The 230,686-nt window shown below is 45.5% G+C and carries 193 protein-coding genes, 2 tRNA genes and 2 pseudogenes (2 of these 197 only partly in view); 77 read left to right on the plus strand and 120 right to left on the minus strand.

Going from position 1 to position 230,686, the window contains the following annotated elements:
* The 7 genes from MJ595_RS02365 to panB all read right to left on the minus strand — a co-directional run.
* A protein-coding gene (locus MJ595_RS02365) for an IS30 family transposase (RefSeq protein ID WP_263080911.1) crosses the window boundary here: on the minus strand, positions 1 to 84 show its beginning. 891 nt of this gene lie to the left of the window's left edge; 84 of the gene's 975 nt are visible here — the first part of the coding sequence; it begins with the start codon at positions 82 to 84; the stop codon falls past the left edge of the window.
* Between the two features lie 162 nt (positions 85 to 246).
* Positions 247 to 1,545 carry an AbgT family transporter gene (locus MJ595_RS02370; RefSeq protein ID WP_263080912.1) on the minus strand — a complete coding sequence of 433 codons (1,299 nt, stop codon included), beginning with the start codon at positions 1,543 to 1,545 and terminating at the stop codon, positions 247 to 249.
* Positions 1,546 to 1,700: 155 nt separating this feature from the next.
* On the minus strand, positions 1,701 to 3,068 hold the full coding sequence (locus MJ595_RS02375; protein WP_263078002.1) for a transposase: 1,368 nt from the start codon (positions 3,066 to 3,068) through the stop codon (positions 1,701 to 1,703).
* Positions 3,069 to 3,169: 101 nt separating this feature from the next.
* Positions 3,170 to 3,460, minus strand: a complete 291-nt coding sequence (locus MJ595_RS02380) for an AbgT family transporter (RefSeq protein WP_263080913.1) — start codon at positions 3,458 to 3,460, stop codon at positions 3,170 to 3,172.
* 246 nt (positions 3,461 to 3,706) lie between these two features.
* Positions 3,707 to 4,087, minus strand: a complete 381-nt coding sequence (locus MJ595_RS02385) for an aspartate 1-decarboxylase (protein ID WP_263080914.1) — start codon at positions 4,085 to 4,087, stop codon at positions 3,707 to 3,709.
* Between the two features lie 109 nt (positions 4,088 to 4,196).
* Positions 4,197 to 5,054, minus strand: coding sequence for a pantoate--beta-alanine ligase (gene panC, locus MJ595_RS02390; RefSeq protein ID WP_263080915.1), 858 nt, complete (start codon positions 5,052 to 5,054; stop codon positions 4,197 to 4,199).
* Between the two features lie 19 nt (positions 5,055 to 5,073).
* Positions 5,074 to 5,868 carry a 3-methyl-2-oxobutanoate hydroxymethyltransferase gene (panB, locus tag MJ595_RS02395; RefSeq protein WP_263080916.1) on the minus strand — a complete coding sequence of 265 codons (795 nt, stop codon included), beginning with the start codon at positions 5,866 to 5,868 and terminating at the stop codon, positions 5,074 to 5,076.
* A gap of 357 nt (positions 5,869 to 6,225) precedes the next feature.
* On the opposite strand from panB, the gene MJ595_RS02400 reads away from it, so the two are divergent.
* Positions 6,226 to 6,711, plus strand: a complete 486-nt coding sequence (locus MJ595_RS02400; protein WP_263080917.1) for a hypothetical protein — start codon at positions 6,226 to 6,228, stop codon at positions 6,709 to 6,711.
* A gap of 93 nt (positions 6,712 to 6,804) precedes the next feature.
* Here the strand turns inward: MJ595_RS02400 and MJ595_RS02405 are convergent, their stop codons facing one another.
* The 5 genes from MJ595_RS02405 to rppH form a co-directional block, all read right to left on the minus strand.
* On the minus strand, positions 6,805 to 7,185 hold the full coding sequence (locus MJ595_RS02405) for a DsrE family protein (RefSeq protein WP_263080918.1): 381 nt from the start codon (positions 7,183 to 7,185) through the stop codon (positions 6,805 to 6,807).
* 8 nt (positions 7,186 to 7,193) lie between these two features.
* Positions 7,194 to 7,367 (minus strand): hypothetical protein, encoded by a 174-nt coding sequence (locus MJ595_RS02410; RefSeq protein WP_263080919.1) that lies wholly within the window; start codon positions 7,365 to 7,367, stop codon positions 7,194 to 7,196.
* Between the two features lie 38 nt (positions 7,368 to 7,405).
* Complete coding sequence (locus MJ595_RS02415; protein WP_263078216.1) at positions 7,406 to 8,284, minus strand: IS982 family transposase; 879 nt, start codon at positions 8,282 to 8,284, stop codon at positions 7,406 to 7,408.
* A 203-nt stretch (positions 8,285 to 8,487) separates the two neighbouring features.
* Positions 8,488 to 10,770: a phosphoenolpyruvate--protein phosphotransferase gene (gene ptsP / locus MJ595_RS02420; protein ID WP_263080920.1), complete on the minus strand. Its 2,283-nt coding sequence runs from the start codon at positions 10,768 to 10,770 to the stop codon at positions 8,488 to 8,490.
* Positions 10,771 to 10,904: 134 nt separating this feature from the next.
* Positions 10,905 to 11,405, minus strand: a complete 501-nt coding sequence (gene rppH / locus MJ595_RS02425) for an RNA pyrophosphohydrolase (protein ID WP_263322443.1) — start codon at positions 11,403 to 11,405, stop codon at positions 10,905 to 10,907.
* Positions 11,406 to 11,764: 359 nt separating this feature from the next.
* On the opposite strand from rppH, the gene MJ595_RS02430 reads away from it, so the two are divergent.
* The 3 genes from MJ595_RS02430 to MJ595_RS02440 all read left to right on the plus strand — a co-directional run bounded on the left by MJ595_RS02430 (position 11,765) and on the right by MJ595_RS02440 (position 15,538).
* Positions 11,765 to 13,165, plus strand: a complete 1,401-nt coding sequence (locus MJ595_RS02430; protein WP_263322433.1) for an IS1380 family transposase — start codon at positions 11,765 to 11,767, stop codon at positions 13,163 to 13,165.
* A gap of 614 nt (positions 13,166 to 13,779) precedes the next feature.
* Entirely contained in the window at positions 13,780 to 14,097 is a 318-nt protein-coding gene (locus MJ595_RS02435; RefSeq protein WP_263080921.1) for a hypothetical protein, read from the plus strand.
* A 73-nt stretch (positions 14,098 to 14,170) separates the two neighbouring features.
* A complete protein-coding gene (locus MJ595_RS02440) occupies positions 14,171 to 15,538 on the plus strand; it encodes a transposase (protein ID WP_263078002.1) in 1,368 nt (455 codons plus the stop codon).
* 185 nt (positions 15,539 to 15,723) lie between these two features.
* Here the strand turns inward: MJ595_RS02440 and MJ595_RS02445 are convergent, their stop codons facing one another.
* Positions 15,724 to 16,989, minus strand: a complete 1,266-nt coding sequence (locus tag MJ595_RS02445) for a hypothetical protein (protein ID WP_263080922.1) — start codon at positions 16,987 to 16,989, stop codon at positions 15,724 to 15,726.
* A 163-nt stretch (positions 16,990 to 17,152) separates the two neighbouring features.
* Positions 17,153 to 18,112, minus strand: a complete 960-nt coding sequence (locus tag MJ595_RS02450) for a hypothetical protein (protein ID WP_263080923.1) — start codon at positions 18,110 to 18,112, stop codon at positions 17,153 to 17,155.
* 428 nt (positions 18,113 to 18,540) lie between these two features.
* On the opposite strand from MJ595_RS02450, the gene pgi reads away from it, so the two are divergent.
* Positions 18,541 to 20,190 carry a glucose-6-phosphate isomerase gene (pgi, locus tag MJ595_RS02455; protein ID WP_263080924.1) on the plus strand — a complete coding sequence of 550 codons (1,650 nt, stop codon included), beginning with the start codon at positions 18,541 to 18,543 and terminating at the stop codon, positions 20,188 to 20,190.
* Positions 20,191 to 20,404: 214 nt separating this feature from the next.
* The gene (add, locus tag MJ595_RS02460) at positions 20,405 to 21,472 is read left to right on the plus strand and encodes an adenosine deaminase (RefSeq protein WP_263080925.1); all 1,068 of its coding nucleotides are present in this window, start codon (positions 20,405 to 20,407) and stop codon (positions 21,470 to 21,472) included.
* A 221-nt stretch (positions 21,473 to 21,693) separates the two neighbouring features.
* Here add and MJ595_RS02465 read toward each other — a convergent pair whose 3' ends face one another.
* The 8 genes from MJ595_RS02465 to MJ595_RS02500 all read right to left on the minus strand — a co-directional run bounded on the left by MJ595_RS02465 (position 21,694) and on the right by MJ595_RS02500 (position 34,462).
* The gene (locus tag MJ595_RS02465; protein WP_263080926.1) at positions 21,694 to 22,038 is read right to left on the minus strand and encodes an META domain-containing protein; all 345 of its coding nucleotides are present in this window, start codon (positions 22,036 to 22,038) and stop codon (positions 21,694 to 21,696) included.
* 108 nt (positions 22,039 to 22,146) lie between these two features.
* On the minus strand, positions 22,147 to 23,175 hold the full coding sequence (locus MJ595_RS02470) for a putative transporter (RefSeq protein WP_263080928.1): 1,029 nt from the start codon (positions 23,173 to 23,175) through the stop codon (positions 22,147 to 22,149).
* A 200-nt stretch (positions 23,176 to 23,375) separates the two neighbouring features.
* Positions 23,376 to 23,714, minus strand: a complete 339-nt coding sequence (gene yciH, locus MJ595_RS02475; RefSeq protein WP_263080930.1) for a stress response translation initiation inhibitor YciH — start codon at positions 23,712 to 23,714, stop codon at positions 23,376 to 23,378.
* Between the two features lie 175 nt (positions 23,715 to 23,889).
* Positions 23,890 to 24,927 (minus strand): DUF2333 family protein, encoded by a 1,038-nt coding sequence (locus tag MJ595_RS02480; RefSeq protein WP_263080931.1) that lies wholly within the window; start codon positions 24,925 to 24,927, stop codon positions 23,890 to 23,892.
* A gap of 609 nt (positions 24,928 to 25,536) precedes the next feature.
* On the minus strand, positions 25,537 to 29,784 hold the full coding sequence (locus MJ595_RS02485) for a hypothetical protein (protein ID WP_263080933.1): 4,248 nt from the start codon (positions 29,782 to 29,784) through the stop codon (positions 25,537 to 25,539).
* A gap of 472 nt (positions 29,785 to 30,256) precedes the next feature.
* A complete protein-coding gene (locus tag MJ595_RS02490; RefSeq protein ID WP_263080934.1) occupies positions 30,257 to 32,206 on the minus strand; it encodes an EAL domain-containing protein in 1,950 nt (649 codons plus the stop codon).
* Positions 32,207 to 32,230: 24 nt separating this feature from the next.
* The gene (locus MJ595_RS02495) at positions 32,231 to 32,932 is read right to left on the minus strand and encodes a transglutaminase-like cysteine peptidase (protein WP_263080935.1); all 702 of its coding nucleotides are present in this window, start codon (positions 32,930 to 32,932) and stop codon (positions 32,231 to 32,233) included.
* A gap of 141 nt (positions 32,933 to 33,073) precedes the next feature.
* The gene (locus MJ595_RS02500) at positions 33,074 to 34,462 is read right to left on the minus strand and encodes a hypothetical protein (protein ID WP_263080936.1); all 1,389 of its coding nucleotides are present in this window, start codon (positions 34,460 to 34,462) and stop codon (positions 33,074 to 33,076) included.
* Positions 34,463 to 34,783: 321 nt separating this feature from the next.
* Here MJ595_RS02500 and elbB point away from each other — a divergent pair, with 321 nt between their 5' ends.
* Positions 34,784 to 35,437 carry an isoprenoid biosynthesis glyoxalase ElbB gene (gene elbB / locus MJ595_RS02505; RefSeq protein ID WP_263080938.1) on the plus strand — a complete coding sequence of 218 codons (654 nt, stop codon included), beginning with the start codon at positions 34,784 to 34,786 and terminating at the stop codon, positions 35,435 to 35,437.
* A gap of 121 nt (positions 35,438 to 35,558) precedes the next feature.
* On the opposite strand, the gene MJ595_RS02510 is transcribed toward elbB, so the two are convergent.
* Both MJ595_RS02510 and ftnA read right to left on the minus strand, forming a co-directional pair.
* On the minus strand, positions 35,559 to 36,671 hold the full coding sequence (locus MJ595_RS02510; protein ID WP_263080939.1) for an MltA domain-containing protein: 1,113 nt from the start codon (positions 36,669 to 36,671) through the stop codon (positions 35,559 to 35,561).
* 97 nt (positions 36,672 to 36,768) lie between these two features.
* On the minus strand, positions 36,769 to 37,284 hold the full coding sequence (gene ftnA / locus MJ595_RS02515) for a non-heme ferritin (RefSeq protein WP_263080940.1): 516 nt from the start codon (positions 37,282 to 37,284) through the stop codon (positions 36,769 to 36,771).
* Between the two features lie 111 nt (positions 37,285 to 37,395).
* On the opposite strand from ftnA, the gene tenA reads away from it, so the two are divergent.
* On the plus strand, positions 37,396 to 38,094 hold the full coding sequence (gene tenA, locus MJ595_RS02520) for a thiaminase II (RefSeq protein WP_263080941.1): 699 nt from the start codon (positions 37,396 to 37,398) through the stop codon (positions 38,092 to 38,094).
* 646 nt (positions 38,095 to 38,740) lie between these two features.
* Complete coding sequence (locus MJ595_RS02525; RefSeq protein WP_263080943.1) at positions 38,741 to 39,904, plus strand: porin; 1,164 nt, start codon at positions 38,741 to 38,743, stop codon at positions 39,902 to 39,904.
* Between the two features lie 274 nt (positions 39,905 to 40,178).
* Here the strand turns inward: MJ595_RS02525 and cyaY are convergent, their stop codons facing one another.
* Positions 40,179 to 40,502: an iron donor protein CyaY gene (cyaY, locus tag MJ595_RS02530; RefSeq protein ID WP_263080944.1), complete on the minus strand. Its 324-nt coding sequence runs from the start codon at positions 40,500 to 40,502 to the stop codon at positions 40,179 to 40,181.
* A 142-nt stretch (positions 40,503 to 40,644) separates the two neighbouring features.
* Here cyaY and MJ595_RS02535 point away from each other — a divergent pair, with 142 nt between their 5' ends.
* From MJ595_RS02535 to MJ595_RS02550, 4 genes are all read left to right on the plus strand, one after another.
* Positions 40,645 to 40,779 (plus strand): lipoprotein, encoded by a 135-nt coding sequence (locus MJ595_RS02535; protein ID WP_263080945.1) that lies wholly within the window; start codon positions 40,645 to 40,647, stop codon positions 40,777 to 40,779.
* Positions 40,780 to 40,903: 124 nt separating this feature from the next.
* Entirely contained in the window at positions 40,904 to 42,160 is a 1,257-nt protein-coding gene (gene lysA / locus MJ595_RS02540) for a diaminopimelate decarboxylase (RefSeq protein ID WP_263080947.1), read from the plus strand.
* 11 nt (positions 42,161 to 42,171) lie between these two features.
* On the plus strand, positions 42,172 to 43,002 hold the full coding sequence (dapF, locus tag MJ595_RS02545; RefSeq protein WP_263080949.1) for a diaminopimelate epimerase: 831 nt from the start codon (positions 42,172 to 42,174) through the stop codon (positions 43,000 to 43,002).
* Positions 42,999 to 43,721 (plus strand): DUF484 family protein, encoded by a 723-nt coding sequence (locus MJ595_RS02550; RefSeq protein ID WP_263080950.1) that lies wholly within the window; start codon positions 42,999 to 43,001, stop codon positions 43,719 to 43,721. The genes dapF and MJ595_RS02550 overlap by 4 nt, the downstream gene beginning before the upstream one ends.
* A 121-nt stretch (positions 43,722 to 43,842) precedes the next feature.
* Here the strand turns inward: MJ595_RS02550 and MJ595_RS02555 are convergent, their stop codons facing one another.
* Positions 43,843 to 44,514 (minus strand): TVP38/TMEM64 family protein, encoded by a 672-nt coding sequence (locus MJ595_RS02555; RefSeq protein ID WP_263080951.1) that lies wholly within the window; start codon positions 44,512 to 44,514, stop codon positions 43,843 to 43,845.
* A 109-nt stretch (positions 44,515 to 44,623) separates the two neighbouring features.
* Between MJ595_RS02555 and hemB the strand changes: the two genes are divergently transcribed.
* Positions 44,624 to 45,625 carry a porphobilinogen synthase gene (gene hemB, locus MJ595_RS02560; protein WP_263080953.1) on the plus strand — a complete coding sequence of 334 codons (1,002 nt, stop codon included), beginning with the start codon at positions 44,624 to 44,626 and terminating at the stop codon, positions 45,623 to 45,625.
* Between the two features lie 157 nt (positions 45,626 to 45,782).
* Positions 45,783 to 47,960, plus strand: coding sequence for a polyphosphate kinase 1 (gene ppk1, locus MJ595_RS02565; RefSeq protein WP_263080954.1), 2,178 nt, complete (start codon positions 45,783 to 45,785; stop codon positions 47,958 to 47,960).
* Between the two features lie 110 nt (positions 47,961 to 48,070).
* On the opposite strand, the gene MJ595_RS02570 is transcribed toward ppk1, so the two are convergent.
* Positions 48,071 to 49,258: a hypothetical protein gene (locus MJ595_RS02570; protein ID WP_263080955.1), complete on the minus strand. Its 1,188-nt coding sequence runs from the start codon at positions 49,256 to 49,258 to the stop codon at positions 48,071 to 48,073.
* 252 nt (positions 49,259 to 49,510) lie between these two features.
* On the opposite strand from MJ595_RS02570, the gene MJ595_RS02575 reads away from it, so the two are divergent.
* The 6 genes from MJ595_RS02575 (at position 49,511) to MJ595_RS02600 (ending at position 57,718) form a co-directional block, all read left to right on the plus strand.
* Positions 49,511 to 50,692, plus strand: coding sequence for a hypothetical protein (locus MJ595_RS02575; protein WP_263080956.1), 1,182 nt, complete (start codon positions 49,511 to 49,513; stop codon positions 50,690 to 50,692).
* A gap of 183 nt (positions 50,693 to 50,875) precedes the next feature.
* Positions 50,876 to 52,309: a cytosine permease gene (locus MJ595_RS02580; protein WP_263080958.1), complete on the plus strand. Its 1,434-nt coding sequence runs from the start codon at positions 50,876 to 50,878 to the stop codon at positions 52,307 to 52,309.
* A gap of 243 nt (positions 52,310 to 52,552) precedes the next feature.
* Positions 52,553 to 53,554: an inositol 2-dehydrogenase gene (gene iolG / locus MJ595_RS02585; protein WP_263080959.1), complete on the plus strand. Its 1,002-nt coding sequence runs from the start codon at positions 52,553 to 52,555 to the stop codon at positions 53,552 to 53,554.
* 270 nt (positions 53,555 to 53,824) lie between these two features.
* Entirely contained in the window at positions 53,825 to 54,346 is a 522-nt protein-coding gene (locus tag MJ595_RS02590; RefSeq protein WP_263080960.1) for an N-acetyltransferase, read from the plus strand.
* Positions 54,347 to 54,698: 352 nt separating this feature from the next.
* The gene (locus tag MJ595_RS02595; protein WP_263080961.1) at positions 54,699 to 54,968 is read left to right on the plus strand and encodes a hypothetical protein; all 270 of its coding nucleotides are present in this window, start codon (positions 54,699 to 54,701) and stop codon (positions 54,966 to 54,968) included.
* Positions 54,968 to 57,718, plus strand: coding sequence for a hypothetical protein (locus tag MJ595_RS02600; RefSeq protein WP_263080962.1), 2,751 nt, complete (start codon positions 54,968 to 54,970; stop codon positions 57,716 to 57,718). Before MJ595_RS02595 ends, MJ595_RS02600 begins: the two co-directional genes overlap by 1 nt.
* 85 nt (positions 57,719 to 57,803) lie before the next feature.
* Here the strand turns inward: MJ595_RS02600 and MJ595_RS02605 are convergent, their stop codons facing one another.
* Positions 57,804 to 58,223, minus strand: a complete 420-nt coding sequence (locus MJ595_RS02605) for a BLUF domain-containing protein (RefSeq protein ID WP_263080964.1) — start codon at positions 58,221 to 58,223, stop codon at positions 57,804 to 57,806.
* A 396-nt stretch (positions 58,224 to 58,619) separates the two neighbouring features.
* Between MJ595_RS02605 and MJ595_RS02610 the strand changes: the two genes are divergently transcribed.
* Entirely contained in the window at positions 58,620 to 59,987 is a 1,368-nt protein-coding gene (locus MJ595_RS02610) for a YjiH family protein (RefSeq protein WP_263080965.1), read from the plus strand.
* A 183-nt stretch (positions 59,988 to 60,170) separates the two neighbouring features.
* The gene (gene rmuC / locus MJ595_RS02615; protein ID WP_263080967.1) at positions 60,171 to 61,769 is read left to right on the plus strand and encodes a DNA recombination protein RmuC; all 1,599 of its coding nucleotides are present in this window, start codon (positions 60,171 to 60,173) and stop codon (positions 61,767 to 61,769) included.
* 99 nt (positions 61,770 to 61,868) lie between these two features.
* Here the strand turns inward: rmuC and MJ595_RS02620 are convergent, their stop codons facing one another.
* From MJ595_RS02620 to MJ595_RS02630, 3 genes are all read right to left on the minus strand, one after another.
* Positions 61,869 to 62,456: a hypothetical protein gene (locus MJ595_RS02620; RefSeq protein WP_263080968.1), complete on the minus strand. Its 588-nt coding sequence runs from the start codon at positions 62,454 to 62,456 to the stop codon at positions 61,869 to 61,871.
* Between the two features lie 380 nt (positions 62,457 to 62,836).
* Positions 62,837 to 64,171 carry a transposase gene (locus MJ595_RS02625; protein ID WP_263078000.1) on the minus strand — a complete coding sequence of 445 codons (1,335 nt, stop codon included), beginning with the start codon at positions 64,169 to 64,171 and terminating at the stop codon, positions 62,837 to 62,839.
* 267 nt (positions 64,172 to 64,438) lie between these two features.
* Positions 64,439 to 65,413, minus strand: a complete 975-nt coding sequence (locus tag MJ595_RS02630) for an IS30 family transposase (protein WP_263080969.1) — start codon at positions 65,411 to 65,413, stop codon at positions 64,439 to 64,441.
* 357 nt (positions 65,414 to 65,770) lie between these two features.
* On the opposite strand from MJ595_RS02630, the gene MJ595_RS02635 reads away from it, so the two are divergent.
* From MJ595_RS02635 to MJ595_RS02655, 5 genes are all read left to right on the plus strand, one after another.
* Positions 65,771 to 67,390, plus strand: a complete 1,620-nt coding sequence (locus tag MJ595_RS02635) for an NAD(P)/FAD-dependent oxidoreductase (RefSeq protein ID WP_263080970.1) — start codon at positions 65,771 to 65,773, stop codon at positions 67,388 to 67,390.
* An 87-nt stretch (positions 67,391 to 67,477) separates the two neighbouring features.
* Positions 67,478 to 68,317, plus strand: a complete 840-nt coding sequence (locus MJ595_RS02640) for an FkbM family methyltransferase (protein WP_263080971.1) — start codon at positions 67,478 to 67,480, stop codon at positions 68,315 to 68,317.
* A gap of 88 nt (positions 68,318 to 68,405) precedes the next feature.
* A tRNA-Ser gene (locus tag MJ595_RS02645) sits at positions 68,406 to 68,495 on the plus strand.
* A gap of 19 nt (positions 68,496 to 68,514) precedes the next feature.
* Positions 68,515 to 68,591: transfer RNA gene (locus MJ595_RS02650), tRNA-Arg, on the plus strand.
* 167 nt (positions 68,592 to 68,758) lie between these two features.
* Positions 68,759 to 71,803, plus strand: a complete 3,045-nt coding sequence (locus tag MJ595_RS02655) for a mechanosensitive ion channel (protein WP_263080973.1) — start codon at positions 68,759 to 68,761, stop codon at positions 71,801 to 71,803.
* Here the strand turns inward: MJ595_RS02655 and MJ595_RS02660 are convergent.
* A complete protein-coding gene (locus MJ595_RS02660; RefSeq protein WP_263080975.1) occupies positions 71,800 to 72,894 on the minus strand; it encodes a mechanosensitive ion channel family protein in 1,095 nt (364 codons plus the stop codon). The genes MJ595_RS02655 and MJ595_RS02660 overlap by 4 nt on opposite strands.
* A 556-nt stretch (positions 72,895 to 73,450) precedes the next feature.
* On the opposite strand from MJ595_RS02660, the gene MJ595_RS02665 reads away from it, so the two are divergent.
* A complete protein-coding gene (locus MJ595_RS02665; protein ID WP_263080977.1) occupies positions 73,451 to 73,621 on the plus strand; it encodes a hypothetical protein in 171 nt (56 codons plus the stop codon).
* Positions 73,622 to 73,653: 32 nt separating this feature from the next.
* On the opposite strand, the gene MJ595_RS02670 is transcribed toward MJ595_RS02665, so the two are convergent.
* The 7 genes from MJ595_RS02670 to MJ595_RS02700 all read right to left on the minus strand — a co-directional run bounded on the left by MJ595_RS02670 (position 73,654) and on the right by MJ595_RS02700 (position 79,118).
* Positions 73,654 to 74,088 carry a ProQ/FinO family protein gene (locus MJ595_RS02670; RefSeq protein ID WP_263080978.1) on the minus strand — a complete coding sequence of 145 codons (435 nt, stop codon included), beginning with the start codon at positions 74,086 to 74,088 and terminating at the stop codon, positions 73,654 to 73,656.
* A 135-nt stretch (positions 74,089 to 74,223) separates the two neighbouring features.
* Positions 74,224 to 74,736, minus strand: a complete 513-nt coding sequence (locus MJ595_RS02675; protein WP_263080979.1) for an Hsp20/alpha crystallin family protein — start codon at positions 74,734 to 74,736, stop codon at positions 74,224 to 74,226.
* A gap of 40 nt (positions 74,737 to 74,776) precedes the next feature.
* The gene (locus tag MJ595_RS02680; RefSeq protein ID WP_263080981.1) at positions 74,777 to 75,853 is read right to left on the minus strand and encodes a protein O-GlcNAcase; all 1,077 of its coding nucleotides are present in this window, start codon (positions 75,851 to 75,853) and stop codon (positions 74,777 to 74,779) included.
* Positions 75,854 to 76,040: 187 nt separating this feature from the next.
* A complete protein-coding gene (locus MJ595_RS02685; RefSeq protein WP_263080982.1) occupies positions 76,041 to 76,670 on the minus strand; it encodes a hypothetical protein in 630 nt (209 codons plus the stop codon).
* 59 nt (positions 76,671 to 76,729) lie between these two features.
* Positions 76,730 to 77,668 carry a biotin-dependent carboxyltransferase family protein gene (locus MJ595_RS02690; RefSeq protein ID WP_263080983.1) on the minus strand — a complete coding sequence of 313 codons (939 nt, stop codon included), beginning with the start codon at positions 77,666 to 77,668 and terminating at the stop codon, positions 76,730 to 76,732.
* Positions 77,665 to 78,387 (minus strand): 5-oxoprolinase subunit PxpB, encoded by a 723-nt coding sequence (gene pxpB / locus MJ595_RS02695; RefSeq protein ID WP_263080984.1) that lies wholly within the window; start codon positions 78,385 to 78,387, stop codon positions 77,665 to 77,667. Before pxpB ends, MJ595_RS02690 begins: the two co-directional genes overlap by 4 nt.
* Positions 78,384 to 79,118 (minus strand): 5-oxoprolinase subunit PxpA, encoded by a 735-nt coding sequence (locus MJ595_RS02700; RefSeq protein WP_263080985.1) that lies wholly within the window; start codon positions 79,116 to 79,118, stop codon positions 78,384 to 78,386. The genes pxpB and MJ595_RS02700 overlap by 4 nt, the downstream gene beginning before the upstream one ends.
* 131 nt (positions 79,119 to 79,249) lie before the next feature.
* Between MJ595_RS02700 and MJ595_RS02705 the strand changes: the two genes are divergently transcribed.
* Positions 79,250 to 79,591 (plus strand): hypothetical protein, encoded by a 342-nt coding sequence (locus MJ595_RS02705; protein WP_263080986.1) that lies wholly within the window; start codon positions 79,250 to 79,252, stop codon positions 79,589 to 79,591.
* Here MJ595_RS02705 and hutG read toward each other — a convergent pair.
* From hutG to hutC, 3 genes are read right to left on the minus strand one after another with little or no spacing between them, the layout of a single operon-like run.
* Complete coding sequence (gene hutG / locus MJ595_RS02710; RefSeq protein ID WP_263322444.1) at positions 79,584 to 80,579, minus strand: formimidoylglutamase; 996 nt, start codon at positions 80,577 to 80,579, stop codon at positions 79,584 to 79,586. The two genes, MJ595_RS02705 and hutG, sit on opposite strands and share 8 nt — an antisense overlap.
* On the minus strand, positions 80,579 to 81,799 hold the full coding sequence (gene hutI / locus MJ595_RS02715) for an imidazolonepropionase (protein WP_263080989.1): 1,221 nt from the start codon (positions 81,797 to 81,799) through the stop codon (positions 80,579 to 80,581). Before hutI ends, hutG begins: the two co-directional genes overlap by 1 nt.
* Positions 81,800 to 81,805: 6 nt before the next feature.
* Positions 81,806 to 82,531 (minus strand): histidine utilization repressor, encoded by a 726-nt coding sequence (hutC, locus tag MJ595_RS02720; protein WP_263080990.1) that lies wholly within the window; start codon positions 82,529 to 82,531, stop codon positions 81,806 to 81,808.
* 87 nt (positions 82,532 to 82,618) lie between these two features.
* Here hutC and hutU point away from each other — a divergent pair, with 87 nt between their 5' ends.
* The 5 genes from hutU to MJ595_RS02745 all read left to right on the plus strand — a co-directional run bounded on the left by hutU (position 82,619) and on the right by MJ595_RS02745 (position 88,718).
* On the plus strand, positions 82,619 to 84,286 hold the full coding sequence (gene hutU / locus MJ595_RS02725; RefSeq protein ID WP_263080991.1) for a urocanate hydratase: 1,668 nt from the start codon (positions 82,619 to 82,621) through the stop codon (positions 84,284 to 84,286).
* Between the two features lie 291 nt (positions 84,287 to 84,577).
* Complete coding sequence (hutH, locus tag MJ595_RS02730) at positions 84,578 to 86,134, plus strand: histidine ammonia-lyase (protein WP_263080993.1); 1,557 nt, start codon at positions 84,578 to 84,580, stop codon at positions 86,132 to 86,134.
* Between the two features lie 592 nt (positions 86,135 to 86,726).
* Complete coding sequence (locus tag MJ595_RS02735; RefSeq protein ID WP_263080995.1) at positions 86,727 to 87,722, plus strand: methyltransferase domain-containing protein; 996 nt, start codon at positions 86,727 to 86,729, stop codon at positions 87,720 to 87,722.
* A 46-nt stretch (positions 87,723 to 87,768) separates the two neighbouring features.
* Positions 87,769 to 88,044: a hypothetical protein gene (locus tag MJ595_RS02740; RefSeq protein ID WP_263080997.1), complete on the plus strand. Its 276-nt coding sequence runs from the start codon at positions 87,769 to 87,771 to the stop codon at positions 88,042 to 88,044.
* An 80-nt stretch (positions 88,045 to 88,124) separates the two neighbouring features.
* Positions 88,125 to 88,718 (plus strand): class I SAM-dependent methyltransferase, encoded by a 594-nt coding sequence (locus tag MJ595_RS02745; protein WP_263080999.1) that lies wholly within the window; start codon positions 88,125 to 88,127, stop codon positions 88,716 to 88,718.
* An 11-nt stretch (positions 88,719 to 88,729) separates the two neighbouring features.
* Here MJ595_RS02745 and MJ595_RS02750 read toward each other — a convergent pair whose 3' ends face one another.
* Complete coding sequence (locus tag MJ595_RS02750; RefSeq protein WP_263081001.1) at positions 88,730 to 89,125, minus strand: phnA protein; 396 nt, start codon at positions 89,123 to 89,125, stop codon at positions 88,730 to 88,732.
* A gap of 438 nt (positions 89,126 to 89,563) precedes the next feature.
* On the opposite strand from MJ595_RS02750, the gene MJ595_RS02755 reads away from it, so the two are divergent.
* On the plus strand, positions 89,564 to 90,223 hold the full coding sequence (locus MJ595_RS02755; protein ID WP_263081003.1) for an N-acetylmuramoyl-L-alanine amidase: 660 nt from the start codon (positions 89,564 to 89,566) through the stop codon (positions 90,221 to 90,223).
* Positions 90,224 to 90,431: 208 nt separating this feature from the next.
* On the opposite strand, the gene MJ595_RS02760 is transcribed toward MJ595_RS02755, so the two are convergent.
* Positions 90,432 to 92,165, minus strand: a complete 1,734-nt coding sequence (locus MJ595_RS02760; RefSeq protein WP_263081005.1) for an amidohydrolase — start codon at positions 92,163 to 92,165, stop codon at positions 90,432 to 90,434.
* 121 nt (positions 92,166 to 92,286) lie between these two features.
* Here MJ595_RS02760 and MJ595_RS02765 point away from each other — a divergent pair.
* Positions 92,287 to 92,982: pseudogene (locus tag MJ595_RS02765) on the plus strand (SLC13 family permease); the annotation flags it as partial.
* Positions 92,983 to 93,328: 346 nt separating this feature from the next.
* Complete coding sequence (locus tag MJ595_RS02770; protein WP_263081007.1) at positions 93,329 to 93,739, plus strand: hypothetical protein; 411 nt, start codon at positions 93,329 to 93,331, stop codon at positions 93,737 to 93,739.
* 58 nt (positions 93,740 to 93,797) lie between these two features.
* On the opposite strand, the gene MJ595_RS02775 is transcribed toward MJ595_RS02770, so the two are convergent.
* From MJ595_RS02775 to MJ595_RS02800, 6 genes are all read right to left on the minus strand, one after another.
* Positions 93,798 to 95,180, minus strand: a complete 1,383-nt coding sequence (locus MJ595_RS02775; RefSeq protein ID WP_263081008.1) for a sigma-54 dependent transcriptional regulator — start codon at positions 95,178 to 95,180, stop codon at positions 93,798 to 93,800.
* A complete protein-coding gene (locus MJ595_RS02780) occupies positions 95,177 to 96,541 on the minus strand; it encodes an ATP-binding protein (protein WP_263081010.1) in 1,365 nt (454 codons plus the stop codon). Before MJ595_RS02780 ends, MJ595_RS02775 begins: the two co-directional genes overlap by 4 nt.
* A 131-nt stretch (positions 96,542 to 96,672) precedes the next feature.
* Positions 96,673 to 98,073 carry an IS1380 family transposase gene (locus MJ595_RS02785; RefSeq protein WP_263078773.1) on the minus strand — a complete coding sequence of 467 codons (1,401 nt, stop codon included), beginning with the start codon at positions 98,071 to 98,073 and terminating at the stop codon, positions 96,673 to 96,675.
* A gap of 78 nt (positions 98,074 to 98,151) precedes the next feature.
* Positions 98,152 to 99,897 carry a hypothetical protein gene (locus tag MJ595_RS02790; RefSeq protein ID WP_263081012.1) on the minus strand — a complete coding sequence of 582 codons (1,746 nt, stop codon included), beginning with the start codon at positions 99,895 to 99,897 and terminating at the stop codon, positions 98,152 to 98,154.
* The gene (locus MJ595_RS02795; protein ID WP_263081013.1) at positions 99,887 to 100,063 is read right to left on the minus strand and encodes a hypothetical protein; all 177 of its coding nucleotides are present in this window, start codon (positions 100,061 to 100,063) and stop codon (positions 99,887 to 99,889) included. Before MJ595_RS02795 ends, MJ595_RS02790 begins: the two co-directional genes overlap by 11 nt.
* Positions 100,064 to 100,170: 107 nt before the next feature.
* Positions 100,171 to 100,641: a hypothetical protein gene (locus tag MJ595_RS02800; RefSeq protein ID WP_263081014.1), complete on the minus strand. Its 471-nt coding sequence runs from the start codon at positions 100,639 to 100,641 to the stop codon at positions 100,171 to 100,173.
* A gap of 448 nt (positions 100,642 to 101,089) precedes the next feature.
* Between MJ595_RS02800 and MJ595_RS02805 the strand changes: the two genes are divergently transcribed.
* Both MJ595_RS02805 and MJ595_RS02810 read left to right on the plus strand, forming a co-directional pair.
* Positions 101,090 to 102,058 (plus strand): hypothetical protein, encoded by a 969-nt coding sequence (locus MJ595_RS02805; RefSeq protein WP_263081015.1) that lies wholly within the window; start codon positions 101,090 to 101,092, stop codon positions 102,056 to 102,058.
* Positions 102,059 to 102,060: 2 nt separating this feature from the next.
* Complete coding sequence (locus tag MJ595_RS02810; RefSeq protein WP_263081016.1) at positions 102,061 to 102,672, plus strand: hypothetical protein; 612 nt, start codon at positions 102,061 to 102,063, stop codon at positions 102,670 to 102,672.
* 253 nt (positions 102,673 to 102,925) lie between these two features.
* On the opposite strand, the gene MJ595_RS02815 is transcribed toward MJ595_RS02810, so the two are convergent.
* The 3 genes from MJ595_RS02815 to dksA form a co-directional block, all read right to left on the minus strand.
* On the minus strand, positions 102,926 to 103,723 hold the full coding sequence (locus tag MJ595_RS02815) for a hypothetical protein (RefSeq protein WP_263081017.1): 798 nt from the start codon (positions 103,721 to 103,723) through the stop codon (positions 102,926 to 102,928).
* Positions 103,724 to 103,784: 61 nt separating this feature from the next.
* Positions 103,785 to 104,687 (minus strand): tRNA glutamyl-Q(34) synthetase GluQRS, encoded by a 903-nt coding sequence (gene gluQRS / locus MJ595_RS02820; RefSeq protein ID WP_263081019.1) that lies wholly within the window; start codon positions 104,685 to 104,687, stop codon positions 103,785 to 103,787.
* Positions 104,688 to 104,929: 242 nt separating this feature from the next.
* Entirely contained in the window at positions 104,930 to 105,373 is a 444-nt protein-coding gene (dksA, locus tag MJ595_RS02825; RefSeq protein WP_263322445.1) for an RNA polymerase-binding protein DksA, read from the minus strand.
* Between the two features lie 333 nt (positions 105,374 to 105,706).
* Here dksA and sfsA point away from each other — a divergent pair, with 333 nt between their 5' ends.
* The 3 genes from sfsA to MJ595_RS02840 all read left to right on the plus strand — a co-directional run bounded on the left by sfsA (position 105,707) and on the right by MJ595_RS02840 (position 108,670).
* Complete coding sequence (gene sfsA / locus MJ595_RS02830; RefSeq protein ID WP_263081021.1) at positions 105,707 to 106,435, plus strand: DNA/RNA nuclease SfsA; 729 nt, start codon at positions 105,707 to 105,709, stop codon at positions 106,433 to 106,435.
* 184 nt (positions 106,436 to 106,619) lie between these two features.
* Positions 106,620 to 107,558 (plus strand): Gfo/Idh/MocA family oxidoreductase, encoded by a 939-nt coding sequence (locus MJ595_RS02835; RefSeq protein ID WP_263081022.1) that lies wholly within the window; start codon positions 106,620 to 106,622, stop codon positions 107,556 to 107,558.
* Positions 107,555 to 108,670: a DegT/DnrJ/EryC1/StrS family aminotransferase gene (locus MJ595_RS02840; RefSeq protein WP_263081023.1), complete on the plus strand. Its 1,116-nt coding sequence runs from the start codon at positions 107,555 to 107,557 to the stop codon at positions 108,668 to 108,670. Before MJ595_RS02835 ends, MJ595_RS02840 begins: the two co-directional genes overlap by 4 nt.
* Positions 108,671 to 108,718: 48 nt before the next feature.
* Here MJ595_RS02840 and MJ595_RS02845 read toward each other — a convergent pair whose 3' ends face one another.
* The 9 genes from MJ595_RS02845 to MJ595_RS02885 form a co-directional block, all read right to left on the minus strand.
* A complete protein-coding gene (locus MJ595_RS02845) occupies positions 108,719 to 109,561 on the minus strand; it encodes a ChaN family lipoprotein (protein ID WP_263081024.1) in 843 nt (280 codons plus the stop codon).
* A gap of 182 nt (positions 109,562 to 109,743) precedes the next feature.
* Complete coding sequence (locus tag MJ595_RS02850; protein ID WP_263081025.1) at positions 109,744 to 110,172, minus strand: biopolymer transporter ExbD; 429 nt, start codon at positions 110,170 to 110,172, stop codon at positions 109,744 to 109,746.
* On the minus strand, positions 110,169 to 110,888 hold the full coding sequence (locus MJ595_RS02855) for a MotA/TolQ/ExbB proton channel family protein (protein WP_263081026.1): 720 nt from the start codon (positions 110,886 to 110,888) through the stop codon (positions 110,169 to 110,171). Before MJ595_RS02855 ends, MJ595_RS02850 begins: the two co-directional genes overlap by 4 nt.
* A gap of 11 nt (positions 110,889 to 110,899) precedes the next feature.
* Positions 110,900 to 111,595, minus strand: coding sequence for an energy transducer TonB (locus MJ595_RS02860; protein ID WP_263081027.1), 696 nt, complete (start codon positions 111,593 to 111,595; stop codon positions 110,900 to 110,902).
* A gap of 181 nt (positions 111,596 to 111,776) precedes the next feature.
* Positions 111,777 to 113,966 carry a hypothetical protein gene (locus MJ595_RS02865; RefSeq protein WP_263081028.1) on the minus strand — a complete coding sequence of 730 codons (2,190 nt, stop codon included), beginning with the start codon at positions 113,964 to 113,966 and terminating at the stop codon, positions 111,777 to 111,779.
* 336 nt (positions 113,967 to 114,302) lie between these two features.
* Positions 114,303 to 114,785, minus strand: a complete 483-nt coding sequence (locus tag MJ595_RS02870; protein WP_263081029.1) for a hypothetical protein — start codon at positions 114,783 to 114,785, stop codon at positions 114,303 to 114,305.
* 20 nt (positions 114,786 to 114,805) lie between these two features.
* A complete protein-coding gene (locus MJ595_RS02875; RefSeq protein ID WP_263081030.1) occupies positions 114,806 to 116,611 on the minus strand; it encodes an MlaD family protein in 1,806 nt (601 codons plus the stop codon).
* An 11-nt stretch (positions 116,612 to 116,622) separates the two neighbouring features.
* Positions 116,623 to 117,264, minus strand: a complete 642-nt coding sequence (locus MJ595_RS02880) for a paraquat-inducible protein A (protein WP_263081031.1) — start codon at positions 117,262 to 117,264, stop codon at positions 116,623 to 116,625.
* Complete coding sequence (locus tag MJ595_RS02885) at positions 117,257 to 117,820, minus strand: paraquat-inducible protein A (RefSeq protein WP_263081032.1); 564 nt, start codon at positions 117,818 to 117,820, stop codon at positions 117,257 to 117,259. Before MJ595_RS02885 ends, MJ595_RS02880 begins: the two co-directional genes overlap by 8 nt.
* A gap of 705 nt (positions 117,821 to 118,525) precedes the next feature.
* Between MJ595_RS02885 and MJ595_RS02890 the strand changes: the two genes are divergently transcribed.
* From MJ595_RS02890 to MJ595_RS02910, 5 genes are all read left to right on the plus strand, one after another.
* Complete coding sequence (locus MJ595_RS02890; RefSeq protein WP_263081033.1) at positions 118,526 to 119,287, plus strand: DeoR/GlpR family DNA-binding transcription regulator; 762 nt, start codon at positions 118,526 to 118,528, stop codon at positions 119,285 to 119,287.
* A 112-nt stretch (positions 119,288 to 119,399) separates the two neighbouring features.
* Entirely contained in the window at positions 119,400 to 120,098 is a 699-nt protein-coding gene (locus tag MJ595_RS02895; RefSeq protein WP_263081034.1) for a DUF3313 domain-containing protein, read from the plus strand.
* 299 nt (positions 120,099 to 120,397) lie between these two features.
* A complete protein-coding gene (gene pdxA / locus MJ595_RS02900; protein ID WP_263081035.1) occupies positions 120,398 to 121,405 on the plus strand; it encodes a 4-hydroxythreonine-4-phosphate dehydrogenase PdxA in 1,008 nt (335 codons plus the stop codon).
* Positions 121,406 to 121,729: 324 nt separating this feature from the next.
* A complete protein-coding gene (locus MJ595_RS02905; protein WP_263081036.1) occupies positions 121,730 to 122,608 on the plus strand; it encodes an IS982 family transposase in 879 nt (292 codons plus the stop codon).
* Positions 122,609 to 122,635: 27 nt separating this feature from the next.
* Complete coding sequence (locus MJ595_RS02910; protein ID WP_263322446.1) at positions 122,636 to 122,968, plus strand: PfkB family carbohydrate kinase; 333 nt, start codon at positions 122,636 to 122,638, stop codon at positions 122,966 to 122,968.
* Between the two features lie 70 nt (positions 122,969 to 123,038).
* On the opposite strand, the gene MJ595_RS02915 is transcribed toward MJ595_RS02910, so the two are convergent.
* The 10 genes from MJ595_RS02915 to MJ595_RS02960 form a co-directional block, all read right to left on the minus strand.
* Positions 123,039 to 123,155, minus strand: a complete 117-nt coding sequence (locus MJ595_RS02915; RefSeq protein ID WP_263081038.1) for a 30S ribosomal protein THX — start codon at positions 123,153 to 123,155, stop codon at positions 123,039 to 123,041.
* A gap of 140 nt (positions 123,156 to 123,295) precedes the next feature.
* Complete coding sequence (locus MJ595_RS02920; RefSeq protein WP_263081039.1) at positions 123,296 to 123,637, minus strand: hypothetical protein; 342 nt, start codon at positions 123,635 to 123,637, stop codon at positions 123,296 to 123,298.
* Positions 123,638 to 123,699: 62 nt separating this feature from the next.
* Positions 123,700 to 125,130, minus strand: coding sequence for a SpaA isopeptide-forming pilin-related protein (locus tag MJ595_RS02925; protein ID WP_263322447.1), 1,431 nt, complete (start codon positions 125,128 to 125,130; stop codon positions 123,700 to 123,702).
* An 11-nt stretch (positions 125,131 to 125,141) separates the two neighbouring features.
* Positions 125,142 to 126,617 carry a hypothetical protein gene (locus tag MJ595_RS02930; protein WP_263078329.1) on the minus strand — a complete coding sequence of 492 codons (1,476 nt, stop codon included), beginning with the start codon at positions 126,615 to 126,617 and terminating at the stop codon, positions 125,142 to 125,144.
* Positions 126,618 to 126,666: 49 nt separating this feature from the next.
* A complete protein-coding gene (locus tag MJ595_RS02935; RefSeq protein ID WP_263081041.1) occupies positions 126,667 to 130,008 on the minus strand; it encodes a hypothetical protein in 3,342 nt (1,113 codons plus the stop codon).
* Between the two features lie 10 nt (positions 130,009 to 130,018).
* The gene (locus tag MJ595_RS02940; protein ID WP_263081042.1) at positions 130,019 to 132,661 is read right to left on the minus strand and encodes a hypothetical protein; all 2,643 of its coding nucleotides are present in this window, start codon (positions 132,659 to 132,661) and stop codon (positions 130,019 to 130,021) included.
* Positions 132,662 to 132,774: 113 nt separating this feature from the next.
* Complete coding sequence (locus tag MJ595_RS02945) at positions 132,775 to 133,281, minus strand: OmpA family protein (RefSeq protein ID WP_263081043.1); 507 nt, start codon at positions 133,279 to 133,281, stop codon at positions 132,775 to 132,777.
* Positions 133,282 to 133,349: 68 nt separating this feature from the next.
* A complete protein-coding gene (locus tag MJ595_RS02950; RefSeq protein WP_263081044.1) occupies positions 133,350 to 139,988 on the minus strand; it encodes a hypothetical protein in 6,639 nt (2,212 codons plus the stop codon).
* Positions 139,989 to 140,165: 177 nt separating this feature from the next.
* On the minus strand, positions 140,166 to 143,069 hold the full coding sequence (locus MJ595_RS02955; protein WP_263081045.1) for a hypothetical protein: 2,904 nt from the start codon (positions 143,067 to 143,069) through the stop codon (positions 140,166 to 140,168).
* A 514-nt stretch (positions 143,070 to 143,583) separates the two neighbouring features.
* Positions 143,584 to 144,069 carry a hypothetical protein gene (locus MJ595_RS02960; RefSeq protein ID WP_263081046.1) on the minus strand — a complete coding sequence of 162 codons (486 nt, stop codon included), beginning with the start codon at positions 144,067 to 144,069 and terminating at the stop codon, positions 143,584 to 143,586.
* A gap of 417 nt (positions 144,070 to 144,486) precedes the next feature.
* Here MJ595_RS02960 and alr point away from each other — a divergent pair, with 417 nt between their 5' ends.
* Positions 144,487 to 145,605, plus strand: a complete 1,119-nt coding sequence (gene alr / locus MJ595_RS02965) for an alanine racemase (RefSeq protein WP_263081047.1) — start codon at positions 144,487 to 144,489, stop codon at positions 145,603 to 145,605.
* A 106-nt stretch (positions 145,606 to 145,711) separates the two neighbouring features.
* Here alr and MJ595_RS02970 read toward each other — a convergent pair whose 3' ends face one another.
* Complete coding sequence (locus tag MJ595_RS02970; protein ID WP_263081048.1) at positions 145,712 to 145,948, minus strand: hypothetical protein; 237 nt, start codon at positions 145,946 to 145,948, stop codon at positions 145,712 to 145,714.
* A 244-nt stretch (positions 145,949 to 146,192) separates the two neighbouring features.
* On the opposite strand from MJ595_RS02970, the gene MJ595_RS02975 reads away from it, so the two are divergent.
* A complete protein-coding gene (locus MJ595_RS02975) occupies positions 146,193 to 147,668 on the plus strand; it encodes a hypothetical protein (protein ID WP_263079044.1) in 1,476 nt (491 codons plus the stop codon).
* A 71-nt stretch (positions 147,669 to 147,739) separates the two neighbouring features.
* Here the strand turns inward: MJ595_RS02975 and MJ595_RS02980 are convergent, their stop codons facing one another.
* The 3 genes from MJ595_RS02980 to potA form a co-directional block, all read right to left on the minus strand.
* On the minus strand, positions 147,740 to 148,567 hold the full coding sequence (locus MJ595_RS02980) for an ABC transporter permease subunit (RefSeq protein WP_263081049.1): 828 nt from the start codon (positions 148,565 to 148,567) through the stop codon (positions 147,740 to 147,742).
* Complete coding sequence (locus tag MJ595_RS02985) at positions 148,567 to 149,490, minus strand: ABC transporter permease subunit (RefSeq protein ID WP_263081050.1); 924 nt, start codon at positions 149,488 to 149,490, stop codon at positions 148,567 to 148,569. The genes MJ595_RS02980 and MJ595_RS02985 overlap by 1 nt, the downstream gene beginning before the upstream one ends.
* A gap of 284 nt (positions 149,491 to 149,774) precedes the next feature.
* Positions 149,775 to 150,917 carry a polyamine ABC transporter ATP-binding protein gene (gene potA, locus MJ595_RS02990; protein WP_263081051.1) on the minus strand — a complete coding sequence of 381 codons (1,143 nt, stop codon included), beginning with the start codon at positions 150,915 to 150,917 and terminating at the stop codon, positions 149,775 to 149,777.
* Between the two features lie 611 nt (positions 150,918 to 151,528).
* On the opposite strand from potA, the gene MJ595_RS02995 reads away from it, so the two are divergent.
* The gene (locus MJ595_RS02995) at positions 151,529 to 152,017 is read left to right on the plus strand and encodes an Lrp/AsnC ligand binding domain-containing protein (protein ID WP_263081052.1); all 489 of its coding nucleotides are present in this window, start codon (positions 151,529 to 151,531) and stop codon (positions 152,015 to 152,017) included.
* Between the two features lie 9 nt (positions 152,018 to 152,026).
* Here MJ595_RS02995 and MJ595_RS03000 read toward each other — a convergent pair whose 3' ends face one another.
* Entirely contained in the window at positions 152,027 to 152,383 is a 357-nt protein-coding gene (locus tag MJ595_RS03000) for a PilZ domain-containing protein (protein WP_263081053.1), read from the minus strand.
* 628 nt (positions 152,384 to 153,011) lie between these two features.
* Here MJ595_RS03000 and MJ595_RS03005 point away from each other — a divergent pair.
* The 4 genes from MJ595_RS03005 to MJ595_RS03020 all read left to right on the plus strand — a co-directional run bounded on the left by MJ595_RS03005 (position 153,012) and on the right by MJ595_RS03020 (position 157,319).
* Positions 153,012 to 154,058 (plus strand): amino acid dehydrogenase, encoded by a 1,047-nt coding sequence (locus MJ595_RS03005; protein ID WP_263081054.1) that lies wholly within the window; start codon positions 153,012 to 153,014, stop codon positions 154,056 to 154,058.
* Between the two features lie 44 nt (positions 154,059 to 154,102).
* Entirely contained in the window at positions 154,103 to 155,185 is a 1,083-nt protein-coding gene (pdhA, locus tag MJ595_RS03010; protein WP_263081055.1) for a pyruvate dehydrogenase (acetyl-transferring) E1 component subunit alpha, read from the plus strand.
* Positions 155,182 to 156,162: an alpha-ketoacid dehydrogenase subunit beta gene (locus MJ595_RS03015; RefSeq protein WP_263081056.1), complete on the plus strand. Its 981-nt coding sequence runs from the start codon at positions 155,182 to 155,184 to the stop codon at positions 156,160 to 156,162. Before pdhA ends, MJ595_RS03015 begins: the two co-directional genes overlap by 4 nt.
* A gap of 83 nt (positions 156,163 to 156,245) precedes the next feature.
* On the plus strand, positions 156,246 to 157,319 hold the full coding sequence (locus MJ595_RS03020; protein ID WP_263081057.1) for a 2-oxo acid dehydrogenase subunit E2: 1,074 nt from the start codon (positions 156,246 to 156,248) through the stop codon (positions 157,317 to 157,319).
* Between the two features lie 572 nt (positions 157,320 to 157,891).
* Here the strand turns inward: MJ595_RS03020 and MJ595_RS03025 are convergent.
* The 8 genes from MJ595_RS03025 to MJ595_RS03060 form a co-directional block, all read right to left on the minus strand.
* Entirely contained in the window at positions 157,892 to 158,188 is a 297-nt protein-coding gene (locus MJ595_RS03025) for a type II toxin-antitoxin system RelE/ParE family toxin (RefSeq protein WP_263081059.1), read from the minus strand.
* Entirely contained in the window at positions 158,175 to 158,426 is a 252-nt protein-coding gene (locus MJ595_RS03030) for a type II toxin-antitoxin system ParD family antitoxin (protein ID WP_263081060.1), read from the minus strand. Before MJ595_RS03030 ends, MJ595_RS03025 begins: the two co-directional genes overlap by 14 nt.
* 202 nt (positions 158,427 to 158,628) lie before the next feature.
* Positions 158,629 to 159,309 carry a dethiobiotin synthase gene (gene bioD, locus MJ595_RS03035; protein WP_263081061.1) on the minus strand — a complete coding sequence of 227 codons (681 nt, stop codon included), beginning with the start codon at positions 159,307 to 159,309 and terminating at the stop codon, positions 158,629 to 158,631.
* 12 nt (positions 159,310 to 159,321) lie between these two features.
* Positions 159,322 to 160,146, minus strand: coding sequence for a malonyl-ACP O-methyltransferase BioC (bioC, locus tag MJ595_RS03040; RefSeq protein ID WP_263081062.1), 825 nt, complete (start codon positions 160,144 to 160,146; stop codon positions 159,322 to 159,324).
* Positions 160,146 to 160,883, minus strand: coding sequence for an alpha/beta fold hydrolase (locus MJ595_RS03045; RefSeq protein WP_263081063.1), 738 nt, complete (start codon positions 160,881 to 160,883; stop codon positions 160,146 to 160,148). The genes bioC and MJ595_RS03045 overlap by 1 nt, the downstream gene beginning before the upstream one ends.
* Complete coding sequence (bioF, locus tag MJ595_RS03050) at positions 160,880 to 162,073, minus strand: 8-amino-7-oxononanoate synthase (protein ID WP_263081064.1); 1,194 nt, start codon at positions 162,071 to 162,073, stop codon at positions 160,880 to 160,882. The genes MJ595_RS03045 and bioF overlap by 4 nt, the downstream gene beginning before the upstream one ends.
* On the minus strand, positions 162,070 to 163,158 hold the full coding sequence (bioB, locus tag MJ595_RS03055; RefSeq protein WP_263081065.1) for a biotin synthase BioB: 1,089 nt from the start codon (positions 163,156 to 163,158) through the stop codon (positions 162,070 to 162,072). Before bioB ends, bioF begins: the two co-directional genes overlap by 4 nt.
* A 223-nt stretch (positions 163,159 to 163,381) precedes the next feature.
* Positions 163,382 to 163,594 carry a hypothetical protein gene (locus MJ595_RS03060; protein ID WP_263081067.1) on the minus strand — a complete coding sequence of 71 codons (213 nt, stop codon included), beginning with the start codon at positions 163,592 to 163,594 and terminating at the stop codon, positions 163,382 to 163,384.
* On the opposite strand from MJ595_RS03060, the gene MJ595_RS03065 reads away from it, so the two are divergent.
* The 6 genes from MJ595_RS03065 to MJ595_RS03090 all read left to right on the plus strand — a co-directional run bounded on the left by MJ595_RS03065 (position 163,593) and on the right by MJ595_RS03090 (position 169,497).
* Entirely contained in the window at positions 163,593 to 164,024 is a 432-nt protein-coding gene (locus tag MJ595_RS03065; protein WP_263081068.1) for a ComF family protein, read from the plus strand. The genes MJ595_RS03060 and MJ595_RS03065 overlap by 2 nt on opposite strands.
* 129 nt (positions 164,025 to 164,153) lie before the next feature.
* Positions 164,154 to 165,842 (plus strand): hypothetical protein, encoded by a 1,689-nt coding sequence (locus MJ595_RS03070; RefSeq protein ID WP_263081069.1) that lies wholly within the window; start codon positions 164,154 to 164,156, stop codon positions 165,840 to 165,842.
* Between the two features lie 104 nt (positions 165,843 to 165,946).
* Positions 165,947 to 166,945 (plus strand): serine/threonine protein kinase, encoded by a 999-nt coding sequence (locus MJ595_RS03075; RefSeq protein WP_263081070.1) that lies wholly within the window; start codon positions 165,947 to 165,949, stop codon positions 166,943 to 166,945.
* A gap of 421 nt (positions 166,946 to 167,366) precedes the next feature.
* Positions 167,367 to 167,840, plus strand: coding sequence for a helix-turn-helix domain-containing protein (locus MJ595_RS03080; protein ID WP_263078037.1), 474 nt, complete (start codon positions 167,367 to 167,369; stop codon positions 167,838 to 167,840).
* Positions 167,762 to 168,415, plus strand: a complete 654-nt coding sequence (locus tag MJ595_RS03085; RefSeq protein WP_263322427.1) for an IS630 family transposase — start codon at positions 167,762 to 167,764, stop codon at positions 168,413 to 168,415. Before MJ595_RS03080 ends, MJ595_RS03085 begins: the two co-directional genes overlap by 79 nt.
* A 41-nt stretch (positions 168,416 to 168,456) precedes the next feature.
* Positions 168,457 to 169,497, plus strand: coding sequence for a hypothetical protein (locus MJ595_RS03090; protein WP_263081071.1), 1,041 nt, complete (start codon positions 168,457 to 168,459; stop codon positions 169,495 to 169,497).
* 67 nt (positions 169,498 to 169,564) lie between these two features.
* On the opposite strand, the gene MJ595_RS03095 is transcribed toward MJ595_RS03090, so the two are convergent.
* The 13 genes from MJ595_RS03095 to MJ595_RS03155 all read right to left on the minus strand — a co-directional run bounded on the left by MJ595_RS03095 (position 169,565) and on the right by MJ595_RS03155 (position 184,663).
* Positions 169,565 to 172,978: a hypothetical protein gene (locus MJ595_RS03095; protein ID WP_263081072.1), complete on the minus strand. Its 3,414-nt coding sequence runs from the start codon at positions 172,976 to 172,978 to the stop codon at positions 169,565 to 169,567.
* 67 nt (positions 172,979 to 173,045) lie between these two features.
* Complete coding sequence (locus tag MJ595_RS03100; RefSeq protein ID WP_263078067.1) at positions 173,046 to 174,038, minus strand: IS30 family transposase; 993 nt, start codon at positions 174,036 to 174,038, stop codon at positions 173,046 to 173,048.
* A gap of 103 nt (positions 174,039 to 174,141) precedes the next feature.
* A complete protein-coding gene (locus MJ595_RS03105) occupies positions 174,142 to 174,480 on the minus strand; it encodes a hypothetical protein (protein ID WP_263081073.1) in 339 nt (112 codons plus the stop codon).
* 13 nt (positions 174,481 to 174,493) lie between these two features.
* Positions 174,494 to 175,666, minus strand: a complete 1,173-nt coding sequence (locus MJ595_RS03110) for a hypothetical protein (RefSeq protein WP_263081074.1) — start codon at positions 175,664 to 175,666, stop codon at positions 174,494 to 174,496.
* A gap of 242 nt (positions 175,667 to 175,908) precedes the next feature.
* Positions 175,909 to 176,604, minus strand: a complete 696-nt coding sequence (locus MJ595_RS03115) for a hypothetical protein (RefSeq protein WP_263081075.1) — start codon at positions 176,602 to 176,604, stop codon at positions 175,909 to 175,911.
* Positions 176,605 to 176,631: 27 nt separating this feature from the next.
* Positions 176,632 to 178,233, minus strand: a complete 1,602-nt coding sequence (locus MJ595_RS03120) for a hypothetical protein (protein ID WP_263081077.1) — start codon at positions 178,231 to 178,233, stop codon at positions 176,632 to 176,634.
* A 29-nt stretch (positions 178,234 to 178,262) separates the two neighbouring features.
* Positions 178,263 to 179,345 (minus strand): polyprenyl synthetase family protein, encoded by a 1,083-nt coding sequence (locus tag MJ595_RS03125; protein WP_263081079.1) that lies wholly within the window; start codon positions 179,343 to 179,345, stop codon positions 178,263 to 178,265.
* A gap of 525 nt (positions 179,346 to 179,870) precedes the next feature.
* Positions 179,871 to 181,223 carry a hypothetical protein gene (locus MJ595_RS03130; RefSeq protein WP_263081080.1) on the minus strand — a complete coding sequence of 451 codons (1,353 nt, stop codon included), beginning with the start codon at positions 181,221 to 181,223 and terminating at the stop codon, positions 179,871 to 179,873.
* Positions 181,224 to 181,285: 62 nt separating this feature from the next.
* Positions 181,286 to 181,684 carry a hypothetical protein gene (locus tag MJ595_RS03135; RefSeq protein ID WP_263081081.1) on the minus strand — a complete coding sequence of 133 codons (399 nt, stop codon included), beginning with the start codon at positions 181,682 to 181,684 and terminating at the stop codon, positions 181,286 to 181,288.
* Between the two features lie 10 nt (positions 181,685 to 181,694).
* Positions 181,695 to 182,078, minus strand: a complete 384-nt coding sequence (locus MJ595_RS03140; RefSeq protein WP_263081082.1) for a hypothetical protein — start codon at positions 182,076 to 182,078, stop codon at positions 181,695 to 181,697.
* Between the two features lie 40 nt (positions 182,079 to 182,118).
* Positions 182,119 to 183,081 carry a hypothetical protein gene (locus tag MJ595_RS03145; RefSeq protein WP_263081083.1) on the minus strand — a complete coding sequence of 321 codons (963 nt, stop codon included), beginning with the start codon at positions 183,079 to 183,081 and terminating at the stop codon, positions 182,119 to 182,121.
* Positions 183,082 to 183,138: 57 nt separating this feature from the next.
* A complete protein-coding gene (locus MJ595_RS03150) occupies positions 183,139 to 184,068 on the minus strand; it encodes a hypothetical protein (RefSeq protein ID WP_263081084.1) in 930 nt (309 codons plus the stop codon).
* Positions 184,061 to 184,663 carry a hypothetical protein gene (locus tag MJ595_RS03155; protein ID WP_263081085.1) on the minus strand — a complete coding sequence of 201 codons (603 nt, stop codon included), beginning with the start codon at positions 184,661 to 184,663 and terminating at the stop codon, positions 184,061 to 184,063. The genes MJ595_RS03150 and MJ595_RS03155 overlap by 8 nt, the downstream gene beginning before the upstream one ends.
* Before the next feature lie 276 nt (positions 184,664 to 184,939).
* Here MJ595_RS03155 and MJ595_RS03160 point away from each other — a divergent pair.
* Positions 184,940 to 186,464: pseudogene (locus MJ595_RS03160) on the plus strand (IS3 family transposase).
* Between the two features lie 13 nt (positions 186,465 to 186,477).
* On the opposite strand, the gene MJ595_RS03165 reads toward MJ595_RS03160, so the two are convergent.
* Positions 186,478 to 186,831 carry a hypothetical protein gene (locus MJ595_RS03165; RefSeq protein WP_263081087.1) on the minus strand — a complete coding sequence of 118 codons (354 nt, stop codon included), beginning with the start codon at positions 186,829 to 186,831 and terminating at the stop codon, positions 186,478 to 186,480.
* A 162-nt stretch (positions 186,832 to 186,993) separates the two neighbouring features.
* Positions 186,994 to 187,755, minus strand: a complete 762-nt coding sequence (locus MJ595_RS03170; protein ID WP_263081089.1) for a phosphatase PAP2 family protein — start codon at positions 187,753 to 187,755, stop codon at positions 186,994 to 186,996.
* A gap of 272 nt (positions 187,756 to 188,027) precedes the next feature.
* Between MJ595_RS03170 and MJ595_RS03175 the strand changes: the two genes are divergently transcribed.
* The 5 genes from MJ595_RS03175 (at position 188,028) to MJ595_RS03195 (ending at position 194,847) form a co-directional block, all read left to right on the plus strand.
* Complete coding sequence (locus MJ595_RS03175) at positions 188,028 to 189,005, plus strand: hypothetical protein (protein WP_263081091.1); 978 nt, start codon at positions 188,028 to 188,030, stop codon at positions 189,003 to 189,005.
* A gap of 378 nt (positions 189,006 to 189,383) precedes the next feature.
* Positions 189,384 to 189,647 (plus strand): helix-turn-helix domain-containing protein, encoded by a 264-nt coding sequence (locus MJ595_RS03180; protein ID WP_263078558.1) that lies wholly within the window; start codon positions 189,384 to 189,386, stop codon positions 189,645 to 189,647.
* 23 nt (positions 189,648 to 189,670) lie between these two features.
* Positions 189,671 to 190,498 (plus strand): IS630 family transposase, encoded by an 828-nt coding sequence (locus MJ595_RS03185; RefSeq protein WP_263322448.1) that lies wholly within the window; start codon positions 189,671 to 189,673, stop codon positions 190,496 to 190,498.
* 328 nt (positions 190,499 to 190,826) lie between these two features.
* Complete coding sequence (locus MJ595_RS03190) at positions 190,827 to 193,541, plus strand: AarF/UbiB family protein (RefSeq protein WP_263081092.1); 2,715 nt, start codon at positions 190,827 to 190,829, stop codon at positions 193,539 to 193,541.
* A 115-nt stretch (positions 193,542 to 193,656) separates the two neighbouring features.
* The gene (locus MJ595_RS03195; RefSeq protein ID WP_263081093.1) at positions 193,657 to 194,847 is read left to right on the plus strand and encodes a GAF domain-containing sensor histidine kinase; all 1,191 of its coding nucleotides are present in this window, start codon (positions 193,657 to 193,659) and stop codon (positions 194,845 to 194,847) included.
* 7 nt (positions 194,848 to 194,854) lie between these two features.
* Here MJ595_RS03195 and MJ595_RS03200 read toward each other — a convergent pair whose 3' ends face one another.
* Positions 194,855 to 197,650 (minus strand): AarF/UbiB family protein, encoded by a 2,796-nt coding sequence (locus MJ595_RS03200; protein WP_263081094.1) that lies wholly within the window; start codon positions 197,648 to 197,650, stop codon positions 194,855 to 194,857.
* 128 nt (positions 197,651 to 197,778) lie between these two features.
* Here MJ595_RS03200 and MJ595_RS03205 point away from each other — a divergent pair, with 128 nt between their 5' ends.
* Positions 197,779 to 198,219 carry a recombination regulator RecX gene (locus tag MJ595_RS03205; RefSeq protein ID WP_263081095.1) on the plus strand — a complete coding sequence of 147 codons (441 nt, stop codon included), beginning with the start codon at positions 197,779 to 197,781 and terminating at the stop codon, positions 198,217 to 198,219.
* Between the two features lie 3 nt (positions 198,220 to 198,222).
* Here MJ595_RS03205 and MJ595_RS03210 read toward each other — a convergent pair whose 3' ends face one another.
* The 3 genes from MJ595_RS03210 to MJ595_RS03220 all read right to left on the minus strand — a co-directional run bounded on the left by MJ595_RS03210 (position 198,223) and on the right by MJ595_RS03220 (position 199,940).
* Complete coding sequence (locus tag MJ595_RS03210; protein ID WP_263081096.1) at positions 198,223 to 198,531, minus strand: hypothetical protein; 309 nt, start codon at positions 198,529 to 198,531, stop codon at positions 198,223 to 198,225.
* Positions 198,532 to 198,610: 79 nt separating this feature from the next.
* Positions 198,611 to 199,327, minus strand: a complete 717-nt coding sequence (locus tag MJ595_RS03215) for an SDR family NAD(P)-dependent oxidoreductase (RefSeq protein ID WP_263081097.1) — start codon at positions 199,325 to 199,327, stop codon at positions 198,611 to 198,613.
* Positions 199,308 to 199,940, minus strand: a complete 633-nt coding sequence (locus MJ595_RS03220; protein WP_263081098.1) for a phosphatase PAP2 family protein — start codon at positions 199,938 to 199,940, stop codon at positions 199,308 to 199,310. Before MJ595_RS03220 ends, MJ595_RS03215 begins: the two co-directional genes overlap by 20 nt.
* A gap of 110 nt (positions 199,941 to 200,050) precedes the next feature.
* Between MJ595_RS03220 and MJ595_RS03225 the strand changes: the two genes are divergently transcribed.
* The 6 genes from MJ595_RS03225 (at position 200,051) to MJ595_RS03250 (ending at position 208,321) form a co-directional block, all read left to right on the plus strand.
* A complete protein-coding gene (locus MJ595_RS03225; protein ID WP_263081099.1) occupies positions 200,051 to 201,490 on the plus strand; it encodes a tetratricopeptide repeat-containing glycosyltransferase family protein in 1,440 nt (479 codons plus the stop codon).
* A gap of 446 nt (positions 201,491 to 201,936) precedes the next feature.
* The gene (locus MJ595_RS03230; protein ID WP_263081100.1) at positions 201,937 to 203,265 is read left to right on the plus strand and encodes an MFS transporter; all 1,329 of its coding nucleotides are present in this window, start codon (positions 201,937 to 201,939) and stop codon (positions 203,263 to 203,265) included.
* A gap of 140 nt (positions 203,266 to 203,405) precedes the next feature.
* Entirely contained in the window at positions 203,406 to 204,359 is a 954-nt protein-coding gene (locus MJ595_RS03235) for a hypothetical protein (protein WP_263081101.1), read from the plus strand.
* A gap of 148 nt (positions 204,360 to 204,507) precedes the next feature.
* Positions 204,508 to 206,286 (plus strand): DEAD/DEAH box helicase, encoded by a 1,779-nt coding sequence (locus MJ595_RS03240; protein WP_263081102.1) that lies wholly within the window; start codon positions 204,508 to 204,510, stop codon positions 206,284 to 206,286.
* A gap of 104 nt (positions 206,287 to 206,390) precedes the next feature.
* Positions 206,391 to 207,335 carry a hypothetical protein gene (locus tag MJ595_RS03245; protein WP_263081103.1) on the plus strand — a complete coding sequence of 315 codons (945 nt, stop codon included), beginning with the start codon at positions 206,391 to 206,393 and terminating at the stop codon, positions 207,333 to 207,335.
* A 362-nt stretch (positions 207,336 to 207,697) separates the two neighbouring features.
* Positions 207,698 to 208,321: a chorismate mutase gene (locus MJ595_RS03250; protein WP_263081104.1), complete on the plus strand. Its 624-nt coding sequence runs from the start codon at positions 207,698 to 207,700 to the stop codon at positions 208,319 to 208,321.
* A gap of 57 nt (positions 208,322 to 208,378) precedes the next feature.
* Here MJ595_RS03250 and emrD read toward each other — a convergent pair whose 3' ends face one another.
* The 11 genes from emrD to hemC all read right to left on the minus strand — a co-directional run bounded on the left by emrD (position 208,379) and on the right by hemC (position 223,221).
* Positions 208,379 to 209,704, minus strand: coding sequence for a multidrug efflux MFS transporter EmrD (emrD, locus tag MJ595_RS03255; protein WP_263081105.1), 1,326 nt, complete (start codon positions 209,702 to 209,704; stop codon positions 208,379 to 208,381).
* 681 nt (positions 209,705 to 210,385) lie between these two features.
* Positions 210,386 to 212,422: an AsmA family protein gene (locus MJ595_RS03260; RefSeq protein WP_263081106.1), complete on the minus strand. Its 2,037-nt coding sequence runs from the start codon at positions 212,420 to 212,422 to the stop codon at positions 210,386 to 210,388.
* A gap of 181 nt (positions 212,423 to 212,603) precedes the next feature.
* Positions 212,604 to 213,731, minus strand: coding sequence for a transposase (locus MJ595_RS03265; RefSeq protein ID WP_263081107.1), 1,128 nt, complete (start codon positions 213,729 to 213,731; stop codon positions 212,604 to 212,606).
* A 203-nt stretch (positions 213,732 to 213,934) separates the two neighbouring features.
* Positions 213,935 to 216,139: an SPOR domain-containing protein gene (locus MJ595_RS03270; RefSeq protein WP_263081108.1), complete on the minus strand. Its 2,205-nt coding sequence runs from the start codon at positions 216,137 to 216,139 to the stop codon at positions 213,935 to 213,937.
* A gap of 71 nt (positions 216,140 to 216,210) precedes the next feature.
* Positions 216,211 to 217,584, minus strand: a complete 1,374-nt coding sequence (locus tag MJ595_RS03275) for a hypothetical protein (RefSeq protein WP_263081109.1) — start codon at positions 217,582 to 217,584, stop codon at positions 216,211 to 216,213.
* A gap of 193 nt (positions 217,585 to 217,777) precedes the next feature.
* Positions 217,778 to 218,470, minus strand: coding sequence for a tRNA (guanosine(46)-N7)-methyltransferase TrmB (gene trmB, locus MJ595_RS03280; protein ID WP_263081110.1), 693 nt, complete (start codon positions 218,468 to 218,470; stop codon positions 217,778 to 217,780).
* A gap of 85 nt (positions 218,471 to 218,555) precedes the next feature.
* The gene (locus tag MJ595_RS03285) at positions 218,556 to 218,945 is read right to left on the minus strand and encodes a DUF423 domain-containing protein (RefSeq protein ID WP_263081111.1); all 390 of its coding nucleotides are present in this window, start codon (positions 218,943 to 218,945) and stop codon (positions 218,556 to 218,558) included.
* A gap of 4 nt (positions 218,946 to 218,949) precedes the next feature.
* Complete coding sequence (locus MJ595_RS03290) at positions 218,950 to 220,218, minus strand: heme biosynthesis protein HemY (protein WP_263081112.1); 1,269 nt, start codon at positions 220,216 to 220,218, stop codon at positions 218,950 to 218,952.
* The gene (locus MJ595_RS03295; RefSeq protein WP_263081113.1) at positions 220,215 to 221,450 is read right to left on the minus strand and encodes a uroporphyrinogen-III C-methyltransferase; all 1,236 of its coding nucleotides are present in this window, start codon (positions 221,448 to 221,450) and stop codon (positions 220,215 to 220,217) included. Before MJ595_RS03295 ends, MJ595_RS03290 begins: the two co-directional genes overlap by 4 nt.
* Positions 221,447 to 222,232: a uroporphyrinogen-III synthase gene (locus tag MJ595_RS03300; protein WP_263081114.1), complete on the minus strand. Its 786-nt coding sequence runs from the start codon at positions 222,230 to 222,232 to the stop codon at positions 221,447 to 221,449. The genes MJ595_RS03295 and MJ595_RS03300 overlap by 4 nt, the downstream gene beginning before the upstream one ends.
* 65 nt (positions 222,233 to 222,297) lie before the next feature.
* The gene (hemC, locus tag MJ595_RS03305) at positions 222,298 to 223,221 is read right to left on the minus strand and encodes a hydroxymethylbilane synthase (RefSeq protein ID WP_263081115.1); all 924 of its coding nucleotides are present in this window, start codon (positions 223,219 to 223,221) and stop codon (positions 222,298 to 222,300) included.
* 144 nt (positions 223,222 to 223,365) lie between these two features.
* On the opposite strand from hemC, the gene argH reads away from it, so the two are divergent.
* Entirely contained in the window at positions 223,366 to 224,751 is a 1,386-nt protein-coding gene (gene argH / locus MJ595_RS03310; protein ID WP_263081116.1) for an argininosuccinate lyase, read from the plus strand.
* Positions 224,752 to 224,815: 64 nt separating this feature from the next.
* Positions 224,816 to 225,304 carry a hypothetical protein gene (locus MJ595_RS03315; protein ID WP_263081117.1) on the plus strand — a complete coding sequence of 163 codons (489 nt, stop codon included), beginning with the start codon at positions 224,816 to 224,818 and terminating at the stop codon, positions 225,302 to 225,304.
* Between the two features lie 429 nt (positions 225,305 to 225,733).
* Here MJ595_RS03315 and MJ595_RS03320 read toward each other — a convergent pair whose 3' ends face one another.
* Positions 225,734 to 226,012: a hypothetical protein gene (locus MJ595_RS03320; RefSeq protein ID WP_263081118.1), complete on the minus strand. Its 279-nt coding sequence runs from the start codon at positions 226,010 to 226,012 to the stop codon at positions 225,734 to 225,736.
* 198 nt (positions 226,013 to 226,210) lie between these two features.
* Here MJ595_RS03320 and MJ595_RS03325 point away from each other — a divergent pair, with 198 nt between their 5' ends.
* Positions 226,211 to 226,804 carry a toluene tolerance protein gene (locus MJ595_RS03325; RefSeq protein WP_263081119.1) on the plus strand — a complete coding sequence of 198 codons (594 nt, stop codon included), beginning with the start codon at positions 226,211 to 226,213 and terminating at the stop codon, positions 226,802 to 226,804.
* A gap of 61 nt (positions 226,805 to 226,865) precedes the next feature.
* Here MJ595_RS03325 and MJ595_RS03330 read toward each other — a convergent pair whose 3' ends face one another.
* The 4 genes in view from MJ595_RS03330 to MJ595_RS03345 are tightly spaced (at most 51 nt apart) and all read right to left on the minus strand, a layout consistent with a single transcriptional unit that may run on beyond the window.
* Positions 226,866 to 228,044 (minus strand): CDP-glycerol glycerophosphotransferase family protein, encoded by a 1,179-nt coding sequence (locus MJ595_RS03330; protein WP_263081120.1) that lies wholly within the window; start codon positions 228,042 to 228,044, stop codon positions 226,866 to 226,868.
* A gap of 5 nt (positions 228,045 to 228,049) precedes the next feature.
* Positions 228,050 to 229,957, minus strand: coding sequence for an asparagine synthase (glutamine-hydrolyzing) (asnB, locus tag MJ595_RS03335; RefSeq protein ID WP_263081121.1), 1,908 nt, complete (start codon positions 229,955 to 229,957; stop codon positions 228,050 to 228,052).
* 5 nt (positions 229,958 to 229,962) lie between these two features.
* Entirely contained in the window at positions 229,963 to 230,391 is a 429-nt protein-coding gene (locus MJ595_RS03340) for an adenylyltransferase/cytidyltransferase family protein (protein WP_263081122.1), read from the minus strand.
* Between the two features lie 51 nt (positions 230,392 to 230,442).
* Positions 230,443 to 230,686, minus strand: the 3' end of a protein-coding gene (locus MJ595_RS03345) for a glycosyltransferase (protein ID WP_263081123.1). The gene runs 539 nt beyond the window's last position; only the last 244 of its 783 coding nucleotides appear in the window; its start codon lies off the right edge, out of view — the gene reads right to left on this strand; it ends in the stop codon at positions 230,443 to 230,445.

A 230,686-nucleotide genomic window follows, 5' to 3' on the forward strand; every position in this document is an offset into this window, starting at 1 on the left:
AAAATGACCTTTTTCAAGGAGCGCCTCAATCTGGTATCGTTGCCCTTGGGTCAGCTGCTTGTATCGTCTGGTTTGTGTACTCATTCCTGACATCCATTTCTTAGTGTGAGAGCTACAGAATGTACCAGCAGCTGGCTCACATATGAAATATCAGTCGATTGCACTTATTGTATTAATCCAGCATAGCACCATTATTGAAAAATAAAAAAAAGACTGTACTTTTTAGCGCAGTCTTTTTTTGATTATTTAAAAGCCCAGAGGAATACCAAAAGCAAAGAATGCCACCAGCAGGGCTGTCCATACCAGCATAAAGGCGATGGAGTATGGAATCATAATGGCAATCTGGTCACCAATACTCATCTCTGGCTTATACTTGCGCATAAAGGCCAGGATAACGCCCGCATAACTCATCATTGGAGTGATAATATTAGTGCTGGAGTCAGCCACACGGAATGCTGCCGAGACAAGGTCTGGCGTCATGGCAGGGTTTACCTGGTAGAGCATGGGGATAAAGATCGGCCCTAACAGCATCCACTTGGAAGTCAGCCCCCCTACAAATATATTAATCACCGCCGTGGTCATGACAAAAGCTACCAGTAACAGGACTGGAGAAGAGTGAAGTCCCAGAAACTGAAGGAAAGTAGCTCCCAAATAAGTGATGTATGTACCCAGGCCTGAAGCCCCCAACAACGCCAGGAACTGATAGGAGAAGAACGTCAACACCAGGATATAGCCCATGGTATTCATCTGCTTCACCATCGCCTGCACCACGTTTGTAACAGACTTGAAACGGCCAGCGGCAACACCAAAGAAGATACCCACCATGGCAAACACCATAACAATCAACAATACAACATTGTTCATATAAGGTGTTACGGTAACCCCGGCATCATTGGTGTAAGGAGCCAAAGGACCTGAGGCAAGACCATAAACAGAAGCCAGCGCAATAATTAAGCCAATAAAAGCCGCCTTCAGCCCTCTTTCTTCTTCAGGCTGGATATTAAAGTTATTGAGGTTCATGTCCTCAGGCATTTTCCAGCTTTGATTTTCCAGTTTTGGAGCCACATACTTTGCGGTTACAAACGCACCCACAGAACCCAAAACGATAACCGATGTGGCAATAAAGAAGTAGTTCATGGTAGCCGGTGTCAGCAGCTCACCTACAGCATTGGCAAAAGGCACGCCCTGAGCTTCAGCAAATAGCTTGGCATTGGTACCAATAATAATGTCGCTGGGTGTGGCTGGAATAAGGTTAGCACTGAAGCCGGCAGAAACACCCGCAAAAGCAGCTGCCATGCCTATTATGGGGTTTTTACCAATACCCGCATAAAGCATACCTGCCAGAGGTACAAGAATAAGATAGCCTGCATCAGAGGCAATACTGGACATAATGCCCAGAAACACCAGAAGTAAAGGTAACCAGCGATCATTGACCTTCATTCCTGCTTTTTTGATCAGTGTATCCAGTAATCCAGACTGCTCTGCAATACCTACGCCTAATACAGCCAAAAGTATCACGCCCAGTACGCCATTACCGAATGCCAACCAGCAGCTATTCCCGCATGATGAACGTCGATGATCGTTGGTATTGACAATAAGGCAGCAAAAATAATGAAGCCGATCAAAACTGAGCCGCCAATTAACAAAGCGGAGCTTTAAAGAAAAAATGTCACCCCTGAACGTAGCTACGATATGGCCGGTTATGATGTATCGAATGGAATCACCCTTTTCTCTTCAATACCATGAGTTACTGTGTAAAAAAGCCCCTCCCACGTTTTTATCAGCCAATGCAAAAAATAGCCCTGTATCCATTTCCATAATGCTATACGGACTCCTTTTGAGCGGGTTCTTAAAGCTTCCTGAAACTGGGGACAGCACAGTTCCTGTATTTGATCTACGAGAAAAGCAAGCATCGTCAGATAGGCCAGATTTGTGGCTAAGTGCTTCTCACCGTGACCGTAGTTATGTTCGAGATCGTAGCCTTGATTTTTCAGGGTGTTAAACGTCTGGTTCTCAATATGCCATCGGCAGCGCCCTCCTTTCATGACGGGTTCTATGGTTTCTTCGTTAAGCGGAATATCAGTCACCCAGCACCAGATATGCTGTTTACCTTTTTTATCGGTTTCGACAAAATCAAGCACATTAACCTGTTCTGCATATTTTGCCTTGTTCAGCCTGACGTCATTGGCATAGCGAAACCACCACTTAATTCCAGTCTCTTCATTAACTTTTTCAGCACGGTGAACTTTTCCTTCTTTATCCAGCTCATCCATCGCTTCAACCAGCGAGGCATGGTTGCCATCTTTCGCGACAATGATGTAATGCCAGCCATAACTCTTAATCAGTTGGACAGTGGGGTTGTCAGCATAAAGACTGTCCAGAAGAATAACGAACTTTAGACGTGGGTGATGCTCTCGTATGGTGGCAAACAACCGTTTAATGGCATTTTTTTCACAGTCATTTTTGGTCGAACCGTCCTGGCAAACTATGGCTTCCGGTGCCAATGGCAAGACTGTTTTTTGATCCGGGTGAGCAATGCATGCTGCCATTAACTGGTGGTAGTGAGCTTCGTTGGCCTTTCCCTTATTTTTAGTACAGCACTCCTGACAAGGTTTTTTATTATTGCAGGAGTAAAATAGCCCAGTTCCATCGATCGGGAGCAAGTAGTGATTTTTCAAGTTCCCGCAGTGAAATTCGAATGCCTTCAGTAATCCGCCCCTTTGGACGTTAGACAGCAATGTCTTAAAAGGCTTTTTGAACTCTACGGGATCTATTGGATCCAGGATTTCCCGCATACTGGTATCACAGGGAGCACGTTTTTTTATCTGATACAGGTGCTCAAGGTTATGCCTTACTTCTTGCTCTGTTTTATCACGCTCAAACGAGAGGAGCGATGGGTACTTGAGATGCATCATGGCAAAAGCGGACATGGAGGCATCATGTATTGTTATTTTTCTGGAATCCTTGTTTGGTCGGACATCTGGAATTTGCTCATAACTTTCAGAAATCGTAGTAATTAAACTGTTTGCACAAAGATGCTTACGACTTTTTTGGAATGGATAAGCCATGAGAGACAGCCATTGATAAAGTATCCCTATCAAAAGTAGACGTTATTTTGTGCGAAATCACTCCATTTGGAATTTACTGTAAGCCTTGCTGTTGCAGTGATTTAATTGATGTCACGGGAATAGCTGGCCAACCAGTTTTTTAAAATAGCATTATCAAACATCCAGCGGACATTCTCCGATGCCATCATATTTTTGATGGAATACTCAATAGTGCCGCCATCACTGCCAATACTTTGGAATGTGTAACCCCCCATTAGCACTGAGACTACTGCGGTTAATGCAAACAAGAACATAAAGATCACCACCGGATCCGGTATCTTATGTCCCACCTGCTCAACTAACCTGATAAAACCGGATCGTTTCTCCGGCATTTTTAGTGTTTTTGTACTCACGTACTACCCTTTAGACGCTTAGTGGAAAATACTTTTATTTATGTGAGAAGCACCATAGGGAATTTATCATTTATTTTTATTGATATAGGTCAGTTTTAAGAAAAGGCCTTGCATTATCTTTAATCAATTTTAACTGGCAGAGGTATGCCATAATACATACCAAAATGAATAAGCTTATTATTGTCTGAAAGTCAGAGAAATACCGCTACTGCAAATGCTGCAAATGATATCTCTCTGAAAGTGCAATTATGCCAGCTGCACAGGGATCGCATTGGCTGTATGACTGACCGTATTGCCTTCCTGCATATAAATCAGTCGTGGCTTGTGATCCTTGATCTCTTCTTCAGAGAAGTGACCAAAAGCACAAACAATAATCCGGTCACCAACGCTGGCCTTATGAGCCGCAGCGCCGTTTACGGACATAATACCAGAGCCTTCTTCACCTCTGATAATATAGGTGGTAAAGCGCTCACCATTATCAACATTAAAGACCTGAATCTGCTCATACTCGCGCAGACCCGCCATATCCAGCAAATGACCATCAATGGAAAGGGAGCCTTCATATTCCAGTACTGCATGTGTCACATACGCCTTGTGCAGCTTGGCTTTTAACATAATACTTTGCATGAAAAATCCTGTTTCTACTACAGAGTCATAACAATCAAAGACAATAGCAGGACTTGAGAGTAAAGCGACTCAAAAGCCCGGCAATGATTATTCGTCTCGATAATTGTTATCAAACGTCGATGGAAAAATGAATATTGTCAATAAGCCGGGCTTTCCCCACATGCCCTGCAGCAAGAATCACCAGCTGGTCATCGTTATCGCTGGCTGGCAATAAGGTTCGGGTATTGGAAATGTTGAAATAATCCGGTTTTATTCCTGCTTGTGCAAGTTTTGCAAAAGCATTTCGGCGGATAAGATCATAATCCCGCTCACCGGCCTGTATTACAGATTTTGCATCACTCAAAATCTCAAAAATACAGGGCGCAATCTCCTCTCGCTCTTCCTTAGTCAAATAACCATTTCGAGAACTCTTTGCCAAACCGCTTTCTTCTCTGGCAATAGGTGCACCCACAATATCCACAGGCATACACATATCCCGCACCATTTTGCGAATGATCGCCAGCTGCTGAAAATCCTTTTCCCCAAAAACGGCCACATCCGGACGAACAATATTAAACAGCTTGGTGACAACCGTTGCAATTCCCCTGAAAAAACCCGGACGACTTTTGCCACAATGCATACCGTCCAGCATATCAACACTGATATGAGTATGACTGTCACTGCCTTCAGGGTAAATTTCCTGGGTACGGGCAGCATAGACAATACCCACACTGTATTCTTTCAGGAGGGCACAGTCCTGTTCCAGCGTTCTTGGGTAAGAGTCATAGTCTTCATTAGGGCCGAACTGAAGAGGGTTAACGTAAATGCTAACCACGACACAGTCACAGAGTTCCTGTGCTTTTTTTACCAGGGTTAAATGACCGCCGTGGAGATTACCCATAGTGGGTACAAAGCCAATGCGTTTGCCCTCGAATTTTTGTCCACTGATGCAGCTTTGCACATCGGCAATAGTATGAACGATTTTCATTGTTTTAGCTTATCCCGGCTTATTCAAAGCAATGTTCCCGGGCTGGAAACAAACCATCCCTGACAGCAGCCACATAAGAGCTGACAGCCTCTTGAGCACTTCCGGATTCAGACATAAAGTTTTTGGTAAAGCGTGGTTTGCGGCCCGGCGTCAAATCCAGCATGTCGTATACCACCAGAATTTGCCCATCCGTATCAGGACCGGCTCCAATTCCAATGACAGGGATACTAACCGCAGCAGTGATCTCCCGGGCCAGCGCAACAGGCACACATTCCAGTAGTAATACAGCTACGCCAGCGGCTTCCAGTTCAATGGCTGCCTTAATCATGGCATCCGCCCGATCACTATCACGTCCCTGCACCTTATAACCGCCGAAAACATTGACGCTTTGAGGTGTTAAACCCATATGGACACAGGTTGGAATACCGTGCTGACGAAGTCTGGTGACAACAGGAGCAAGCCATGCTTCTCCTTCAAGCTTGATGATTTCAGCTCCGGACTGCATCAGTCGTGTAGCGTTTTGTAGCGCCTGTTCATCAGTGGTATAAGAAGCAAAGGGAAGGTCTGCCATCAACATGGCATCATTAATATTCTTGTGAACACTGCGAGTGTGATAGCACATATCATCCATCGTCACAGGCACAGTGCTATCCTGCCCCTGACACACCATGCCTAAAGAATCCCCCACAAGGATAACGTCTATTCCCTGGGTACTTACCAGGTTAGCAAAAGTGGAGTCATAAGCAGTAAGGCAGGTAATTTTTTGTCCTGACTGTTTCATTTTAGCCAGGGAGTTGAGAGTTATTTTAGCCATTGATTAAGACCCTGAAACCTCTCGATTGGTAACTATTGTGCAGAGTATACGGAAACTAAACGTGAGTGTCAGTGCATACCAACCCGTGTTTATACTTAACTTAGACTGGGAGACTTGGATAAGAATATTGTTTATTAAGGGTCACTGGAGGAATTTCCAGATTATTAAAATACTCAACTATGTTATCTACGTGCTTTCTGAATGCATAAATACCAAGGCACCGATTTAATAGTGCTCTCTTTTATAAAAAATACCATTCAAGCCAAGTCGATTGCGTATTCTCATAACTAGAAAAAACCGCCAATTCAACTACTCTCATTTCATACGGGTCTACCGTGCTAAAGGAGCAGTAATTATATGTCCGTTATAAAAAAAGCGCTAAATGTATTACTTTTCAGTTTGCTGCCAAGTCTGCTTGCAATGACTTCATATGCGGACACACCCCAGAGAACAACTATTGACGTACAGATGACTAATAATAAAAAACCATTCAGTCAACCAAACCCCATTGTTCAAGAACCCCCTTATTGGCAGGAGCTGGGTTCTGTCAACTTTCGATCTTCAACTAACCAGGCGACTATAAAGCTAGACACGCTACAACAATATAAGCAGATCAAACTGGTATCCAATAAACCACTAAAGATAACGAGCCTTGTTCTAACGAAACCCGATAACCAGAAAACCAGAGTCCAATATCAATCAGCCTCCCTTTCTTTGGAAGGCCGGGTAACGTATTTACCCAAGAATTATCACTCCCTTCAAAAAGTCACTGTAAATTACAAGAACCCCAAGAAAGATCAGGGGGTAATCACTCTATTTGGCTATAACGATAATACTCAATAAAAACACAGCAGGGCTAACTCCTCAGCCAGTTAGCCTGATTTCCTGCATTTGAAATACCCTGCTCACTTGGAAATAATGGTTAAAATTAAAGCATTACCAATACCAAACCTGGCTATATTTTGCCAGGTAACCTGGTAGATCAGTTCGCCTAATGGGGGTTATCCATCCTAAATTCATGTCTATTTTTATTCCCCTCTCCACCAGATCCTCTTCCACCAAATAAACCGTTATTCCTTTCTCCGATAGTTTTTTCAAATCCTGATAGATAACAGGAGGCTGGCTTTGACTATAGCTCCCTACTTTAAATCCCGATGCATCCTGGTCTGCCAAAGAATAATTGACCGCACCGCCCTGAATCAGAACATCCAGATCAGCACCGGCATCCCGCAATGCATGGCTTAACCACACAACAGTATCGTCCTGCTCTTCAAGGGTTGCTCGATAAGCCGTTTCGATAATATTAAGAATCTTCATCAGAATGACTACCTGGTAGGAATGACCAGTGTATTTACTGATTGCTCAGCATACTTCAGAAAATCGGCGGGCGATCCTCTTTCAACCCCTTCAATACATTCACCCACTCCCCGCTCATCCACACACAAACCACAATTAGTCCAGTTCAGGGCACCGCCATGAAGCATTGCATTTTCGCGCAAAGCCTGAATCCATTTATGACCTGAGTTCGACATAACGGTTAAGCAACCAACTCAACCAGCCCCGTATGCTGAATGCTCAGAGAAGGCTTCTTTTTTTGAAACGTATAGGCTATAAGCCCTGCCAGCAAGTTCACCATAAAATTGAACTTTGAGCGGTGGCGGGTGTGCTCTATCTGAGAGATATTTTTCAACTGATCGTTGACCGTCTCAATGATTGCACGCCCTCTCAGCAGTACTTTATCAAAAGCAGGCAGGTTCTGAGGTTTCATGTTTTTCCTGCGCGTCGTAATCAGGTCAACATCGTATTTTTCTTTTAAAAGCTGGGCTTTGGCCTTGGATATATAGCCTTTGTCGCCGAACAGCTTACCAAACAAGTGGCAGCACATATCTTCAAGAACAGCACGATCATCGGTATTACCTGATGTACACTTAACCGCCAGCAACTCACCGGTATCATTGATAATCAGGTGAAGCTTAAAGCCGTAATACCAGTGTGTAGAAGACTTACCCCAGCCTGCTTCATCTTTAAACACTTTATGGCGCAGAGCCCGACTTTTTTCACAGACAGCGATGCCGGTTGAATCTATATAAGAAATGCCAGACACCTTGCCATATCGTGTCTGCAAGAAAGCTGAGAGTACCATAAGCGCTTGTGGCATCAGCTCAACAAACCGATTGTAGCTGACTAGCCCGTGAAAGTGCTTATGCCAGTATTTACAGACATGATTAATATAGAAGTGCTTCAGACAACGATAGCCTTTAGCATGAAATAGGATGACGATCGTTGCCACTTCGCTGATTGATAGAGACTGTTTACGAATGCGCTTGCGGCCACAATGCTCGATCAGATACTGGTTTAGCTTTGGTTCAAATTGCTTGCAAAAATCGTCTACCCTGCAAAATACCTTGGTCAGCACAGCACTACTCCACCCCTAATCAGCGTGGTAGCTATGCTATATAAAATCAGTTCCTTATGTCGAACTCAGGTCCTGATAATAATGACAGTGACTCTCAAAAGGATCACGAGACTCAATAAGAAGGTAATCCGACATGATCAGGTTCTCTCTGGAAAAAAGCCCCTGTAAAGGATAGCTCAATAAATCAAGTGAATAGGGGATAATTATGCACTGGACACCAGAGGGCGCTTATAGCCAATAATTTTCCCCATCCCTTCTTTGCAAAGAGCCAGTTCAAGGGAACTCCGAATAACCTGGGCATTATCCAGTTGCATCACATCACTGAGGATTTCCCTGGCTTTTTCAACGGTGATTCGTCTTAAAGCCCATTTCACTTTTAATAGATTAGTGGTGCTCATTGATAAAACATCAACCCCCATAGCCATCAACAACACCGCGCAGGCGGGATCTCCAGCCATCTCCCCACAGACGCCTACCGGCTTTCCCTGCCTGTGCCCATCATGAATGATACTTTGTAAGGCTTTTAATACCGCAGGGTGGCAACAGTGGTACAGGTCTGCAACCCGGGGATTATTCCGATCTACCGCCAGAATATACTGGGTCAGGTCATTTGAACCAATGGAAATAAAATCAACCCGGGATGCCAGGTCTGCCGCCTGGTAAACAGCGGCCGGAACTTCAATCATGACGCCAATAGGTGGCATAACAACCATGATACCCTCAGACATGACTTCCGCATGTGCACGATGAATCAAACGCAGCGCTTCCTCCACTTCAAAAATACTGGTAATCATAGGCAGCATGATACGAAGGTTATCCAGCCCGGCACTGGCCTTAAGCATGGCCCGTACCTGCACCAGAAAAATTTCAGGATGATCCAGCGTCACCCTGATTCCTCTCCAACCAAGAAAAGGGTTATCCTCCTCTATAGGAAAATAACTGAGAGACTTGTCACCGCCAATATCAAGGGTTCGCATAGTGACCGGCCTGGGACAGAATGCCTCTAACTGATGACGGTATATTTTTTCCTGCTCTGACTCACTGGGGAACCGCTCACGGATCATAAAGGGAACCTCAGTGCGGAATAAGCCAACGCCCTCTGCTCCCCTGTCAATGGAATGGACCGTATCCGTCATCAGTCCGGTATTAACCCAAAGAGGCATGGTAAATTTATCCAGAGTTTCACAGGGAAGGTGACTGACAGACTCCAGGCCTTCAGCAAATTCCTGCTCTTCTTCGACAATGGTCTGGTAATGTTCCAGTAATTCATCAGAGGGAGATGAATAAACAAACCCGAGATTGCCATCAACTATCAACTGTTTCCCGGATAACTTCAGAAATGGAAAGTCTACCGCCCCCATTACGGTAGGAATCCCCATCGCCCTGGCCAGAATTGCAACATGGGAATTACTGGAACCCTTAACAGAAACCAGTCCTGTCAGTCGTTCATAAGGGACTTCTCCCAGCATTGCCGGAGTCAGCTCTTCACTAATCAGAATCGTGTTTTCAGGAAAATCCGAGTGCTCAGCATGTTCCGATTGCTGCAAATAAGACAGAACCCTCCTACCCAGATCTTTCACATCAACAGCCCGCTCACGAAGATAGGCATCCTCCATCATCTCAAACTTTTGAATGTGCTCTTCAATAACTTGTCTTAATGCCCCTTGTGCCCAAACGCCCTGGGCCACCCGATTGCGGATCTCCATTCCCAAGGCATGATCATCAAGCATACGTAAATAGACATCGAAAAGGGCCAGTTCTTCTGCGGGCAGGCAGTTGGATAACTTATTAGCGGTTTCTTTCATATCTTCACGAACAGCCGCCAATGCTTTGTCCAGATAGGCCAGTTCGCTTTCTATATTGATGCAGGCCCGGTCAGGCACCGCACTCAAGTCGGCTGGAGGAACCATTACGACTGCTTCACCCAGAGCAACACCGCTGGCTCCGGGTGTCCCTTGAAAACGGGCTGCTTTTTTTTCGCTATTCGTCGTAAGGTTAAGGGAACCGGTTGCTTCAGCATGGGCAATAACGCCCGCAAGCTGTGCAGACATCGTGATTAAAAAAGCTTCTTCATGCTCATCAAACCGCTTTTTATCAGGACGCTGCACCACCATAACCCCTAGGTTTTTTCGATGATGAATGATAGGTACACCAAGAAAAGAGTGGTATCGCTCTTCACCGGTTTCCTTGAAATAGACATACTTGGGATGTGATGAAGCATCACCCAGATTAATGGGCTCTTCTCTCAAGCCGACTTGCCCCACGAGACCCTCAGTATAAGAAAGAGTCACCCTGCCAATGGCTGAACAGTTCAATCCTTCTGTTGCCATCAACGTGTAGTGGGCTGTTTCATCATCATAAAGATAGATGGAGCAGACCTGCGCCTGCATGGCGTTCTTTACCCGCCGAACAATAATAAAAAGTGCTGACTGCAAATCGGAGGCAGAGCTGACTTCCTGAACAATTGTCCGCAGGGTATTCAACATAAAGCCATTTTCCATTGATGCCCAGGATCCGCCATACTTAGCAAAAGCCTAAGTCAACTAACAAAATTTTCAAGTTTACAACCGGAAGCTACCGGGGAAATAGCATGATTATCTCCCCCTATTAACCACAGCCCCTAGCTACAATAGCCGTCATTAGCCTGCAGACTGCCAATTCTGGGTACCAGTTCCCTTAGGGCTCTTCTATAGACTTCCCTCTTAAACGAAACAACCTGGCCAAGGGGATACCAGTAACTCACCCATCGCCAACCATCAAACTCGGGCGAGCTGGTATGGTCTACCCGAATAGAATCATCACTGCTCAGCAGGTTTAACAGAAACCACTTTTGTTTCTGACCGATACACAGGGGGTGCTGATCCCTTCGTATCAAGCGCCTGGGCAAACGGTAACGTAACCAGCCTCGAGTGCATGCTAAAATTTCCACATCATCCGGCTGGAGGCCAACCTCTTCATAGAGTTCTCTGTACATGGCCTGTTCTGGTGTTTCACCATCATTAATTCCCCCTTGGGGAAATTGCCAGGCATCCTGCCTGATCCGCCGTGCCCATAAAACCTGTCCGAGGTGATTTGCCAGAATGATGCCTACATTAGGCCTGAATCCATCTGAATCAATCACGCAAACGGCTACCTTAAAATAAGTTATGTCTGGCATTGTTTCATAAACCGCCTTTAGACGGCAAACGGGTTACCGGGCTTACGCAGCTATCAAGGAAGATTTAAGCGGGTAACCCTCCCCCTATCCCGGATACAGGGAACCATTGCCAAAGTAGCAAACCCTGCCTAGGGGCTGTTGACGTTTGATCGTGAGCTCAGTGGCTCGTAAAGCGGTTTTCCGCAATACCCAATGGGGCACACCGGGAGGACTGGTGCAGGCATAGCCCGGATATTTCATAAATAAAGGCAAGTTCCGTCCAATCTGTTGGTACGATTGGATTGACAAAAAAATGCTTCGGAAAAAGCAAACCGGAACTTGCCATGACCCAATCTACACAAGAGCAGCTTCGCTTTCATCCTTCAAATGGTAAAACTATCCGTGCGGACTTCAATGGTGGAGAGTTATCTTCAGATTTTGGGGCTCTGCTGTTACGGGAAACCATATTGCATAGCGGACTTATTTCCAGACTGACCCAGGCCATTGATGACAAGCGTCACCCATCCTACATTGACCACTCTCTGCAAAACCTCCTGGTTCAGCGAATTTTGCAAATGGCTTGCGGTTATGAGGATGCCAACGACAGCAACCGCCTCCGTAAAGACCCCATGTTAAAGCTGGCTACCGGACGAAACCCTTTGGATGATGATAACCACCTGGCTTCATCTCCCACCTACACACGGCTCGGGAAGTCCATGCGGCGCAAAGATATCTATCAAATGGCTGAAGCATTTGTGCATCATTTTATCGCCAGTTATGACTTGCCACCTATGGCTATCGTGATCGATCTTGATCACACACCGGCCATTACCCACGGATCGCAGCAAATGAATTTGTTTAATGCCAAATATCAGGACTACTGTTATCTGCCTTTGCTGATTTTTGAAGGTCTCAGTGGCAAGCTGATTACTGCCATCCTCCGTCCAGGCAAAACGCCAACAGGCAGGGAAAATGCCGCTATTATCAAGCGTGTCATCAAGCTTATCCGTAAACGGTGGCCAAAAACCCATTTGCTGGTGCGCGGGGATAGCCACTTTGCTCAACCTGAGTTAATGCATGTTGTTCAGGCTAATACTCATGCTGATTATGTGCTGGGTAAAGGTGCCGGTCACAAGACGGCCTTACGCCCTAAAGCCAAAGAGTTGCTAGATGAGGCTCGTCGAGCTTTCAAGGTTAAAACAGCCTTAGCCAAGTTGAACGATATGCCTGAGCCAGAACGACTCAGGCTGTACGGTGAGGCCGAGTATCAGGCTAAAAGCTGGAAAGGGCTCGATACCCGGATAATCTATAAGGCAGAGGTTAACGAGAAAGGCGACAATCCCCGCTTTATTGTCACCTCAATCAAAGAGGCTTCCCCAGAGGTGATTTATGAGGATCTGTACTGCCCAAGAGGGCAGGATGAGAATTTCATTAAGCACCTGAAAAGTGATCTGTCCGGTGACAGACTGTCAGACCAGACCTTTCTGGCCAATCACTTGAGACTGTTTTATGCCTGTGCGGCTTACGTTCTGCATTACGAGCTGAGAACCAAGGCTTTGAAAGGAACGGAACTGGAGAAAGCCCAGCCATCAACGGTAATCACAAAACTCTGCAAAGTAGCGGTTAAGGTGGTTGAGTACAAGGATCGGATCAAACTGCACCTACCCAGCAGCTGCCCATTCAAGAAGCTTTTGCAGCATGTAACAGAGATATTTTATCAAATGCCGTTGCCTCGGCCTGGGTAGCAGCCTCCACAACGCTTAGCCCGCCTAAATAATAACCAGATGAGAGACGTTTGGAGTATTCATTCGGCCTAAAAAAGCAGAATTGATCGTTAAATGTTCAGATTGGTGTAGTCGGAGCCTGAAGACCTTTAGTCACAGAGTGATAAAACAGCAGCCCCCACAGAAAAGTCAAAATTGAATGGACAGCCTGCTGCTTTATGAAATATCCGGGATAGTTGTTCTACGTCAAGCCAGTCCAACGCAGTCGGAAAGCCGCTTTACGAACCACCCGAAGGGCCAAAACCAGCGATTCCGTGCCGTCGTTGCAGTAGCTTGAAAGACGCGAGTACGCGTGACCTTTAGGTTATTCCTGCGCTACTGCGCCTAGCCACGAAACCGCTGGTTTTGGCTGAGCACACGAGCAAACGTCAACAGCCCCTAACTGGTATTAATAGTAGTGTACTGCAAAGATCAGGAAATAAATTGATAGAAAACCTAAGACGGCTTCAATATTTGCTTATTTAATAATCAGGACACCCAGGAATAGAGCCAACACCAAAGGGAATATACGAATAGGTAAAAACTGTTATTTTCTTTAATCTTCAGATAAAAGCACAATAACTGGAGTATAAATAATGCCCACCTATTCTGAAGATGCCTTAGTCCAGATGCTAATGGATTACGCCAGCGATGCAGATCATGAAATAATGATGAAAATGCTGGAAGCGGCTGATCAAAGTCTGACTACAGGAGCCAATCAGTTTGTAGACTATGCTTCAAAAGCACTTCAACCCAGCGATATAAAAGACTATATTCGTTGCTACCCTTTAGCACATATACTGATAGGCATCACCCAGTTCAGAAAGCTAAATAAAGGTATCGACATAAAAGAGCTTCTGGCAGCTATTCCCGTGACATCAATTAAATCACTGCAACAGCAAGGCTTACAGTAAATTCCAAATGGAGTGATTTCGCACAAAATAACGTCTACTTTTGATAGGGATACTTTATCAATGGCTGTCTCTCATGGCTTATCCATTCCAAAAAAGTCGTAAGCATCTTTGTGCAAACAGTTTAATTACTACGATTTCTGAAAGTTATGAGCAAATTCCAGATGTCCGACCAAACAAGGATTCCAGAAAAATAACAATACATGATGCCTCCATGTCCGCTTTTGCCATGATGCATCTCAAGTACCCATCGCTCCTCTCGTTTGAGCGTGATAAAACAGAGCAAGAAGTAAGGCATAACCTTGAGCACCTGTATCAGATAAAAAAACGTGCTCCCTGTGATACCAGTATGCGGGAAATCCTGGATCCAATAGATCCCGTAGAGTTCAAAAAGCCTTTTAAGACATTGCTGTCTAACGTCCAAAGGGGCGGATTACTGAAGGCATTCGAATTTCACTGCGGGAACTTGAAAAATCACTACTTGCTCCCGATCGATGGAACTGGGCTATTTTACTCCTGCAATAATAAAAAACCTTGTCAGGAGTGCTGTACTAAAAATAAGGGAAAGGCCAACGAAGCTCACTACCACCAGTTAATGGCAGCATGCATTGCTCACCCGGATCAAAAAACAGTCTTGCCATTGGCACCGGAAGCCATAGTTTGCCAGGACGGTTCGACCAAAAATGACTGTGAAAAAAATGCCATTAAACGGTTGTTTGCCACCATACGAGAGCATCACCCACGTCTAAAGTTCGTTATTCTTCTGGACAGTCTTTATGCTGACAACCCCACTGTCCAACTGATTAAGAGTTATGGCTGGCATTACATCATTGTCGCGAAAGATGGCAACCATGCCTCGCTGGTTGAAGCGATGGATGAGCTGGATAAAGAAGGAAAAGTTCACCGTGCTGAAAAAGTTAATGAAGAGACTGGAATTAAGTGGTGGTTTCGCTATGCCAATGACGTCAGGCTGAACAAGGCAAAATATGCAGAACAGGTTAATGTGCTTGATTTTGTCGAAACCGATAAAAAAGGTAAACAGCATATCTGGTGCTGGGTGACTGATATTCCGCTTAACGAAGAAACCATAGAACCCGTCATGAAAGGAGGGCGCTGCCGATGGCATATTGAGAACCAGACGTTTAACACCCTGAAAAATCAAGGCTACGATCTCGAACATAACTACGGTCACGGTGAGAAGCACTTAGCCACAAATCTGGCCTATCTGACGATGCTTGCTTTTCTCGTAGATCAAATACAGGAACTGTGCTGTCCCCAGTTTCAGGAAGCTTTAAGAACCCGCTCAAAAGGAGTCCGTATAGCATTATGGAAATGGATACAGGGCTATTTTTTGCATTGGCTGATAAAAACGTGGGAGGGGCTTTTTTACACAGTAACTCATGGTATTGAAGAGAAAAGGGTGATTCCATTCGATACATCATAACCGGCCATATCGTAGCTACGTTCAGGGGTGACATTTTTTCTTTAAAGCTCCGCTTTGTTAATTGGCGGCTCAGTTTTGATCGGCTTCATTATTTTTGCTGCCTTATTGTCAATACCAACGATCATCGACGTTCATCATGCGGGAATAGCTGAGCTTCTGGATGCCATCTAAAAACAAAACAATAATCAGACGTCAACTCGTCTGTATTCAGATAGAACCCTAATAATTAAAGCAAAAAAAACAGGGTAATCAAATGCAGTCTCTCCTTCAATAAAAGCAAAATGACTATCACGACACCTTTTACAAAGCATATTATAAAACTGTTCAGACTGCCGCAGCCTAAGTTCAGAACTCACCCAGTATAAGATACCATTAAAATAAAAAGAACACGGCATTATACTATTTGTTAAAATTGAATATATTGAAACATTCTCTCTCATCGTCAGCTTGCTACACTCTATTTCTTCGAAAGCATATGTATAATCAATTTCAAAAAAATACTTACTACGAACAAACCAGTCATCCCCATACTCCCTAAATATACTCCATAATCTTTCAAGACGAGTCCGAATTTCAAAAGGCATAAAACCTCTATTAATTATCTTTTCCAATTCAGTAATCAGCAGTGGATATAGCGCTTTAAAATCATAGCTGCGCACTGTCTCTATTAAATAATTAACAAGTACACAATCCGATTTAGTAACCATGACAGGAACTTCTGGTAGTTTATGCCTATTTTTAAGTTCTAAGGACTTGTCTGGTTCTTCAAAACGCACCGTTCTCTTACGCTCACCTGGCTTCTGAAATATTGCTCTGGAATCATCGGCAAACCGCACCTTAACCCCTCTACTTTTTCTCTTGTTTCCTGCACCTTTATTGGGAGGAGGACTATTTATAGTACCTTCTATTTCTTCCAAGAGCTTATCAAGTTGACCCATTTCTAAAGGACTTCCCTTTTTATTGCTCTCCCCAGAGCTTACATTATCATAAAGAGATACCTGGCTTGTACTCTTAAAACCTGATTCACTCAACATACGTCTTTGCGCTTGACACTCCAAAAAACCTCGCCCTCCACTGAATACAAAACCACCCCCTTCTATCTTTTCTTGATCAACAAATTCTATACGTGGTGATCCTAATTCAAATTGTCTACTGAGATGATCATGTAACCTCTCCCCAACACCCTGATTTACTGGCATCGCCTTTTTTTTTCCGCCTTTTTTATTTTTATTCTTGAATATTTTAGGTAAGGACCATCGACTTTTCTTTGCATTGGAGACACTGAAAATATCAATATCTGTATTTACCGACTGCCTCTTGGCTGTTTTATTTCTAGCATTTACCTCATCTTCAATTCCACCTGCATATAAAAAAAATGGAAATATAGAAACTTGCACCAATACCAAATAGGTCAGTCTATTAACCCATTTAACGGCCACTTTACTATTCAAAACAGCTATACCTTAATCATCACACAATACAAAATCCATTATAACACTTAAAAAAGAGATCATTATTAATTGTCTACAAAATTCCAAAATGTACTCTATATGCCATACTGAACATTACGTCCGACCATCTCCATAGAGTCGCAAAGAAAGGTTGGGAATATGCTTATAAAAAATCACACTCAGAAGGTATTGCTATTTTACTTACAGCTACAACTATTAGCATCGGAACTAAAAAACCAGCCTTCATACTCTCACCACGGATCATGATCATAGGATGACTAACTGAAAACTCTTGTGACAAAAAACGCTGGATACTAGATACACCACTAGCAATTATATGTAATATTTCATCGTCATCAAAAAAATTATCACATAGCAGAACATTGCATTTAAGCATAGAAAAAAAATCAAGTTTCTTTTTCTTCGGTAACATTTGATTAAAACATTCTAGAGCTATAGAATCCACGGCATCACTATTACTTCTCTCCCCTTCATGGAAATCATTTAAAAACCCCCTTACTTCACTAACAATTAAATCAAAAGATTCATCAGATAAACCACTCCAATCTCGCCACAAACTCCAAACATCCAATAAAGCTCCAGAGTTAACTGCATAGAGCAGGGATTTCTTAATATCATCTAGTACTCCATAACTATTAGTAAATATCAAAAGTTTATTCTTAAGAAAATTGCATATCTTTCCTCTTGCCTGTCTCTGTTCACCTTCAATATTCCCCTCTATTTTTCCCAGGTCAGTTTTAGAGTTTTGTACATAAAAGTCCGCTTTCTGAATTCCTGTAGTCCTATTTTTTATTCCACTGAAGCATTTACTTTTATTAACAAGGCAATCTTTTTTAACACATTGCCCCTTACTATCACTCCCAACAGGTATTTCCTGACCCCACCTCCTGCTGGGAATCGCATAATCACATAAATATCTTCCAATGTAGCTATCACCTACTGTTTTTCCTGATTGAAGACACTTTTTTTCAGCTGTCACTGCTTCCTTTACTTGGAAGCCAAAACAACTCAGTAAGAAAGGCTTCATCCTAAAACATTTATCACTCACAACTTGGCTGACATCCCCTCCCTGTGCCCTCTGAATAATTTCATCACTTTTCACTTGGCCCCCTCCCCTTCGATGCTCTTGGCCAGCATAACTCCCATCAACGTAAAATAAAGCGCATTTTATAACTGTTAAGCTGAATACTACTTTATTAACTGATGACCATCTCCTTTTACAACATAAGCCACTCATAGCAGCCAATAGCCCTTTTTCGTAAACTCTACAGAATTATAATCCTTCTCGTTTTAACTCTAATAATCATTTCTTATATGAAGTAATACCTCCCTATTACACCTTATAATTGCCAGACTCCTGCCTTAACCTTACAATCCCTGGATATTTTTCCAATCCTTAGCCCGGATATTTCATAAACATGCTCGAAGCCCACGTAAAACTTACTCGGAGCAGCAAAGTCCTATGCCAGAATAGGAGAATGTTTATGAAGTATCCGAGTTAGGACTTTCTGCAAAACTAGAGGTAACAACGTGTCTCGTCCCTCCCCCCTGGGTCAATACCCTGCATCTGCAAACCTCGCCAGTCTGCAAGAGAAAATGGCAAACACCCACCTGCGCGACCTGTTTGCTGAAGATTCCCACCGCTTTGATAAATACAGCCTTGAGGCTGCCGGCCTGTTTCTGGATTACTCCAAGCACCTGATTGATGATGAAGTCATGGCTGACCTGGTGAAAATGGCTGAGCAAGCAGGCCTGCCCGCGGCAATCAAAGCCCAATTTTCCGGCGAAAAAATCAACAACACAGAAAACCGTGCAGTACTGCACTCTGCCCTTCGTAACTTCGGTGATGACCCGGTTATGGTGGATGGGCAGGATGTGATGCCAATGATTCGCGAAACCCGTGAGCGCATGAAGTCACTGACTGAAAGCATTCACTCCGGTGAGTGGAAAGGCCATACTGGCAAGACCATTCGTCATGTTGTCAATATTGGTATTGGTGGCTCTTACCTTGGTCTGAAAACAGCCATTAATGCCATGACCCCTTATCACAAGGAAGGTCTTGATCACCATTATGTAGCCAATATCGACCCTAATGAACTATCTGAAGTGCTGCGCAAGGTCGATGCTGAAACCACCCTGTTTATTGTGGCTTCCAAGTCCTTTAGCACCCTGGAAACCCTGCAAAATGCCCAGGCTGCCCGTCGCTGGATGCTGGAACAGGGCTGTGCCGAAGGTGATATCCGCAAGCACTTTGTTGCGATATCCACAAACCTGACCGCCATCGACCAGTTCGGTATTGCCCAGGAAAACACCCTGCCACTGTGGGACTGGGTGGGTGGCCGTTACTCCCTCTGGTCCAGCATTGGCCTGATGATCAGCCTGGTGGTGGGCTATGATAATTTTGAACGCCTGTTAAAAGGTGCATGGGAAATGGACAAGCATTTCCAGCAAGCACCTCTGCCCCGGAATATGCCTGTTATTCTGGGCATGCTGGGTGTCTGGTACCAGAACTACTTTGGTGCGGAATCCCATGCCGTGATTTCCTATGACCACTTCCTGAGAGACCTTCCAGGCCATCTTCAACAGGTAGATATGGAAAGTAATGGCAAGCGTGTCCGCAACGATGGTTCCACAGTTGACTATCAAACCGGCGCTGTTATCTGGGGGGGAACAGGAACCAATGACCAGCATGCTTACCACCAATTGCTGCACCAGGGCACCCGTCTGATCCCTGTAGACTTTATTGCACCAGCAACCACCCATAACCCTATTGAAGACCAGCACCCCTGGCTGTTCGCTAACGCCCTGGCCCAAAGCCAGGCTATGATGCAGGGCAAAACCCAGGAAGAAGTTCGGGATGAACTCACTGCCGCGGGTATGAGCGCTGATAAAGTTGAACAACTGGCAGCTCATAAAGTGATTCCGGGCAATCGCCCTAATAGCATGATCGTACCTGAAAAAATAACACCAGAAACTGCAGGTGCACTGATCGCCCTGTATGAACAGAAAGTCTTTGTTCAAGGTGTCCTGTGGCAGGTCAACTCCTTTGACCAGTGGGGCGTAGAGTTGGGCAAGGTGCTAGGCAACCGTGTCTTTGATCGCATCAAGGCCACCGAAGAAGTAACAGATCAGGACTCTTCCACTAATGGACTGATTCAACGCTTTAAGCATTTTAATTAATACACCTGGAACGCGTTGTTTTTTAGGACGTCAATTCCCCCTGATTCAACAGCCGGATGCGGATTTTCTGAAAAAATCCAGCATGCTCAGCAAGGCGCAACTTACAGCTAATGGGCGTACAGCCCTTGGTAAAAGGTGAAGCGCAGCAGAGCATGTTGGTGTTTTTTAGAAACCGCAGGGGACCATTTACTCACTGCAAATGTGTGTTGAGATAATGGAGCGGCCAGCTGCTGAATCCAGGGTTATGACACTCTTTCTATGGATTTACATTAATAACACAATGATCAATAAGTCAATTCCTCTGACAGACCTTCACCGTCACCTTGACGGTAATATTCGCCCTGCCACCATTTTGGAACTGGGGCAAAAGCATAATCTGGAACTACCCGCTGCCACATTGCAGGACCTGGTCCCCCATGTTCAGGTTGTTTCCAATGAACCAGACCTGGTAAGTTTCCTGAAAAAACTGGACTGGGGTGTGGCAGTCCTTGCTGATTACGACGCTTGTCGTCAGATTGCCTATGAAAATGTTGAAGATGCCATGAAAGCTGGCATTGATTACGCCGAGTTGCGCTTCAGCCCTTCCTATATGGCCATGGCTCATCGGCTCAATCCTCAGGGCGTCGTAGAAGCTATCATTGATGGCGTCACTGCCGGTAGCCGGGATTTTGGTATTAAAACCAACCTGATCGGTATTATGAGCCGCACCTTTGGTCAGGAGGCCTGCCAGGTTGAACTGGATGCCTGTCTGGCGTTTAAAGACAAACTGGTTGCCATCGACCTGGCAGGTGACGAACTGGGCAAGCCTGGCGAGCTCTTTACCGGACACTTCAAACAGGTTCACGATGCAGGCCTTCATGTCACTGTTCATGCCGGTGAAGCCGCAGGTGCCGAAAGTATGTGGCAAGCGATTAAGGAACTGGGCGCAACCCGGATTGGTCATGGTGTTAAAGCCATTGAAGACCCCAGGCTGATGGATTATCTCGTAGAACACAACATTGGTATTGAGTCCTGCCTCACCTCCAATGTCCAGACCAGTACTTGCGAAAGTCTTGCCAGCCATCCTTTAAAGCGCTTTCTCGAGCATGGTGTCTTAGCCACACTCAATACCGATGATCCCGCTGTTGAGGGTATTGAGTTACCCCATGAATATGAAATAGCAGCTCCTGCGGCAGGACTCAGCCAGAAAGATATCTGTCAGTGTCAGGAAAATGGTTTGGCTGTTGCCTTTCTCAGTGATCAGGAAAAGGCTGAACTGAAGCAAACGGTAGCAAATGGTTGATGGCTAGACTCGTTCCCAGGTTCCTGAGGGTATCACGAAGGATATTTTGATTTACCACAGAGGCATAAAAACACGGATGCTTGTCGTTTAAAAGTATAAAAAAACCGAGCCTCTGTACCTTTGTGGTTCCAAAAAAAAGTCATTGGGCTAATGCCATTTGTGACAGTCCCGGGACTCTGGGAGCAAGAAGCAATAAACTCGGTGTCTTTTTTGAGGCAATGCTATTTTTTGCTCGCTTCCAGTGACGGCAGTTTATTAAACCGGTACTCCTGATCCCCCTTGGATAGAATCAACGTATCATCTCCCTCATACTTAACATGAGGGTTACCTCCCAACAGGTTTTGCAACGCTTCTTCCCGCTTGCGATCCTGACCATAACAAGCCATCAACGTTGAAGCCAAATGACCAATAACAAGCCGGTCTCCATCCATCTCCATGGTAGCCATCATTTGATTGCAACCGGCATACGCTGATATCCGGTCATCCTTCACCTGAAAGCTCATCGGTGTATCGCCTATGGATGGTGTTACTTCCTGCCAACGGCCTTCGGGCAGGGTTCCATTCATAGTACTACAACCTGTCAGCAAAGCTGCCGCCAGAGCCCCCCAACAAATAGCTTTCTTCACGATAGGGTTCTCGACCAATAAAAAAAACGGCAAGTATAATACTAGTTTCTATGGTTGATTGTTATGACCTTTTCTACTCACTCCAAGGCCGTTAAAAGATCCGTTCTCAGGGTCAATTTGTGATTCAAAGGCACTAAGTCTTTTATAAATTGACATTAACTCTATGATTGAACTCCATGAGTGCACCAAAAACTGGAATGAGTTTTCTACCCGGTTAAAGGCATTCAGTACTTGCTGCATTACACCAAGAGTAATAGCACCGGCAATGATAGTTGGCCCCATTGCAATTAACGGAACAATCACTGAAAACTGAATATACGACCATTTTGCTATATCAAAATAAAGATAGTGCTTATACAGCGTAAAGTAGTTCCGGCGCACATTGGCATAAAGTTCTTTTATAGTTGGAGGCTCGGCGCGGGTTTCATAATCTTCCCCAAAAACCAGTTCCTTGCGATAGGCCGCTTCAACTTTTTGATTATTAAATTCAAGACCTGGCAACTTAATTCCTATCAAGGCCAACAGAACTGTACCAGAAAAAGCAGAGACAATGGCAATCCATACCAGGGAGTCATCAATAGATCCCAACCACGGAAGCTCAGTAATAAGCTCACTAAACCGGGCTAGTATTGGTACAAACACCATCAGGGTGAATACGGAACGCATAAAACTGACACCGATACTTTCCACCAGGCTGGCAAAACGCATGGTATCTTCCTGAACCCGCTGGGAGGCTCCCTCAATATGCCGCAGCTTTGACCAGTTCATCATATAAAACTCATTCATCGCTGTTCGCCAGCGAAAAATATAATGGCGTATAAAGAAACTGATCAGTACTGCAACCACAATATAGATCGCAGCAATGGTTGAAAATGTCAGACACTTTTGAAGGAATTCAGAAAAAGTAACATTGCCGGGGTGCGTCAAAATCTGTTGCAGCGTGTCATAAAAATCGCCATACCACTCATTAATCCTGACATCCAGTTGAACCTGAAAATAGGTGGTGGCCAAAATAACCAGGCTGCCAAGAACAGACCAAAGCCACCAGCGTCGGCCTAGAAAAAATGATTTGAACATACTACCTGCCAAACACATTACAGTTATTAATGAATTATTTATTGACTACTGTATTTGGCAACAGTTCCCTGATCTGACCCGGATATTTGATGGGTTTAAAAACAGCTTATTCTTGACGTGTTCATTAAGCGAAGCGATGGCTGAAGCACGCCCTTCACAGCTCCATCAAACAACAGCCCCTAGCTGGGCGCGATTTAGATTTATCCACCTGACCTCTTGGCATCATAGCCCTGCTTTTTCAGCACATCCACCATAATATCCACATGGTCGCCCTGGAGTTCGATATTACCATCCTTGACTGCCCCTCCGCCGCCACAGCGTTTTTTCAGCTGTTTGGCAAATGCCTTAAGGTCATTTCCCGTCATGGGCAGGCCAGTAATCACCGTGACCACCTTGCCACCACGCCCTTTTTTTTCAGGCCTGACCCTGACGCTGCCATCGCCCTGGGGGACAGTATCTTTTACTTTCTCTTCTTTAACCCGTCCGGTTTCTGTGGAGTAAACCAGCCGGCTATCACTGTTACTGCTGTACTTAGTCATTCTTACATCTCTGTAGGGGGAGGGGAAACCCTGGCCCGGAAGCATGAATATCCATACAGCTATTGAATAAGTTGAAACACCCGTATGCATTCCCGGCGAGGAGAGGTTGTCGCGAAACCCTCAGGACGCTGGGAACGAGGCGCTTATCTTGTATAGATATTAACGCTTAGTGGCACTAGCCTTTTTCCAGCAGACGACGCAGGTCAATAATCGCTGCATTGGCCCTGGATATGTAGTTCGCCATCACCAGAGAGTGGTTGGCCAGGAAGCCAAAGCCATCACCATTAAGAATCATTGGACTCCAAACAGTATCCTGGGTAGCTTCCAATTCCCGGATAATCTGCTTCAGGCTGATCAGGGCATTTTTTTTGCGTAGCACATCGCCGAAATCTATTTCAATGGCACGAAGCAGATGAATTAAGGCCCAGGATGTACCTCGAGCTTCATAGAAGACATCATCAATTTCCAGCCAGGGTGTTTTTACCATCACAACAGCATCCATATCCGTAGACTGGGATGCTTCCGGATCACCCGCCAGGTCAGTATTTAACCGGCGTTTGCCTACACTGGCACTCAAGCGCTGTGACAAGCTACCAAGGCGGGTTTCCACATCAGTGAGCCAACGGGTGAGGTTATCTGCTCTGGCATAGAACTGGGCCGGGTCTTGCTGATTGGGCAACCGTTTCATATAGCTTTCCAGTTTATCGATACCCCGCTGGTATTCTTTCTCACTGGCCGGCAACATCCAGCTTTTAGCATCAAAGTTAAACTGGGGTTCGGCCACCGCCAGATCCCGGTCTTCCTTGGACTGGGACTGGGAACGGCTAAAGTCTTTACGAAGGGCGCGAGCCATGTCCCTGACCTGAACAAGTACGCCCAATTCCCAATTAGGCATATTATCCATGAACACACTGGGAGGCATGATATCGTTGCGTAAATAGCCGCCCGGCTTAGTCAGCAATGTATTGGAAATACGGTACAGGGTTGCAGTGGTGGTATACCCTGTCACCACTTCATTGCCATGATATGCAGCTATTTTTTCAGCATTTCCCTGGACAGAGAACTGGTCCGGCTCAATACTCCAGTAAATGCCAAGAGCTGTGATCAAAACCAGTATGCCTGCCAGGAAAAAAAGCAGGATTTTGCTTTTTACCTTGCTACCGGCCACTTCAAAACCCACTCTTATTCGTTCTTTAAAACCGTCCAAAGCCATAATATCCTCACCTGCCCACTACACCTGAAGCCTGTAAAGTCTGTCTATGATATTTTCATTCCGTAAAAGCGTCATCAGTCAGCTCTATACAGAGCCCGGTAGCTATTATCCTCCATAACAGTAGTAATACCAATCGCTGATTTAAAATCTTATTTTGTGTTTGTTTGTCGAGAGTGGGGAGCTGTATTGCACTTTGATTCTTAATCCCTAAATCCCACTTAACGCTCAAAGGATGAGGACACAGGCTGCGCCCACTTACAGCACGTTAGGGAAAGAACATGGCCACTAACATAAACTGCTTTTGATTTCTGATCGACAGGTAGCGGCAATGAGAAGTCAGCAGGTGAGCTGATAGATAGGCAAATCTGTGGCTGTGTCCATCTGACAGTCCTACCGAGTGTCTTTCTAAATCTCCCTATTGCGCTGGCTATCTGAACAAAAATCCTGCGTTGAAACTCTTCTCGCCATAGCTACGAATATAGACCGTCACTTCACCTTATCTTTTCCGCCAGTCAGCCATATTCATAACGGGGTTTGAAGAGCTACCTCAGCAATCTCTTTTTTTGGCGAGACCCTGTAAAATGTTGGAGTCAAGGGAGGGGGTAAAGATTATTTTGGGAGAACGGGGTATGGTTCCTTTAAGAAACGATAGATTAAATTTCTTATCTGTTCTTTTTCCCCTGATTTTAAAAAAGTTAATCTGTCCAAGTTACCTAGCATTTCTTGATGTTTTTCGGTGCTTCTACGTTTCTTGTTAGTATAAAATTCCTGCCAAAATATTTCCGTTGCTATTATTTTATTTATATTGATTTTGTCATCTGGGTTAACTAACTCTTCTTTCACAGCAAGTCGATACCTGTCCATTTGTTTCTCAACCGCATTATGATCAAGCCCCATAAATAAAGTGGGCAAAATCATTACAGCCTGATCCCAAAACCCAGAGATAAAACAACTTGGATCTAGTCCCATGAAGGTTTTATTTCCAGATAGATTAAAATGCAAATAAGCAAAGTTTAGTAACAACGTATCTGCGTGTTTAGCAAATAAATTTAATAACGATGGTTCTTTTTTTACTAAGGTATACATATGAATTATCATATGCCGAGCTGATTGTATTTGTCTGTCAAAAGCTTCACATGATTCACTGTCAGTTGGAGGGGAAACATATAGCAATTGAACAGTTCTAAGTAAAATCGCGGTTAGAAGAAGCTCTAAGTTTATTTTATCATAAATTATTTGATAGGTTCTTTCTTCTTGATTGCCTTCTGTTTTGAATACAACATTTTCTGGAAATTTTGTAAGGTGATACAAAAATGGTTCTCTGTTTTCTTCTTTTATATTACATATATATTGATCTATAAATACATCTATGATATCCAGTATTGCAGGATCAAAAAAATCACTAAGCAGGTGCGCATCTAACTCTAGGTCAAAATCAGCTTTTATGCTATGAAACTTGATTGCAGATGGTATTGTTATTAGATTGGGGTTACTAAATGCTATATAAATTAATAAACGTCCTGCATTTTTATATGTCAATGATGCCGCTCTTAACGGGATAACCAAATATCGATATAAATCATGTGCTTTCGGACTTGTACCAGTTTTTTTTTGACCGAGTTCTGTGAGCATATCAGTCATAAATTTTTTTTCTTCTTGGCAATTGGAGATACTAAGCAGGTTTTCTAGAATTCTTTGGCAATGACCGAAGGTAATTCTTTCCATTAAATGAATGCCACTTTGTGCCCCCTGTTTTTGCTCGTGAGATGAACAATCACCTTCCATTACTATTTCTACAACTTGGGGGGGAGATGCTAAAGCAGTATCTTGAGGAACCTCCATTGAAAACTCAGTCACTGATAAGTTACTCATTTCAGCTTCCAGCGTTTCATCTGCCAGCCTGTGCTGTTGGTTATCATTGATTTCAATATTATCTGGAGTAGTGGTTGTAGATGGTAATAGGTCATGAAAAGCATTGGTAATAAAGCTAAAGTCTTTATGTTGAATAACAAACTGGCAAAAAGGAGCATTTTTAACATGAAAAGTCCATAAGTCGTCTTGAAAACTGTTTTGCTGTGGTAATTGTAAATTACAAAAGTAGCAGCGTATGACTTTATCTTGGCTTGAATAAAAAAAACCAGACATTGCAAGTAACTTTTTATTTTCAGTTTTTTCTGAAAAAGAACTGAGCCTAGCCTGTTGATCCTGATAATCAGAGTTTATTGGATCAATACTTCTACCCAGTTTTCTATGAACGCGATATATATATTCAAACCCCTTATTTTCCATTAAAAAAGAGCAATAAGGACTAAGAAAAGCATGTTCTTTAAAATAGTGTTTTGTTGAGGCAACATCTATTTGTAAACCACAACAATGGCATTCTATGATATTTCCTTTTCCGGTATAAAAGAAACCTTTATCCACCATTCTTTTTATTTCTTTTTGTCTTTTTCTTTTTTCTTGCAGCTCCATTTCTTCTATTTTTTTTATCAATTGTTCTGTCAAGGATTCTTTTCCTTGATTTTGACTGATTCGCGTTGATTTATCATCTAAGTCAGGTTGAGATAATTTAGTTGAGGATGAGAAACAATCAGGTGTTTTTGTAACACTTTCTTCTTCTGAAGCTTTTGTTTTCTCCCTTTTCTCCCTTTTCTCCCTTTTCTCCCTTTTCTCCCTTTTCTCCCCTTTCTCCCCTTTCTCCCCCTTTTTCTTTTTTTTCTTTTCAGGGGTGCTTTGTTCTAAAGTTTTTTTCCCTAGAGGTAAAAGGTGAGTGTCTTCCTCTATTATTGTTGATGTTGCTTGACTTGATTCTCCATTATCGGCCATGTTTGAAAGATGAGAAGTTTCAGATTCTGATTCGTGTTCAAAATTTTTGAGAGAGATATTTTTATTATTTTTTCCTTGATATATGCCTTCAGCGTTTTGAGGGTATGGTATATCTGTTGTGCCACCAGTTTTTTCTCCTATATCAGGTTCTTCGAGCATAGAGTGTTTTCTATTTTTAGAAGCTGTTACTGGTATTCCTTCTCTTTTTTTCTGTAAAGTACGGGTGTGTTTAGAGTGAGAGTTTTCTTTAGGTGGGTGCATTTTATTTACTTGATTTCCTAGATTATTTTTCAGTGATAAGTCATTACTTCCTGAATCAGGTATCTCTGTTTGCTTTTCTGGTGTTTGTTTCTTGATAGCCGGAGACTTTAACGGCAGCTCATTGGTTTTAGCTATTGGTGCTGCTGTGTCTTTTTTGCGATCTTCTTTTATAATACGCGACCGTTTAGGATTGGTATCTTTTTTTGAGGTTGCTTTTTTTGTCTGATGGCCCTGACTGTAGCTAAATTCACATTCAGGTGTCAAAGGTTGCCTTGCTGTATGTTTTTTTCTATTTTTTTTAGATGAAGGCTTAAATCTTTCTTGGCAAGATTTTTTTAATATTTGGATATACTCCTCTCCTCTCTGTTGTAGAGGCGAGGAAAGGTTCTCCAAATAATAAATAGAATTTTCAATATTTTTCAGTTGATTTATATTTTGCACAAACTCGTGCCACTCCTGTTCTAGTACTGTCGCATCCACCTGCAAAGGTATTTCTTTCTTTTTTTCCTCCCTTTGTTGTTTTTTAAATAGCCCTTTTTTATCTAGCCTTGGTTGCATTGGTTTTGAGTATTGCAGAGGTGAATGGGTATTTTTATCTTCTATTTCAGAAAGTTGCTGCCAACTGATAGCAAGTGGTTGTGCTGTCTCCCCTCTTTCGAAGAGTTCTTCGGTGATGATTGTTTTTTTATCTTTATTATCTAAAAAATCTAAAGATACACCCTGCCAATCATCAGATAGAACCATACACTGTTTTATATGAGGCTCCTCTATCATTGCTACGAATACAGGATCTTTTTTTGGAATTACTGCACTTGACCTCCTGTGATAAGAAGGATAAATGATACTAGCGGTTAGACGCAGAAGGTTGATGCTGCTCTGAGGCGACAATTTAAATTTATTTCTAAAAATATTTTCAAGAGTTAAATGAAGTATATATCTTGCAAATAAGTGCTCTTTCTTTACTGACTTATGGAGTTGATCAGTTAAAAATATACAATTTTCCTTTGCTAGACTATCAACAAACCATTGTTCTAAAAAAACCTCATACGAAGTTAGTTCTGCAATATCATTTAATGGCAATGTCAAGCCTAGTATTTTTGAGAGTCTTGAATTTGATAGGCATTGGTCTAAATATAGAAAGTAATAGTAAGTAAATATGCCTGCTATTTGCTCGGCAAATCCATTCATAAAATTTATGTCTTTTGATAATATATCTCGCATCAAATAGGGATAGACTAATCTTGCTGATTGTGCCAAATCTCGTTCTTTTAGGCAGTCATAAAATCGGAACATTATTGCTACTGTCGTTTCATGAGGATAATTTGCCAGCATCACCATTTCTTCATAAAAGTCAGACTCATGGACTATCTTATAGTTTGGGAACCACCGTAGGTATTGTAAAACACTGCCTTCAATAATAAAAGTACTGTGATATTTTTCTGCATTTAAAAAAACTTCGCAAGGAGTAACGCCTAGAAGGGTTTCTAGATGTTCATTAAGAATATTGAGAAGTTTTTGCATATCAAAACCGGAAGCAAATAACTGATCCAGTTCTAAAAATATTCTTGTTAAAAAATCACCTTGAAGGAAGTCAGAAGCTTGCTTTTGGTCTATTTTTTGAAGCTGGTGATCAATTAATGGAATAAAAACAACAAGGTCTTTTCTACGCTTTTCTTTTTGACTTACAGAATCCATGAAATTAATATCAAAACAATGATCAAGATGATGTTTTATTTTAATTTTATAAGTAGCGTTTGCCATCTGCATCATAAAAAATAGAATAATAAAAAAATATTTCTTTAGCATTTTTCCTCACTATTTCAAATAGTGGCTATTTAAATTAGAGTTGATTGATTATGAGTAAAATTAATAATGTTGCAAATATAGTACAGATGGCGGATTCTACAATTTTAGACAGCCATGGTTCACTTTCTCTGGCGTTTTATATATTGACTCAACCAGCATCGCCACCTTTGAAAAAAGTCAGGCACTTCGTTATAATAAGTTTTTAAAAGAAAAATATGATGTTGACCTGGTTATAACTCGCAGGAAAAACATAAAATCCCGGAGCCTGCCTGCTTTTGGCAAAATACTATGTTAGGGGGCAGGCAATCATTGAGATGGTTAATGACCAATTAAAGAAGAAGCCATCCCTAAAAATTCAACACTCAAGGCCGACTGAAGTGGCTTAATAGTTGTTATGTCGAACTCAGGTCAGGCGTTAAGCGGGACTTAAGAATTCTTAGTCTATAAGCTTCACCGGCTTGGCCAGGTAATACCCCTGCCCTCCCTGTACCCCCAGTTCATTCAACTTTGCCCACTCCACTTCATCTTCTATACCCTGTGCCAACAAGGTGATATCTCTGCTGCTGGCCAGCATAGCCAGTGTTCGAATATAAAACTGATTCCCCTGATTATCTGCAATGCCCCTGACAAAACTACTATCCAGTTTTATACAGCTGACATCCAGCGTATTAAGATTATTCAGTGACTGGCTTGATACCCCAAAATGATCCAGAGAAAAATGGCAGCCCGTCGTTGTTAACTTTCTGATGCGAGAGTCCAGCAGTTCTCGGTCCTGAAGCAAAATGCGCTCAGGGGTTTCCACTATGATGCGGGAACTGATAGCAGGGTTTTCCCACAACAGTTGGCAGAGCCAGTTGAAAAAACCGTCATCCATGATCGAACGGGGGAACAGGTTGATACAATAGCTTTGCTCTGTTGACCGTTGCATATGGAGTAAAAGACAGTTTACAACTGCCCGGTCAAAATCAGTATGCAGATCAAACCGATCCACCATTGGCAAAAAGGCTTGCGCCGAAGCAAGCTCATTATCCAGACGCAACCGTGCCAGTACTTCACAAAACAAGGGCTTTTTCTGATGATCAAAGGCCTGCTGGCCAAACAGTTCAATATCCTCATTCACCAAAACATGCTGTAAAGCCTCCTGCCACTGCCCTTCCGTCCAACTCAAATAGGGCAGCTCCTCAGCTTTGCCTATTTCCTTGACTTTCCAGCTATTTCTCCCCTGCAACTCAAGATCTGTCAAAAATACAAATGCTTGCTCAAGCAAATCGTGATACTGACAGTGGCCAATGTGGGTGACTGATGCCAGGTGCAATTTATCCTCCCCCTCATTACTAACGAAGAAATGCAACGAGGCCAAAGCACGAAAACACCCTTCTGTAATTCGCTTATTTTCTTCAATGCCACAGGCAGGCAGGAAAATGACAAATTCAGAAAGGGTTTTACGTCCGACAATAGCATCAGGCCAGTGCTCTATGGTTCCACGCAAGCGACTGGATACGTCAATCAGCAGTTTATCAACAGCGTCACGCCCCTTATTGCTATGATGCGCATCCAGCCCCCTGATCTTAATTAAAATAAAAGAGCCACCCACTTCTCCCCGTTCCTCACTGAGCGTTTCCGTGACCTGACTCTCAAAGGCCCGCTCATTTAAAATGCCGGTTAAGGCATCCTTTAATGACTGCCTGCGTAGTTCCTCGGTTAGAATGACCTTTTCATTAAATAGCTTTTCCAGTTTCCCCGCCATTCTATTCATGGCTTCTACAACCTGACGCAAATCCCTGGTTCTCGGGAGTTGTGGCTGTATTTCAAAACGACGATCACAAATCGCATTCGCTTGTTTTTCCAATGCTTTTAATGGCCGTAATACCACCCTGAGAAATATGTTCAAACCAATAATGGCAATAAACAACCATAAGCTAAAAAGCAGGCTTTCATTACGGGTTTTCAACCACAATGTTCTATAGGCATCACCGGGATGACTGGCCACATAGAGCACCCCGAAAGGCACCCATCCCTGGTTCACCTCTGTGGAAACTTCCGGTATGTCCAACGCTACAATAGAAATAAACCATTCGGGCACTCCTTCTATATTCAATGGATGCTCACTGTTCACCAGCACATTTCCGGACAGGTCAGAAAAACGGATAACCCGATAAAACCCACGATCAAAGACAGCATCAACCATAGAGTCAATGGTTGCCACATCACCCTTTTGAGTAGAGGCTAAAGCCACACCAAGGGAGGTGGCCGTATCCTGGGCATGGGATTTCAACTGGGTCTGAAGATAGCTTCGCGCATCCTTGATATTCATTATCAGACTACAGGTAAACAGTAATAGCAGTAGCCCTGTCATGCTCAATGCCAGCTGTCTGAGTAGTGTCATGATCCCATCCCTGTCATCACTTTTTTAAAATTTACTGGTAACCGTTTCCTTAAACCGGGTTCTGAGTTTCATCCAACGGCTTATATCATCTGCCTGCCCCACTCTCTTCCCACTGCCTCGCTGACGGGAAACCCAGAGACCATCACCATTAAAATTGTAAATTGGCTTTAAGTCTCGCCTCCGGCCAGCAGGCAATATCATTTTATTCAGATTATCCAGAATAAGGGGCTCGGTATCAGGTGCCTCAAAATAACTGAGAACCATATGGGCCTGCTTATATTCAAGGGCCATAACATAGGTAATTCGCAATTTTTCATCAGGAATGCCCAACTTGATCAAAGTAAAATACTTGGCCACGGAAAAGTCTTCACAATCCCCCCCGCCACTAGCCAAAAACTCTACCGGGGTCGCCCAGAAATCCTCTTTGCCCCAGTGATCAATATCATCAATAAATTTTTGGGTATTAAAGAAGTCGTTAACCAGTCGCAGCTTGTGAGTTTCAGACAGGTTTTTATTGTTATTATCATTTAAGAGTGCTTTCCAGTCTTGCATCCTGATTTCCGCAGCCTTGCCATACTCCCTGCGAACACTCTCCAGCAAAGCATCAGAAATAGAGAAAACATTCGCAACGGTTTGGCGACTGAAGAGCAGAACAAGAAAGCAAAAAAAAACTAAGCGTATGACGTCCCTGTCATAGTCAGCACAGTCAGAAATATAGGATTTCATAAGGCTGGGTACTTATTACCAGTGCTAATACAGAAGATATCAACCATCCTGCATTCTGTGCAAACATTGGCAGAAAATCAGCGCCTGTTTTCGCTATCACTATAAAGCTATTTAAGGCTGCTTCTTAGCTTTGTTAACCAATTACATAGGTCTGGAATCCAGGTTAAGATAATGGATCAGGGTTGATGAGGGCACCACAGTACCTACCAGATTTTTTAACGGGTCAGTCATTCTCGCAAGCTTAAATGAAGCTAGCCAGACTAACGCCCTCCACTCCTCAGGACTTCGGCTTTTAGTATAGATAATTTGTTCATCCACCCTTTTTATAACACGCTCATTAAAATCGTTATCCCTGATAATCTCATCAGTCTTATTCTCTGCCTTTGATTTAGAAGGGCTGATAACCCAGTGATCCTGCTGGGCAAATGATATAAGCAGCTCTCTGGTATCCGGCTGATCAGAAAACCGTTGGTCATCAAAAATCCAAACACCCCGGGCTAAACTCAGAGCCATTAGGTTCAAGCGTTTCGGTACGGTAACAACAGGTAAGAAAGAATCCCCCTCAAACTCGAATTCCGTTAAACCCGGGTCATTAACAAACTGACTGATTACCTGGGTGAGTTTTGCTAAAATAGCCTCATCAAACACTGAAACGACGGTGTAACCTTCACCATGTTTTGTACCAGACTCGTTTGCATAACCTCTTCCATAGCCTCCAGCAACTATTTCATCCAGAATCGAGTACGCATTTTCTGGCCACTCCATTTTAACGGATAGCCTGGGACTGCTTTCAATGATATTTCCTGCATCATCTTTCTCTATTAACAGTACCTGTAAATTCAAGCCATTAACCAGGGATCTTGAGAAAAATATTCTCAGTGTTTTTTTATCTGGAACACCTTGCGCTAATGCCTTTAGCGTTTTAAGCCAACTTCTTGCCTTATCAGCCCCATCGCCAAAAAGCCCCGTGTAAATATAATGGCCCCAACCCTGATAAACAGGTTTAATATCGATAAAGGGCAGCCCTTCTGATAAAGTCGAAGCTAAATGTACATTATCAGCACTGTTAAATGTAGTATCCCAGTACCATGCAATATTATTTGAAATCCATGCCCCGGACTTCCTTGCAGCAGGTGGAATAACTAAAGCAATATCAGCAATAGAACGGCTAATAACCTCATCCTGATCATCCAGTGGATAAATAAGGGGTGGGTCTTCAGTACTAAAATAATTCAAGGGGTTCCATGATACTGCAGGAATTAACATCGCTATCTCGGAATAATTATACATACTGATCAGGGTACCTAAAGTCCCCCCTAAAAAAGATGTTGCAGCAGATTTATAAAGCCCCTTACTCGCCAGTAGATAGGTTGTTGGCAATGATATCGCTGTTGCGGTAGCTAACAAAAAATTAAATCCGTCATTTCTGGTTATAAAATTATGAAGAGGATCATAAACAGAGTCTTTCCACTCACTGAAATAACTTCTGGTATTTTTGGCATAGGCATCAGGAATAGTATCCCCATACACTTGTGTATAAAAAAAAACAAAAAATGTTATTACTATTATTTTTTTCGTCAATTTTGAAATCATATAAAGCGCCTTCCCATATCAGCTTCAATTACCATAATTAATATAAAATTCAATTACCTCAAAAAATAGTTATTCAAAAATATGACCCAACAAGTGACAAAAAGTTCATGCAAAGACAAATAATTAAGCTAAAAATATTCATACTTCCATCTAACTGATAAAATCAGTGCTTATCCCCTTAATCCATTCAACCACATGAAAACAAAACACAAATAGTGCATTATCATCCACATCAATAAGGAAGGAGGCCAGGATTTAATGGTCAAAAAAGTAGCAATTATATTATCCGGCAGCGGCGTCTTTGATGGCTCAGAGATCCATGAAGCTGTTATTACACTACTGTATCTTGATAAGGCTGGAGCCAGCTATCAATGCTATGCACCGGATGTGGATCAACATCATGTGATCAACCACATCACTGGCGAAGATACAGGGGAAACCCGCAATGTGCTGGTTGAATCGGCTCGAATAGCCCGGGGAAATATCAAGCCTGTCAAAGCATTAAAGCCAGAGGACTATGATGCGTTAATACTTCCCGGAGGCTTTGGAGCCGCCAAAAATCTTTCAGATTTCGCATTGAATGGTGCCGGTCTTCGTGTTCAGGTGGATGTACTGGCTGTAGCCAAAGCCTTTGCCGAGGCAGGCAAACCCATGGGGCTTATCTGTATTGCTCCAGCCCTGACAGGCAGAATCCATACAGAAGGGGCTCGCTGTACCATTGGCAATGACCCTGACACTGCATCAGCCATTGAACAAACCGGCGCTGTACATGTGAACTGCCCGGTGGATGATATTGTTGTAGATGAAGCCCGAAAACTGGTGACAACCCCGGCTTATATGCTGGCTCAGAGCATTGGTGAAGCGGCTACAGGCATAGAAAAGCTGGTTAATAAGGTGTTGGAGCTAGCCTAGGGAATAAGGAAAGACTCGTTCCCAGGCTCCTGCATTTTCTGCATTCAAACCATCCATGGTCTTTGACGCTGGGAACGAGGGGGACATAGATTTCTATTCCCCATTAACATTCCCTTCTGAGCTAACGACGCTTGGGTACTATTACATACAGTTTGCCGGGAGACTGTTGTGGGCCTGCCAGTTGTTCAGCCTCCGGACCAACTCCCATATAAATATCACCGCGAACCGGCCCTTTGATGGCACTGCCGGTATCCTGGGCCACCATCATTTTTCGATAAGGCTCACCGGAGGCGGTTAATTTTGTATCCAGCCATACAGGAATACCATAAGGGATATACTTTGGGTCCACCGCCAGGGTTCTATGAGGGGTCGCCGGAACACCCTGAGCGGTCACAGCCCCCATTTTAGCTGCCCTGAAAAAGATATACCGTGGGTTCTGGTTAAAAAGCTCCCTTTGCTTATCAGGGTGGGCATTCAACCATTCTTTAATGGTCGCCAGTGATACTTCCTGTAATTCACCCCTTTCCTTTAACACTCGGCCAATGGCAACATAGCCATGCCCGTTATTCCCCGCATAAGCCACATGCAGCAGGCTGCCATCCTTTAGCTGAACATTGCCTGATCCCTGAATTTGCAGAAAGAACTTATCACTTGGACTGCGTATCCACACCAGTATCTGCTCTGGCTTAACCCGGCCTGTACTTATTTTTTCTTCAATTTCGGCTCGGGTATCATAAGGCTTCAGTGAATCACCTGTTTTTTTTCCGGCAATACGCTCACCTTTTCCCTGCCCCCCCCTGTGCTTTACCGTGACCAGATCCTCTGGCAACTTTAGCAATGGGGTTTCAAATCCCGGCTCTTTCTGGAGACGGCCTTGATACACAGGCGAGTAATAGCCAGTAAACAACCCCGGTTGATTCACAGCCACCCGATAGACCTGAAAGTTATCCTCAAAAAACTGTTTTACTTTCCCTTCTGGCAGCCCACTCAACTCACCACATAGTTGTTGCCACTGCTTATAACTCCCCCATGGAGAATTATCAGTCAGCGTACGTCTATTCAGTTTTCTGCAACTGTTCAGTAATACCGGCCGGGTCTCATTGGCTTGCTCATTACTCCAACCTGTCAGCGCTTTAAAGCTGGTCAATTGAAGCGATGTGCCCATACTATGGCCAGGCTGTGAGGTGCAGCCGGAAACCATTAGAGCCATTACAATCAAAATGATTTTTCTCATTACTCTTCCAGTTTACAGGTGCATTTTTCAATAGGTTAGCCCCATTCCCGACGAGGACGCCGGGAACGCGGGGAGTCCCTATTTTCCCGTTATCACCTTACGGATTACCCACTGGAGACATAGCCATAGCCAGCTTGGCTATTTCCTTATCAATAAAGTACAGCCCCTTACCCTCAACGCCAATCATATCAATCTTGTCCAGGGTACTTTTGAAGACTTTCTCTTCTTCATGCTGTTCAGCCACATACCACTGAAGGAAATTAAAGGTTGAGTAATCCTTTTCTGTAAAGGCAGTATCTGCCAGCTCATTTATTTTTCGGGTAACTTCACACTCATGCTCATAGGTGCGCTGAAAGACATCCCGCACAGACTCAAAACTTTGGGGAGGTGCCTCGATGGCTCCCAAAACCGCCATGGCTCCAGTCTCGTTGACATAATCAAACAACTTCTGCATATGATGCATTTCTTCCTGGGCATGACGGCGCAGAAACTGGTTGCAACCATCGAGTCCCTGGGCTTCACACCAGGCAGCCATCTGCAGGTAGAGATTAGATGAATAAAATTCCAGATTAACCTGTTCGTTCAGCTTATCCAGCATCTTCTGGCTTAACATCCCCGTTAACTCCTCAGTTTATTCAGTAAGCCACTATTTTAAATCCACTTGGGTTTATGCAGAAAGCCCCGGCTGCAATAATGAGCCGCTTTTTACCAAAAGGGTCTAAAAATGAGCATTGACACATCCATTTTCGATACGCCTGACACACTCTATTACCGGCTAAAGGATTCCTGTGCGGATGACTGGCAAGCTTACTGCCATCACCCTTTTGTTCAGGGAATTGCCGATGGCACACTGCCGCAGGAAAGCTTTCAGCACTATCTTCAACAGGATTACCTGTTCCTGATCCATTTTGCCCGGGCTTATTCACTGGCGGTGGTCAAGGCCGATAATCTGGAGGATATGCGGGCAGCCGCCACCTCTGCTGGTAACACTCTGAATACAGAAATGAGTCTTCACCTTAATTACTGCAAACAGTGGGGACTCACCGAGGCGGATGTGATCAGGCAACCGGAAGCACGGGCGAACATGGCTTATACCCGCTATGTCCTTGAACGGGGGATGTCCGGAGATATTCTTGACCTTTATACGGCCCTGTCACCCTGCTCTGTGGGTTACGCTGAAATTGGCCGACGCCTGATTAATGACCCCGCCACCCTGCGTGAAGGAAACCCTTACCTGAGCTGGATTGAAACCTATGGCAGCGATGAGTACCTGGAATCCGCAATAGGACAGGTTGAAACCCTGGAAAAACTGGCAGCAAGCCGCTATAACAAGGCCCGGATGACATCTCTCTGTCAGACATTCCGGGAGGCCACCCGACTTGAAGTCGGGTTCTGGGATATGGGCTGGAATCGCTCGTTCTGATTAGATGTTAATGGTTGGCAGTTGAAGTTCTGCCAACCATTTCCCACTTTTTATTCCCTATTATTTCAGCAAAAAGGCTATTCATTTTTACTTCTCAATATTTGGAACAGGTTGAAGTAGCTATCACAAACTCTCTGTGGATTTTTTTTTAAAAACAGAGCCAAAAGATAAACAGCAGCCCAAGGGAATCTTTTATTTTTATAAGGATTAACACTTATTTTTATAAGTATTAATTCAGCTTTCAAGCTTAGAATAATTTGCCGTTAATTAATGGGAGTGTAAAGAATCCGTATGGAGTTTTTTCCGGGCGAATTATTCATAATTTATAAAAATCTGAGATCACGGTAAAAATACCTTTAAAAAACAATAAATTATAAAAATATAGAAAAAGATTTTCACAAATTGAAAGCACTATAGACAGTTATCTATTCAAAAAAACTCATAGGCACTTTCAATTATCTCATGTGACGCAAGTGCAAAATCTTTTGAATAATGCGAAAAAAACTGTCATAGGCCATTTAGTTATTAAGTGCTTTGACAAATAAATTTTTTAATCATGATGCCCGGCTTGATATCTTCAGATGTAAGTCAGCTGAGGTTCTCATGACTATTTGCACACAAACACAAATACTCGGGAGTAGGGCTTATGCAGAAGAAGCTGCTTGCCACTGTTGTTGCATCGCTCGTAGCGGGTCAGGCTATGGCTCTGGAAGTTGTTAACGATGGCACTAACAAACTGACCATTGGTGGCCGTATCGGTATCCAGACCGAAACCAAAGACGGCAAAACCAGCGCTGATAATGATAGCGCCCGTATTAACTTCGGCTTCGAGCACAAGCTGTCTGAAACCATGACAGGTTTTGCTAAAGCGGAGTGGGGCTACAAGGCTCATAACGAATACACCAGCGAAAATGGCGAAACTAAAGCTGATGACCTGTTCAGCAACCGTCTGGGCTATGTTGGTCTGAAGCACAGCCAGTACGGTGCTGTAGCTGCCGGTAAGCAGTGGTCTGTATACAGCGACGTAGCGAACTGGACCGATGAATTCGCGATCGGTGGCGGTGCTGCTATGGGACAGTACAACGGCTTCACCGATGACGGTGGTTTTAGTGGTACTGGCCGTGCTGACAATGCCTTCACCTATCGTGGTGAGTTTGCAGGCCTGAAAGTTGGTGCTCAGTACCAGCTGCGTGGCGAAAGCTACAAAAAAGATGACAGTAATGTCGCCGATACTGCTGACAACATCAAGCGTAAACATGGCTATCAGCTGGCTGCCAGCTATACCCTGGATATGGGACTGTCCTTTGGTGGCACCTATAGCGAAACAAGCTTCGAAAGAGGCCTGGCTAACGAGCAAAGCAGTAACCTGAAGTCCAAAGCTGCTGTTGCTGCTGTTAAGTACGACATGAACGATATCTATGTCGCAGCCACCTATGGTCAGTTCAGAAACCACACCTCTGCACATTTGGGTAAGAACGCTGCTACTTCTGACGGCAACATGGGTCTGGACCAAAAGTCCGAAGGTATCGAACTGTACGGTCGCTACAAGCTGAGCCAGGTTCTGGATGGCGGCATTTCCCTGCAGGCAGGCTGGAACCAACTGAAAGTCAAAGATGACAATCGCGGCAACAGCTCCGATGCCAAGATTGACAAAATGATGCTGGGCGCTATCTATGAAGTGGGCCCAATGCAGTTTGCTGCCGAGTACACTTGGGACAAGAGCAAATCTTTCGACAAAGTTGAAAATGGCAAAAATGTCTACAAAGATGCAGACAACTACTTCAACCTGCAGGCTCGCTACTACTTCTAAGCGAACCCCAGTTATTGTCTAAACAGGCCGCCAGCATTGCTGGCAGCCTTAAAAAATGCCCTGACTGATTCCAGCAGGGCGTTTTTTTAGACGCGTAAACCTCGCCAACCTCGTTCCCAGGCTCCCGCCTGGGAATGCATACCTCCCCTCGCCAGCGAGTCCGGTATTAGCCAGAAATATCCGTATGCATTCCCAGCGAGGACGCTGGGAACGAGAAGAAAACAATAAGCCTCCGTGTCTTTGTGCCTTTATGGTTAATCAAAATTCCTGAATCCTAAATCGCTAAGGCAATCGCCTCACCACTCTGCTCACTAAGGCAACTATTCAGCAGTTCAGGAAACAGTTCCTGGGTGCTATCGCACAGCCACTGATCACTTTCTTCATCATAACTAAAATGAAAGCCGCCACTTTTTGCTGCCAGCCAGAGTTGTCGCAAAGGGGTCTGCCTGCTGAGAATAAGCTTACTGCCATTTTCACAGGTCAGGGTCAAAATCCCCCCCGTGGTTTCGTAATCAATATCCGCACCAGACTCTTCTATGGCATCTTCAATGGCTAACATCAGGTGATCCAGAAGCTGGTTATAGCGACTTTCGTTCATGGTATTCCAGATAGTGTATAAACAATACAGCGCAGGGTAGACTGGAGAGCTTCCAGGCTCAAGTACTCATTAGAAATGTATAGTTCTCAACACAACCCGGTTATAATGCCAGATCTAAAAACCGGAAACCTCAGGAGCTTCCATGAGAGCCTTGCTTGTACTCGTGCTACCGATACTGCTGCTGTCCGGCTGTGGACAGAAAGGGGATCTTTATATCCCGGAAAGCGGCAGCACACTCCAAGCACAGTCGATGTCTATCAGTGGACAACAGCCTTGATTATCCAAAAGGCGCTTTTTACCATGAAAGTGCCGTTACCATGGCTTATGGCCATAATGACGGCCAGCAATGAGCAACATATTTCGCTCATGACTGCTTAGGTCATAAGTAATAGGGGGGCCTGATGGACTGTTTTTTTTATAACGAGGGTCAACTCCAGGCAGAATCCCTGGCTGTGGCTGATATTGCCCACAGGTTTGGCACGCCTCTTTACCTCTATTCCCGGGCGGGCCTGGAGGCCGGGTATCAGGCGTACAGTATTCCCCTGAAAAACCGGCCTCACCTGATTTGCTATGCCGTTAAGGCCAATAGCAATCTTGCCGTTTTAAATATTCTTGCCCGACAAGGCGCCGGTTTTGATATTGTTTCCCTGGGGGAACTGGAACGGGTACTGGCGGCCGGGGGATCACCTTCAAAAATAGTTTTTTCCGGCGTCGGCAAACAGCACCGGGAAATTCAGCGCGCCCTGGAAGTGGGCATACACTGCTTTAATGTAGAGTCTGAAACCGAGCTTGAACGCATCCAGACCATCGCTGATAAGCTCAATACCACCGCCCCCATCTCTCTTCGGGTCAACCCAGATGTGGATGCCCAAACCCACCCTTATATTTCCACAGGACTCAAGGACAATAAGTTTGGTGTTGATATTAACAAGGCAGAAGACTTCTACCGGAAGGCAGCCGCCCTGCCACATATTAAGGTCATCGGGGTGGATTGCCATATTGGCTCGCAACTGACATCAAAGGAACCCTTCCTTGACGCCCTTGATCGCCTGCTTCTGTTGATTGATAACCTTAAAGCACAGGGTATTACCATTCAGCATCTGGATATTGGCGGAGGGCTGGGCGTTCGCTATAAAGATGAAACACCGCCTTCCCCGGAAGAATATCTGAAGGCCGTTCTGCACCGGCTTGAGAGACGAAATCTTAAACTGGTTGTAGAACCCGGCCGTTCCATTGCCGCCCAGGCAGGCATTCTTTTGACCCGGGTCGAACTGATCAAAAGAACAGGGCATAAAGCCTTTGCCATTGTTGATGCCGCGATGAATGACAAACTGCGGCCTTCAATCTATGGGGCCTGGCATGATATAGAGTCCGTTAATCAAACCGATGGCAAGGCTGAAGCCATCACCTATGATGTGGTTGGCCCAATCTGTGAGACGGGTGACTTCCTTGGCAAGGATCGCACTTTATCTATAAAGGAAAATGACCTGTTGGCAGTTCGTTCTGCAGGAGCTTACGGCTTTGTCATGAGTTCTAATTACAACAGTCGCAACCGACCGGCAGAGGTTATTGTCGATGGCAACCAGGTTCACCTGGTGCGCCGACGGGAAACCATTGCTGAACAAATGGCTCCGGAAATGCTGCTTCCGGAAGAGTAAGCTCTGAAAATATGTTGCTACATTTTACAAAAATGCATGGTTTGGGTAACGACTTTATGGTGGTCGACATGGTTACCCAGAACTTACGCCTCCCTCCTGAAAAAATCAGACGGCTGGCAGACCGGCACTTTGGCATAGGCTTTGACCAGCTACTACTGGTTGAGCCTCCCACCAATCCTGATATGGACTTCCGTTACCGGATATTTAATGCCGATGGCAGTGAGGTTGAGCAATGCGGTAATGGCGCCCGGTGCTTTGCCCGGTTTGTCCGTGACCGTAAACTAATTGGCCGGAATCTGATCCGGGTGCAAACAGCCGGCGGTAATATTGAGCTACGGCTACACGACAATGGTGATGTTACTGTTGACATGGGAATGCCCCGGCTTGACCCTTCAGAGATTCCATTTAACGCACCACAAGCCTCCACACTTTACCCCCTTCAAGTGGATGAAGAGCACCTTGAGATCACCGCCATCTCCATGGGTAACCCTCACGCCATAGTTATTGTTGACGATGTTTATAAGGCCAGGGTAGAAACCCTTGGGCCCAAAATTGAAACCCATGCTGATTTTCCCAAAAAATGTAATGCCGGATTTATGCAGATTATCAGCCGTTCAGAAATCAGCCTTCGGGTTTATGAACGTGGCACCGGCGAGACCCTGGCATGCGGCTCGGGAGCCTGTGCTGCGGTAGTCGCAGGCATTTTGCAAGGGCTTCTGGATAATAACGTCAAGGTCAATCTTCCAGGAGGGGTTCTGCATATTGACTGGCTCGGTGAAGGGCATTCAGTCATGATGACAGGTTCAGCCACCCGTGTTTTTGAAGGACATACCCGCTTATGACTGACAGCACAGCAGAAGAACGAACCCACGTGAATGCCGAGCAGGTGGCGGAATTTCTGAAGAATAACCCGGATTTTTTTGCAGGCCGTGATGAGCTGCTGATGCAAATGGCTCTCCCCCATAAGCGGGGCACGGCCATCTCATTGATAGAGCGTCAGCTCAAACTATACCGTGAGCGCGATACAGAGCTTCATCACCGCTTCGAGTCCCTGGTCAATAATGCCAGGGGCAATGACCGCCTATTCGAGCGCATACGTCAACTGGTGCTGGCTTTACTGGAAAGCAGAGATACCGAGCAGGCCATAGAAAGTTTAAAAGACAGCCTTGACCAGGAATTCAATATCGAGTTTCACAACCTGATTTTGTTTTCGAGCCATCCAAAAAGGTTACCCGTCCAATTTGAATCCAGGGATATTGCTGAATCAGTACTGGGTACAACAATTGCTGAGGGCAATGCCTTTTGTGGCCGTCTTAACAAGCAACAAACCGAATTTTTATTTGGTTCACAAGCGGACAACATCAAATCCATTGCCGTCGCCCCCTTAAACTTCCCCGATAAAATAGGTCTTTTAGTTCTTGGCAGCAGTCAGGAGCATCATTTCAGGGCCACCCTGGGGACTCTTTTTGTCAGCTATCTGGGAGATGTGCTCAGTCGGGTACTGGCTCAGTTAATGGACATAGCCGATGACAGACAGGGAACTATCAAGAAAAACCCTTGAATAAGGGTTCTTTAACTCCCCTTCTGATTCCCAGCGTCCCGAGGTTGTTGCAAAAAATACTTTAACTGGTTACAGCCTCCAAAGAGAGTGTCGCGAAACCCTGGAGATGAGCTGTATTCAACTACTGGCCCTGACGCTGTTTTTTCCAGTACTCCATACCCTTGCGTACAAGTAATGGAAAGATCCCCAACAGGACGAATGAGCCAATCAGTGCAGGCGTTAAAATACCGCTGACGGAAAGCTCCTCTATTTTACCCACCTGTGCACCGGCATTAATATAAACCGCTGTACCGGCTAACATTCCCACCTGGCTCACCCAATAAAAGGTCCAGGTCTTGATAGGCATTAAACCCATCACCAGATTAATCACGAAAAAAGGCACTGCCGGAATCAGCCTCAGGGTAAATAAATAAAAAGCCCCATCCTTGGCAACACCTTTGTTGATAGTTTCCATATAAGAAGCGAATTTCCCCTGAACCCACTCCCGCAACAAGGTTCGAGAGAACAGGAATGCCAGGGTTGCACCGATACTGCTGGCAAATGACACCATAAGCAACGCTGGCCAGAAACCAAATATAAAGCCGCTCATCAATGTCAGGATAGCCGCCCCGGGAAGAGAAAGCCCTGTAACGGCAATATAAGCCATGAAAAACACAACACCGGTCAAAACCGGGTTGTCACTATAAAGCGCCCTGAAAAAACCGGGCGTCAGATAATCCTCGCCTCCGAACTGGTAAAAAGCACCAATGGCACCAACAATAGCCACTATCAGTATCAACTTGTTTCTCGCCATAATCCGTTCCTGTCAGTGTGAGGGGTGCAGGATATTTTTATTTTTCAATTAAATCTTTCCGTATAATGGCCCCAGTTGCAAAGCTTTCCGACAGAAAAGAGATCCAGCTATGATTGATCGCCCTTTTCCAGCCGCACGCCCAAGACGTATGCGCTGTGATGAGTTTTCCCGACGGCTGATGCGGGAAAATCGCCTGAGTGTCGATGACCTGATTTACCCCGTCTTTGTTTTGGAGGGGCAAGGACAGCGGAACCACTGCAAACCCATGCCTGGTATCGAGCGCCTCAGTATTGATGAACTGCTTAAGGATGCTGAAGAGTGGGTTGCGTTGGGTATCCCCGCCATTGCCTTATTTCCCGTGACACCCCAGGAAAAGAAAAGCCTTGATGCCAGAGAGGCCTGGAATCCGGAAGGCCTGGTACAGCGGGCAGTCCGCGCCTTAAAAGACCGCTATCCCCAACTAGGCATTATTACGGATGTGGCACTGGACCCCTTTTCCACCCATGGCCAGGATGGCATCATTGATGACAACGGCTATGTCATTAATGACGAGACCGTTGAGGTACTGGTTAAGCAAGCCCTGTCCCACGCAAAGGCCGGTGCCGATATTATTGCCCCGTCGGATATGATGGATGGGCGGGTGGGTGCCATTCGTAGCGCCCTTGAAGAGCAGGGATACATTAATACTCGCATTCTGGCCTATGCAGCCAAATATGCTTCCAGCTATTACGGGCCATTCCGGCACGCTGTTGGTTCAAATGTCAATCTGGATTCCGGCAATAAATACAGTTATCAGATGGACCCCGGCAATAGTGACGAAGCCTTGCATGAAGTCGCCCTGGACCTTCAGGAAGGAGCCGACATGGTGATGGTTAAGCCCGGCCTGCCCTACCTGGACGTGGTGAGTCGCATCAAAGAGCATTTTAAAGTACCCACCTTTGTCTATCAGGTCAGTGGGGAATACGCCATGCATATGGCTGCCGTACAAAATGGTTGGCTGGATGGTGAAAGTGTTATGATGGAATCATTAACAGCAATGAAGCGGGCGGGTGCTGACGCCATTTTAACCTATTACGCCGTTGAGGCAGCCAGATTATTAAAAACACAATAATCTGAAACTGGTATCCTTTTTACTGGAAACACCAGCCATTTGCTGGCATTTTGCCAGCAAGTTCATTACTGACGTTGTCTGACAAGAGTCTAAAATAAAATCACCAGGCCTCTTCTCTCCAGGGCCTCGGTCATACCCGCAAGCAGTATGAGGTCACATGGACAATTCAAAGAATGTAGATAGTTTATCAACCGAAAACGTTGAAAGTACCCCCCTTCTGGAAAAACTGGCTGCTCCCAAAGTGCTGAAATTGACCGATTACGGCAACCCTGACTATTACAACAATCGGGAACTCAGCCACCTCCAGTTCAATATCCGGGTATTGGAGCAAGCCTTTAAAGAAGATATTCCGCTTCTTGAACGCCTGAGGTTTCTGCTGATATTCAGCTCCAACACGGATGAGTTCTTCGAAATCAGGGTTGCAGGGCTTATGCAGCAAATAGAATTTGCCCGCGAGCATGTAGGCCTTGACGGGCTGAGTCCCCAGGCCGTGCTTAAGGAAATCAGCCAAACCACCAAAATTCAGGTTGATCGCCAATACCAGGCATTTAATGACTCACTGTTACCTGCCCTGAGAGAAAAGGGTATTCGTTTTCTACGAAGAAACGAGTTAACCGACAAGCAAAAGGCATGGATCAAACGATTTTTCTATAACGAAATCATGCCCATTATCAGCCCTATCGGGCTGGATCCAGCTCACCCTTTCCCTCGCCTTGCCAATAAACTGCTATGTTTTATTGTTTCTCTTGAGGGACGGGATGCATTTGGGCGCGAAACCGGGATGGCCATTATCCCTGCACCCCGATCATTACCCAGAATTATTCGCTTACCCAATGAAGTCTGTGATGAAGGCGATGAGAACTATGTATTTTTGTCGTCTATCATTCACCGTCATGCGGAAGACCTTTTTCCCGGCATGACCATCAAGGGCTGCTACCAGTTTCGTCTGACCAGAAACAGTGACCTTGACCTTGAGGATGAGGTGGAAGACCTTGCCAAAGCCCTTCAGGGTGAATTACTGTCACGACGTTATGGCAAAGCCGTTCGTTTGGAGGTGGTGCATAACTGTCCTCGCCCATTGATTGATTTCCTGCTCAATGAGTTTGGCCTGACGGATGACGAACTCTATCAAGTGAAAGGCCCGGTTAACCTGACCCGGATGATGTCCGTTTGTGACAGCTCAGAAAAGCCTGAACTTACTTTCCAGCCATTCACCCCCATCTATCCAAAATTCTTCAATAAAGGGCGTAAAAAACAGGAAAGTGTTCTGGATATTGTTGCCAAAGGCGACATTCTAATGATGCACCCCTTTGAATCCTTTACCCCCGTGGTTGATATGCTAAGACAGGCCGCCAACGACCCCAATGTGCTGGCAATACGTCAAACCCTCTACCGCACCGGATCCCGCTCCGAAATGGTTAATGCCCTGGTGGATGCAGCCCGAAATGGCAAGGAAGTCACTGCCGTTGTAGAAATCCGGGCCCGGTTTGATGAAGAAGACAACCTGGCCCTGGCCCGCCGCCTTCAGGAAGCTGGCGCTGTTGTGGTTTATGGGGTGGTTGGCTATAAAACCCATGCCAAAATGATGCTGATCGTGCGCCGGGAAGGTCGAAAAATCCAGCGTTATGCCCACCTGGGTACAGGTAATTATCATACCGGTAACGCTCGACTCTATACCGACTACAGCCTGCTAACCTGCGATAAGGACCTCACCAATGATGTCCGCAAGCTGTTTCAACAGCTAACGGGAATGGGTCGGGCCGTGCGGGTTCGAAAATTGCTTCACGCGCCTTTCACTCTCAAGAAAGGGTTGATTGAGTTGATCAACCAGGAAGCAAACCATGCCAACGAAGGCCTGCCCGCCCATATCATTATGAAGATGAATGCCCTGACCGAGTCCCATCTTATCAAGGCCCTGTATAAAGCCTCCCAGGCCGGGGTAAAAATAGACCTGGTGGTTCGGGGGATCTGCTGTCTCAAGCCAGGCATTCCCGGACTTTCGGAAAATATCAAAGTCCGCTCAATTGTAGGGCGGTTACTGGAACACACCCGTGTATTCTATTTTGCCAACAATGGCAGTCCCCAGGTTTATTGTTCCAGTGCAGATGGCATGGTTCGTAACCTTGATATGCGGGTGGAGACCTGCTTCCCTCTGGAAAATCCCAAATTGCTGAACCGGGTGAAAAAGGAGCTGGATCTGTACCTTTCTGACAATGTCAGCAGCTGGGCACTCCAGGCTGATGGCAGCTATGTCCAGAACCGCCCATCGAGAGGACAGCGAAGACGTAATGTCCAGGAAAAACTGCTCACCTCACTGGCTAATTTTGGACAGTAAATAACTTGCGCAGGGGTTAATGGGGAATATTATTCCCCATTTTTTAAACATCCTGAGTTCCCATTGCCTGCTTGGATCAAACACAAAATTCTTATTAACTGAATAACGTTTCACCTGGTCTTTTTGTAATCACCGGATACCTTATAGACAACCAATTTAACACCTTGTTTTTTATAATGGTCCAATATATCTGATAAGCGGCTGATATAAATATATTGCAAGCCAAAAATTAATGCATAGTCTTTAAAACCAAGAGCTACGCCTCTAAGAAAGAAATCATGAAAACCTGTTTCCGTATCGATAATCGATACAGCCAGAATATCATGCATTGATAGTTTTTCTCGATTCCTAATAGGCACCGTAGCTTCCATTTGAACTCCGGTACTCTCTTCCACCTTAACAGTATGCAAGGAGCCTTCACCTGGTTCGAAATTTGTCTTCATTATCACTAATGGCTCAGCTTTAGCAGCTGACACTGAATAGTGTTTGATTATCGCAATTATTTTTTCTGTTAAAAACTTATTATCAAAAAGATCGCATCCATTTCGCAAGCCTTCCCGTATTGAAAATTGTTGAATAACTTCTGATATTTTTGGCCTTACCATTAATACAGATTTACTAGTTTGTGCATTTGGATCAACCAACTCTGCCGAAACTGGCTTAAAAGGATTTGATTCTCTAACCTCCTTTGTATACCTCAATGATTCAGATATCAACATCCTAATATTAAATAATGTTGTCCCGTCTAAAAAAATATTACTATTTTCAATAGTGAACACCATCCCTTTTGAGCTTTTCGTAATAATATTGTTGCATTTAATAATGTTATTTTCAGATAAATAGGCTGATCCCATACCAAAAACCAACGCCTTGGCATCCTCATCAATCATAAAAACAGGTCTTATAGCACCAGCAAATAACTCTTTTCTGGGATCATAATTTTTAAATGGAACTCCTGGAGGATCGCCAAGCATAGCATCATGATAAATATATACATCAAAATGGAAAGAGGGGACTCCGTATTGATATTCACTTTTCAGAGCAAGACTACAAGTTTCCTTGAAAGGACTGAGATTTTCTAAACTTGAAGAAGCTGCCAGCATTCCAGGACTTGCATCTACATTACCATCCTTTACAAAAAACCATATCGCTCCCCAGCTTGTAGGTATAAATGAACAAAGTAGTATCAAAATAAAGCAAATCATTGCGAGACAGCTTTTTCCCCTGCGTCCTCCGATAATTCTTTGTTCATTCTGAACTGGGCATGCATGCCTTCTACTATCGATGATTGCTATCATGCTCTCTCCTCTCTATGTCACCCTTTAAGCATGCATTCCGATCAGCCTGAGGCTTACAGAAGTTAGCGCATTTTATTTATCCACTACCTTTAGTTCAGTTTCTCATCTTTTCCAAATATATCAGGAGTTCTTTACTCACCAAGTTATCAACAAAAACATGAATCCATATTTAAGCACAATTCAACTACACATCTAAAAAATAATATTTGCATTTAATATAATAATTAGGAATAAAATAGAAAATGTAAATTTATGAAAGTCGTGAGATACTTGAAGCTCACCTTCCCAGATAGTCTGGCAAGTCTACACAGTGAACAACTGTATTTAAGAAACAGGCTTTACATTGTGATTAATTCACTTATTTTAAATATACTTTTAGGAATATTGACTATTTCCTTTTCCACAAGCAACTTACTGGCCGTTAAAAGCAACCAAAAGGATTCTGTCAGAAAGAGTCATTTAGAAAAGCATCCTTATAGAGACAGTGCCAACCAAATACAAAGTGAATTTAAAACAACAACCCATTATGATTTAAATATTGTTTTATCTGGTCATTGTAAAATTATTGTCGCTAAAATGAAGAGTTCTATCTCTGTATACGAAGACTCTGAAAAAAGGAAGTTAACATACATAATTACAGCATTCCCAAATTATAACGGGGGATATAATCCTGTTAGGGAGATAACCGACCGTCATGCTATTCAAAGAAGATTACTTGCCTGCCTAATGAAAATTGTGTTACGGGCTGGCCATTTAGGCGTTAATATTACTTTAGAAGTGGTGGTTACAGAGGACTCTGAAGGTCAGGTTGAGTGGATTAAAGGAGTAATTTCTCATCCACTCATAGAGCGGGGAAGAACGTTTTTTTACTACGGATTAAAACGACAATATTATAATATATGGTCCACTCTCCCCTTAGAAGAAGAGGGTCTATTTGTGAATCCAATTGTCTATTCTGTTCATGCTTTAATCGGAGATAATGACTTATTGCATAAGAGTACAATCCCTTTCATGCACAGTATGGAAGCAGCTGAATCAAATAATCGTGTTTCGGTATTTAATGACATAAAAGGCAAGCAAAAAGGAAAAAAGCAACCAAGGGCAACAGAGTGTCGATGTACGACAGGTTACGTGTCAGGTCTTCGGCGTAGATACTATCAAGAAACAACATCAGAAAATATTAAAGTAACTATAGCTAATGATCAGCGTATCCCGGTATTTTGTATTCACCCGATATATACTAAACCCTCTGGATACAGAAACCTTGCACTTACCAACGTTGAACATGAAGAAGAGACCTATAGAGATAAATTAACTACTGCTCCCATTACGCCATCTAAAAAATCTATCAGGAGGCAAAGAGAAACCACCAGTCCCCCTCGTTTTTACTTGCTATATAAGTTAGTAGCTGCAATTCAATCCTTGAAGCTGTGAATCAATCTACCCAATTAATAGGAAAGTGCAAGGGAAGGGGATACTTATTAATTATCAATTCTCCCATAACTTAGCATAGGCAGTTGCTTTCTGGATACATCCAAATCCTCCCTCCAAACCCCAAGCTTATTGAAAATGATGTACTAGACTGGTCACTACCCTTAAAAGCTGACCCTATAGCCTATGTCCGCACAAACACCGGAAAGCAAACCTCATATTCATAACAACGAGCCGGTAACAGTAACCCACCTTCCTCAGCCAAAGGTTTGCGAAGGCTATGGATTACAACCAATTCCCCGCGAGTCTCGAACCGGAGGGATCTGGCCATTATTCAATATCTTCTGCAATTATTTTATTAACCCGGGAACCCTGTTGACATCTGGAATGATGGTTGTGGCAGGGCTTTCGTTTCAGGCGACGGTGATTATTCAGATTATTGCGGCTATGACTGGCACCCTTCCTCTGGTGTTATTTTCCCGGGCAGGCGTTCGCTATGGCATTCCCGGTCAGGTTTTTTGCCGGGCCGTTTTTGGTATCCGGGGTTCCCAATGGATCACATCAACCCTGCGGTTGCTCTGTTCTATATACTGGTTTGCCTTCCAGACAGCGGCGGGAGCTATGGCCATTGAAGCCATTTTAAGGAACTGCTTTGAAATGAATATCCCGCTGTGGAGTGTTTCACTGGCTTTTGCCATATTCCAGGGAGTCATTGCCATTATTGGTTATCACTACCTGAAGTGGTTATCGGTCTATACTTTTCCCATCAAGCTAATCACTTTTATTTTTTTGATCGTTTTTATTATTAACCATGGAGGTTCAGCTGCCAGCCCGGCAGCCGTTCTACAGTGGCCCGGCATTCACTGGAGCTGGATACTGACCGCCACCTGGTTTAACACAATTTTTGGTTCCTGCCTTTCCATTGTCACCGATGCCTCTGACTTTAGCCGTTATACCCGATCGCAACGTGAACTCTGCCTGGGCCTATTATCAGGCTGTATCACAGGAATTACCGTAGGCTCAATCTTTGGTGCCTACGCGGTCATCGCCGGAGGGGGTAGTAACATCAATCCCTTTGAAACCATCTCTGTATTACAGCCTGATGCCCTGATCATATTGCTCATAGCACTGGTGGTCTTTCTGGATAACTGGACCATTAATGTGATCAATCTTTATACAGGCGGGCTTTCTCTGTGTAATACCTGGGAAAAGCTGGGCCGGGTTTGGGCAACGGTTCTTGTCACCCTGATCGCTTCAATCCTTTCCTGCTTTCCGGAAATGATAAACTCCTACACCCATATCATGGGAGCCGTTGGCGCCCTCTTTGCCCCTATTACCGGTGTCATGCTGGTTTGGTACTTCTATCAATTTAAACAAATACAATTACCAGGCCTTTATCAGAAAGGAGGCTGCTACTGGTATAACGGGGGATTCAACGGACTTCCTTGTCTGTTAATTCCTATGGGCTTCCTGTTACAGCCTTTCCTGCCCATAGTCTTTTTGCCCACCCTGCTTATCATGTCATTCTCTGGTTTGGTTTATTGCCTTTACAGGGTGTGCCGTAAACAAACCCGGAGTCGTCTTCTGGAATCCAGATCAATCTGCAAAACCAGGCAGTAGCGGAAAAATTATTCCAAAACAAAACAATTTGGATATTTTTTTTCATTTGATCTGACCTGTATCAAAAAAACACCCGGGATCTCCAGGATAAAATCCCCTCACAGCACAAATCACGTCAAACATTAACAACAACTAACGCGCTATAGAATAAAAGGATCAAGCCAGGCTAAACCTTCGATATACATCATAAAGCACACAAACATTAACTGTAATAAAACACCCTATATCAGGAGTGATAGGCTCGTGAGTGAAACAAAAAAAATCAATTTTTGTCTGGTTGGAGCAGGCCGGATCAGCCAAGTACATGGAAAAACCCTGTCTGAACATCCCGGGGTAAAGGTTAAGTATGTTGTGGATATCATCGAGTCCGCAGCGAAAAAACTGGCGAAAGATATCGGTGCAGAAGTCTCCTCTATCGAAACAGCACTCAACGATGACAGCATTGATGCGGTGATGATTGGCAGTCCCACCAATACTCATGCAGACCTTATTGAGCGCTTTGCCCAAGCGGGCAAAGCTGTCTTTTGTGAAAAACCTGTAGACCTGGATATTGCCCGGGCGCGGGACGTTGCCCAAATTGTTAAAGAGACCGGCACAACCTGTGCTATTGGCTTTAACCGCCGGTTTGACCAGACTTTTGGCCAGCTTCACTCCCAGCTCAAAGAAGGCCGTATTGGCAAGCTGGAACAGGTTATTATTACCAGCCGTGACCCTCTGCCGCCACCCGCCGAGTATGTCAAAGTCTCCGGAGGCATCTTCCGGGACATGATGATTCATGATCTGGATATAGCCCGCTGGCTATTAGACGAAGAACCCGTGGAGGTGATGGCCTCTGGCAGCTGCGTAGTTGATCCGGCAATAGGAGAGGCTGGCGATATCGACTCAGCCATGGTTGTTTTAAAAACCGCCAGCGGCAAGCTCTGCCAGATAACCAACTGTCGCAGGGCTGCATATGGTTATGACCAGCGCATTGAAGCCTTTGGTGAAAAAGGTATGCTCCAGGCCAATAATCACCGAATGCATGAAGTTCAGTTCTCAGGAGAAGAAGGGGTGGTAGCCGATAAACCCAAGTTTTTCTTCCTTGAACGATACCTCCCGGCATTTCGCACTGAACTGCAGGACTTTGTCGATAGCATTCTAAACAATCGAGCACCTGTCGCCACTATTGAAGACGGCGTTCGAGCCCTGGAGCTGGCTGATGCCTGCCTTGAATCCTATAAAACCGGGAAAGTTGTAAAATTATAGCCCTATAAAAAATAGCGCCATTCTCCGCGCATCGCGCCTAAGAATATCTTTTCAATGCCTTTGACATGCAGCCTCGTTCCCAGCGTCCTCGCTGGGAATGCATACGGATACCTCCAACTGTTATAACTTGGGGAGGTATGCATTCCCAGGCTGGAGCCTGGGAACGAGAGGACAAAACTATCATCTGCTGTCGGACGGACTACTAGCGCTGCTTTACAACTCGCTTTAAGCTGACTTAAGTCACTACACCCTGACACCAGGAAGCATAAAGTGGCTGCAAGTTTTAATAATAAGGCTTGCTTTATGAATCTGAACTTCCTGATACCCGAAGCACCCATTGAACTGGATGCCGGCATCTCAGATGTTAACTTTGGCGCTGATGTAAAAATTGTTCGCCCGGTAAATCTCTATCGGTGTGATATTGGTGATCAAGTGGTTATCGGGCCTTTTGTAGAAATCCAGCAAAATGTCAAAGTGGGTAAAAGAACCCAGATTCAGTCCCATAGCTTTGTTTGCGAACATGTCTCCATTGGCAACGACTGCTTTATCTCCCATGGGGTTATGTTTACCAATGACCTTTTAAAGGCGGGTAAACCGGATGACAGCCCTGAAAATAAAAAATCCACGGTTATTGAGGACAATGTCACCATCGGCTCAAATGCCACAATTCTACCGGTGAGAATATGTAGTGGAACGGTGATCGGTGCGGGAACAGTGGTTACCAGAGATATTTCCGTACCCGGAACCTATGCAGGAAACCCGGCTCGGCTGCTCCGCAAGTTTGACCTATAGAATCAACCACCCCAGCAGCCTAACAACCTGACCGAAAATAGACCACCCTACTGCAACTTTATTCCCCTCGTTACAGTCACTATTATCGGTCAGCCTCCCAATGATAAATACAATTTCATTTATTGTGTACAATAAGACCAAGGGATGAGATTACCCACCCAACTGACTTTTCTTTTCATGCTAAAATCCCGCTATCAGTATGCAGGCTTTAGTCATGATAGAAATAACTAGAAGGGAAATGGACAGGGCTTTCCGAGATCACTGGAAGGCTTTTCAACTACTAACTGTTAAATCCTACTCCGGCCTAGCTTGTCTATTTTATGCTGTTGAGTGTGGATTAAAATCGCTAATAATGAGGCGCCAAAATAAAGATACCAATGTTGGCACTGACAAACTTGGTCATAATTTAAATGGCATGCTAGAGTGCCTCAGAAGCGATATACGGTTGCCAGGTAGTATAGCCCTGACTCCATTAAAACCATCCAACAGACAACGCAATGCTCAGCAAAGCGAACTCAACCAAGTCTGGCGTTATGGGGTCGAGTTAAAAGATAGCTCCGATAGAGAGCGCCTCACTCAGAAGCTTGAAAAGGTTTGCCACTGGATTAGGGATCAACGCTAATGAACCTCTTAAGCTGGCTTGATATTGAAAGAATACTTGCCTCTAAAACACAGAATTTCGCACACCTCCCAGATAGTATTTCGGATATTCGCACTTATAGTGATGCTGTAGAAATAGACTTTACTCACGGGAAAGAAGCTAGCGCCACTGAATTCCTAAAAAACATATTCGGGAGTAAATGGCAAGAAGCTGATGAAAAGAAAAGAATATTACTATCCTATGATGACGATGCTAGCTTAGAAGTCAATTTTGCAGAGGATACACAACGATCGCCTCGTACCGTGAAACCTCTTTGGAAAGATCTTGGCTATGCATCCACCTCCCCTCTTTTACCCACAAGCCTAGAATCACCAACGGGGAAAACAAAAATTGCTGCATTTCACTCATTTAAAGGAGGGGTAGGGCGTACCACCTCCCTATTAACATGGTTTGTTGCTTTGATGAAGCAGTTTCATCAACAAAAAAATAAGGATCGCGGCCACCTCAAAGTGCTTTTGGTAGATGCAGACCTGGAAGCCCCCGGGCTTACTTATCTATACAAGCCATCTGACAGACCAAAGGTATCCTGGATTCAGTTCCTGGAGGCTAGTCACTACCCCCCCGTAGAAAACACTAGAGTTATCAAATTCTTTGCTGATGAGCTGAACAGCTTTTCAAAAACAGTCGCAGGAATAGAAGTTTGCCTTTTACCCGCTTTTTCAGATACTGCCAATATGGGGATGACTCAGCTAATGGACATATCTGTCCGACCTGAGCACTTGGCAAACTCACTTGACCACCCTTGGCGTTGCACTGACATTCTTCAACAGCTAGGAAAAGAATTAGGAGCAGACTTAATTCTAGTTGATCTTCGGGCAGGATTAAGTGAACTATCAAGCCCCTTACTCTTTGATCCTCGAGTAGAGCGTTTTATCGTAACGACATTATCTGAACAATCTGTCCAAGGCACAGAGTTTGTACTGGAGCGTTTAGCCACCCTGGCAAGCGACTCTGAGTGGCGTAGAAAATTTGGAGCACAAACTCTAGATCCAAGAGTTATTGCCACTTTTGTGACAGAAGAGTTCAGAAAAACACCTCGTTATAAAGATAGCCTGGAGCGCTTAAACAAAGCGTATACATTAGATACGATTGAGGGTGTTAACGCTACCGAAGGTCTTGAGATTATTGAAGGTGAATTCAGCTCTCAAATGCTTAACCTAGGCCAATGGGAAAGCACACTTAATGTTATTGAGACTGGTAACCCTCTGCTGGCTGAAGCTTTGAAGTGGGCAAAAAACCTACTAAGCCAGGAGGATATAGCCCCCTCTCGCCCGGAGAGCACTGACCAAGATGCTCAAGCGCGACTATTAAATGATCTTAGCAGTCGGCTAGTCTATGCAGAAAAAGGTGCAACTACAGAGCTACTGCTTACGGACCCCCTCCGAAATCTAGCACAACGGCATAAAAAAGACTTACCGAAAATAGTCTCCATTGGCGCCAAGGGTGCTGGTAAAACGTTCAACTACGTGCAGCTATGTCATAGAATCACCTGGAGTAGGTTTCTCCACGATGCAGGCATCAGCTTTGATCAAAGTCTATCAAAACAACTCAAACATACATATATACTTCCGCACATAGGTTCATCCAACGTTGAAGGGGATGCACTAAAGGCAATAACAAGGGCAAGAAATACTTTTTATAATAAAGCAGAAACTAACCCATACTTTACTTCATCAGCATTCAGAAAAAATTTAAAAGCAGCAAAAAGGGAGAATGAAACTGACTGGGAGTTATTCTGGGAAAAAGAACTCATTGCTCTGCATGGACTGGATACTGAACAAACACCTGATTTCGAGTCACTTGCAGAATGGTTGAATAAAAAGCAACTCCAAACGGTTATCATAATCGATGGTCTTGAGGATGAATTCAAAAAGGTAGGTGAGGAAGAAGCTGAAAATGCAGCAATCGAAGCTCTTTTACGTATACCAAACCGCCTTCGGGAAATAAATCATTGCCCGATCGGCATCATTATATTGATAAGAGAGGATTATGTAGAAGCCGTAATTACTCAAAATCTTGGTCAGTTTCGTTCACTATATGAATCATACCAGCTGGTTTGGGATGCTGATGCGTTCTTGCGGCTGGTTTACTGGATCTGCCAACAAGCTGCTCTTTACTTTGCGAAAGAACCCGTTGACAAGCTAATGACCAAAGAAATCTCAGCCAAGCTACATGGACTTTGGGGATTAAAATTAGGAAAGCCCGCATCTAGAGAAGCCTACTCTGTCCGCTGGGTATACGCAGCTTTATGTGACTTGAAAGGCCGACTACAAGCACGTGACATAGTCCGATTCTTGAAATACTCAAGCGAAAAAGCCTTATCCAATGACAATAGGACTGCTTGGATGGATCGAGTACTACCTCCCCAATCCATGAGAGATTCAATGGCAAAATGCAGTGAAGAAAAAGTAGAAGAAGCCAAAAATGAGCTTGCTGTACTGAAAGAGTGGATCCAACAACTAAATGGCGTGGATTCTGATCTGAAGACGATCCCTTTCTCCGCTAAAGATATAGGTCTTAAACCGGAGGAACTCAACAGGCTGATTGAATACGGTATTGTTTACGAGGACACTCGGATGGATGACAGCAAGCGCTACTACCTGCCAGAGTCATATCGTCAAGGCCTTGAATTCTCAATGTCCCGAGGAGGACGGCCGAAGGTCCAGGCAATGCTAAAAAGTTCCCTTGGCAAGCTACCTGTCGACTTATAGCCCCCCCGGCTTTCTTGAAATTGAACTCCCCCCCAGAGAAAAATCTGGGGGGGGATTTTCTCTTATTGCTTGAATCCAGCGTGGTTCAGGTATTATTTTTTCTAAACGTGGAAAGGATTTTCCATGCGCTACTACCCTTCTGATCAATGGTTAGACTATTGTCATTGAGGTCAAGAAATTTACTAAAGCCAAGCTTTGAACTCATGAGGGGATCCAGCTTCTTAAAACCCATACTCCAATCCGAAAACTGGGCGCTGTCCTGCTCTCCTTCCAGAAGCTTCATCACCCGGTAGTGCCTGGGATCCTGGCCGATTTTATCATACACCTTCATAACCTCATCCTTGCTACTACCCTCCAGTACTTGCATAAAGACCCCATCACAGTAAAGCAGCATACCGGTAATCCCATCCCGGGTATTATTTCGCCTGGCCACCTCAAGCAGCTCATCCAGCTCTTTTTCAGAAAACATTTCCTTGGCGGCACTGGTATAGACGATATAGTACATGGCATCTCCCTTGCGCAATCAATAAATTTTATACAGAACCTATAGTTACATTAGGCTGGCTGGTATTGATTATCAACTACTCGCATACTCAAATATAAACACAAGCAACAAAACGCCAGAACCTCCCATGACACCCCTTCAAGCCTTGCCACATATTTATTCATGACGATTAAAAACAAAGCAATATATAGCCCTATTTAATGCATAACAAAAGCCTCTAAAAATAATAGAAACAGATAACAAAAAGTTAATTACACTGAAAAACAGCACCTATCACTCACTTTTTATTGCAAAATTAACCTATATAAATGCATAATTAACCACTTAAAGTTGTCAAAAGGATTACCGGCAACTTGAGTATCAGTCACTGGCAAAAATGGACACACAGGTTTGAAAATGCAGTCGAACGTCGCTACCAAACGGCCCTTTAATATGGCCACACTACTAACCTTCCTGGTACCTTCCCTAGCAGGCCTTCTTCTCTTTGTCACTCCTGTCAGCTACCGAGGAGAGGTATCCATTCCCATAGCCATACTCGCCAGTGCCGTACAATCCTCCCTGGGTGATTATTTACCCGCTTTGGTGACAGCCATTGTCCTGGTCACGGCCGCCTTGACAGTGATCACCAAGCTGGCAAGACCCGATATTATTACAAACAGCACCTTTCTTAATGGCCTCCTTGATGTAACTCCTCTCTGGTGTTTGGTTCGCATCGCCGGAGCACTGTTTATTGCTCTCAGTTATTTTAAGGTAGGCCCTGAAGCCGTCTGGTCCCAGTCAACCGGGGGGATGGTTCTGAATGACCTTTTGCCGGTACTGTTCAGCGTCTTCATTTTTGCCGGGCTGCTACTGCCATTGCTGATGAACTTTGGCTTGCTTGAATTGATTGGCACTCTGCTCACCAAAATCATGCGCCCCTTATTTGGCCTGCCCGGGCGCTCTGCCATCGATTGTATCGCCTCCTGGCTGGGTGATGGTAGCGTTGGCATCCTGATGACCAGCAAGCAATACGAAGGCGGTTTTTATACACAAAGAGAAGCAGCGGTGATTGGCACCACATTTTCCACCGTATCAATCACCTTCTCACTGGTGGTAATTGCCCAGGTGGGACTCCAGCATATGTTTGTACCTTTCTTTCTGACCGTTTGTCTGGCCGGCTTTGTAGCAGCTATCATCGTTCCCAGACTGCCGCCCCTGTCCTGGAAAAAAGACCACTTCATTAATGGCAAATCCCGTGATCACGATGTCGATGTAATTCCACAGGGATGGACAACCTTTTCCTGGGGACTGCATAAGGCGCTGGAAAAAGCGGAATCAGTAAAAAACCCGGGTACCGTCATCAAGGATGGCTTCAAGAATGCTATCGATATGGTGTTTGGCGTACTGCCAATCGTTATGGGGATAGGCACTCTGGCACTGATTGTGGCAGAGTACACACCGGTATTTGATTATCTGGGCATGCCATTTGTGCCCCTGCTGGAACTTCTGCAAATTCCTGAAGCCAGCCAGGCGTCTACAACCCTGGTTGTAGGTTTTGCCGACATGTTCATCCCTTCCATTCTTGCTTCTTCGATAGAAACAGAAATGACACGGTTTGTTATCGCAGCCCTGTCACTGACCCAACTAATTTTTATGGCAGAAGTGGGTGCGCTGTTATTGGGAAGCAGAATACCTGTCACTATCTGGGAACTGTTTATTGTCTTCCTGCTTAGAACTATGGTGACTTTGCCGGTTATTGCAGGTGTTGCCCACTTTATTTTCTAAGCGTCCAAATCAGCAGTACCGATCAATCCAGCGAATACATGATTCGCTGGATTTTTTTTAACTGCCAAAAAATCACAATCTAAACAGTACTGCCTTAAAAAATAAACATTCCACACCACTTCACAGACACCTGTGATACTGTTAGCGTCTTGGCCATACAGCTCTATTTATGAGGGAGTATTGATGTCATCTATTACTATTGCTGTTGCCGCTATTGTTGCCCTTATCACAGCCCTGCTCACTTCACTCATCAGCAGGCAAAGATCTCAGCGTATCCAGGTACAACTGGAAACCAGTCTCAGTCAAAACAAAGATCTTCTCAATGACTATAAAGAAGGCAACACCAGACTGGAGCAGAGGCTCGAAACATTGAGCAATGACTATACTGAACTGCAAGTCAGTAATAAGGAACTGGCAACAAAACTTGAGTCATCCCAGGACAACCTGTCAGAAAGCACAAGACAAGCCAATGAGTACAAGACCCGAATAGAAACCTATGAGAAAGATCTTCAACAGGCCCGCCATAGCGAAGGTCAGGCTAAAGAACAAGAAGCACAGCTAGACAGGCTCCAGAAAGAGAAAGCAGAGATATTGCAAACCCTTGAGTCCGAGCGCTCAGTCCGCAATGGTGCAGAAAAACATGCCCGGGAGCTAAAAACCCGACTTGAGGAACAGCAGGCAAGTAACGAGAAGGCCATAAAACAACTCAATGAGAATAAGGAGCTACTGAAGCAGGAATTCAATAACCTTGCCAATGAGATATTTGACGCAAAAGGTAAGGCTTTCTCCGAGCAACATAAGGCACGCCTGGAAGAAACACTGACACCCTTTAAGGAACAAATCGTCGAGTTCAAGCGTAAAGTTGAGGAAACCCATAAAGAAGACCACGCTGGCCGGGCCGCACTAAAGCAACAACTGGAAACGCTCCACAAACTCAACCAGAAAATCACTGATGAAGCCGGTAACCTTGCCAAAGCCCTGAAAGGCGATAAAAAGCTACAAGGTAACTGGGGTGAGATCCAGGTTGAAAAAATCCTTGAAAGCAGTGGCCTGATCAAAGGCCAGGAATATGAAAGAGAAGCCAGCTTCAAGGATGATGAGGGACAGAATAAACGACCTGATTTCATTGTTCATCTGCCAGAAGGCAAGCACCTGATTATTGACTCCAAGGTTTCCCTTGTTGACTACATGGCCTATGTCAGTGCTGAAAATGACACATCAAGGGAAAAAGCACTGGCGCGCCATATTCAAAGTATTCGCAACCATATCAAAGGACTGGGTGAAAAAGGGTATACCAAGCTACCTGGTATTGAGGCGCCTGACTTTGTCTTTATGTTTATGCCCATAGAGCCGGCCTTTATGGCCGCATTCCAACATGATCAAAAGTTATTTAACGATGCCTTTGAACGTAAAATTGTCGTAGTCACACCAACCACCTTGCTCGCCACCCTCAGGACTGTTGCCAACCTCTGGACCATTGAACGACAAAACACCAACGCAAGAAAACTGGCTGACCGAGCTGGCCTTGTATACGACAAGTTAAGAGTGTTTGTTGAAAAGATGGAAAAACTCGACGCCCAGCTAACCACAGCCCGGGGCACTTATGATGATGCAATGAATACCCTGAAACAGGGACGTGGCAATCTGATATCCCAGGCTAACGAGTTTATGAACCTGGGTGTCCGGGTTAAAAAAGAGATGCCACGGCAAGTACTTGATACAGCCGACCTGAGGCCAGAAAAGGCGCTTGAGGAATCTGCCAGGGAAAAAGAAGAGGCCTGATCATCTGGGATGATTGACTGGCATGATATGACTCATGCCAGTCATTACTCTTTTCTTTTGACAAGGTCTTCATGGTGAACCAGCAGATAGGAAAATCATTTAAGGTGCTACTTTAATTATAAAATGAGTTGTTTTTTTCATTTTATAGCAATTGAAGCCATCTATGCCTTTTGGTAATTTTTCAGCCAAGCTTGGAGCAATTTTTTGAAACCCGGAAACAACTGTTACAATAAATTTGTTTTCATCACCAGTGTTAAGAATTTTAATTTGCGCTCGAACCTGATCGTTGAGTATAGGTTCTTCACATTTTTCAAGATGTCGACTTTCTGAGGGTGATGGATCTTCAGTAACATCTAAATCAACGCCTGTGCTTTCACTGCCAATATGAGTTCCATTTTCTAACTGGAGTATGAAAGCAGTTTCACTGCATAAAGTTGATACTAAGCTTATATTTTCATCAATAGGAAATTTAGGTTCTATTAAAATAAGTATAACTAAAGCGCAGGGGATATATTTTACCCAATTCTCAGCTAAAGAATATTTACTTTGTTCTCTATTAAGAACAGCACTTATTAAATCATTGCAAATATATCCTAATTCAAGAGACTTATTTACCTGTGGATGAATATTAAAACCCATCTCTTTTTGTTCTAGTACAAATACAGCAAGCTCATTTTCTTTATCCATAACATGAACTGTTTTAAAAACTGAGTCAATCTGTTGTTGAGTCAATATGGCATTAATGGGTGATGACATACTACATGCCATAATAAAAACAAGACCAACAAAAAAAAACAATATTATTTTTAAAAACCATACGACACCAAAACTTTACTCTATCTTAGTTTATTGAATACACAGATGCACACTTATGGGAAAAAGTGGCTATTAACAGTTTGTAGCGAACAGTATTAATGCTCAGCAATTCCCGCAAACCAGATTCCGGCTGGCACATTTTCAGTTAATTAAAAATGATTTTATCGCGGATGAACAGAGCCAGACTGCTGCTATATCGGCAGTCGGTTTTAATGACAGGTAACACAGGTCACAGGGCTAACATCAACGCTCTATGTCGTATCGACAGTCAGCAACTTCAAGCTCACACTTCGCCCTTCAATGATAGCTGTAAATACGTCTGTCCAGTTATCAATGCAGAACCAGTCAAACAGCCCTCGTATGGCATGCCAGAATGCCTTTTTAGACTTTTTTATCTTGAGCGCTTCCTGGAAGAGCTTGCAAGACAGTTGTTCTATCTGGTTGATGAGGAAGGCCGTAAAAGTCAGGCATGCCAGATTGCTGGCCAGATGCTGCTTTCCGTGCCCGTAATTGTGTTCGAGATGGTAGCCCTGTGTTTTCAGTGTATTGAACGTTTCGTTTTCAATTTTCCATTTAGCGCGTGCTCCTCGCATGAATTTATTCACGTTCTCGGCTGAAAGCTCAATGTCCGTGACCCAGGTGTTGACGTACTTCTTGTTGCCCTCTGGATCAATTTCTATATATTCGAGAAAGTTAACCAGCACATCCGGGTGTGACTTGTTAATGGGGGCACCATTCACAAACCGGAACCAGTGCGTAAACCCTTTATCATCGGTATATTCATAGCGCACCACTTTGTCTGCACAATCCAGCTCATCGACGGCCTGGTATAACGACTCATGGGTTGAATCCTTTGCCACCATAATGAAGCTATAGCCAAAGGACTTTACCAACTTGATGGTCGGTCCATCTGAGTACAGGTCATCAAAAGTCAGAACCAGTGGCAGGTGCGGATGCTCTCTGGATAAATTCGCCAATAGCCGCTTGAGCGCTACCTTCTCACAATCATTCTTTGACGCATCAACTTGTTTGATGATGGGTTCAGGCATTAAAGGTAATACTTCTTTCTTGCCCGGCTTTACCAGACAGCAGGCCAGTAACTGATGGTAGTATTGCGGATTTTTGCTGCCTGGCTTTTTTACACAACACTCAGGACAACTAATCTTCCCTGAGCAAAAGTGCCCCGTACCATCGATAGGCGCAAGATACCCTTCCTCAAAATAAGTGAACTGCTTAAGCCGCCCAGATCGTTGCACAAAGGCAAACAGGCGGGTAAAGAACTTCCTTAAATAGCGTGTTTCGATAGGGTCAATCAGATCCCTCAGATAGGTATCACTGGGGACACAGCTGACATTGTACATCGACTTTAAGTTCTTGAGCCTATCTGGGTTATTGACACAATCCTGATCAAAAGCCAGTAATGAAGGGTATTTCAGGTGCATGACTGCCAGGCCACTCATGACCGCATCATGAAGGACAATTTTGTCATGTTGGCTTTTCTTGCGAAAGTCTGGAATTTGACCCGCTTCATCAGAGACTATTTTGAGCAGTTTTTCAGCAATGGTTCTTGGTTTCGTTAGCGGCACAACATGAGCATCGTTATTATTATTGTGGTGAAATTCTACCGGATAGTCTGCGATTTTAGCAAGAGGCTACCAAGCTACAGCCCTTGTTATTAAGGGCTTTAATCAAGTCTGCGGGAATTGCTGATTAATGCTATCACCGAGATTAATGCTGTCAAACCCCATAGGGGCAAATATAGTACAAAATTCGTTACTAATAAGAAAATTTCTGCCTCGCCCTTAGCTTCCATTTCACAACAGCCTGAGTGAACGACAGATCAGGGGCTGGATTCAAGCAATAAGTGCAATCGACTTCCCGGTATAGACTTCGAGCGGGGTTCGCCCCCCTAAAACTTTTCTCGGCATGGTATTAATCAAGAGTTCAGCTTCCCAAACCTCCTCTTCTGTCAGATCCCCAAGAGCCATTTTCTTAGGCCAGGTTCGACGGATAATGCCATTGGTATTTTCGTTGGTGCCCCGTTGGTAGCTGGCATAAGGCTTAGCGAAAAATACGTCAGCATTCACTGCTTCTGATACCTTTTCATGGGCTGCAAACTCGCCTCCATTATCCAGGGTGATGGTGTGAACTGTTGAAACTCGTTTCAGTAGGCTGATCATTGTATCCGCTACTGTTTCAGACTGTTTGGTATCCACTTTGCCAATGAGTGTAAAGCGGCTCTTTCGGTCGACCAGCGTGACCAAGTGAGCGTCTTGCCCATACACAGTATCACCTTCCCAATCTCCCAAGCGAGACCGAAGCTCTACCACTTCAGGACGTTCGGTAATATCGACCCGATTAGGTATAAGAGAACGGCCTGCCTTGCGTTTACCTCCTTTGCATCGGCGTTTCCCAAAGCGGGGCAGCTTTTTATACAAGGAACCTCCCTGAGCTTTGTTATCAGCAATTCGGCTGTATACAGAGGTATGACTCAGAGCGATCTCAGGCACCTCAATTTTCATCCTGCAACTGATGTTTTCAGGAGACCAGCCAAGGAGTAGCCCCTTCTCTATGATCGGCATTTGTCGTTCATCTGTTTTGCTGTGCTTTTTGGCAGATTTCCTACGCTGCATAGCCAAGTTATGAGCCGATTCAGCACAATACCCATTATCGCCAGTATTGCGTTTCAACTCACGGGATAAGGCGCTCTCACTGATACCTGCAACCTCTGCGATCTCATTCTGAAAATGACCTTTTTCAAGGAGCGCCTCAATCTGGTATCGTTGCCCTTGGGTCAGCTGCTTGTATCGTCTGGTTTGTGTACTCATTCCTGACATCCATTTCTTAGTGTGAGAGCTACAGAATGTACCAGCAGCTGGCTCACATATGAAATATCAGTCGATTGCACTTATTGTATTAATCCAGCGGAGCATGTCAAAAGATAGAAATTCAACAAAGGAACGCACACCACCCTGAGCAGAAATATCGTGATATTTTTGCAAGCCTGAAAAACGTATCACCAGCATAGCGTTTCATTCTCAAAATATTTACTGCGAGAGTCAGGTATACCAACTTACCGAGCACATCAAATACGAATAATCAAACTATTGCCAATAGATTTTGAACCGTTACGATTATAATGCATTTCACCCCATCCAGTTCCAAGATAATAAAAGGGTAAGAATATGACCCCCAAAACAATTCGTACCGGATATCGCTACAGAAGTAACCGGCTCAATCCCCCCTATGATGCGATAGTTATCGGCTCGGGACCTGGCGGATTATCAGCCGCTGTTTGTCTATCCAAGGCAGGCAAAAAAGTATTGGTTCTTGAGCAACATTATACTGCCGGGGGCTTTAGCCACAGCTATAGCCGTCATGGCTATGAATGGGATGTAGGTGTTCATTACGTTGGCGGGGTAGGCAGTACAAAAACCCTGGAAGGAAGGCTCTTCAAATTTCTCACTGATGGCAAGTTACAGTGGGCTCCCATGTCTGACAACTATGACAGATTCTACCTGGGTGATGAGCAGTACGACCTTATCAAGGGTAAAGAGGCTTTTCGTCAACAGATGGTGCATTATTTTCCAGATGAGACAGTGGCCATCGACCGCTATTTATTAAAGGTCTACCAGACAGTCAGGGCAGTGCCCCTATTCACGGCCGGAAAAAATATGCCCCTGTGGATGGTAAAAGTACTGAAGCTGGGCGGTTTTCTAAAATTACCCCCCTTTTTTAATAAGACAACACTGGATGTTCTTAATGAACTCACCCACAACAAAAAACTAATTGCTGTACTAACGGGGCAATGGGGAGATTATGGCTTACCTCCAGCACAATCAAGCTTTATGATTCATGCCCTGGTTGCCCATCACTATATGTACGGAAGTTTCTATCCAGTTGGAGGCCCGTCTAATATAGCAAAAACCATGATCCCCCAAATCAGGAAAGCCGGTGGAGAGGTCTTTACCTATGCGGCAGTTCGCAAAATAATCATTGAACAAGGCCGCGCCAGTGGAGTGGAAATGGCGGATGGGAGCTCAATCCATGCCAAACTCATCATTAGCAATGCTGGAGCCGCCAACACCTTAACCCGCCTGCTCCCCAGTCAAGAGGTTAAAAACTTTAATTATGGGCAAGCATTAAGCCAGGTAAAACCGGCGCTATCACACCTCTGTCTATATGTAGGGATAAAAGGTAACGCCACAGATTTAGGCTTGCCCAAAACCAACTTCTGGTTTTATTCCGATGAAAATCACGATATCAATTATCAAACTTTTATGACTGACAGTCGTGCTCCTTTTCCCTTTATTTATATTTCCTTCCCCTCAGCTAAAGACCCGGACTGGAATAACTGTTACCCGGAAAAATCAACTATTGAGGTGGTTGTTCCTGCCAACTATGAATGGTTTGAAAAGTGGCAAGATACAACCTGGGGTAAGCGAGGTGCAGACTATGATGCACTGAAAGACCTGCTTTCGAAAAGGCTTCTGGATACCCTGTTGAAAAAGCTGCCTCAGCTACAGGGTAAAATTGATTACTACGAATTATCCACACCTCTTTCAACCCGTCATTTCTGCTCTTACCGTAGAGGAGAATTCTATGGGCTCGCCCACACGCCTCATAGGTTTAACCAGGAATGGCTAAAACCAAAAACCCGCATCCCGGGGCTTTATTTAACCGGTCAGGATACACTAACCGTCGGTGTTGTTGGTTCAGCCATGTCTGGCCTGCTTACTGCCTGCTCTATTCTTGGTCCCATTACTAGCTGGAAAATAATGAAGGCGCTAAAAAGAACACAATAGCACCCTATGAAAAGATAAAGGCTCAACAGAACCAGGGACTCCGGCCGATAATCTCAAGAACTACTTTTTGCAACGCCGGTCTTGGGTATGGATACCACACAACAACAGAATAATTTATCCGCCCCCCATACTCTTAATCAGCTTGGCAGAACTCGATATGGCCGTATTTTATACAATAAACATGATCGTTTTATTGGCCGCTCTATCAAGCTTTATGGCGAATACAGTGAAGAAGAGACAGCCTTATTCAGGCAATTATGCCGGACAGGAAATACTGTCGTGGAAGTCGGGGCCAACATTGGCGTCCATACGCTGCCTTTAGCCCGTTTTGTTGGTAACTCCGGACACATTTATGCCTTTGAACCCCAACGCCTGGTTTTTCAGACCCTATGCGCAAATATGGCGCTGAATAGTATTACCCAGGCAAGCTGCTTTAACTGTGGGGCTGGAGCAACAAAAACCACCCTGAAAATTAATGAGCTCAATTACCACAAACCAGCCAATTTTGGAGGCTACGCCATCCAACCGGCAGAAACAGGTATCCCCTTATCCATTGTCCGGCTTGACGACATGTTGGGCGATAAAAAGGTACATTTTCTTAAGCTGGATGTGGAAGGAATGGAGCTTGAAGTCTTGATGGGAGCTGAACAGATTATTAAAAACAGTCAACCGCTTATTTATCTGGAAAATGACCGGATTAACAAATCAAGACAGCTTATTGAGCATCTGTGGGAAAAAGGCTACCGGCTCTACTGGCATAAACCCCGTTTATACAATCCTGACAATTTCTTCAGCAACCCGGAAAATGTCTTTGGCAATATAGTTTCAATTAACATGCTGGCTATTCCCAACACACTGAGTGTCAATGTGAGCGGCTTTTCCCGGGTCACAGACAGTGGTTTTCACCCTATGGATAAAACGAAATAACCAAGAATAAGTATATATACACTTTGCCTTTCACCAAAAACTTCTATAAAGTTCAGCACCCGTTGGGCAGCAAAGCCCACGACAAAACGGTGAGGTGTCCGAGTGGCTGAAGGAGCACGCCTGGAAAGTGTGTATACGTTAGCGCGTATCGAGGGTTCGAATCCCTCCCTCACCGCCAGTATCAAAAGTTATGCAACGCGCTCGTAGCTCAGCTGGATAGAGTACCTGGCTACGAACCAGGCGGTCGGAGGTTCGAATCCTCCCGAGCGCGCCACATCAAAAGCCCAAATCTTATGATTCGGGCTTTTTTTATAGCCATTCCCCTTTCAATTTCCTGCATGGCCGACGCAATAAGCTAAGCTCTTACACTGCTAACTATTAATTATTAATCGTATAGAGCGTTATAGCCCTTTCGTTCTGGAAAAAATGGGTCATACTTCTGTGGGTACACCATTGTCCTTGGCGCGTTACTGCTATTTTATCTGTTGGTTGATACTGCTTCCCACTTCTGTGATATGCCATGCAGCTCCCTCTCCCTTCAGTGGTGTTTATGAACAAATACAAAAGCAGTTCCCCTCCCCCTCATTGGAGAAGGAGGAAAACCCGTTAAGTGCTTCGGTGCCATTAATCTCGGCGCTTTTACCCATACCAGAGACACCCACACAACTCTCAACAAAAATAGCAAAACTACAGGAAGAGCTCTCACGGTTTTATCCACTGGATACCAGTGCCTATAAAAAAAGACTGACAGCGTTTAGCTGGCACAGACTTGAGTCAGAACTCAGGGAACTGACCAGCCAGCAACTAGATAGACGCGAAGATATTGACCGAATAGAAAGACTGCTACTTAAGCACGCCAGAGAGCGGAGTAATATCCAAAAAACATTGAATGAAATTACCGACTTAAACAACAAGCATCAAAAAAAAATTCATCCTGATGGCATCACTACGGATGCCTCCAGCAAATATGAAAATCTTGTGGAGCAACTGGAAGGAAGGGCCAGGCTTCTACCCCTAAGCAATAAACGCTATGAACTTGAACTGCAACTGACACAGTTTCAGCTTGATCAGATCCTGCAAAAGAAGAGCATACTGGAAGCATTGCTTGAATCCCGTATCAAAAACCTGCGCAAACCGGCCTCCCTTGCCGAATCTTGCACCACTTCATTGTCTGATAACTTCTTTGATGATCCAAGCTTGAATAACCTGGCCTGTACCGAACAGGAATTACGGAACAGCCTGACAAAAGCCCGTAAAGATCTGCTCCTGGTTCAAAGGCTGGGGTTCAACCTGGAATTCCAGATGAAAGAGCTGGGTCATGTCAGTGAAGTCTATGAGCTACTTGAAAGCCAGCGTGAATGCCTGATGAGGCTTGACCTGACCAACTCCGGCAAATCACTCATCCACCAGCTGAGGCTCAAACAAACAATACTGTCTGAAAAAATAAGATCACTGGATCTGACCATGGACAACCTGAGCCGAAGAAGGCACCTGGAAACAATAATTAATAAAATTGAGGGCCTGATTCCTCTGGCTGTAGAACTCTGGGAACTGGAAAAGGAATTATTTCAACATCACAAGCGGGTTATGTCGGTACTGGAACAACGAAGGATGTGGATGGCCGTTGCTCCCGCCTTGACGCCATCGCAACTATTTTCAGCACTGATTGATGTCAAGGAACAACTGAAACTACTCCAGCTTGAGCTGGACACCGACCATTTCAGTAAATTATATCTATTAATCCTATTCCTCCTCATCTTTGGCTTGATACTGTCCCACATTTTCTATCAAGCCCAGAAGCGCTTTTTAAATAATAACCGTAAATCAGGCTCACTGTCTGTCATTCAGTTATTCAAGCTTGTTGCAATGATTATTATTGGCAGCACCCCCATCCCTATAGGCTTGGCTTTAAGCGGCATTGTATTAAAAGAAACCAGTGGTTATACCTTCACTTTCGGACAGGTCTTGCAAAGTACCGCATTGATGGCATTTGGCTGGACGATCATTGCAGCTTTCGGGAGGGAGTCCGTTCAACAACAAATCGGTGTACGCCAGGAGGGATACCACCACTGGCACAGACAGGCCAATATCCTTGGTATCATGTCAATCACGGGCTTGCTCCTTGGTGGATTTGCAGAATACTGGTATAGCAATCCCTATGATGACCGTATCACTCAAGTGACTCTACTGATTTGCGCCCTGGTTCAGGCCTGCATTGAATGGAAGCTGATAAAAGACACCCGGCCTGAAATTGGTTACTACTCCTTGAAGTTTATTTTAACCCTGATTTTCCCAATGAGTAGTTTATTGATAGTTTCCCTGGCAACACTGGGATACAACCTTGCAGCCTGGGCTATTTTCAGCCAGAAGCAGGTCATCATGCTGGTGTGTGGATTGACAATACTTGTCTATGAACTATCGCTCTATCTTCTGTATGCCAGAACCCGGAAAATAACCCTTGAGCATGCCTTGCATGAAAGACGACAGGCATCAGGTGATATAGGCCCTGAGGACGCCCTTGAAGTTTCACGATCTCATATTGGAGATCTTCAACTACAGGGAAAGCGGTTACTTCAACTGGTCTCACTATCCATTTTCTTTTTTTCTATCGCCTGGCTGACACAGGACTTTACTAACCTGATTGAGCCCATTGGTAAAATCAAGGTTTGGCCTTTTACTAACCTTGATAGCAACCTATCTGTTGCTCTCGGAGGCATAACCCAGGCGACCATTATTCTCCTGCTTACCTTGCTTCTCAGCCGAAACCTAACCGGTCTCATCAGGCTATCCGTACCTGCGAAATTTCTTGCCCAGCCTGCCCGCGCCTATACCTTGAGTCGATTTAGTATTTATACCCTCTGGGTTTCAAGTACCCTTCTAATATTGAATACACTCGGCATCAGCTGGGAAAAACTACAGTGGCTCATTATTGCAGTCACTGTTGGCATAGGTTTTGGACTTCAGGAGATTGTTGCAAACTTTTTCTCCGGGTTAATTATTCTTCTGGAAAGACCATTTCGGGTTGGAGATACTGTCACTGTAGGCACAGTTGAAGGTGAAGTGAAACAGATTCATATCAGGGCCACGGTAATAGAAGACTTTGACCGGAAAGAATTAATCGTTCCAAACAAAACCCTGGTGACCGGAGAAGTGACCAACTGGTCATTTTCCTCCAATGTATTACGGGTAGTGCTATGGTTCGGCGTAGCCCACGGCAGTGATAATGACCTGGTATTTCAATTACTGATGCTGGCTGCGGATGAATGCCAGAAAGCACTCAGGGAGCCGCCTCCGGAAGTTTATTTTATTGAGTACACAGAACATGCAGAACGCTATGAACTTCGAATATTCGTTAATCATGTGGATGATCGTTATCCAGCCAAAAATCAAGTAAACACAAGGGTAAAAGAGCTGTTTGCAGAAAACGGAATCGTCGTTGCACACGCACAGCAGGATGTTCATCTGGTGGTTTCACAAGAGGGTTAGGGGTTGTTATTTGGAGGCCATTGAAAGTCGAGGGTTCTAGTGGGGAAGGCAATATCAGCACCATGACTATGAATAATTTTTCCTGCATTAAGAAGAATGTCTTCCTGTATTCGTAACAAATCTTCATAGTCAGTGCATGCCGCAAAACAGTATATCTGTAGATCCAGAGAGGAAGCACCATACTCTATCAGCCGCACCTCAACCGGCCTCACCTGATCAATTTCCCGGTGGTTACGAATATATTCAGTAATGCTCTTTGTGATGGCAGGGACGCTGGCAATATCCTGATATCTTAATCCTATCATTTGCCTGATCCGACGATTTGAGATTCTTGAGGGGTTAATCACTGCCGAATTACCAAACAGGGCATTGGGTACATAAATAGGCTGGCGATCATAATTTCTGATCCGGGTCTGCCGCCAACCAATCTCTTCTACCCAGCCTTCTATCTGGGTATTGATAATTCTGATTTTTTCGCCAACATGAAAAGGCCGATCGAGATATAAAACCAGTCCGCCAAATAAATTGGCCATCATATCCTTGGCCGCCAGACCGACAGCCAAACCACCAATACCACCAAATGCCAGGATTCCGGAGATACTGATTCCCGCACTCTGCAGCAACATCAAGCCAAATGAAATAACGATCAGCAGTTGTACCAGCTTATAAATCACTTCTGCACTATTGGCATTAAGAGAGCTGTTTTTAAATTGATTGCACTGGAGGTTTCGATAGCAGGTATTAGTAAAACTAATCAGGAACCACCCTAACAAAAGAATCAGGGCAATTCTCTGAATCAGAGGAATAGCTTGCAAAATCGGTAACTGCGTCGTACTGCCGGAAAGATTGAGTATCCAGCCCAGCGCCATCAGCCATACAGATAAACTGGCTGGCAACCGTGCAGCCTTGGCAACAGCGCTAAAGTAGGGACTGGTTTGGCTATTAACCCCCAGGGATAAACGTCCTATAGCCCTGCGAGCCAAATAGCTGCCAATGGCCGCAGTTGATAGAATAACAAGACACTGACCTAACCAGACTATATATCCTTGGCTAAATACCTTTAAAGCCACCCAATCAGCGAAAAACTCCATAACTTAATACTCAAAAAGCAATATTAACTTTATTCAGTCTAGCAGCCATCCAAACCTGGTCATTTAGAGCTAGGAGCTGTTGACGTTTGCTCGTGTGCTCAGCCAAAACCAGCGGTTTCGTGGCTAGACGCAGTAGCGCAGGAATAACCTGAAGGTCACGCGGACTCATGTCTTTCAAGCTACTGCAACGACGGCACGGAATCGCTGGTTTTGGCCCTTCGGGTGGCTCGTAAAGCGGCTTTCCGACTGCGTTGGACTGGCTTGACGTAGAATAACTATGCCTGCACCAGTCCTCCCGGTGTGCCCCATTGGATATTGCGGAAAACCGCTTTACGAGCCACTGAGCTCACGATCAAACGTCAACAGCCCCTAAACCATGAGGTAATTTTTTAGCTGATTGGGAAATGGAGAACCGAGCGGTTCCTGCTCTAGAGAATAGTCAAAAATATGGCGCACAAACAGTGGGAAAGAAAAGTAAAACAAAACCCCGCTATTGCGGGGTTCAAATACTCGGCATTGCCATAATTGTTCTTATTCTTCCTTGAGGTGGCCATCCTTGGCCAATACATCCTTCCTGGAACTGTGCCGAACTCAACATGCACAAATAAAAAAGCACATTCCATGCCAAAATAAAAATACCCGATATTATCAGTATGTTATTGCTTTGCCTGGTAATACCTGCCTACTAAAACGGGTAGTGGGTATGGCCATGTGTCACCCCGGGTAACGCTTCTATACGATATCAGCATATCTTCCAGATTAACTGGCCTTCTTTACTGAAAGAAGCTTGATGCGATTAATCACAACCCGGGTTCTTCCCCTGGTGTGGGCCTCGCTTTGGCGATACAACTTAATCTCTGCATCCACCGCCTCTCTGAGCCGGACTCTGCCGGCAGTCTGCCCGCTTAAATTAATCCTTGCAGCCCCGGGTTTAACCGCTTCCAGGTAACGTTCAAGGGTGGTAAAAAAGTTTAACGCAGTACTAATGATATGAGGCGGTATCAACCCTTCACTTTCCATATCCTTATGAATCCCCACCTTTAAGGGCTTTGGTGATGAAACATGGAAGGCCTCAGGCCATGCAGCACGAACAACACGAAGCGCTTCGGAATTCATAATTTCTGCTGCCGGCTTGTTTTCCAGCTTTTTCAGAAGCTTCATTGCTTCTTCGGATAGTTCGCTTTTTTGCGTCAACGTATTACTTTTATCTACTGTCATTTACTGCATTGTCCAATCGCTGTTAGGAAATAGGTCTTAAAAGGTTATATTGACTGAATCAACACCATTCTAGAAGCCCCTGAAGGTAGTATTTTGTTTCCCGGGACTATTCTACTCTTTATTAATTTTAATCTGCCTGGCAGATGACCTGATATCTTTACGCTTATCAATTTTCAACGTTAATACCCCCTTATTAAAGTTAGCGGAGATCGAATTCTGCTCGACATTATCAGGCAAGCTGAAAGCACGGCAAAAGGAGCCACACCTTCGCCCGACCCTATGCATATTAGCCTTACCAACCACTGAATCCTGTAGCTTTTCTCCCTTTATTGTTAACAGGTCACCTTCAATATAAACCTCCAGCTCCTTCTCATCCATTCCAGGCACTTCAACAATGATTTTATATTGGCTATCCTGCTCCTGGATATCCAGATTGAGATGAAAACCATCATATTCATCCCCGACCCCCACCTCCAGACTGGAGCCACTGAAGGCTTTATCAAACAGTTTATCCAATCCTCTTCTCAACTGAGAAACCGGTGACACCGCCTCAGACGTTAAGTCATCAGAAAGCTTATCATTCCCAGGCTTAAGCCAGCTCCCTGTGGACCATTTATTGTCCATGCCAAACCCTCTTATTCCAGCTAAGATAAGAAGCTACTCTCTAATCCCCTGGTGCCCCCTGGTCAAACTCAGAGTCACTTAGCCACCGAAGTATCTCTGAAGTGAATACTTTCTGGTCAGGCCTGTCAAAGGCAGAAAAAGTCTCTCTCAGTCGTTTTTTTGTGAAATCTGAAAAGTGATTCACCCCTTCTTCTGTGAAATAAATCAGATTGTCATAAATGGCACCCGCCAGTTCCTGGCCACAAAGATCATGCAGGGCAGACTTAAATGAGTTCAATGCTACAAACTGATCTTTCTGCTGATAAATATCAGCCAGTGTTGCCAGGGGAATCATCGATAGTCTTGGCTGAATTAACGGATTAACAGCATGCCCACTACACCACTGACTCAGTCGCCATGGCCGTCCTGTAAAAGAGAAAATTCGTAACCGGCCCTGCAACCAGGCAGGGTCATTTACCGGATAGTTATCCCACAAAAAGGGCTTGCGCTGAAACATCTCAGTGATCTGCTCAATACCGGCTTGATCATACCCCAGTGAAATAACATGGTCGCCTGTCCAATAAATATCGAACTGTTGATCCAAATACCTGCCGAGATCAACCCAGTAATTTTCTGGCATGGCACCATAAGCTCTCAACAGTAAGGGATCCCTGGAATAATAAGTTCCCACCACCTGGAAGTGCCTGGCTGTGCTCTCTCCTGCAATATATTCGGCCATATCACACTGTACTCGCGCCAGGCCAGGGGTATCATTGCTGAAGTCATCAAAAAGGATGGCAAGCATTGAGGGATTAATACTATTAATCAAGTCAATCTTAACCTTTAGCTCACGGCGGGTTTTGCTATCCAGCTCTTTTACTTCGTAGGGGGTAAAACCTATGCCAAAGTCGATACCTCTTGCCTGAAAAGCCCGACTCAGTGATTTCAACCTTTCAAATTCATCCTCAGGCCAGGGCTCACGCCACAGTTCTCTCAGGTAAGGATCATTTTTTGGTGCATAGATATAAAAATTGAACTTTTTATTACAACAGAAATCTATATAACCCTTACGATCCTGCCAGGCCCATGATTGCGCCTGATCATAGAGTCCCTCAATAACACCATAGGTAAACGACATTTTTTTCTCATCCAGTGGCAACGACAGCTCTTATATATAAGCAGCACCGCAGGATGTAGGCAATATTGACAACAATTATTGAGGATGTCATAGCGGCAGTAAACCTTGACTATACAAAAGGGCTATTCATAGAGAGAGCCATTACACCAATGATAATCATTATCATTGGTGACCAGAAAATACCTCTCTATTTAAAAAAACCAAAATGCTCTCCGACTTCTCCTAACCGAGGCGTATTGGCGATAATTTGCGTGATTGTCTGGTAGTCCTGCCTGCCTTTTTTCCCCATACCTCCTTGCCCTTTACGAAGGTCATCTATGTCTTTTTCTAATTTATAATGGGCATCAGACACTGTAAAAGAACCTTTGCGTGAGGCTCTTAACCTAGATAAAACTGATTCTCCAGTTCTTGTTCTTATATTTCTTTCTAACTCATTTATTAGCTTCCCTTTGCTATCAACCTCCTTATTTTCACTGACCTTTGACTTTGATCTAGAAACACCTGCCCCTTTAGCTGGCTCTGCACTTTTTTTATATCTTTCACCTCTTTTTATTTCCATTTTGGCAAAACTTGTCAACATACAACTTACTGGATCTTGATTGCCAATATATGATACACAGCTAACTTCACTGGATGTATCATAAAATTTGACGCCAATAATACCTCCTTTAGCAAAGTAATCTTCTACAGGACTTTTGGGGATCTCACAACCACGCTCATCGAAAACAATCAAGCTGTTTCCCCTGAATGAACCTGCTGGTTTTAGCCACCTGAATACTGATTGTTTTTTATTCTTATAAACAGTTAAAACATTCAAATGAGTGGACACCTATCTCTAATAAAGATTTCATTGATTACTTTAGACCAAGACTCACCCTACTTATAGGAAGAAGCTGTTCTACTGAAGAAAAGTTTTATTTGCCTATACTCAGCCTCAGCTTTATATAAATCCTTTTCAACAAAGCGGATAGTGGCGCCAGGAATACACTGCGCCAATGGGCTAAGGTCTTTTATTTTAACACAGCCGATTTTTGGGTAGCCTCCTATGGTCTGGCGATCCCGCATCAGGATGATAGGTTGACCGTCAGCTGGAATTTGTATCGCCCCAAGAGCAATACCCTCTGAAATCAGCCCCTGCTCCCGGCAACCAATAGCTTCACCGGAAAGCCGATAGCCCATACGGTCTATTTGCTGGCTTAAGGTGTAAGCAGCGTTAAAAAAACGATAACGTTCATGCTTATCAAACCACTCATACTGGTAACCAGGAATAACTTCCAGGGTAATATCCTGGCTGTAATCGGGAATAAATACCTCTGGCACCTGTCGGGTAAGCATTGGATCACTTGCTGTATAATTCAGGCAGTCTCCTGCACGCAGTTTACTGCCATCTTCGTGTAAACCTCCCAGTTGATCACGTGCTACAGTAGAGCAACTTCCCAAAATTTCTGGAACCTCAAAACCACCCCGAACAGCAAGATAGACTCTCAAACCGTTTTGGGAACCTTTAAAAGACAAGGTATCTCCGGGTTTTACCGAATAGCTCTGCCAGGGCTTTATTACAACACCATTCAGCTCCGCTGCCATATCAGCACCGGTAATAGCAATAGTTGTTTGAGCTAGAAACTCACAGCGAAACATCCCCAGATTTATTTCAATCTGTGCATCATTACTCTGGTTCGCCAGCAGCTTGTTTGCCCACAAAAAAGCCTGTTCATCCATTGGGCCGCCAGGGCTGACACCAATATGCTGATAACCATAACGCCCCAGGTCCTGAATCAGGCTGAGCGGGCCGGGTTCAATAATTCGTAGTGTCATTCAGCCTCCAATAAAAATAGCCGTTCCTCTTCTGGTGAAATGACTCCACCCATATCAAGAAAAGTAGCCTTACTGATTCGGTTAAATTTCACTTTTGCCCCCACTTCAAACAACGTCAGATTCTCACGCTGATAATCAATGGGGTTTACAGGAGCGCGACCAATAATCTGCCACCCTCCTGGCGATTCATTAGGATAAATAGCTGTCTGTTGTTCAGCTACAGCTACACTGCATGCCGGAATTTTAAGTCGAGGGGTTTGCTTTCTGGGAATGGCTATACGCTGGTCCGTATTACCAAGGTAGGCAAAGCCCGGAGCAAAGCCGATAGCATAAACCCGGTAAAGAGTTGAAGCGTGTATACTGACCACCTCTTCAAAACTCAAACCGGTATGGTCGCTAATTTCACCCGCATCTAATGCAACTTCAGGCCCATAATAAACAGCCAATTCAATTAATGGTGCCTCGGTTTGATCTGTCTGGATCTCTTTGATATTTTCCAGAAGTGCCCATAGCTCCTGTTCAAACAGACTGAATTCCATTGCCAGTAAATCAAAGCTGATAAACAGTGATGTGTAAGATGGGATAACATCAATCAGATATTGACCCAGTTTATGCTTAATTAGGGGCAATAACCTGCGAATTCTATCGGCAGTTTCCTCACTCACGGTATCGGCAAAATAAATAATAAGGCTGTTTTCGTTGACCCGACATATTTTCATAGGTGAGCCACCCGGTCATACAGTAGCTTTGCCACAGATAAAGCCAGAGACCCATCGCCGTGAATACACAGGGTGTCAGCATAAACCGGAATCCTGTTCCCGGTAAGAGTGGTTACAGAACCCTGCTCAAGCAGTTGGAGCGCCTGCTTCTCAATAGCCCCTATGGTGGTGTGTAAAGAACCAGGTTCTGAACGAGGAACCAGGCGGCCATCACAACCATAAGCACGATCAACAAAAGCCTCAAACCACAGTTTAATACCATAAGCTTCTGCCAGATCCTGGTATCTGGAGTAATCAGGAATAGCCATAATCACCAACGGCAGTGATTTGTTGTAGTTTTTTAATCCATTCAACAGGCAGGTAAATACCTTGTCGTCTTCCATCATGGCGTTATACAAGGCTCCATGAGGTTTTACATAACTCAGGGAAGTATTTTCACTCTGGCAGATAGCCTGCAAAGCTCCCACTTGATAAATAAACAGGGCTGCAAGATCCTCCGGCATCATCTGAATACAGCGACGGCCAAAACCCTGAAGGTCCGCATATCCGGGATGGGCTCCAATACTCACCTGATACTGCTTTGCCATTTTAACGGTCTTTGTCATCACTGACGGATCTGAAGCATGCATGCCACAGGCAATATTTGCCATATCCAGATAGGGCATAATCTCCTCGTCACGCCCCATTTTCCAGATACCAAAACTCTCCCCCATATCGCAGTTGATTTTCATAATGTTTGATCCTGCCGGGTATTTTTATATTTAGGATTATATGAAGGCATTAGTCTTTTAAACAAACAGAAATGGAGTAATATACTTCGTTGATATAAGGCTAGTCATACTCCAATAAAAGGAAAAACAATATGATTGACCACGAAGTACACTGCCATCCTGATCATACTCATGGCAAGGGGTGCGGTCATACCGCGATAAAGCATAATGATCATATTGATTATATTCATGATGGCCACCTCCACCACCTTCATAAAGATCATTATGATGAACATATTATCGAGGTTACTGATAAGAATCCCGATAAATGTAATCCAATATACGGCTGTGTCAGCTCAGGCCACAAACACGGACCAGGCTGTGGTCATGAAATGGTTCCCCATGGCGATCATTTTGACTATCTGGTAGATGGTCGCTTACACCATGTGCATGGTGATCACTGCGATGACCACGGGGAAATAGAAGTTATTTAGCATCCCCTTTAAATGGAATAGCTAACAGCTTATTTACCAGTCTTGCGGCAACTCTTGCTCCCCGGTTATCACTATCAAACCGGGGATTGCACTCAGCCAGATCCACCAGCTTTATCCGGGCAATACCACAATGGTGGTTCTCAATTATTCGATCCAGCAGCCGTTCAAGATAGTCCAGTGATACCCCTCTAGAGGCAGGGGCACTGACGGCTGGCATGGTGGCTGCCGGTAACACATCCAGATCGATGGTTAAATAGAGCTGGTCACAGGTGGCCATAAATTCATCAATCACCTTCAGGTTCGAAGACAAATTTGCCCAATGCATATCACTGTCCATGACCCAATTAACCCGATTTTCATCAGCTCGGTTAAACAGTGCCTCAGTGTTTGCCGTTTCTGAAATACCCAGGCAAAGGTAATTAAATGACTGGTTATTTGCCTGACAAAACTGGCTTAACTGGTAAAAGGGCGTACCAGAACTGGCTTTTGGCGTGGGCAGGCGGAGATCAAAGTGCGCATCAAAATTGATAATGCCTGTGACTGACTGGGCGCTGATACTTTGCTGGTGCTGGTAAACAGCACGCCCAGACGCATAGGCTACTTCATGGCCTCCACCAAGAACAACAGGAAAAAGTTCTGCATTCAGGTACTTTATCAGGGTATCGGTTAATCCGTCCTGAGACGCTTCCAGTTCCTGATTCACACAAACAATGTTGCCCCCATCATACAAAGGCAGCCCTTTTTTGTGCCATGCCTGCCCCGCCATGGCTTTACGAATATGGTCAGGTCCCTCTTTAGCTCCCACCCTTCCCTTGTTTCTTTTGACGCCCTCATCGGAACAAAAACCAATGATAGCGGCTCCAGCTGAAGGAAATGCTTCGTCGTTTATATCAAGCATCTGAATATGCTGATGCCAGCGTTTGCCTGCATCACCATCTTCAGTATCTACTCGCCCCTGCCATAGCTCTTTATCGGGTTGTTGGTGCATCACAACCACTCTCCATTTCTCATTATTTGTTCCGGTGCAGGTATACCAAAGTGACAGGCCAGTTCGGCAGGATGCTCTATTGGCCAAAGGACCAAATCCGCTTTATACCCAGCCTTAACCATTCCCCGATCATTTATACCCAACGCCCTGGCTGCATTTCTTGTTACTCCGGCCAAAGCATCTTCTGGGGTCAGGCGAAACAGGGTACAGGCCATATGCATGGCTAACCTTAATGAGGCCAGCGGTGAAGAACCCGGGTTAAAATCACTGGCAATGGCAATGGGCACTCCCGCCCTCTGCAAAGCCGCTACAGGTGGGAAACAGGTTTCCCTGAGATTATAAAAAGCCCCGGGCAATAATGTTGCAACCGTTCCGGAAGAAGCCATTGCCTCTATCCCTTCCTGATCCAGGTGCTCAAGATGATCAGCAGAAAGCGCCTGATAACGTGCTGCCAACACACTACCCTGAAGGTTGCTAAGCTGCTCAGCATGTAATTTAACAGGTAGCTGGTGTCGCTTTGCCGCTTCAAAAACCCGTTGAATCTGTTCACAACTAAAAGCCACTGACTCACAAAAGCCATCAACCGCATCAGCCAGCTGTTCAGATGCAACCGCAGGAATCATTTCATGGCAGATGCAATGGATATAGGCGTCAGCCTTCCCTTTATATTCTTCAGGTAGTGCATGGGCGCCCAGAAACGTGGTTTTAACAGTAACCGGGAAATGTCTGGCTAACTGTCTGGCTACCCGTAGCTGACGACACTCGGCTTCCAGGTTCAGGCCATAGCCAGACTTTATCTCCATCGTGGTCACCCCTTCTTTCAGAAAGGCTTGTATACGATGGCTTGCAAGTTCAAAAAGCTCTTGTTCTGATGCCTGCCGGGTTGCTTTAACCGTGGCCTGAATGCCGCCCCCCTGCCGGGCAATTTCCTCATAAGAAACACCCTGCAAACGCTGTTCAAACTCCCGAGCCCGATTTCCGGCAAAAACCAGGTGGGTATGGCTATCTATCAAACCGGGTGTCAGCCACTTATTTTGACCATCAAAAACATTAAGACTCCTGTATTCATCAGGTAATGCCTTTTCAGAACCTACCCAGCTAATTTCATCATTTTCAATAACAACGGCCGCCTGACTGATCGCACCATAAGGGGATGAAACATCAGGATCGATAGTTGCGATTTTTATATTACGAATCAGTACACCGGTATCTTTATTCATTATGTTTTAAACCTGCTGATTGAATTCAAGCTCAGCCCCCAGCTGGTAACGGCTGCCCGGATGAATAAGCAATGCGTAACTGATGACGCCCTTTCGGCACCAGGTTCTTCGCTTAACCTGAAGACAGGCTTCTTTATCGGTCAAACCTAATTCTATACATACATCGTCGTTTGGAAGCATAGCCTGGACAATATGATCACCTCGGGTAATCGGAGCTATCCGGGATAGGTAAGCATTAGGGGTTAAACATGAAAAATCTTGGCTAAGATAATCTGGAGCCAGGCCTGGAATAACATAACGACTCTCCCATTGCAGCGGTATTTCATTACCACAGTGAACAATAGTTGAACAAAAGAGTGAGGAGTTTTCCTGCACACCTAATGCCAAAGCCACTTCACTAGTGGCTGGCTGCTCCTCCAGAAGAAGAACCTTGCAGGAATAACGCTGGTTTCGACTGGCAATTTCATCGGCGATATTGCGTATCTCCATCATCGAACCCTGTGGCCGCTGTTCTGCAACAAAAGTTCCAATCCCCTGGCTTCGCACTAAAAAGCCTTCGTCGGTTAATTCTTTTACAGCTCGCCTCGCGGTCATGCGGCTAACATCAAAGCTTAGACTCAGCTCATTTTCGGAAGGGACTCGATAGGCAGCAGGCCACTGACCAGACTCAATCATATCGATGATATGTTGTTTGATGGCCTGATAACGGGGCTGCATGGCCAAATTATTCAAGAAATTGCTCCTCAAAAAGAATAGCTTTTTATTATGCTACTTGTGTAGACTTGTATATACAAGATTACAAACATAACAAGGCATAACATGACAGACAGACTGGATACATCACGACTCATCAAGGCACCAACAGGAACCCGGCTCACTGCAAAAAGCTGGTTAACTGAAGCGCCCCTACGGATGTTGATGAATAACCTTGATCCAGAGGTTGCCGAAAAGCCTTCTGAGCTGGTTGTCTATGGAGGCATTGGACGTGCCGCCAGAAACTGGGCCTGTTATGACCGCATCGTTGAAACCCTGAACCGGCTGGAAAACGACGAAACACTACTGGTTCAGTCAGGGAAACCCGTCGGTGTGTTTAAAACCCATAAAGATGCACCCCGTGTACTGATTGCCAATTCCAACATTGTTCCCCACTGGGCCTCCTGGGAGCACTTTAACGAACTGGATCGTCAGGGTCTGATGATGTATGGCCAGATGACTGCCGGTTCCTGGATCTATATTGGCTCCCAGGGCATTGTCCAGGGCACCTATGAAACCTTTGTGGCAGTGGGTAAAAAGCATTTTAACGGTGATCTCAATGGCCGCTGGATTTTAACCGGTGGCCTGGGAGGCATGGGTGGAGCCCAACCCTTAGCCGCTACCATGGCAGGAGCATCCATGCTTGCCATTGAGTGTGATGAAACCCGTATCGATAAACGACTGGAAACCGGTTATCTCGATTACAAGGTTAAAGACCTGGACTCCGCCCTGAACATGCTGGTTGATGCTCGTGATACCGGTAAAGCCATATCTATAGGGCTGCTTGGCAACGCAGCAGAAGTATTTGCCGAACTGGTTGAACGCAATATCACCCCCGATATAGTGACGGATCAAACCAGTGCCCATGACCCTCTTAACGGTTACCTGCCCGCAGGCTGGACACTGGAAAAAGCAGAACAGATGCGCAAGGCTGATCCAGAGGGTGTGGTTAAATCAGCCAAGGCCTCTATGGCACAGCAAGTTGCAGCCATGCTTGAGTTGCAGAAACGGGGCTCTGCAACCTTAGACTACGGCAATAATATCCGGCAAATGGCTTTAGAAGAGGGCATAAAAGATGCCTTTGACTTCCCAGGCTTTGTTCCAGCGTACATACGACCACTGTTTTGTGAGGGGGTTGGACCATTCCGCTGGGCAGCTCTCTCTGGTGATCCTGAAGATATCTATAAAACAGACCAGAAAGTGATGGAGTTGATCCCGGACAATCCTCATTTGCATAACTGGCTAAAGATGGCAAAAGAACGTATCCATTTTCAGGGATTGCCATCCAGAATATGCTGGGTTGGCCTGAAAGACCGGGCACGATTGGGGCAGGCATTCAATGAAATGGTGGCTAAGGGTGAATTGAAAGCCCCCATTGTTATTGGCAGGGATCATCTGGATTCGGGTTCCGTTGCCAGCCCTAACCGGGAAACAGAAGCCATGAAAGATGGTTCTGATGCCGTTTCTGACTGGCCACTGCTTAACGCTCTACTGAATACCGCCAGTGGTGCCACCTGGGTAAGCCTGCACCACGGTGGAGGTGTTGGTATGGGCTTTAGCCAGCACTCAGGAATGGTGGTTGTTTGTGATGGCACCCCTGATGCCGCCAGGCGGGTTGGCCGCGTGTTATGGAATGACCCCGCCACCGGTGTGATGCGCCACGCTGATGCTGGCTATGATATTGCCATCAACTGTGCCAGGGAACAAAAGCTTGATCTGCCAATGGTTGAATAAGCTAGTGCCACTCAGCATCAAATAGCATACCTCTCTGAGCCTGAACAGCTAGAGACATCCGAATGCATTTCCAGCGAGGAGAGACTGTCGCAAAAGGCTTTTTGGAACCACAAAGGACATTCGTGGTTCCAAAAAACAGGATATTGCGTTAAGACTTTCGCGACACCCTCAGGATGCTGGGAACGAGGGGACAAGCTAGCCAATTTATAAAACGGGTTCCCGCTGGTTCAGATGGGAACTATCTAAAAAAAATCATCAATGGACTAAAAACTAAATCAAGGGGGAAGATCTTTGTTTAAACAGGACTTAACAGCAAAGCAGTCGTCACTGTCCGAAACACTAAACTTGATACCAGGGCAACTGACCCTGCCTCTTTTACGAACAATCTATTCCCAGCCAGTTAACATTAAAATAGATTCTGATGCCTGGAAAGCAGTTGACCAGTCTGCTGAATGCGTTCAGCAGATACTGGACCAAGGACGTGTTGTTTATGGCATTAATACTGGCTTTGGTTTACTGGCTAATACCCGTATTAAAAAGGAGGACCTGAACACCTTACAAAAGAGTCTGGTGCTATCTCATGCCGCTGGTATCGGGCAATTTATGGACGAAGCCGTCGTCCGATTATTGATGGTTCTGAAAATTAACAGTCTTGCCCGGGGTTTCTCTGGCGTCAGGCGCCAGGTCATTGAATCACTCATAATACTATTAAACCATGAGATATACCCCTGTATTCCCGAGAAAGGATCAGTGGGAGCATCGGGTGATCTTGCCCCGCTGGCTCATATGAGCGCAATATTGCTGGGAGAAGGGGAAGCCACTTATAAAGGCAAAAAAATACCAGCCAGCGAAGCACTGGCAATCGCTAATATTGAACCACTGACGTTAGGGCCTAAAGAGGGCCTGGCCTTGCTTAATGGGACTCAGGCTTCTACTGCCTTTGCCCTGCGTGGACTGTTTGAGGCTGAGGCACTACTGGATGCGGGTGTTGTCATCGGCGCCCTGTCTGTAGACGCGGCAAAAGGCAGCCGAAAACCATTTGATCCAAGAATTCACACCGTACGAGGCCACAAGTCACAATCGGATATTGCCACAGCTTATCGACAACTATTGGATAGCAGTGAAATTGGTGCATCCCATAAAAACTGTGAAAAAGTTCAGGACCCTTACTCTCTGAGATGCCAACCCCAAGTGATGGGAGCCTGTCTGCAGCAGATTCGTTATGCCTCGGAAATCCTGTTAACGGAAGCCAATGCCGTTTCAGATAACCCGCTGGTATTTGCCGATGATGAAACTATTCTTTCCGGCGGCAACTTCCATGCTGAACCGGTGGCCATGGCTGCCGATAACCTGGCACTGGCCATTGCTGAAATGGGCGCCCTGTCTGAAAGAAGAATGGCACTATTGATTGACAGCCAGCTCAGTGGATTACCCCCATTCCTGGTTGATAATGGTGGTGTTAATTCCGGCTTTATGATTGCCCAGGTGACTTCTGCCGCCCTGGCCAGTGAAAACAAGTCCCTTGCCCACCCTGCCAGTGTGGATAGCCTGCCAACATCGGCCAACCAGGAAGACCATGTTTCTATGGCGACCTTTGCTGCCCGACGCCTGAATGATATGGCTCAAAATACCTCGGGAATCCTGGCAGTAGAATACCTGTCTGCCTGCCAGGGACTGGATTTCCGGGCACCATTGAAAACATCAAAGTTACTGGAGAAAGCCAAGTCGATACTGAGAAAGAAAGTGCCCTTTTATGATAAAGACAGATACTTTTCCCCTGATATAGAGTCTGCACAAAAAATTATTGAATCTAAAACATTGAGTGAACTGCTGACACTGCCCTCCTGATTGAACGAGGGTTCTTAGCTCTAGCAGCCTGTCGGACTTAGCCGATCGTAGCGAGAAAAAGACCGGTTAGAGCTAAGTCCGACAGGCTGCTAGTGCAGGGAAGCGTGAATATAGACTCGTTCCCAGACTCCAGAGACTGTCGAGAAACCCAATTCTGTAGATAAAAAGTAGGGTTTTTACTCTTTATTCACCACAGAGACACAGAGAACACAGAGCTTTCATTGCTCTTAAAAAATAACTCTCCGTGCCCTCTGTGCCTTTATTATGCCCTTTAGGGTGCTGTGGTGAATAAAGTGTCTTTTGTGACATCCTCTCCAGCCTGGGAATGCATACCTCTCCAAGCCGTAAAATCTAGAGCAAAGCAAGGAGCAGTTGCCGAGATTGTAAAGAGTGGCGACGGAGAACATTCAAAACTTCAACAAGCTATAATCTATCACTCTAATAAATTTAGTCCTTTCCAATAAAGGGATACACCATGTCAATCAGCTACCCAGGCTTATTTTTAAAAAATAAAAAATCATTATTTCTGCCAAAACTGGCCCTTTTTATTTTTATTGTTAGCGGGTGTACCCATCAAAAAAGCACCCATAAGATGCCAACCATTACAAGCCTTAGAAACACAGTTAATCAGGATTTCGATCAATTAAAAAAAATAGCATATAATAATACAGCCATCAGAGCTGACAATCTAAGTGTGTATCCCTTCATATCCCGGCACAAAGTGACTGTTACTAAAATCACCACTGATATCTCAAAAGATTTATCACAATTAACCGGAGGGATAGCCCAGGACTATCTCATAAATGTAAAAGGAAGCAGCATCCCTATCCCCTTAAGTAAAACCCGACTTAGTCATGTGCGGCTATCACTTAATCACCGTGGATTTGATATAGCCCTATTGGATGAAGTCAGGAAAAAACCTTTTTACCGGGAACTGCTGGGGCTTTCGCAACAACAGGTTCTTGATGTTGGTGCTGGCTGGGGTGAGATTAGCCTCAGTCTGCTAAAGAATAATAATCAGATATTCTGTAATGAAATTGAAGCGAGTCAGTTGCTGGCTATTTATGACCAAGCCTATAATACCCATCCAAAATATTTAAACCGCCTTTATCTTAGTAATTATGTTTTTCCTGATCAGTTCAAAAATATAACCAGCAATACATTTGACAGCATTATTCTCCATCGAGTAATCGCTATTTTAACACCAAAACAAGCCAACATGGCCATAAGGGAAGCATACAGGATAGTCAAACCCGGCGGACGGGTTTATATTGCATCCTTATCTGACCAGCACCATTTAGTTCAAACTAATATAGTAAAACATCCTAAAAAGATACTATCAAACAATAATGGAATGCTTGAATTCATGGCAAAAGAAGGGTTACCACTTCAAGCCTATACTCTCCCAAAATCGGTTATAGCCATATCTGAAGATGATTTTCTTGATTACCTGAAGGAAACCGGATTTCAAATCAAACATATAGAACATCCCGGCACAACCCAAAAAACAGCCGTTCCTGAAGAAAGAAGTTTAAGAACAGGCCGGGAAAACATTGCCATTATTGCTGAGAAGCCCCATAAGAAATAATTATTTTACTCTATACTGATAATTAAAGGATTAAAGTAAAAAAACAATGAACCCGAAAATCAAACAACACAAAGCAGAAATAAAGATTCTTGTGGATAATGGCTTCTCTTTAGCAGAAGCCTTTCTAAAAACATTTGAAAGCCGTAACATTAATAAAAGCCAACAACTATTTGACACTATTCTCCAGGATCTCTCTGCCCAAGACCTGCTGCTTGGATCAGACTATTTCTTTCCGGATGGCAGCCGACTAAACATTGACCCTTACTGTGACTGCATGCTGGCAACCAAAGGTATCCGTTCTAAAAGCCATCCAAATTATTAAAAGATAAGTACCTGTTCGAAAAATTCGTATAAACTATTAAAACAATTACAATTGATATACGATTTTAATAGTGTAGTTAAATGAATAAACCCTTCTCCCAAGCCTGTGAAAACAACAAAGTTGCCATCTTATCCCTATTAAAAAAACACTTCCGAACAGCTACGACTGTGCTCGAAATTGGCTCAGGAACAGGCCAGCATGCTGTCTATTTTGCCAGTCACTTGAACCACCTGACCTGGCAACCCTCCGATCTTGATGCCAACCTCACCGGCATTAAACTCTGGATCAATGAAGCAAAGTTAGCCAATCTGAACCTTCCCATTAAACTGGATGTGGCAGAAAATGACTGGCCTGATATCCACGTTGATGCAATCTACTCAGCAAATACAGCCCACATTATGCCTTGGCCTACCGTAAAATCCATGTTCAGGGGGATTGGAAAAAAACTGTCCCCAGGAGGGGTCTTTTGCCTATACGGCCCTTTTAATTACCATGATACCTATACCAGCGAAAGCAATAAGCTATTTGACCAACATCTCAAGGCGTTAGCACCAGAAATGGGTATTCGTGATTATGAAGCCATAGAAACACTGGCTCACCAGTCAGGCATGCAGTTATTGGAAGACATTGCCATGCCCGCTAATAACCGCACTTTGGTATGGGAAAAAAATTAAACGTCCACTTTTCAGCAACTATCTGCCCATTCCAGTACTTCTGGCTCAAGATAGGCTTGTTCCAGAAGTTCTGCTGCCCAGGGGTATTCACTGGACAATGACCGTAATTGACGGATGGCAACCACCTGGGCTCCCGGCAATGTGCTCCAAATCGTTTTATTCAGACAACGCCAGTGATCGGGCTTTACTCTCTTTGGGCTGGCCAGTTGTTCCCAGCACTCTTCACAGGCCATCAAACAATGATCAAAGTCAGGCTCCTCCGGCACTGGCGCTACTTCGTATATTTTCAGAGGAACACCGGATGCCTCGCAGATTTCACAACAAGACTTGCTGCGACGAGCCAAATCCTTCCCAAGCAAACTCAATATCCCCTGACGTTCCTGGTGTTTTTTTAGCCCTTTAGCCATGATTCACACTCCAAACCATTTAATTACCCGCACCTTTTACAGCATTTCACTCCACATTTCCTGTTGTAACTCAGACTCTGGCAGGTAATCATGACCTTAGGGGCTGTTGAGGTTTTATCATGTGCTCAGCCAAAGCCAGCGGTTTCGTGGCTAGGCGCAGCAGCGCAGGAATAACCTAAAGGTCACTCGTACTGATGTCTTTCAAGCTGCTGTAACGACGGCACGGAAGCGCTGGCTTTGGCCCTTCGGGTGATTCGTAAAGCGGCCTTCCGGCTGTGTTGAACTGGCTTGACGTAGAATAACTACGCGCTGCACCAGTTCGCCCGTTGTGCCCCATTGGGTATTGCGTAAGGCCGCTTTACGAACCACTGAGCTCATGATAAAACCTCAACAGCCCCTAACACTTACAAATACTGACGCCATATGAAAATTAACAGGATGTCTTCGCCTAATCGGGATGACTGGGAAATCCCTGTGGAATACCTGGTGCTCCATTATACTGCTGTGGATCTGCAGGATACCCTTGCCATATTTATGAAGCCTGGGGGCGTTATTTCTGCACACCTTGTGATTGATAGGGATGGCAGCATCTATGAACTGGTGGACTGTCTTGAGGGTAAAACCTTAAGGGGCAGACACTCAGGTCCTAGTCAATGGCTACAGGGAGAAAAACTCAAAGAACAATTTAATGATTTTTCCATTGGTATTGAGCTGGTTAACTACAACGGCAATATATTCCCATTCACAGATGAGCAATACAGTACCTTAACCTGGATAGTTAACAAGCTACAGCGGCACTACCCGGCTTTAAATGATCCTGGACGAATTGTCGGCCACGAACATATAGCTGGATTTCGTGGCAAGGCAGACCCGGGCTTGTGCTTTGACTGGCCTCGATTTTACCAGGACTGCTTTCCTGAGCAGCTTGCCCCATTGAGAACATCAGTCTGCCCAAACGAGTTGCAACGCTCTTTGATGAACTTCCAGGAACAGGAACCAAGAGGGAATAAGGAGAGATCAAAGTACTGGCAGGCAGTTAGTCATATTACAGAAACATCTATCAAGTTAATTAATGAAGCAAAAAACTCTGCACAATAAACGGAGGTGATCTGCTCTTTAACGCTTAGCTGCACGAGTCGCCTCGTTCCCAGCGGGGAGAGGCTGTCGCAAAAGTTATTTTTATTAACCACGGAGACACAAAGCATACTTTTGCGACACCCTCGGGACGCCGGGAACGAGAGAAACATCAGCAGCCCCTAGAACTCTCAGGCAATGCTGCAACTGCTTCACACAGAATAACTTGATTTCATTCTGTTAACTCATTTCGATCATAGCGCAAAACGCCTCCAATCCATGTTTGCTCAACAGTGATATCAGATAGCTCTCTGCGTAATTCTAGTGGATTTTCAGAAATCACGATCAAATCAGCCCATTTCCCCGGCTCTATAGACCCTCTGTCGTCTTCCAAAAACATCTGCCATGCAGCATCAATGGTCATGGCTCGTAAGGCACGAATAACACTGATTCTTTCTTCTTTACCCAGTACAGAACCCTTTCGGGTTGTCCTGGTAACGGCATGATGTGCCATTTTAAAGGGCTCAATAGGGGTTACTGGGGTATCACTATGGATGCTATAACGCACTCCCATTTTATCCGCTGTGTTTAGGGGGCTAATCAATGAAGCTCTTGAGCCACCCAAAAACAGATTCTGATAGCGATCCCCCCAGTAATAAACATGCGATGGGAAAAATGTTGGCGTAATTTGCAATTCAGCCATTGCTTCCAGCTGATTCGGCCTGGCCATTTGAGAATGGACCATAATATGGCGGGAGTCTTTCCTGGGAGAGGTATCCTGGGCTCTTCCTATAGCATCAATCACCATATCAATTGCCGCATCTCCATTGGCATGTAATGCCAGTTGCCATCCCTTGGAATGCCACTGATTGACCAGCGTGTTCAGTTCTTGTGATGATATCGAGGAGTAACCCCGATAATTAGTATTCACGCCTTGAGCCTGCCGGAAATAAGGCAGTGACAAAAACCCAGTGTAACCGGGTATGGAGCCATCGGTTGTTATCTTCAGTGCCCCTGTGGATACTTTATCATTATTGACTGGCTCCAATTTGCCATTGCTCAAACCCTTGGCTAAATCAAGGTTTGGCCAGATAACCAGCCGTTGGGGAATCAGTCCGATTCCAGCCAGTAAGGTTATTGGTTTATACAAATCAGGTGTCGTCAAACCGCTTTGAACGGTGGTGACGCCCTCCACGGTATAATCTTCAACGGAATTCTGCAAAAGCTTCAGCAATCGGGAAGCGGATAATTTCAGGGCCTTATTTCTGGCTTTATTATGAGCAGTTTCTTTTAACACACCGGTAGCTTGTCCATTAATATCGCGAACAACCTCGCCTCCCTTGGGGTTAGGTGTATCTTTGGAGATACCCAGTCTTTTTAGGGCCTTGCTATTCACCATACTCATATGACCGGATATATGCATCACCATAATCGGATGTTTTTTTGAAATAGCATCCAGCTCTTTCCTGGTCAAAAATCGCCGCTCAAGCAGTAAGGTATCATCATAACCAAAACCAATAATCCACTCGCCGCTGGAAACTGTCCTGGCCTGAAGCTTTAGTTTTTCCTTAACATCAATAATGGAGACAACGCGACCTATGGGAGGACTGTTGAGGTCAGCGGCAATAGCATCCAACCCGCTGCCCGGAAAGTGCCCATGAGCTTCTATAAAACCGGGCAACAATGGCTTTCCATCCAGATCAACAACCTTTGCATCAGGCCCCGCCTGCACAAGAATATCCTCTTTGTCCCCCACCGCCACGATTCTGTCTTTTTCCACAAGAACCGCTTCAGCAATACGATTTTTCTTATCCATGGTCAGGATCGGCCCATTAATAAAAACCAGCCTGTCGGGAGGTATTGGATTCAGGTAATACCAAACAGAAATGGATACCAGAAAAATCAACAACGCAGCAAGAACTGTAAACTTTATCAGGCGATGGAAGAAAAAAACCATGGATATCATCCCCAAATAGCATTTATTGTTATGGAAAGTGGACTTCCCTTGGAGAATATTTCGCCTCTCAAACCCAACCATCAAAACCCATAGAATCACACATTCTTGATCCAGATCAACTAAAGCAAATCCTGAAGCGCTTCAAATTTTTCAAAAACAATTGAAAGAACTGGGGCCAATGACCCGGGGAGAAAAAACCGTTGCCGCTATATTCATGGTGACGGCTCTGGCCTGGATTATCCGCCCATTATTAGCCAACTCTATTCCCGGGCTTTCTGATACCGTCATCGCCATAACGGCAACTGTGAGTCTATTTATTATTCCTGTGAACCAAAGCGACAAGGTTTATGTTATGTCCTGGGATAAAGCCCGGGAAATTCCTTGGGGAGTACTCATTCTTTTTGGCGGTGGCCTGGCACTGGCCTCCCTGATAAAAAGTACCGGTCTGGCTGGCTGGGTGGCCGATGCCATGAGTGTGATTCAGGGGCTGCCCATAATCCTTGTGGTAGCTGCCGTGGTTACTGTCATTATCTTCCTGACCGAACTCACCAGCAACACCGCCACTGCCGCCGGTTTCCTGCCATTAATGGGCGCCCTGGCAATTACCCTGGGTGTCGACCCACTGGTTCTGGCAGTGCCTGCGGCCCTTGCTGCCAGCTGTGCCTTTATGATGCCTGTTGCCACGCCACCTAATGCCATTGTCTTTGGCTCTGGAAAGCTGGATATCAAGGATATGATTAAAGCAGGATTTGCCCTGAACCTTGCTGGCATCGTATTAGTGACATTAACGGGTTACTGGCTTGTAGGGTTGGTACTGACTGCCTAGCAGCCTGTCGGACTTAGCCGATCGTAGCGAGAAAAAGACCGGTTTGAGCCATTTTTTGTGCTGATTCGAGGCGAATAGTGGTTCTATTTAACGAGAATCAGCATAAAAAATGGCCAAATCCGGCTTTTTCGCAGTAGGTCAGAGCTAAGTCCGACAGGCTGCTAGAGGCTGTTAAGAACGCACAGACTCGTTCCCAGGCTCCGGAGGGTGTCGCGAAACCCTCGGGACGCTGGGAGCCAGGAATATAGAGTTTGATCTTACCGGACACTTGTTCTGCTCTATAGCTAAATCCCTACTGGTGTACTAGCCTGAAAATATAACTGGTCAAAAAGGTGCAAACACGTCAATGGATAATTCCCATGATAAACTCTTAAAACCCTCTTCGCCTCACTCCCCTGCAACGTATTTAACACCTGAAAATGATATCCGGCAGCTGGAAAAGCAGCTTCAGGAAATTTCATCCCACTACAACAACCTTAAAACAGAGCTTAATGGGCTAAGGCAACAAACTGATGGCATACCCCAGCGCATTTCCGGCATTAATGCTGAACTGGCCAGGCTGGAAGCATCAGACAAACTTAAGGTACAGGCTCCAGAACAGGCCGAAGAACTTCACCAGACTCTCAAGGAAGTATCTCTTTACCACCAAACCCTTTTAGCCCGCGAACGTGAATTACAAAGCAAGCTGCTCAGGATAGGGTCCGAAAAAAACATTCTGGAAAATGAATTAAAAGTATGTCGAATTAAGGCCGGTTAGATGCATCAGTATACATTCCCGGCGAGGACGCCGGGAACGAGAGGAAACCATCCACCATTTATGAGTTTGCCTTTTTTCTGGGAATACCCAGTCGCTGTCGGCGTTCCCACAGGGTTTTGCGACTAATGCCAAGTTTTTGAGCCAATTCGGTTTCAGTCATCTGATCCTGATGTTCAAGCACAAACCGCTGAAAATAATCTTCCAGAGTCAAGCCATCCTGAAGTTCATTAGCGTCGGATTTAAACAGTATCTGACGAACCCGGGTTTCAATATCCAGGTTTTCCGGGGTGACAATATTATCATCAGACAAAATAACAGCCCGTTCTATGGCATGCTCAAGTTCCCGCACGTTCCCCGGCCACGGGTGCTGGCTGATTGCAACCATTGCTTCAGGAGAAAACGCATATAATGGTTTATCCATTTTCTCACAGGTTCTTTGCAACAGTTTTTCTGCCAGCAATAGAATGTCTGAACCACGCTCCCTTAAAGGTGGAATACGGAGTTCAACCACTTTTAACCGATAGTACAGGTCTTCCCTGAATTTAGTCTCACTGGATAATTGATGGAGATTTCTGTGGGTTGCCGCAATAAGCCTGACATCCACTTTCTGGGATTGAATCGATCCCACACGACGGATTTCGCCTTCCTGCAACACTCTTAATAAACGTGCCTGGGCTTCCAGGGGAAGCTCCCCGATCTCATCAAGAAATAATGTTCCACCATTAGCCGCTTCAATCAACCCTGTCCTTGCCGCTGTAGCACCTGTAAATGAACCCTTCTCATGACCAAATAGCTCAGACTCAATCAATGTTTCAGGGATAGCGGCACAGTTTACTGAAATCATTGTCCCTGAACGGCGCTGGCTGTTTTCATGGATAGCCCTGGCTACCAGCTCCTTGCCAGTGCCTGATTCTCCCTGTATAAGAACCGTGGCATCTGTGGGTGCTACTTTCCCAATGCGATTAAATAACTGTCGCATGGCAGGATGTCGGCCAATAATACCGCAGAACCCTTCCTCTCCATCATCACACGGCTTTTCCTGATCAGCCCCCTCTGACGAGGCTAAAGCGGCACCAAGCTCTTTCTCCCTGCAGGCAACAATTTCCCCAACACGCTGAAGCATTTCTTCATGGTCAAAGGGCTTGGCAATATAATCCACCGCTCCCAGCTTCATGGCACTTACCGCCGAATTCAAACTGGCATAGCTGGTCATTATTAAAACCGGCACACCTGTAGCCCTGGAAATTAATTCTGTACCGGACTCCCCCGGAAGCCTCAGATCACTGATGATTAATGAAAACTCGCCAAAATTATTGTTTTGCTCTGCCTCCTGCACAGAGCCCGCTTCACTGACGCTGTAATCACTTCTCTCCAGCAATCGGCGCAGCGAAGCACGAATAATATCCTCATCTTCAACAATAAGAATACGAGCCTGACTCATACAGATTCCCCCTTAAACTCAAAGCCCCGCTTAAGCTCGGCCTTCACAGGCTCATACCTCGGCAGGGATATAATAAAGCAGGAACCACTGAGGCTTTCCTGATGGGTCGGACTTACCACACGAATTGAGCCACAGTGTTCTTCGATAATATTCCAGACCACAGCAAGCCCTAAGCCAGTGCCTTTACCTGCTTCCTTAGTTGTAAAGAACGGATCAAATAATTTTTCCTGTATCTCTTTGGGAATTCCATATCCTCTGTCTTCTACCATGATAGTAACATCATGATGTGTCTGAAGAGACTTAATTGTAATTAAACCATAATCCTCAGAAGCATCGGCGGCATTACTTAACAGATTAATAAATACCTGTTGCAGCTTTTGACCATTACCTAAAACCACATGATTTCGGCTACATTCATTTCGAAAAATAATGCGATCATTTTTCCTGTTGAGTTTTAGCAGGCCAATCGCTTTATGGACACAGGTGTATAACTCAACCTGTTTCTGCTGGGCTGACTCTTGCAGGCTGGGCCCCTGGTGAGCGTAACTCACCAGCATTTGCACGATATCACTGACCCGCTTGGTCTGGTCAAGTATTTGTTTGGCGGCCTGCTTCACATCACTGTCAGAAGAAAGCACCTTTAACTCCTGGGCAAGACAATCAATGCCTGTAATAGGATTTCCTATCTCGTGGGCGACACCTGCCGCAAGCTGGCCAATGGACGCCAGTCTTTCGCTATGTGCCAATTGCTCTTCAAGCATCTGGTGATCTGTCATATCTTCCAATAACATCACCTGACTGCCAGCCGCGCCTGACACCGGAGCTTCAATGGTGGCTTTATGCAGATTAAAACAGCGGGTTTCCCCCCCATATTCCAGGCAGTATTTTTTTAAATAATGGATATCACTGACCAGAAACTCATTCATTAGTGTGCGCCATGGCTCCGGCAGCCGGGTAAGGGGTAAGCCCAGAACATCAGCTGATTTCACCCCGGTCATTTCAGCCATGGCGTGATTCCAGAGCAGCACATCTTCATTACCCACAGCACAAACCCCAAGGGGAATACTGTTCAATGTATCCCGGTGATAGCGCCTGAGGCTATCAAACTCCGCCGCAAGACCTGTCAGCTTGGATTGATAGGCTTCAAGCCGGGTTTCCAAAAAGTGCAAATCCCGGGTGACATAACCTTTCGTACGATCCAGGGGTAAAAAAGTACTGACGATCTCATGGGCCACTGTTGGGCCCATAAGACCTGACAGGTTGGTTTCTATCCCGGATATTTCATAAAGCAGCAGAAACACCACCCCAGACCACTCAATTTTGACTTTGCTGTGGGGCTGCTGCTTTATTTTCTGTGACAAAAGCTCTTCAGGCTCCGACTCGGCTCCAATCTGAATAATTATCAGTCAATTTGGCTTTTTCAGGACAAATGAATACCCCAAACTACTCTCGTCTGGTCACCATTTGATTAGATTGGGCGTTATTAAGAGTACTATCCGGGCCGAGGCAGCGGCATTAGATAAAAGACCTCCGTTACATGCTGTAAAAGCTTCTTGAACGGGCAGCAGCGGGGTAGGTGTAGTTTGATTCGGTCTTTGTACTCAACCACTTTGACCGCTACTTTGCAGAGCTTTGTTATCACCGTTGATGGCTGGGCTTTCTCCAGCTCTGTTCCTTTCAGAGCCTTGATTCTTAACTCGTAGTGCAAGACGTAAGCCGCACAGGCATAAAATAGCCTCAGGTGATTTGCCAGAAAGCGTTGATCCGACAACCTGTCACCGGACAGGTCGCTTTTCAGGTGCTTAATGAAATTCTCATCCTGCCCCCTTGGGCAGTACAAATCTTCATAAATCACCTCAGAGGAAGCCTCTTTGATCGATGTGACAATAAAGCGGGGATTGTCGCCTTTCTGGTTAACCTCGGCCTTATAGATTATCCGGGTATCCAGCCCCTTCCAGCTTTTAGCCTGATAGTCGGCCTCTCCGTACAGCCTGAGTCGCTCAGGCTCTGGCATATCGTTCAACTTTGCCAGCGCCGTTTTGGTCTTGAGAGCCTGACGAGCCTCACCCAGCAGCTCTTTGGCTTTGGGGCGTAAGGCTGTTTTATGACCAGCACCCTTGCCCAGCACATAATCAGAATGCTTGTTAGCCTGAACAATATGCATTAATTCAGGTTGGGCAAAATGACTGTCACCACGTACCAGCAAATGGGTTTTCGGCCACCGTTTACGGATGAGCGTGATGATGCGCTTGAGAATAGCAGCGTTTTCCTTGCCTGTCGGGGTCTTGCCCGGACGCAGGATAGCCGTGATCAGCTTGCCACTGAGCCCTTCAAAAACCAGTAAAGGCAGGTAACAATAATCCTGATATTTTGCGTTAAACAGATTCATTTGCTGACCACCATGAGTAATGGCGGGCGTGTGATCAAGATCAATCACAATAGCCATGGGCGGCACGTCGTAACTGGCGATAAAATGGTGAACAAACGCCTCGGCCATCCGATAAATATCCTTGCGCCGCATGGACTGCCCCAGTCGTGTGTAGGTGGGGGAAGACGCCATATGGTTATCCTCATCCAAAGGATTTTTTCCGACAGCCAGCTTGAGCATTGGGTCTTTGCGCAGGCGGTTGCTGTCGTTAGCATCCTCATAACCACAAGCCATTTGCAAGATTCGCTGAACCAGAAGGTCTTGCAGGGAGTGGTCAATGTAGGCTGGGTGGCGCTTGTCATCAATGCTCTGGCTCAGCCTGGAAATAAGTCCGCTATGCAGCAGGGTTTCCCGTAACAAAAGCGCACCAAAATCTGAAGATAACGCCCCGCCATTGAAGTCGGCACGGACAGTTTTGCCATTTGAGGGGTGAAAACGAAGCTGTTCTTGTGTAGATTGAGTCATGGCAAGTTCCGGTTTGCTTTTTCCGAAGCATTTTTTTGGTCGACCCAATCATATCAAGTGGTTGGGCGGAACTTGCCTTTATTTATGAAATATCCGGGCTATTTTATCTCTCAGTCTGGCCAGGGCATGAGGACGTCTTTCATCGGCCCTCATTTTCAGCTCAGACAATGCCTTTTCCACTTCTTTCCGGGCTGCCTGGGAACCGAGAGGGGTACAAAGTACTTCCTGAAACTCTATGGCTGAAGCCGCTTTGGGAACACTGTGATTGTTGATGGGCACACTCTGGACCAGACAGGAACCCGCAGCACGCTGCTCCACCTCGCGCATTCTGGTGGTGCTGGAAATAATAAAAAAGACCAGGGTATTCACCAGCAAAGAACTGGTTGCAGCAAAGTACCAATTATCAGAAATAAAAGAGCTGGAATGAAAAAGAGGCAGAAAATCCTGAAAATGCTCACCACTGCCCAATGCCAATGGCAGCATCAGCGTTACAAACCAGACCAGAGTTCCGGCCAATAGCCCTGTGATAAACCCCTTGCTGTTTGCCCTTTTCCAATACAGGGTACAAAGTGCGCCAGGCAACAACTGCAATGCCCCCACATAAGCGACAATACTCAGACTATGAAGATCCTGACCGCTATCCAGCAGACGATAGAATCCATAGGATGCCATGATAAGTGCAGCAATTAACAAACGCTTTAACCAAGTCAATCGACGATAAATACTAACCGGCATCCGGGTAAGTCCGGCAGGGTGATACCATGGCAGGATCACATGGTTTAACAACATAGAGGACAGAGCCAGAGTAGTCACAATAATCAAACCACTGGCCGCGGATAACCCTCCCAGATAAACACTCATGGTTAGCAGGGGAATATCCAGAACCTGCCCAATAGCCAACGGGAAATACTCCGGGGGCATATCTACACCCAATGCTAACCCGCCCCAGAGAATAAGCGGTGCAGAAAGACTCAATAACAGCAAAAACAGCGGCAGTCCCCAACTGGCAACATGCAGGGCAGAGCTGTCCCGGTTTTCAGTGAAGGTCATATGAAACATATGCGGCATAACAATGGCAGAGGCAAAAAACATTAGCAGAGTGGTTCGCCAGGGACCATCTTCCAATGCCGTACTCATATTAACAATATTGCTGCTATTGATATTCAGCCACTGTTCCAGCCCATCAGAGCCACCAAAAACCTGAAACAGAATAACTCCCCCAAGCACGAGCATCACCACAAGCTTTAACAGCGAGGCAATGGCAACCGCAAAGACCAGCCCCTGATGATGATCACGGCTGGTGATAGGGCGGGTACCAAACAGCATGGCAAACAGCGTTACCAGAACACAAAAACCAATAGCCAGGGTTTCGGGAGACGACTGCTGGCTAATAAGGTGAATGCTGTCAGAAACGGCCTGTATTTGCAGGGCCAGCAGTGGCATTACCGTAAATAGTAATAACAATGTACTCAGTGTCCCCGCCGCAGGACTACGAAAGCGAAAGGCAAACAGGTCAGCCAGTGAACCCAGCTGATAGTTCTGAATAATTTTCAAGATGGGACTTAACAGAATCGGGGCTAATAGAAAGGCACCGCTTAAACCAAAATAAAACGCCAGAAAAAAATAACCGGTATCATGGGCCACACCAATACTGCCATAGTAGGCCCAGCTACTGGCATAAACACCAAGGGACAGCACATAAACCGCAGGATGCCGGACAATTTTCTGGGCAATAATCCCCTTCTCGGTGAGAGATGCACACAAAAATAAAAAGAAAAGATAAATCGTACTGAAGAAAACCAGTGACTGCAGATCAAAACTCATCCGGTTTCCTCCTGGGCTGTAGTACAAACGCAGCAAACACCAGGATAAGCCATAGCACCCAGGGCTGATACCATCGATCACCAAAGTGAATCCACCAGCTCATGATGGCAGGGGAAAAAAGGTAGATACCTATAATGAGTAGCAGTACAAGACGGTAGATATACATGCGACGCCAGTACTTTAGTTTTTTATTGGGTCTCCATAGTAATGTGAACCGCTACAAACCGCAAAACACACTGAGTTTCACGACAATCTACATAAACAGGGGGCATTCTATCCTCTATCCACCAGTATCTTCAGCATACCCTCTATATTTATCATCCGGGTTTCTATACTCTCCATCCGGGTCTCCATATTCTCCATCCGGGTCTCCATATTCTCCATCCGGGTCTCCATACTCTCCATCCGGGTCTCCATACTCTCCATCCGGGTCTCCATACTCTCCATCCGGGTCTCCATACTCTCCATCCGGGTCTCCATATTCTCCATTCGGGTTTCCAGACCTGTTACCCGATCTTTTAACCCGCTAACCTCTCCCTTCACCTCTTTCATACCCCTTTCCAAAACAATCAGCCGGTCATTTATCTCTGCCGTTTGTCGGGTAAGCTGATATACGCCCTGGTGCGTCTCTGACACTTTCAACTCAATAATATTCAGCTTGGCATTCTCTTTAGCTGCCTCATGGGCTCTTGTCTTATTGGCACCTAATTCCACTAAACAGTCGTACAAGGCTTCATTTAACATCGTCATCTCCCGGTTATTTGCCAGTCGTCCGGTTAAGATAGCTGACACCCTGAAAATCTGCCAAATAAAGAGGGTTCACTATCAATTATCTTGTCTCAGACAGATTTATAGTCCACCAGAAAGGCAACCTATTGTTAATACGCCACCCTGTCATCAGCCAGTAATGCTGCATATGAGAAACGAAGTCAGAATGCTATCAATTATCGTAAGCAATGAGCGCAAGATTGACCATCATCTTACAGGCAGAAATTTATAGTTACATGATAGGATATATTGAAGAAATAATACGTTCCCATTATCCGGAGGGTTGAGGTTTGGGTCGCAGAGTTGTAAATGAAGGGGTCAGGTAGACTTGTCAGGACGGACAAATAATATTTATATAGAAAAGCTATAGACCCGGCATGTACAATCAATCACATTAAAGGATTTATGTAGATTTTAGCGACAGATGAACAAAAATGATCGAGTAGTTTTCTTTTATGACCTGACCTTATCGGCGAAGGTGTACAAAACAAGAAATCCAGAACTGAAAGAATGGAAGCCCAGATGTCCTGTGGACTTAGGGGAGTTGGCTGATTACTGGAAGAAGCTAAAGGAGCAAGATAAGGCTTGGAAGGAAGAGGATAAAAAGAGAAAGCAGATATATATCGCCGATATAGATATATCAGACGATAATGTTATTTTATTGCTAAACCATACAGATACTACCGCACCAACACGAGTTGTCCGTGACATTCCATCTAATAAAAGAACGAAAGAGGAGCGAACTCCTACATCTGGCCCTGACTTCTCTTGTCATATTGTCATATCCAAAAAGCCTAATGATGATGGAACATACAGGATGTTGCATGAGGGAGGGAGTATATCATCAGGCCGAACTATTAGGTTCTTAAACACCTTAAATATTAAGGCATCTCAAGAATTCCCTGAGGGTTTCCAAGCTCCGCACCCTTCCGGTCATGTTGATAAAGACGGAAACCCTGTTTCTGTTAAGGTAGCTCCTGAGATCAAACATCAAGGACTTATGGATGATGAGTTTGCCAGCGATCTTGCTAGAGGGTCTTTTTCGAATATTGAACTAATACAAGATCTAGGACAGCCGGGTTGTCTTGATGAAGATGTGCCAAACATATTTAAAGCTCGGATCATAAAGGTTGAAGTCAAAAAGGAGGGGATAGAGTACATCACCAAAGTTGGTCGCATAGGGCGCGATAGAAATTTCAAGAAAATGAAGATTCAGTTCAAGGTGGATGGTGTATCTCGTTCTGCCCAGATTGATACCGAAACCATGAATCTAATAGATGACACAAGGTATGTGAAGAAAAACAAGATAAGCCTTGAAGTAAGGTTGGCGACCTCGTACGAGTCGATATACCAGCCAATAAAAGAGCAGATGTTGTCTCTAAGGCATGAGTAAATATGAAAAAATCTACAACTATAATCTATCAATTAACCAGACCGTTTGCCTATCTACAAATCAAGCATGAGGATAAGTGGCTCTATGACTGGGCTATACCGTGTATATTCACGTGTTTAAGCCTTGCTTTTTTGTTTTTTCTTTCTGGATTAGAGCAGGTTGTGGGCGATAATGGGCTGCTTTCGTCAATATTAGGATTTACCGGTAATCTTCCAGGTTTCTTTATTGCTGCGTTAGCTGCTATAGCAACATTTAACCGAAAAGATATAGATCAGCTTGTCTCTGGGAAAAAAGCTGAAGTCAAGATACTAAACAGCAACCAGTTCATCAATATCCAGCTAACTAGACGCAGGCTTTTATGTTTATTATTCGCCTTTCTGACAACTGAAAGTCTGTTGATAAACTTATATGGGCATTTCGGCCTTGCTGTAACACTAAATAGCGAACCACAACTAACAACCATAGCTATAGGTGATCAGTCCATAAACATGAATCTTGGAGCTGTAGCTTCTTGGGGATACGTTACATTTTTCATGTTTATGCTTTGGCAAATGATTACGTCAACCATGTTTGGACTTTATTATCTTGGTGATAAACTGCATCAAATCAGCTAAATATATGCATGTATACAGCCCCCTTTTACAGAACCTAACTCATTACTCAGGCTGTTTGAGTAAAGAGAGTCACTTAACTTTCTGAAAATGACATTTTCAAGGAGTTCTTCAATCTGATATCGTTGCTGCCCTTGAGCCAGCTACTTGTACTGTCTGACCTGAGTACTCACTCCTGACATCCATTTTTTAGCGTGGAAGTTACAAAGTGTACCGGCAGCTGGCTCAATAGTATATTCAGAAAAGCAGACTGATATTAAAAACCCAGCGGCTTATAAGTGGCCCAAAGCACCATATTTCCCGGGCAGTCACTGCCCAGTACCGCCTGCATCACATCCTTGGCCTTGATAATTCCTCTTCTTTTCAGCCACAGGTCATCCAGCAGGCCTTCTTCCAGAATCCAGCTGGGGACGGTGTTAAGGTTCCGGTCATAATAGGCCACGGGGAAGGTTAAATCTTCAGGTAGCAGGTTTTTCTTCACCCTCAGTGCCGCATGGCACTGACCAACCAGCTTTTCTGCCATTTGCTTTCTTTTACTGATATAGCCCAGGGATTCCCGGCGATAACGATCCTCATAAGGCCCCATCAATTCTTTGTAACGGTGTTCAAGACAGGTCTGGTAAGCCCGTTCGTTCCTTTCCGTTTCAAACCCCATCACCTCACAGGCTTCCGCCACCCTTTCCCGATTTTCCTGACTCAGGGCCAGATACCAGGGGGCATAAGGCCCCAGAATAACCTGAGCCTCCTGACTGGCAACATAAAGCAGATTTTCTTCGGAAGTAAAACAAATCGCCGAGTCATCAGCCAATAATGTGCCGCCCGGTTTGAGATCGGCGGTGGCATTAAGATGCCGCTCCCGCTCGGTGCGAGCCTGCCGGCAGAATGCTGAGTCCCTGGCGGTTTGTACCGTTTCCGGAACCGGCTCAATAATATCAACGGCATCAAAAGGATTGGTTAACGGATCTGAAGGTGTGAGATCCATTGGGTTTGCGGACAGGCGGGTAATGGATACCGCCAGTATTAAGCAGAAAAAACGCCTATTCGTTCTCGACATATTCGCTCCTTGAACACGTCAAAACTTGAGGTTACCTTAATTTATACCATCCTCGTATATGCTATAAAAGCATTGGCATAGGAATCTCTGGCACTTTGGGTACTTTATTAATATCCCACTGTTCAACGCCCCACAGCAGAATCTCATCCACAGAACTCGCCAGCAAATCATTGTCCGGCTGTAAGCCAAGGGCTTTCATGGCTTTTACCAGTAATGGCCGGGGATAATCCAACGGCAACGCTTTCGCCCGGTTTTGTTTGCTGAGTTTTTCACCACCAGCCACCTGGGTAATCACAGGGATATGTGCATAAACCGGATGCCGGTACTCTAGCAAAGACTGTAAATAAAGCTGTCTTGGCGTTGAGTCCAGCAGGTCATAGCCGCGGACAATATGGGTCACGCCCTGATACTGATCATCCACACATACGGCCAGCTGGTAGGCATAGAGAAGGTCTTTGCGCCGAAGAATAAAATCACCCAGGTCGGCCAGCCGAACAGACTGATCACCCTGTATCTTATCCCTGAACGAGATCTTGCTATCAGTGCATTTCAGCCGTAAGGCAAATGGCTCGTTATCAGGGTAAGATGTTTTTTGTCGACAAAATCCGGGATAAACCCCATTCAGTCCTGCCAGTTTTTTTCGGGTACAGTTACAGGGGTAAAGCAAGCCACCTTCCCATAGTTGCTCAAGAACCCTTTGATAAGCCTCCTCCCGCTTACTTTGGTAGAGCACCTCGCCATCCCAGTGCATACCATAGGCATCCAGTGCCATGAGGATAGTTTCTGTTGCGCCGGGTTGCTCTCTCGGGGGATCAATATCTTCCACCCTCACCAGCCAGAGTCCATGACTGGCTTTGGCATCAAGATAACTGGCAAGTGCCGCCACCAGCGAACCAAAATGCAGGGGGCCTGAAGGGGAAGGGGCAAAGCGACCGATGTACGGTTTTTCTTTCGCTATGGGCATTGTATCTATAAAAATACAGTTTTCATCATGGCAATAAAGCCGAAACTATAGCGTTCAAGCCAACAGCTACTGGCAAGGGAGATTAATATCCCGGCAGCAATCCAATAAGCTGAAACAGCCGTATGCATTCCCGGCGGAACGCCGGGAACGAGGTGTAAAAGGGTTTGTCAGAACCAGCAAGCGCTGTATCCGAGCTGGCAGAGCCACCCCATTCACAGGCAGTAGCTCTGCATTCACAACACTCAGGAACCCAGCTGCCTTTCTTTTATTTCAGCCAGGGTTTTACAGTCAATACACAGGGTTGCTGTTGGGCGGGCTTCCAGGCGACGAATGCCTATCTCCACACCACAGCTGTCACAAAAGCCATAATCGCCTTCTTCGATACGCCCCAGAGTGTCATTGATCTTTTTAATCAACTTCCGCTCCCGGTCACGGGTACGAAGCTCAAGGCTAAACTCTTCTTCCTGACTGGCACGGTCTGCCGGATCAGGAAAATTCGCTGCCTCGTCCTGCATATGGTTTACGGTCCGGTCCACTTCCTCCATTAACTCCCGCTTCCAGCTATGCAGGATATTGGTGAAATGTTCCATCTGCTGGTCGCTCATGTACTCTTCACCCTCTGACTCCTGGTAGGGGGTAAAGGATTTGAGCAGATTATTCTGGTCTGCTTTATTCTGTGCTGACATGATTACAGCCTCATCACCTTCTCGTAAATGAGCCATGAAGATCCACGGCATCTCCATTCGTCTGCCGAAGTACCGGCGTTTTAACTTGAGGCCAACACTACGGGTGCCTGGTGACGAACAAAATAGCCTGGCACATGCCTCTTGCCTTCCTCATAGAGGCGCAAAAACTACCAAAACCGATGACAAGACGCCACAAAAATCGCTATTCGCTTCGACATCTTGTCAATATGACGCTCTTCCATGACATTTGCAGCCTGTTTTTAAACAGCCAGCAAACTAACATCATAAAATTTCGCGATAGAATATCAAACCTTTAATTTATAAAATTTGACTATGCAATATCAACATGAGCTTTATGAGGCGCGTTTGCTCAAACGCTACAAGCGGTTTATGGCGGATGTTGAGCTCCCGGATGGGAGCCAGATAACCCTCCACTGCCCTAATACCGGCTCCATGAAAAACTGTATTTTTCCCGGAGGAAAGGTGTGGTACTCCGATTCGGACAACCCCAAGAGGAAGCATCCCTGCACCTGGGAGCAAGCGGAAATTCCTGTCAGCTTTAACGGCCAGCAGAAAACCGCACTGGCTGGACTCAATACCCATCGAGCCAATGCATTGGTAGAAGAGCTACTGGTTAAGAGCCTGGTTCCCGAGCTTTCCGGATACAAGAACATTTCCCGGGAAGTTCGCTATGGCCAGGAAAACAGCCGCATTGATTTACTGTTACAGGGTGACGACCTTGCCGACTGTTATGTTGAAGTGAAGAGTGTCACCCTGGCAACCGGTGATGGCCTGGGCATTTTTCCTGATGCGGTAACCGCCAGAGGTGTAAAACACCTGCGGGAGCTGATGCATATTAAAGAACAGGGAAAAAGAGCGGTGCTTTTTTTCTGTGTCCAGCATACCGGTATTGAAAAGGTAGCCCCGGCCGATGACATTGACCCTCTCTACGGAAAAACCCTGAGAGAAGCCGCGCAAGCCGGTGTGGAAATTATGGCATGGGGAGCAGAGGTATCTCCTGCGGCCATCACATTGACCACTCCACTGCCTGTAATCATGTAGTACTGCTACTGGTTGATGGTTAATGGAGGCAGTATCCGCCAATACGCTCCATTAACCCTTAACCATCCCCCCAAGCCACTAAATAAGCGTCTATCTTTACTGGGAGCTCACATCGGGGCTCATGACAAAACAGACCAGCAAATGATTAAAACCGGTCAGACTCGGCCAGTACAAGGTACGGATCATGCTACGAACAGCAGTCATAGGTACGGGCTACCTAGGATCATTTCATGCCCATAAATATGCCCAGATAGCCGGTTGCCAGCTCGTTGGGGTTGCAGACACCAATCATGAAAACGGGAGCAAAATTGCCCGGCGATTCAATACCCAATACTACCCTAACCATAAAGCGCTTTTGGGTAAGGTGGATGCCGTCAGTGTGGCCGTTCCCACTGCCTACCATCACGAAATAACACGGGACTTCCTGAAAGCCGGTGTCCATGTTTTAGTGGAGAAACCCGTTACCAACCGTGTGGCAGAGGCCAGGGAGCTGGTCAAGATTGCCCGGGATAAAAAGCTCGTGCTACAAGTGGGGTTTCTTGAACGGTTTAATGCGGCCCTGGGCAATATTGCCCCTCTCCTTAAGCAGCCAAAATTTATTGAGTCTCACCGGTTAGCTGGCTTCAAGCCCAGATCCATGGATATTAATGTTGTGATGGACCTAATGATTCATGATCTGGATATTATCCTGAGCCTGCTTGACGCCCCTCTGGTAAATATCGCTGCAAACGGTACTAAGGTTTTATCTGATAGCATTGATATCGCACAGGCAAGGCTGACCTTCCAATGTGGCTGTGTTGCCAATATTACTGCCAGCAGGATAAGCCATAAAAGCAAGCGAAAAATCCGTATCTTTCAGGAAGATTCCTGTATCTATGTGGATTTTAAGGATCTGAAAACCAGTTACTTTTTTAAAGGTTCCGGTGAACAGTTCCCTGGCATTCCAACCATTGAGTGTCACGAAAAAAGCTACGTGGATGATGACCAGTTAAAAAAAGAAATTGAAGATTTTCTCTTGTGTATCTGTCACTCCCGAAGCCCTAAAGCCAGTGGGGAAGATGGTCAGAAAGCCCTGGATGTTGCCTGCCAGATTTCCGATATGATTCACAGGAGCAGCCAATGACACGCCCTATTCCCATGGTTGATATGACCCGCTGGCATACTGAAATCCAGAAAGAGCTTGAAAGTACCGCCTTAAAGGTTTTACGCTCAGGTCGTTTTATCCTGGGGTCGGAGTTGGAAGCCTTTGAGCATGAGGCAGCACGCTATCTTGGATCAGAATTTGCCATAGGATGCGCCAGTGGCACTGATGCCTTGATTCTGGCCCTTAAAGCGGCAGGCATTCAACCCGGTGATGAAGTGATTACCACCCCCTTTACCTTTTTTGCCACAGCGGAAGCCATTGTCCAGGTGGGCGCAAACCCCGTATTTATTGATATTGACTCTAAAAGCTATAACCTTGACCCTCAACAAATAACGTCAGCAATCACTCCAAAAACCCGCGCAGTGCTTATTGTTCACCTATTCGGTTGTCCGGCCAAAATAGATGCCATTGTTTCCATATGCAAGACTCATAACCTGATTCTTCTGGAGGACTGTGCCCAGTCCTTCGGAGCAGCCTTCGCTAACCAAAAAACAGGCACATTCGGCCTGGCGGGCTGCTACAGTTTTTTTCCCAGTAAAAATCTTGGAGGGTTTGGCGATGGCGGGCTTGTGGTAACAGACTGCCCGAAAGTGGCAGAACGACTTCTGGAACTGCGTAACCATGGTAGCCTGCGCCAATATCATCATAAAACGATAGGCTATAACAGTCGTCTGGATGAATTACAGGCGGCATTATTAAGAGTTAAGCTCAGGTATATTGATGCCTACAATAAGAGCAGAAGACAGGTTGCAAAGTGGTATGGTGAATACCTGAATAACACCCGGCTTTGCCTTCCCGAAGAACCCGCAGATAACTGCCACCACGTATTTAACCAGTACACAGTACTTGCAGAGAATCGGGACACCCTAAAAAAACATCTGGAAACACAAGGCATTGCCAGTTCTGTTTTTTATCCTGTTCCCCTTTACCACCAGCCCTCCTTATCACACTGTCAGTCTGTGATTAACTGGGATGACAGGACTCCCGAAACTGAAAAGGTGTCCAGGAAATGTCTGTCCTTGCCCATCTACCCATACATTCCCCAGGAACATATAGCCTATATAGCCTCAGTTCTTGAAAGCAGCCGTTGATCATAAGTAATAGCCATTGTCCTTTCTAACAAAAAAGGACAATGGCTATTACCTTCCCTTAGCTCCCGGATTAACCCAGATATAGTCGTACCAGGACTTCATCTCTTCATCCCCGGGAGAGGATAGGCTGTCATCCAGTGATGAATACATAAGAACTGATTTTACTGAAGAACTGGGTTTCCTTACTTTGATATAGCGATTAACCCCCAGATCCAGGCGAGCATGAAATGCACGGGTTACCAACAAGGATTTTTTACCTTCAGATAATAACCGGTCAGCCATGGTATAGTCCTTAAACTGATGGGCAAGCACCAGGTAGTCAGTGGACAAACTTCCGGGTCTATGGGAGCATTCAAGGGTTTGAGTCAGCTCTCTTAAACTTTCCCGGGTAAGCGAACCCTCGACTTTTACTGCAAACTTTTTACGCTCCTCTTTATTTTTTAAGGATTGCAGTTGCTCTGGTGGTAATGCAGTACCCGTTATAGAAATACCTTCCCTGTCAGCCCACTGGAACAGTGGTTTATATTTTTCAAACGCCGCAGCATCATATTTCTCCCGGAACACCCCTTCAGCTGCTTTTTTTCCATCATGGCTGTAGCTTGCGGATAGCTCATCCAGTGCTAGCAACTCAACCTTCCCCCTTTTTTTCATACTGTCCATTAATAGGGTTAACTGATGACCGAGAGAAGGTGCATTCTGGAGATCCCCAATAATAATAAAATCTGCACTGCCAAGACTTTCAGAGAACTCTTCCTCTGTTATCCAGTCTTGTCTGAAACTGTCCCAAATACCTGAGCGAGCTATACCCTTTGGCTGAAATTTTTCACAGCCTGTCACTAGCAATGAAACCACCAGCAAGCCAAAGAGCCTGGAAAAGGCACGTTTAATCATATTGATACAACCCAAGAAGCTTATTTATCCGGCCCTTCATTTCTGACATCTTTATAATAGAGCAAGTGCTTTTAAGGACAGGGCAATACGGAACATCAAATTCCAAAAACTTCAGGGAAGAGTAGACCATCACGGGGGAAATTGCTTAGCTGGAGCGTACATTAGCCATCCCCCCTTGTCGCTCAGGAAGAGGATTCATCCATTAATACCTGTGCCGCCTGAATGTCATGCTTGCCCAGGAACATCATTAATTTAACCAGGTTGCCTAAAGGTGCCTCCTTGTCTCCGGCAATCAGGACAGTAACGCCGGGTTTTTCCCTAACACTTTCCAGTAGCTTGCCAGAAAAAACGTTCCAGCTGTCAAAGCGCTGTTCCTCTAGCGCCCAGGGTTCACCTTCCGACAAAAGGCTCACTGTCAGCGTCTTTGGCTCCCGGGTCACAGTGGTATCTGCCCGGGTTGCCTGGGGCAGTTCCACAGGCAGGCTCAGGGTCTGGGCATTTGCCGTAAACAGCAAAAACACCATCACAATAAAGACCACATCCAATAGTGGCGTTAAATCCGGTAAGGGCAAAGCCGCACCGGTTTCCTCTGAATCTTTTATCCGGATCATGCCAGCACCGCTTCATTGGTTTCCTGAATACCTGAAGCCTTACTACAGGGCTTATGACTGACTTCGCTACCTTCAGCCAGCCCGTCATCATTCATTTTCAGGCCTTCGAGCAACAAGTTAACATGGTTCATGGCAAATTCCAGTTTGCCAATATACTGGTTAGCCCATATTCCCAAACCATGGGCCGCAGTCAGCGCAGGAATGGCCACTATCAGGCCAAAGGCGGTGGTATACATGGCTTCCCAGAGTCCTCCGGCCAATACATCCGGGGTCACGGGTCCGGCTATACTGGCAATGCCCTGAAACATGTTAATCAGGCCCAGTACCGTTCCCAGAAGCCCCAGCATGGGCGAGAGAATACCAATGAGCATTATGGGCTTTAGCCAGGCATGTAAAGCTTGCTTCTGCTTGAGCAGCCAAAGACCTGCAACTTCTTCCCGCACCTCTTTATTGCAAGCATTGTGACTTAATAAAATGGCAATGCCCTGGCGAATGCCACGGTTTTTACACAGATTATTACACAACTGTTTTTGGCTGCTATTGCAATGGGCACACTGTTTTATTTCCAGGTAAAGCGCCTTCAGACTTTTTTTGCCAAGGGAAGGCAGCATGGCATAGGTAATCAGCCGCTCAAGAATCATGGCAAATCCAATACAGGAAACGGCCAATAACGGCCATGCCATAACGCCTAATGAAGAAATTTGATCTGCCAACATGATGGGTTTGCCTAAGCTGAATTAATTTTGAACTCTACAGGTACTTGAAATCGTGCCTGAACAAAGTGGCCATTGCGCTGCTCAGGTTTAAACCGCCACTGTTTGACTGCTAAAATGGCAGACCTGTCCATCTGGTGATAGCCGGAAGATTCCAGAATAATAATGTCTATCACCTCACCTTGTCTGTTGACCAGCAATTCAAGAGTCACCTGGCTTTCAATATTCCTGCGACGATAGCGATTAGGATACATGGGCTGCACCCGATGAATAATGGGCGGCTGAGAAACCAGCACAGGTTCGTCACTCAAGTCATCAACCTTGCTTTCCACCAATGCTGTTTTTATTGACTGCTTTTGCTCAGGCATTTCCTGCTTTTTTTCAGGCTGTTTCTTAACTTTCCCGGGCTTTACCTTTTCCGGCTTTTTCTCAATGTGCTTTTCAGGCTTTTTCAGCACTGGCTTGCTATTGGCCTGAGGTTTAGGCAAAGGCTTTTTAAGAATTTTTTGAGGATGAGGTTCAGGTTTAGCCTCTTCTGAAACTTTTGGTATCTCGGGAGCAGTGACAACAGAAAAGGTCAGGCTTACCGGTGCCTGGATACTTCCTGTATTCATACGCTCAACCTGCTTTTCCTGCTGGCTAAAATGCATCACAGCCGCCACATGGGCAGACAGGGAAATAAGCAAGGTCAGAATCAACTTACGGGACATTACATTAACAATCGATCCAGGCTGGTTAGAAACAGTTCAGGCATCTCTGTGAGAGTGATAAAGAGTACTGGAAGTCCGCGATCTATTCAATAAGTTGAATGATAATAATTTGCATTAAGCTCGTATTTTTTCCTTACCTGAGCGCATTTTGGGACTATTGAGCTTAAGGCCGCTGATAAAGTTAATTTGCCCGAGAAAATGGGTTCAGTGGCCATGGAATGCGGCAATTCATCGCCCCACAGGATTTTTTTATTTTTCTTAAAAGCTTGCTGCCTCCCTTGCCTGTTAGTTGTACCACTTGATAAACCTGGTCTCCCCATGCGGTTACAAAAAACAACATCACATCGGTTCCCGTTGTATTCACACTTTCCCTGACCGCCAACGAACCAGAGACTTCATGGTCTGTATGAAGATACCTCTCCTTTTCTTCAGAAGAACTTTCGTTGTTATACACCGCATAAAATACATCAAGAATAGTCCGGTTTTTTTCACCGCCTGCATTGAATTCTTCCTGAACCCATTGATAGCATTCACCTTGTAGTTTTGGCTGATCACTTTGGACATAACCGACGGTATTAAGAATTTCACCCGCCATATAAACAGGTATTGCATACCGAGGCATCAATATCTGAATGCCCAGTAGATAGATTAGCGATGACACATGCATGTTGCAGCGACATATAAGCCCCTGGGGATTACCATAACGGAAAAGATAGTAAAAATCCCTGGCAAGTAATAAGACTCCGGAAAAAATACTGGGTGTATATGTTGTGGTGAGATCGGGTCCTGCCTGCTGCTTTTCTTTTCCACATAATTTTTTTAGTTCTTCCAACTCTTCTATTAAATCCTCTGCATCGGATACTGGCAAGTGTGAAAAAGCAAGATACTCAATAATTATAGAGGGGTCTGTTATATTATAGGCATCAACCGCCACCTTATACCCCTCGACATTACTGGATACGCCCTGTTCAAAAGCCTTTCGCGTCTCTTTTCTATTTTCCTCTCGTACTGCTCCATGTTTTTCCTGCTCTCTTTTAAATTGTTTTGAGTTCCAGGCATCGGCAATCATACCAAGAAGAGGATCAACTGCGCTTATTCCCAAGGCAACCAGAGGAATTAACAGGCTCTCAGGATGAAAACTTGGGTCATAGCTTACACTGGAAAACTGCCCCCGGTATAGAACCAGGCTTTCATCCCTTGTTGTACCACCATTAGCAATAGACCATTCATTATTAAATGTTTCCATGCAATCTGGCCCTCTATCCCCTTCCAGAACGGTGGCGTTCATTTGTTGAATGATATTATCTTTGTAATTATCCGATAACTCTATGAGCGCTAAAATTTTCCCCCCCAGTTGTAATGCACGCCCAAATAAAACCAGCGTGCACGGACCAGGGTATAAATCATCATTTGGGTCAATAATACCTTCTGCTAACTCGCAAGATGACCTTTCTCCCATTGGCTCCCTGACATTAAAAATATCACTGGCTCTCTGTGAAAGGGTTTTTGCCCGGGCATCAACATAACTCTGAAACCCATGTTGGATATGCTTTTGTAATGCCTCCCTGAATTTCTTTGCCAGATCAGTCTTGCCTTTTTTTCTTTTTACTGAAACTAACGTTACTATGACGGGATCAAACTCTTCTCTATAGGCCAGGCTTTCCAAGTCTGCCGCCTGTTCCAGAGCCTCACGATATTCACGATACACTTCCGCATTTTGATAACTCTCCCGAGCTTTAAGTTTCTCCACTAATCGGGTGATCAGTTCTTTTCCACTCCCGGACACAGCGGTTTCCAGATTCAGGCCCATCATTTCATTCTGTAATTCCATTGTCTCTTCTTCATCCTTTAAAACTTCAATCGCCCTGTTTTTTATATTTGAATCCCTAAGACAGTGTTCACGAATTAAAAAATCCATTCTGGAAAACATCTCAGGACGCTGTTTAAAAAAATATTCAGTGCTCTTATCACTTTCCACTATCTCCTTCATTCTTTTATATTTCCGCTGAACAACTTCAAATTTCTCCCTGGTTTTTTTAAGCGCCTCTCTTGCATACCTTCTCTCCGAGCCTTTTGAAAAAGATAAAAACTCCCTGAAAGCCTGGCTGACTGTTGAATCAACAAATACTTTTTTAGTTATTGGTTTTTTTCTTGAATATTGATCATCAGCACTAGTGGATGTTCCAGCCATCTCTCTTTCAGGTCTGCTTTCCGGGTCAGGTTCTATAGTAATGGTGGTATCACCCTGCTCCCGCCTCCCTTTAAAACTTTGTAGTTTAACGCCTTCACTCACTGAGTATACAGTGGACTGACGGGTAAGCTTTTTCTTCTTCCCTGCTTCAATTTTTTCAGAAAAGAAATAAGAAGACATTAGAAGTGTAATCGTGAACAGATAGTTAAATAACTGCCTGACCTTTTCAAAATGCAAGATACTGAACAATTTAAAATACCCAGCGCCAATAGTATAGATATTAACGCTTGGCAGTATAGTAAACATGGACAATAAAAAAGGAAAAAATCTTTTATGGTACTCTTTGGATATCAAGAGCAAAAACACACGAATATCATCAGAAATGGGTACTGCTTTCTGGCGATCATAGTCAAAGAGGCGGGCACCATAACAGTACCCTCTGTCCAAAGCACGGGATACTGTCAGGCCTGATGCAATACAACCCTTGAGCTGTTCCCGATTGTCTCCAACCCTGTTTTAATTATCCAGAATAATTTCCGGGTCCCAGTCCAGCCAGTCACTATCCACCTTTCGATAGAGTTTGAATTGCTGACCATCAACAAGCAACTGTGTAGGCACCTTGGGTGTGGCAAAGGCAATACCGCCTGACAGTAAAGCTTCAAGCGACTCTGTCCTCACCTTGGCACCTGAAAATAATCCCAGTTTCATATCAATGCCACTGGCATTCCAGAACTTGCTTTTATCACTGACCAAGCTGGCATACCGGTCTTCAATAGTGATAAAAATCACCACATGGTCAGCAGGATTACCCAGCCTGTACCCGATCACCTCTCCCACTGGAATGTCCCGATAATAAACAGGATTCCCCCGTCGGACAGACCCCAGGCCTGAACTGACCAACTCAATGTGCAAGCCCCCCGAGCGATTGAAATTATCAGGCTCCCGATGGCTAGCCACAAAGGTTTGTTTCGCCGTTCCTGACTGTTTCCCCGGCTGCACACTAATATATGGCCCCGTTATCAGCGTTTCCAGGTGGGAGGTGCCAGTCCCAGCTTCGGTTTAACCAGCCAGAAAAGACTCCCTTCCGATGCCAGCCACTGATATTTTTTATCCAAAAAAACTCGGGCATGGACACCATCCCGTTCAGGACTCACAGCCAGATCAGTCACACGCCCTACCCGCATTCCCCGAAATCTCACTAATGAACCTACACTTAAGCCCTCTGCCGTTTCAAAGCGAATAGCTATAAATAGCCCATTTTCTATGGCACTGTCTTCATCCTGATACAACTTGAAGTGCTTACCATTAACTACTTTATTCGCTTTTTTAGCGGGCGTTGAAAAGGCAATACCGCCTGAAATAAGCGTATTAAGTGTGGCCGAGCGCACTTTTACCCCATCCAGGCCAGCCTCAACACTCACTCCACTGACATTCCAGAAACGACTGCTGCTGTTCACCAAGTGACTAAACCCGGGTTCGATTAATAGCCGGATATCCACACCGGCATCTTTTAATTGGTAATCTTGCACTGAACCCACAGGAATATTTCTGAACAAGACAGGGCTACCGGCAGAGATACCGGATAACGCGTCAGCACTAAGGGTCAAATGTAGCCCGGGCGCCGAAGCCGGAGCCGGAGGTCGCCGGGCATGGCCATTAAAGTGCCGGGCAGCCCGCTGCTTCTCTATATCCTGCTGACTGACATCAACCGCTATATAGCGTCCTCCCAAAAGAGTATCCAGACCCGAAATACCCTCCGGGCCAAAGCGGGGTTCAACCACCCAGAACTGGGCACCCTCTACCAGGCCTGGCATCATTTCAGGACGAACCACCGCTTCAGCAATCACCTTTGATAAATCGTCACTGATATCCAGCTCATGCACACGCCCCACTTCAAAGCCATGGAACAGAATAGGCGTGCTCCCCTCCCTCAGTGAAACATTCAGGGGAAACTCTATGGTGATGGGAATTCCTGTTTCAGCTTGCTCATAGTCCCGATAAAGAACAAACTGATCACCATCTGCCACAGCCTGTGCGCTCTCTTCATTGCTGCCTTCATTGGGTGTGTAAAAAGCAATGCCCCCCTGAATCATGGAAAGCAGGGACTGGGTTCGAATCTTTAAGCTGGGAAGATGCCCTGAAATATCAATGCCACCCGCATTCCAAAACCGGGTATTGTGCTTGATCAGACCTGAAAACTGCTTATTAACATACAGTTGAATTTCTACATAGTCTCCACTGGCTGCCAATGAGTAACCGGTCACTTCCCCAACCTTAAAACGACGATAAAGCACAGGGCTGCCAACCTGTAGAGAAGACAGCTCTTTGGCCTTTAACGTGAGCCGCAGTCCCTCATTCGCCTCTGCCAGGGGGGGAGCCTGCTCCAGTGCCTTGAAATGAGAGGCCTTTTTGCCCTCCTGGGAAGGCTTGAAGGCAATGTAATTGCCTGAAACCAGTGTCTCCAGTCCCGAGATACCGGCCATGGATACTTGGGGTTTCACCAGCCAGAATGTGCTGCCTTCCCGGAGATACTTTTTATAGTCCGGGTTTATATCGATGGTCACATCAACAGCATTCATATTACGGGTAGGGGAAAGCCCGGAGACCATCCCCACCACAAGCCCGTTATGAACCACTTCAGTTTTTCCGGCTTTTATACCCCGACCACTTTCGAACTGGACATGAACCTCCAGCCCTGCCTCAGCCACTGTTCTCCAGCCTAACCAGCAAACAATCAGCAGGGCAATGAGTGGCAGCAGCCAAATGGGTGTTAAGCGACGGCTTTTGTTAATAACCGGCCTGGCGTGTTCTGGCCCATCATTCATTGTGTCTCTCCTTACAACTGGGCCATCGATTCAGTTTTCCCTGCACCCTGCTCTCCTGAATCCCATAGCAACCTGGGGTCAAAACCAGCGGCCGCCAGCATGGTAATCACCACTACCGCAGAAAAGGCATAAACACCCGGCCCGGCGGTTACCGATCCCAGCTGACCAAATTGAACAATGGCAACCAGAATGGCAATGATAAAAATATCAAGCATTGACCAGCGCCCTACCCAGATAATCAAACGATACAGCTGCATCTGTCGCCCCACCTTCAAGCCCGGCTTTCCTACGGATAATAACAACCAGAACATGCCCACCAGCTTCAGCAAAGGTACCAGCACACTGGCGGTGAAAACCAGGATGGCAATGGGGATCATGCCATGATTAACCAATTCCATAACCCCTGACATGATAGTATCCGGCTGCCCGGTACCAAAGCGATCAACCGTCATCATTGGCAACACATTGGCTGGAATATAAAGCAGGGCTGCCGTTATAGTCAGCGCCCAACAGCGGGTGATACTGCCTTCTATCCGGGGTTGAACCCTGGCACCACAACGAGGGCAAACCGTATCACTCACCTGACACACCCGACCACAGTCACGACAAAGTTTCAGCCCACGCTGCAAGCCGGTATTCAAACCGCTACCCAAAACCTATACGCCTCCATATTTCCCCCTTATTCAGGTTCAGGCTGATGGTAATTTCCACCACCATCAGTCCCGCAAAGCAAAACAGTCCGATGCCAACATGAACCACCGCCATGTCTGCCAGTTTAATCACCGACACCAATACCCCCAGCAAATAGATTTCCACCATGGTCCATTCGCTTAAATGAACATAGGCTCGCATGAATGAACGAGCCAGGGCATGACCTCTACCCCAAAATGCGGCCGATAAAATCGGGAGAAGAAAGACCAGGCGGGCCAGAGGAACCAACATGGCAGAAAAAAATACCAATACCGCAATAGGCGGCAAGCCACCCCGCCAAAGCGCCACCACACTGTTCCAGATAGTGCTATGTTGCTGATTTCCCAGTAACTCCATGATTAGCACAGGATAAAAATTAGCGGGTATATACAAAACCAGCCCGGTAATCACCAGGGCGAGAACCGTCCCCAGACTATCCGGTTTACTTCGGGCAATGACATGGTGACAGCGGGGGCAACAAGCCTTCTGTCGGCCTGATAGCGAAACAGCGTCAACCATCAGGTCGCAATCAGGGCACAACCAGACACTGGGAGAAGAAGTCGTTAAATCTGAAGCCAATTTGAGTCCATTTCAGTCAGTTATTGAAAGCTTATGTTTAGAATCTGTTTGCTACCCTAATCTAACCCGGATGTTTTACCCAATAAGGCAGAAAGGCAATCACTATTATCTCATGCTCTTTAGGGGCTGTTGAGGCTTTATCATGAGTTCAGTGGTTCGTAAAGCGGCCTTACGCAAGGCGAACTGGCGCAGCGCGTAGTTATTCTACTCCAAGCCAGTTCAACACAGCCGGAAGGCCGCTTTACGAATCACCCGAAGGGCCAAAGCCAGCGCTTCCGTGCCGTCGTTACAGCAGCTTGAAAGACATCAGTATTCCTGCGCTGCTGCGCCTAGCCACGAAACCGCTGGCTTTGGCTGAGCACATGATAAAGCCTCAACAGCCCCTAGCAAATACCGATTTTCACCCAAGGGATAATACGGTTATCGGCCATAAATTTGAGTTTCTGTCTTTATTCTGGGATATAATAGCCGGTCGCTAATTATGACCTGTTCTGAGCCTGGCACATCGCTATTATCCTCTTATCGGGTTCCGTTCTTTATACCAGACACCCTGAAAGGCGGTACTGGCCGTAATTCAAGGATGTAACTGGTATTATCACTGCCTTATCAGGACAGCCATATTCCCCAGGTTGAAGAGGTACATCTATGCTTCCCGTCGAACGTCGCGAACACATTCTTGCCTATGTTGAAGAAAAAGGCTGCGCCAACATTGAAGAGATGGCCCTGAAATTCGATGTTTCGCAAATGACGATTCGTCGAGATATCCGTACACTGGAGCAGGAAGATAAGCTTCGGGTAACTTACGGCGGCGCGGTTTCCAAAAGCTTCCTTATGGAAGATATCCCCTATGAGAAAAAGAACGCCGTCAATATTGAAGAAAAAAAGTCCATTGCCTATGAAGCCCATAAGCTGGTAAAGGAAGGACAAATCGTATTACTTGACGCAGGCACCAGCACCATGGCCCTGGCCAAGTTACTGATGCGTATGAAGGTCACTATTATCACCACAGACCTGAAGATTGCCCTGCAACTGTCTGACTCATCCACTGCCAAGGTTTACACCACTGGCGGCAATGTCAGTGCCATCACCAAGGCTCACACAGACGTCACTGCACTCAGTTTCCTGGATAGCATCAATGCCGATATTGCTTTCCTGGCCACTAACAGCTGGAGCCTGGAACACGGTGTCACAACCGCGTCCACGGACCACTACTATATCCGTCGCAAGATGCTGGCCCGTGCCAACCGAAAAGTCCTGCTGGCTGATTCCAGCAAATACGGTGCCTCCAGCATGAAAACCATCTGTCCTCTGGATGAGCTGGATGTAATCGTCACTGACAACAAATTCAGTGACGAAAATGTGCAGGCTATCAAGGAAGTCGGTGGCAACCTGATTATGGCCTCCTGATCCAGATTGCAACAACCGCTAAATCCCATGAACGGGCCTACCAAGCCCGTTTTTTTGTTTGCAGGAGCCTGATAGCATAGGGGCTGTTGACGTTTGCCAGGAAGTCTAAGCAGTGCGCCAGTTATGTATTCCATTTTTATTAGTCGCTCTTACCGGATGTGTTTCCCGGTTATACATAGCAGATGACTATTCAGGCTTTTTGAAGAACTATTCCCGGCTTGAAAAAGTTGAAACACCATCAGAAAGTGATGTCTGGCGCTGGATATCACCGGACATTAAATCCCGGCATTATAAGGCCGTTTATTTTGAACCATTAATCTTTTTTCCACAGCCACATACCCAGGATCAGGTTAGCCGTGAAGCACTGGAAACAATCAGACAGGCCATGGAAGCCAAGGTTCTTGATGTGGCTAACCACCTTGGTTTACCCAGAGCCCGACAAAAAGGCGCTGGTGTCTTGGTAATAAAACCCGCCATCACCTCCCTATCGGTCAAGCTACAGGATTTACAGATACGTGAAATCATTCCGGTTCGCTTGGTCATTTCCGGTGCGGAGCTGGCAATGGGCTGGCGCGATAAAGATGTTACATTTTTATTAGAATCCGAACTGCAAGATGGTCAGACAGGGCAAACCATGGCAATGTCGGTACGTAAAATAAAGACCCTGCCTTTGCAGGACGACAAACAAAAGCTAAGTATTGAGCATGCCCGGTCTGAAATAAACCAGCTGGGAAAAGATCTTAAAATAGACTTTGCCAACCTTAAGGCATTAATCGAAGAAAAACGTTCAAGCCAAGCTGTACCCCGTTAGAAAACCGTAGTTTGATTGGTAGACAGGCTAAACTAGGGGACGTTCTCAATTAGTCATGAGACCAGTTCCTCACACAGGCATTCAGGCAAGGCGTACGACGCAGGGCAGGGTGGTTCCCTGTTCAAGTCGTACAACGGGGCATGAATGCCTGTGTGAGGAACCCGAAGGGCCTGGCGCTCATCACGGCTGGCTGGTCACATGTCTAATTGAGAACGCCCCCTAGTACATCATTTCAATGTGTTTAAGGTATTGAAATGATGTACTGGCCACAAGCACTTACTCATATGAATATAAGTCCAATGAAACCTATTATTTGTGTACCTATGGGCGACCCTGCCGGTATCGGCCCGGAAATAATTGTTAAGTCCCTGACGGAATCCGACCTGTTTACCCGCTGTAAAATACTGGTGATCGGCAGTGAATCTTTCCTGAAGCGTGCCGCTGAAGTCTGCAACAGGCCCGTTACCATCCATAAAATGAGTTGCTCCTCCCATTTATCCCTGGTGCCCGGTGCCATAAACCTTTTAAATCGACCGTTGGCTGATGCAGGTAAGATCAAACCAGGGGAGATTTCTGCCGCAGCAGGAAAAGCCTCCTATCAATTTATAAAAGAGGCCGTCATCCTGGCCATGAGTAAAAAGGTGGACGCCCTGGCAACCACGCCTATTAATAAGGAGTCATTAAAGGCTGCCGGTATTCCCCATATTGGTCATACTGAAATGCTGGCAGAACTAACAGGCAGTCACGACCCACTGACGCTATTTCAGGTTAAAAAACTAAGGGTCTTTTTTCTTAGTAGACACCTGTCTCTTAGAGAGGCATGCAATGCTGTTACGGAAGAACGGGTTTACAATTACATCACTCGATCAATCAATACCCTTAAGTCGCTGGGAATTACAAGCCCCAGGCTAGCTGTTGCAGGGCTTAACCCTCATTGTGGTGAGCATGGGCTTTTCGGGGATGAAGAAGACACTGCCATTGTACCTGCTGTTAACCGCGCTTCTTCAAAAGGGCTACAGGTTTGCGGCCCCCTACCTGCCGATTCTGTTTTTTACCAGGCCCTCTCAGGTAAGTTTGATGCCGTACTTTCCCTTTACCATGACCAGGGGCATATAGCCACTAAAATGGTCGATTTTGAGCGAACCATATCAATTACCTGCGGACTGCCCTTCCTGAGAACATCGGTAGATCACGGCACCGCCCATGATATTGCAGGTACAGGAACAGCCAGCCCTGTCAGCATGACCGAAGCCATCAGGCTGGCAGCGGTCTATACCAATAAAATAAGAAAATTAAAACAGCCATAAATTCAAAGGAGGGATTGAGTCTGATACATTCGGTTCCAGCTTGAATTTACCCTCATTGATATTGATTCTGACCATACAAAAAATTATTAAAATATTCTTTATATCGTATTTTATTATTATTTTCTGACTATATAATCACCAACCCATCAAATGTTATTAGCCTTTTTCAAGACTATTCCTCAAATTCACAAAACATTACTGAAAGAATACCTATGTTTATTGTCAGTTCTTACGCCATGGCTATTATCATGTGACCTGAGTTCGACATAAGGAACTGATTTTATATAGCATAGCTACCACGCTGATTAGGGATGGAGTAGTACTGTGCTGACCAAGGTATTTTGTAGGGTAGACGATTTTTGCAAGCAATTTGAACCAAAGCTAAACCAGTATCTGATCGAGCATTGTGGCCGCAAGCGCATTCGTAAACAGTCTCTATCAATCAGCGAAGTGGCCACGATCGTTATCCTATTTCATGCTAAAGGCTATCGTTGTCTGAAGCACTTCTATATGAATCATGTCTGTAAATACTGGCATAAGCACTTTCACGGGCTAGTCAGCTACAATCGGTTTGTTGAGCTGATGCCACAAGCGCTTATGGTACTCTCAGCTTTCTTGCAAACACGATATGGCAAGGTGTCTGGCATTTCTTATATAGATTCAACCGGCATCGCTGTCTGTGAAAAAAGTCGGGCTCTGCGCCATAAAGTGTTTAAAGATGAAGCAGGCTGGGGTAAGTCTTCTACACACTGGTATTACGGCTTTAAGCTTCACTTGATTATCAATGATACCGGTGAGTTGCTGGCGGTTAAGTGTACATCAGGTAATACCGATGATCGTGCTGTTCTTGAAGATATGTGCTGCCACTTGTTTGGTAAGCTGTTCGGCGACAAAGGCTATATATCCAAGGCCAAAGCCCAGCTTTTAAAAGAAAAATACGATGTTGACCTGATTACGACGCGCAGGAAAAACATGAAACCTCAGAACCTGCCTGCTTTTGATAAAGTACTGCTGAGAGGGCGTGCAATCATTGAGACAGTCAACGATCAGTTGAAGAATATCTCTCAGATAGAGCACACCCGCCACCGCTCAAAGTTCAATTTTATGGTGAACTTGCTGGCAGGGCTTGTAGCCTATACGTTTCAAAAAAAGAAGCCTTCTCTGAACATTCAACATACGGGGCTGGTTGAGTTGGTTGCTTAACCGTTATGTCGAACTCAGATCACTGGTATTGCAGTCACTGATGAACAGACCGCGGCAAAAGCAGCGCAGTATTTCGTGGAAAAAGGTGTTAATAAGGTAGTCATCACTCTCGGCAGTCGGGGAGCTTATCTCTACGAAAATGGTATGGGCCAGTTAATCCCTGGCCATAAAGTGGATGCTATTGATACCACCGCAGCGGGTGATACCTTCAATGGTGCTTTGTTGGTGGGGCTGAGCCAAGATAAGACCATGGAAGAAGCTATTCAATTCGCCCATAAAGCCAGTGCGGTATCTGTCACCCAAATGGGAGCCCAAACGTCCATTCCCTATTTGACTGATCTCACAGCGTTCTTCAGTTAATGGTTAATATATAAGCCCCGTAACCTGTGAGTTCTGCCTCACAGGTTTAAAGTCATAACACTTCCCGTTTTCAGCTTTTTTCCTGCGCTGTGGCTGATCCCTTTTTCTTTTTACCCTTACGACGCTTTACACCATGGGAACCATTATTGATCTTGCCCCTGAATGTGGTTTTATCACCCTTTCCCATATGCCACCTCTTGTTTTTTTTCTACGCCGTCTCACAATATGATGAGAGGCTATAGAATACAAGCACGATTTCATCATCCGGATACAAGCCTGCCGGTATATCCGATCGTTAAAAGTCACACCCTAAAAAATCATAATAAGTTAATGATCTGGCAATCTCTGGCGAACCAGCATTTCAAGGGCAGCAATATCCCTCCGGGTAGCCGCCTGCTCCTCATCTACACGCTTGAACCCTGCCAGGGTTGCCTCTGTCAGTGCGTTTAACCCTCTGGCCAGGGCATCAATCTTATGATCATGCTGATCTAATCGCTGATCCTGTTGATCAAACCGGGCATCATGCTGTTTAAACCGCTCACGCATTTCTTGTCGGGTTTCCAGCATAACTTGATGGGTTTCACCGGAAATTTGCACCAGGCGCTCCATCCCCTTTTCCAGGGTATCAACCCGAAACTCAAGGGATTCAACTCTAGCTTCCAAGGACATATATCACCCACTATTTTTTTGGCTGCCCAAAAAGAATAGCAGGTAAAATATAAACAGATTGATTATTCAACTGTCACCTGGTAACTGACCTCATCGCTTTCACCCGGCTTAAGTGTTTCTACTGACCAGGTTAGTTCACCCCGGTAGCCCTTGTCTTTACCGCATGTTAGCTGCTTCAAACTGCTCTCTTCGCAGCTTTCCAGGACTGTAAACGGTGGTGTCTGGTCGGTGATAGTTACTTTATCAATGCGTGATGCACCGGCATTGGTGAAGCCGATGGTGTATTTCAGGATATCGCCGGGGGCTGCGGTGTTGGCTGTTGATGGTTTTCCGCCTGCTCCTGTCTCACTGGTGTTAGTCACCCACTTGCTCAAGACCAGTTTACCTGCATTCTGGTCGGTGACGGTGATGCGGTCAAAGGCATTAGCAATCAAGGGCTCTTCCTGATCTTTACTGTCGTCATCTGCACTTTTGACCTTTGTCGCTGTCAGGGTGAGTATACGGTTTAACCCGTAGGGAGTATTCGCCGGTACAAAAAAGCTGGCTTCAAGGCATGATGGTTGGGCACCATCATCGGCCTTCGCTATAGTCAGCTTGTTATCAGGGAGGACGGTAGCGGTATCCGCCGTTGCATCGCAGGAGAAGGACTTGATCATCACCGGCCATTGATCCTGACTTTGCTCTTCTTTATCAGCATCCCAGTCAGCGGATAACGTAAACTCACCGGCTTGTGAGCTTTTCAGGGTATGGAGAAAGCTGACCTTTGTGCCGGGCAGAACGGTACGGTGGTGGTTGGGTGTCAGGGACAGGGTGGGGGTGCCATCGATATAGCCAAAGTCCACTTTGGCTGTTTTATCATCATATATATAATCATTTTCACGAACTACCCTGAAATTCGGGATTCCTTTACCCAGTGAAAGACCTTTCAGCATTGGCTGGTCTGGCTGTACTTCAACCTGGTAGTCGTCACCCGCATACAGGCCACTAAACGTAACTTTCCCCTCACTGTTTGTTACCAGATACTCCTTTTGATCAACAACTACAGGCACGGAATTTTCATCGGGGCGTACACGGTATAGCCTTACTTTAACCCCTTCCAAGGGCATTTCAGTCGAATCACATTTGCCCTCCTTGTTCTTAACTTTACAGACGGTTGCCTCAATACTTGCAGGCTTATGAATCGTTATTGGTGGGCTGAACTCTGAGGTGTTTCCTTCCTTATCTATGGCTATGGCTGCTATGCCTGTTCCATCCTCTCCTGTAAATCGAAAGCTTACGAATATGGCTTGCGTCTTTATTGTTTTTTTACTCACAGGATCTATATAAGAACCCTCTGCCCCTGTAAAGATCTCATCTGATTCTTCAGGATTTTCAGATTTTGCATAAGTATCAAAGTGTTCATATACACCTCCTCTTACTGTGTATAACTCTAATGAACCAAAGCTTTTCGGGTTCAAAAAACCCGACAACTTAACATTGGGTGAAAGTCTCATATTGACCACAACTAAACACTGCCACCTTTCTCAGGGAATGGTATGACATTGCTTGTAGCAGCCTTGGTGACTTTCTCGCAATAAGTTGCAGCAAATAACTTCCAGCCATTTTCAAACCAGTGGCTCTGAACTAATGACCGAAGCGTCAATATGCCCTGACCACCCGGATTTCTCCAGCGCATACCTGAGCACTTCATCCGCTGGGTAACCAAGGTTTTACAGGCTGCCTCTACCACACCAGAGCCGATCGGAAGGTTATTCGACAAGTGTTCAGCATAGCGCATACGCTGGCGATTTTTTCTGAAATACTCCAGCTCGGTCTTTAATTTTGAGCGGCGCGGATGCTTTTTATGCTGATAAGCCAGGGCTTTAATAATGCGCTCAACCCCATCAAGTTCCTCTTTGAGGACGTGTCGGTAAGTGACAAACTTTTCTTTGGACTTGATGCTGTTTTCTCCATAAGCCTGGTCAAATGCTTTCTTCAGGTGATCGGCTGCGTGGTAGTAATCAATAACCTCAACACCCGCTGGTAGTTCCCGGGAAAGGTATGACCAGTTGTCCTTGGCGCCATCAGCGACTTTGACCAGTGACAGCTGTGGCTTTTGTCGCAACGCTTCTTGCAATAGTGCTGACAAAGACTGCTTGAGTGTGAGTTTTTTAGTTTCTGGCATTCGTCCTATGCGGACTGTTGATAAACGCTCCCCCTGTTGATCGTAAAACGACAAAGTTCCGCAACTGGCCTCCTTGCAACCTGTTGGCCCTTGAGTCCGTTTGCCTTCAGAAGCGCTCCTGGCTCGCTTTTCTACTCGTTTGCCATCTTTCATGGGCAGCATAACGCCATCCAGGGAGGCGGCTACTGTGACCGCATTGGTGGGCACGTTAAGTTTCTCAATAAGCATCTCTTCAAAAGGCTCACGGTGCTGTTCCCACTGAGTATTAAATTGCCTGGGGAAACGAGCAAGACTGCTTTCTGAGGGAGACATACCTCCCATGAGATCAAGGAGGCTTTTTGCTTCACCGGGAGACATTTGAGCAACAACCCAGGCAGCTTGCTTTGCAGCCCGAGGCGTCCAGAAGCCTTCCACGATCCCGGCTTTCAACTCCATGGGCACGATACACGGCTCTTTGCCGTTACGGTAAAGTGTTCGCATAACCCGGACTGAACCAACCGCTGTCTGGTAGGTTTTATAACTGCGCAACACCTGCTTATAAGTGATCCCGCTGACCTCAATAGCTGGGGTATCAATATCAAGCTCAGCCAGCGCCTCTGCTAAAAAATCTTGCTGAGCTTGATTAAAGAGAGCATTAACGGTCTGCTCAAACTCTTCAAAGTGCCTGATAGGATTGCCAGACTCTCGCAGAGCCTGCAATTGGTGGCCTAACCGTTGAATCGCATCACAAGAAATGGTGGCGGCTTCAGTCCGTAGCTGACATACTTCCATGGGGCGGCCTCTCACTGGCAAGGTGTTGTGTGCTATCAACATCATACCTGTGATTGGCTGCCTTCTGTTTAAGCATTGAAAAAATAGCTGCCTACTACTTTCCCCGGTTGGCAAGCTGAAGAAGCTCGGTCAATTTGAGACTTTCACCCTTAACATTTTTACCATTTTTTAGTGCACTGCTAAAAACAGGTCTATCAATCCCTCTGTTAGGCTTACCCGGAACATAACCGCCAGTATTTGCCGTTTCACCATCCCCCTCCCAATTGCCATCAGCTAGGTCAATAGGAATAGCTTTCGTTCCATTTAGCATTATAAACTTATTATTAGTAATTTTATTATTCAGCGCCGCCGGACTACCGTCGTAATTACCAATGACGACAGCAGCAAGATCATGCTTGAAGGTGTTATTAGCAACCTCGATGTTACCACTACTTGAAAGCCTGACGCTTCCTCCAGAAATCAGATTCTCCAGATTAATCACAAGCTTTTCCACCTTACCTAACGATGCTCCATCAATCGCAATGTTATTTTCATGCCCCAACTGAATATGATTACCGGTGATAGTTATTTTCCTGTTGTCACTGCTACCTTCACCGTTTTCGTTGAGATCGATGCCGGTAAAGTGATCTTTAATATTTTCGTTTATTGCATTCCTGATGATATCGACACTTCCTGCAACCTGAATGGCACTTTTATACAGGCCAATAAACTTGTTTTCTCTGATGGTAAATTGTTTATCATTCACCTTATAGCCAGAGAATGAAGTATCTGCCTTAATGCCGGTCGATAGCCAACTATTTGCTTCACCTAGCCCACCAAAATAATTGTACTGTATGACAGGCGCTCCGATACCTGTAACATTAATACCAAGGCTTTCTTTTCCCATGAAACCAACATATTGTACTGTTTGAGACTCCCCCGCCAACGTTACGATGGGCTTACCCGCCGCGTTAAAAACAAGCTTCAAGTCAGGTCGCTCCGCCTTGCCACCATTAGTCAAACTTTCATCATTCCCTTTAGGGCCTGAGTTTGACGAAGAGTCTATTAGTGGCTCACCTTCGGTAGGCTTAAATGGTGCATTGGCTAAAGCTTTACCATCAATTTTAGCATTTAATCGCTTTAACTCTGGTAAAGCTGTTGTTAAAGGAATAGTCCAGAACCCATTGCCTGTAATGTTTACTGCGGGCACAAACAGCATCTTACCCGATCCGGCTCCAGCGTTGGCATTAATGATAAACTGCCGCAAACTTCCCTGACCACTGTCGTTAGAATTGGTAACCACATCATAACTAAAGCCAAAATCAAGGTTATTGATTTGCTTTTCTGGCAGTCCGTCTTTAATTCCTTCCAGCGTCACATTAATAACATGCTTGGCTTCAGATAAGTCAACTGGAGAACCAACCTGGCTTTCAATTAACGCAACTGTCATATTGCCTTTCTTACCGCCAAAACAATAGCTGGACTTTGTGGGTGTTGCATGATTGTAGTCATTATTTTTCGGATCATGAATACATATACCGCCGGGTCCACTCCACGACTGTTCGGGTAGCTTACCATCCTTACCAAGACTGCTTGCCTGGACAGCAATCTTAAAGTTTTTTTCTGTTCCTTCTTCTGCTACAGCATCTGTTCCCGCTTCTGTTTCTGTTTTTGCTTCTTTTACAGATACCGGAAAGCTATAAGCACCATCCTGACTGGTCGTGGTTGTCGCGCGTACTTTCATTCCGCCACTCTTCTCTTGACTGACCAGGACAAGCTCAACAGAATCCATACCTTCACTATTCTGCGGTGTAGTCCACGAAAGCTTTTTATTCCCTTCGTCAGTAGTAATGGTTTTTTGCTCAAACACCCGGCCACTCAAAAACACCGTTCTCATATGAGCGATATTATCGAAGTCTTCATTACTGTAGCCTGATGGAGGTACCAGTTCTGCAACCAGTTCACCATCTTTTTTAACGCCACTCATCGTGGCTGTAAGTTTAACTGTTGCCGTTGCTCCCACAGGCAAGTCAAACACAGGCTTGCCATTCTTAATTTCGCATGAGCCACCAGCAGTTTGCTCTACACAGGTATATACCGGCGGCTTTTCTTCCAAAAACTCAGGTACGGTTAACCGCAAGGTTGCACCATTAACCCCACTTTTATTCCCCAGATTGCTGACTTGCAGCACATAACGTACTTTTTGCTGCTCTTCCTTCATGTCCCTTTTGTCTTTAGAGTATTCAGTTGCTCCCACCTGCTCGAGCTGTAGTTGAACAGGCCGCCTGACCCTGACGTTCCTGATTTCATGGCGGGCAAAGTTAGCACCGGTTGAAGCAGCAAAACCGAGCTGCAAGTTTTCTGGCAACTTTTGTTCAATCGTACCTATTACTTCTGTACGGTCTTTTTCAAGCCGGGCTGTAACCTCATAGCTATCATAAGATCCATTCTTTTTCGGAACAATTTTTATGATTGCTTTTTGTACACGCCTGTCCGCATCACGGGTAGCAATTCCCTCATTCAATTGTTTGCCGCTGATATATTTATAATTCTGAGACTGGGAACCCCGAATCACTATTGAGTCCTTAGTGAACTTTGCCCCTGTTTCTTCAGCTCCGGCATTCTTGGTACTAAAATTACCATAGCTATCGAAACCTACCCCCAGATACCCGCCTCTTAAACCACATTCACGGCGGTTTTTATGCGTACTACCACAATTAGCGTTTTGCTGCCCCCAGCCATACCCCAAAGCACCACCGTACTGCCCCAGTTTAAAGCCACGCGCCTTGACAATATCAGCATCAAACAAAAAAACACTGAAGCCGTCCGCTGGCTGATCGCCGGCAGTACATTTTTCTGTCCTTCTATTAATTTTTCTCTTCTGGCACCCTCTGCTTGCTGCAAACTCAAATTCAATAATCAAACCATCTTGATTGGAAAATGGTGTTTTGTAATATGTATACCCTCTCTGATTCTGACGTGCTTCTGTTAATACAAACCAGCCATGTTCACTTTGTCCCGAGGAAACCCAGTCACCTCCTTCCGGAATAGTGGCGTTAATAAAGTCTTTTTTTTCTATCTTAACTTCAGCGCTTTGGGAGTAAGCATAAGAAGAATAAAAACCAGCAGCCAGCACTCCAAAAAAAAGGAAGTATGCATTAGTTTTCAGCACAAGCCAGCATGAGGAGCGTACCCAAAGAAGTAGAGGGATAAGCAAGTTCATGCTCACTCCCACTCTCTGCGTGGGAATGAGGACTTTTTGACTTACAACACCCAAGCCAAAAAGGTTCCCACACAGAGCATGGGAACCAGCAAATGCAGTAAAAGCAGATTGACCATGCAACCCCAAGGCTACCCGTATTTTTTGGCTTCCTGCCAGCGTATAAGAATGTACAAGCAAGCCCAGTTTCTGAAACAGCAGGAAAAAAGACAAAAGGTGGTGAAATAATGGCTTCATAAAATACTAGCTACTGAATCTGGATACCGAAATACAGGGAAACGGATGCACCGGGAGAGAGTTCTGACCATTCTGCTTTTATGATTCGGCCATCGTCGTCATAAAGTTTGCTGCTGACATTGTCAGTCTTTGGCAACCCATACTTTTTTACAAATACAGTAAAGTTCGGTGCTGCATCATGGATCACCACATGACTAACCGTCTCTGCTCCCCGGTTAGTGGCTGTGAGTTTGTACACCACGCAATGTCCTGGCTTCACGGGAAATTGCGTTGTTATAAACTGCCTACCTTTCAGAGGATCACTTTTACAATCCCATGCTGCCTGTTTTTTTATGATGACTACATTGGTGTTATTGACAGTAGCGGTATCAGTGACGATAAGCTCATTTACTCCATTATCATCTACCCAAGACGCTTTCACTTCAGTGATATTTTTTGCGCCCTGCATGGCGTTTGCCGGGGCAAAGACTTTTACTATGAGGATTGTTGTTTTTCCGGGATCAACAGCAAGCGAGGTTCCAGACTGAATTATCTCATCACTGCTCAATAGATCAGCACTGCCATCGATATTGTCTTTTTCACTAGCTTGTTCTCTCCTATAAACAACAGATTGCCAACCTTTGCCTTCAGAAGAATCAGACCACGATAGAGTAATATCCGTAATATTTGTATTACCTGTGTTGGTCAGCCGATGAGCAAAGGTGATAAAACTGCCGGGCATTACCTGACCTTCACCGTTGGGTTCCAGTGTAAGCCCTGAGTTTTTTACTACCTCAACGGACAGTGGAAGAGTGTCTTCGGCTCCGGTTACTGGTGATAACGCTTTAATCGTAAACTTATATTCGTCAGGTGTTATGCCAACCGGCACCGAGACCTTCAGTTTCAGTTCCTTATAACTTTTCTTATCTTTACCTTTGCCATCTGCTGCGATAACCCCGGTATTAGCCAGAGGGACATTACTCTCGGCATCATAAAATGTCAGGTTGAAGCCATCGGGCAGGGCTTTACCGGTAAAGCTCAGGTTGTAGCTATCTGCGACTCCACCTGTATTATTGACAAAAACCTTGTCAATAATGACAGCTCCATCCGCCTGTATGATAGCTGGCTTTGCTTCAGGGTCTGTATCACTCCCCAAACCCGTAGCGTTTTTATCGGTTTGCAAGGCGCTGCCCAGCGTTAAATCCACTGAGGCACGGTTATCACTGATAAACGGCAGCTTGTTTACCACCTCGTCTGTAACCGCAGAGTTGCCTTTCACTTCTGCTTTCAGTTTGGCTTCGTAGCCTTTTTTATCGCTCTTAATTTCTATGTTTTCAGGCAGTTTTACCTTCAGGAGAATCTTTTTAAATTCACCGGGGCTGAGATCATCCACGGTTATCTTGAGTTGTTCGTTCTTTTCTCCTTTCATAATGGGTGCCGTATCCGCACCCTTTTCCGACTTACGCCAAAATAAGGTACCGCCTGGGAAATCGCTATCTGCTGTGTCGAAAGAAACCGTATAACTGGTTATTTCTGTCCCTGTGTTCCACAGGTAATTGATAAACGTCAGTTCACTTCCAGGCTTGGCTATAGCACCTTCTTTTGGCGCTACCGGTTCACCCAGGTCTTTAGCGGAACTATACCGGCTGCCGTTGATGGTGACGCCTAAACCGTTAATAAACAAAGGCACTCGGTTAGTGGTCTGTTTCGGCCTGAGCTTGCCCCATAATTTGTCTTTATCCAGCCAAACTTTATGCTGATAAGTTGCTTGATTGAATACTGTTTGACCACTGAAGTTATTTTGAATCTTCACCTTGAATCGAATAACCCCATCACTTTCAGGAGAGTCTACACCATGGGTCAAAGTCAGCTTAATCTCTCGCCGATCATCACTAATAGAATGCTTGATATTCTCTTTCTGATCCTCTGCGAGGTCTTTGATATGGACGCATTTTTTTTCATCAGCATCACATATCTCTGCACTCTCGAAAGATTCCAATTGCATAGCGAGAGGCAGAACATCAGTAATGACTAGCTCTGTTTTCTTCTTTTTTTTGTTATTAAGACGCTGGTAACGGAAAGAGATCAAGACATCTTCATCTGCCCTAGCCTCTATTTTATCCATTCCTTTGGTAACTCTATACATAACGCCCCTGAACACCTTGAGCGTATCCGTGTTCGTGACAATGTATTTTTTTGAGTCTTTTTGAACAGAAGCTTCTACGACCAGTGTTCGGTCTCCGGTTTTATCTGGTGCCTTGCCATTCACCAGAAAATAAAATGCTTCTCCAGCGGCTAATGAAACAGTATCACTAACTTCACTTTCATTATTAATCTGCCCATCATGGTTATCATCCCTATAGATCCTTACTTCCTGAGAGCCACCCTTTTCAGGAACAGATAATTTATATTTTGCTGCAACATTACCGGTATTAGTGAGCACATGCGGAAACACAAAGTCACCGCCAGGTGCTGCATACCTTGTCTGATCCTGTTGAAGGTCAATACCGGGCACAGCCTGAATCAACGTCTGCACTTCATTAGACGTCGCCTGCTGTCGTTCACCATATAAATCAAGAAAGGTCGCCTGCGCCTGACTGCGAATAATAGTACCCGCCGGTGTTACACCATAACTATTGCCCGCCATAAAAAGCACCAGCAGTATAAAAAACACCTGCCATATCCATTCCCACGCAGAGCGTGGGAACGAGACTATACATTTCCACGCTTCGTGTGGAAATGTGGAGGGATCTCTGTGTCTCTGTGGTGAAAAAGCCGCTATCGACATTATGTAGCGTCCTCTTCATCAGCCTGTTCTTTTGCGACACTGGTTGTTTCAGCGCTATCACTATAGGGCTGCTCAAGGGAAACCGGGCGGCCATGGGCGTCCACCAGCAGCATTTCTACACGACGGTTGGTTTGTTCATCCTGGCCTTCGGCGGGCGGTATTAATAGCAGCTCTTTACCCAGACCGACCTGATCAATGCGCTCTCTGGAGATTCCGTTACTTATAAGCCAGCCGGAAACAAACAGCGCCCGTCGTTCAGAAAGAGGGAGGTTAAAGCGCTGGGAGGCAACGCTGTCTGCAAAACCACGGAGTATCACCCGGTAGTCCGGGTTTTTATTCAACAGCGCCAGATTTTCCCTGAGCTTTAACGCTTCTTCTGCTGTTACTTCAGACTGGTTATAGGGAAAGAACACGGCATTATGCCAGGGCATTCCGGGGGGGACTTCGGCCTGCACCACAGGGCATACCCGGCTGTCATAGCGGGCATACAATTCCTCAGTACTCACACAACCGGTAAGCCCTGCTGAAAGCAATATAAAAATCGATATAAATGGCATCAATCGGTAGCGGTGGATCATGAGGCAAACCAGTCAAAAATGGATTCATCAAACTTGAACTGCAGGCTGAGATGAATGCCTTCAGCATTATATTCTTCGCTGTCCAGATCTTTATCCGAGAAGCCCACAAGGTTGTAGTAAGCCCCTACGCGCAGATTGCGCACAACCAGATAATACGCACCCACACCCGCAGACCAGCGCAGGCTGTCAGTGCCGTCTACTGCCAGCAACCCGGCACGAATATCGAGATCCCAGCGGCGATTCAGGTCCCAGGTCAGGCGGGCATCGGTCACCCAGACCTGGCTGTCATAGCGATAGTTTTCCAGTGCGGTACTGACCCACTTGCTGCCAATACGGCCAGACAGTGTCAGGTCACTGGTGAACTGTCGGTTCTGGTGGGTGGAGATCAGGTGTACGGTGCGGTTATCGGCTATGTTCTGGCCCCGCTCTTCTTTCCACTGGTAAAGGTATAAGCCGTGCTGGCGATTATTCAGCCTTGGGCGACGGGCCATGCCGATGGTCATGGCATGTTTTTGTGTTTTGGCTTTATCGTCTGCTTTTGGCAGCTCAAGGCGGTACTCTTCCCTTAGCAGGGCGCTCCAGTCCAGGCTGAGCCGCCTGGCAATGGCTGTGTCCAGCCCGTAATAATTTTGTTTGGCTCCGTGACGGTATTCAATACGCCCGTTGGCTCGCTGGTTTTTATAACGCTTGTCCTGAAAGCCCATGGAAATCGCCAGGCCATCGTTGCCATTATCGCCATGCACGGTGTTGATCCATTCGACACTGGGGGTAATGGAAAACCCTTTAACGAGATCGAGTCGGGTTTCAGCACCATTGACCCATTCAAGGTTGTCGCCGTCAGTGGCTCCCCGCATCCGGTATTCGGTATAGGTTTTGGTATTGGGCAACCAGTCGCTTTTCAGGCCAATGGAGAATTCGTTTTTATCGCCGGAAGCCGAGCCGGGGCTAAGGTTTTCATCCCGTTCATAACGTCCGTACAAACTAACCTTGTCGTGCACTTTCCAGTTACTTTCCAGTGCTGCCCGTGTACGGTCATTGGTTAGTGCCTGCTCGTATTCGGCTTTGATGGATGCATCTTTCCCCAGCACTTTAAACTGCTTTTCGACACCGGCTTCAGCAGTCATATAATCTTCTTTATCATCGGTGCTGCGCTGTTGTATGTAACGACTGCCCGCCGTGACTTTCCAGCCATTACCAATGTTCTGGTCAATATAGGCACCAATGCTATCGCCCTGGGCACTGGCCTCATCCTTCAGGGAACGGCTGGTTTCTGCCTCCGCCCGCAGGGTTGTGCTTTTACCAACTTGCTGCTTGTGTTGCAGGCGGGTTTCTTCACGGCCTTCTGATACACCACCGGCACTGTTCCTGAAGCCCGGCTGTGCCTTAGCCCAGGTCAGTTCAGATTCAGCGGTATTGCCCCACTTATGCTTGACCTTGATGCGGCTGGCATTGCCTGAATAACTTTTACTGATATCACTGTTATCCTTATCTGGCTCCTCCCCATTCATAGCCGCCACAGAGACAGCAATTGTGGTCTTGTCAGACGGTTTAACTTCAACCCAGGCTCCACCGATTTCACTGCCTTCAGTATTATGACCGTTATGGGTGTAGCTACCACCTACAGTTATTTTATCGTTTACTTTATGCTCGATACGTCCACCGGCTACCGTATAAGCCTCGCCATCCCCATCAATATCGTAACTGGCACGAATTTGCTGCAGATTACCCTCCTCATCCTTACGGTGGATCGGGGAGGTAAACTTCAGGTAACCGCTGAACTCATCCACGGTATAGTCCGTGCCCCGGCTCAGGTTTTTTGTTTTCAGGACAATGCCATCTTTACGGTCCAGGGTTTCCAGCACCAGCGCCTCACTGTTACGAACAATGGGTGCCCTTTCCAGCCGGTAATGCATGGCGGTGCCGTTGGGTGCAATAATTTCGGAGTGATGATTATCTTCCGGCCTGGCGGCAAACCCCTGCACACGGGTCTTGCCGTTATCATAAATGCCATTGACACCGGTCAGGCTGCGCTGGGTTCGGGCCAGGTCGTTGTCGGAGCCATTACTGTCCGTCTGGTAATCCCCCCACATAACACTGCTGCGGCCTTTTTCGACTTTTGCGTAGAGTTTGCTGCGGCTTTGCGCTTCATAACCTTTCTGGCTGGCATCACCGGTGATGGGGTAATAGTCATCGGGATCGACATCACGGAAGAGTTCCGTATCCTTATTTTTCTTGCTGTCGTAAGACAGGGTTAACTGGGTATCTTTAGCAATTTCACCCTTGATGAATCCGGCGGCACGGCTATTTGTGGTTGTACCATCGGATATTTCATCCAGCGCCGGTACGGAACCGGAAATATGTCCATAACTGGCATTGATATCGATAATACCTGCGGCTACCAGCGGGCGGGGCGCTGCTATCTGGGTAATTTTCGTATCGGCTTTTAATGCGCCTGTGGAGGCTTGCAATTTCACCGGGCCGGATGTGCCACCGGAGCGCAGGTGAACAGTAAGCTCACCATTATCAACCCGCACCTGATGCCCCGGCTCCTGATCCTGAATATCCGGCTCCTGCCAGTGCCCGGCAGTGGTTTCAAGGGTGACAAAATAAACACCACTGGCGGGCAGGCCATTGTTATCCAGCACCCTGATGGTGACCGGCAACAGGCTGCGGCCTTCATCCGCAGGCAGGGTGTCTTGCGCTGGCTTGATCTCTATATTTGTCGCTGAGCCGGACTGGATAAACACCCCTTCAGCCATGATTCGTTCATTGCCAAAGAAATCCGTTGCCTTAATCTCTACCTTGTTCTCACCATCTTTCAGGCTGACACCGTACCAGGCCAGCAGTTGTGACTGCGCCTGATTGTTCAGCAGCTGTTCTCCCAGCCGGTCATGGCTGACTGCCTCGCCATTGACGTATAAAACAGGTTCCACACCGGCTCGTACCACGGCCATAAAACGCCCGTCGGCACGCTGGCTTTCAGGCCATAGCCAGGTACCTTTTACTCCCTGTTCACGGGTAATGTTTTTAACCGCTTCTTTTGCGGCAGGCATGGATTTTTTTGCCGGTTGCTGGCTGGCGGCTGCGCTTGGCTGATTCTGCAGATGGTCTTTTTTATCACTGGTGCTATCAGTGCCAGACTGTTTTGGCGAACGGATAACACCGTTGGACAAATCACCATTATTATCGGCTTTTTCTGTTGGCTTGCTGCGGTTGTACTGTGCCGCATCATCCAGCAGCCAGTCACCGTTAATACTTTGGTTACGGGCTTTTATCTGGGCAACAATGGATTTGTAGTTTTCAGCAGGGCAACTGGCAGCAAAGTCTGCCCGGTGCATCTCACCATTGGCCAGGTCAACAAAACGGCTGTCACCATCGGCTGCATTGCGGTTATCAACAGGCTTGAGTTCCAGCCCATCAGGCAAGGTCACCGGATCAACCTTGATCACATGATTACCGGGGTTTAACCCCATCAGGCTGTACTGACCGTTTTCATCGGTAATGACCCAGGTGCCGTCTTCCATATAAAGACGCACACCACCAACCGGCCATTCACCTTCATCCTGAATATTGTTGCAGTTGGCATCCACATAAACCTTACCGAACAGAATGGCCTTGCCAGACAGCACTCCGTCCATCTCAACAGCAACCCGTGCGCGGGCTACGTTGGAAATCACATTGCCGTCTTTTTTGACTGTTGCCCGGTTAATACCATCACTGTCTATTGAACCGGCTCCTGCTTTCAGCACATAGGTAACGGTCATGGTCTTGTCAGCAAGCAGGGGCTTTTGCGGTTTGATAATCAGGGTGCGGCCCTGTTCGAGGGTAAAGGGAATGTCCTCACCATCCATCGTTATTTTCAGGCTGTTCTTGCCATACTTGAAGCCAAAGGGCAGGTCGTCATAAATAGCCAGCCCGCTGATATCCTGACCGGCATTGTTTTTCAGGGTCAGCTCATACCCCACCACGCCACCGGGAGCCACTGTTTTCTGTTTAGCTTCTTTAGTGAGCACAATGGCACCAGGCAGATCGACATTGACCGTGGCACTTCTCTCCCCCGAAACCAGCAACTCCCCTGCCGAATTTTTAGCGGTGGCCTGAGCCCGGTTGGTTGCCTGCTGTTTTTTTAGTCCTGCCCTTAGCTGATATCTGAGCTTGAGAATGGCTCTCGCTGGGATTTCCAGCCATTGCGGTTGCTGATTGGTGACAAATGTCATCCTGTGGCGGGTATTACCCTGACTTCCCTGTTGCTCGATAATATCCGGAGTCAGGCTGGTTCGGTCATTCTGCCCCTGGGTTTCCATATGCGCTGTATTTTCTTGATAGGCAAAGTCTTCAGGCATCAGGTCTTTCAGCTTTACATTATAGAAAGGGCCATCGGTATTATTTTTGATGGTGATTTCGTAATCGACGTTATCACCGGGCTTAACATTCTGCTGCAATGCCTTTTTCTCAATTTGCAGCTCATCACCGCTAGTCAAGGGGTCCAGGGGGATATCAAAGCTTTCCATTTCGGTTCTGTCATCGTAATGGAATGCCCCTGCCGGTTTTGCGAAGTGGCGGGCTGCGGGAGCAAACCGGCGCGGCTGCACAGGCATGGCATCGGGCAGTGAGGCAGGTTTCGCTGCAAAGAAAGTACTTGCCGGTTGTGCAAAGTGGTGTGTTGCCGGGGCAATCAGGTGGGGCTCCACAGGCCTGGCGTGGGGCAATATCACAGGTTTTGCTACAAAGAATGGTTTACCTTCCTTGCCAAACGAAGGTGCCTTGACCTTCAGGCCGGTGTAGTCCTCCGGACGGGTCACTGAGGGAAAACGATATTGTTTATCTTTCGGACTATCAACCACAATGTAATATTCCCCTTCCTGCATTCGGGGGAAGAAAAACCGGCCATCTTTTTTGGTTTCCTGTGGCTGGATCAAATCCACCGGACGTTGCCTGCCAACAAGATGGGCTGGCAATTTGGCCGGGTGGTCATCAATATCATAGAAATGCACGACGGCACCGGCTACGGGAGCCAATGTCGTGCTGTCAAAAATAAGACCGTTGGGGCTGACATCAGCGGTATCCTGATAAAGATTACCGGTACGCTCATTAACGACTTCTGCTTTTAACTGGTCACCGGCCACGGAGCCGAGATAGCAGTTTGGAGCTGGTTTCTGATAGTCAGGGATATCATCAGCTGTAGTACACAATTTGCCAAACCCGACAGTGGTCTTGTTCAATCGAAGAGGGGAAACACTGTAGAACCGGCCATTATTGGCGGTACTCTGGCGCAGGCGCACCCACACACTGTCGCCGGTTTTGCCCGAGGTTACCTTTACATCAACAAAATCAACTGTTTCAGCAGAGGTATTGAAGTTCTTGACCCGCAGGCTCAGGTAAATATCTTCAAAAACCGATGCACCTCCACTGATCTGATCCGGTTTGAAGTAATGTTTGGAATCCCGGTACTGGCCATCAAAAACCGGCGTGGTGATACGGTCTGCCGGTTCAACAAACCGCAGGGCTTCAACATCGCCCTCCTGGAACTCACCAGCACGGATGATATCAACGGTTTCATTACTGACAAAGGTCAGGGAGCCATCCCCTTCCAGGTCAATTCCTGCCTGGTTGCGGACCAGGGTTCCTTTCTGTACACCGTGATCCAGCTTGACATTAAACGAGAGATGGCCGGATTGCCCCGGTACAAAATGTTCCTGGGGCAGGATCAACCCGATACGGGTTGGCTTTTGTTTATCTGCCTGCCAGTTGCGGTAGCTGATCCACTGGCTATCAATATACACGACAGGCTTTGCCTGAATGGGACTGAAGTCTATAGCATCAATCTCAGGTGCAACCAGCGCGGTGTTAGCCGGTACCGGATCTTCCAGAAAAATAGCCTGCTCCGGCTGGCCATCTACCGTCATTAAGCGGGTCGCCATGGGTGTGTCGCCATTATTGGTGAAGCGGATATCGTAATGAATATCACCCCTGGTAGTGGGCGCATGACCAATAAATACCTGACTCTTTTTTCTTAACAGGGCTGACTGGTGGCTGACGGTAATATGATCAAGGTTACTGTCCTTAATCTGGCTATTACCCTGTGACAATGCAGACAGCTCCAGTGAAACCTTATCCCCGCCACGGGCGAGGCTGGACATGGTGCCCATCACAATCAGCGGAATTTCTTCACCGGGCTGCAATACCGGGGTTTCGGTAATGGTGGCAGTGTTTTGGTGGGGCAGGTCACCCTGATATAAATAAATACCGTTGATGGTCAGTAACTTGTCCGCCGGGCAGTTTTCGTTTGGATGGCAATGACCCGAAAAACTGCGACTACTGACCTTATAGCGGTCAGCCGTATTACTACGGTTTTGCAGGTGATGAATAAAAAAGACCGTTTGCCCAGGAGCCACGGTGTTGGCCTGATTCTGGAACAGTTTCAACCCATATACCGGAGCCACAATCACTGAGGATTGATTCGACAGCACTGTAATAGACTCACCATTGCGGGTATCAAAATAAGCCGCCTCAGACTGGCCAATAATCAGCGTGCCTGCCGGTGTCGCTGCGTTTACACCGACAGCCAGCAGCATCAGCCAAAAGCTGAGTGCTAATCGGAAACTGATTGTTAATGGCTTGGTCTGGCGGCTCATACAGCTCTCAGGCTTCTGGACAGATAGTGATTATTTCTTAATCAGGCTTCCGTTGCGCTCTTTTTAACGACGATTGTCGTTGTGTGATCAACGAATACCGTTTAGTCGTTACGAAAAAGCACAAGGGAAGCCCGCCGCTGCCCCGAAGGGCAACAGAAGGCTTCAGTGGTTTTTGGGTTAGTTCACCTTGACGGTGAAGCGGACTTCGACGGATTGGCCGGGTTGGAGAGTGCCGCCTTCTTCTGCGGTAAAGTCTATTTCTTTACCTTCCTTAGTTTTTTCTTTATCTCCGATACCAAATAATATCTTCCCACCAGTGGTATCTTCGCTGACTTTACCTTTACCTGGTTCAACATAACCTGAGCCTTCTACCAAGGTTGTAAATGCCGGAGCTGCATCACGGATAGTTACCTGCTTGGCTGGGGCGTCGCCCTGGTTTGTAGCTATAATCTGCCAAACCACACAGTCTTCTCCGGGTACAACTTTTCCAGCATCCTTTTCAAAGGCCAAAGTACCGATAGCCTGTGCTTTTATATCACTCCACTTAACATCTGCGTTATCAGATGTTTTGCACATACCTTTTAGTATTGCTGCTTGCTTGTAAAGGCGAATCTGGCCTTTGATTACGGTAGTTGAGTCAGATGCTTCAACAGTTAACGTTTTTTCATCCAATACATATTCACCAGTCAACTTCAGTAATTGAGTTGAACCCGGTGTGGCATTAGCCGGTGACATCACTTTAACTTTAAAACGCTTTACGTCACCTGCCGCTAACTCGGTCGGAGGCAGCGTTGTTACACCATTTTCAACCAGATTTTTTCCATCCTTATCAAATTCAAAGATCAAATAGCTCCAGTCAGAAGGCAAACCACTTCCAGCCAGATCAGTAACAGTGATCTTTTTATTACTCAGGTTACGAAGCTCATGCTCATAATAAACAGAGCCACCTGCTTCAACCTGATTGCTACCATTAGGCGTCAGAGTGACTGCACCTGTTTTAGTGACCGTAAAATGAACTTCTAAGGTATCCTTTACCTTATCGCTCAATTTATCACTTAGCCTGAATACCAGCTTATATAACCCCGCTTCTCTGTCAGCTAAAGCTACTGGCACAGCAACATTAGCAACGACTTTCATGTAGTTGCCACTAATGAGGGATGGAGTTGTATCCGAAAGTTTCTGATCAAGATTCAGCTCATCGAGATTGGTTTTCGAGTCTGCTTTATTAAACACACCTTTATTGATAAAAGTAACTGGCCATAAAGCACCAACATCCTTACTTTGATCCGGTCTTGCTAACTCTGTAGTCAGTTCAAAACTGGTTGCTTTGGAAGCTGATTTGTTAGCAACATACAAACCGAACTTGATATAACGCTGACCGGAGGCATCGGCGTAAGTCTCCTCAAGCACAGGTATTTGGGAGTGAACTTTGCCACTGCCAAACAAATCAGGAATATTGATAGCACTAGCACCACCACTCCATTTAGCTGTGGAGGATTCTTCGATCCATGCGGCCAGTTCACCCTCAACTGAGCTATTTACCTCTTTTATACTGCCGATTATAAGATGAATTTTATCATTGACACGATTGTCACCGACTGATACGGCATTCAGGGCAACCTTACTATTTTTTAGCCCTAGAAATTTATCATCTTGAGGTATATGAGCCCTGATAATAATTTCAAGCTTTTCACCTTTCGCAATACTTGCTGTAACAGGCTTCAACCCCTTATCGGTAGAGTATTTTCCTAGCTCAATAGAACCTGTTTTATCCAAATATGTAAAACTTGTACCTTTGGGGAAAGTTGAACCCGCTTCATCTGCCATTAAAGTATAGCGATCGTAGCCATTGCCGCTGTTTGTCACAAAGGCATGAAAATCTGCTGTGCCTCCAAGACTTACCTCACCGACAGTACTTGTTTTTAGCTTTTCCCCCTCATCCTCATCATGACCCAATAGTTCTAAAGCATAAAACTGAGGTAATACTGTAGTTTCTTCGTTAGAGGCAACAATTGTTGGACTCTTATCATTCTCTAGCTTGATAGCTGCATAAGCTCTGTTCTTTAGTAGCTGCTCGCCGTTAAGCTTGAAATTTTTTGGATCAGCTTTATACCCCACAGTAAAAGTCAAAGAAACAGTGGCGCCAGGGGCCAAAGTATTAATTTTGGCATCGAGAATATGAGTGTAGTCATAACTGGGTTTTTCACCACTATTGACAAGCCGCTCAAACTCCACTTTATCCTTGAATAATTTTTGAATCGTTAAGCGGGGATCAGGACTATCTACAGCAATAGATTTTACACTTTCAACATCTAACAGATCAGAGAAAGAATCATAAATATGGCTATCCATCTGCTCAGTAATTGCAGTACCGTTGTTCTTTACAGTAATGCGATATTGAATTGAGCCAGGATTAATAGAAGCGATTTGGGCATCTTCAATCTTGGCTTCGGCAGGCTTGTGTTCAAGTGCTTCTTTAGTCACCACAAGAACGGGTCTGCCACTAACAATATTGAGTGTATCGCTATTACGCAGCTTTATACCTTGGCTAGATTGGGCAGAAACAACAACGTTAAAAGAATCACCATTTTCAGCAGAAGAAGGTACTGGTACTGCAACCACAATATTAGCAATAGCCCCTGCTTCTACTGTAAGCTTATCAATAATACGCTCACCATCATCCGGCTGACCATTACCATTAACATCGTGGTAAATCTCAGGCTTAATTTTAATTTCTTTGTCAAAGAATTCAGCGCCCAAGCTACTGAATACTTCCGTGGTATTACCTTTGTTGATCAACTGGTGCGGGAAGTAGACAATTTGACCACGGGTACCTATTTTAGTCTGGTCATTTTGCAAATCCGGAGCATAAACCTCAGCCACCGTCACCACAGACTCATTCGACTGTGCCGTGAACTTATTACCCAGCGTATCCTGATACGTCACCGTCGCCAGGTTTTTAATCGGTGTACCCGCAGGCGTCAGCCCCGCCTGAGCCGTCATAGCCCCGCATAGCATACCCAGCAACAGCAGGGCGTAGGCCCATACCGGGAAAAGTTGTCGTTGGAATCCCCTAACCATTTATTTCTCTATCCTCACTGGGTAAGTTGTGTCGTACAAAAACTGCTTTTTAAATATTCATCTCGTTCCCACGGTCCTCTGTGGGAATGCATACCGGGACTGCCTTGCGCTCCCGCGCGGGAGCATGGGAGCAAGATAAGACCACGCACCGTTCGCACTGAGCCTGTCGAAGTGAGCCTGTCGACGTGCGGAGACTCTATCCTTCGACAAGCTCAGGATGAACGGGGTGTATACCTATCAGTGTCGGGCTGCAGTAGTGCCTTACGCTCCCACGCAGGAGCGTGGGAGCGAGTGCTTTCCTCTGTGTCTTTGTGCCTTTGTGGTTTTCAAAATACCTTTTCGGCACCCTCTCATCCGCGGGCATGTATACGTGTATTTCATACCAATCTGTTTTCCACAGACACAGACAACCTTTGACGTCTTTACCCAGAGGTCAGCCAGGCTGTGCCAGAAAATCAGATTTTCTACTGTTAACGATTAACCATTAGCGATTAGTCATGAACAGCGAATGCCATCAGAGTACTTTCACCCGGTAGTGAAATGTTTGTACGGCACCGGGGCCGATATCATTTTTCTCCTGCCATCGCAGGTGGGTGTACTCGGATTCAGGAATGGTCACCTCTTTAAGCTTGCCGTCTTTGCCTTTACGCATGCGCTTGACCGGCTCGCTCTCCCAGTGTTTGCCACCGTCAATGCTGACCTGGAACTGACTGGCTACGGAGGTGTAAGCAGAATTTGGAAGGTAGTGAGTGTTCTGTGGAACAGGGACAGAAATATGTTGCACCGCAAGGGGCTTGTCTGCCTTGCTGGTGTAGGTAAGCTTGTATTCGAGGACATTGCCGGGTTCGGCAACCGTTGCAGGGTGGAGCGTCACTTTACCCTTGCTGGTTTCAACTTTATAGGCATCCATTCTGGAATCCAGCAAACTGGCACGGGCACCTGTTGTCCCAAGCACAGTAACTACTGCCAGAAGGATATTGACCAAGGACTTCGACCGCATAACCACTCCTCTCATATGTGCTTGATAACTTCTAAATCTACAATTTGCTCACTTCTGCAGATAGACATGAATTTATAATGAAAGGCCCGATTATCTCAGCAATAAAATAAACCTGCGCTTAATATGCCATTAATATATTTTTAATCCTCCAGTCATCAACCAGTTGATCGGTATCGCTTAGTGGCAACAGCTTAATGAGACACCACTCAGCATAAGCTTCAAACCTCTACTAATTAGCCTCCTGGTGACTCATCTCTCCTTCGTCACAAGTATTGCTTCAAAAGTGTCCAGTTTATGTCCCTGGAAAAGACACTGTTTATTCTGTAAATTAACTTCGTGAAACACATAAAGAGCAGTTGGTTATTAAGTGTTAGCATTACTTAACGTTACCGCTTGCACCAGGGGAAAACCAAACCAATGAGTCGGCCAGCAAAAGCAATAATTAACCTTGAAGCCCTGAGGCAAAACTACCTCCTGGCAAAAGAAATTTCTGAAGGGAAAGTCATTGCCATAGTTAAAGCCGATGCCTATAGCCACGGAGCCACGGTTTGTGCCCAGGCGCTGGCAGATATAGCAGATGCCTTTGCCGTTGCCTGTATTGAAGAAGCCCTTGAACTTCGGGAAGCAGGCATTAGCCAGCCGATTATCCTGTTGGAAGGTTTCTTCGATGCCGCCGAACTTCAGCTAATTGACCAATACCAGTTGGATACCGTTGTTCATCATGAAGGGCAAATACAAGCCATTGCCAAAGCCAGGCTAGCGCAGCCATTAAGGGTCTGGCTGAAAATGGATACCGGCATGAGCCGGGTGGGCTTTCTACCCGGGCAATACCATGATGTCTGGCAACAATTAAAAGCCCTTCCCCAGGTCAGTGATATTGTTCTGATGAGCCATCTGGCCTGTGCTGATGAACCCGATATCAGCCATACCATGCAACAACTGGAAACCTTTGAAGAATACACCCTCGGGCTACCTGGTGAAAAAAGCATTGCCAACTCAGCCGGACTCATTGCCTTTCCTAACGCCAGGGCGCAGTGGAGCCGACCAGGCCTGATGCTTTATGGCGTCTCACCTTTTCCTGAAAGCCACACCATCGAACAGCGTCTTACCCCTGTGATGGAGTTACACTCTGCCATTATCAGCATCAAAAATATTTCCCCGGGTAGCACCGTCGGCTATGGCAGCACCTGGATTGCTGAGCGTCCCACCCGTCTTGGTATTGTGGCAATGGGCTATGCAGACGGTTACCCCAGGCATGCAAAAAATGGTACACCGGTATTAGTCAATGGCCAGCGAGTCCCTTTGGTGGGTCGCGTCTCCATGGATATGCTAGCTGTAGATCTGACGGAGCTGAACGAGACGAGTATAGGGGATGACGTCATTCTTTGGGGAGCACAGCTCCCTATCTCTGAAATTGCCCGCTACGCAGATACCATACCTTATCAATTATTATGTAACCTTAACCGGGTTCCCATTGAGTACTTGCCAGCAAAAGCCACACAACCCGAGTTGCAAGAAACTGAGCCTGATAGTTAATAGCGACGAGTGTAGAGTGCATCTCATTTTTACCGCTCCCCAGTTTCTATTAAGGAAAACAGTACGGATATCATGATTAGTTTCTGCTGGTGTCAGTCAGTGGTGACTACCATCTTTTCAATAGCCCCCTGAGTTCATTGGAACCACTCCTTTTCTCTTCATTACGCTCATGCTCAATATCAATGGCTGAAGGTTCAGCTTTGTGTGCTGAAAATAAAGTTTCAGGACATTCGTCGTCTTTTTTTCCTTCTATCTGACAGGATACACTTTTGTCCCACATAGCACAGCCTCCCAGAATCAATAGCTGGCTAAACACCACTATATAAAACTTACGTGCAATCAAAACCTGTACATCCTGACAATATTTAAAACAGGCTAAGTGTAGACAAAAAAAACTCTACTATTGATGACGTAACAATTCTTTTCATAAAAAATGCAGTTTATTAAACAAGGGTTGATGGTTGATCGGGGAGCATTTGAGACGGGTGAAAGTCTCAAATTGACCGAGCTTCTTCAGCTTGCCAACCGGGGAAAGTAGTAGGCAGCTATTTTTTCAATGCTTAAACAGAAGGCAGCCAATCACAGGTATGATGTTGATAGCACACAACACCTTGCCAGTGAGAGGCCGCCCCATGGAAGTATGTCAGCTACGGACTGAAGCCGCCACCATTTCTTGTGATGCGATTCAACGGTTAGGCCACCAATTGCAGGCTCTGCGAGAGTCTGGCAATCCTATCAGGCACTTTGAAGAGTTTGAGCAGACCGTTAATGCTCTCTTTAATCAAGCTCAGCAAGATTTTTTAGCAGAGGCGCTGGCTGAGCTTGATATTGATACCCCAGCTATTGAGGTCAGCGGGATCACTTATAAGCAGGTGTTGCGCAGTTATAAAACCTACCAGACAGCGGTTGGTTCAGTCCGGGTTATGCGAACACTTTACCGTAACGGCAAAGAGCCGTGTATCGTGCCCATGGAGTTGAAAGCCGGGATCGTGGAAGGCTTCTGGACGCCTCGGGCTGCAAAGCAAGCTGCCTGGGTTGTTGCTCAAATGTCTCCCGGTGAAGCAAAAAGCCTCCTTGATCTCATGGGAGGTATGTCTCCCTCAGAAAGCAGTCTTGCTCGTTTCCCCAGGCAATTTAATACTCAGTGGGAACAGCACCGTGAGCCTTTTGAAGAGATGCTTATTGAGAAACTTAACGTGCCCACCAATGCGGTCACAGTAGCCGCCTCCCTGGATGGCGTTATGCTGCCCATGAAAGATGGCAAACGAGTAGAAAAGCGAGCCAGGAGCGCTTCTGAAGGCAAACGGACTCAAGGGCCAACAGGTTGCAAGGAGGCCAGTTGCGGAACTTTGTCGTTTTACGATCAACAGGGGGAGCGTTTATCAACAGTCCGCATAGGACGAATGCCAGAAACTAAAAAACTCACACTCAAGCAGTCTTTGTCAGCACTATTGCAAGAAGCGTTGCGACAAAAGCCACAGCTGTCACTGGTCAAAGTCGCTGATGGCGCCAAGGACAACTGGTCATACCTTTCCCAGGAACTACCAGCGGGTGTTGAGGTTATTGATTACTACCACGCAGCCGATCACCTGAAGAAAGCATTTGACCAGGCTTATGGAGAAAACAGCATCAAGTCCAAAGAAAAGTTTGTCACTTACCGACACGTCCTAAAAGAGGAACTCGATGGGGTTGAGCGCATTATTAAAGCCCTGGCTTATCAGCATAAAAAGCATCCGCGCCGCTCAAAATTAAAGACCGAGCTGGAGTATTTCAGAAAAAATCGCCAGCGTATGCGCTATGCTGAACACTTGTCGAATAACCTTCCGATCGGCTCTGGTGTGGTAGAGGCAGCCTGTAAAACCTTAGTTACCCAGCGGATGAAGTGCTCAGGTATGCGCTGGCGAAATCCGGGTGGTCAGGGCGTATTGACGCTTCGGTCATTAGTTCAGAGCCACTGGTTTGAAAATGGCTGGAAGTTATTTGCTGCAACTTATTGCGGGAAAGTCACCAAGGCTGCTACAAGCAATGTCATACCATTCCCAGAGAAAGGTGGCAGTGTTTAGTTGTGGTCAATATGAGACTTTCACCCATTTGAGACCTACTCCCCGCTCAACCATTTTCTCAATTAAACTGTTTACCTATCCAAACTTAATAGTGCAGATAACCGCTCCTTTTCAGAGCGTCGCATCAACCACCAGCCAATAATGGCTGCAAGTGAAACAATCAAAATAATCAGCGTAGCCAGGGCATTTATTTTTGGTGACACCCCTAACCTCACCGATGAAAAGACGACCATGGGCAGTGTTGTTGACCCGGGCCCTGCAACAAAACTGGATATCACCAAATCATCAAGAGAGAGTGTAAATGCCAGTAACCAGCCTGCAGCAATGGCTGGAGCAATAGCAGGAATGGTAATCAGAAAAAAGGTCTTCATTGGCGTAGCGCCAAGGTCCATAGCTGCTTCCTCAATGGAAACATCCACTTCACGCAACCTGGAACCGACGACAACAGCAACATAAGCCGTTGAAAAGGTCACATGGGCAATCCAGATGGTCAACATGCCACGCTCTGCCGGCCAGCCAATCATATCGGACAAGGTTACAAACATTAATAGCAAGGACAGCCCCGTAATAACATCAGGCATGACCAGCGGTGCTGTCACCATTCCGGAAAAGACCGTTTTGCCACGAAAGCGCCCAAACCGTGACAGGATAAACGCAGCCATGGTTCCCAGCACAACCGCCATGCACGCGTTATAAAAAGCAATCTGTAAACTGGTCCAGACAGCGCCAATCATTTGCTTATCTTTAAACAGCTCAACATACCATTTGGTAGAAAAGCCTGCCCAGACAGTGACCAGTCTGGAAGCATTAAATGAATAAAAGACAAGTATAAACATGGGTAAATATAAAAATATCAACCCCAGTATCAACATCAGGGTGGCAAGGCTTGGTTTTTTCATCAAGCTTCCCCCTCCAGCTCTTTTGCCTGCTGGCGATTAAAGTAAGCGATGGGAAGAAACAGAAGCAGCAGCATCACAATAGCCAGGGCACTGGCCAGTGGCCAGTCACGATTATTGAAGAACTCCTGCCAGAGCACCTTGCCGATCATCAGACTACCCGGGCCTCCCAGTAGCTCAGGAATGACGTACTCCCCCACCGCTGGTATAAACACCAGCATTGAACCTGCAATAATTCCAGAGCGCGATAAAGGCAAGGTCACCGATAAAAAAGTTCGCCAGGGCTTTGCCCCCAGGTCTTCTGATGCTTCTTTTAAGGAGCGATCCATTTTTACCAAATTGGCAAATATAGGTAAGACCATATAGGGCAGATAGGCGTAGACGATCCCTATATAGACCGCAATATTGGTATTCAGGATTTGCAGGGGCTGGTCAATCACACCAAGCCACATAAGAAGATTATTCAGTAACCCATGGTTTTTCAGGATGCCCATCCAGGCGTAAACCCTGATCAGAAACGACGTCCATGACGGAAGAAGCACCAGCAATAGCAGCAAGGTTTGCGTTTTCTTCGAGGTATTGGCCATGGCATAAGCCATGGGATAACCCAGCAAAAGGCAAAAAACAGTGGCAACAAAAGCCAGCTTGATGGAGGTCAGGTAGGCTATCAGGTACAGGCTATCCTCAGCCAGGTATAAATAATTACCAATATTCAGGTTAATTGTCAGCATTTCGTCGATATATTCAACGATCTGCGTATAGGGTGGGATCGCTATATCTGCCATGGAAAAGCTGATTTTCACCACTATGACAAAGGGAATCAGAAAAAACAGTGATAACCAAATATAGGGAACGCCAATAACGAGCCGACGTCCCCAAAGGGCCTTGAAGGCTCTCACCCGGTCTTGTAGCAGTGCTTGCATCATTAAACTTCCAGAAAAACCCATTTTAAAATTTATACACCCAATCATCCGGCAACTGCCGTACAGAATAAACAGGCTATGAATGTAATCAGAGGGTATACATACTCTCGATCAGGAACCCAGCTAGGAGCCTGTCGGACTTAAGCGTCCGTAGCGAGGATCGTAGAAAATTGAGGATAAAAATTCGCTTTTGTGAGGTGAATAGTGGTTCTATTTACCGAGCAAAAGCGAATTTTTAGACCAATTTGCTTCGACCGCAGTAGGACAGACTTAAGTCCGACAGGCTCCTAGCTATTTAATACCACACCACTGGTAGACTCCCAGCTGATATACACCTCATCATCCCATGTAGGGTTGTCCGCGCTACGCTCAATATTGGCCATATTGGACTGGATAATCATTCCGGAAGGCAGCTTTATGTAATACACCGAGTGAGCGCCAAGATAAGCGATATCATGCACCACTCCCCTGGACCAATTATGAGACTCTGTTGGGCGTGTGGTACTCATCACCGTTTTTTCAGGGCGAATGGCATACCAGACTTTACGTTCTTCCAGGGCAGAGGTTATGCCATGTCCAATATAAATAGGTACTTCCAGGTCATGGGACTGGATAATGACATGGTCGGCGGCCTCTTCAACAATCTCACCGGCAAACATGTTTACCGAACCAATAAAACTGGCAGTCATCCGTGAGTTGGGCGTTTCATAGATATCTACCGGAGTCCCTACCTGGACAATCCAACCCGCATCCATGATGCCAATTCGATCCGCCATAGTCATGGCCTCTTCCTGGTCATGGGTTACCATCAGGCAGGTCACTCCCACTTCTTCCAGAATATCCACCACTTCAAGCTGCATCCGGGTGCGAAGCTTTTTATCCAGGGCACCCATGGGTTCATCAAGAAGCAATAGCTTTGGGCGCTTGGCAAGACTTCTGGCCAGGGCAACCCGCTGACGCTGGCCACCGGATAAGTGGTGAGGTTTTCTTTTGGCATACTTGCTCATATGCACCATATTGAGCATTTCCTGTACCCGTTGCTCAATCTGATCCCTGGGCATTTTGTCCTGCTTCAGGCCAAATGCAACATTTTGCTCCACTGTCATATGAGGAAACAGGGCATAGGACTGAAACATCATATTAATAGGGCGCAGATAAGGAGGCAGCCGGGTAATATTCTCCCCGTCCAGGTAAATTGCTCCCGCACTGGGTGTTTCAAACCCTGCCAGCATTCTCAGCAATGTTGATTTCCCTGAACCAGAGCCCCCCAGCAAGGCAAAGATCTCTCCCTTCCTGATACTCAGGGACACTTCATCTACCGCCACAATGTCATCAAACATTTTGGTGACTCGATCAATCTTTACCAGGGTTTCATGTTTTGCCCCACTGGTGCTCTGGTCTGTCTTGTAAGAGCCAGAAGGAATGGACATTAGCAGTACTCCATTTAACTAAACACATAATCAGATCGACCTATTTTCTGATCATATACTTCTATTTGCCATAAACCGCTATAAGTGCAGATAAACCCGGCACATCATTTCAATGTATTTGACGAGCCACTGAATATGCCAAACGCATTGAAATAATGTACTAAATCTATGAATAGTCATAAAAATCGGGACAATTTATGAAATACCCCGGTTAAGTCCGGAGGCGCGCATTTTCCATTGTTTTCTTATAATTTGAAACGTCTTTTCGGCAAACCACACAAGGTTTACTTGAAGAATTGATCCAACTGCCCTACCCTCGTTGTCCCGGAGGCGTACCCTTGATTTAGCCTATGCAAACCAACATCCCGGTTAAGTCAGAGGCATTCCTTATTACATCCTTTAGGGGCTGTTTTCACTATAGCGACGATAGCGCTCCCCAGGATGGTGCCAATGTACTTTGCCCAGCTCAGTGCAAACGGCATGGAGATTAGCGCTTAGCACCACCAGCCTGGAACCTTGGAAAAGACACACCACTCAATGGTGAGTCCTTATATCAAGGTAAAAAAGACTGTGTCCGCCAGGCACAGGCAACAATTAAATGCAGTAATATCATGAGAAGCCGAAAAGAAGTCATCCGTCAACTGGACCGGATAGACCGGAATATTTTACGCACCCTTCAAGACAATGGCCGTATTTCCTATGTAGACCTGGCAGACAAAGTAGGTCTGAGCACAACCCCCTGTATGGAAAGGGTCAAACGGCTGGAGCGTGAGGGCATTATTCAGGGTTATAGTGCCCGGCTGAACCCAAGTTATTTGCAGGCAGGGTTATTGATTTTTGTTGAAATCAGCCTATATTCAAAATCTGCCGATATTTTTGATGACTTCAGAAAAGCCGTTGCCGAACTACCGAATGTGCTGGAATGCCATTTGGTATCAGGGCACTTTGATTACCTGATTAAAGCCCGTATATCAGAGATGGCCTCTTACCGGGAGCTCCTGGGCGATATTCTGTTAAAACTGCCCGGGGTCAGAGAGTCCAAAAGCTATATTGTCATGGAGGAGTTAAAAGAGACTCTCAGTTTGCCCATACCAGAATAAGCCGACTATTCAGCCGGTTACTTTATAGTCCCTGATAAAATAGTTCAGCGCCACGGCGTCCTGTTCAGGGATATCACACAACGAGAAACCGGCCGCATAATCCTTTTCTTCATTAATGCTCTGGCACCAGACACACTCGGCAATTAATGATACGTTATGTTGACTCTCATGGGGGCCAGGCAAAATCAGAGTCACGTTTCTAACTTCAGACGGACGAATGCCCCGGTCTGTCACCAGACTAAAGCCACCTCTGGAGACATTCTCGAGAATACCAATACTAAGCCCGGTATCATTGTCCAGTACTTCAGCAGGCTTATCCAGCTGCTTTCGGGGAAATCGGCGTTTTTCCTGTACCGTGCTATTCATTGCCGTCTTCTCTCTATTTATTGTTAAGCCACCAAGATAACCAGTTTTCTGACTAAAGACAAAATTTCTTATTCCCTTGACAAAGGGTATACAACTCCCATGTAATTCCATTAAGAGATAACAGCTCTTGGAGGCAGTCCTAGGGGCTGTTGACGTTTGCTCGTGTGCTCAGCCAAAACCAGCGGTTTTGTGGCTAGACGCAGTAGCGCAGGAAGACTCACGTCTTTCAAGCTACTGCAACGACGGCACGGAATCGCTGGTTTTGGCCCTTCGGGTGGCTCGTAAAGCGGCTTTCCGACTGCGTTGGACTGGCTTGACGTAGAATAACTATGCCTGCACCAGTCCTCCCGGTGTGCCCCATTGGGTATTGCGGAAAACCGCTTTACGAGCCACTGAGCTCACGATCAAACGTCAACAGCCCCTAAAAACCTGCTTCTTATTATATAAACAGCCCTTAACCCAAAGGGGCTAAATCCAGTACTTCGCTTATGCATCCCCAGCGAGGATGCCGGGAACGGGAGACAGTTCTGGTTCACGTCTCACTGACCACTTGATACTAAAATAAATGTAATAAAACCAATAACAACAACAGAGCCACCTGCTCTGGAGCATTCGGAGGGATCCCGACATGTTCAGAGAGATTACCGAGGCCCGGGTGAATGACCTTCACTGCCGATATGACGAAGAAAGCGGCCTCCAGTCAATCATAGCTATCCACAGTACCCGCCGGGGGCCAGCCCTGGGTGGCTGTAGGATTATTCCCTACAACTCCTCTGAAGAAGCTGTCACTGACGCCATCAGACTCGCCAAAGGCATGAGTTACAAGGCGGCTCTTGCCGGACTTAATCTTGGCGGTGGCAAAGCCGTCATCATGGAGCCGCCGCAACCCTATGACCGACAGCGGCTATTCTCTGCCTTTGGCCGTTTTGTCGAAGAGTTAAATGGCCGCTATATCACCGCTATGGACAGCGGCACCTCCGTCAGTGATATGGACACCATCAATAGTCAGACAAGGCATGTGACCTGCACATCCAACAGCGGTAATCCTGCCCCACATACTGCCGAAGGCGTGTTCTATGGTATTCAGGCCAGTCTCAAGGCTCATCCTGAGTTGGCAGATAATCTGAAAGGCATGCGCATCGCTGTCCAGGGACTCGGCAATGTGGGTTATGCCCTGTGCCAACGATTACACCAGGAGGGCGCAAAGCTGTTTGTTTCAGATATTGATGACAGCAAGGTCAGTCAGTGTGAACGTGCATTCAAGGCAGTGGGCGTGGATACCGGCGATATCCATAAAACCCCCTGTGAAATATTCAGTCCCTGCGGCCTGGGGGGAACCTTAAGTGAACAAACCATTGGTGAATTACAGTGCGCAGCTGTAGCGGGATCAGCCAACAATCAGTTACTGACCCCTGAATGTGGCTACACCCTTTATAAAAAGGGGGTTCTCTATGCCCCGGATTACCTGATCAATGCCGGTGGCTTGATTTTCGTTGCCATGTCCCATCAAAGGCGTACTGAACAGGAATTATCCCGGCGCGTAGAAGCCATCCACCCAACCCTCCTGGAAATTTTCAGGCGCGAGCAACAAAGCGGCGAACCCAGCAATATCATCGCTGACCATATGGCGGAAGCCATTCTCTTTGATAACAGCCCTGATCAGCTAAGTGCCTGACGGGTACACAACCTACTCATAGCTGTTTGTCGAGGAGCAAAAATATGTCGAGCAATGCATCGTTGAATATTCCTTTTGTCCAATACCTCAGTGCTGAAGGCGAAGCGCTAAAGACTCTGCCGGAATGGACAGAAGACAAACAAACCCTGATTAATTATTACCGTGCCATGGTGATAGCCCGCCAGGGTGACCAGAAAGCCATCGCCCTCCAGCGCACTGGCAAAATGGGAACCTACCCCTCTTGCCTGGGACAAGAAGCCATCAGTACTGTTTTTTCAGCATTGTTAACATCTGAAGATGTCCTGATTCCCTACTACCGTGACCTGCCGGGGCTTATGGGTCGTGGCATTCCGCTCAGTGATGTTTATCTTTACTGGGGAGGGGATGAGCGAGGCAGTTCAAGCCCGGCCTGGAAACAGGATTTTCCCAACTGTGTTCCCATTGCCACCCAGGCAGGCCATGCCGCCGGGGTGGCCTCAGCCTTTAAAATCCGTAATGAACCCAGGGTTGCCTTATGCACACTGGGTGATGGTGCCACATCCAAGGGCGATTTCCCGGAAGCTCTCAACCTTGCCGGAGCCTGGCAGCTTCCCGTTGTTTATGTGATCTGCAATAACCAGTGGGCCATTTCTGTTCCCCGGGCTATCCAGTCAGGCGCGCCAACATTGGCACAAAAAGGCACAGCCGCAGGCCTGCCTGCCATTCAGGTGGATGGTAATGATGCGGTGGCACTGCATGAGGTGCTGTCAGAAGCCATTGATCGGGCTAGGGGGGGCAAGGGAGCTACGGTGATTGAAGCCATCACCTACCGCCTGTCTGACCATACCACCGCTGATGATGCCAGCCGCTATCGGAACAGTGACGAGTTAAAAAACGCCTGGCACAAGGAGCCTGTTAAACGGCTGCGAAACTTCCTCTTCCACCGGGGACTTTGGGATGAAAAACAAGAACAGGCCCTCAAAAACGAAGCCGAAAAGATTGTTGAGCGCGCCGTACAAACTTACCTGAACACACCCCTCCCTGACCTTGCCCACCTGTTCGATTATCACTATGCCAACACCCCCCCGGAACTGGAAAGACAAAAACAGCAAGCCATAGCCCGAAACAAGGGAGGGCAGCAGGAATGAGCAATAAAATCACCATGGTAGAAGCCGTTAATCTGGCCCTTGATCATGCCATGGCAAAAGACCCGGATGTGGTCTTGCTGGGAGAAGATATAGGCGTCAACGGAGGTGTTTTTCGAGCCACTCAGGGCCTCAGGGATAAGTATGGACTGAAACGGGTAATGGACACCCCCCTGGCTGAAACCATGATTGCCGGAATCAGCGTGGGAATGGCTGCCCAGGGGTTGAAACCGGTGGCCGAGATTCAGTTTATGGGCTTTATTTTTCCCGCCATGGAACAACTGATCTGCCATGCCGCCCGCATGCGCAATCGCACCCGGGGTCGGCTATCCTGCCCACTGGTGCTTCGTGCACCCTTTGGTGGCGGGATTCATGCGCCCGAACACCATTCTGAAAGTACAGAAGCTTTATTTGCCCATATTCCGGGACTCAGGGTGGTGATTCCCTCTTCCCCGATCCGGGCCTATGGACTGCTTCAGTCCGCCATCAAGGAACCGGACCCGGTGATATTCCTTGAGCCCAAACGCATCTACCGGGCAGTGAAACAGCAGGTGGACCATACAACTCCAGCACTGCCTCTGGATACCTGCTTCACCCTGAGAGAGGGTTCAGATATCACTCTGGTATCCTGGGGAGCATCCATACAGGAAACCCTGAAAGCTGCCAGTATTCTGGAGCAGCATGGTGTCTCCCCAGAGGTGATTGACCTTGCCACCATTAAGCCACTGGATATGGCCACCATTATTTCATCGGTCAGTAAAACCGGCCGCTGCGTAATTATTCATGAAGCCTGTAAAAGCTTTGGGGTAGGTGCTGAAATTTCAGCCCAACTCAGTGAAACCATTCCCCAGGCCTTACTGGCACCGGTAGAGCGCGTGGCAGGCTTTGATATCACCATGCCTTACTACCGAATGGAAGATCACTATATTCCAGCCACTGATGATATTGTAAAAGCAGCCATAAAAACTCTGGTCAATTAAGAGGCTGTTTGAAAATAGACTGCCCTACTGCGGTCGTAGCAAATTGGTCTAAAAATCCTAAAAAGCGTGTCTGGAGAAAAATAATGAAATTTTTTAACCTGCCCGACCTGGGTGAAGGTATACCGGAAGCGGATATCGTTGAGTGGCATGTACAGGAAGGTGATGAAGTTAAGGAAGATCAGGCCCTTGTTTCCGTAGAAACCGCCAAGGCGGTTGTTGAAGTCCCCTCCCCTGCAACCGGCATCATCGCAAAACTATGCGGCAAGCCCGGAGATACCATCCTCACCGGAGAACCCCTGGTGGAGTTTGTCTCTGACAGTGAAGACACCGGTACAGTGGTGGGCAAACTGACCAATGACAGTGACCAGCAGGAAGCCGATGAATCATTTATTATTGGTGCCGCCCCCAACACTACAAACAAACAGTCACAACCGGATATCACCGCCCTGGCCAGGAAGTTTAATGTCAACCTCCCTCAGCAATCCGCAAGTACAAGACCACCGCAAACCAAACAGTATCCACTGGAAAACCCGGCGCCATTAAAAGGGGTCAGAAAACATATGGCCCGAACCATGGCAGAATCCCATGATGCCGTGGTTCCTGTTACCTTATTCGACGACGCAGATATTCATCACTGGAAGGAAAAAGAGGATATCACTGTCCGGCTTATCCAGGCCATTGCCGTTGCCTGTAGCGCCGAACCCTCCCTCAATGCCTGGTTTGATGGCTCCTCAATGAGCCGGGAAGTTTTTGACCCTGTTAATCTGGGCCTTGCCATTGATAGTGAAGACGGCCTGTTTGTTCCCGTCATCAAAGCCGTTGAAAAAATGTCCGGAAAACAAATCCGGTCAATGATCAATAGCCTCCGGATAGCCGTTAAGGATCGTTCGCTTCCTCCCTCCGAACTACAGGGTGCCTCAATTACCCTCAGCAACTTCGGCGTGTTTGCCGGTGCTTACGCAACACCTGTTGTAGTGCCTCCCACGGTCTGTATTATCGGTGTTGGCCGGTTAAAAGACGTGATTGTCAATGTAAAAGGAAAACTGAAAAGCCACCGCCATCTACCCCTGTCCCTTTCCTTTGATCACCGGGCAGTCACCGGAGGAGAGGCCACTCGCTTTTTAGCTGCGTTGATACAGGGGCTGGAGGCTTGTTAGCTATATAAGAAGCGAACGGCACACCGGGCATCCTCCGGCAGAAAGGTAGGTAGCATTACTCAAACTCATCTTCCTCTATGTAGGCAAGAATAGAAAATTCAGAGTGCTTACGTGCCCCTACCTTTACTCCACGGAAAGTAAGAAGGTGATGTTCGATTTCGGCCTCTTTGAAAGAAGCCACATACTTTTCCTCTGGACATGAATATAAGTGCCAAGTTGTCGAATGTCCTCTTTGGAACCAGGGACTGGAACTATAAGTATCGCTCTCAATTAAGTAAAAACAAACACCATACTGATCCTTAATTAGTATTTTTTCCCTAGTATCGGAAAAAGTTAAATTAGAAGTAAAGATAGTTATTGCTAGAATAATGCGAGAAAATATCATTTGATAAAGTTTAGGCTGATAATTTATTTTTACCTCCTAACATCCCTACTGTGTCAGGATAGTTGTTGCTTAACAGCTTCGCTCCTTTTACGGGCTTACCGAATCAGATCGTTCTCTACCTCACTTTTACTAGTGTACTCCTCGCTGTCCACCTGCTCATTGCAAGAACTGTCACCATACATGCTGTTTACTGAGGTGTAAGGCTAGTAATAATATCTTGTTTGCCAAGTATTCTGACGATGGTGATCTGGCTATCTTCAATCGTGTAGTAAATGGAATGAATACCATAAACGCTTCGACGATAGTGTTTGCGAATATGTTCTACAGCAGGGTAGTGACCGGGATGACTGGCGATATCGGCAAATCGTTGCTTCAGGCCATCGAAGTACTGGCAGGCTTGATCCGGACCAAACCTGTCAATGCCGTATTCGAACAGGTTTTCAAGGTCTTGTGATGCAAGCCATGTCAGCTTATAACTTGCCACTGCTGCGCCTCCTTGTCAGTACCTGTTCCTTAATCTCATCAGGTGTCAGATCACAGATACCACTATTCTCACCAGCAATAAGTTCGGCTTGCAGTTGCTTAACAGCTTCGCTCCTTCTACGGGCTTGCCGGATCAGATCATTCACTACCTCACTTTTACTGGTGTACTCCTTGCTGTCCACCTGCTCCTTGAGCCACTCCTCATTAGGTTCAGTGAGTGAGATACTCTGTCTGGCCATTGTGATCACCTCTCTTTTTGGTGCGTATATGGTGCAATTATACACCATATATTAATCTATCCTCCCAATCTTTTGAGGGCCTAGGAGTCAATTCTTGCACTTTGCATAGGCTTAAAAAGTTTACAGGTTGCAAAAACTGATCCCATACATGCTCAGCCACAAGAGTCAAGTGTGAAGGTAGCTCCCGTGCGATACAAAAAAATCAGCACAACGCAGAAACATCCAAATAATCAGCCACTGTATCTTTAGCCGGATTTTCCAGATAAGGAACCTCTCCCAAACAGGGAGCAGGGATTAATTGCTTCAGTGTTTCCAGATTTTCTTTATAGACAGCCATTTCAGGCTGTACACAGTTTGCCACCCAACCAGCCAGTTTCAACCCATCATGCAGGATGGCCTCAACGGTAAGGCGGGCATGATTAAGGCATCCCAGTTTCATTCCTACCACCAGAATAACCGGCGTACCTAAAGCCTTTGGCAAATCGGATAACATTTCCCTGCTATTTACAGGAACACGCCAACCGCCAGCACCTTCAATCAGGGCAAAGTCAGACCGGTGCATCAACGCACCACGACAATAGCCAGCCAGGCGATCAATGGTCACCCGCCTCCCTGACTGTTCCAGGGCTATATGAGGTGCTATTGGTGGTTCAGTGGAAACAGGGTTTACCTGTTCATAGGCCAATTCTCCCGTCATGGCCTCCATCAATGCCAGGGCATCGTCGTTTCTCAGCCCCGCCACTGTCGGCTGGCAGCCAGCAGATATCGGCTTCAGAGCCAGGGTTTTCAAATTGTTGCGACGGGCTGCCTCCAGTAAGCCACAGGCCACCACCGTTTTGCCCGCATCCGTATCCGTACCGGTTAAGAAAAAGGTTTTACCCACTGCTTTTCACCTTTATTTTTGCATCTGCCCATAGATAACCTGATAGGTTAATGGCAACCCCAGGGTTTCCCGAAAATGTTCATAGGCTGTTTCAAGAGTTTTCAATTTACCGGGCGTCATTAGCCCCTTGCTGGCAGAATTGACCGTATTGACTCCCAAAGCCTTAAGCTCTCTAAACAAGGTTTTCAGACTTGGGTAATGAAGGGTTTCTGCCTGCCTGCAAAACGAATTAACCTGAAGGGCACTTTGTTCAACCACCCGTTTCTGTTCTGAATAAGAACTGAACCGGTTGGTATGTTCACCCCGATCCACCTGTTGCCAGGCGCTATGGAGTTCTTCCATGGTACCCGCACCTAAGGATGAGAAAACAAAGCTCCCCCCCGGTTTGAGCACCCGGTGAATCTCGTCAAACACCCGCTCACTGTCACACCACTGAATAGCCAGGCTGGAATAGATCAGGTCAAAAGAGTCACTGGCGAAAGGCAGGTTTTCCATATCTCCGGCACACCACTGATGCCCCTGGCTGTGGCATGAATTGGCAAAGTCAATCATTCCCATGGATAGATCCAGGCCAATGATTGAAGCATCGGGATAGCGAGCATTGAGAAAGGCAGTCTCATAGCCTGTGCCGCAGCCAAGATCCAGCACATAATCCGGCATTATTCCTGCCGGTAATAACATCCTTGCCCTGGCAGCGACCCTTTTCTGCAATCTTGCAGCACTGTCGTAAGTTCTGGCGGCTTTCCCAAAATTTCTTGCCACTCTTTTCTTATAGTCGGTATCAGAAATGTCCAAATAGTGCTCTTCATTTTGTCTGGATTTTATTTGTATCCCCATTAACCCAAACTCTCCCTGAAATGGATAATGTTTTCCACAACCTGTGCCAAACTATCCAGAAAAAAACAGTGTCCCCCCTCAAATAATCCAGCTTTACAATTTTGATGCTGAAACAGGGCTGTTTGAGCCACTTCCGATGGCACAAGCGCATCCTTCCTGCCAAAAAGATGCATGGATAGACAGTTTATATTTTCCAGGTAAGGTCGAATATCCAGCGAGCCTAATAGGCTCAGTGTAGATAGCAGACTTGTTACGTTTATATCCAGACTTTGAAAGGCATCACATAATGACTTTGCCTGCCGCCTGACATTATTGCTATTTATTGAACAAAGGCCTGCAAACTGTTTCAGGGTTCTCCGGGGGAACCGCTCCATGCCTTTAGCAAAGTCAGCAAACACCTCCGGCGCCATGCCATAACACCAGTCATTATTGTTTATAAAGCATGGATTGGTTGCCAGCGTCACCAACCCCTTTACCTTCTGTGGATAACTGTCGGCATAGACCGCAGCCAGACTACCACCATAGGACCAGCCCATCAGCAGAAAGGGTGCCTCTGGCACTCTTTTATCCACATATGCCATAAGTGACTCATAATCACCATATTCCTGATTAGCGGGTGATAAACCAGGCAAAGGTATCAGGATCAGTTCACTGTTTTTATCCAACGACGTTGTTAAAGGATCAACCACCGAGTCAGGCATGGCCCAGCCGTTTATAAAAACTATCGGCAGGCTCATGCTACAGACTCCCTCTCATTGATATCCATGTGATGAATAATTGTTTTTTCCAAAGCACTCACCAACCGGTCTACTTGCTCACGGGTATGCCTTGCGCTCAGAGTAATTCTGAGTCGTGATGTCCCCTCCGGAACCGTGGGCGGGCGTATTGCAGACACCAGGATACCCTGCTGGTAAAGGCCCTGACTGATCGCCAGAACAGACCGATTGTTTCCCACCATCAAGGGTTGAATAGGTGTTGTTGAATTCATCAACTTAATTCCAGCCTGGTTACAACATTGCCGGAAATAGGCCACCAGGTTCTGCAAATGATTTCTCCGCCAGTCCTCCTGTTTGATGAGGCGCAAACTGGTTCGGGTTGCTTCCGCAATGGCAGGAGGTAAAGAGGTGGTATAAATATAGGGTCTTGCAAACTGGATCAGTGTTTCAATCAGCTCTTCACTACCGGCAACAAAAGCACCATAAGTACCACAGGCCTTACCGAGGGTTCCCATTAATACTGGCAACTCTTGTTGTGACAGCTGAAAGTGCTCAGCACTGCCCCTCCCCGCCTCCCCAAGAACCCCAAAGCCATGGGCATCATCCACCATCAGCCAGGCATCATTCTTTGAAGCTATTGCAGCAAGCTTGGGCAGTGGGGCAATATCACCGTCCATACTGAACACACCATCGGTCACAATAAGCTTGCGTCGAGCACTTGAACGGCTCAGTTTTTTTTCCAAACTATCGCAATCCCTGTGTAAATAGCGGTAAAACCGTGCTCCCGATAACAGACCAGCATCCAACAAAGAAGCATGGTTCAAACGATCCTGAAACACGGCATCCGTCTTACTTAACAGAGCCGTAATAACACCCAGGTTAGCCATATAGCCATTGGCAAATAATAACGCCCTTGATCTTCCGGTAAATTCTGCCAGCTCCTCTTCCAACTGATGGTGGGGCTGACTATGGCCTGATATTAAATGAGAGGCCCCACCGCCAACACCAAACTGATTCACCGCCTGTTTAGTTGCTGCAATAATCTCGGGATGATTAGCCAGGCCAAGATAGTCATTACTGCAAAATGCCAGAACCTGCCTGCCATCAATACAGACTTCGGGTTCCTGGGCTGAAGAAAGCACCTTCCTGGATCGATAAAGCTCTGAATAACGCCGTTCTGTAAGGGATTCTTTAAGATTAAACCCCCTCATGCCATATTATCCCGAGGTAAAGGCATGGCATTATAAAAAAGCGTGTTACCTTCACTCTCTCGTTTTTCCCGACGCGGGCAATAGCTTGGGACAGGTTGCTCTTTTTTATCTTCTTTATTTGCTGAACCCGTTTCAATAGTAATACCCAGACGGTTAAGCAAGCTTCGGTCATCGTTTTCACTGGGATTGTCAGCGGTAAGCAGTTTATCCCCAAGAAATATTGAATTAGCTCCTGCCATAAATGCCAGAGCCTGCAACTCGTCACTCATGTCCGTTCTTCCAGCAGAAAGCCTTACATACGACTTCGGCATCATAATTCTGGCAACCGCAACGGTTTTTACAAACTCAATGCCATCAAGGTCTTCTATATCTTCCAGTGGTGTGCCAGCAATTTTTATCAATTTATTAATGGGTACACTTTCAGGGTGAACCGGTAAATTCGCCAGCTGTATTAACAGTCCGGCCCGATCCCGCCCTGTTTCCCCCATGCCTAAAATACCCCCGCTACACACTTTCATGCCGGAATCCCTGACACTGGCAAGCGTATCCAGCCGATCACTGTAAGTACGTGTGGTAATAATGTTGTCGTAGAACTCAGGGGAGGTATCAAGATTGTGGTTGTAATAATCCAGTCCGGCAGTGGCCAGCTCATTGGCCTGATGCGCACTGAGCATTCCCAGGGTCATACAGGTCTCCAGCCCAAGAGCCTTCACACCCCGTACCATTTCTATGATATAGGGCATCTCTTTTTCCGGAGGATTTTTCCAGGCGGCTCCCATACAGAAACGGGTAGCACCCGCTTCTTTGGCGTGTTTAGCCTGTTCCAGCACCTTTTGTACGGCTATCAGCTTCTCTTTTTTAAGCCCCGTATTGTAATGACCACTTTGCGGACAATATTTGCAGTCTTCCGGGCAGGTTCCTGTCTTGATGGACAGTAACGTACTAACCTGTACTTCGTTAGGCTTAAAGTGCTGTCGGTGTACAAGCTGTGCCTGAAGCAGAAGGTCATTCAGGGGCTGTTGCAAAAGGGCTTCGACTTCTTCAAGCGCCCAGTCATGGCGAATAGTGTCGGCAGTGTCAGTCATAGCTATACCTGATCAGCAAGTGCCAGGAGCTTGCCGACCTTAAATCAGACAGACTCCTAAATCACTCTTTGAAATAAAAACCCTGTTGATGATAAATGAGAAGTTTTTTTAGTCAACTTAAAAAATATTTTAAGGTTTACAAAAGGCGCCTGGGGCTACCGCTCTTTCAGATAAACTGTCTGCTATGCAGGGGCAAAACCACCAATACCTCTACTCTATGCACTCAATGCCTTGATTGTTTTCCTTTATCCCGGTCATTCTGCGCCCGCTGTGGGCTGCCGATGGATGACCAGATATCCGCAGAGTTATGTGCCAGTTGCATCCAGAATGAACCTGCCTTTGATCTCTGCCTTAGTGCATTTTTATATAAATACCCAGTCAACCGGGTCATCCAGAAAATAAAATACAACCGTCGTTTGGAACTCATAAACCCCATGACGCTGCCTCTTGCTGAAATACTAATGGACCACTACTCGGAAGGACGGTGGCCTGAAGTCATCATCCCGGTTCCTCTTCATAGAAAAAGACTGAGATCCCGCGGATTTAACCAGGCTCACCTCCTGGCCAAAAGCCTGGTTAAACAACTTCCTTCCGTGGCCACCAGGGTCATAAAGACAGACCTGATAAAGCGGCAAGTAAATACACCCTCACAGCAAGGGTTAACGGCAAAGGAACGACGCAAAAATATCAGGGAAGCATTTTCCCTTAATAAAAAGGTAGAGTATCAGCATGTCGCAGTTATAGATGACGTGGTCACTACGGCAGAGACCATAAGCGAAATAAGCAGGCTATTAAAGAAAAATGGCGTAGAAAAAGTAGATATTTGGTGTTTGGCCAGAACCCCTGAGACAAATAAGCAAGGCTAAAATAAAAACCATTATCGCCTTTAAAAATCAGACAGCCAATTTTAAGAATAAAAAACAATTTTAATACACCTACATTTCTGGTAACTACCGCATATACTCACCTTATATTTACTTCACGCCTAATTAGTTATGTATTTAAATAAAAGAAATAAAAAAGAATTAACCTATTTTTTTTGGGTATGTCTCTTTTTATACTTTTCCAAGGGTTATAGCCAAGAAGAGTGTCTATTATGTGGAGGTACATTTGATCAGCTCACTACAGCAGACTGCTGCAAAGGTGAATATTGTTTAGACTGCATGAAGCGAACCTATGAGGAACAAGAAAAATGCTCATATTGTAAAAAACCATGGAAGGCCACACCTGTTTGCTTTATCGATACCTGCCCACAAAAATCAAAACTTCATGAAGAAGGTGATCTTACCGTACATATACAGCAGCACACCAAGCAGTTTCCTGTATTTGATAATAGTCAGGAGAATAATAGCTTAAGAAAATATGCTATCTGGCACTGTGAGTTATGCAACCAACCATACAATGATTATTTAGCCTTTGATATTGAATTACATTTCAGGACACACCACCCAGATGAAAAAAATATTGCTTTTAAATACGCCTGCCCAATTCCCACATGCAGCGCTAAAAACCTTTTGTTTGAAGATTTTAAATCGCATGTAACCGAAAATTTTGACAGGCATATAACAGAGCGATCAACTTCCCCAGCCAATAATAAAAGACAGCGACTCGATCACTCAACAACCAGTAGGAATTATGCTTACTGGTACTGTCCCGAATGTAATTCACTTTTCAGAGGATTCTTTGCATATGATATTGAAGCGCATATGGCAAAACGACACCCAGAGGCTGATTATCATCACCTGGCATTTAAATACAGTTGTGGATTCAGTGACTGTAAATATGTCAACCTTGGTTTTTCAGAATTACAAAAGCATTTACTCATCGCCCATAAAGATTCTTTTTTATATAAAATGCCCAGTGCATACAGTAGAGTACATTCTCACTGGTTTTGTAAGGACTGTAACAAAGGTTACAAAGATGCGTTGGTTATTCAAATAGATCAACACCTCAAAACTCATGGTAAAGGCCACTTAACAAACGATTTTTTATATAGATGTGCAAATAAACACTGCACAGATACCCCAAGAACTTTCACTAAAATAAAACAACATATTCAAGGAAATCCTACGCTTCACCCTCAACGCCATCATCATTATGAACCTTTAGCTAGTTATGCTCTTTGGTTTTGTAATTATTGTAAAAAAGAGTATGAAAATTTTACGGGCTATGATGTAGAGAAGCACCTGGATCAAGAACACCACATAACACGATCAGATCCGCAAGCCTTTAGATATATTTGTAGAAGCTGCCCTCCTAATTCCACTTCTTCAAATATGAATTTATACGAACTGGAAATGCACCATCAAAGTGACCATTTATCTTACCTTTGCTTCATAAAACCCTGTATAACACCAATAAAACAGACACCTCAGTCACTGATTAATCACTTAAGAGAGGCTCATTTAAGATGGCGCTCCAGCTGGTGTGATTTTGAAAATGAGTGTGAGTGGTTAGTCAATGAACATATAAAAACTGACCATCCGCTCCCATTTATGAGGGTTAAAACCATGCCAGGGGGAAATCCACCATCTACTTCCGCTGATAATGTTAGTGAACATGACCCAGAACCAGACCATTCACCACAATCTGGATGCCCTTACTGCTTCAAAGTTATATCAGATGAACAGTTAGTTGAGCACATTGAACACTGTTACTCAAAAACTCTAACACCTAATGAATAAGGCTGACTGACCATCAAGCCCAACCCGTTAATTCGACAGTAGCTACAGCACCCCTTAAACTATAGAATCCTCCGGCAATGCCCTAATGCCTAATGGAGCCTTCTATGACTGCAAGCACCCCACATCCTTACGATAAGCTGACACCAGACCGGGTGCTTGATGCCATCGAAAGCCAGGGGTTTATCACTGATGCTCGAATACTGGCACTGAACAGTTATGAAAACCGGGTTTACCAGGTGGGACTGGATGAAAAAGAGCCGGTTATTGTGAAATTCTACCGACCGGATCGCTGGAGCCAGGAGCAAATCCTGGAAGAACACCGTTTTTCTCAGGAGCTCCGGGAAATGGAGCTGCCCATCGTCGCACCTATAGCGGATGAAAATAACAATACCCTGTTTGAGTTTGATGGTTTCCAGTTTGCCATTTTTCCCAGGCAGGGAGGCTATGCCCCGGAGTTGGATAACCTCGATAACTTGCTGGTACTGGGCCGCTGCCTTGGCCGGATTCACAAGCTGGGCGCTTCCAAACCATTCAGTCACCGCCCCACCATCAACCTTCAGCGATTTGGTATTGAGAGCACAGAGTACCTAATTGAACATGGCTTTATACCGGACTCTCTCAAAGAAGCTTACCAAACCTTAACCAGAGACCTGTTACACCGTTTGGCCCAGGTAGAAAATCAGCACTCATTTCCCCTTATTCGGGTTCATGGTGACTGTCATAATGGTAATATTCTCTGGCGTAATAATGGCCCCCATTTTGTAGATTTTGACGATACAGCAATGGCGCCTGCCATACAGGATCTCTGGATGCTGTTATCTGGAGACCGACAAAGCCAAACCCTGCAAATGGCGGAAATACTGGAAGGCTATAGCGAGTTTTTTGATTTTAACCCGGCAGAACTTAATCTGGTTGAATATTTCAGAACCCTGCGCCTGTTAAACTACAGTGCCTGGCTTGCCAGACGCTGGGAAGACCCCGCATTCCCTAAAGCCTTTACCTGGTTTAATACCGAGCGTTATTGGGCAGAACATATTCTGGAGCTACGAGAGCAACTGGCCGCACTGGATGAGCCCCCGCTGGCTATTTTTGGTCAGATATAACAGTGATACGGTTTATAAATAAGACATTTTTCGTATATTAACTCGCGTAACTCGTAACTCGTTCCCAGCGTCCCGAGGGTGTCGCAAAAGATGTTTTTATTAACCACGGAGACACAAAGACACGGAGATTTATAGTTTAAAGATACAAAAACTCTGTGCCTCCGTGTCTCCGTGGTTAAAAAAGAGTAAAAACCCTACTTTTTATCTACAGAATTGGGTTTCGCGACACCCTCTGGAGCCTGGGAACGAGACTAAATTTTCACCTCATTTATAACAATAAGTAGGTCATAGTTTGGTTTCAAATAAACTGGATGTTCGGCCAGTACGAGAAATCTACTTCTTGATCTAACGATCAGATAGCTATTGAATGATACATTTACTCTATTATAAAGAGAGTACTGGTCTTTAAATCCCTCTCCCTATGAAGTACGTCACTACAATCACTGATGAAGCTGTTTTATTAACTTTGAAATTCGCCAAACACTACGGACCTCTGAGATGTATAAGGGAAAGAGCCCATAGCCTTTTATTGAGCAATCGTGGCTTTACCCTTGAGCAAATTGCCGAAATACTTGAAATTAGATATCAAACTGCTTCTCAGTGGATTGATGATTGGGAAGAATATGGTATTCGTGCCTTGTACAAGGGGCATGGTGGCGGTAGGCCGTGCATATATGACGAATCCGAAGTGCAACGCATAAAAGAATTAGTGGCTGAAGAGCCTCGTCGCTTATCGTATGTCAAATCCAAGATCGAGGATGAAACCGGTAAATCTTCATCAAAAATTACTCTGGCAAACATTGTAAAAAAGCAGGGCTGGTTTACAAAAGACTCCGTAAATCATGCAAACATAAACGGGACGAAGAGCAATTCCATGACTGTAAAACTGCTCTGAAAGATGCCCAGGAAGCCGAGAGCAAAGGGTTAATCAATTTATTTTATTTTGATGAGTCCGGCTTTACCCAGGAACCTTGTGTGCCATACGGTTGGCAGGAAAAAGGAAAGCAGCTCAGAATACCATCAGTCAAAAGTAAACGCATCAACGTACTGGGGTTTATGAACCGAAGCTGTGAGCTATTTCATTATCCTGTTGTGGGTTCAGTGAATAGCGATACGGTGATTGCGGCCTTTGATGACTTTGCAGAGAAAATGGCAGATGAAAAATACAGCTCAAATGATCGTTACACGGTAGTTATGGTGGATAATGCCAGCATTCACACCAGCAAAAAGTTTTGTGCCAGAATTGATGACTGGATGATTGAAAAGAAATTGCTGGTCTGCTTTCTGCCAACATATTCACCTGAGCTCAACCTGATTGAAATCCTGTGGAGGAAAATAAAGTATGAATGGCTCAACCTCTTGTCAATCAAGAGCTTTGCGGAATTTGAAAAAGAAGTTGAACGGGTGCTTTTTTCATTTGGAGAGGAGTATATGATCTCATTTTCTAATACTGTCCGACTGGATGGTTAAATTATTCGAAAGCAATCTATACACTACTTAACTTCTATTTTATGCTGACCACCAAAAAAGAAACCGGTATAGAAAAAATCCCATTTGATAATATCTTCTCTGATATTAATCACTATTGGTTCACGCAAAATATATATGATGCTACCAGTAAGCTTTTTCGGCACATTCCACATGTATCAGGACTACTGTTTGAACAACATGAAAACCACAATCAGCCGTGTGATGTCAGTATAAGACTGTCAGATACCGATCACTCTACGGACTACTTCATCAACTCAATCAGGCATACACCATTGATCAAATCTTGTGTATGGCAGCAGCTTGTTCATTTTTTTCTTAGTGGCAAGGACACCATTGAGGACTACTGGCTAGAGTTTGACGCTCCTGATCTGGAAAAATCCACACCAGTACCCAGTGTCTTTATCAGTCCTAAAAAACGATCATCAGAGATAAACCCAGCCCCCCTTTTTCTGACGCTTAATAACCTACCCACAGAAAGGCTACCTGCTAGCTCTATCAGGCTTGTCAATAATATTTTAAGCGACTTCCCTCTGGTAAAACTTCATTATTTGGGGTTAATGTTACCTCGCCAGGAAAAATCTCTTCGCTGTTGTTTTCAGCTACCATTTATTCATCTTAAGTCGTTTATTAACAACCATAAAATTCCTCTAACTGATGCACAAATAGAGCAAGCAACCAACATTAAACTGGGAAAATGTGTCTCTGACATTGTTGTTTCATTGGACCTCGCAGACACTGTTAAACCAAGAATTGGTATTGAATACCCAGTATCAAACAAGCAGTGTCTCAAACCCTTATACAAAATCCTGATGGATCAGGAATCTGGTATACATGATGACTATACCCATTGGTCAAAGGATTCCCCCGAACTAAAACCAGCTTTATCACAAGGAACTGTTTCAACACTTCCAGATACCCATAAAAAACTGGTTTACTCCCGTCGTATTAATCATTTAAAACTGGTTTTTGAGCCTGGAAAGGCGCCAGAAATAAAGACTTATCTTTATCTGGCACTGGGCTGGTATAACGCGTACAGGGAAGCATCAATAGTGATTAAATAGTCTGCTTCCCCCCGCATACATTCCCAGCGGAACGCTGGAAGTGCATACGGGAAATATAAGAGCTTTGCTAAAATGCATTTAATGCGGCGGTAACCGGGCACAGGTTGGCAATCACGTCCAATACCTGTTTAATCTGCTCCTTATCCAGCCCGAAGGTATCAGAAAGCACCCCTGAGATTTTATCCTCTGTCCAGTCCAGGGCCTTTTTCGCAACCTTGGCCCATTCTTTAGGGTCAGTAAACAGCTCCTTCAAGAAGTCAAAGATGGCATCAAATAACATTTTAGGCAGCTTTGCCAGATCCCCGGTATCCACATCAATTTTCAGTTTAGGCAGATTAAATGTGTTTCCTGCCAGTTCAAACCCGGCGGTAATGGCAGCACCTAAATCAGCACCTTTAATAAAGATGTCCAGGGCGCCGGTAGCACCGGTTTCGATCTTGAATGTGCCCAAAGGCCCCAGGTCAACATCGCCAATGCCAACCTTAACATCACCTTCCACGCTGGCATTGGTAGGACTGTCAAAAGTCCCTTCCAGCTCACCCTGAACAATACCGCCAGGCAACAGATCCCCCTTTAAGTCAAATTGGGCACCACTGGTGGAGATATTGATAAACACGGATCGGGACATCCCCAGCAGTTCAACCATACCATTAATATAAAAATGGGGTTTTCGAAACTCAGGCACTTTTTGCTCAGGCTGACTGAAGGTAGCAATGGAGATTTGAGGCCCGCCACTGCCCTCTGCCGCTTTAATACAAAACAGATTCTCATTACCCAGAACGATTTTGGACATCTGGGCATCCACAGCGATACCTTTATTGGGACTGATATCAATGGTTGCCTCAGCATACAGCCCAAAGAAATTAACCCTGCCACTGATAAAGAAACCGGCTGAAAAGCGAAGCTCACCAATAGATGTAGCCTGGGGAGCACAATAAAACTGGGGGTTAACCTCTACGGTAAACTGATCGCCTGATTTACTCAGTTGATAATGGCGCATTTCATTGGCCATATCCGTCACAAACCAGGTATTTTCGTTTTTCCCTTCACCCACCAGCAATTGCTGGGATGTAGCTGGAATAACAACGCCGGCGGCGGCAAATGCCTCTGATACCCCACCCAGATTCCGCTGCTTCAGGTCATCCATTACAGTACCAGCAATGGAAAAGGTTTTTGTGCCAACAATTCCCACCTGATTAAGTACACTGTCAATGTCTGATGGCAGAATGTCTCCCGTTAACGTATCCAGCACATCACCCAGGTGCAGGTCACTGACAGCACCAGCCACCATGCTTTGACTGGGTACCGCGGAATCGAAGAATACCGCAATGGAGGACATAAAGTTATCCACAAGGATAGTGCCCGCCAATCCCAGTGATGGAATCCCTTCATAACTGGCTCCCAGTTCAAGGGCCAGGTCGCCCAGCTTAAAGACCTCAAAATCAATGGGCTTGCTCCCCTGCATGGTACCTGAAGCGAAGGCACCGTTCGGGGTGAAGTCCATGGTAATAGTAAAGGTCTGCTGGCTGCCCTGAATCTCTGCCTGCATGGTGCCGGATAAAAACAACTCTGGTACGGCATCCCTCATCCTGGCACCAAAACGACAGCTTAAGGGCATATTTAATAAATGCCCTGAATAGCTCACATAAAGGCTGGCATCCTTGGTGGGGTTTATTCCTACCTGCAAGGTGATACCCAGTGTTGGATTCAGTCCCAGAATATCCTTTAATAGCTTCTGTTTTTTATCTTCGGTATCAATCTGCCACTGACCATAGAGATTTAACCCGGCCACCACACCATTACTTTGGGAAGGCAGAGCAACATTCTTACTGGCAATGGCCGGTTGATTGAATTGCTCCATGCCCGGGAAAGCAAAACCGGTAGCCTCGAAACTGGCTACCACTAAAACCAGCTCCTGCAATTGAAACAGGGACTCAAAGGGTGAAAGTAAAGACAGTCCATTAATGGCAGAAAGGCTGCCTTCTCCTAAATTCATGCCAAAGGCAAATCCCCAACTGCCGCCGGTGACCGATGATTTCAAAGCTTGGAAAGAAACAGTACCAAAGCCATCCACCTCAGTACTCATTAAAAACATATTGCTGGCCTGAGAGTGCTGGACCATGGCATAGGAGTTATCAAACTCCAGATGGAAACCACTGGGGATAATGGGAAGATCCAGAGTCAGGGACTTCAGCAAGTCATCAAAACTGATTTTGGGAATATAGGTATAGGCCATTAGCTCACCGGAAAGAGAGTAATGGCATGACAATGACCCAATGCCGTCTATAGCCAGCGTACCACCAAAACTTCCAGCCACAGGGCCACCGGATGGATAAGCCAAAGAGGTAGTCACATCACTGATACTTAGCGTTTTAGGACCCAGGTCAATCGTCCATGAGTTAGGCTGGGAAGCCATAAACAGTGCAAAGCTATAGGACTTCATAGGCGCAATGCCCACCCGCAGTGAATCTATCACCAGATCGGAAGGCGGATCCACCGGCAGGTCATAGCTCTTCAGCATGGAGCTTAGAGAAATAGTGGCATTTTGCAGGTTGGCGTAGAAGGTAAATTGATCTCTGCTACTGGCGTAAATATCCAGCTCTTGCCCTTCAATCTCTGTTTTAGCCATCAGGGTGGCATCCAGGGATCGGGTGATTGAATCAAAGGGGTTGAAAACCTCAAAACGGCACCCAAGCCCGGTCAAAGCAAAGTGGCCTTTCCAGATTTCCCAGTCTATCTCGGAAAGTCCGATGGTAAACATGGAATAGTTAATCTGTGGTGGGAAAGTGCCTAAAGACAACCCTAAGCCAAGGGACTGAAGCTCTATTTTTGATAACCCGGATACCAGCTTTTGTAAGTCAGAAGGTAAAACGGACTCTGAATCACTGGAACCCGAGATATGTAGCATATCCGCCAGATTGGCAATACTCAGTCCCTGTCCAATACCTGCCAGATAAAGATCATTACTTCCCGGTTGATATTCAGCCACCAGTTCTATACTGATATCCTTGGCACTGGAAATAGCCAGGCCACCGGTGAAGCAAGTAAGCGGTTGCTGGGTACTGTTTTCTTCAAGCCAGTCTTTAGCAATAGGGCTATAGGTTCTTAGCTTGAAGCTATCAAAGGTATTCTCTCCTAACTCTACACTCGTTAGCTCCACCGCAAGGTGCAGGCCTGGTACATTTTCCCTGTCCTCCCAGGGAAACTTAAAGGGTTCTCTGGGGGGAACATTCTGACCAATACGTGGCAACAGAATCTGGCCGTGCAATAAAAGTGACTGTACCTGGTTAAAGGTGCTTTCCAGAATTCCCAGCACCCCTTGTGGTTTAATGTTCGAGACAAAGTTAATCCCTTTAGCAAGGGGGGCATTCAGGTCAGTATCAGTGCCAGCTTGGGTACAGACAACAAAAGCTGTATTAAACAAATAAAAGTCATCCAGCAACTGAACGGATGATGACTTTACCGGCTTGCTCCAATCCACCACATCAGGAAGGTCACTAAAGCTATTGGAAAATTTCCAGTCATTGGGCCCAGGCGCATCCCTGAATTCAAGTCATAAATGCATAACCCATGACTTTTCTTGCATTCACTCCAGTTAACTCTTTGAATGCCTCATATGGTGTTTTGTAACCGAGGCATTTCCTGGGCCTGCTGTTCAGCTTGTCTACCGCAATGATAACGTCTCTTTCTTTGACGTTATGAAGCTCCATTGATTTGGGAAAGTACTGCCTGAGCAGCCCATTGGCATTCTCATTCTGGCCTCTCTCCCAAGAGTGGTAGGGCACAGCAAAGTAGCTGTCGCAGCTCAAGGCTTTGTTGATTGCTTCATGCTGAGCAAATTCCTTACCGTTGTCGTAAGTGATCGTTTTAACAAACCTTTTCAGGGGCTTGAGTGTATCAATCACTGCCTGTTTAACCGCTTTTGCTTTCTTTCCTGGCAGCGGAACAGCAAGGCGCAGTTTAGTCTTTCGCTCATCCAGTGTGGCAATGGCACCCTTATGGTTTTTGCCGATTACGGTATCCGCCTCCCAGTCACCAACACGCCCCCTGTTGTTGACGATCTCCGGGCGCTCTTCAATACCTACCCGGTTAGGTATGCCTGTTCGGTTATGAGCTGAACCATATCGCTTTCGGTACGTTTTTTTCTGATGGCGCAAGTGTTTATACAGGGTACCGTCAGTGCGCTTATCATCCTCTATGAACTGGTAAATCGTCTCATGATGCAACTTGATTATCCCTTCTTTTTCAAGCCTTCCAGCCACTTGCTCAGGACTCCAGTCAGCCCGGATATCTTGAGCAATCCGTCGCTTAATATCTTCCGTCAACTTCACCGCCTTGGGTTTTTCCTTATGACGCTGTTGAGCCTTACGATGAGCCTGCTGGTGCCTGTAACCACGCTGCCCTGTGTTGCGTCCTAACTCCCGTGACAGCGAACTCTGTGAACGCCCGAGTTTTTCTGCAATTTTATTTTGAGAAGTCCCATTTTTCAGTTCGATTTCGATATAATGTCTCTCTTCAGAGCTAAGGTGCTTAAAGGCCATCCTTGGCGTCCTCTGTTTGGTTTGGTTGCTTAACAGAGTACCCCTGAGTTCTGATTCACTTCAAAGGCTCTGTAACAACCCTCTGGTTACAGAGGTTATGCATTTATGATACAAATTCAGGATCATCCAATAGCGTGTATTTCAGGACAAACTGAACATCTCCCTGATCATCAACACTGAATACCCCTTTAACAGGAAGAGCGGCTCCTGTGGTGGCAATGCTGGTTTTCAGAAACTCGGAAGTGCCAGTGACCTCAATGGTTTCCTTATTCACAACAACAGACACATTGCGAATAACAATCTCTGCCTGATTATTGTTATAGATATTCAGATAACAGGCGCTAATCAGGTCGTCCACATTGGCGGTGAGGCTGCCTTTGGATAAGGTAATATTGCCCTGTCCATCCGCCGTTAATACGGAAGTAAGTTCTGCAAAATTCATTGTTATTCTCTCTCTAAGGCAAAGCAGTAACCGGAAACATGACAATGGCCTGAGTCATATTGGTGGGGTTGTACTGGGCATCAATGGGAATTTTCATTTTCCCCGTCAAGGGCACCGTTCCCACTGGCAGGACATTAGTCAGGTTCGCTGTGGGGCAATTGGGAAAATTAGAGGTGCTCCCTCCCACAGCAATGGGTAACTGGGGGTTACCTGTTGCCATATTGTATGGCGTGGTATTACCAGCTGGCGTCGTATAGTTATTAATTCTTTTTAACTCTATGTGAGTAGCCATGCCTGGATGCCCATCGGTGCGAAGAATATAGCCATTGTTTTTTGCTGCCACGGACTGTGTGACAATGGGCATGCCCCCAGCAGTCAATAAATGCAGGGAAATATCCGGTAAAGGGGCAGGTAATGGCGGTTGGTTAATGGATTCATTGGAAACCCGCTTAGCCATTCTCAGGGTATCCTGTGGATAAATTATCCCTCCCACGTTAAACGCCACAGGCCCGGCATGATCCAGACAGATATCCAGCCCCATCTGGACACCATCCTGTCGAAACATCCGTTGCTTACGCTCATTCCAGGTACTGTAATGATTGGTGTAGTTACCACCGGCAACATTAGGGTTGGAGATGCCTCCTGTCACGGGAACACCATCAATACCTGAAGGCTGATTTTTTTCGATGGCGGTCAGTCTACAGTTTGTACCACCTTTTATAACAATGGCTGTGTTATAGAAATAGTGGTAGGGAGGCAGTGCGGGCCTTGGCAATTTTGGGATATTGGCAATAATGGTTCCCGCCACTATCAGCCAGTGGTCAAATTTGGCATTTTTAAACATCAAGCCCAGGGCCACCAGAATTTTCCCGCGCTCTGACTGGGCATAACTGTAGGAATTAGCACCGGACTCGGGACGGAAATAAAACTCCGGAGCCATAAAAACCTTTAATGTGGTATTTTGATCGCCCACCAGACTATCATGGGCTTCATTGACTACCGCTGCCAGTCTTCGCAACCTTTTTTTTGCATCATCAGATAACCCCAGGTTATCCGGTACCGGAATATCATTAACCGCATCACAAAGTTCACCTGCCGCCAGTGATGATCGCCACAGGTTGTTAACATTATCCCGGCCAAAGGTGGGAGTTTGGTAAGCAAGATATTGAAAGTGGGTATATGGCATGGCCTGTTTCTCATTATTATTCGATGCTAAACCGCACCCAGGCAGGAGAGGGTGTCGCGAAACCCAATTCTGTAGATAAAAAGTAGGGTTTTACTCTTTTTTAACCACAGAGACACGGAGGCACAGAGTTTTTGTATCTTTAAACTATAAACCTCCGTGTCTTTGTGTCTCCGTGGTTAATAAAAATAACTTTTGCGACAACCTCTGGAGCCTGGGAACGAGTTTTAAAAGTACCTGGTTATTTACCCTACAAAGCTTTTTAGCGCCTGCTGTGCAGCCTGTGTGCCTGCATTGCTAACGGCATCCAGAACAGATGATGTACCCACCTGGTCATTCAGCTTGCCCACCAGGTCAGCAAGTGTTTCCGGTTTCTTCAGTAATTCTTCAATCTGGGGCTTAAACACGGAATCCAGCTGGCTGAGGTCTACCACTATATTTTCGGGTGTAGCATCAGTGGTGATGGTCAGGTTGGTAAATTTAATGTTGACGCTATCAGGCTGGGTGGGTTCTCCGGTGGCAGAAAATGTACCTGTCAGTTGTCCGGTATTAACGGTAATGGTTACCGGCACCAAAGGAGAATTCTCACCTCCGGCCACAATCAACAACTGACCACTGGCTATCAGTTTTTCAGGTATTCCCTGAGGAGGTGCTTCCGTATTGGGTCGATTAGCAATAAAGGTGACCAAGTCTCCGTTAATATCAATTCTTGGCTTACCGTCTTTTTTTTCTATTTGAATATTGGTCAAACCGGCAATGGATAAGTCCTGAAGTTTTACATCAATGGTCTGGCCATAAAAATCAATACTGCCAGCATCCACATTGCTGGCGTTAAATGGCTCCAGGCTTGGGTCCTTTGATTTTGCCAGCATTTTGCTGAGATAAAAGTCACTGGCTGGTGTTGTAAGGTAGACAATCAATATCTGGTTTAGCTGATTCATAAAGTACCCCTTTTTATTTTTTATTGTTTACTGCAATGCACTTGTAGCAAATTTAACAACGCTTTCAGTGACCTGCTTGCTGATGTTGGCAAGATTGGATTCAAGTTGTTTGTTAACCTGATCCACCAGCTGTTGTTTGACACTGTCTTTATTCACCAGAGTTTTGGCAAAACTGTTCATCATTGAGTCTGAGGTAATATCCAGCTCAATACTGATTTCAGAAAGCTTAACCAGCAAGGCAAGGTAGCTGAAGGTGATCACCAGCTCATCCAGCATAGACCCGGATGCAGTGGCGCGAATATCCAGATTACTGCTGTTCACATTCACCTTCAGGGTTCCTTTTACTGGATCAATACCGGGTGGTGTGAAAGAAAATGCTGCGGTGATGTTTAGTGGTGCCGGAGGAATTTCCTCGCCATCCACGCTACGCTGGGTCGATGTTTCCAGAGCACCCTGATCCGATAAAAGACTCAGTACCGGTTCTTGCAGCTTGATTTGATCGGCAGGCGCCAGGTTATTGGCCAATCCGATAATCATCACCTGGCTTAATTGGTTCGGCTCCCAGTTAAGGCCTCCAATATTTTGTGTACCAATATCAATCTGATCAATGGATAAAGGCTCTAGTTGGGGCGACTTTATGGACAGAATCTGCTTTGGCAAATACAGGTTACTGCCACTGTCATTCAATGCCGCACGGGTTCGATCCAGTAAATAAAGATCTGCCGGGTTAGTTACCTTCTGGCCGGTGTCATCCGGTAACTGACCGGGTTCACCCAGCAAACTATTAAGCAGACTCACTAACTGACTACTCATGGTCTGGCTGAGTGAATCCAGGTTATCAGGCTGGTTGAGTGTTTCAGTGACGCTCTTTAACATGGAGTCCGATGCTGAGGGAGAGTTAAAGGCGTTATTGGAAATATTTAACCAGATATCTTCATAACCCGGTTCGGCAGAATCAATGCTAAGAATATGCGTGGTAAAAACCGGCTTTTCACCCTCTGTTACTGATAGCAGATTAAGCTTGGTAACCCTGACATCCAGCTGTCTGTTGCTACCGCTACCCGTCACTTTAATATCCACATCAGCTGTCAGCTTGGCGTTAGTAATGGTGGATGAAAACGTTCCGGTTCCCGTGATGGTCTGAATCTGTTTCTGTCCGGCCTCTGGCCCGGTGACTTCTATTTTCTGATCCAGTTGATACTTGCCTTTCAGCCCCAGGGTCTCCAGATCATCATACTCATTGAATTTCAATGCGATGGTAGTGGTATAGCCTTCTGCTCCCGAAGTTGTTACCGGGTCCGGATAGACAAACAGGTTATCCAAGCCAATAATTTCACCCTCATTAACCCCCAGGGCTGCATAGGGGTCAGCCATATCGGGGCCAACGCTCTGGCCCGACTCCACTAATGATCGGGCAGCACCAATAATGGATAACGTGATAGTTTGTCCTGCCTGCCCTTCAATTTTCCCCAGCGCCCAGTCCTGCCCCCTCAAGGGGAGAAGCTTGCCTCCAACGGTTTTATTGGGATTATCAATACCCTGTAACACACCTGGTAGCCAAAAACGTTTGTTATTTCGATCATTCGCCCGCTTCTGGATGGTGTTATACAAAAATGGAAAAAACGCCATACTTGTTTTCCCTGTGTTTTTTATTATGGTTAATAGCTTCGGTTCACTGTTGACAGTGCAATATCAGCCAGAGCCTGACGGTATGCATTGTCTGGAAAGGGCTTTAAAAATTCCAGGGCATCCAGCGCCTCATGACGGGCATCCCCATAAGCCCGGGAAAAACCATCACTTAACTTCACCGCTTCTACCCCTTGGGTTAACTGTTCCTGTGAAGGTTCAATGGTTCCCCTGACAATTTGGCTGACCAAATGATCACTGCCCAACTCTTCCATGGCATAAATAATCGGCAGTGAAAAACGTTTTTGGGCGAGATCAGTGCCCTGTACCTTCCCCGCTGTATCACTGGACAGCAGGTTATCAAACAGGTCATCCATAATTTGAAAGGCTCGTCCCATACGACGGCCATAATATCCGGCCCGGCGGGAATCACTGCTTCGCCCCTGTGCCAGGGCTACCCCGGTTTCACAGGCCAGGCCAAACAGAATAGCCGTTTTGCGCTCGATCACCTGATAATAGTGGGCTCGTAATTTTTCAGGGTGCCAGTCCGGGTTAGTTTCCAGTTCATCCAGCTCTCCGCAGCAAATACGAAACGCCGTGTCCAGAACCAGTTTCACCAGTCCCATTTCAGAGTCTGTATCAATGGCATCAACGAAGCTTCGGATTCCCTGCAGAAACTGCAGGTTGCCCACCAGGATCGCGGTATTGGTACCCCGTGTGGCATTCACTGAGCGAAGGCCACGACGCATTAAAGCTCCATCAATAATATCGTCGTGTATTAACGTGGCCACATGGAGCATTTCCAGGGAAACGGCAGCCATTATGACCTTTTCAGGTAATTCGCCACTACCATAAATCATACGGGCGGATAACAGCAGCATCATCGGGCGTAGTTTTTTGCCACGTCGATACAGCTGATATTCAGTGTCAGTGAGGTAACCTAACTGGGGTTTAAGCGCTCTCTCAAGAACGACCTGAAATCGCTCCACATCTTCACTCAACAAATTTTCAAGAATGGAGTCAAAAACGGAGCTAACGTGATTATCCGTTATCCTGATCTTACGGTTTCTATTACCCGGTACATCAATTTCATAGGGTGCCTGCATTTCCGACATCAACAACGACTCCACAGAAATGAAATATTCCTCTCGTTCCCAGTGTCCCCTCTTCCTCTCGTTCCCAGCGTCTCGAGGGTGTCGCGAAAGTCTGAAATAGACTCAATGCCGTCATCCTGTACAGGGATTGTACAGGATCCATCTGCCAGGGAAGGCAGTCTAACCGCACGTATCATGCGGGCTGAGAGATTCACCTCCCTGTGATATGGATCCCGTACAATCCTTGTACGGGATGACGACGGAGAAAATTCAGGGTTTCGCGACAACCTCTCTCCGCTGGGAATGCCTACGGATAAACCAGACTTGTGGCATTGGGGAGGTATGCATTCCCAGGCAGGAGAGACTGTCGCGAAACTGAATGCAGCGTGCACAAAACGAGATTGATTCTCTTTTTTTAACCACGGAGACACGGAGGCACAGAGTTTTTATAACTTTAAACTATAAATCTCCGTGCCTTTGTGTCTCCGTGGTTAATAAAAATAACTTTTGCGACAACCTCAGGAGCCTGGGAACGAGTCTTAAATATTAATGCTTAACAATATCCAAAGTGGCTAACTCAAGGCATTTGGTTACCTGCTCATGAATCAAACTGCGAACAAAGTGAATCTGTGACAATCGCTCCCTGGCAATAGCGCCCGCCTCACCCTCCCAGCCGGAATCATCAAGCTCAAAGTCAAATACAGGAAGCTCTACCGCCTCAACAATCACCTCATTAGACGCTTTCCCTATCAACACAGAGACCTCAACACCCGGAATGCTTGCAGAGCAGGCACCCTGCCATAAGGGTTGGGGCTTCCTTTCGTCGTACTCACAAAATTCCGCATAACAGCGATCCATAATGGTTCGCATTTGTGAGCGCTCTTGCTCCGACAGGATATACCAGCCATTTTCCCGTGCTTCAGCAACAGCTGCGGCACCACCACCGGAACCTTTGGACTGGGACTGCATATTATTCAACTCTGCCAGGGTCATCTTCGGAACATCCCCTGAGTGACTATCGACCGTCGTATAAACCTCGCTAGACGTCATAGCTTTGGTCTGGTCCTGGGTATTGCCGGTATCTGCAACTAACTGCTTGAACTGTGATGCTGCCAGGGCCGCCTGCGAATACTTATTATCCGGCAAGTCAGCATCCGCGGCTAAATTATCCGTTTTTTTTGCTGCCGCCATGCAAGCCGTAGCCAGAGTTACCTGCTGAACCAAGGCATTATTGTTGTATCCCATTTGATAAAAGCCTTCACCGAACATCTTATCCTCAGGTGGAGGGTTCACCGTGGTATCATTCTTGATGGCATCAGAGGTATGGCTGGCCATATCCGCAGTGACATTTCCCTGCTGCCAGGTTGTGCGAACAGCATTGCTGTTCTGGAACATTTCTGTGTAAACCTCTTCGTGGCCGTCGTATACCCCCATCAGCTTTTGACCATTTGGCGTATCCATTAACCGTGTCCGCTGCTCACGGGCCTGATCCAGGTACTCATTTTTCTGCTGGTCATTAAAGATGCCACTTCCCTGGTCAGCACCCGCTGGCCGGGGTTTATTAAATACCGAGTCGTAAGGCATCAAGGTTCCGCCCAGGTCGAGGTCCACTTTTGGTGCTTCAACGGCCTCAATCGCATACTGGCCAGCAATTTGAACCTGTTCCAGGGAAAGTGTCAGCTTTTTATAACTTGGGTTATCGGCCTTTTCCTCAACAGCTCTCACCGCTCCGGGACATGAACAGGCAAGGTTAAAAAAGCGGAAGGTCAGGTTGGCATGATCAACCCCATAGTCTTCCGGCATAGTAACATTCAGGGCAAGAGGGAAAGCAGGTGTGTCTTTAATCCCCCTCGTTTCCAGCGTTTTCTTCAGCTGAGTTGGTATTGTTTTTATATCCATAACTCACTCTTTTTATTCTATGGCTTCTTCACAAATAAAGAAGGTTAGCCAGAAGCAAAAATTTATAATCCGGATACACTGATATCTCCGGACACCATCATGAGTCCATTGCTATTTTCCAGCTTAAGGTTGCTGGGAGAAAGGGTCAGGTTAACCCCCGATTGGTCTATGGTGATATCCGGAATGGTATAGATATCCACCGACACGCCCTTTATTTCATCAACAATTTTGCCGGATATTTCAGAGGAAAACAGGTTGGCCAGGCTGCCAATGCTTGTCAGTACATCATTTACCGGATTCCAGCTGTACTGGGGGGTCAGGGTCACATCCAGCTTCGGGACATCGTTAATTGTGACCTTGACGGTGGTGTTATTTATGGAAAGGCTGGTATTAACGGTCAGCGGATTGGGTGAGTAGCTGACCTTATAGTTAACCTCACCCGTCTTTAGTGGATCACCCATGGCTATATCCTCAACTCAGATTAAAGTCACCACCAATTTTCAACTGTCCGTTAAATTCGGAAAGCTTCAGGTTTTTGGGCTTCAGTGTTCCGCTAACGCCCTCAACATTAAATGGCAAATTCGGTATTGTTGTAACATCAAAGGACTTGCCATTAATGATTTGACCAGCAAATGCACCTAGCGACAGCGTTATTGCATTAGCCAGTGGAGTAGCCATTGCTGATGTTGCTGCCTCAAGAATATTGCCACTAAAGTGAGGCGTAGCTGCTACTGCCAGGGCAGGAACACCTCCAAGGGTTACCTTTAAAGTGGTATTTGAGACACCCAGCTTCAGATTTACTCCCACGGGATTGGGCGAGTAATGCAGGTCGTAACTGACACCAATATCAGACATATTCTCACTCCTTAGTTTATTGTTATTAGTCCACCTGCCACTACCATTTACTGGGATTCCAGGTGTCCGGATTTATGATAGCCTTACCCACTTTCTCAGCACCCTCCGCAATAGCCTTGGTTACAATACCCACGGGAGTATCAATACCCGCTGATGCCGACATTGCCAGAGAGGCTTTGGCATGAAGTTCCGTGGAGTTGGAAGTGGTTGCAACTGAAATGCTGTTGATCTTGCCCCAGGCATGATAACTGGCAGAAAATCCAGCCGCTCCCTCACTGCCAGACTTATTGAACGTCTTCCCCTGAATATTTTTCCTTACCTCATAATCAACCGTCGATTGCATTAATTCCTGACTAAGCAAGGCAAAGAATGGGTCACCGGGAATCGTAATATTCTCTATGGAAGGTGTGCCATCCTTCACCAGATTGAATGCCGCCAACAAATAGCCATCCTTAATGCCCACAACAGGTGGCGTCAGTGAAATACTGGCAAAGGATAATTTTGGCAGCTGAATACCAGACAATGACTGGTTAAGCATTTTAAGCAACGCAGGAATCAGAACCTTACCAATAACAAATCGGTCCATCTCGGAGGACTGGCTTAGGTTCACAATCACTGCCAGCGCATCAATTGCCAGGGCACTGCCATGGGTTCCGGCAGTACAGATAGCCTTGACGGGAACCGTGGTATCCAGACTATCTGAATCAGTGGTTAGCTTCAGTGAGAGTTTATTGATATCCACAATAAAGGCTCCTGACTGCGGTGCCACGGTTTTACCATCCTCCTTGATGGCCTGTCCCCATTCATCAGAGGCTGGTGCCCGCAGGGAAAGCTCCGGAGCCTGGTCCACTGACCACTTCAGGGAATAATTGACACCACTGTAAGCACCTGACTCACCACCGGAAAATAATGATTGTTTCAGTGACTCGGAACCGTATACCTCAGTGACAACCAAGTTTAGTCGTTCCTGGTTTAGGCCAACCAATAGATCATAATGACTCATAGAAACTGCCTTTTTTATTATTGAAGGGCTACTGACGTTTGATGGCAAGCTCAGCCCTTAAAATGCATTAAGCGCTGCACCAATTGGGCAGGCCATGGCAGGACCGATACCACCGGCAGACCCGGATACACTGATATCCGCTTTTACGGCTACTGCTATTTTGGTTGGATCAGTGGTATCGGCTGTGGTGGTAATACTGCTCAGGCTGGCTTTATAACTGCCTTTAGCCCAGGCCATATCGTTGCCTTTTTTATCTGACCCGGAGAGTGGTTTATTGATATAGGATGCAGTGCCTGCGGCCGCCACGGCATTAATAGTATCCGGACTGACCAGCGCATAATAAGCCTTATCAGGCGTACTGAACCCTTCAAAGGACAGAGCCGTTTTATTCGTGGACAAGGTGGCTGCCGTTACCAATTGATTGCTGAGAATGGTAATACCCGGATCATTGAAGGTTATTCCCTGGTAGCTTGGCAAGTCTGGTAATTTAATGGTTCCCAGTACACTTTCTGCCATATCAAGGGCGGCAGGCACAAGAATGCTGGTGACGAACCACTGGTCAAACTGGCTAAAGCTGGAGGTATCAATACTCACCGCCTGGGGATCAAGACTGAGCACACCACGGGTCATTGCCGCTGTCAGATAAACGGTTAATTGCCCTTCAGCATCTACCGGGCTGCCATTATCAATGGACTCAGAACCACTGATATCCGGGAAATGAATCTGGAAACAGTTATCCTGTGGTAACGACGCATCTTTATTCTTTTTGATGGCCTTGTCCCAGCTGGCCTGATCAGGTGGAGTAAGCGTAACGGTGGGAGCAGCTTTCACATCATAAGTGAGCTTAACAGCCCCCTTACCTGAAATATCTTTACTATAACTGCCTTCAAAATAACTGCTTTTTGCGGATGGATTGGCATACAGGGCCGCTATGGCACTGTTCAGGCTCGCCTCCCCAACCCCGATGGCAATATCAAAATTACTCATGATCTGACGTCTCGTTATTGTTTATTTTATCAGGAGCAGTCCAAAACGTTTCCGTCCATACTGCCCCTGTCCCTCTATAACCCTTGGGAAAATCCCCATAGGGCAACACAGCCGGGCCATACAAAGAGTCTTCTATATGCAGGAGCTGCCCTTCGGCAGTCACCCCCTTAATCACAAGATAGTGGGCACCGCCCTGAAACCACTCAATACGAACGCAAGGCAAACGGGCCGCATGGATTTCCAGAAAAATGCGTTCAAAGCTGGGGCGTCCCAAACTCCAGTGGCTATAGCAGCCTACCAATGCCAGGCTTTTATCAACCGTCATCTGACAGTTGCAGGAATGGTCATTGTCAGGGGGATCAGGGAGATCTCTGGCATCTATGCCAAGCAGGGTACAGGCTACCTGTTGCTGATTAAGGCCACAGGTTCCGTAGAATTTTGCAAGGGAAGCCGCAATGGCTGCCCAGCACCAGCTACTGAAAAACTGTTGCTCTAAAGAAAAATCAAGCACCAGATCATGGCTGGGGTTAACAGTCTCTAGCCTGTGGTTTATACCAAGCTTACGAGCCGATTCATGCTCTATTGTTATTTTCATTGTGTCCCGAAAGTTAACTAATCAGGCAGCACCGGGGATCTTCCCGGATAGCTTAAGGCCTTTCTAGCTAAAGCCGGTGATAGCATTGTTATTTATTTTCAGCACCACCGCCAGCAAGTGTAAGTATCCACAAAATAGCTGGCTTGACATACTATACGTAGTGATTGAGCAGGTTACAACCAAAGTGGTTATGCAGAGGATATCCCCCTGTGCCAGCATAGTTGTCGCCTCTTCCGGTTTTTCAAAGCTTAACAGGGGGCGGTCAGTGAGTAATCAATGGCCCGCTATTCAGAAGAGTTAAAAGAATCTGTCATTCAGAAAATGATGCTTCCCAATAATGTGCCTGCCTCTCAGTTGGTGAGTGAAACTGGCATCTCTGATGTGACGCTGTACACTTGGCGATGGTAAAAAACCGGATCAATGGACACCTGACAACCAGTTGGCCGTCATTATTGAAACAGCCGCATTAAACGAAGCGGAACTGGCGGAGTATTGTCGTAAGAAAGGCCTGTTTGCTGAACAAATTCAACAGTGGAAAGAGGCCTTTGTCAGCAGCGGTTCTGCTCAGCCCGACAGGCAGCGCAAGAAGCTGTCTGACGAGCATAAAAAAGACAAGCAAACCATTAAAAAACTGGAGCGTGAACTCAAGCGCAAGGACAAAGCGTTAGCAGAGACTGCCGCCTTGCTGGTACTCACAAAAAAGGCCCAAGAGATCTGGGGGGAACCAGAGGACGATTAGTCCCGCTTCCGGATCGACAAAACGCGGTTAAACTGATCAGGCAAGCTATGAAAGAGGGTGCCCGGCAGTCAAAAGCCTGCCAAGCCCTGGGGTTGTCAGAAAGGACAGTACAACGCTGGACACTGGGAGATAGTGTGATGCCTGATAATCGTGACAATGCTGATAGGCCAGAACCCGTTAACAAGCTGTCTGAAGCAGAGCGACAGGCGATAATTGACGTCTGCAATAGCGATCGTTTTAAAAGCCAGCCACCCAGCCAAATTGTCCCCACACTAGCGGATGAGGGTGAGTATATGGGGTCTGAGAGGACATTCTATCGAGTCCTTCATGAAAAAGGGCAACAGCATCATCGGGGACGGGCAGCCAACCCTAGCCGGCACAGGCCAACCTCATACTGTGCCACTGGTCCTAATCAGGTGTGGTCTTGGGATATCACTTTTTTACGCTCCCCGGTGCGGGGGCAGTTTTACTACCTCTATTTAGTGATGGACATCTATAGCCGCATGGTTGTTGCCTGGGAAGCTCATGAAAATGAATCGGCTGAACATGCGTCAGAACTGATAAATAAAGCCTGCATCAGGCATGGCATCGCTGCTGGCAGTAGGCCATTGGTTCTGCACTCGGACAACGGTAGCGCGATGAAAGGTAGCACTATGCTGGCAACATTACAGCGACTGGGAGTGGTGACTTCATTCAGTCGTCCCCGGGTGAGCGATGACAACCCTTACTCAGAAGCTATCTTCAGGACGTTGAAGTACCGTCCTGATTACCCCCAGGAGTCCATTTACTGATCTTGCTGATGCACGTGGTTGGGTGCATGGTTTTACTCAATGGTACAACGAAGAGCACAAGCACAGTGGACTGAAATTCCTGACACCGGGGCAAAGGCACCGGGGAGAGACAAGGAATGTCATGGATAACCGGAAAGCGGTCTATGAGCTTGCCAGAAAACGCCACCCAGAGCGTTGGGGCAAAAGAACCATAAGGAACTGGGATTTACATGATGAGGTCTGGCTAAATCCAGATAAGCCTGTTGCTGATCAACTAAGAGAAGCAGCATGAGGTGAGGCGACAACTATGTTGACAAACACCGATATATACAATCAAAATAATCACCAGTATCACGAAACTTTGTGTAATTTACCCAGTCGTCATCTGGAAAATCGCGCCTCCAGTATATGTTATTAGAATGTTGCTCAAAATATCCATCACCAATAAATGGACCCGCTAAAACAGCTTCAGTTTCGCTATATTCGTCAATACCTATTTCTATAGCAGCGGTAACAAAAGGATTAATAAAATCAGGAAGTCTATCCTTATTAGTCTCTACAATTTCTCCACATGATACAGGAGACTTTGCTCTGACAATATAAACAGCATCTTCATCATAACCATCTTTACAGAACATAACAGCGAACCATAATTTCATGACAGCCTCTCTTGGCTATAGAAAAATAAGGAGTTTTAGAGAATTTTAGGGGAAGTTTTAGAAGTTTTAGGACACCCATAAATTTTCCAATATAAATCAATGGCTCAGTTTTATGGCTATCCCATCAAATTATATATGACACCTTTCCCACTTTTCTTGGCATTAAACCTCAGGTTCTTTACCGGAAGCTGGAAAATTACACCCTTTAGTACCAGATTTGAAAGTCAGATAATAGAAGGTTGCCCCAAGAAGCAGTCCACAAATGAGATCCCAGATATAATGCTGCTTGGTGGTGGCTATGCTGAGGGATAAACAACTCAGCCATATCCACAGGAATACAATGGTAGCTTTGCCCATCCACTTTTGTACACTCAGAGTGATTAACAAAGGATGGGCTATATGAAGGCATGGCCATGAGTTGAATTCAGTATCAACGGCGTAAAGATAATAGAAGAAGTGGCTGTAGAGCTGGTTGGAACCTTCCAGTGCACTTTGAACTTGATCTCTCATTCTTACCGGTGCCGGGCAGAAAATAAAAAATAAGGTTGCAGTGAGAGTCATAAGCATCTGAGATTGCAAAAGCAGTTTAACCCGGTGGATCCCTTCTTTGTTGGGAGGGTAGAAAAAGCAATGCACAAAGAAGAACAGAAATAGCGTATTGTAAATATAGACAGTTTCCGGAATAAACGGAATTGACCGGTCAAGCAGACAGCCATCGGCCAGGCGGAACATGGATGCCGGCTCAAAATATACGCTCAAGCGAAGGGAAGGGAACCAGTTGCTGACTCCATAGATTACGGCAGAAAACACAACAAAGAAAAATGTGATCAGTACACAGTTTTTCCTGTTTCTCAGGCCGCTGTTGAAAAAAGGCCGTTGCCAGACTTTCCATTCTTTTTGCAGAAAAACAGTAAATATAGACATAATCACTTGCTCAAAACGGGTAGGTGCCTGTGCGTTACTTTCTTCTGGGCTACTCGGGATGTAACGCCATTTTTTTAAGTGGTTGCTGGAGATAGGTTTCTTTTCTTATCTCTAGCAACTATAGCTAAAAAACTTTTATATAAAAAATTTTTAAATTTTTAGGACACCCATTACTTCTCAGTTTTGTCTTATATTGTTGTTTTACCGAATAGATCGATGTGGATTTTATGTGGATTATATTAACAACAGTGACTCTCTCTTTTTTCACAATATTGGCAGAAGCAGCTGCACTGAACTCAGCCATCATGGAAATTAATGAAATTGATATGGAGTTTTATTGTGAACAATCATGTTCTGATCGAACTTTTACAACCTGGCAAAGGTTTCCTCACTTATACCCATGGATTCACGAAGACACCAATAATGGGGGAAAAGATGTTTCCGTGCTTCTTATAGGCTGTGGCCGTTTTGAGACTGAAACGAAAAATGAGAAATATCATGAATATCCTCAATTGCTTGAGTTAAGTAGAGTATTATCAACAAGAAGCCATATAAAACTACTGGATAATAATGATATAATCATTAATGACTATGCTCAGGGAAAATTTTTGTTGACTAACTTTCCTGAAATGCAATTTAATTTGCAGACGTTTTTTTTTAAATCCACCTTTCCTTCAAATCTTGCTAAAAAGTTATGGCTCGACCCACCGGATAGTAATGTACCCTGTGCTTTACACCAGCGATCGTATATTCATATGGATGTCAACAATTTGTTAACTGGCCATTATCCGATAAATACAGCCTTCGATTATATAGTAGCAACATTCAGTATTTTTTATCCCATAATGGAGGCCAACCATAAGTTTCTATCCAGTATTAGTAATCTACATTCTGTAGATAAATGCACTAACTGTCTCGAAGAATTGCTAACCCTCAAAGAAAAAATGCTATCTACTCTACTAGAGGGTGTTGTTTCTGGTGGCTACATTGTTCTCGATGAACCTACGTATAGAATGTGGCGTGCGGGTTTTTCTCTTATCATGGACGAATTCATGACATTTTCTGATTTTTTAAACAGAAATGGCTATAAAGTTAATGCCCCGATAAAAAAAATATCACCAATCCCAACAGGTATAGAGCTTCCAAGTAAAAGCGTTATCAAGGGTTGTGTTGTTATGAATGACCTCAGGCCAGGCGTAAAACATTTTACGTGCTTCCCTTTAATTCTTATTCAAAAAATAATCAAATGACATCCAGGCAGTACGTGCTTTCCCTGTCTGATAAAAACAGTTATTTCACACACATAGTGTTAGTCCATTCATTCAAATCAATACCTTTGGAAAGAATAGGTGGGGCATCTTCAATAATAGCCCCCTGCTTCCCTGCGCTACCCTGCCACTCCAGTCTTTGGTATTTCCAGATTAGGGGCTGTCGGACTTAAGTCTGTCCTACTGCGGTCGAAGCAAATTGGTCTAGAGATTCTAAACCGCGCCCATTTAGAAAACCGTAGTTTGATAGATCAGTGTAAGGGCGCGCTTTAGTATAAAAAGTATGTCATTCTATCTCGATAAATACGACCTGTCAGTCAAGTTAAAATCAGTAATATAGCGCTTTTTGCCTGCTTGACCATGGTATTGAAAGTCTCTCCAGAAAAGTGGAATCAAACCAGGGATTGCCTGCTTCAGCAATCCATACATGCTTCTCATCCCCGTACACGTGAGCGTTTTTCGGCGCTTTATCAAGTTTCTCAGGGAGACTCAGCCTCTAACGTCGCTAAGCAACTGGGGCGTCGCCTTGATACCGTCACGAACTGGATTCACCTCTACCATGATAGCGGGCCTGAAGCCATGACTTATAAACGGACAGGTGGCCGCCCCCCTTTTGCCAAATAATCAGTAAAGCAGCCGCAGGCCTGATTGACAGAAATTTAGAAAAAGCTGCTTCTCAGGAATACTCTCCCATCCGCCCTCGCTGGACTTTAAAGTATCTGGTTCAGTGGTGCTGGGATCAATTTCAGGTACGGTGTTGTCGTGAGACCATACGACAAGCACTCAAACGACTGGGATATTCATGGAAGAAAGCCAAAAAACTGCTTAATAAAGCCGATACCGGCAAGCGGGCTGATTTTTTGGAAACATTGAAACCACTGCTATCGAAAGCCATGTTCCAGAAACGCCTACTGGTTTACATTGATGAGGCTCATATACATCAGGAGACGGACATTGGATATGGCTGGTCTCGCAAAGGCGAACGCTTCTGGGTCAGCTCTCACTCGCCAAAACTGGCTGATAAGATTACGTTCTATGGTATTTATTACTACAACCTGGGACAGGTTAGAATCTGGCCTTATCCCTGTGGACGAAAAGAGCACACAGTCAATGTACTGGAACGCATCAGGCAAGAACATCCTGACAGGGAGATTGATATTGTTTGGGATGGTGCCTCCTGGCACACCGCTCATGTTGTGAGAGATGCAGGGCTTCGCCTCAACCTGAATATTATCCAGATGCCGGCGTATAGCCCCGACTTTATGCCTGTGGAAGCACTGTGGCGCTGGTTACGAGAAGATATCACTTATCACCATTGCCACAAAACGGCAGAAGACTTACTTAAGGCAGTCAATAGCTTCACTCACCGTATCAATCAGAACCCTGAAGAAATTGCTGATAGATTATGGGTCAAAGACAGCCTGAATGATGAGGAGGAGTCCATGAGGTCAGTCAGGCTGTCAGCCGTCTCATAAAAGTCCGGTTTTCTAAATGGTTGGGGTTTAATCACTGGAATGGAGTTCCTTATCATCAAGTGCTTATCGTTCAGGAAGCCGTAAAATGGCTGAACCTGGAGTTGATATCACTACCTATAGCCCCGACCTTATCCCTGAGAGAGTCCATTCTAACAAAGAACCCGTTTTTGATGTTTGGAAGGTGGAAGTGTTTTAGCCCGGATATTTTGGAATTATATGCCGTTTTAGTTGTCTATGTGATGTAAGGATTCAGATAGCAGTGTCTTATAAGGGAAATACATAGCTTTTAATTAAAATTTATAATAATAATCCCAAAAGGAATAAAGCAATGAGTATTGATGTTTTGCCCATTAATAACAGTTGTTCCGGGCAATTACCCAAAGAGTATAGCTATTCTGATAAGCAGGTGGGGGAGTGGAAATTACGGTTGGTATGCCCTAATACAGCCTCTTGTACCCTCAAACGCAAAAGGGGGTTAGAGAGCGACTATGAGAATCCTCCAGCCAAGCGTATAAAGCTGAACCCTGCAACCGACCAGTTACAGCAACCAGTAACTAAAGCTGAAAAAGTAGAGACATCAGGCTCCCTCAAACGTAAACGAAAGTCACTGGATGAGCAGGAAGGTTCTCCTGCCAAGCGTATAAGGCTGAACCCGGCAACCGACCAGTTACAGAAACCGGTAACTAAAGCTGAAAAAGTAGAGATATCAGACTCCCTCAAACGTAAACGAAAATCACTGGATGAGCAGGAAGGTTCTCCTGCCAAGCGCATAAAACTGAGCCTGATAAACGAGAATAGCTCTCTTCCTGGCGATAAACCATGTAAAAAGCAGATGGCGAACCGCCAGGAAAAGATACCCGGCCAGTTACAAAAACCAGCCACTAAAGGGAATGCAAGGCCAGAGGGCGGTAACAGTCATTCCACCAGAGATTTAGAGCAAAAAGCAGCGGCCGTTTCTCAACCAACGTTTACTCAACAGGCAGTCTCATGGTTGAAGTGGGGAGTTAGCTTTTTCACCGTAACTAACGTGAAAACAGCGGATAGTGAGAGCAACCCTGCTGCCAATGGTCATTATGAGCCTGTTGTAGAAAACCATGCAGACAAAAAGCCAGTGTCACCAGATGATCAAACCAGACCATTGAAAACAGGGGCTGATTGCAATGGTTCGACAGTGAGTGGAAATCAGCAGGTCGGGGAGCCCAGGGCTTTGTCAGACCGGCATTGGTTTTTAAAGCAAGCAAGAATGAAGGAGTCAAAAGAAGACACCAAACCTCCGCTAATGCCTGATCCAAAAAGGAGTTGGGGGATAAAAAATCCATTCTCTCCAGAAAGCAGGGATAAAATCAGGACTCTCGCTGACATTGCCCGGGAAAGTCACCTTATGGGTACTATAGCTATTAAGCTGGGGCAGGCTATTGCTTCTTCACCTCATTTTACGGATGCGGAAAGAGAGTTATTCAGGCCATTATTTGATGCGGTTGAACCTGTTGATTTTAATGAAATAAAGGAAACCGTTACTAAAGAAATCAATAAGCTGAATGAATCGAACCGGGAAAAGCCAGTTATTTTGGAAAGCATTAATCCTGTGCCTCTTGGCTGTGGCAGCCTGGCACAGGTTCATTCTGCGGTTCTTTATATTAATGGTCGGAGAAAGACATGTGCAATCAAGGTAATTAAAAAACAGGCAGAAGAAGACCTTAATAAAGGCTTTGATGTTGTGAAGCAGTTTTATGATTCCTGTAAAACAGAAGGTGGTGGTAGTTTTTTTGAAAAGGTAATTAAGCAACTATTAGGACCAGAGTTGCAAAAATACAGCCCTGGTTTGGCAAAACATATAATGGCTGACTATATCAACGGCATTCGTGATGAGATTAAGCTTCACCAGGAGTATGAGAATACAAAGAAAATGAAGACATTGTTGGAGCAAAGTAACATTTCCGATGTCAGGGTCCCTTACACGTTCGGGGCTACCAATAGAATGCTTATCCTTGAACAGATTCATGGAGAGACGCTGAACCAGCAATATCTGGATGGTCGGGTCGAGGAGGCAGACAGAAATTTTGCCCGTGTCTGGGAAACATATAAAACGATAAAAAATCAGCATGGGGTTTTTCATGACGACCTTCACCCAGGCAACATAATAAAAGAGCCGAATGGAAAGTTAGTTATTCTGGATTGCGCAGGATTACCTCGTGCAACTTGCTGTATGAGAGATGTTGAGCTTCTGGTGAAGGAGTTGCAGACCGAAATTAATTTTCGCAGCACTCAGGCTGATGGAAGAAGTGTAATGCAAATGACTCCGGAAGAGCGTTGTGAGTTATTACGAAAGGAATACTATAGAGTGTACAGCCCATCAACTAACCCGAAATATACCTATAGGAAGCCCCCGTTGCCAGAAACCGACAATAAGCCTTCATTGTCGGCGGCAAAGGAGGCAACCATGGAGAGTTTATGGCTGTTTTCTGATGACAGGTCAAAAAAACCGGTAGATTTACGGGAAGATATAGATGAAGTCCTTGACTGCGTTGTAAGCCGTGAGCAGGTGGGCAGTGAGAAGGAAAAAAAATATGCAGCTTATAAAGCCTTAGACCTGCTGACTTGTACAAAAGGATATTCTTTGCCCCGTTCGTTTTTTAAGTATGAACAGAGTCGCCAGCATTACCGGCAGTTTCATGAAGATGTAGAGGCTTTAGCGGAAACGGATTTGAAATATAAGCAGCGTACTTTACAGATAGAGCAAGAAATCAAGGAAAAGAAAGCCAGGGAAAAAAAGAAGAGGTCAGAAATTTTCCATCGCCGGCGTAAAGCGGTAGAAACAGAAGCAAGGAGACAAGCTGAAAAAAGAGGCAGTTTCTTTTATGAGGCGTATCTAGGTGAATATGGAAAAGTGTTGAGGCAAAAAGCCCTGGCATGGTGGCTCTCAATCCATCCAAAGGATCAAGCACCTCGCTTCAGGATAGACAAGATAGCACAGTTATATCTTCAACACCTGAAGCAAGCGAAACAGAATATCAACAAACAGCCTGGTTCTTGTCAAGAATAGAGACAAAGTTGTCTATTTTTTTCTACAGCCCCTAACCATCAAGTTTTTAACGATGGTAGCGATAATTAATTATCTAAGAATAGGTTAGAGACTTAAAGGAATGAAGAGTGCGCCATTGCCAGATAATGAAAGGGAACGGCTACAGGCTTTACTGGAACTGGATATTCTGGACTCCCTGGAAGAGCAGGGTTATGATGACTTGACGCGCCTGGCGGCACAAATTTGTGATACCCCTATCGCCCTGGTCAGTTTACTTGATAAAGACCGGCAGTGGTTTAAATCCCACTATGGGCTTGAGGCCCGTGAAACACCCAGAGATTATGCTTTTTGCGCCCATGCCATTTTGGAAAAAGGACCTTTTGTCGTAGAGGATGCTGATAAGGATAAACGATTTGATGATAACCCCCTGGTAACAGGGGAGCCTCGTGTGAAGTTTTATTCAGGAATACCATTAGTGCTTAAAAACAATATGCCTGTAGGTACTTTATGTGTTATTGACCATAAGCCCAGGACATTATCAGAAAACCAACTAACTGCTTTGGAGGCACTGTCCCGTCAGGTGGTTAGCCAACTTGAACTCAGGACAAAATTAAGGCAGTTACAGAAGTTGGATAGCATTAAGAATAATTTTATCTCGCTGGTGTCTCATGAATTACGAACGCCTATTACCTCAATTAAAGGTGCCCTGGAGCTGATGGCTCATAAAGGGTTTACTTCATTGCCCGAAGAAGCCACTTCCCTGGTTGATATTGGCCTTAGAAATAGTGACCGGTTATTAGCTGTAGTTAATGATATTCTTGATGCCAGTAAAATTGATGCAGGAAAACTGGATATGGATATTCAGCCCTGTTCAATTGTTGAGATTGTTGAGGAGTCTCTCTATTTAAATGATCCTTATGTTAAACAATGTGAATGTCAGCTAAAGTTGGAGACGCTTATTGAAAATGATATCGCAGTCAATGTTGATAAGTACCGGCTTATACAGGTGATGACCAACTTGATTTCCAATGCAGCGAAGTTTACATCAGAAAATGACACTATTGTTATCTCAATTGACAGGCCTGAAGAAAATAAAGTTAGAGTTGCTGTAAAAGATCATGGTAGAGGAATCCAGTTTAAAGAGCAGGGTGATATTTTTCAGCGCTTTCCAGAGTGTTCTTCGACCAATGACAAATTACCGGGTACGGGCCTTGGACTTAATTTAAGTCAATCACTGATTGAGCAAATGGAAGGTGAGATAAGATTTATCTCTATCCCCGGTGAAGGAAGTGAGTTTTACTTTATATTGCCTTGTTATAAAATGTAATCCCCATCTAATTAGCATTGCTGGCTTTGTCTGAAGCTTTTAAGCTTTCACTGTATAGATAAAGAATATACCAATCTTGAAGTAAGGATAAGTTTCGATATTTATAGTCTGGATTTGCTTTTTCAAAAAACTCAAAGTCTACAGTGGGATATAATTTTTTAGTATACCATTTGAATGCTGCCTGACGAAAGTACTCTGATTTTTCCATGTATTCTTTTTTTATAGTATCAAAGTTTTTTTCCAGCTCAGTTTTTTTAGACTGAGCCTCTATTTTCGCTTTATTCTTCCTCTCATAGCTTTCTGCTGCAAGTCGATATTTTGTATCTTTTTGCAAAAGAGTAGCGCGGTCTTCCTTGAACTTTCTCATTCTTACATATGACTGGTGTCGGTAACTAAATCCTTCAGGGAGTGAAAAGCCATCATTTGCAAGACGGTCAAGGATGGTAGGTACTATTTCTGAAGGATGTATTACTTTTTCTTCATCAGGAAATGGGGTAAATACAGAGTCTATTTTACGAAAGGTTATATCAAACTGTCTTTCTGGGCTTAAATCTAAATAATAAAATGGCGGAGAAAGATTTTCTAATAAAAAGATGGTTTCTTCTGCCAAGGCTGTAGACTTTACTTCTTTTGAAGCTTTGGCTAGTTGATCTTCATTAGTTTTGAATGGGGTTGCACTATTATTTTTAATTAATAACCTTCGTATATATTCAACACGTTCCTGGCTTGTTCTTTCCATAAGAGGAGGGTCATATTTTTTAGCTGCGATACTCTTTTTATATAAGAATTTAATGTTTTTTTTAAAACGATTTAGCTGTTTTACGGATATGCAATTATTCATAATGGCAGCACCATCAATGAAGACAAGCTTATCGGGTGAATCAGGTTTTTTACCGTCTTGTACTATAATATTTCCAGGGTGAAAGTCACCATGAATAAGTCCCTTCTCTTGTGCCACCTGTTCCCATATATTCCATGCCTGTAGATAGAGGGAATCCGCTTTCACGCTGTTTTCCAAGTAGAGCGCACTCAACGTTCTTCCAGGAATATACTCCATGATTAAAACGTTGTGTGTGGCAAAGTAAACTCTTGGTACAGATGTATAATTAATCCCTATTTCATCTATGGCTTTTTTATAACGCTCAAGCTTCGCTTTCTCCAGCTCCATGTCACATTCATTTTGCATATGTTTAAGGTGGCTTTGCAGGACTTTTTTTTCAAGCGCGCTTTTTGATGATCTGACGCCTGTTAAATTATAAAAAATGGTATCTGAAAATGCTTCACTGGTATATGAAGTAATGAAGTCTAATATGGGCTGCAAATTTTCATAGGCATTTTTTAAGTCACTTTCTACCCCTTCCTTAACAATTTTAAAAACGCACTCTACAGGTTTCCCTTCATAAACAATGGTGCCTTTGTGAGCCTGGGCAATACTGCCAGTGCCTAGATATGGTTGCTCTATATCTATAATGTCAATCAGATCTGGGGAGATATCACCTTTGGCTTTCAGTGCTTCTATGGCGGATTTGGCCTCATGGATGGCCCTCTGGATCATGGAAAAATCGGCAGGTTGTGCTTTATCACATAAAGGGAGAAAGTGTCGCCTGTGTTCGCTGGGCAGGTCTTCCATAGTGGCAATCATCTGACCTATTTTTATACCAAGGGTGCCAAATGAACCCAGATATCTTGCAATATCTGGCATTTCAGGGGGATGGAAATAAAACTTGCAGCGAGCCATCAATATTTTTAATTTTGTATACTTTGAAAAATTTCTTTGAAGCCATTTATCGGCAGTTTCAGTCCACTTCACGATTCCTGGCTTTAATGTAGGCAACTCCTGTCTGGTGGCTGGCGTTTGCGATTGTTGTAATGGTTGCTCATATTTTATATTTAAAGCTTTACTGCCAGGGTGTTTTTTAAGGGTATTATCGGGTTGTAAAGGAAGTGGCGCAGGTTCTGTGGGTAAAACATGAGTCATTACGGTCTGTTCCGGGTTACCTCTATCTTTTTGTTTTAGGGCTGAAGCTGGAGGGGAGGGCTTTATCGTCTTTTTAGTTTCCTGATCTGTTTTCCAGTCTTTGTCTTTACAAAATTGATTGAGGTATTGAGAAACATCAAATTCTCCACACATCAACCTGGCCACCACTTCAAACTGCTTGTTTTTTTCTATTTCTCTCAGGTACATAGGCTCTTCCAAGGATTGGACAAAATTATGCAGCTCTGAAGAAATAAGTTGCTCTTTATCCTGGGTATCGATATTTCTTTCAAAGTTTTTTATTGTTATGGGTAATTCACGAACCAGGTAACCAGACCAGTTGAAAGGTTGAATGATTAATCTGTTTTTCTTAAAACCCACTATTTTTCTTATTCTCATGTCACGGTGGCGATGTCTATCTGAGTTTTTCAATTGCGGTCTGTGTATAGAGAGGTGGGTAGTGGCTATTTCGGCCATTCCTTCTTTTATTAATTTTTCTCTCCAGTTCAGATCATCTATATAGAGATCAGCAATAATGATCAAGGGTTCAGTAAAAAACAGGTTTTCCAGTTGTACAGGTTGTTGATACCGGAGCTGCCAACTTTGTTTTTGTTCTATTGCAGTGGTTTTTAAATGGTCAACTTCAGCAACTCTTAACAGTACATTTTTTCTTATTAAATCAGGCCATTTTTTTTGAGTGATATTTATAATAAATGTAACAGGGTCAATAGCTTCGATGATTTCTGCATTGACGCATGCTCCATAACTATCTGCTATGGCTTTACAAGCACATAAATACATTAGTAACAATAAGTGGCGTATTTTCATAAGTGGCTTTTGGTCACTGGTTTATTGGTTTTTCTGTTTGCACTTTTATGTTTTCTCAAATAAGGTGACAGAGCTGAGTAAATCCGTTATTCCTAAGAATATGATTCCGTACCTGTTTGAGATTGCGTGTGTCTATTATAACCCCTGATACCCTTCGACGTTCTGCCATGAATCTGCTTGCCAGAAGAGAATATTCCCGCGGGGAACTGGTTCAGAAGCTTAACCGCCTGACAGATGATAAAGAGATGATCGCTGAGGTTCTGGATCGTCTGGAAGGCCAGACACTGTTAAGTGATGATCGTTTTGTTGAAAGCTTCATTCGCTCCCATGTAAACAGAGGTCATGGACCAATGAGAATTAACCAGGAGCTTCGGCAAAAGGGGATTGCTGCCGACAAGATAAGCCTTGCCCTGGAAAGTCTTGATATTGACTGGTTTGCCAAGGCTGAGGAGGCCAGACAAAAAAAGTTTAGTAGTGAGCCTCCCGAAGATATGAAAGAAAAAGCCCGGCAAATCCGGTTCTTACAGTACCGGGGCTTTCCTGCCGGGGTTGTTATGGAGCTCTTTTAGCACCTAAAGCAGGTGGGCATAAAAAGGCAGGGTTGCTGCGCCAATAACCAGTCCCAGCAATGCCTCGCTTGCCACTGAGTGGGGGCTGTTGTTTTTCTGGGTGGAATAAAACGCCTGATATTGGTTGGCCAGGGTATGAGGCTCAATAGCTACCAGCTCAGTGGCTGGCCAGGTGGCAGTCATGTCTATCAACTGTTGAGCCGTGTAACTGGTTAGTTCCTGGCCAAGTTTAAAGTATGCTTCTTTCAGGTTTTCCAGGTTATGGATAAATTCTGTGAGAGGGACTTCAATTGAAAAGTGCTGATGTGTCATCTTTGCCGGGACCTCTCTTGTTTTCACTAATTTACCCACAATAATGCCTGAAGCGTACCCGTGTTGTATTGATGGATATCTAGTTTTCTGCTTCCAGTCGGCAGTTAATACTGAACTCATTGATGGCGGCATTATTAGGCTGATTCAGTAAGAATGCCACAGCATGGGCCACATCCGCAGGTTCAGTTATATCCTCTGGCAAACTGGAGGTAACATCGCTGGCCATATCGGTTTTAACAAAGCTGGTACAAAGAGCTGAGGCTCGAATACCATGATCCCACCCTGACTGTCTGCACCCCTGGTGCAGAGCTCTGGCGGCAAACTTTGACATGGCATAGCCTGTGCTTTGCTCACTTTTCAGACGTTTTCCTGAAAGGCTGATAATATTGATGACCCGGGCCTGACCGCTTTTTTTCAGCCAGGGAAAAGCCGCCCTAAGCAAGCGCCAGGGACCTTTGGCATTGACTTCCCACATAGTATCAAGGTCTTCCTCATCCCCTTCCTCAATGCTTACCTGTCGGTAGATACCGGCGTTATTCACAAGGCCATCAATACGTTTAAAATGATTGGCCGTTTTTTCCACCCAGGCTTTGGCACTTTCTTTATCCACCGCATCGTAATAACAAACCAGAACATTTTTATTGTTAGCCAGCACGGTGTCACTGAGCGATTCCCGATTTCTAACACCCAGACTCAATCGGTAGCCACAGGTAAGCAGGTGCTCTGCTATGGCTTTACCAATTCCACGGTTGGCACCGGAAATCATGATGATTTTATCACTGGCAGTATGAGTCATTTTTACTTCTCCTGATTCGGTGTTTTAATGCTATTGCCATATGACCACAAAAACAGCCCAGTGTAGCACCCGCCAGTAGATCGCCCAGGTAATGGTAGTATTGTCCCAGCATCCCCGCCATCAAACTCAGGCAGGACAGCGACCAAAGCCAGCGGTACTTTGGAGCTGTGTGCCAAAAGACCGTAGCCAGTGCAAAAGTGACCAATGCGTGACCGGAGGGAAATGCACTATAGGCTTTCCCTCCGGTAAATGGGAAAAAGCCTTCAATACCGTTCTGTAACCAGGATGGATTGTTGTCAATCCAGGTGTCAGGCCAGGTACGACCAAACGCCAGTTTAGTAAATAGCCTTGCTGCCCAGGCAAATGAAAGAGCAATAAGTAGTGTTGACACCCTACCCGCTACACGTTGCCGCCACGGTTTGCTGAGACAGGCCACCAACAGCACGGCAACAAGTATTTGCAGTAAATCTGCCGGCCAGGTCATTGCCTTAAACACATCACCCCTTAGTTGATGTTCATAGGCAAAGGTTGCGACGGTGCGATCAAAAAAAGTGATACTGACCAGTGTAGCTAAAATGCCTAGCAGGTAGCCCCCAAGATAAGATTTCTTCACTGTTTATTCCTGGTGAAATTGTTATGAAATATCCAGATTCAATACAGGCTAATTCAATCCCCGTGAACGCTGCTAAATAGAAGCTGGGAGTGGGCCGATAATTATCCTCTATGATTGAATCACAAAAAATAAACCCAAATAAAGCCGCACAAAATACCCTGGGAGCTGCCCGGCAACAGGCTGATGAGCTTCATCGGCAGGGGCGGCACCGTGAGGCTGCGGCGGTTTATCAAAAGTACTTATTGTTAAATCCCGCTGATGCCGGAGCCTGGCTTAATCTTGGGGTTTCCCTCAGAACCATGAAGCAATTTGTGGCATCCGCTGCACATTATCACCGTTCACTGGCTATCCGTCCTGATGACGGGGGAGCCTATAGTAATTTGGGTAATGTGCTGAGGGATATGGATCGTATCGAAGAGGCCATAGCTGCTCATGAAAAAGCGGTAAGCCTTGATCCGGAGAATAGCAGCTACCGCTATAACTATGCCATGTCCTTGAGGGATGCCCGGCGATTTAAAGAGGCGCTGAAGCAGCTGGAAATCTGCCTGGAAAGCTGCACTGAGCCAAAATACAGTAGACAGTGGGCGAAGCTTGAATTTGACCGATCTCTGGTACTCCTTTATCTCGGTCAATTTAAAAAAGGCTGGGAGGCTTATGAATCCCGGTGGTACACAGGGGATCTACCCGATCGGCTTGAGTGTTTTCCTTGCTGGACAGGAGAGGCCCTGACCAATAGAAAACTGCTCCTGTTTGCAGAACAGGGTTTTGGGGACAGTATCCTTGCTGCCCGGTTTTTACCCTGGTTACGGGAGAAAAAAGCCCGCAATGGGCATATTACCCTGGTCTGCCGCCAGCCTTTGCACCGGTTGTTTGATGCACTGCCTGTAGATGAAATGATGACTATTGAAACCCTTAACCAACAGCTACAAAAAGGTGAGGCGGATTACGATTACCAGGGGTCAATGATGAGCTTGCCGGGACTCTATGGGGCCAGCTTGAGAAAACTACCCCCTCCCGCCCATCTGACCATTCCAGCCCAGGCCCGGGAAAAGTTTTCCTGGTTGAAACGAAGTTTTCAGGGCAAGTTGAAGGTAGGGGTTGTCTGGTCAGGCTCCATAACCTTTGCTGCCAATAGTAAAAGGGCGGTATCTCTGGAACGTTTTATTGATTTGGCAATGATTCCCGGTGTTCAGCTTTTCAGTTTGCAAAAGGGACCTAAGGAGCATGACCTTGCCAGTCACTGCGCTCTTCCCTTGATAGTGGACCTGGGTAGCCAGGTCAATGATTTTGCCGAGACGGCCGCAGCCATTGATGCTTTGGATGTGGTGGTGATGACCGATAGTTCCGTGGCTCACCTGACGGCCAGCCTGAATAAGCCGGTCATTAACCTGCTAAATTACAAGCCTTACTGGCTCTATTTCCCGGAAGGAGAGCGTACCCCCTGGTATCCCAGCATGAGATGTATTTGGCAAACCACCTCCGGGGAGTGGGATGATGTATTCAAGCGGGTAAAGGTCATCCTGGGTTCATGGCTGGAAAACGCTGATTAGAATAAGTGCCGCCAAGCGTTAATCGACATACTGCTCTTACTGAGTGCTCCCCTTCTGATTTTTTGTCAGGTATAGCCCCTCAGCTCTTAGCCGATAGAGTACTAATTGGCAGGATATAGAGTAAATAAATGTAGAGGAGTTCTGGTGCCGTCACTGTGGGCAGCCGGGATAGATCATGTCAATAAAGCTGCTTATTTTGCTACCGGGTAATATCATTTGGTAATTTTATTCAAATAGCTTGATTTTTCATACGCATAAACCGCAGTCGCAAAAAAGCACACAGGTTCTTATTTCTTTCTACAATAGATGCCAATAACAAACAAAACTTGTCATGGGTATGGTTTATTCTGGCTAATACATAGCCAGTGGGTCAACTGGATGGCGAAAAGGGTCATTTTGGGCTTTTTAACAAAGCATTCAGGTTAGTTATAACTATGGTTTAGGTAATGCTTGGAATTTTTAAATCTGCCGAAGCGATCCCAGCCATCACTCATCGTGATGAGGTGGATCAGCGTTATAAATACTGGCGTATTCACATCATGATAGTGATGTATGTTGGTTATGCCACATTCTATTTTACCCGTAAAAGTTTTAACTTCGCTATGCCAGCCATGATCACTGATCTTGGGCTGGATAAAGCAGATATAGGTATTTTAGCCACTCTTTTTTATATTATTTACGGATGCTCGAAGTTTCTCTCTGGTGTAATCAGTGATCGCTCAAATCCCCGTTTTTTTATGGGCATTGGCCTTATTGCCACAGGGTTTACCAATATCTTCTTTGGGCTATCTTCATCCGTATTGGCTTTTGCAGCGTTGTGGAGCCTGAATGCTTTTTTCCAGGGGTGGGGGTGGCCACCTTGCTCGAAGCTGCTTAATTTTTGGTATTCCCGTTCAGAACGGGGGTTGTGGTGGTCAATATGGAATACGGCCCACAATGTTGGAGGCGCCTTAATTCCATTATTGGTAGGATTCTGCGCCCTGCATTTTGGTTGGCGTTATGGTCTTATTGTGCCCGGCCTTCTGGCTATTATGGTGGGGCTGGTTCTGTGCTGGCGGCTGAGGGATACACCAGGAACCATGGGGTTGCCATCTATCGGCCAGTGGCGCAATGATGAGCTGGAAATGAAGTATGAAAATAATTCACGGGGGCTGAAAACCCGGGAGATATTGAAGTGCTTTGTACTAACGAATAAGTTGATCTGGCTTTTAGCCCTGTCTTCAGTACTGGTTTATATAGTGCGTACCGCTATTAATGACTGGGGCAATCTTTATCTGATAGAAGTCCATGGTTATAACCTGGTTTCTGCCAATTCCGCAGTGACCTTTTTTGAAATAGGTGGTTTTTTGGGGTCCCTGGCTGCCGGCTGGGGGTCGGATAAATTCTTTCAGGGAGACCGGGGTCCCATGAATTTTATATTCTCCCTGGGCGTTTTAGCGTCAGCTATGATTTTATGGATTCAACCGTCATCTTCCTACATTGTCGAAGCGGGATGCTTTTTTAGTTTGGGATTTTTTGTTTTTGGACCCCAGATGTTGTTGGGAATGGCGGCTGCCGAATGCTCCCATAAAGAAGCGGCAGGAGCAGCAACCGGATTTATTGGTTTGTTTGCCTATATTGGCGCCGCACTGGCAGGTTATCCCGTTGCCAAGGTACTTGAACTGTTCCACTGGCCTGGATTTTTTATGGTGATTACAGTGGCAGCGGCTATCACGGGATTGTTGCTTTTGCCGTTTGTTACTTCAAGGAAGGTTAGGGGATACGAGGCAGTGTAGCTTGGTTTTATATAAGCTGAGGGGCTTTGGGTAAGAAGTATATTGGCTGACCTGCTTATTCTTTTTCTTGATATGAGTGCTTATTGTTTAGTTTATAATTAACGATGATTTTAGTAAAATACCTAAAGTGGTTGTTTGTTATGAAATATATAAACCTGAGTCCCTATATCCTGAATTCTTTTTCTGAGTTTTTTTTTCGAAGACTTTTATCTCGGTGGTTAACCTTTACGTTAAGTTTAACCATGGGTTTTTGTGGTTTTTCTTATGGGGTTATGACAAGCGAGCGCGAAGATGGTATTACATATCATTACAGTGATAAAGTTAGTGATGAATTTCGTGTAAAAGTAAAAAGCTTGGTTAGAGTGCCATTTGCTAAAGCTTTAGATAAAGAACAGAGTTCTTCAGTTGCGCAATCAACGGATTTGATGAAATCCCTTGTCAGGGCCTTACAGGAAGCCAGGTTGGATGTGTATATTTATTTTAATCCAAGAGAGGGTGAAATTGATGAACGTACAAGGGGTGAAGCTGTAAAAGGTTATGTATTTTACGAGTCAGAATTGGGTCTCAATTTATCTGAGGAAGGTGAATTTGATCGTCAAGACAATGGTATTAAAAGAACGGGGTATGGAATTGAAAATGATAAGTCATATGCGCAAATGGTAAAAATGATGGGAGAAACGGTAGAGCAGCCAGTGAAATATGTAAATCTGGTTAGCCCCATTAGAATATTTGTAGATATGTTGAAAAAAGCTTTGTTCTCTATGGGTGATGGAGGGGGGGAAGGATTGAAATTTGAGAGCTTGTTAAGCCCATTTAGAGTTATGGGTATGAGTAAGGAGCAGTTTGCTGATGAAGCATGCCTTATCTTTTTTATTGTCTATCAGCTTGGTTTGTCTGATCTTTTGTCTGGATATGCGTCAATGTTACCAGGTATATTCCAAGATCTTAAAGATATAGTTAATGAAGGGTTTGGTATATTTGATCAGCAAGGACAACAAAATTTTAAACAGTTGACAGCAGAGTTACATACTATGTTAGGTGATGTTGGTTTTCCTATAGAAAAAACTCCGAAGGTTTTTTTTGAGGTTTTTTGATTTAAATAAAAATAATTAAGTGTCAGTGATATAGAGAAAGCTGGTTTTTATTTTACGCTAATGTGTGATTTCAACTTTGAGACCTTGCGGTTTTTAAATTTTATTGATAAACAATTAAAATTATTTTCTTGTACCTGCTTTAATCAATATGACCTACCAACTCCGCCCCTACCAAAAACAAGCCGTTAACCGTGTTATAAGCCATTTTCGTAAATCCAGTGCTCCGGCGGTTGTGGTTTTGCCTACCGGAGCAGGGAAAAGTCTGGTGATTAGTGAGTTGGCCCGGCTGGCAAGGGGGCGGGTGCTGGTACTTGCCCATGTGAAGGAGCTGGTGGAACAAAATCATAGCAAGTATGAAAGTTATGAGTTGCAGGCTTCTGTTTTTAGTGCAGGACTGGGGAGAAAGGAAGCCACAGAACAGGTTGTATTTGGCAGTGTACAGTCAGTTTGCAGAAATCTGGATCAGTTTCAGGATGATCGCTTTACCTTACTGGTTATTGATGAGTGCCACCGGGTCTCTTTGGAAAAAAACTCCAGCTACCATAAAGTCATTGGTCATTTGCGGGACTTAAATCCTTCTTTAAAAATCCTTGGGCTAACAGCAACACCCTACCGTTTGGGGATGGGATGGTTGTATCAATATCATTGCCCTGGCACAGGGAAACACTCAGTACGTGCTGATGAAGAACGATTCTTCAGGGACTGTATTTTCGAACTGCCGCTGTCCTATATGATTGACAACAGCTATCTCACCCCTGCCAATGTAATGGATGCACCGGTAGCTTTTTATGACTTTAGCCAGTTGGATCGGGACCGTTATGGGCGTTATAGCGAAAATGACTTAAATCAATTGTTGCAGGGAAAGGGTCGGGCAACCCGGCAGATTATTACTCAAGTCATTAAAGAGTCTGAACACCGGCAAGGGATTATGGTGTTTGCTGCAACTGTTGAACATGCTAAAGAAATCTATTCCTACTTGCCTGAAGGGGAAGCAGGGCTTGTTATTGGTGATACCCAGGTCAGTGAACGCAATACCATTATTCAGGACTTTAAGGCGAAGTCCCTTAAGTATCTTGTGAATGTTTCGGTTCTCACTACAGGGTTTGATGCACCTCATGTTGATCTTATCGCCATTCTTCGGCCCACAGAATCCGTGAGTCTGTATCAGCAAATAGTGGGTAGGGGGTTACGGTTAAGCGAAGGTAAAAAAGAGTGCCTGGTTATGGATTTTGCCGGCAATCGCTATGACTTATTCAGCCCTGAGATCGGTGCTCCCAGGCCAGACTCTGAAACTGTGCCAGTCACTGTGCCATGCCCGGTCTGCGATTTTGCCAATACCTTTTGGGGAGTGGTGGATCAGGAGGGTGATTTGGTCGAGCACTATGGGCGGCGATGTAAAGGCATTGAAGACTATGAGGGCATCCGGAAGCAATGTGATTTTCGTTACCGGTTCAAGGAGTGTGACCAGTGCGCAGCAGAAAATGATATTGCTGCCCGTCAATGTCATGGTTGTGGAAAAACATTGGTTGATCCTGACAATAAATTGCGCGAGGCCCTGAATCTTAAAAACTGCATGGTCATCCGTTGCTCAGGCATGACTTTGGAAGAGAGCCAGAGTAAACAGGGGGATTCAAGAATAAAAATCACCTATTACGATGAAGATGGTGCTGAACTCAAAGAGTTTTTCCGTTTGGATACGCCATCCCAGCAGGGAGCGTTTTACCACCATTTTGGCAAGCATGCGTTGATAAATCGCGGTGAATCTTTTCGAGCGACTTCAGTGGCGGCGGTTGTTGCCCAGTCAAAAAAATTCAGAAGGCCGGATTTTGTCATTGCTCATCGTGATCGTGCCAGGCATTACTGGCAAATCCAGGAAAAAATCTTTGACTATCAAGGCTGTTTTCGGGTTGCAGAGGATGCCGGGTAGACTTTAGTCGTAGGGTTAGATGTGCTGACCTTACTGTCAGTGAATCTGTTGGTAAAAAGGGGCATTCTTGCTAACTAGTTGTCAATTACAAGGATGTACCCCCTATGAATTATAAGAAGCAGTTAATTCAGCAGTTGGAAGTTGTCAGCCATCAAGAGCTAAAAGATAAAATTGGTATGCTTGCAGGCCCTCAGTCCTGTAGTGCCCATATTGAGCTGGAACTGGAAATTACCAGTAGCCAGAAGCTTTCGTCAGAGCAAAGGCAGGAATTGCTGGGTTTGCTCTTTATTCGATCTTTACGTTGTGGTGTTCTTTCCTACCAACATCTGATAGCTCGGATAGACAGTCTTATTGTGCCTGTTGCTGCCAGGCAAGCCCTGACTCAAATAATGGAATCACTCAAAGGCGATCATGGTTATTTCGTGGATCAGGTTCGCAGTATGGTTTACTCACTGTTTGCAGCACCATCCACGGATTCGGAAGATCTGAAGCACTTGGCAGCCTGGATTCGAACCCATCCTGCCTTGATGCCTGAAGAGAGGGAGTCATTATCTAACTCGACTGAGCTACGGGCTATAGTGCACGAACTCGCAGCTGAAGGGGAATCCTGTGCCGTTTCAGAATTAGCCCAGTCCAGGAATCGATGGTATATACAGGCTATTTCAGAGTCAGAGAGTCTTGACGAGCTGGATCATATCCAGAAATCTATTTTGGCAGATACCCTTCCCCGGATTTGGAAAACGGGGCTGAATAGTTTACTGGAACATGCAGGGGAAAGCCTTGAGCGTGATGGAGCCGTTAAGGTCGGCGAGTGTATCACCCGTATGATTCAAACTGCCGTGCTAGCCTGCCGTTTGAATGCCAGTATGGGGCCGATGCCGGATTATGCCGGTTATATTGATCAGATTACCCATTGGTTTTTCGGGTTTATTAACTCACCTATAGTGCGCGATATGTTAGAGCTGGAAGCAGAAAAAGCCAGAAATGACATAGGCTCAATGCAACAACCTTCACTTAAAACAAGGTCTTTAATGGTTTTTAGTATTTAATGTCAGCTCGAACAATAAAAATATGACATAGATTCGTTCCCAGGCTCCAGCCTGGGAATGCATACCTCTCCAAGCCGTAACAGTCAGAGATATCCGTGTGCATTCCCAGCGAGGAGAGGTTGTCGCAAAAGTTATTTTTATTAACCACGGAGACACAAAGACACAGAGAAAAGCGTTTTTTTATCATTTTTGCTCCTGATAAGGGACAAAACAAGAAAACTTTGTGCCTCTGTGTCTTTGTGGTTAAAACAAAGCATACTTTTGCGACAACCTCAGGACGCTGGGAACGAGGGGGTTAAACATCATTGAAATGATGGACTAGAATCATCTGAATAAAAAATTCATAAAAGGTCTGTGATTCCATGGGAAAAGCAAATCAACCGCCTGGATATAACCTTGGCTTTCTGCCCTATGAGTGGTTAAAGCCGGTTTTTTCTTTACTAATGGCCGTTTGTTTTTTAGCGGCTTTCCCTGCCTATGGGTTGCAGAGCAATGAGGCCCTTGCCATTTTTAACCTGATCGATAAACGGCTCGGCTATATGAAAGATGTTGCAGCATACAAAGCCCGGAATCATAGCCCCGTGGAGGATCTCCAAAGAGAGTGGGCAGTCATCAAAAGTTCAAGGGAGCAGGCAGAAAGGCTGGGGCTTGATCCCGATAGTATTGAGCATTTTTTTGAAGCTCAAATCAGTGCCGCTAAAGCCATACAGTACCGTTATCGTGCGGATTGGCTATCAAGCCCTCTTCCTGCGGATTATAAACCCGCTGATTTGATAACTGTGATCCGTCCGGCATTGATGGAGTTAGGAAACGATCTCCTGATATCCATCAAGCAGTTTCTAAAACGTGGTTATTCTTTTTCACCGACCCAGGAAAAGTTATTTGTAAAGACTATTGCCACTGCCCGGTTAAGTCAGGCAGACAAGGTAAAACTTTATCGGGGACTATCAGAGATCAAGCTAACAGGTGTGGATAAGAAGGGATAGGGGATAGGGAATAGGCTATTCCCTATCAGTTAGGACTGTATATCAATAAAAATTTAATTATTGAGCAGTTGCCCGATTCCCTGCTGGTGCCAGTTGCAGACGAAAGATCATCACAACCAGAAGGGTCAGGACGCAAAGTACTGCTGCCAGGGGAACCTGGTTTTGCATAGGCATGCTGGACGATACCAGGGTCACGACACCCGCTCCGAGGTTTTGCATACCACCCAATACAGCACCGGCGACGCCTGCATTGTTGGGTAAAGGTTCTAAAGCGGCCGTTGTCGCAGTAGGAAAGACCAGACCCCCGCCCAGGAAGTACAATGTAGCCGGTATAAGCACAACCGGAATATTGAGGTAACCCATCAGGCCAGCCAGTAGCATGCTCAGGGAGCCAAGGATTAGCATGGCAATACCCAGGCCAATGATTGTCTCAAGGCCATGCTTTTTAGCCAGCCTGCCAGCCAGCCAAGAACCGGCAAGATAACCCGGGATTGGCAAGACAAACAAGATGCTAATCAGCTTTGGATCAAGCCCCATTAAGTCACCGAATAATACACCAGCCGCTGCTTCAAAAACGGCGACTCCGGCGAAGGTAGCAACCAGGGTAATCATAAATCCGTTGAACTGACCGTGGCTGAACACATATTTGTAGCTGGCCAGAGCACTCATTCGAGGTCCATCCTTGTGCTGGTGGGTTTCCTTGAAACCTGTTAATACCAGAAGCCAGACCAGTACGCCGAAACCTGTGAGAAACCAGAAGCAGGCTTGCCAGCCAAAGGTTGAGGCGATAATGCCTCCCAGCATTGGCGCAATCAGGGGGCTGAAGATCAATGCCATACTGATGTAGCTATTGGCTTTTTGCAGATTCAGGCCGCTGTAAAGGTCGCGCATAACGGTACGGGACATGACGCCTCCGACGCCGGTTCCCAGCCCCTGAATAAAACTGCCAAGCAGAAGCAGCTCGAAGCTCTGGGCTATGCTGGCAGTTAATGAGCCTGCAACAAATACCATCAAGCCAACCAGCATTAAAGGTTTGCGGCCATACCGGTCGGATAAAGGACCATAGATAAACTGCGAGAAACCGTAAGGAATAAGGTACATGGCCATTACAGCCTGAATTCGTATAGGTTCTACGGCAAGGTCGGCAGCCATTTGCGACATTGCGGGTACATAAATAGTGTTTGTTAGCTGTCCACAGGCAGTCAGAACCACTAAAACAAATAGTACCTGAAAGAAACCCTGTTGCTTCATTTCATTAATCTCTAAAAATATGCAGGCGAAACAACGACACTGAATGCAGGTGTAATCCTGAACCAGATAATAAAGCCCTAAATTAAATAAACTCTCGGGATGATTAATTACCAGCGGGAATAGACAGACCATACTCAAATGACCGGGTGAAAGAATCACTCGGCTGTGTATTGCCCGTTTGGCTATTAATCAGTGAGACCCATCTTTTCACAAGATGTGCAGATAACAGAACACCACCTGCCATCAAGTGTTTGCTTTAAACGCTATTCATTTTTTTAAGCTGTGAACACAGCTTTTGGCCACCAAAGGAAAGCCGGATTTAACTTTATAGATGATTGACTTCAGATAATCCTTATGTGAGTTAGAAGCGCAATCTGCATGGAGCTTTCCTATTAAGAGGTATCGCTATGGTGTCCTATCATACATAAGAACCAATTAGCGGCAACCCCATTTTTAGTGCAATGGAAAAGCCTTGCCGTATAAAGTTAAGGCGAATTTATAGAGCAGGAGAAACGAGAGCAATAGGTATTTATCACAGGATTTATAACATTGGTTTTTTTTCTGGAAATATAAATATTTTCAACATAAATAAGCGATATATTCTTTTATATGCAGTAATAATTTCGTTTTATTTTTAGTAGTGTGTATTTTTTTATTGCTTGGTTTTTGTCGTAATTTTACGATACCCTCTGTTATCGGGAGTGTGTACCGGTGTTTTAGCTCCTGTATTCATGCAGTTTTCGATCGTAGTAAATTGTTCTGAAAATCTACTACGATCATCGCTACAGGCGCTATTTTTCAAATAGCCTACTACTATTTAAAAAACCCTTTCAAAACGTCCTTTAAAGGGCCATCGACACTTTTCTCTATTTCTTTTTTAATTCGCTTTTGGGCTTCTTTTTTAGCCAGCTCTGCAACCGTTTGTGCTAGCCGTTCGGTATCCAGGCCGCAACTTTGCTCACCCAGTTTTCCAGTACAGCGTACAGGCCAGGTGACGTCCACATAGTCTTCATTGATCTGGCATGCAGGGTCGCTGTCAGGGGCTTCATCTCCTCTTATATTAAGTCCCACGTGATAGTCCAGGGTCTGTTGAACCAGGTTAACCTTGCCATCGCCTTTCAGGTTCAGGCTGGAAAGGACTGCCGTTAAGTCATTGTTTGTTGCAATACCATTACGGACAATAAAGGTGCCGCTAAGGTTTTGGAAAGGCGTGACCTTGCCCCAGTCAGTTTTCTGAAGTTGTTTTTTTCTGATTTTGGCAATGCCTTCACACACCATCCGGTCAAAATTAGCTTCGGTAAAGGCACCCTTATCGATGTTAAAGCTCATGGAGCCATTGAGATTTTTGGTCAAGGCACTTTGCAGTAACCCGGCGGTACTCATCTTCAGGTCGGCCTTGACTACCCCCTGAACTGTTTTTAACGCTGGCACAGGGGTCGCCATAGCTTCCAGATTGATGCCTTTGAGGGCTGCGGTCATATTGGCTTTGGGACGTCCTTTCTGGCGGACATTTAACTGCCCGTCCACGTTAATGGATCCCTGATAAAATCCTGAGTCAAGCTTGATGGTTTGTTGTCCGTTGGCAGCCTTAAGGTCAAGGGCAGGTTGTACAAACTTGAGTTTTGCAACGGTTAAAGAGGCCAGGCTCAAAGATCCCTTGATATTGAGAGGTCTGAGCAAATCCTCGGGAATCAGGGGCTGTTCATTGCTTGTAGCAAGGGTTGCTTCTGCTTTCTGTTGTTGCTGTTTTTTTTTCCCGGAAGCGTCTGCCTGTTTAGCCGGTGGCGGCAAGTAGTTGTCCAGAACCAGGTCATTACCGGTAAACTTAAATGAAATAGCCTGTTTTTTTAGGTCTGAGACCAATAGATACCCCTTGAGACTAAAATCATCCAGATTCAGGTCAAGGTTGTCACTGCTTAAGGTCTTGCCATCGGTTTTAAAGCTGGTATTGAATGAAAACTGGTTTAATGCCTGTTTATCAGCCATGGGAGGAAGCTGGATATTTAGCTGGGTTAGCAGCTTGTTCAAATTGAACCGGGATACATTAAGCTGCCCTTTGGCCAGTAGGGGCTGTTGTTGAAAGTGGATATTACCTTTCAGGTTTATGGACTCACCATCATCCTGGCCGGGTTGCAGGGAAATCACCAGGTTGGTGAGATCATATATATTTTTATTCAGGTTTAAGGTGATAGTTGACTGAAGTTGTGTTTTCAAGTTCAGTGCAGGCTCTTTCGCTGAGACCAGTGCATTGATGGTTATATCAAAGGGTTGCTGGTTGCGTATGGCCCCGGTTTTCAGGCTGGCCTGGTTGAGGGTATAACGGTTTCCTGAGACCTGATCATCATACTGCACGGTCAAGTCACTAATTTCGACGCTGGCAATATCAAGTGTGAGTTCAGAGGTTTTGCCCTGATCTGATGGCTCAGCCGCTGTTGTCTCTGGTTCAGGTTTGCCAGTACCTTGGGCTATCTCCCAGTTACCTTTGCCGTTCTTGGCCCGGATCAGGTTAAGGTTGAGTCCGTTTAACCGGGCGGTCTGGATCTCTATCTTTTTGCTCAGCAGTGGCAGTAATTTTACACTGACTTCAGCATTACCTAAATTGGCCAGTTTTGAGTTGTCCGTACCAGCAATGGAGACGTCTTCTATGGAAAGGCCAATCCAGGGAAATACGGACCACCCCATCGAACCATTGATCGTGACAGTCAAGCCGGTGTTTTTATGGATTAAGTGGGAGATATCATCCCGGTAGTTATTGGGATCTATAAATTTTGGCAGCAGTACGGCAGCTAAAGCCATTAGCAAGATAAACCCTGCCAGCAGCATAGCTATCCACTTGATAGTACGGTTCATGTATAGCCTCGATTTCAGGTTTGGGAATTGTAATGGATCATGGCTAGAGCTATTTTACCCCTATTTTTTAGATGTTGGAGTTATTGACCGTTTGACATCCTCCCCCACCTGATTTCGGTGGGGGATTCCCGTTAGTCACCCAACAGGCTTCCTGATTCAACACGCCTTCCCTGGATTGTAGCTAGGCCGCAATCCCTGTTCCAGTCGCTCCACAGGCTAACCCCGCCAGTCCGACGGTTTTTATATTGATAGCTGCCGCTATATCTCTATCCCAGTGTGTCTTGCATTCTGGACAATCCCATTCACGGATTGATAGCGGCAGACTTTCATGGACATATCCGCAACTGGGGCAACGCTTAGAACTGGGGAAGAATCTATCAATGACAGACACAGTACGATCAGCCCATTCAGCTTTGTACTGCAACTGTCTGACAAACTCTCCCCAGTTGGCATCCGCGATATGCTTTGCCAGCTTTGGATTTTTAACCATATTCTTCACAGCCAAATCTTCGACACAGATCACTTGGTTCTCGTTAATCAATCTGCGGGATGCCTTGTGAGTAGCATCCATCCGGCAATCGGCTATTTTTGCATGGAGACGGGCAACTTTAAGCCTTGCTTTAGCCCGGTTACTGCTACCCTTCTGCTTCTTGGTCAGTTGACGCTGTAGGTGGGCGAGCTTGTGCTCATAGCGTTTGAAGTACTTTGGGTTACCGGATTTTCCACCCTCTGACGTGATGAACAGGTCTTTCAAACCTAAATCAATACCCACCGTCTTTTTGCTGATTGGCATTGGTTTAGACTCAAGTTCACAGAGCATGGAGACAAAATACCGCCCGGCCTTGTCCTTGCTAATAGTGATACTGGAAGGCTTTGAAGGTAGCTCTCTGCTCCACTTGATAGCCAGTGACTCTTTATTCTTGGCAATGAACAACTGTCCGTTTTTCATACTGAAAGCAGAAGCCGCAAAAGTAGCGCTTTGCTTGGCATGTTTCTTTTTGAAAACAGGGTACTTTGCCCTGCCTTCCCAGAAATTTTTAAAGGCTGTTTGTTGGTGGCGTAATGATTGCTGGATAGGCACAGAAGAAACATCTTTCAACCACTGATATTCAGAGTTCTTTTTTAACTCTGTAAGCTGCTTTGAGGCATCGTTGTAATTAACGCTGTTGCCGTTTTTATAGTACTCATCAGTACGCCAGCGGAGGATATGATTGTAAACAAAACGCACACAGCCAAAGGTCTGGGCAAGTAGCTTTACTTGCTCAACTGTCGGGTAAAATCTGTATTTGTAAGCACGTTTTGTTTTCATGCTTACGAGAATAGACAAAAGCATGTAGGAGTTTCAAGTATCGTATATAGCCAGCCCCCAGCGGACTGATCGCTTGTATCCCCCACTTAGGTCAGTGGGGGTATTACGCGGATTTTGGATAAAGAAACTTAACTGAAGGGAGAAGATCAGTGACATCTATTGATATAACCAAATCAATGGATCATGGTTATATTAACCGATAATTAACTTTGCTCTCTGAGATTCAACCTTTTCAACGAATTGATGGGGCGGGTCCATGGATGCAGGATTCGGGCAGCATCCCTCATGGCAGGTGACTTAATGGCAGAGGTTGCTTCCTGACTACTGCTGAACTGTCCCTGTAACAATACATACCAATCTCTCTGATTACGACGGTAATGCACTGTCACGGCATTGGATAACTGTGGGAACCGCTGTTTCATCCGTTGAATGGCTTCAGGACGGTTTGCGGCATACCACTGAATGGTATAACGGCTATCCGGATTGGTGATAATCCGTTGCAATGGTTTTGAATAGGCTGCGGCAAGAGGCTTGGAAGAACGTTTACTGTGACTGGATGCAATCATTTGCTGAATACCTTCAGCAGGCCTGACCCAGGGATAGAGCCGGGTCGTGAGCCGTGAGAACGGTGGCAGTGAAAGGGCTTTTTGGGCAGCCTCCTGACTATTGAATGTGCCTCCCACAAGAATATAGCGATCTGAGCTGCCGGTTTGGTAGCGCAGAATCCGGGTGTTTTGAAGTATCGGGTATCGCAGCTTTAAACGTTCAAGCGTGTTGCGATTATTGGCTGCAAGCCACTGGATAGTATAACTGCCTGGGGGCGGGTTAAAACTTTCACTGTTTTTTCGGGAGTTATGAACAGGTGCCTGTCTGCCAGTGAATGGATCGTTGTAGGTTGGTTCCGGTTGTGGGTTCTGACGGTAGAAGTCAGGGTTGTAGCCATAGTCAGAATATTCCGACGGCTGATGATTAAAGTCTGGTGCCCCCGCGCCAGGTAATGTTTCCTGATAGCGCTGCCGGGGGACAGAAAATCTGCCGTTATTATGTCCATGGAAAGGCTGAGGTTCCCTGTTTTGATTTGGCTGCGCTGGAATATAGCCTTGGGGAGCCGTCGATGCCGTTGCCAAGTTCATTGGTCTGCCATCAGGTAATCTTTGGTACTGTCCTGATGGCTGCGCAGGAGGGTTAACAGGTTCCTGATAGTAGCCTGAATAAGATCCAGGGTTTTCCAGAGGTTGCGGTTCGGGGTAATAACTTTGAGGGGCTTTCCTTACGGGAAATCCTTGCGATTGGTGATAGGAATTGGCTCCCGATAAGGTTCTGCCCCGGGAATTAAATGGGGGCTTATTACTTTCTCCCGGGGTGACATTATTCACTGAAGAATGAGGATAAGGCTGATTGTAGGCTATGGGGTAGTCAGGATTGGGCTTCTCAAATCCCTGTTCATTAATAAAGCTGGATTCAAACCTTTGCTGAGACTGTGGCCTGTGATTGTCATAACCCGGCATGTAATGGCTATTGGGATTATGGTAATTCGCAGGGTTATCATAATGGGCAGGTGCTGGCTGCCGCATAGCCGGGTCAGGGTTAGGGTTAGGCTGTTGATAGTGACCATCACCGGAGAAGGCTGGCCTGGTATTGTATGAACTGTTATAGGAGCTATAGGGAAGCTGCCGCTCCCCAGGTGAACTTCCCGAGTCAGTCCGGCCACTGATAAGCTGGTCTGGGCGCATTAAGTCAAGCTGTTGAATACTGGCAACGGAGCGGGTCCATGGATAAAACCGGTCAGCAATGGCGGAACGCGGTTCTCTCTTCAGTGCTGCCATGGCGGCTATCCTGCTGGGATAGGGGCCATCCAGCAGAATAAACCACTGTTTTCCGGCACGCTGATATTCAGCAATAGTGGCTTCCTGCAGGACAGGGTAACGGGACTTCAGGTTTTCCAGCGGCTCCCGGCTATTGGCTGCCAGCCATTGCAATACATAGCTGTCAGGCGGCGCATTCAATAGCTCAAGCAGGATTGCACTGTCTGTTACAGGAGAGTTAAAGGATAGTTCGTTGTAGGGCGTGCTTTCAGGATATTCAGGGTAATAGTCAGTGCCTGGTGCAACAGCGGGCACTGCTACAAACGCGGAGTTATAGCCTGAGCTGGCACCGGGGTTAGTGCTTGGTTGGCGGCGGCTATCATGAGCAACCGACTCCAGTGATGCACTGTATCCGAGATCCGATCGGTTACGGCACAACCACTCGTTATCGCTGTCAGAACGACAATCCCATGTAGAACTAAAGGCCAGGGGTTTGGGAGGCAAAAGCAAAGCCTCTGCCGGGTAAACGACAGTACCTGTAGCCAGGGTTGTCACGACACATAGCCTGAGCTGTTTATCCTTAAACAACGCTCCACTGGGCATGGGTCAGATCCTTTTGACCAATATCTACACATTACCTTTTTTAATGTCGATTGCAAGGGGAGATGAGAAAATTAATGGGTGGTGAACCATTGCATTCGGGTATCATTACTATCTTTTCGGCGTTTATGAAGCGCACCTTCTTTTTGTTTTTGCTTTGCCCTCCATTCTTCTAAATCACGTTCACCTTTTTTACGACTGATCTGTAATCTCTGAATCATTGAGGTCAGGACATCAGTATTGGCAATAGACCCTTCTTCCCTCTCATCTTGCTTCTCCAGTTTTTTTATTAATATAGGGGCAACCTGCTCTGGAACAGTTTCATGATATTGCCTATTTTCTAATATCTTGCTACAGGCCCATTGCTGGATATATTGCAGGTGAAGCCATTCTCTTGGAGGATCGATTTCTTGTATAGCTGTGACACCATTACAAACGGGAATTTTTGTCTGGTATATAGTTAAGCAGGCATTGCCCAGGCTTTGGGTGTATGGTGTGTATTGAAGCGTTTTTTCACAAAGTTTTTTTGTATTTGGTAACTGGGAAATGGCTATTTCCCATTGATCAGGACATGACTGAATAAAATCAACATGATTGGGTATCCAATCTAAAATAAAGTTGTAATAAGTGAGGATGTATTGCTCAGGAATTAACTGTGAGCTACTTGTAACTAATAAAATAATTTTGATGTTTTTGTTTGGCTTTTCAAAGTGCTCTTTGAGGGTCTCTTTAACGACTACTTTTAATGGCTCTTTTAGTTTGACCGGCCGATGGGTATGGAGGGTTATTTTTAAAACAGGATTTTTGCTTTTGTCGGAAATACTTGTGTTCATTAAAATAGATTCTGATTGATAGTACCCTTTTTGAGCACTAACGACAAACCCGTTAAATGGCGACTCTGCTGGCTCTTTGATTAAGAAAACCCTCTCACCCTGCCAGGCAGGTTCCTCTATTAATGTGGTGATCAGTGGCTTTAGCTCCCGGGACTGCTGTTTTAATCTTTGCATCCTTTTAAATATTTTTTGATCACCTGGATTATAATCAGGATACTGTCCGGGATTTAAAAGATCATCTAGCTTTTGTCTTGCACTCCAGTAGGCGCTTGGGTCATTGCTTTCTAATCTTGTTGCACAGAGGTATGCGTGATATTGAATGGACAAAAGATCAATTTCTTGAAGAAGGTCAGGTTTTAACCGGTAGTTACTCCTTAGGTCTTCCGGGCTGAGAAGCAGCCGTTTCTTCCAGGTTATCATGGCTTCTACACTATGATGTGAATGTTTGGTTTTAGTGACCTTGGTTAAAAAGATATTCAGCAGCTGCTCATTAGTTAGTGTATGGAGTAAATAATCGGGTGAGAGCATTAAAGTTGGGTGTAAGGCATGGAGGGAGAGCGGATATAATAAAAGAATAATAAAATAATATACTCTTTGTTTTGATAAAAATAACATTGATATCCATTAAACCTGGAATTAACTAAAGAATACATTTATGACTTGGGCGAATAGCAAGGCTGGTTAATCACTGAAAACCACAGTAATCCCTGATCACTTTAAGACTTCAGTTATTGTAGACTGAAATGTATAAAAAGCTACTGCCTTTACCCTGAAATGGATACAGGCAGTAGCTTGCGGGGAGACAGGCTTACTCGCTCTTGGCGAAAAGCAAATCCCAAACCCCATGCCCCAAACGCTGGCCACGTTTCTCAAACTTGGTTTCGGGACGGTATTCCGGACGATCGGAAAAAGCATATTCACCCGCCAGGTTTTTAAATCCTTCGGCGGTAGTCATCACTTCCATCATCTGTTCTGCATAGTTTTCCCAGTCAGTTGCCAGATGGATAATGCCGCCATCGGCCAGCTTGGGCCTCAACAGTTCAATAAACTCAGGTTGCACCAGACGACGCTTGTTGTGACGCTTTTTATGCCAGGGATCAGGGAAGTAAATCTGTACCCGTGCCAGGCTGGCATCAGGAATACATTGTTTGATCACTTCAACGGCATCATCACAGTAACTTCTGATATTGCTTACCCCGGCTATATTAGCTTCATTAAGCAGGCTGCCGACCCCCGGGCGATGGACTTCAACCCCGATAAAATTGGTTTCTGGTGCGGCCTTGGCCATTGCCACCAGAGACAGCCCCATACCATAGCCTATCTCAAGTACAGTGGGTGCTGTACGTTCAAAGACCGAATCAAGGTCAATTTTGCCTTGTTCCAGTTTCAGGCCCCATTTATCCCAACATTCATCCCAGCCCCGTTGCTGGCCCGTGGTCATACGGCCAGCCCGGAGTACAAAGCTTTTTATTTTGCGGCGATGTTCGACAGATTCGGTCATTGATTTACCAATGGCAATTAATTATCAATTTCCTAAGATACCTGTCAGCACAAGGTTTGCAAATAAGTAGCGGGGCAGCAAAAGCTCAGTAGTTTTCACTTTTATGATTCCTTATGGCAAAGAGTACCAGCATTAACCAGCCTAGCATAAAAGCAATCCCGCCAATGGGAGTGACTGCTCCCAGCCAGTGCGTCCCTGTCAGGCAGAGCATATACAGACTGCCAGAGAATAACAGTATTCCTGCCAGGAAAAAGCAGGCACTCCAGTGGAGGCTTTTAGAGTCTGGATGGCTGGCGGTAAGCAGAGCCACCAGTACCAACGCAAGACTATGGTACATCTGAAAACTGGTAGCCGTCTGATAGACAGCCATCAAGCGCTCGGATAGCAGATCCTGTAGTGCATGAGCACCGAAAGCACTCAGGCCCACGGCCAGAAAACCGCCGAGGGCCCCTGATAAAAGGTAGCGGTGATTCATGTGGCTACCATGGGCCTTCTGCCTGTGATTGTCCTGTTGCTGGTACCGTTGCAGGCAACAGTGTGGCTTGCTCTGTTGCCAGCTGCAACCCTTCCCGGAAGTAGCGGGAACTCCTTTCGTGGTCTTCAAGGTGAGCAAGCAGGCGTCCCAGCTCGTTGTAGGTATCCACACATTTTCTCAGGCGCAGGCTGGCTTCAAAATATTCCCTGGCCTTACCCCAGAGTTCATTCCGCATTGCCAGCCGACCCAGGGCGAGCAGCAGTTCCGGATCATTAGTGCGTTCGCTCAGCAGTGCTTCAGCCGTTAACAGCTGCTTATTGGCATCTTTGCCCTTCACCTTTCCATAAAGCTGTATCAGGTTGATACTGTAGCTTTTAGCCAGGTTTTCCCTTAATAACCGTTCGGCTTTTTCATCGGCACCCAGGAGTGCCAGGCAATGGGCATAACGATAGAGCATAGAGGCACTGCGACGTTGGTGGGCAGTGAGTCCACTCCACACCTTATTGGCAGGCCGAACCTTGTCTTCAACCAGTTTTTGTGACCGGCCTTGCCGGAAGGCCTGTTCAAAAAGGGCTTTAAACGCCTGCTTTTCAAGGTGTCGGTACTGCCTTTCATCCACTACTTTATGCTTTTTTAATTTTGGCAGTAGCCTGGCTAAGGCTTGCCAGTCACTGAGCCTTATATAGACCTGCTTTAACAGCTTCAAGATATAGGCATGGGCCGGTGCTTTTTTGTGGAGGTGAGTGAGGGTTGCCAGGGCTTGTTCCAGTTGCCCCCCGGAAAGCTGAAGCTGAGCCTGGGTAATACCAATGGCGATTTCAGCTCCCGGCGCCTTGCTGTCGGCATGGCGAAGGTATTCCGCGCTGGCATCAATGCGACCAATCTCATGGGCGGCACGGGCAGCGGCCAGATAATTGATTAACGGTGCCTCACCGCTTTCAGCCGCCTGTGATAACAATTTTTCTGCTTTTTTCCAGTGACCATGACTAAATTCGGCCAGCCCTTTTGCGGAAAGGCGCTGGGCCTTGCTTTTGCGGGCTTTGACCGACCAGGGGTAAAGCAGTGTGCTGGCACCCAGGGAAAGCTTGACCAGTTTTATCCCGATCCAGGCCACGCCAATGGTAATCAGAATCAACAGAAACATACCCCAGAGGCTGCTTTCCAGGGTCATTCCTTCATAAGCAATCAGCACATAGCCACTGTCGTTAATCATGGCATTGGCCAGAAAGAAACAGCCTGCCAGCAGTACTAAAAAAACGGCAAACTTTTTCATTCACCTTGTCCTCCATTCTGGACAAGGCTGTCTGCCGGGGAGTCTTTATCCCCTGCCGGTGCAATGCCGACCGGCTCAGGTGTTTGTTGATTTTGGGAGCCCTGCGCTGACTGTACCTGAATGTGCTTCAGGGCTTCCAGTGCCCTGTTAATCACAGGCATTTCCGGATTGACGTTAATTGTGGCCAGCGACTTCAGTTCAGCCATGGTTGAGTGGCTGTGATCACCGGCCAGGGCAAAATATTTTTGGAGGTATTGGGTCGCCTGCTGAAGACTATCCTGGTAAACCACTTGCTGACGGGTTAACAGGGATACTTTACCCTGCTCAATCAACAGTTGAATATTTTGACGGATCAAGCCCTCCTGTTCAGGGGTTAATAGCACCTCAACAGGGGAGGTTCTATCAGCAGTAAACCGGAACAGTCCTGAAAACTCTTGCCAGGCGCGCTTAAGGCCCGATAAGGCCATGGTTTTCCAGTCACTATCATTAGCAGTACTGATAACTTTGGGTTCTGCACTTTTTTCCACATTAAAGCGATCGGCATCAAGGAGCGGGAGGGACATAACCTGCTGACCCAATGCCTGGAGTTTCAGATAAATGCCTTCCTGATCAAATGCCGGTGTGTCGTTTAATACCGCAATATCCTCAGCTAGGGCTTCACGAACGGTAAAGAGATTATAATTGTCGAGATTTTTGAGCACCTCATCAGCGCTGGCCAGTAGTGTTTTTGCGCCCTCTATATCGGTGGTCATCAGAAGACGCTGGTTGGCCAGTCGCAGAAGGTATTCTATTTCCGCCAGATACCAGTCAATCCGGGTGCTACCCTCCAGGCTTCTTACCTGGCTGGTGAGTTTGTCAACTCGCGTCAGTAGTCGTTCACCCCTTTGTTCCAGCGCCGTGGACTGTTGTTGTATGGGGATTATCTGACGGCTGGTCCGGGTCAGCTGAGTCTGCTGTTGTGACAGTTGGTAATCAGCTTGTTCGATTCGGGGAATGGCCTGGGATACCTGATTTTCCAGGGTTAGTCCCCGCCATCCGATATAAGCGGTGCCAGTCAGGGCAGCCAAGGCAATAATGAGAGCCAGAATAGTGACAGGCTGGATGGATCTTGAAGTTTTTGCCTTCGCTGATTTTTTTCCCTTTGCACCGGTGGAGTCTAAACGGTCAGCGTCCGACTCAGGGTTATTTTGTGTTGTATCGCTCACGATGGTTCTTCGCTGCTCTTTAGTCATTTACAAGAAGTATGCTCAATTTTCTTTTGTACGGCTTCTAGGGCAATAAGTTGAGAGTCCAGGTCTGCACCTTTGGCTATGACGATGTTGTTGAATCCTGACTGCCTGGCAATGGCTGCAACCCGGTTGCCAGGGATAACCAGCCACAATTTATAAAAAACATTAAAAAACCTCTCAGGTAAGTAGTTAATCAGGTTCTTTAACGTATCGCCACTGCTACAGAGAATTACATTGATCCCATTGCTTTCCAGCAGGTGTGGCAAAGCAGTGGCTGAGTAGTCAGGAGGCTGGCGAAAGTAGGTTTCCAGACAACTGACGTTGGCTCCTTTTTTCTGAAGGCTTTCCTTCAGCAGCTTTCGTCCCCCCTGCCCTTTTATAATTAAAACCTTTTCATCATTAACTGCCTTCAGGGCTGCCATTTCCAGCAGGGCCTCGCTATTAGAACCCTCCGTTGGCTGCGTTGCGTTGATGCCATAATCTGAAAGTATTTTTGCAGTGCCTGCCCCAACGGCATACCAGTCTGTGTACAGCGGCAGCTGGGGCCAGTAACGGTCAATAAGTTCAAGGGCAAAACGGGCAGCGTTAGGGCTGGTGACTATTATTTTCCGGAATTCATCAAGGGACAAGACGGTATCGCGCATGGACTGGCTTTCCTCGATGGGAATAATCTCCAGCATGGGAAGTTCCCAGGCCATTCCCTGATATCGTCGGATTGCCCGGGTTAATGGTCCTGCCTGGTGCTTCGGCCGGGTTACCAGGGCTCGGATTGAGTGCAAGTGCATAGTAGATCCGAAAGCGCAAAAAATTATACAACTAACAGGAAAATAGAAGCTTATACGACCCTTTATTAACCATGACCCAATTCTGCCAGAATTTTATGGGCTCCCTGACTTAATAAAGCATCTGCAACCTCAATACCCGCTGCTTTACTTTGGTTTGCAGGACAGGTGACCTCCGCCCTGATAATCAGGCTGCCATCCGGTTGCCCCACCAGTCCCCGCAGGTGGAGTTTGTTATTCTCAAGTTCTGCAAATCCACCAATAGGCACCTGGCAGCCGCCATTCAGGTGCCGGTTCATTGCTCGCTCTGCTTCTACGCAGGTGGCGGTATCCTGGTGGTGCAAAGGTGCAATAAGTTGCAGGGTTTCCTGGTCATTATCACGTAATTCAATGCCAACGGCTCCCTGTCCGGCTGCGGGCAGGCTCTCCTGTGTGGAAAGATAACTGCAGATTCGATCTTTCATGCCCAGACGAATAAGGCCAGCCGCTGCAAGGATGATGGCGTCATAATGGCCGTTATCCAGTTTTTCCAGACGGGTGTTTACATTACCCCGGAGGAATTTAACCGTTAAATCGGGTCTTAAAGAGAGTAGCTGGCACTGTCTTCTCAAGCTGGAGGTGCCCACCACAGAACCTTCCGGTAACAGGCTCAGGCTTTGATAATGCTGAGAGACAAAGGCATCCCTTGGGTCTTCACGAGGGCAGATAACACCCAGTCTTAAACCGTCAGGGAAAGCCATGGGCACATCTTTCATGGAGTGAACGGCAATATCTGCCCTGTTTTCCAATAGGGCGGTTTCCAGCTCTTTAACAAATAGCCCCTTCCCTCCTATTTTTGCCAGGGGGGCATCCAGTATACGATCACCCTTACTGGTCATTTTAACCAGCTCCACCCGGATACCTGCATGATGGAGCTCAAGCTGTTGCTTTACATATTCTGCCTGCCAGAGAGCCAGGGCGCTTTTGCGAGTGGCGATACGGATGGTCTTCACGGGTTTCTGCTTTATCATCGGAAGAAAGGGCTGATCATACGCTAATGGCAATCGTCCATAAACTCTCCCGGATAATGGCTGTATGGCAGGCTTTTAAAACCTATAATGCCAAACACCAAATAATGAAAACTAGAGAGGCCGGTCATGTCAGATAGCAGTAACCAGCAATGGGGAGGGCGGTTCAGTGAAGGGGTTGATGCCTTTGTTGCCCGGTTTACGGCATCCATTGATTTTGACAAGCGACTCTATCGCCACGATATTGAAGGTTCCGTCGCCCATGCCCGGATGCTGCATAAGTCAGGGGTGCTTTCAAACAATGAGATGGCTGCCATAATTCAGGGGTTGGAAGGTATACTGGCTGATATTGAACAGGGTAAGATCCGGTGGTCTGTTGAGCTGGAAGATATTCATATGAATATCGAAGCCCGCCTGACCGAGCGTATCGGCGAAACAGGAAAAAAACTGCATACAGGCCGGTCAAGAAACGATCAGGTGGCAACGGATATACGGCTATGGCTAAGGGACGAAATTGATCTTATTACCGATGAAATAGTCCGGTTGCAAAAAGGGCTGGTGGATCTGGCTGACAAGGAAGCAGAAACCATTATGCCCGGTTTTACCCACTTGCAGACGGCACAGCCAGTATCCTTCGGTCATCACCTGATGGCCTGGTATGAAATGCTGGTCAGGGATTATGAGCGGTTACTGGACTGCCGGAAACGGCTCAATTTCTGCCCTTTAGGCGCTGCCGCCCTGGCTGGAACAACCTATCCTATAGACCGTAACTACACTGCCAGTTTATTGGGATTCCACCGGCCAACGCGGAATTCACTGGACTCTGTCAGTGACCGGGATTTTGCCATTGAGTTTTGTGCAGCGGCAGCCCTGGTGATGACCCATTTATCAAGGATGTCAGAGGAGTTGGTACTTTGGACTTCTGCACAGTTTGATTTTATAGCATTGCCTGATCGTTTCTGTACCGGCTCTTCTATCATGCCCCAGAAAAAAAATCCCGATGTCCCGGAGTTGGTGAGGGGAAAAACCGGTCGGGTCAACGGCCACCTGATATCACTGCTGACCTTAATGAAGTCCCAGCCCCTGGCCTATAACAAGGATAACCAGGAAGATAAGGAACCACTGTTTGATACGGTAGATACCCTGAAAGGATGCCTGAGGGCCTTTGCTGATATGGTGCCTCATATCCAAAGCAAACCGGAAAACATGGCGGAGGCAGCGAGAAGAGGTTTTAGCACGGCAACGGATTTGGCGGACTACCTTGTGGTAAAAGGCATGGCTTTTCGCAATGCCCATGAGGTGGTGGGCAAAGCTGTGGCCTATGGGGTTAAGGAAGGAAAGGATTTATCGGAAATGACTCTGGAGGAATTAAGGGGATTTTCTGATGCAATTGGAGAGGATGTTTTTAAGGTGCTGACCTTAAGTGGTTCTGTTAAGTCACGGAATCATTTGGGAGGGACTGCCCCAAACCAGGTACGGGAGGCTGTCAGGGCTGCAAGACTACATTTACCCTGAGAAAAAATGGCAATAACTTTTTCGACTATACTCACCCCACGGTCAACAATAACAGGCAATGATCATGGGGCTTGAAAAAAGAGTAGAGAGGCTTGAGTCTAACTTTGACTCTCTTGATGGTGCTGTCCGCAACCTGATAAAAATTACAGGGGAGACGCACCAGATCATTCAGGAAAACCAGAGGGAAAACCGGATACGGTTTGACCAGCACGACAGGGATATCGCCTCCCTGAAAGGCGACGTTGCTGATCTAAAGCGTGGTTTATCAGCCCTCACCGCCGCCACCTTTGCTGGCTTCAAGCGATGTGACGAGCAACATGCAGATGTACTGGCACACATAAAGCGGAGTGATGAACAACATGCAAAAACGCAGGCTCAATTGAGGCGGAGTGATGAGCAACATGCAAAAACGCAGGAGCAAATAAGGCAGAGTAATGATCAGCATGCAAAAACACAGGCTCAGTTGAAGCGGAGTGATGAGCAACATGCAAAAACACAGGAGCAATTAAAACAGCTGGAACTACTAATTCGCCAACTTCATCCAACTAATTAATACCAACTAAATTTTTTTCTCGTTCCCAGCGTCCTCGCTGGGAATGCAGACGGATGTCTCTAATTGTTACGACTTGGAGAAGTATACATTCCCAGACTGGAGAGACTGTTGCAAAAGGTTTTTTCGAACCACGAAGAGCACGAAGAATTTTTAAAAAAGCCTTGGTGTAATTAGTGTTCTTCCTGGTTCCAAAAAAAACAGGGCATTGCGCTGAGACTTTCTCGACAACTTCTGGAGCTTGGGCTTGGGAACCCCCTGTGCCAGCATAGTTGTCGCCTCTTCCGGTTTTTCAAAGCTTAACAGGGGGCGTACCGGGGAGCATATTTATGAAATATCTGGGCTAAACCAAAACTCGTTTGAAAACCGGATATTCGACTTGTTCATTAAGCGAAGCGATTACTAAAGCGCGCTCATCACAGCTCTATCAAATTACGGTTCTCTAACTGGGCGCGGTTTAGGCACCAACACCTCTGAACGTCCATCATTAATGAGTTTCTCTAACTCTTCATGGCTCATAGTGAGCTTAAAGTGTTTATGGGGCGTTTCAATGGGTGGTTTTTGTTGGGCTTGTGTGGCTGGCGTAAGCAGAATATCACCTGCCTCAGTCAGCGAAATTTTCAGGTGGGTCTCCTGGGTAATCCCCAGTTGATGACACAAATCCACCGGAATGGTCACTTGACCGTGCTGGTTGGGTTTCAGGTAGCGCATAACAGTAGTTTATTGTGATTAATATAAATTAATAGATTAGTTATTAATTTGTAGTAATCAAGGATAGAGAATCAGTATTAACCAGCGGTGATACCTCTTCCTTTTTGCACCATATCTGGTAATAATGCCGTCTCTGCTTGCAGTCCCGGAGGACGACCTCATCCTCGCCAGCCCTACTTGATACGTAAGACCCCATCAATGAGAAAACTGACAGAAGACCAGTATGAAGCCTTAATGACCAATGCCAGGGTCATCGAACGGGATACCTTCGGGCCAAAAGTGCTGCGTCTGGCTGATGAAAGTTTTCTAAAGATTTTCAGGCGTCGGAATATGCTGTCATGGTCCCTGATCAGACCCTATTCCCTTAAGTTTGCAGCTAATGCGGAAAAGCTTAAGACAATGGGAATTCCTACAGTTGAGATACAGAGGATTATGAACCTGCCGGTGCCAAGAAAAACTGCGGTTCAGTACACCCCTCTGGCCGGTTTTACCATCAGGGAGTTATTTAAGAAAGGACAGCTGACAGACAACCTGATCAAAAGACTTGGACAGTTTATCCATCAGCTGCATCAGGAAGGGATCTATTTCAGGTCACTGCACTTTGGAAATATTGTGCTGACACCTGAAGACCAGTTTGGCCTGATTGATATCGCTGATATGAGGTTTCTAGGCAGACCACTGCGAAAAGCCGAGGTGATTCGCAATTTCAATCATATGAAGCGGTATGTGAAGAGTGATTTTGAATCGCCGGAGCAGTTTGAATTGTTGCAAGAGTATTATTTAAACCATTAATAAATGGAAATGGATATCAATTTTTTTCTGAAATGGTTTAAATAATAGATGTTTTATATTCTTAAATATTGCCTGTCATAGTGAGTATTTCATCATAAATGCGTTGGCATGATTGATCATCGGTAAAGTGATGGAAAATCCATTTTGCATTGTATTCTTCCTTTAGATTCGATACTAGCTGATCATCTATGTTGGATTTTATATCCTCGATACTGTAGGTGATTTGTCCTGGTAATACTTTTTCATAGTTGTAAAGTAGTCCTCTTGATTTTTTGTATTTGTTTAAATCATAAGCAAATCGTATTATTGGTCTATCAAGTAGTAAGTAATCAACAAATATACTGGAGTAATCGCATATTAAAATAGATGTTTGTCGAAGGATTATATTTGATTCAGAATATTGATCTGCCCCTAAATCAATAATGGAATTGTTTTTAATTAGTCTTTGGTGCTTTGCTCTGAAATTATTTTGTAAAGCAACTCCATGATATCTGACACCTAAAATTAAATTGTTTTGATCGAGATATTTTACTAAGCTGCCTATTTCGTTATCTGAGAAGAAATAATCATCATTAGGATCATCTCTAAATGTAGGAGCGTAAAAAACAAGTTTTTTACCTTTTGTTGATTCTTTGATTCTTCTTAAATCTTCAATATAATCCTTCGGTAGTTTGTTTTCATTGCAAAGTAGCCAATCAGTTTTAGGGATTCCTGTTATTGAAAGTTTGTTTCCATGTAGTAGCTGGCAAGCACTCATTATGGCTTTGTCGGTGTTTGAAGAACAGCAGAAAAGATCATAATCCTGACTTCTTTTATATGTCTTTTTAAACCCTTTTTCCGTATAATTTTTTTGTAGGTTACCTACTGCCTTTATTGGGATTCCGTGCCATACATTGACTAGCTTGTACCCTCTTATTCCAGTAAACCATCCTAAAAGAGGCTTTTTCCCATGTGTTATTATAAAAACTTTTGCTTTAAGGGCATCTAGTATTTTATTTTTAGGTAAAGTGCTATATACCTCTGTTTTTGAGTACATTGATTGAATATATGTATTTGGAGTTATTCCATTGTTTATTATTATAGTTTTAAATTTCCCCTTTTGATATATGTGTTCAAATAATGCACGCAAGTTTCCTCCCCATGTTTGTTCTTTATCAATAAAAAAAAAGATGATGTTCTTTTTTTTTATTACTCTTGAAAGGGAAGGGAATAGTAGCTTTGAAATTAGTTTTTTTGACATGATAGTTAAAAATATTTTCTTAAGAACAGCTCTATGTTTATTAACATCCAGACTTTCATGGCATGTCCATGACTTGTTTTTAGTATGGGGTTTTCAATCATTTTTATTATAGTTTCTCTATTGATAAAGTCTGTGATCAGAGAGCTTTTGCTAGTCAAAATGCTGGTTGCGTATTTCTTAAAGTTTCCACCAAGCCAATTGTGCAAAGGGACAGGGAAACCCATTTTTTTACGATATAGTATTTCTTTATTTAATGAGTCTTGATATGATTTTTTTAGAATGTATTTCGGAGTGTCATATATTTCAGAGATTTCATCCCCGAGTAGAGTATTTATATTACCGGGTATATTGTTTTTCCATTTTATCTTATATTTATTAGGTATTGAAAAGGCAAACTCTACTAATCTGTGATCAACAAATGGAACTCTTGCTTCAACACTAGCTGCCATTGTGGTGGTGTCTACCCGCTGAAGGAGGCCTTGAAGATGTACATTTTCGAAACTGTATAACATTTTAGTTAAGTAAGACTGATCTTCTATCTCTTTAAATATATTTTTAAAGTGGTTTATTAGTCTATTTTTGCTTTCAATATATGATGCTTTATCTCTGAAAAGAGATGATTTTAACTCTTCAGGAGTATAACTATATATATTTAAAAAATGGTCTAGCTCAGAATCAAAGCTGCTTGTGCCATACTTGGTTAATACTTTTTGTATAAAATCACTATTCTTTCTGTTATTTGGATCGTTGATTTTATTGTAGTCGTCAGAAGATCTAAAAATCCGACCATAACCGCCAAAAATTTCGTCAGCGCCTTCTCCAGATAGTACAACAGTAATATGTTTTTTTAGCTCTTTAGACATTAAATATAAAGGTACTTCATTTGGCACTCCTAAAGGAGCATCTTTATAAGATATTAGCTGATCCATTGTATCAATATATTGGTCAGCAGTTAGAATTATTTCATGATGAGTTGTATTATATTGATCAGCAACTATTTTAGCGTATTTTAGTTCATTGTAGTTTTCCTCATCAAATCCTATGGTGAATGTTTTGATTGGAGATGATGAGTTTTTTGCCATGATAGAAGTTATAATACTTGAGTCTACTCCTCCAGAAAGATATGCGCCTATAGGTACATCTGATATCATACGATAACGTACAGATGAGGATATTAACTCTTTTATTTTGTCTATATAATAGTTTTCCTCATGTTCAACACTACTATTAATATTATCACTTAAAGACCAGTACTTTTTTATTTGTATTGCATTATTTTTGATATGGATATAGCAACCTGGTTTAAGAGAGTTAATATCCTTGAAGAATGTATTGTTTAGTATTGGATATCGAAATGATAAGTATGATGATATGGCAGATAAATCTATCTCTCTTTTTTTAGATGATAAACTGAGTATGCTTTTTATTTCAGATGAAAATATTATTGTATTTTCTTTAGGTTGTGTGAAATAAAGAGGTTTTATTCCCAGTCTATCTCTAACAATGAAGGTTTCACCTTTCCTTTTATCATAAATTGCAAAAGAAAACATTCCTATTAGCTTTTCTATGAATGATATTCCGTATTCTATATAGCTATTTAATAGAACTTCTGTATCACTGTTTGTTGAGAATAGGTAACCTTTTTTAATAAGCTCTTGTTTGATCTCTAAATAGTTATAGATTTCACCATTAAATACTAAAATCACCTCATTTTTATTACAAATCATTGGTTGGTTTGCATGGTTGTCTAAGTCAATAATGCTTAGCCGAACATGGCCTAGCATTATTTCATTGTTATCATATATTCCATAGCTGTCTGGGCCTCTATGCTGTTGAAGCATGAGGGATGTTTTGAATTGGTTTTTAGATGGGAGATGACAAGTGGCAGAAAAGTAACCTAGAATTCCGCACATGATAACTATCCTGATATCCCATTATTTCTAAGTTTGGTAAGCGTTTCGTTTATTAATGTGGATGATGTTGTTTTTGTGTAAGGAAAATATACAATTCTCACCCCAACTTTATTAAATTCAGATTCTATTGCCTCCCATTTTTCAGTTTTAAACCAGTCATCACCAACAAACATTACATCGAATTTTAATTTTCTCCATGAATTCAATTTGTCCATAGATTCTTGAGGTATAACTGCGTCTACATATTTGTTTGATTGAACGATTTCCATTCTTTCTTCAAAAGGAATGACGGACTTTTTATTTTTATAGGATACCAATTCATCGGTTGTTACACCAACAATTAATTTATCGCACATCGATTTTGCATTTCTAAGTAGGTTTAGGTGACCTATATGAAATAAGTCGAAAACGCCTGTGGTATAGCCAATAATCATATTATTTCCAGTAGAGATGTCTTAAGTAGTGATGAGTTAGGTTGATTGCTACTAAAGATATTTTGATTTTAGATCTTCAATTAGGGAATTCTCTTCAAAGGTGCTGTTTTTATTGAGGTTGCTCCCTCTTAGCATTTCATTCCAGAGGTGAACTGTGTAGCTACCATTAAAGAAGGATGAATTATTAAAAAAAGTGTTATCAAATATGGTATACCAATTACCAGGGTGTATAGGGAAAAAATATGTAAACGGCTTTGAAATATTATAAATTTTATGATGCTGAAGGCATCTGCTA

This window comes from Endozoicomonas sp. Mp262 (assembly GCF_025643335.1).
Lineage (GTDB): Bacteria > Pseudomonadota > Gammaproteobacteria > Pseudomonadales > Endozoicomonadaceae > Endonucleibacter.

What these genes read in the sequence shown, in the direction of transcription:
- MJ595_RS02375 (WP_263078002.1), bottom strand. Translation starts at nt 3,068, where the DNA reads ATGGCTTATCCATTCCAAAAAAGTCGTAAGCATCTTTGTGCAAACAGT.
- MJ595_RS02385 (WP_263080914.1), bottom strand. Translation starts at nt 4,087, where the DNA reads ATGCAAAGTATTATGTTAAAAGCCAAGCTGCACAAGGCGTATGTGACA.
- panC (WP_263080915.1), bottom strand. Translation starts at nt 5,054, where the DNA reads ATGAAAATCGTTCATACTATTGCCGATGTGCAAAGCTGCATCAGTGGA.
- panB (WP_263080916.1), bottom strand. Translation starts at nt 5,868, where the DNA reads ATGGCTAAAATAACTCTCAACTCCCTGGCTAAAATGAAACAGTCAGGA.
- MJ595_RS02400 (WP_263080917.1), top strand. Translation starts at nt 6,226, where the DNA reads ATGTCCGTTATAAAAAAAGCGCTAAATGTATTACTTTTCAGTTTGCTG.
- MJ595_RS02405 (WP_263080918.1), bottom strand. Translation starts at nt 7,185, where the DNA reads ATGAAGATTCTTAATATTATCGAAACGGCTTATCGAGCAACCCTTGAA.
- ptsP (WP_263080920.1), bottom strand. Translation starts at nt 10,770, where the DNA reads ATGTTGAATACCCTGCGGACAATTGTTCAGGAAGTCAGCTCTGCCTCC.
- MJ595_RS02430 (WP_263322433.1), top strand. Translation starts at nt 11,765, where the DNA reads ATGACCCAATCTACACAAGAGCAGCTTCGCTTTCATCCTTCAAATGGT.
- MJ595_RS02435 (WP_263080921.1), top strand. Translation starts at nt 13,780, where the DNA reads ATGCCCACCTATTCTGAAGATGCCTTAGTCCAGATGCTAATGGATTAC.
- MJ595_RS02440 (WP_263078002.1), top strand. Translation starts at nt 14,171, where the DNA reads ATGGCTTATCCATTCCAAAAAAGTCGTAAGCATCTTTGTGCAAACAGT.
- add (WP_263080925.1), top strand. Translation starts at nt 20,405, where the DNA reads ATGGAGCGGCCAGCTGCTGAATCCAGGGTTATGACACTCTTTCTATGG.
- MJ595_RS02465 (WP_263080926.1), bottom strand. Translation starts at nt 22,038, where the DNA reads ATGAATGGAACCCTGCCCGAAGGCCGTTGGCAGGAAGTAACACCATCC.
- MJ595_RS02470 (WP_263080928.1), bottom strand. Translation starts at nt 23,175, where the DNA reads ATGTTCAAATCATTTTTTCTAGGCCGACGCTGGTGGCTTTGGTCTGTT.
- yciH (WP_263080930.1), bottom strand. Translation starts at nt 23,714, where the DNA reads ATGACTAAGTACAGCAGTAACAGTGATAGCCGGCTGGTTTACTCCACA.
- MJ595_RS02480 (WP_263080931.1), bottom strand. Translation starts at nt 24,927, where the DNA reads ATGGCTTTGGACGGTTTTAAAGAACGAATAAGAGTGGGTTTTGAAGTG.
- MJ595_RS02485 (WP_263080933.1), bottom strand. Translation starts at nt 29,784, where the DNA reads ATGATGCAGATGGCAAACGCTACTTATAAAATTAAAATAAAACATCAT.
- MJ595_RS02490 (WP_263080934.1), bottom strand. Translation starts at nt 32,206, where the DNA reads ATGACACTACTCAGACAGCTGGCATTGAGCATGACAGGGCTACTGCTA.
- MJ595_RS02495 (WP_263080935.1), bottom strand. Translation starts at nt 32,932, where the DNA reads ATGAAATCCTATATTTCTGACTGTGCTGACTATGACAGGGACGTCATA.
- elbB (WP_263080938.1), top strand. Translation starts at nt 34,784, where the DNA reads ATGGTCAAAAAAGTAGCAATTATATTATCCGGCAGCGGCGTCTTTGAT.
- MJ595_RS02510 (WP_263080939.1), bottom strand. Translation starts at nt 36,671, where the DNA reads ATGAGAAAAATCATTTTGATTGTAATGGCTCTAATGGTTTCCGGCTGC.
- ftnA (WP_263080940.1), bottom strand. Translation starts at nt 37,284, where the DNA reads ATGTTAAGCCAGAAGATGCTGGATAAGCTGAACGAACAGGTTAATCTG.
- tenA (WP_263080941.1), top strand. Translation starts at nt 37,396, where the DNA reads ATGAGCATTGACACATCCATTTTCGATACGCCTGACACACTCTATTAC.
- MJ595_RS02525 (WP_263080943.1), top strand. Translation starts at nt 38,741, where the DNA reads ATGCAGAAGAAGCTGCTTGCCACTGTTGTTGCATCGCTCGTAGCGGGT.
- cyaY (WP_263080944.1), bottom strand. Translation starts at nt 40,502, where the DNA reads ATGAACGAAAGTCGCTATAACCAGCTTCTGGATCACCTGATGTTAGCC.
- MJ595_RS02535 (WP_263080945.1), top strand. Translation starts at nt 40,645, where the DNA reads ATGAGAGCCTTGCTTGTACTCGTGCTACCGATACTGCTGCTGTCCGGC.
- lysA (WP_263080947.1), top strand. Translation starts at nt 40,904, where the DNA reads ATGGACTGTTTTTTTTATAACGAGGGTCAACTCCAGGCAGAATCCCTG.
- dapF (WP_263080949.1), top strand. Translation starts at nt 42,172, where the DNA reads ATGTTGCTACATTTTACAAAAATGCATGGTTTGGGTAACGACTTTATG.
- MJ595_RS02550 (WP_263080950.1), top strand. Translation starts at nt 42,999, where the DNA reads ATGACTGACAGCACAGCAGAAGAACGAACCCACGTGAATGCCGAGCAG.
- MJ595_RS02555 (WP_263080951.1), bottom strand. Translation starts at nt 44,514, where the DNA reads ATGGCGAGAAACAAGTTGATACTGATAGTGGCTATTGTTGGTGCCATT.
- hemB (WP_263080953.1), top strand. Translation starts at nt 44,624, where the DNA reads ATGATTGATCGCCCTTTTCCAGCCGCACGCCCAAGACGTATGCGCTGT.
- ppk1 (WP_263080954.1), top strand. Translation starts at nt 45,783, where the DNA reads ATGGACAATTCAAAGAATGTAGATAGTTTATCAACCGAAAACGTTGAA.
- MJ595_RS02570 (WP_263080955.1), bottom strand. Translation starts at nt 49,258, where the DNA reads ATGATAGCAATCATCGATAGTAGAAGGCATGCATGCCCAGTTCAGAAT.
- MJ595_RS02575 (WP_263080956.1), top strand. Translation starts at nt 49,511, where the DNA reads ATGAAAGTCGTGAGATACTTGAAGCTCACCTTCCCAGATAGTCTGGCA.
- MJ595_RS02580 (WP_263080958.1), top strand. Translation starts at nt 50,876, where the DNA reads ATGTCCGCACAAACACCGGAAAGCAAACCTCATATTCATAACAACGAG.
- MJ595_RS02595 (WP_263080961.1), top strand. Translation starts at nt 54,699, where the DNA reads ATGAGGCGCCAAAATAAAGATACCAATGTTGGCACTGACAAACTTGGT.
- MJ595_RS02600 (WP_263080962.1), top strand. Translation starts at nt 54,968, where the DNA reads ATGAACCTCTTAAGCTGGCTTGATATTGAAAGAATACTTGCCTCTAAA.
- MJ595_RS02605 (WP_263080964.1), bottom strand. Translation starts at nt 58,223, where the DNA reads ATGTACTATATCGTCTATACCAGTGCCGCCAAGGAAATGTTTTCTGAA.
- MJ595_RS02610 (WP_263080965.1), top strand. Translation starts at nt 58,620, where the DNA reads ATGCAGTCGAACGTCGCTACCAAACGGCCCTTTAATATGGCCACACTA.
- rmuC (WP_263080967.1), top strand. Translation starts at nt 60,171, where the DNA reads ATGTCATCTATTACTATTGCTGTTGCCGCTATTGTTGCCCTTATCACA.
- MJ595_RS02620 (WP_263080968.1), bottom strand. Translation starts at nt 62,456, where the DNA reads ATGGATAAAGAAAATGAGCTTGCTGTATTTGTACTAGAACAAAAAGAG.
- MJ595_RS02630 (WP_263080969.1), bottom strand. Translation starts at nt 65,413, where the DNA reads ATGAGTACACAAACCAGACGATACAAGCAGCTGACCCAAGGGCAACGA.
- MJ595_RS02635 (WP_263080970.1), top strand. Translation starts at nt 65,771, where the DNA reads ATGACCCCCAAAACAATTCGTACCGGATATCGCTACAGAAGTAACCGG.
- MJ595_RS02640 (WP_263080971.1), top strand. Translation starts at nt 67,478, where the DNA reads ATGGATACCACACAACAACAGAATAATTTATCCGCCCCCCATACTCTT.
- MJ595_RS02660 (WP_263080975.1), bottom strand. Translation starts at nt 72,894, where the DNA reads ATGGAGTTTTTCGCTGATTGGGTGGCTTTAAAGGTATTTAGCCAAGGA.
- MJ595_RS02675 (WP_263080979.1), bottom strand. Translation starts at nt 74,736, where the DNA reads ATGGACAATAAATGGTCCACAGGGAGCTGGCTTAAGCCTGGGAATGAT.
- MJ595_RS02680 (WP_263080981.1), bottom strand. Translation starts at nt 75,853, where the DNA reads ATGTCGTTTACCTATGGTGTTATTGAGGGACTCTATGATCAGGCGCAA.
- MJ595_RS02690 (WP_263080983.1), bottom strand. Translation starts at nt 77,668, where the DNA reads ATGACACTACGAATTATTGAACCCGGCCCGCTCAGCCTGATTCAGGAC.
- pxpB (WP_263080984.1), bottom strand. Translation starts at nt 78,387, where the DNA reads ATGAAAATATGTCGGGTCAACGAAAACAGCCTTATTATTTATTTTGCC.
- MJ595_RS02700 (WP_263080985.1), bottom strand. Translation starts at nt 79,118, where the DNA reads ATGAAAATCAACTGCGATATGGGGGAGAGTTTTGGTATCTGGAAAATG.
- MJ595_RS02705 (WP_263080986.1), top strand. Translation starts at nt 79,250, where the DNA reads ATGATTGACCACGAAGTACACTGCCATCCTGATCATACTCATGGCAAG.
- hutG (WP_263322444.1), bottom strand. Translation starts at nt 80,579, where the DNA reads ATGCACCAACAACCCGATAAAGAGCTATGGCAGGGGCGAGTAGATACT.
- hutI (WP_263080989.1), bottom strand. Translation starts at nt 81,799, where the DNA reads ATGAATAAAGATACCGGTGTACTGATTCGTAATATAAAAATCGCAACT.
- hutU (WP_263080991.1), top strand. Translation starts at nt 82,619, where the DNA reads ATGACAGACAGACTGGATACATCACGACTCATCAAGGCACCAACAGGA.
- MJ595_RS02735 (WP_263080995.1), top strand. Translation starts at nt 86,727, where the DNA reads ATGCCAACCATTACAAGCCTTAGAAACACAGTTAATCAGGATTTCGAT.
- MJ595_RS02740 (WP_263080997.1), top strand. Translation starts at nt 87,769, where the DNA reads ATGAACCCGAAAATCAAACAACACAAAGCAGAAATAAAGATTCTTGTG.
- MJ595_RS02745 (WP_263080999.1), top strand. Translation starts at nt 88,125, where the DNA reads ATGAATAAACCCTTCTCCCAAGCCTGTGAAAACAACAAAGTTGCCATC.
- MJ595_RS02750 (WP_263081001.1), bottom strand. Translation starts at nt 89,125, where the DNA reads ATGGCTAAAGGGCTAAAAAAACACCAGGAACGTCAGGGGATATTGAGT.
- MJ595_RS02755 (WP_263081003.1), top strand. Translation starts at nt 89,564, where the DNA reads ATGTCTTCGCCTAATCGGGATGACTGGGAAATCCCTGTGGAATACCTG.
- MJ595_RS02760 (WP_263081005.1), bottom strand. Translation starts at nt 92,165, where the DNA reads ATGATATCCATGGTTTTTTTCTTCCATCGCCTGATAAAGTTTACAGTT.
- MJ595_RS02770 (WP_263081007.1), top strand. Translation starts at nt 93,329, where the DNA reads ATGGATAATTCCCATGATAAACTCTTAAAACCCTCTTCGCCTCACTCC.
- MJ595_RS02775 (WP_263081008.1), bottom strand. Translation starts at nt 95,180, where the DNA reads ATGAGTCAGGCTCGTATTCTTATTGTTGAAGATGAGGATATTATTCGT.
- MJ595_RS02785 (WP_263078773.1), bottom strand. Translation starts at nt 98,073, where the DNA reads ATGACTCAATCTACACAAGAACAGCTTCGTTTTCACCCCTCAAATGGC.
- MJ595_RS02790 (WP_263081012.1), bottom strand. Translation starts at nt 99,897, where the DNA reads ATGAGTTTTGATCTGCAGTCACTGGTTTTCTTCAGTACGATTTATCTT.
- MJ595_RS02795 (WP_263081013.1), bottom strand. Translation starts at nt 100,063, where the DNA reads ATGTATATCTACCGTCTTGTACTGCTACTCATTATAGGTATCTACCTT.
- MJ595_RS02800 (WP_263081014.1), bottom strand. Translation starts at nt 100,641, where the DNA reads ATGTTAAATGAAGCCTTGTACGACTGTTTAGTGGAATTAGGTGCCAAT.
- MJ595_RS02805 (WP_263081015.1), top strand. Translation starts at nt 101,090, where the DNA reads ATGAACAAAAATGATCGAGTAGTTTTCTTTTATGACCTGACCTTATCG.
- MJ595_RS02810 (WP_263081016.1), top strand. Translation starts at nt 102,061, where the DNA reads ATGAAAAAATCTACAACTATAATCTATCAATTAACCAGACCGTTTGCC.
- MJ595_RS02815 (WP_263081017.1), bottom strand. Translation starts at nt 103,723, where the DNA reads ATGTCGAGAACGAATAGGCGTTTTTTCTGCTTAATACTGGCGGTATCC.
- gluQRS (WP_263081019.1), bottom strand. Translation starts at nt 104,687, where the DNA reads ATGCCCATAGCGAAAGAAAAACCGTACATCGGTCGCTTTGCCCCTTCC.
- dksA (WP_263322445.1), bottom strand. Translation starts at nt 105,373, where the DNA reads ATGTCAGCACAGAATAAAGCAGACCAGAATAATCTGCTCAAATCCTTT.
- sfsA (WP_263081021.1), top strand. Translation starts at nt 105,707, where the DNA reads ATGCAATATCAACATGAGCTTTATGAGGCGCGTTTGCTCAAACGCTAC.
- MJ595_RS02835 (WP_263081022.1), top strand. Translation starts at nt 106,620, where the DNA reads ATGCTACGAACAGCAGTCATAGGTACGGGCTACCTAGGATCATTTCAT.
- MJ595_RS02840 (WP_263081023.1), top strand. Translation starts at nt 107,555, where the DNA reads ATGACACGCCCTATTCCCATGGTTGATATGACCCGCTGGCATACTGAA.
- MJ595_RS02845 (WP_263081024.1), bottom strand. Translation starts at nt 109,561, where the DNA reads ATGATTAAACGTGCCTTTTCCAGGCTCTTTGGCTTGCTGGTGGTTTCA.
- MJ595_RS02850 (WP_263081025.1), bottom strand. Translation starts at nt 110,172, where the DNA reads ATGATCCGGATAAAAGATTCAGAGGAAACCGGTGCGGCTTTGCCCTTA.
- MJ595_RS02855 (WP_263081026.1), bottom strand. Translation starts at nt 110,888, where the DNA reads ATGTTGGCAGATCAAATTTCTTCATTAGGCGTTATGGCATGGCCGTTA.
- MJ595_RS02860 (WP_263081027.1), bottom strand. Translation starts at nt 111,595, where the DNA reads ATGTCCCGTAAGTTGATTCTGACCTTGCTTATTTCCCTGTCTGCCCAT.
- MJ595_RS02865 (WP_263081028.1), bottom strand. Translation starts at nt 113,966, where the DNA reads ATGTCTTCTTATTTCTTTTCTGAAAAAATTGAAGCAGGGAAGAAGAAA.
- MJ595_RS02875 (WP_263081030.1), bottom strand. Translation starts at nt 116,611, where the DNA reads ATGAATGATGGGCCAGAACACGCCAGGCCGGTTATTAACAAAAGCCGT.
- MJ595_RS02885 (WP_263081032.1), bottom strand. Translation starts at nt 117,820, where the DNA reads ATGGTTGACGCTGTTTCGCTATCAGGCCGACAGAAGGCTTGTTGCCCC.
- MJ595_RS02890 (WP_263081033.1), top strand. Translation starts at nt 118,526, where the DNA reads ATGCTTCCCGTCGAACGTCGCGAACACATTCTTGCCTATGTTGAAGAA.
- pdxA (WP_263081035.1), top strand. Translation starts at nt 120,398, where the DNA reads ATGAAACCTATTATTTGTGTACCTATGGGCGACCCTGCCGGTATCGGC.
- MJ595_RS02915 (WP_263081038.1), bottom strand. Translation starts at nt 123,155, where the DNA reads ATGGGAAAGGGTGATAAAACCACATTCAGGGGCAAGATCAATAATGGT.
- MJ595_RS02920 (WP_263081039.1), bottom strand. Translation starts at nt 123,637, where the DNA reads ATGTCCTTGGAAGCTAGAGTTGAATCCCTTGAGTTTCGGGTTGATACC.
- MJ595_RS02925 (WP_263322447.1), bottom strand. Translation starts at nt 125,130, where the DNA reads ATGAGACTTTCACCCAATGTTAAGTTGTCGGGTTTTTTGAACCCGAAA.
- MJ595_RS02930 (WP_263078329.1), bottom strand. Translation starts at nt 126,617, where the DNA reads ATGATGTTGATAGCACACAACACCTTGCCAGTGAGAGGCCGCCCCATG.
- MJ595_RS02935 (WP_263081041.1), bottom strand. Translation starts at nt 130,008, where the DNA reads ATGAAGCCATTATTTCACCACCTTTTGTCTTTTTTCCTGCTGTTTCAG.
- MJ595_RS02950 (WP_263081044.1), bottom strand. Translation starts at nt 139,988, where the DNA reads ATGAGCCGCCAGACCAAGCCATTAACAATCAGTTTCCGATTAGCACTC.
- MJ595_RS02955 (WP_263081045.1), bottom strand. Translation starts at nt 143,069, where the DNA reads ATGGTTAGGGGATTCCAACGACAACTTTTCCCGGTATGGGCCTACGCC.
- MJ595_RS02960 (WP_263081046.1), bottom strand. Translation starts at nt 144,069, where the DNA reads ATGCGGTCGAAGTCCTTGGTCAATATCCTTCTGGCAGTAGTTACTGTG.
- alr (WP_263081047.1), top strand. Translation starts at nt 144,487, where the DNA reads ATGAGTCGGCCAGCAAAAGCAATAATTAACCTTGAAGCCCTGAGGCAA.
- MJ595_RS02975 (WP_263079044.1), top strand. Translation starts at nt 146,193, where the DNA reads ATGATGTTGATAGCACACAACACCTTGCCAGTGAGAGGCCGCCCCATG.
- MJ595_RS02980 (WP_263081049.1), bottom strand. Translation starts at nt 148,567, where the DNA reads ATGAAAAAACCAAGCCTTGCCACCCTGATGTTGATACTGGGGTTGATA.
- MJ595_RS02985 (WP_263081050.1), bottom strand. Translation starts at nt 149,490, where the DNA reads ATGATGCAAGCACTGCTACAAGACCGGGTGAGAGCCTTCAAGGCCCTT.
- potA (WP_263081051.1), bottom strand. Translation starts at nt 150,917, where the DNA reads ATGTCCATTCCTTCTGGCTCTTACAAGACAGACCAGAGCACCAGTGGG.
- MJ595_RS02995 (WP_263081052.1), top strand. Translation starts at nt 151,529, where the DNA reads ATGAGAAGCCGAAAAGAAGTCATCCGTCAACTGGACCGGATAGACCGG.
- MJ595_RS03000 (WP_263081053.1), bottom strand. Translation starts at nt 152,383, where the DNA reads ATGAATAGCACGGTACAGGAAAAACGCCGATTTCCCCGAAAGCAGCTG.
- MJ595_RS03005 (WP_263081054.1), top strand. Translation starts at nt 153,012, where the DNA reads ATGTTCAGAGAGATTACCGAGGCCCGGGTGAATGACCTTCACTGCCGA.
- pdhA (WP_263081055.1), top strand. Translation starts at nt 154,103, where the DNA reads ATGTCGAGCAATGCATCGTTGAATATTCCTTTTGTCCAATACCTCAGT.
- MJ595_RS03015 (WP_263081056.1), top strand. Translation starts at nt 155,182, where the DNA reads ATGAGCAATAAAATCACCATGGTAGAAGCCGTTAATCTGGCCCTTGAT.
- MJ595_RS03020 (WP_263081057.1), top strand. Translation starts at nt 156,246, where the DNA reads ATGAAATTTTTTAACCTGCCCGACCTGGGTGAAGGTATACCGGAAGCG.
- MJ595_RS03030 (WP_263081060.1), bottom strand. Translation starts at nt 158,426, where the DNA reads ATGGCCAGACAGAGTATCTCACTCACTGAACCTAATGAGGAGTGGCTC.
- bioC (WP_263081062.1), bottom strand. Translation starts at nt 160,146, where the DNA reads ATGGGGATACAAATAAAATCCAGACAAAATGAAGAGCACTATTTGGAC.
- MJ595_RS03045 (WP_263081063.1), bottom strand. Translation starts at nt 160,883, where the DNA reads ATGAGCCTGCCGATAGTTTTTATAAACGGCTGGGCCATGCCTGACTCG.
- bioF (WP_263081064.1), bottom strand. Translation starts at nt 162,073, where the DNA reads ATGAGGGGGTTTAATCTTAAAGAATCCCTTACAGAACGGCGTTATTCA.
- bioB (WP_263081065.1), bottom strand. Translation starts at nt 163,158, where the DNA reads ATGACTGACACTGCCGACACTATTCGCCATGACTGGGCGCTTGAAGAA.
- MJ595_RS03065 (WP_263081068.1), top strand. Translation starts at nt 163,593, where the DNA reads ATGACGCTGCCTCTTGCTGAAATACTAATGGACCACTACTCGGAAGGA.
- MJ595_RS03060 (WP_263081067.1), bottom strand. Translation starts at nt 163,594, where the DNA reads ATGGGGTTTATGAGTTCCAAACGACGGTTGTATTTTATTTTCTGGATG.
- MJ595_RS03070 (WP_263081069.1), top strand. Translation starts at nt 164,154, where the DNA reads ATGTATTTAAATAAAAGAAATAAAAAAGAATTAACCTATTTTTTTTGG.
- MJ595_RS03075 (WP_263081070.1), top strand. Translation starts at nt 165,947, where the DNA reads ATGACTGCAAGCACCCCACATCCTTACGATAAGCTGACACCAGACCGG.
- MJ595_RS03080 (WP_263078037.1), top strand. Translation starts at nt 167,367, where the DNA reads ATGAAGTACGTCACTACAATCACTGATGAAGCTGTTTTATTAACTTTG.
- MJ595_RS03090 (WP_263081071.1), top strand. Translation starts at nt 168,457, where the DNA reads ATGCTGACCACCAAAAAAGAAACCGGTATAGAAAAAATCCCATTTGAT.
- MJ595_RS03100 (WP_263078067.1), bottom strand. Translation starts at nt 174,038, where the DNA reads ATGGCCTTTAAGCACCTTAGCTCTGAAGAGAGACATTATATCGAAATC.
- MJ595_RS03105 (WP_263081073.1), bottom strand. Translation starts at nt 174,480, where the DNA reads ATGAATTTTGCAGAACTTACTTCCGTATTAACGGCGGATGGACAGGGC.
- MJ595_RS03110 (WP_263081074.1), bottom strand. Translation starts at nt 175,666, where the DNA reads ATGCCATATACCCACTTTCAATATCTTGCTTACCAAACTCCCACCTTT.
- MJ595_RS03115 (WP_263081075.1), bottom strand. Translation starts at nt 176,604, where the DNA reads ATGAATCAGCTAAACCAGATATTGATTGTCTACCTTACAACACCAGCC.
- MJ595_RS03120 (WP_263081077.1), bottom strand. Translation starts at nt 178,233, where the DNA reads ATGGCGTTTTTTCCATTTTTGTATAACACCATCCAGAAGCGGGCGAAT.
- MJ595_RS03125 (WP_263081079.1), bottom strand. Translation starts at nt 179,345, where the DNA reads ATGTCGGAAATGCAGGCACCCTATGAAATTGATGTACCGGGTAATAGA.
- MJ595_RS03130 (WP_263081080.1), bottom strand. Translation starts at nt 181,223, where the DNA reads ATGGATATAAAAACAATACCAACTCAGCTGAAGAAAACGCTGGAAACG.
- MJ595_RS03135 (WP_263081081.1), bottom strand. Translation starts at nt 181,684, where the DNA reads ATGGGTGATCCACTAAAGACGGGTGAGGTTAACTATAAGGTCAGCTAC.
- MJ595_RS03140 (WP_263081082.1), bottom strand. Translation starts at nt 182,078, where the DNA reads ATGTCTGATATTGGTGTCAGTTACGACCTGCATTACTCGCCCAATCCC.
- MJ595_RS03145 (WP_263081083.1), bottom strand. Translation starts at nt 183,081, where the DNA reads ATGAGTCATTATGATCTATTGGTTGGCCTAAACCAGGAACGACTAAAC.
- MJ595_RS03150 (WP_263081084.1), bottom strand. Translation starts at nt 184,068, where the DNA reads ATGAGTAATTTTGATATTGCCATCGGGGTTGGGGAGGCGAGCCTGAAC.
- MJ595_RS03155 (WP_263081085.1), bottom strand. Translation starts at nt 184,663, where the DNA reads ATGAAAATAACAATAGAGCATGAATCGGCTCGTAAGCTTGGTATAAAC.
- MJ595_RS03165 (WP_263081087.1), bottom strand. Translation starts at nt 186,831, where the DNA reads ATGAAATTATGGTTCGCTGTTATGTTCTGTAAAGATGGTTATGATGAA.
- MJ595_RS03170 (WP_263081089.1), bottom strand. Translation starts at nt 187,755, where the DNA reads ATGTCTATATTTACTGTTTTTCTGCAAAAAGAATGGAAAGTCTGGCAA.
- MJ595_RS03180 (WP_263078558.1), top strand. Translation starts at nt 189,384, where the DNA reads ATGGTATTGAAAGTCTCTCCAGAAAAGTGGAATCAAACCAGGGATTGC.
- MJ595_RS03190 (WP_263081092.1), top strand. Translation starts at nt 190,827, where the DNA reads ATGAGTATTGATGTTTTGCCCATTAATAACAGTTGTTCCGGGCAATTA.
- MJ595_RS03200 (WP_263081094.1), bottom strand. Translation starts at nt 197,650, where the DNA reads ATGAAAATACGCCACTTATTGTTACTAATGTATTTATGTGCTTGTAAA.
- MJ595_RS03210 (WP_263081096.1), bottom strand. Translation starts at nt 198,531, where the DNA reads ATGACACATCAGCACTTTTCAATTGAAGTCCCTCTCACAGAATTTATC.
- MJ595_RS03215 (WP_263081097.1), bottom strand. Translation starts at nt 199,327, where the DNA reads ATGACTCATACTGCCAGTGATAAAATCATCATGATTTCCGGTGCCAAC.
- MJ595_RS03225 (WP_263081099.1), top strand. Translation starts at nt 200,051, where the DNA reads ATGATTGAATCACAAAAAATAAACCCAAATAAAGCCGCACAAAATACC.
- MJ595_RS03230 (WP_263081100.1), top strand. Translation starts at nt 201,937, where the DNA reads ATGCTTGGAATTTTTAAATCTGCCGAAGCGATCCCAGCCATCACTCAT.
- MJ595_RS03235 (WP_263081101.1), top strand. Translation starts at nt 203,406, where the DNA reads ATGAAATATATAAACCTGAGTCCCTATATCCTGAATTCTTTTTCTGAG.
- MJ595_RS03240 (WP_263081102.1), top strand. Translation starts at nt 204,508, where the DNA reads ATGACCTACCAACTCCGCCCCTACCAAAAACAAGCCGTTAACCGTGTT.
- MJ595_RS03245 (WP_263081103.1), top strand. Translation starts at nt 206,391, where the DNA reads ATGAATTATAAGAAGCAGTTAATTCAGCAGTTGGAAGTTGTCAGCCAT.
- MJ595_RS03250 (WP_263081104.1), top strand. Translation starts at nt 207,698, where the DNA reads ATGGGAAAAGCAAATCAACCGCCTGGATATAACCTTGGCTTTCTGCCC.
- emrD (WP_263081105.1), bottom strand. Translation starts at nt 209,704, where the DNA reads ATGGTCTGTCTATTCCCGCTGGTAATTAATCATCCCGAGAGTTTATTT.
- MJ595_RS03260 (WP_263081106.1), bottom strand. Translation starts at nt 212,422, where the DNA reads ATGAACCGTACTATCAAGTGGATAGCTATGCTGCTGGCAGGGTTTATC.
- MJ595_RS03265 (WP_263081107.1), bottom strand. Translation starts at nt 213,731, where the DNA reads ATGAAAACAAAACGTGCTTACAAATACAGATTTTACCCGACAGTTGAG.
- MJ595_RS03270 (WP_263081108.1), bottom strand. Translation starts at nt 216,139, where the DNA reads ATGCCCAGTGGAGCGTTGTTTAAGGATAAACAGCTCAGGCTATGTGTC.
- MJ595_RS03275 (WP_263081109.1), bottom strand. Translation starts at nt 217,584, where the DNA reads ATGTTATTTTTATCAAAACAAAGAGTATATTATTTTATTATTCTTTTA.
- trmB (WP_263081110.1), bottom strand. Translation starts at nt 218,470, where the DNA reads ATGACCGAATCTGTCGAACATCGCCGCAAAATAAAAAGCTTTGTACTC.
- MJ595_RS03285 (WP_263081111.1), bottom strand. Translation starts at nt 218,945, where the DNA reads ATGAATCACCGCTACCTTTTATCAGGGGCCCTCGGCGGTTTTCTGGCC.
- MJ595_RS03290 (WP_263081112.1), bottom strand. Translation starts at nt 220,218, where the DNA reads ATGAAAAAGTTTGCCGTTTTTTTAGTACTGCTGGCAGGCTGTTTCTTT.
- MJ595_RS03295 (WP_263081113.1), bottom strand. Translation starts at nt 221,450, where the DNA reads ATGACTAAAGAGCAGCGAAGAACCATCGTGAGCGATACAACACAAAAT.
- MJ595_RS03300 (WP_263081114.1), bottom strand. Translation starts at nt 222,232, where the DNA reads ATGCACTTGCACTCAATCCGAGCCCTGGTAACCCGGCCGAAGCACCAG.
- argH (WP_263081116.1), top strand. Translation starts at nt 223,366, where the DNA reads ATGTCAGATAGCAGTAACCAGCAATGGGGAGGGCGGTTCAGTGAAGGG.
- MJ595_RS03315 (WP_263081117.1), top strand. Translation starts at nt 224,816, where the DNA reads ATGGGGCTTGAAAAAAGAGTAGAGAGGCTTGAGTCTAACTTTGACTCT.
- MJ595_RS03320 (WP_263081118.1), bottom strand. Translation starts at nt 226,012, where the DNA reads ATGCGCTACCTGAAACCCAACCAGCACGGTCAAGTGACCATTCCGGTG.
- MJ595_RS03325 (WP_263081119.1), top strand. Translation starts at nt 226,211, where the DNA reads ATGAGAAAACTGACAGAAGACCAGTATGAAGCCTTAATGACCAATGCC.
- MJ595_RS03330 (WP_263081120.1), bottom strand. Translation starts at nt 228,044, where the DNA reads ATGTCAAAAAAACTAATTTCAAAGCTACTATTCCCTTCCCTTTCAAGA.
- asnB (WP_263081121.1), bottom strand. Translation starts at nt 229,957, where the DNA reads ATGTGCGGAATTCTAGGTTACTTTTCTGCCACTTGTCATCTCCCATCT.
- MJ595_RS03340 (WP_263081122.1), bottom strand. Translation starts at nt 230,391, where the DNA reads ATGATTATTGGCTATACCACAGGCGTTTTCGACTTATTTCATATAGGT.